This window comes from Streptomyces sp. NPDC050416, assembly GCF_044458845.1.
In the GTDB taxonomy this organism is placed as follows: domain Bacteria; phylum Actinomycetota; class Actinomycetes; order Streptomycetales; family Streptomycetaceae; genus Streptomyces.
The window spans coordinates 1-227002 of sequence record NZ_JBITII010000002.1 but is presented as its reverse complement, the minus strand read 5'-3'; the positions used below and the strand labels follow the sequence as shown (position 1 = coordinate 227002).

The following is a 227002-nucleotide window of genomic DNA, read 5'->3' as shown; positions in this document are numbered from 1 at the left end:
TGTGGAGGTCGGTCCACTCCTCGATCTTCGGTGCGAAGTAGGGGGCGGCCGCCGCCGCGAACCAGCGCACGAAGTTGTAGCCCGCGCTCGCCACCGGCCGGGGCGCGTCGGAGACGCCGAGGGCCAGCTCGGTGTAGACGGTGTTGTTCACGCCGATGAAGGCGCCGGACAGGATCGTGCAGACGACGGCCGTGGTGTGGGAGCCGTAGCCGAGCACGAGCACGTCGGCCGCGAGCAGTATCAGCGAACCGCCGAGCACCTTCAGCGAGCCGAACCGCTTCTGGAGCCGGGGCGCCACGATCACTGAGAAGACGGCGAGCAGCACACCCCAGGCGAAGAACACCGCCCCCGACCGGTACGGGCTCATGTTCAGCACGAACGGCGTGAAGGCCAGCACGGTGAAGAACGTGTAGTTGTAGAAGAACGCCGAGACCGCCGCCGAGGCGAGGCCGCCGTGACCGAGGGCCTTGACCGGGTCCAGGAGCGAGGTCTTGCGGGCCGGCTTCGGCTGCTCCTTCAGGAACACCGCGATGCACAGGAAGCCGACCGCCATCAGGAACGCCGTCCCGAAGAACGGGTAGCGCCAGCTGGCGTCGCCGAGCAGGGCGCCCAGCAGCGGACCGCACGCCATGCCGAGGCCGAGGGCCGACTCGTACAGCAGGATCGCCGCCGCGCTTCCGCCGGCCGCCGCGCCGACGATGACCGCGAGGGCGGTGGAGACGAAGAGCGCGTTGCCCAGTCCCCAGCCCGCCCGGAATCCGACCAGTTCACCGACCGAGCCGGACGTGCCCGCGAGTCCGGCGAAGACGACCACGAACGCCAGGCCGAGCAGCAGTGTCTTCCGGCCGCCGATCCGGCTGGAGACGAAGCCGGTCACCAGCATCGCGACGGCGGTGATGAGGAAGTACGAGGTGAACAGCAGGGAGACCTGGCCGGCCGTGGCATGCAGACCCTGGGCGATGGACGGCAGGATCGGGTCGACGAGTCCGATGCCCATGAAGGCGACGACCGCCGCCCCTGCGGTCGCCCACACGGACTTGGGCTGCTTCAGGAGGCCGCCCGCTCCGGCGTCGAAGGGGTCCATTGCGTGCTCCCTTTCCCGAACGGAAGTAGTTGGTATATACACACACTAAGTTAGAGAAGCTAATTAATGCAAGCTACAGCTAGTGAGGGAGTGAAGGGTTCCGTCCGGTTGGGTGATCGTCCTTGACGCGACGGGGCGCGGGTAGGACCGTGGGGCCCTATGAGGGGCGAACCCAGTTGCCCGAAGTGTGGTGGCCGGGTCAGGGCTCCCGGCCTCTTCTCCGACTCGTGGCAGTGCGATGTGCACGGCACCGTCCATCCGGTGCAGCCCGTGATACCGCCCAGCGTCGACGCCCTCAACGTCGTAGTGCACCGCGCCCGGGTGCCGGTGTGGATGCCCTGGCCGCTGCCGGTCGGCTGGCTGTTCACGGGCGTCGCCTGCGCGGGGGACGACCGCACGGGTGGCCGCGCCACGGCCGTGGCCTGCACGGGGCCCGGGCCGCTCGGCGGGATGGGTGAGCTGATCCTGGTGGCGGAGGAGCTCGGCGTCGGACTCGGTGCGCGGTACGCGGGCATGGAGGGTCCGGACCCGGGGCCGTACATCGACGTCGGGAAGCCGGCGCAGGCGAAGGTGCTCGCCGCCGGGCGTCCGACGCCGCTGTGGCATGTGTCCGGCGCGCCGGGCGATCGGGCGGTTTTCGCCGGTGAGGCGCTCGGGATATGGCTGTGGGCGGTCGTGTGGCCGGAGCAGTCGGGCTTGCTGATGTACGACGAGTTGGTGCTGGCGGATCTGCGGGAGGCCGGGGCGGAGGTGGAGCTGGTGCCGTGCGGGGCTCTGTCGCCGCGATTGCTCGAGCCGTAGCGCCCAGGGGGATGCGGCTTCGGGTGTGCGGGCGGCTGCGGGGGGTCTGTGGCTTGTCGCGCAGTTCCCCGCGCCCCTTGGGGGTCCGTTGTGTAGGGGGTGCTTGGGGGGTTCGGCTGTGACAGGGGTTGCCGAAAATGTGGTTATCCTGGAGCAGCCCCGCTCGTCCCGTCAGTGTCTGGAGTCCGCGTCGTGCGTATCGATCTGCACACCCACTCCACCGCTTCCGACGGTACGGACGCTCCCGCCGAGCTGGTCCGGAAGGCCGCCGCGACCGGACTGGACGTCGTCGCGCTGACCGATCACGACACCACCCGCGGCCACGCCGAGGCGATCGCCGCGTTGCCCGAGGGGCTCACGCTGGTCACCGGAGCCGAGCTCTCCTGCCGGCTCGACGGCATCAGCATGCACATGCTGGCGTACCTCTTCGACGCCGAGGAGCCGGCGCTGCTCGCCGAGCGTGAGCTGGTCCGGGACGACCGGGTGCCCCGGGCGCAGGGCATGATCGCCAAGCTTCAGGAGCTGGGCGTGCCCGTGACCTGGGAGCAGGTGGCGCGGATCGCCGGTGACGGGTCCGTCGGGCGTCCGCACGTGGCGACGGCGCTCGTCGAGCTGGGCGTCGTGCCGACCGTCGGCGACGCCTTCACCCAGGACTGGCTGGCCGACGGCGGCCGGGCCTACGTGGACAAGCACGAGACCGACCCCTTCGAGGCCATCCGGCTGATCAAGGGCGCGGGCGGGGTCGCGGTGTTCGCGCACCCCGGGGCGAACAAGCGGGGGCGTACGGTTCCGGAGGCCGCGATCGCCGAGATGGCCGCGGCCGGGCTGGACGGCGTCGAGGTCGACCACATGGACCACGACACGGATACGCGTGCGCGGCTGCGGGGGCTGGCGAAGGAGCTGGGGCTTCTGGTGACCGGGTCCAGTGACTATCACGGCAGTCGGAAGACGTGTGTGCTCGGGGAGTACACGACGGATCCCGAGGTGTACGGGGAGATCACGCGGCGGGCCTTCGGGGCGTTTCCCGTGCCGGGGGCCGGCGGGGTCTGAGGTCTCTGTGTAGGTCCGTTTGAAGGCACCCGGCGTTGCCGGCTGTGCCCACCCGTTCCTCCCCCAGTGCCTTAAGGGCCTGGGGGGACCCCCAGGGGAACGCCTGCCCACAGCGGTCGCGAACGCCCGCTGCCCACGTTCACTGATCCCGCAAGGCCATCGCTGTCATGTTCGACCTCGCCGTTTTCGGTTCCCTGTTCCTGACCCTCTTCGTCATCATGGATCCCCCCGGGATCACCCCGATCTTCCTCGCGCTCACCGCCGGACGGCCCGGCAAGGTGCAGAAGCGGATGGCCTTCCAGGCCGTCTGTGTCGCCGGTGGTGTGATCACCGTGTTCGGGCTGCTCGGGCATCAGATCCTCAACTACCTGCACGTGTCCGTGCCCGCGCTGATGATCGCGGGTGGGCTGCTGCTCCTGCTGATCGCCCTCGACCTGCTGACGGGCAAGACGGACGAGCCCAAGCAGACCAAGGACGTCAACGTCGCTCTCGTGCCGCTGGGCATGCCGCTGCTGGCCGGGCCGGGGGCGATCGTGTCGGTCATCCTCGCCGTGCAGAAGGCCCACAGCGTCGCCACGCAGGTCTCCGTGTGGACGGCGATCCTCGCCATCCATGTCGTGCTGTGGCTGGTCATGCGCTACTCGCTGGTGATCATTCGGATCATCAAGGACGGCGGTGTGGTCCTGGTGACGCGGCTCGCGGGCATGATGCTGTCCGCGATCGCCGTGCAGCAGATCATCAACGGGGTCACGCAGGTGATCCAGGGGAGCTGAGGGGCCGGTGGTCACGCAGCGCGGGTGAGTACCGTGCCGATCTCCCCGGCCGGTTTCTCATGGGCGAGGTACTCCTCGATCTTGTGCGCGCGGTCCCGGCCGTTCTGGACGGCCAGCTGCGTGAGCTTGCCCCACCGCTCGTCCTCCAGGGGGCAGCCGACGGCCACCGCGTCGGTGGGGCACCAGACGTTGACCCAGTCGCGGACCTTCGGCGGCCGGTGCGGGCCGCGCGCCAGGAGCCGCTCGTTGACGCCGTCCAGCCCGAGCGGGCTGCCCGCCGTGACCAGCAGTACGGGGTCGAGGCCGTCCGGGAGCCGGGTCAGCAGGTCCACGCCGACGACCGTGCCCAGGCTGTGCGTGACCAGGACCAGTTCGCCCGTGGTGGGCATCGTCTCCAGCACGCTGTCCAGCACCGCCTGGCGCACGGAGCTGTCGCCGAGGTACAGGTCGACGTCCCGCAGGAACGTGGCGATGGTCCACTCGTCCAGGTCGGACCGGGCGGCGAGCCAGCTCAGCGGCCGGTGCAGTGCGCCGACCAGCCCCGCCCCGAAGCCCTCCGTGGCCGCCGGCCCGTTCTGGGGCATGCCGGCCCGGGCGGCCGCCTCGTAGAGCAGCTGCTCGTAGGAGCCGGTGGGTGATTCGGCGGCGAAGACCTCGGCGGCAGCGGCGGCGCTCACCTCGTCGAGTCCGACGGGCGGGGCCGTGCTCTCCCGCCCGGTCACGAGGCCGGCCAGTCGCGTGCCGTAGAACGGGAACCACACGTCCTCCGGGTCGACCGTGGGCAGTGCCGCGAGGGTGAGGCCGCGGTTCAGGCCGGACGTCCACTCCCGGCGGAGGACGTCGGGATCCTTGCTCTGCTGGTCCCTGCCGTGCAGGAAGACCAGGTGCCGACGGCCGCCGAAGGCCGTGCCGCGGGCCGGGCGTCCCTTCTTGGGGACCTGCGTCCGGGGCGTCCCCGACTCGCTCTCGGGCATGGCCACCGTCCCGAGGGTGTCCGGGACCGGCGGGGTCGTGACGCCGGGCAGGCCCGGCGTGCTTCTGTCCGGCCGGGGTGCGAGCGCGGCCGTGCTCTGGTCCAGGCCGGAGTCCGGACCCATCTCGGCCAGCAGCGCGCGGCGCCCGGGGTCGAGGTCCAGCCGGGCCAGGTGCTTCAGGATCGAGCTGATGCGGACGCCCTCGTTGGCGACCCAGTCGATCGCGTCGTCGCCGTCGCCCTGGCTCCAGGGCCTGCCGTCCTTCCGCAGGACGCGGCCCCGGTCGTCCTTCTTCGGTACGCCGCTGTGGTGCAGGGCCACGACCTCCCACTGGTCGTTGAAGACGGGGGAGCCCGAGTTTCCGGGGCGGGTGTCGGTCCGGTACTGGATGAAGTCGTCGAGCCGTACCAGCACGGCGTTGTCCCGCAGGACGATCTCCTTGAGGCGTCCGTCCGGGTGACCGATGATGTTCACCCTCTCGCCGAGCACCAGCTTGCCGAGCTGCACGCTGAGCCGGTTCCAGCCGAAGATCTCGCCCGGCGGACGGCCGTCCAGGGCGGGCATCACCGCCACGAGGGCGAAGTCCAGCCGCCTGTCCGCGGCGAAGAAGCTCCCCGGTGCGAGCTCCATGCGGACGGCGGTGTCGGGGACGTTGTCGACCGTGACCTGCGCGTTGAACTCCGCGAAGCACTGGCGGGCGAAGCCCTCGTCGGGCAGCACGTGGTGGTTGGTCATGAGCAGCCGCGGCGAGACCAGGAAGCCGGTGCCGTGCGGAAGCTCGCGGCCGTCGCGGCGCAGGGTGATCCGGGCGACCGTGGCTCCGGCCCTGACCCCGCGCGGCAGGAAGCTCCAGGCCTGGAGCTCGTTCGACAGGTCGATGATGCGTTCGTTGGCCTGGGGCAGGTCCATGGCCTCGCCGTGGATGTCCGCCACCACCGCCGAGGGCGACAGACCGCCCCGGTCGAGGATCCGGTCGGCGCGCACGGCGAGCGCGTCCGGGTTGTCCGGGAACCGCACACCGGCCGCGATCCGGGCCTCGACCCGCTCACGCTCCGCGGCGGATTCCTCGTACCGCTGCGCGGCCTCGGCCGTGGCCCGCTCGTGCAGTTCCTCGTTCGACCGGCCCGTCACGGACATGCCGTCCACCGTCCTGTTCTCACCCTCGCCGTCCCCCTCGGCCAGTACGCCCGCCACCACGGAGGTCCGCAACAGCAAAGCCCCCGCACGGCCGATGCCGTGCGGGGGCTGAAGTGTGGGAGAGCGGCGCGCGTTATGAGGCCGTGGTCCCGGCCGGGCGGATCCAGAGGCGCTGCCCTGTGGCGGCGGCCTGCTGAACGATGCGGTTGACGGAGGCGGCGTCCACGACGGTCGTGTCCACGGGCGTGCCGTCGACATCGTCGAGGTGCATGATTTCGAAGCGCAAGGGCTTCTCCCTTCGTCTGGTCATCCTCCTGAGGAGAACTACTCGGTGGTCGGCCCACGAGGCAGCGGTGCCCGGTGTTCCGTATGGGTCAACAGCACGGGGCGCTTGAAACATTCCCTACGCTAAGGAAATTTTTCGACCGGCTAATTACTGAGCCGTAAGGCTGTTGTTACGGGACCGACTGGGACCGGTTGTGTTCGCAGCGTGACCGCCGGGACAATGGAGGTGATGAACGACGACCTCGCGGCCCTGAGCGCCCGCATCGACCGCACCAACGAGCTGCTCCAGCGCATGCTCGCCGAGGTGGCGAAGACACCCTCGACCCATGCGATCTTCGTCGATGCCGGGTACCTGTACGCGGCCGCGGGACGGCTCGTCGCCGGTACGGAGGACCGCCGGGCCTTCGACCTCGACGCCGAGGGCCTGATCGACGCGCTCATCGACACGGCCCGCACGATCTTCGCCGACAGCCGGCTGCTGCGGGTCTACTGGTACGACGGCGCCCGTCGCCGCATCCACACGGCGGAGCAGCAGAGCATCGCGGAACTGCCGGACGTCAAGGTGCGGCTGGGCAACCTGAACTCCAGCAACCAGCAGAAGGGCGTCGACTCGCTCATCCGCACCGACCTGGAGTCCCTCGCCCGGCACCGCGCCATCAGCGACGCGGCCCTGCTCGGCGGCGACGAGGACCTGGTGTCGGCGGTGGAGGCGGCCCAGGGGTATGGCGCGCGCGTCCACCTCTGGGGCATCGAGGCGCCGGAGGGCCGCAACCAGGCGGAGCCCCTCCTGTGGGAGGTCGACAGCCAGCGCACCTTCGACCTCGACTTCTTCAAGCCCTACGTCTCCCGCCGCGCGGCACCCGCCTACGAGGCCACCGCGGGCCGGCCCACCCGTGACGACGTGCGGTTCGTGGGCGCGCAGATCGCGGCGAAGTGGCTGGCGGCCCGCGGTCGGGACACGCTGGTCGAGCTGCTGCCCGGCCACCCCTACCTGCCGGGTTCGGTGGACCAGGACCTGCTCGTGGAGGCGGAGGGCCTGCTGCAGTACTCGCTGCGCGGCCAGGCGGAGCTACGGCGCGCACTGCGGGACGGCTTCTGGGAGCACCTCCAGACGCAGTACTAGGGGGTGTCCGGGCGGACCCTGTCCCAGAAGTCGGCGAGGGCCTGGGCGGTCGGCAGGGGCTGGTCGGCGCCCGGGGAGTGCTCGGCTCCCGCGATGACCGTGCGGTGCGCGTTCAGCCGTACGGCCATGTCGTCGAGGAGCGCCACCGGCCAGGTGTCGTCGTGCGCGCCCGACAGGACGTGGAACGGCAGCGGCACGGCGGCGAGTTCGTCGACACGGTCCGGCTCAGTGCACAACTGGCGCCCCGTGGCGAGGAGTTGGGCGGGGCTGTGGCCCAGCCAGCGGCGGCGCAACTGCTCCGGATCGCCGGGGCCGCGAGCCGGCCCGCCGACCTCCTCAGGCGGCCCCATCGCCTGGATGGCTTCCCACACCTCCTCCATCGACAGCACGGCGAGCGCGTCCCGCAGCAGCTTCACGCGCTGCTGCTGGGAGACGGAGATCTGCGCCGGGCCGGACGAGACCAGGGTGAGGGAGAGGAAGGGGGAGTGGTCCAGCAGCACGGCCGCCCGCGCGATCTGCCCGCCGAGCGAGTGCCCGACGAGGTGCACGGGCCCGCAGAGCGCCTCGGACTGCGCGAGCACGTCGCGGGCCAGTTCCCGCTGGGCGTAGGCGGTTTCGTCGTCCACGGGGCCGTGCGACTCGTGCTGCCCCCGCCCGTCCACGGCGACGACCCGGTACCCGCGCTCGGAGAGCGGCTCGTGGAGCAGCCTGAAGTCCTCCTTGCTGCCGGTGAATCCGGGCAGCATCAGGGCGACGCCCTTGGGCTCCGGCCCCGTCTCGGACCCCGCCTTCGGCGACGAGTCGACGACGGCGAACTCGCCGCGGGTGGTGCGCAGGGAGTATGCGCGGGCGCCCGGGGGTGGGGTGAAGGTGGCTTGCCTGGTCACGGGGTGAGGGTAGCGGCTGGGGAGGGGGTGGCGGGCTGGTGGCGGGCGCGCCGGTGGGTGGCGGCCGGTGGAGACGCGGGCGGGCCGCGCTCGGGAATGCCGATGGCCCGGCCCCACACGCGGTGGGGCCGGGCCATCGAGGGAGTGTCAGCCCTCCGTGGGCTCCGCGGCGGCCGTGGCCTTGCGGGTGCGGCGGGCCTTCGGCTTCGCCTCGGCCGCGTCGTCCGCGACCTCGGCGGAGGCCGTGGCGGCCGGTGCCGACTTCCGCGTGCGACGCGGCTTGGCCTCGGCGGCCTCCGGCTCCTGCCCGGCCTGTGCCGGGATGTCGACGGTTTCGACGGCCTTGCGGGTGCGGCGGCGCGGCTTGGCTTCCGTGCCTTCCGCGGTGTCGACGGCGGCTTCGGCCGCTGCGGCGGTCTTCCGCGTCCGGCGGGGCTTGGCCTCGGCGGTCTCGGCATCCGCAGCCGTGGCGGCCGCTGCCGTCTTCCGCGTACGGCGCGGCTTCGCCTCGGTCGCCTCTGCCGTGTCGACGCTCGCCTCGGCCTTGGCCGTCGCCTTGCGCGTACGCCGCGGCTTGGCCTCGGCGGCCTCCGGCTCCTGAGCCGTCCGGGCCGGGATTCCGGCGGCGACGGACTCGGCGGTTTCGACGGCCTTGCGGGTGCGGCGGCGCGGCTTGGCTTCCGTGCCTTCCGCCGTGTCGACGGCGGTCTCGGCCGCTGCGGCGGTCTTCCGCGTGCGGCGGGGCTTGGACTCGGTGGCCGGTGCCTCGCCGGCGGTGTCCTCGGTCGCTGCCGTGGCCTTGCGCGTACGCCTGGGCTTGGCCTCGGCGGTCTCGGCCGTGTCGACGGCGTCCTCCGCCGCGGCTGCGGCCTTGCGCGTGCTGCGCGGCTTGACGTCGGCGGTCTCGGCGTCTGCAGTGGTGGCAGTCGTCTTCCGCGCGCGCCTGGGCTTGGCCTCGGCGGTCTCGGCCGTGTCGACGGCGTCCTCCGCCGCGGCTGCGGCCTTGCGCGTGCGGCGCGGCTTGGTCTCCTCGGCCGGAGCGGCAGGGGCCGCGGACTCGGCGGCCGTCTTACGGGTGCGGCGCGGCTTGGTCTCCGTCGGCTCCGGTGCGGGCTCGATGGTTCCCTCGGCCGTGTCGACCGCCTGCTCGGCCGCGGAGGTGGCCGTGGTCCTGCGGGTGCGGCGGCGCGGCGTGGCCGCAGGTGCCTCGGGCTGTTCGGTCACCGGGGCGGCCACGACCGACGCGGCATCCGCGTCCGCCTGCGCCGGGGTGTCCACAGCAGCCGTAGGCGTCACAGCGGCTTCCGCCGCCGGCGTCTCGGACCTGCGCGTACGGCGCCGGCGCGGCTTCGCCGCCTCCGTGCTCGTGCCCTCCGCGGTCGCCACGGCGTGCTCCGCCGGTGCGGACGCGGCGGACTCGACCGCCTGGGCCGCCTGGACCGGCGCCGACTCGGCCGCCGGGGCGCCACCGCGGGTGCGGCGACGGCGACGCGGGGTGCGAGGAGCCGTGACGGCCTCCGCCTCGGCGGAGCCGCCCGTGGCCGTGGAGCCCGCAGCGGCGGTGCCGGCGGACTCCGGCGTGCCGTCCAGCGGCGATCCGCCGCGCATACGGCGGCGGCGTCGCGGCGTACGGGCCGAACGCTCGCGGTCGGCCGCCGGGGACTCTTCCCGGCCACCGCGGCCACCGCGTCCGCGCGGCCCCCGGCCGCCCGTCTCGCCCAGGTCCTCCAGCTCCTCCGCGTCCAGCCCGGCGCGCTTGCGCTCCGAGCGCGGCAGGACGCCCTTCGTGCCCTCGGGGATGCCGAGGTCGGCGTAGAGGTGCGGGGACGTGGAGTACGTCTCCGGCGGGTCGTTGAAGCCGAGGTCCAGCGCCTTGTTGATGAGCTGCCAGCGCGGGATGTCGTCCCAGTCGACGAGCGTGATCGCGATGCCCTTGGCGCCCGCGCGGCCCGTACGGCCGATGCGGTGCAGGTACGTCTTCTCGTCTTCCGGCGACTGGTAGTTGATGACGTGCGTGACGCCCTCGACGTCGATGCCGCGGGCGGCGACGTCGGTGCAGACGAGGACGTCCACCTTGCCGTTGCGGAAGGCTCGCAGGGCCTGCTCGCGGGCGCCCTGGCCGAGGTCGCCGTGGACCGCGCCGGACGCGAAGCCGCGCTGCTGGAGCTGGTCGGCGAGATCCGCCGCCGTGCGCTTCGTACGGCAGAAGACCATGACCAGTCCCCGGCCGTCGGCCTGCAGTATGCGCGCGACCATCTCCGGCTTGTCCATGTTGTGCGCGCGGTAGATGTACTGCTTGGTGTTCGCGACCGTCTTGCCCGCGTCGTCCGGCGACGTGGCGCTGATGTGCGTGGGCTGCGACATGTAGCGGCGGGCCAGTCCGATGACCGCGCCCGGCATGGTCGCCGAGAACAGCATGGTCTGGCGCCGCACCGGCAGCATGTTGATGATCTTCTCGACGTCGGGCAGGAAGCCCAGGTCGAGCATCTCGTCGGCCTCGTCGAGGACGAGGCACCGGACGTGCTTCAGGTTGAGCTTCTTCTGCCCGGCGAGGTCGAGCAGCCGGCCGGGGGTGCCGACGACCACGTCGACGCCCTTCTTCAGGGCCTCGACCTGGGGCTCGTACGCCCGGCCGCCGTAGATCGCGAGGACGCGCACGTTGCGTACCTTGCCCGCGGTCAGCAGGTCGTTGGTGACCTGCGTGCACAGCTCACGCGTGGGGACGACGACGAGCGCCTGCGGGGCGTCGGTGAGGTCTTCGGGCTTGGCGCGTCCGGCCTCGACGTCGGCGGGGACGGTGACGCGCTCGAGGAGCGGGAGGCCGAAGCCCAGCGTCTTGCCGGTGCCGGTCTTGGCCTGGCCGATGACGTCCGCGCCCGAAAGGGCCACGGGGAGCGTCATCTCCTGGATGGGAAAGGCGGTGGTGATGCCGACGGCCTCCAGGGCCTCGGCTGTCTCGGGGAGGATTCCGAGCTCTCGGAACGTCGTAGTCAGGGTGCTGCCTCTTCTGTGTGGGCGGCGCGAGGCGAGCGCGGGGGTCTTGTCGGACCGTGCCGGGGACGTCGGCTGCCTACGGGCGGGCCGTAGAGCACGGGACCGCGCCGACGCTCTAGCGCTCATGCCGCTGAGGGTGTCCCTCCGGCATCCGTACGCAATCTGCCGTATGGACGGGAGGTCTGTCGGGTCGGAGCCGATCGGGCCACCGACCGGGCATCCTCATACGTGCGGCCTGTCGAGGTACGTCGACGTACCAGCAGGCGCATTACCACCATACCCCGGAATCCCGCACTCGCGACGGCCGATTTGGTCACGTAGTCGTCGTCACACTGATTGACCAGGGCCTTACGCCTCCCGGCGGGCGGGCTATTGTGCGCTTCATGACGAGCTCTGACAAGCCTGAGAACGCCTCGGACACCACCGCCACCCCGGCCGGACACACCGGAGTCGCCGCCCGGGACTGGGCGACGGCCTCCGCCGACCCTCAGTACCGCGCCGCGGTCGTGGACCTGCTCGGTGCGCTCGCGTACGGGGAGCTGGCGGCGTTCGAGCGGCTCGCGGAGGACGCCAAGCTGGCGCCGACGCTGGAGGACAAGGCGGAGCTGGCGAAGATGGCGTCGGCCGAGTTCCACCATTTCGAGAGGCTGCGCGACCGGCTCGCCGAGATCGGGGAGGAGCCGACGCGGGCGATGCAGCCGTTCGTCGCGGCCTACGACGGGTTCCACAAGCAGACGGCCCCCTCGGACTGGCTGGAGGGCCTCGTCAAGGCCTACGTCGGCGACTCCATCGCCAGTGACTTCTACCGGGAGGTCGCGGCCCGGCTGGACTCCGACTCCCGCGGCCTGGTGCTGGCCGTGCTCGACGACACCGGGCACGGCGGTTTCGCCGTGGAGAAGGTGCGTGCCGCGATCGACGCGGACCCGCGCGTGGGCGGACGGCTCGCGCTGTGGGCGCGGCGGCTGATGGGCGAGGCCCTGTCGCAGTCCCAGCGGGTGGTCGCCGACCGGGACGCGCTGTCGACCATGCTGGTGGGCGGTGTCGCGGACGGCTTCGACCTCGCCGAGGTCGGCAAGATGTTCTCCCGCATCACCGAGGCGCACACCAAGCGGATGGCCGCACTGGGGCTGGCGGCGTAGCACTCCGCGCAGGGGGCCGGTCGCGTGGTGTTCCGGTCGTGTGGCGCTGCTGTCGTGTGGCGCTCCGCGCAGGTCGTGGCCGCCGTGGTCGTGGCAGCCGTGGAGCGCTGGGCGCCGGTGTGGGTTCCGGCCGTGTCGCGGCTGAGGGCCGGTGTCGGCCGGACGCGCGGGGCTCCGCGCGGCTGACGGCTCCGGCTACGCCGTCGCCGATCGTCGGCGCAGGCGCCCCGCGGGGCGCAGCAGCAGCGACAGCGACGCCACCGAGACGACCACCGCGCCGAGCAGCACCAGCAGCCAGTGCCCGGCGTCCAGCGCGCTGTGCATGACGAAGGCCCCGAAGAGGGCGCCCGCGACGCCGGTCGACAGGACCAGGGGGCGGGCCGGGAGCCGGTGCGCCAGGCGATGCGTGGCCGCCCATGACAGAGCCAGGCCGAGAATCGCGGAGCTCAGCGCTTCCAGGAGCATGTCGGGGTCCCTCCCACATGGCCGGCTGCCTAAATCGGTCGTAGCCCGTCTTACCCCTGACCTGCGGAATCCAACCTACTTCTGTGGGTGAACTGTGCTCCATCCGTGGAGGAACCCGTGTGCCGCACGGGGTGTCCGTACGGATGTTGCGCGGGTTGCCGCACGGGAGAGGGAACGCGAACGGGGCGGGCCGGCCGTCAGCCGTCCCGCCCCGTCCGCACCTGCGCCCTACAGAGCGCCGAAGCCCACCTTGCGCGGGGCCGGCTCACCGATCTCGACGTACGCGAGACGGTCGGCCGGGACCAGGACCTTGCGGCCGTGCTCGTCCACGAGGGTCAGCAGCGGCGACTTCCCGGCCAGCGCCTCGGACACCGCCCGCTCGACCTCCTCGGCACTCTGACCGCTCTCCAGAACGATCTCGCGGGGCGCGTGCTGCACGCCGATCTTGACCTCCACGGCTATGTCCCTCCGACGGTCAGTGATGTGCGCGACCTTCCGCGCCGTACGCAGCACACATTAGCCCGGTGAGGGGACCGGCATGCTCCGCCCGAGAACGCCACGAGCGAACAGCGCGCGGGAACAAAGCGGCCGTCAGTGGTGCTGCTGGTCGGTTCCGTGCAGCGGGAAGCCCGCGATGCCGCGCCACGCCAGCGAGGCGAGCAGCTGTACGGCCTGGTCGCGGGGCACGCTGCGGTCGCTGTGCAGCCAGGACCGGGCCACCACCTGGGCGAGGCCGCCCAGGCCCGAGGCGAGCAGCATCGACTCCGCGCGCGACAGGCCCGTGTCCTCGGCGATGACGTCGCAGATCGCCTCCGCGCACTCGTTGGTGACCTTGTCGACGCGCTCGCGCACGGCGGGCTCGTTCGTCAGGTCCGACTCGAAGACCAGGCGGAAGGCGCCGCCGTCGTCCTCGACGTACGCGAAGTAGGCGTCCATGGTCGCCCGGACGCGCTGCTTGTTGTCGGTCGTCGACGCCAGCGCGTTCCGTACGGCCTGGATGAGCGACTCGCAGTGCTGGTCCAGCAGCGCGAGGTACAGGTCGAGCTTGCCCGGGAAGTGCTGGTAGAGCACCGGCTTGCTGACGCCGGCGCGCTCGGCGATGTCGTCCATCGCGGCCGCGTGGTAGCCCTGGGCCACGAAGACCTCCTGGGCGGCGCCCAGAAGCTGGTTCCGTCGGGCACGGCGTGGCAGGCGTGTGCCCCGCGGGCGTACCGCCTCTGTCTGCTCGATGGCTGTCACGCCGCCTCCCAAAGTCGTCCAACTGCGGATCTGGCCGCGTCGCCATCGTACTTTTCGGTAACCGTGGTGTGCGCGGTGAGAGCGCAGAATTTCACGGACCGGACGGTTACGAAAGCGGTTGAGAACGTTTCAAACAGGGTCAGAGCGGGCAAAATGCGGCTCCTTTCCTGCTCGGTGCTGCTCCTCGTCGCCACCCGGCGGCATGCGTCACCGGTAGTCGTCCTCGTCGAGGGAGACGATCCGGGCCTGCTCCACCAGGTCGGCCTCGTTGGCGCGGTCGGGGTCGAGGCGGGTGAGCGGCTCGTCACGGTTCGGTGCGACGTCCGTGTGCTGCTCGGCCGCGTCGACCTCGGGGGCCTCGACGTCGTCCGGTGTCTCCGGCGCCTCGTCGGTCTCGAAGGTCTCCGGGTCTGTGGGGTCTACGGCCATGCTGGGCTCCCTTCCTACGAACGTCCCTGGGAATGCAGGGGCCACACGCGGGTGCCCTCTCTACGAGCCTAGGAGACACCCGATCCGGACGCTATGCGATCCGCGTCCGGGACGTGACGCAGTGCGCATCCCGTTGACTGCTTCTGCTGTGCGCTGTCCTTCCCAGGTGCCTCCCTGTCCTCGGTGTGCCTTTCCTTCCCCGCGCCTTCCCCGCGTTCACCCCATGTGCCCCTCCCGCATGGCCGATTCTTGTGACGGCGAACACATGAGTCACTACGTGATCGTCTCGTAACATTGCCGCATGTCTTCGACCGAGCTGCCGTTCGTGCCGCCCGCCAATGTGCTGCCGAAGGTGGCGGCCGTCAGGGTCGCCGAGGGCGAGCGGCTCAGCTCGGTCGAGCTGCCCGGGTTCACGCTGGCGGTGCGGTCGAGGCGCCCGGCGCGCAAGGGGCTGGCGCCGGCGCTGTACGTGCACGGACTCGGGGGTTCCTCGCAGAACTGGTCGGCGCTGATGCCGCTGCTGGACGACGTCGTCGACAACGAGGCCCTCGACCTGCCGGGCTTCGGCGACTCCCCGCCGCCGGACGACGGCGACTACTCGGTCATGGGGCACGCGCGCGCGGTCATCCGCTACCTCGACTCCACGGGGCGCGGTCCCGTGCACCTGTTCGGGAACTCGCTCGGTGGCGCCATCACCACCCGTGTCGCCGCGGTACGGCCCGATCTGGTCCGTACGCTCACGCTCGTGTCACCCGCCCTGCCCGAAATCCGAGTGCAGCGCACCGCCGTGCCCACAGCGCTGCTGGCGGTGCCCGGCGTCGCCCCGCTCTTCACCCGGCTGACCCGGGAGTGGACGGTGGAGCAGCGCGTCCGCGGCGTGATGGCGCTGTGTTACGGGGATCCCGATCGGGTGACGCCGGAAGGATTCAGCAACGCCGTTCACGAGATGGAGCGGCGGCTTCGGCTGCCGTACTTCTGGGACGCCATGGCGCGTTCCGCGCGCGGGATCGTCAACGCGTACACGCTGGGTGGCCAGCACGGACTGTGGCGCCAGGCCGAGCGCGTTCTCGCGCCGACCCTCCTCGTCTACGGTGGGCGTGACCAACTCGTGGGCTTCCGGATGGCACAGAAAGCGGCCCGGGCGTTTCGCGACTCGCGGCTGGTGACGTTGCCGGACGCGGGGCACGTGGCCATGATGGAGTACCCGGAGACGGTGGCCATGGCGTTTCGTGAACTCCTCGAAGACGCCGGGGAGTTGGGCGAAAGGCGAGCGAAGCGGGCTCGCGCGCACGCGGCCGTCGACGAAGTGGGCACCGACGAGAGCATGGGGGGCTGAGGCGCGACGTGGGACGCCACAGCCGCCGTGGGCCGGTCGCCAAGGGCGACACCGCGGACACAACCGAAGCAGGGGACGGCGGGGCCGGGCCGGGACAGGAGCCGGGCCAGGCGGTGGACACGAGCCGGGGAGGCCGGACGGCTCCGCCTCGGGTCGCGCCGCAGGGCGGCTGGCCGCCGCCGGGCGCGGGACCGCGCCGGACACCGGGGCCTCGGCCCGCGACGGTGGACGGAACGCCCGCGCACGGAACGCCTTCGTATCCGTCGTCTGCGCACGGAACGGCTGCGCCCGGGCCTTCGTACGGGACGCCCGCGCACGGGATGCCGCGGCTTCCGGACGGCTGGCTTCCGGACGGCACGCCCGTGCACGGTGCTCCGCGCCTGCCCGACGGGGCGCCGGCGCGCGGGCTGCCGCGCTTTCCTGACGGCACGCCGGCGCGGGGTGTTCCGCGGCTTCCTGACGGGACCCCCGCACGCGGAGTGCCCCGGGTTCCCGACGGCACTCCCGCGCGCGGCTTCCCCCAGGCCCGGGGAGACCACCCCGAGCAGCGCGAAGCCGGGGGTGGCTGGGGTGAGTTGAGGGGCAGTGGTGGTGCTCCCATACCGCGGCAGCGACGGGCCCCCGGGCCCGGACCGCGGCAGGAGTACCTCAACGCCTTCGACGAGGAGGACGCCGTCTTCGCACCCCGTACGCCCGCCTCCGCACACGCGGCGGACGCCTACGCCTCCGTGTCGGACTGGAAGGCCGGCGCCCCGGCCGGCATCCGCTCCGACGACGACGCCGGCGATGACGACGACATGGCGCCCACGGGCGCGCCCGCCCCGGTCAAGGGCGGCAAGGGCCGTGCCTTCACCGGCATCGCGGCCGCCGCCGTCACCACCGTGCTGGCCGTGATCGTCGCCGGTCAGGTCACCGACGACTCCGGCGGCTCCGGCGTGCAGTCGCAGTCCGCCACCGACCGGGCCCGCGACCTCCGGGACTCCCCGTCCCGCGCGGACGGGCGGGCGCCCGTACCGGCCCCCGGCGCCAAGTCGCTGACGTACGACGAGAAGATGGGCAAGACCTACCCGCTCGGCGCCAAGCTCAAGGGCTCGGGGAAGTTCGACGCCGTGCCCGGCATCGCCGCGGCGCCGGGGACGGGACAGAAGTTCACCTATCGCGTGGACGTGGAGCAGGGGCTCGGCCTCGACGCCGAACTGTTCGCCGAGGCCGTGCAGAAGACGCTCAACGACCAGCGCAGCTGGGCCCACAACGGCGCGCGTACCTTCGAGCGGATCTACTCCGGCAAGCCCGACTTCGTGATCACGCTCGCCAGCCCCGGCACGACCGCCGACTGGTGCGCCAAGTCCGGTCTGGACACCACCGTGGACAACGTCTCCTGCGACTCGGCCGCCACCGAGCGCGTGATGATCAACGCCTACCGGTGGGCGCAGGGCTCGGAGACGTACGGCGACAAGATCCACGCCTACCGGCAGATGCTGATCAACCACGAGGTCGGCCACCGCCTCGGCTACGGCCACGTCACCTGCGCCAAGGACGGCGGCCTCGCCCCGGTCATGCAGCAGCAGACCAAGTTCCTCGACCACGACGGCATCCACTGCCGCGCCAACCCCTGGCCGTACCCCGGGAGTTGACAGGGGCCACGGGGGTTGGACCACATTCCGATGCGCCAACCGTCCGTCACAGCGCGCGCGTGGACGCGGTCCACCTCGGCGATCTGGTCCCCGATCGCGTAGTACGCGTCGAGGGACTCGACCGGGTGGGCATCACGGACGCGGCGCTGATGACGATCCGTGTCCGGTTGATCTCCTAGCGCGACGGAACGCGATCCGCACGGGAAAGTTACGACCGTTCACCCCTTTTGGTGGCGCGACGGACAACCGTCCATCGCGCCACCGCCTTGTCCGCATACGTTCGTCCCGCTGCGAGCCGCCGGGCAACGGCGGCTCCTGATACGGGAGATCGGGGGTGCACTCGTGCGCATCGGACTGTTTACGGAGGGTGGCTATCCATACGTGAGCGGTGACGCCAGGCTCTGGTGCGACCGGCTCGTGCGCGGGCTCGGACAGCACGAGTTCGACGTCTACGCGCTCAGCCGCAGCCGACACCAGGAGGACGAGGGCTGGCTCCCGCTTCCGCCGAACGTCCGCAGGGTGCGCACCGCGCCGATGTGGACGGCCGAGGACGACGAGGTGGTCCTGGGCCGCGGCGCACGTCGGCGGTTCACCGAGTGCTTCGGCGAACTGGCGGCCGTGCTGAGCGGGGCGTCCGGGGGTGTGCCGGGCGTTGCCCAGGGGGCTGCAGGGAGTGCGTCGGGCGCTGCCCAAGGGACTGCCGGGGGTGCGTCGGGCGCTTCCGAGGGCGCTTCGGCCGTCGCCCAGGGGATTTCCGCGGGTGTGCCGAGCCCCGAGGCGGACCGTTTCGCCAACGCTCTGTACGGGCTCGCCGAACTCGCCCGCGAGACGGGCGGCCTGGGGGGAGCCCTCCGCTCCGAGACCGCCGTACGCACACTGGAACGCGCCTGTCGTGCGCCCGGCGCCCACCGCGCGGCGCGCGAGGCCCGCGTACCGGATCTGCTCGCCGTGGCCGCACACCTGGAACGCGCCCTGCGCCCCCTCTCCCTCGATTGGTACGAGGACGACGGACTGGGCGCGGTCGACCTCGGCCACGCCGCGTCCGGCGGTCCGGCCGCCCTGCCGGGTCTGCTCGCCCGCCACTTCACCGGCGTCCCCCTGCTGGTCACCGAATACGGCGTGCGCCTGCGCACGCACTACCTCAGCACCCCGGACGCCCCGCCCGCCGTACGGTCCCTGCTGGCGGCCTTCCACGGCAGGCTCGCGGCCGAGGCCTACGCACGGGCCGAGATCGTCACCGCCGGCAACGCGCACGCCCGCCGCTGGCAGGAGCGCTGCGGCGCCGACCGCGAGAAGCTGCGCACGGTCTACCCCGGCATGGACGCCCGGCCCTTCGCCGAGGTCGGCGAGTCCCCCGAGCGCGCCGACCCGGACACGCTCGTCTGGGTCGGGCGCGTCGAGCCCGCCAAGGACCTGGTCTCCCTGCTGCACGCCTTCGCGGAGATCCGCAAGCGTCAGCCGAAGACCCGCCTGCGCATCGTCGGAGCGCCCGCCGGTGCCGAGGGCACGGCCTACCTCGGCCACTGCCGGGCCCTGGCCGCCCAGCTCTTCCCCGACGAAGCCGACGGGCCGCACGCCGCCGGCGACAACCCGGTGTCCTTCGAGGAGTTCGGCGGGCCCGACCTCCCGACCCTCGCCGACGCCTACGCCTCGGGCGCCGTGACCGTGCTCTCCAGCGTCGTCGAGGGCTTCCCGATCAGCCTCGTCGAGGCCATGCTCTGCGGACGCGTGACCGTGTCGACGGACGTCGGCGCGGTCGTGGAGGTCATCGGCGGCACCGGGCTCGTCGTGCCGCCGCGCAACCCGCGGGCGCTCGCGGAGGCGTGCGTGGCGCTGCTGCGTGACCCCGCGCGCCGCGCACGCCTGGGTGCCGCCGCCCGCGCCCGTGCCCTCGAACTGTTCACGGTCGAGCAGAACATCGAGGCATTTCACGGCATTTACCTGGAGATCGTCTCGCGCGCGCCGATCCGCCGTGTGGTCCTCGACGAAACGGGGGCGCCGCTGCCCTTCGCGGTACCCGCCGAGGCCCACGTCCCGAGCCGCTGGGCCGCCCCGTCACCCAGCCTCGTCGTCCGCGGCCCCGGCTGGGCGACGGCCAGACCCGTACGCGCTACCACACCCGCCCCCGCCCCGGAGGGAGCCCGATGAGCGGCTTGGGCGAACTGGACCGCCCGGAGAACCCCGCCGCCCCGCGCCGCGGTGCCGCCGACCCCGTGAAGACATTGATGCACCGTCACCGGGAGCTCTGCCGGCGCGCGGTGGACGCCCTCGAGATCGCGGCGGGCCTGGAGGCGCACGGCATCACCGACCGGACCGCCGCCCGCTTCCGGCACCGGGACGTCTTCTCCCTCGCGGAGGAGATGTACGCGCGAGCCTCCCGGGACGGGGACGCACCCCCGCCCGCCACGCCCGCCGCTCCAGGGGTACGCGCCGACTGGGCCCTGCTGACGCTCCTGCCGGGCACGCTGTGCGCCGCCGCCGTGGCCGCCGTGCATCTCACGCACGGCCAGTCGCGCCTGATCGCTGCCGCAGCCGGCACCCTCGCCGTGGCCCTGGCCCTCCGCGCGGCACTGCGCCGAGGCCCCCTGAGCAGACCCGACCGCACAGCCCCCGGAAGAGCCACGACGTGGATCACCTGGCTCGTCGTCTACGCCCTTCTGGGCGACGGCCTGCTCGACAGTGCTGTCGCCGGAGGCCCCGACGCTCTGCCCACCGGCGCGGCCGACGGCCCCTGGCCCCTCACCGCCGTCCCCGTCCTGGCCCTTGCCCTGGCCTGCGCGCCCGCCGCCTGGACCGCCCACCTCTTCACCGCGCGTGCCCGCCGCAAACTCGCGGCCAGCCGCGGCCTGGAGGACTTCGCCGCCGCCGTACGGCCGCTCCTGCTCGGCACCTTCGCCCTCTTCCTGGGCGCCCTGGCGGCCCTGCTCATCCTCTGCGCCGCGGTCCTCGACGAGCCCGCTCCTTACGCCGAGACCCTCACCCTGGGCGCCCTCCTCTTCCTGGCCCGCCTCCTCACCACCCACGGATTCGCCTACGCCCCGGCCGTGGTCCTCACCGCCACGGCCACGCTCCAAGCGGCCGCCCTCGCCGCTGTCTTCACCTCCCGCCTTCCCGGTTGCGGCTTCCTGGCCACGCCCGTCGAAGCCCTGGTCACCACCTGGGGCGCCGGCACCGTCCCCACCCTGGCCTGCGGCGCGGCGGCCCTGGCCCTCCTGATCCACGCGAGCCGCAAGCTGACCAGGGCCTCGGCCCACGCATCGCCGGAACCCTCCCGGTGACCCCCGCTGCCACCGGCCCCGTCCGCAGGCAGCACCCGCACATCCCTCCCTTCCCGCCTCAAGGAGAACCCGCATGACCACCCGCCCAGCAGCCCCGGCCGCCCCGGGAGCCGCGCGATGAGAGTCCTGCTGATCGGAGCCAACGGCTATATCGGCCGCTACGTCGCCGACCGCCTGCTCGCCGACCCGGCCGTACAGCTCACCGCCCTCGGCCGGGGCGACGACGCCGACGTCCGCTTCGACCTCGCGTCCGGCAGCCCCGGCGCCCTCACCCGCTTCCTCGACGCGGTCCACCCGGGCGTCGTCGTCAACTGCGCCGGCGCCACCCGCGGCGGTGCCCGCGAGCTCACCCGCCACAACACCGTCGCCGTGGCCACCGTCTGCGAGGCCCTGCGCCGCAGCGGCTGCGGTGCCCGTCTGGTGCAGATCGGATGCAGCGCCGAGTACGGCCCCAGCCAGCCCGGCTCCTCCACGGCCGAGGACGCCGTCCCCCGGCCCGGCGGACCGTATGGCGTCAGCAAACTCGCCGCCACCGAACTCGTCCTCGGCTCCGGCCTGGACGCCGTCGTCCTGCGCGTCTTCTCACCGGCCGGACCCGGCACCCCCGCCGGCTCCCCGCTGGGCCGCCTCGCCGAGGCCATGCGCCGCGCCATGCAGTCCGGCGACGGCGAGCTGAAACTCGGAGGCCTCGGCGCACAGCGGGACTTCGTCGACGTCCGGGACGTGGCCCGGGCCGTGCACGCCGCCTCGCTCTCCGCCGCGCAGGGCGTCATCAACATCGGCTCCGGCCGCGCCGTCCGCCTGCGCGACGCCGCCGCGGTCCTCGCCCGCGTGGCCGGATACGGCGGCGCCCTCCACGAACTCGACGGCCCTCCCGGCGCTCTGCGCCCGGCCATCGGCCACCCCCGCCCCGACCCGGACCACGCGCCCCCGGTCGCGTACCCGTACCCGGACGGCTGCGGAAGCTGGCAGCAGGCCGATGTGCGCACCGCCCGCGACCGGCTCGGCTGGCGACCCCGGATCGGCCTGGAGGAGTCCCTCGCCGACATCTGGATGGAGGCGGCATGCCGCATCTGACCAGCACCCGGCCCCGCACCTCCGGCACGGAACTCCGCCCCGGCGTCGGCGTCCCCGGCTACGCGCACCCCCTCCTCGCCCCCACCGAGTGGGGCGAACTCACCCGCCCCGGCACCCCGCTGCACTGGGTGGTCCTCAACGTGGCCGACGGCCCCGGCACCCGCCCCGACCCGCACTGCCTGGAAGCGGCGGGCCGCCTGCGCAACGCGGGCATCCGCGTCCTCGGCCACCTCGACACCCGCTACGGCACCCGGAACTTCGGGGAGCTGATCTCCGACGCCCACCGGTTCGTCGACTGGTACCAGGTCGACGGCTTCCTCCTGGACCGCTGCCCGGCGGACCACGCCGGGCTGCCCGAGGTGCGCCGCACGGTCGCCACGCTCCGCGTGATCCGTGACGAGGCCCACATCGTCCTCGGACACGGCATCCACCCGCACCCGGGCTACGCCCAGCTCGCCGACCAGCTGGTCACCTTCTCCGGCCCGTGGAGCGACTACCGCTGGTCCCAGGTGGCCGAGTGGACCGCCGACCATCCGCCCGAGCGCTTCTGCCACTTCGTCCACGGAGTGCCCCGCTCGCACCTGGAGGAGGCACTGCGCATCGCCCGTCGGCAGGGCGCCGCGACGGTCTGGTTCACCGACCGCACGGACCAGGGCGGCCGCACTGACCCCTGGGAGGCCATGCCCGGCTACTGGGACGAAGTCGTCTCGCTGGTCGGAACAGGTGTCTCGGAATGAAAAAGCACATGGCACTGTTACGGGGAGAACAACCGTAGTGATTGACCGACCAACGGAGTCCCCGTGTCGCTGCCACCCCTGGTCGAGCCGGCTTCCGAGCTCACCGTAGACGAGGTCCGCAGGTACTCCCGCCACCTGATCATCCCCGACGTCGGGATGGACGGGCAGAAGCGGCTGAAGAACGCCAAGGTGCTGTGTGTGGGCGCCGGCGGCCTGGGCTCGCCGGCGCTGATGTACCTGGCCGCCGCGGGCGTCGGCACCCTCGGCATCGTGGAGTTCGACGAGGTCGACGAGTCGAACCTGCAGCGTCAGATCATCCACAGCCAGGCCGACATCGGCCGCCCCAAGGCGGAGTCCGCCCGCGACAGCGTCAAGGGCATCAACCCGTACGTGAACGTGATCCTTCACGAGGAACGGCTCGAGGCCGACAACGTGATGGACATCTTCAGCCAGTACGACCTGATCGTCGACGGCACGGACAACTTCGCGACCCGCTACCTGGTCAACGACGCCTGCGTGCTGCTGAACAAGCCCTACGTGTGGGGCTCGATCTACCGCTTCGACGGCCAGGCCTCCGTCTTCTGGTCCGAGCACGGCCCCTGCTACCGCTGCCTGTACCCGGAGCCCCCGCCCCCCGGCATGGTCCCCTCCTGCGCCGAGGGCGGCGTCCTGGGCGTGCTGTGCGCGTCCATCGGCTCCATCCAGGTCAACGAGGCCATCAAGCTGCTCGCCGGCATCGGTGAGCCGCTGGTCGGCCGGCTGATGATCTACGACGCCCTGGAGATGCAGTACCGCCAGGTCAAGGTCCGCAAGGACCCGGACTGCGCGGTCTGCGGCGAGAACCCGACCGTCACCGAGCTCATCGACTACGAGGCCTTCTGCGGCGTCGTGTCCGAGGAGGCCCAGGCGGCGGCCGCCGACTCCACGATCACTCCCAAGCAGCTCAAGGAGTGGATCGACGACGGCGAGAGCATCGACATCATCGACGTCCGCGAGCCGAACGAGTACGAGATCGTCTCCATCCCGGGCGCCCGGCTGATCCCGAAGAACGAGTTCCTCATGGGCACCGCCCTGGAGAGCCTCCCGCAGGACAAGAAGATCGTCCTGCACTGCAAGACGGGTGTCCGCAGTGCGGAAGTCCTCGCGGTCCTGAAGTCCGCGGGCTTCTCGGACGCGGTCCACGTCGGCGGCGGCGTGATCGGCTGGGTCAACCAGATCGAGCCGGACAAGCCGGTGTACTGACCGGACGCGCCGGGATACCGAGCCGTATCCGGCCTCCCTTCGCGAGCGGCGGGGGTTTCGCGCACCACGGGTGCCCGGAGCCCCCGCCGTCGTCATGAGCAGACCTTGCCGTCCTTCGGCACCGAGCCGTCCAGCAGATACGCGTCCACCGTCGAGTCGACACAGTCGCTGCCACTGCCGTACGCGCCATGCCCCTCGCCCCGCCAGGTGAGCATCACTCCGACGCCCTTGCCCAGCTCGTCGGCCATCCTCCGGGCACCCTCGTACGGGGTGGCCGGGTCGCCGGTGTTGCCGACCACCAGGACCGGCGCCGCGCCGGGGGCGCTCACCTCCGGGGTGTCGTGCTGCCCGGGCACCGGCCAGTCGTGGCACCAGCCGGCCGTGTCCCAGCCGAGGAACGTCCCGAAGACCGGGGAGATCTTCTCGAACTGAGGCAGCAGCTTCCTGGTGGTCGCCGCGGTCGGGCGCTGCCTGTCGTCCAGGCACGATATGACCCGTTGCGCGTGGGTCGTCGTGCCGTAGCGTCCCGACGGGTCGCGTTCGTTGTAGCGGTCGGCGAGGGTCAGCAGCTCCGAGCCGTCTCCCCGCTCGGCCGCGTCGAGGGCGCTGGTCAGCGTCGGCCAGCTGTCCTTGCTGTAGAGCGGCAGGATGATGCCGGTGACCGCGAGCGTCTGTGTCAGCTTCCGCTCGGGCGTGCCCGCGGGCAGGGGCCGGGCGTCGATCCGTCGCAGCAGGTCCGCGATCTTCCGCGAGCCCTCGGCCGGGTCCTGGCCCGTGGACTTCAGATAGCCGTTCAGCGCGCGCTGGAAGCCCGTGGCCTGGTTCCTGGCATGCCCCACCGCGTCGGCGCCGGGGTCCACGACCGCGTCCAGGGTCATCCGCCCCACGTTCTTCGGGAACAGGTGCGCATACGTGCCGCCCAGTTCGGTGCCGTAGGAGATGCCGAAGTAGTGCATCTTCTCGTCGCCCAGGACCTCCCGGATGCGGTCCATGTCGCGGGCCGAGTCGGCGGTCGACACGTGCGCCATGAGCTTTCCGGCGTCCTTCTGGCAGCCCTTGGCGAAGTCGGCGGCGTCCTGGAAGTACGCCTTCTCCTCCGCGGGTGTGTCCGGGGTGACGTCCACCGACTCGGCCGCCTGGATCTCCTTGTCGCCGCGGCAGCGCACGCCCTCGCTGGCGCCGACTCCGCGCGGGTCCCAGCTCACCAGGTCGTACCGCTCGCCCAGAGAGGAGACGGTCGGGGCGTACGACGGCATCATGGACACGCCCGAGGCGCCGGGACCGCCGAAGTTGAACAGGAGCGAGCCCACGCGGTCGTCACCGCGGGCCTTGGCGCGGATCAGCGCCAGCCCTATCGTCTCGCCGTCCGGCTTCGACCAGTCCAGCGGCACCTTCAGCGTCGCGCACTGCCAGTCGCTGCTCGGCGCGGGACCGTCGTCGGTGGCCTTGCACCGGCCCCAGGAGAGCCCGCTCTTGTCGTCGTCCGACGAGCCGCCGCTGCACCCCGCGGCGAGCAGCGCCGAGGCGACCGCGAGAGCGGTCCACCGTGCGAAACGCGTCATTGCCCATCCCCCCTCGTAGGCCGTCCGCACGTGCCGCGGATGGCGGTCAGGCCATGGTAGGCAGATCCCGCACCGGCCGTTGCGGCCTGTGGATAACCCTCTGACCTGCGTGTTTTGTCGAGGTGGGCCTGAGATCAGGTGCAGACGGTCCCCGCCCGCGGCACCTTTCCGTCCAGCAGATAGCCGTCCACCGCGCCCCGCACGCACTTGTTCTTGCTGTCGTACGCGCCGTGCCCCTGCCCTCGGTACGTCAGCTCGACCCCGACCCCCTTGCCCAGCGCCTCCACCATCTTGTGCGCGCCCTCGTACGGGGTCGCCGGGTCGCCGGTGTTGCCGACGACCAGGATGGGCGCCGAGCCCGGAGCGCTCACGTCCGGGTGGTCGGCGGCGCCCGGCACGGGCCAGTCGGTGCAGCTGATCATGCCCCAGGCCAGGAAGTCGCCGAACAGGTCGGAGGCCGCCCGGAACTCGGGCAGTTTCCGCTCCACGAAGGCGGTGTCGTAGCGGGGTTTGTCATCCGCGCAGTTGATGGCGACGTTGGCGGCGGTGATGTTGCTGTACTCGCCGTTGTCCTCGCGCCCGTTCATCGTGTCGGACAGCAGCATCAGGATGCTGCCGTCGCCGTCGTACGCCTGCTGCAGGCCCTCGGTGAGGTACTCCCAGAATTCCTTGGAGTACAGCGCCTGGAGGATGCCGCTGGTCGCCGCGCTCTGGGTCAGCTGGCGGGGGAAGACTCCCGGGATCGGTGTGCGGTCGAGGTCTTTCAGCAGTCTCGCGATGCGGTCCTTCACGTCCTGCGCGCTGTCGCCGAGGGGGCACTCCTCGGTCTTCGACACGCAGTCCTCGGCGAAGTTGTCCAGGGCGAGCTGGAAGCCCTCGGCCTGTCCGAGCGAGCCCTGTTCGGCGTTCTGCGTGGGGTCGACGACGGCGTCGAACACGGCGCGGCCGACCCGCTCGGGGAACAGGTGGGCGTAGACGCCGCCGAGTTCGGTGCCGTAGGAGATGCCGAAGTAGTGCAGTTTGTCGTCGCCGAGGACCTGGCGCATCAGGTCCAGGTCGCGTGCCGCGTCGGTGGTGCGCACGTGCGGCAGGATCTTCTTGGAGTTCTGCTCGCAGGCGTCGTTGAACTCCTTGGTGTTCTCCAGGAGTTCGCCGCGTTCGGCGGGGTCGTCGGGCGTGGCGTCCTGCTGGAAGTAGGCGTCGAGCTGCTGGTCGTTCTCACAGATGACGGGGGCGCTGCGGCCGACTCCACGGGGGTCGAAGCTGACCAGGTCGTAGCGGGTGCGCAGGGTGCCGTAGTCCTCGGCGAAGGCCGGCAGCGAGGTGACGCCCGAGCCTCCTGGGCCGCCGAAGTTGAAGATGAGCGAGCCGATGCGGGCACTCTCGTCGCCGCTGCTCCTGGCCCGGATGAGTTCGAGGCCGATCGTGTCGCCCTTGGGGTCGTCCCAGTCGAGCGGGGCCTTCATGGTGGCGCACTGCCACTCGCCGCCGTCCGGCAGCGGTGAGGGCGCGGCGCCTCCCCCCTGTGCGTCGGACGGGGTCGGGCAGTCCTTCCAGCTCAGCTCCTGCCGCGTCAGGTCCTCCTCCTTGGCGTCGTCGTCACCGCAGCCCGCCAGCACGGCGGACAGCAGCACGGCGGTGGCGGTCAGGGCGGCGGCACGCAGCCGGAGGAGGGTCGGCATGGTTCCATCCTGCGGCGGCGGAGTGCCGCCCGCGCGGGACGCGTGCCGTACGAGGTAAGCGGGGCTGATGGTGCTTCGGTGGTCTGAAGGGCCTGGACAGGCCGGGTCAGAGGGCCTGCTTGCGCGTGAGGTGGTTGAAGGCCAGCCAGCCCGGCAGCACGGGCAGCCACAGTGTCAGCAGGCGGAACAGCAGGACCGCCGGTGCCGCGACCTCCTTCGGCAGCCCGACGGCGATCAGGCCGACGGTCAGGGTCGCCTCGACCGCGCCCACGCCGCCCGGGGTCGGCGCCGCGGACCCCAGGGCGTTGCCCGCGAGGAAGACGACGGCGACGCTGGCGAGGCTGATCGACGTGGACTCGTCGCCGAACGCGCGGATCGACGCGTCCAGGCACATCACGAAGCAGGCGGTCAGCAGCAGCATGCCGCCGATGCCGGTGACCAGCTTCTGCGGCCGCTGGAGCACGTCCAGCATGCGCGGCACGACCCCGGCGAACAGCGACCTCACGCGCGTGACGACGAACTTCCGCAGGAACGGCACCGAGGTCACCACGAGCACGAGCACCGCCACCGTCAGCAGACCGGCGATGACCGTCCGGGACGGCGACAGGGACGGCGTCTTCTCGGTTCCGGTCAGATAGCCGAAGGACAGCAGCATCAGGATGTGACAGCCCAGCCCGAACAGCTGCGACGCTCCGACGCTCGCCACCGCGAGCCCCGGCCGCACTCCCGCGCGCTGGAGGAAGCGGGTGTTGAGGGCGACACCGCCCACCGCCGCCGGGGCGACGATCTTCACGAACGACCCGGCGACCTGCGCCGCCACGGTCCGCACGAACGGCACCCGCTCGGGCACGAACCCCAGCAGGGCCATCGCCGCCGCGACGTAACTGAACATCGAGAACAGCACGGCCGCGGCGACCCAGCCCCATTCGGCGTTCGCGATGAGCGGCCCGAACTCGATGTGCGTGAGCTGCGTCAGCAGGAAGTACGCGCCGATCGCGCCGGCCATGAAACTGATCAGCGTGCGTGGACGCACCCGCTCCAGCCGGGCCGGCTCGACGGGTGCCTGCGGCCTGATCCGCAGCACCTCGTGCCGGATCTGCGTGAGCAGGTCCTCCTCGCGCGCCTCCTCCAGGGCCTCGTCGATGGCCCGCTTCTCGGCCCGCTGTTCGGCCCGCACGGCCTTCTTGTCGGGTTTCTCCAGGACCGGCACGGCCTCGTCCGAGGCGTCCTCCAGGCGCGCCTGCTTGGCCTGCCGGGACGCCTCCAGGACCGCCTCGCGCTCGCGCTGTGCCCGCTCCCGGGCCAGCCTGCGCAGCGTCGCGCGCGTGGAGCGGCTGAGCGCGATGGGCTGGAGCATCGGCAGGCAGTCCGCCACCGCGTCGGGGCCGAGCACCTCCACCGCCGAGGCGACCGCCCGCTCCGCGCCCACCCGGAGGCCGAGGGTCACCAGCAGCTGGGACGTGTCCATCCGCAGCAGCAGGTCACCGGCCGCGATCTCGCCGACGCGCAGATCGGTGAGGATCACCGTGCCGGAACGATCCACCAGAATCGCGTCACCGACCAGCCTGCGGTGCGCGATGCGCCGGGACTGGAGCGCCTTCACCTGGTGCCAGGTGTCGCTCAGCAGGTCGTCGGTGATCTCCTCGTCCGGCAGCGAGTCCAGGGTGCGGCCGCCGCTGTGCTCGTAGACGAGCATCACCGCGTCGGGACCCAGCTCGGAGGTGGCGATCAGCTTGGGCGCGTTGGCACCGGCCGCGATCGCCGCGTACGCCAGCAGCGCCTCCTGCTCCAGGGCCTGGCGCAGCGACTGGAGGCTGCTGCGGGTGGCGAAGCCGCGCAGGGTCAGGTTGCGCCACGCTCGGTAGAAGAAGCCCTGGGCCTGCTGCTCCCGGTCGACCACCGTCACGTCCAGCGGCGGGCCGTCCTCGAGGGTCACGAAGTAGCGGCGGCCCCGGTCGCCGGCGTCGGGGTTGTCCGAGGTGTCCTCGCGGGACGCGCTGACCGGGCGGAAGCCGACGGTCCGCAGGCCCGCCATCAGGGTCTGCCCGGTGGGCCGGACGTTGGGCGAGCCGACCGCGTAGAGCGTGCCGTAGGCCACGGTCCAGCCGATCAGTACCGTCAGGATGATCGAGAACGGTGTCGTGTACCCGGTGACGAGCATCGAGAAGGCGTCGAGGAGCAGCACGACCCACAGCACCGTGCGCCATCTGGGCCGGCGTGACATGCCGACAGCCGTCATGTACGCGATGACCGGCGCCAGATAGCCGTGCACCGGGTCGGTCAGCGCGTGGATGTCACCGGGGGAGGGCTGGGTGAGCGCCTCCTGGATCGAGCCGGGGGCGGCGCGGGCGACCCAGAGGTCGGTGGCGAGGGTCACACCGTGGGCGAGGACGGCCGCGAGGACGCCGTCGGCGATTCTGAGCCCGTCGCGCTTGATCAGCCGCTCGATGGCGAAGGCGACCGGCACCAGCAGGATCGCGATGCTGGAGGCCAGTCCCGCGATCTTGATGAGCAGGTCGGGTGCCTGGCCCGTGCCCTTGTTGATGTCCTGTTCGAGGCCTGAGGTCGTGCCGTGCGCGAACGCGGCGATGCCGATCAGCAGCGCGACGGCGAGCACGCCCACCAGGAGCCGCATCAGGTCGGACGGGCGGTGCACGCGCGCGGGCAGCAGCGGTTCGTCGCCCTCCACCTCGTCGATGTGCACGGTCTCCTCGTCATCCGCGGACGCCGGGGTCCTCTTGCCGGACTTCGCGGCGGACGCGGGGGCCTTCCTGTCGGATGCCGGGGCCTTCTCGCCGGACTTCGCGGCGGTCGTCGGCGCCTTGTCGCCGGACTGCTCCGTGGCCGTCGGCGCTTTGTCGCCGGACTGCTGCGCGGCCGTCCCGGCCTGCTCACCGGCCGGTTCCGGGCCGTCGTCCGGAGTGCCCGGGCGCGACGAAGCGTCAGAGGTGCCCTCCGGGTCCTCGGGATGCGCACCCTGCTGCTTCATCGTCTCTTCTTGGTCTCGTATCACCGGTCACCGCCCGCACGATGGTGGCATGCCGCACCGACACACGGGGGCATCAGGGTGCACATGCGGGGGCGGACAGTCTGCCCGACGCGCTCCCGCCGGGTGAGGAAAACGCTCCGGAGCACGCCCGTCCCGTTGTCGGTGGGGTGGGGCAGGATGGGGCGGATGAGCGAGGAAAGCCTTCCGCAGGACGCCGGCGCGCAGGACGCCCGGACGGGGTACGGCGACACCCGTGAGGAGCCCGGGGAAGCGCTGCCCGCGTACGCCGAGCGGGTCCTGGACGTCGCCGAAATGATCCCGCCGGGCCGTGTCATGACATACGGGGACGTCGCCGAGTGGCTGGAGGAGGGCGGTCCGCGGCAGGTCGGCCGTGTGATGGCCCTCTACGGCGGAGCCGTTCCGTGGTGGCGTGTAGTCCGCGCGGACGGCGTCCTGCTGCCGGGGCACGAGCAGCGGGCGCTCGGCCACTACCGCGCGGAGGGCACGCCCCTTAAGGAGGCGAGCCGGGCCGCCGAGGGCCATATGCCGCGCCTCGACATGAGACGGGCGCGCTGGGACGGCGGCGAACGCGCGGAGGGTCACACCTGACAGCTTCCGCCATCGGACGCCCTCCTGTGTGACCGATGATCCTGACGGGGGAATCGGGGCACGTCGCCGAGATGACGTACGTTCGTGAGATGAGGGACATGAGTGCCGCAAGCGCATCGAGTGCCATGAGGGCCTCGGGTGACTGGCGGGAAGAAGGGGAAGCCCTGCTTCCGCCTCACTCGTCGGCGTAGCGTCGGCTGCACGCGTCCCCGTCACCCCGCGGTCACCGCCCGCCACGCGCGGTGGCCCGTCAACCAGCACTTCCACCAGGACCGGCGAACCACGTGAGCTCCTCTTCCTCCACCAGCGGCCTGCCGTACCCCCGGGTGCGGCAGGGGAGTCGTGGCGCTTACCGACTGGTACGTACCCCTCCTGACCGGCAGGACCCCCCTCTTTTGGACGCCGCGCAGCGTTCCGTGGTTGACCACACCACCGGCCCGCTGCTCGTCCTCGCAGGTCCGGGCACCGGCAAGACCACCACACTCGTCGAGTCAGTGGCCGAGCGCATCGCCCGGGGAGGAGATCCCGACCGCATACTGGTGCTCACCTTCAGCCGCAGGGCGGCCGTCGAACTGCGCGACCGCATGGCCCTGCGCAGCGGCGCGGCCCACGCGCCCCAGGCCACCACCTTCCACTCGTTCTGCTACGCCCTGGTCCGCGCGCACCAGGACAGCGACCTGTTCGTGGAGCCGCTTCGGCTGCTGTCCGGCCCCGAGCAGGACGTCTCGGTCCGGGAACTGCTCGCCGGTCAGGTGGACCTGGAGCGGCTCGGGCTCGCGCACGTGCGCTGGCCGGACGAACTGCGCGCCTGCCTGACCACCCGTGGTTTCGCGGACGAGGTCCGCGCGGTCCTCGCCCGCACCCGTGAACTGGGTCTCGGGCCGGACGCCCTGGAGGCCTTCGCCCGCCGCACCGGGCGCCCCGACTGGCGTGCCGCGGCCGCCTTCCTCGCCGAGTACCTCGACGTGCTCGACCTCCAGGGCGTGATCGACTACGCGGAACTCGTCCACCGCGCGGTGCTTCTCGCCCGCAGGCCCGAGGTGGCCGCGCGGCTCGCCGCCCGGTACGACGCCGTCTTCGTCGACGAGTACCAGGACACGGATCCCGCTCAGGTACGACTGCTGCACGCACTCGCCGGCGGCGGTCGCACGCTCGTCGCGTTCGGTGACCCCGACCAGTCGATCTACGCGTTCCGCGGGGCGGACGTGAACGGCATCCTCGACTTCCCGCACGCCTTCCCGCGCGCGGACGGCCGCCCGGCCCCCGTCGCGGTGCTGCGCACGTCCCGCCGCTCCGGAGCCGCCCTGCTGGCCGCCACCCGGCTGCTGACCCAGCGCATGCCGCTGACCCGCCTGCCCGCCGAGAAGGTGCGCGCCCACCGCGAACTCGCGCCTGTACGGGACGGCGGCCGCGTCGAGGCGTACACGTACCCGACGCCCGGGACGGAGCTGGACAACATCGCCGACATCCTCCGCAGGGCCCACCTGGAGGACGGCGTCCCCTGGAGTGAGATGGCCGTCCTGGTGCGCGCCGGTTCCCGCACCATCCCGACGGTCCGCCGCGCCCTCACGGCGGCCGGCGTCCCCGTGGACGTCGACGGTGACGACGTGCCCCTGCGTCATGAACCGGCCGTGGCACCACTGCTGACGGCGCTGCGGGCGGTGGCCGCGGCGGAGGCGGGGACTTCTGGGACGGCACCCGCCGAGCCTCAGGACTCCGAGGGGGACACCTCCTTTGAGGACACCTCTTCCGCGCAGCCCGACACCTTCTCCGGGGACACACCTTCCGCGCAGCCGGACACCTGCTGGCTCGACACCGACACCGCCCTCACCCTCCTCACCTCCCCGCTCGCGAGCATGGACGCCGCCGACCTGCGCCGCCTCGGCCGGGCCCTGCGCGACGAGGAGCGGGCGGCGGGCAACCCGCTGCCGCCGCCGTCCGACGTCCTGCTCGCGCAGGCACTCGCCGAGCCGGAGCGCCTCGCCGTGCACGACCCCACGTACGCGCGTGGCGCCCAGCGCCTCGGCGCGCTCCTGCGCAAGGCCCGTGAGCGGCTGGCGGGCGGCGGTACGGCCGAGGAGGCGCTGTGGGACCTCTGGGAGGGCACGCCGTGGCCCACGCGGCTGGAGCGGGCCGCACGCCGGGGCGGCGCCGCCGGGCGCAACGCGGACCGCGATCTGGACGCCGTCTGCGCGCTGTTCGCGACCGCGGCCCGTGCCGAGGAGCGCACCGGAGGCCGGGGCGCCCTCAACTTCCTGGAGGAGATCGACGCCGAGGACATCGCCGCCGACACCCTCACGCGCCGTGCTGTACGCCCCGACGCGGTGCGTCTGATGACCGCGCACCGCTCCAAGGGCCTGGAATGGCGCCTTGTGGTCGTCGCCGGCGTCCAGGAAGGCCTGTGGCCGGATCTGCGCCGCCGGGGCTCCCTGCTGGAGGCCGACCGCATCGGCCGCGACGGACTCGCCGAACCCCTCACCCCCGGGGCGCTGCTCGCCGAGGAGCGCCGCCTGTTCTACGTGGCCGCCACGCGCGCGCGTGAACGCCTCGTCGTGACCGCCGTCAAGGCCCCGGCGGACGACGGCGACCAGCCCTCCCGCTTCCTGACCGAACTCGGCGTCGAACCCAAGGACGTCACGGGACGCCCGCGCCGCCCGCTGTCCGTCGCGGCACTCGTCGCCGAACTGCGCGCCACCACGGTCGACCCGCGTGTCTCCGACGCCCTCCGGGAAGCCGCCGCCCGCCGCCTCGCCCGGCTCGCCGCCCTCGCCGACGAGGACGGCCGCCCCTTGGTGCCGTCCGCGCACCCCTACCGCTGGTGGGGCATGTTCGAGCCGACCGAGTCCAAGGTGCCCCTGCGCGACCGGGACCAGCCCGTCGTGCTCTCCGGCAGCGCCCTCGACCAGCTCGCCAACACCTGCGCCCTGCAGTGGTTCCTGGGCCGCGAGGTGAAGGCCGACGCGCCCGCGACCGCCGCCCAGGGCTTCGGCAACGTGGTGCACGTCCTCGCCGACGAGGTCGCCTCCGGGCACACCCCGGCCGACCTGTCCGTCCTCATGGAACGGCTCGACTCCGTGTGGAACGCCCTGGCCTTCGACGCGCCGTGGAAGTCGGACCAGGAGAAGGACAACGCGCGCATGGCGCTCGAACGGTTCCTGAAGTGGCACGTCATGGACCGCACCGGCCGTACCCCGGTGGCCAGCGAGCACGACTTCGACGTCACCCTGGAAGCCGGCGACTACCAGGTGCGCATCCGCGGCCAGATGGACCGTGTGGAGGCGGACGGCGAGGGACGTGCCTACGTCGTCGACTTCAAGACCGGCAAACAGGCGCCCACCGGCAAGGAGGTGGAGCGCCACCCGCAGCTCGCCGTCTACCAGCTGGCCGTCCGCGAGGGCGCCGTCGACGACGTCTTCGACGGGGTGCGCCCCGAGCCGGGCGGCGCGGAACTCGTCCATCTGCGCCAGGGCGCCGCCCAGCGCGACGGCGGGGAGACCCTGCCCAAGGTGCAGGCCCAGGAGCCGCTGGAGGGGGAGTGGGTCGGTGATCTGCTGGCCACCGCGGCCGGCAAGGTCCTCGACGAACGCTTCACGCCGACCGCGGGCCAGCACTGCACGCACTGCGCGTTCCGGGCCTCGTGCAGCGCGCGGCAGGAGGGCCGCCATGTCGTGGAGTGATCTATCGCACCACCTGTGCTGACCTGCGCATCTTCCGCCCCGAAAGCCGATCGGGCCGCCACTGTCAGTGGTCGCCGCTAGCCTCTCTGACGTGCCCGCCCGTATCACTGACCCCGAGCAGCTCAAGGAGCTCCTCGGCATCCCCTTCACCCCGGAGCAGATCGCCTGCATCACCGCGCCGCCCGCGCCGCAGGTGATCGTGGCCGGAGCCGGCTCGGGCAAGACGACGGTGATGGCGGCACGCGTGGTGTGGCTGGTCGGCACCGGCCAGGTCGCACCCGAGCAGGTGCTCGGTCTCACCTTCACCAACAAGGCCGCCGCCGAACTCGCCGAGCGCGTCCGCAAGGCGCTCGTCCGGGCCGGCGTCACCGACCCGGACGCCATCGACCCGGACAACCCGCCGGGCGAGCCGGTGATCTCCACGTACCACGCCTTCGCGGGCCGCCTGCTGGCCGACCACGGCCTGCGCATCGGCCTGGAGCCCACGTCCCGGCTGCTCGCCGACGCCACCCGCTTCCAGCTCGCCGCGCGCGTGCTGCGCGAGGCCCCGGCGACCTACCCGGCCCTGACCCGCTCCTTCCCGGACCTGGTCGGCGACCTCCTCGCTCTCGACGCAGAGCTCTCCGAGCACCTCGTCCGCCCGGAGGCGCTGCGCGCGTACGACGCCGAACTGCTGCTGACCCTGCGCGGCGCCAAGCTCACCAACGCCGATCTGCGCAAGGTGCCCGAAGCGGCCGCCGCCCGCCGCGAACTGGCCGAGCTGGTCACCCGCTACCGGGCCGCCAAGCGCGAGCGGGACCTGCTCGACTTCGGCGACCAGATCGCCCTGTCGGCCCGGCTCGCGAAGATCCCCGAGGTGGGAAGCGCCCTGCGCGACGAGTTCCGGGTGGTCCTGCTCGACGAGTACCAGGACACGTCGGTCGCCCAACGCGTCCTCTTGGCCGGCCTGTTCGGCGAGGGCACCGGCCACCCGGTCACTGCCGTCGGCGACCCCTGCCAGGCCATCTACGGCTGGCGTGGCGCCTCCGTCGCCAACCTCGACGACTTCCCCGAGCACTTCGCCCACGCCGACGGCCGCCCCGCGACCCGGCAGGCGCTCAGCGAGAACCGCCGCAGCGGCGGCCGCCTCCTCGACCTCGCGAACGGCCTCGCGGAGCCCCTGCGCGCCCTGCACGCGGGCGTGGAGGCCCTCCGCCCGGCCCCCGGCGCCGAACGCGACGGCATGGTCCGCTGCGCCCTGCTGCCCACCCACGCCGAAGAGATCGACTGGGCCGCCGACTCCGTCGCCCACCTCGTACGGACCGGGACGGCACCCGGTGAGATCGCCGTGCTGTGCCGTACGGCGACCGACTTCGCCGAGATCCAGGGCGCCCTGGTCGCCCGGGACATCCCCGTCGAGGTGGTCGGCCTGTCCGGGCTGCTGCACCTGCCCGAGATCGCCGACCTGGTCGCCGTCTGCGAGGTCCTCCAGGACCCCGGCGCCAACGCCTCCCTGGTGCGCCTGCTCACCGGCCCGCGCTGGCGCATCGGCCCGCGCGACCTCGCCCTGCTGGGGCGGCGCGCCCGGCTCCTGGTGTCCCACGCGCGCGTGGAGGGCGACGACGACCCGGACCGCCGGCTCGCCGAGGCCGTCGAGGGGGTCGACCCGGCCGAGGTGATCTCGCTCGCGGACGCCCTCGACACGTTCCTGGAGACGCCGCTGGACGGCCACGGGGACGACGACGGACTGCCCTTCTCGCCCGACGCGCGCGTGCGCTTCGCCCGCCTGGCCACGGAACTGCGCGAGCTGCGCCGCTCCCTGGCCGACCCGCTGATGGACGTCCTGCACCGCGTCCTCGCCGTCACCGGCCTGGAGATCGAGCTGTCGGCGTCCCCGCACGCCCTGGCCGCGCGCCGCCGCGAGACCCTGTCCAACTTCCTCGACGTCGCCGCCTCCTTCGCCGCCGGCGACAACGAGGCCACCCTGCTCGCCTTCCTCGGCTTCCTGCGCACCGCCGCGCAGTACGAGAAGGGCCTCGACAACGCCCTCCCCGGTGGCGAGAACACCGTCAAAGTGCTCACCGCACACAAGTCCAAGGGCCTTGAATGGGACGTCGTGGTCGTCCCCGGGCTGGTCACCGGCACCTTCCCCAGCAGCCAGGGCCGCGAGAAGTGGACCTCCCAGGGCAAGGTCCTGCCGCACCGGCTGCGCGGCGACGCCGACACCCTGCCCGACGTCGAGTCCTGGGACGCCAGGGGCCTGAGAGCCTTCCACGAGGCCATGAAGGACCACCAGCACACCGAGGAACTCCGCCTCGGCTACGTCACCTTCACCCGCCCCCGCTCGCTGCTCCTCGGCTCCGGCCACTGGTGGGGATCCACGCAGAAGAAGCGCCGCGGGCCGTCCGCGTTCCTCCAGGCCCTCCACGATCACTGCGCGGCCGGTTACGGCGAGATCGAGGCCTGGGCGGACGAACCCGCCGAGGACGAGGAGAACCCGGCCCTGCACCAGGACACCGCCGACCAGGTGTGGCCCCTGCCCCTGGACGAGACGGCCCTGGCCCGCCGCCGCGCGGCCGCGGCGACCGTCCTGGCGCACCTGGAGGACCTGGCGTCCCACGAGGACGGGCACCCCGCGGCCGCGCACGACCCGGACAGGGTCGACGACCCGGAGTGGCCGCCGCCCCCCGAGGACGACGAGCCTCCGTACGACGAACCGGACCCGTTCGACGACGATCCCTTCGACGACGACCCCATCGACGACGACCCCATCGAGGACGACGCCGTCGCGGGAGAGTCGGCGGACGGGGAGAAGCGGCCGACCGACCGGGAGAAGCCGGTCGACCCTGAGGAGTGGCCGACTGGCAGGGTGGAGCGGCCGACCGACCGGGGCGAGCGGCCGGCGAACCACCCCACCGTCCCGCACCAGGCGACCTCCCCGGAACTCCCCGCCGCGCGCCCACACCCGACGGCGCCGGAACACCCCCGCCTCACCCCCGAGGAATCCCGCACCGTCGCCTCCTGGGACCGCGACCTCGACGCCCTCACCGGAGAACTCCTGCGCGCCCGCGACAGCGTCACCGAGGTCCCCCTGCCCGCGTCGCTCACCGCGTCCCAGCTGCTGCGTCTGGCCGCCGATCCGGACGGCTTCGCGCAGGAACTGGCCCGCCCCATGCCCCGCCCGCCCCAGCCCGCCGCCCGCCGAGGCACCCGTTTCCACGCGTGGGTAGAGGCACGCTTCGAAGCACTGACGCTGCCGTTCCTGGAGCCCGGGGACCTGCCCGGCGGCGACGCCGAGATCGCCGACGAACAGGACCTGGAAGCACTCAAGGACGCCTTCGAGCGCACGGTGTACGCGCACCGCACGCCCTACCGGGTGGAGGCCCCCTTCCAGCTCGAGATCGCCGGCCGCGTCGTGAGGGGCCGCATCGACGCCGTCTACAAGGAGGGCGACGGCCAGGAGACGACGTACGAGATCGTCGACTGGAAGACGAACCGCACCCGCACCGCCGACCCGCTCCAGCTCGCCGTCTACCGCCTCGCCTGGGCCGAGCAGCAGGGCGTCCCGCCGGAGTCGGTCACGGCCGCGTTCCTGTACGTGCGCAGCGGCGAGGTCGTACGGCCGGACGACCTGCCGGACCGGGCCGCGCTGGAGCGGCTGCTGCTCGGGGAGCCGTCCGGTCTCGGGGAGTCGTCCAGTCTCGGGGAGCCGTCCGGTGAGGAACCGCACTCCGAGGACGTCAGTGCGGGCCGATAGGCTCGTGACCATGAGCCAGACCCCGGACAGTGTCGTCCGTACGTACATCGAGCAGCATCGCGCCGCCTTCCTCGACGACCTCGCCGAGTGGCTGCGCATCCCCTCGGTGTCGGCTCAGCCGGACCACGCGCCCGACGTACGACGCAGCGCCGACTGGCTCGCCGCCAAGCTGAAGGAGACCGGGTTCCCGACGGCCGAGGTCTGGCAGACCCCGGGCGCGCCCGCCGTGTTCGCCGAGTGGCCCTGTGACGACCCGAATGCGCCCACGGTGCTGGTCTACGGCCATCACGACGTGCAGCCCGCCGCCCGGGAGGACGGCTGGGACAGCGAGCCCTTCGAGCCGGTCGTCCGCGACAACCGCCTCTACGCGCGCGGGGCGGCCGACGACAAGGGCCAGGTGTTCTTCCACACCCTCGGCGTCCGCGCCCACCTCGCCGCTACCGGCCGCACCACCCCGGCGGTGCACCTGAAGCTGCTGATCGAGGGCGAGGAGGAGTCCGGCTCGCCGCACTTCCGGGCCCTCGTCGGACAGCACGCCGAGCAGCTCGCCGCCGACGCGGTGATCGTCTCCGACACCGGCATGTGGTCCGAGGACATCCCCACGGTGTGCACCGGCATGCGCGGCCTCGCCGAGTGCGAGATACGGCTGCACGGCCCCGACCAGGACATCCACTCCGGCTCCTTCGGCGGCGCGGTGCCCAACCCGGCGACCGCCGCCGCCCGCCTCGTCGCCGCCCTGCACGACGAGCACGCGCGCGTGGCGATCCCCGGCTTCTACGACGGCGTGATCGAACTCACCGACCGCGATCGGGAACTCTTCGCCGAACTGCCCTTCGACGAGAGCCAGTGGCTGCGCGCGGCCAGGTCGTACGCCACCCACGGCGAGGCCGGGTACACGACCCTGGAGCGGGTCTGGGCCCGCCCCACCGCGGAGGTCAACGGCATCGGAGCCGGCTACCAGGGCCCCGGCAGCAAGACCGTCGTGCCGTCCTCCGCCATGGTGAAGCTGTCCTTCCGGCTGGTGGCGGGCCAGGACCCCGGCCATGTGGAGAAGGCCGTCCGCGCCTGGGCCGAGCAGCAGGTGCCCGCCGGGATCCGCTGCGAGATCACCTTCAGCGGGGCCACGCGCCCGTGCCTGACGCCGCTGGACCACCCGGCCCTGAAGTCGGTCGCCCGCGCCATGGGCCGGGCCTTCGGCAAGCCGGTCCGCTTCACGCGCGAGGGCGGCTCCGGACCGGCGGCGGACCTCCAGGACGTGCTCGGCGCTCCGGTGCTCTTCCTCGGCATCTCCGTCCCGTCCGACGGCTGGCACGCCCCGAACGAGAAAGTGGAACTCGACCTGCTCCTCAAGGGCGTCGAGACCACCGCGTACCTGTGGGGCGACCTCGCCGAGCACTGGCGCCATGCGCCCTGAGCGTCCCGCGCCGTCCGGACCGGCTGGGCGCGCGGGGCACACTGGAAGGGCTGCCCCGTACCGCCCCGCCCCGCACACCCCCGCCGAACCCGGTCGCCTCCCGCCGTACGTCCCGCTGATCAGCCTGCCGAACCCGACAGTTCCCCCGGGGAGTTGGAAGCACCCGTGACCACCTGGACCGACCAGAACGCCGACCGACCCATCTCGCTCACCGCACCGAGCGGCATCGACCGGGCCGCGCACCACCGGCTCGACGAGGCCTGGCTCGCGGCGGCGTGGAGCCACCCCTCCACGCGCTGCTTCGTGGTCTCCGGCGGCCAGGTCCTCATCGACGAGACGGCGGACGGGCGCACCGAACTCGTCATGACGCCCTCCTTCGAAGCCCCCCTCACCGAGGCACACCGCTACTTCCTCGGCATCGACGAGGACGGCGTCAGCTACTTCGCCCTCCAGAAGGACTCCCTGCCCGGGCGCATGGACCAGTCCGCGCGGCCGGCGGGCCTGCGTGAGGCGGGCCTGCTCCTGTCGGCCCGGGACGTGGGCCTGATGGTGCACGCGGTCGGCCTGGAGAACTGGCAGCGCACCCACCGCTTCTGCTCCCGCTGCGGCGAGCGCACCGTCATCGCCGCGGCCGGCCACATCCGCCGCTGCCAGGCCTGCGGCGCGGAGCACTACCCGCGAACGGACCCGGCCGTGATCATGGCCGTGACCGACGAGGACGACCGCATCCTGCTGGGCCGCCAGGTGCACTGGCCGGAAGGCCGCTTCTCGACGCTCGCCGGTTTCGTCGAGCCCGGCGAGTCCATCGAGCAGTCGGTGCGCCGCGAGGTCCACGAGGAGGTCGGCATCACCGTCGGCCAGGTCGAGTACGTCGCCAGCCAGCCCTGGCCCTTCCCGTCCAGCCTCATGCTGGGCTTCCTGGCCCGCGCCACCTCGACCGAGATAGACGTCGACGGGGACGAGATCCACGAGGCCCGCTGGTTCTCCCGCGACGAACTGCGCGCCGCCTTCGAGGCCGGCGAGGTGCTCCCGCCGTACGGCATCTCGATCGCGGCCCGCCTGATAGAGCTCTGGTACGGCAAGCCGCTGCCGACGAGAAGCGTCGCCTGACGGGGCCGCCCGGGTGTCCGACCCGTACTGGAACCACAACGTCCACCACCACCCCTCCGTGCTCGAGGCCGTCCCGGACGGCTGCCGCGAGGCCCTCGACGCGGGCTGCGGCGACGGCCTGCTCGCCCGCAAGCTCGCGGCACGCGCGGCATCCGTCACGGGCGTGGACCGCTCGCCGGAGATGATCGGACTCGCCCGCGAGCACGCGCGTGTGCCCGGCAACGTCACGTACCTGGAGGCAGACTTCCTCGCCGACGGGTCCCTGCCCGAGGGCGCGTACGACTTCGTCAGCGCGGTCGCCGTGGTCCATCACGCGCCGTTCGAGGATGCGGTCACCCGTCTCGCCCGGCTCACCGCACCCGGGGGCCGTCTGGTGATCGTCGGCATGGCCGCCAACCGGACGGTCCTGGACTGGGTCGTCAGCGCCTGCGGTGTGCCGGCGAGCCAGTGGCACGCCCGGCGGAACGGCGGCAAGCGGGGCCCGGCCGGGATGCCCGTGGAAGACGTGCAGATGTCCTGGGGAGAGATCCGGCAGGCGGCCCGACGGTTGCTGCCCGGCTGCGCCTTCCGCCGCACGCTGCTGTGGCGTTACGTCCTGGTGTGGGACAAACCAGGGGACACACGACGAGAAGGCGGCCCCTGAGACATCTCAGGAGCCGCCTTCCCGGCACAACCGCACGGCGATTAGGCGCCGATCTTCTGCTTCACCTGAGCCAGCGACGGGTTGGTGAGGGTGGAGCCGTCCGGGAACAGAACGGTGGGCACCGTCTGGTTTCCGCCATTCGCCTTCTCCACGAACGCTGCGGACTCCGGGTCCTGCTCGATGTTGATCTCGGTGTACGCGATGCCCTCGCGGTCCATCTGGCTCTTCAGCCGACGGCAGTAGCCGCACCACGTGGTGCTGTACATCGTCACAGTGCCCGGCATGTCTCTCGTGCTCCTTCGGTGGCTCGGGGACGGGTGGTTCGCAGTGGTGGAACGTACGCGCAAGGGCCACCATTCCCGCGGCCCGCACCCCGTCGGACGTGACGCCTGCCGCATTCGTACGACTATCAGTGCCCGCCTGTGGACAACCGGCACAGCCGTTTCGCGGGACCTGGCAGCATGGCCATGTGACAGCAGCAACGCACTCCACCCTGTTCCCGCAGGTACCGGACACCCCCGACGCGGTTCTCGAAGGGCTCGACCCCGAGCAGCGCGAGGTGGCCACGGCCCTGCACGGTCCGGTGTGCGTCCTGGCGGGCGCCGGCACAGGCAAGACCCGGGCGATCACCCACCGCATCGCCTACGGAGTGCGCGCCGGTCTCCTCCAGCCCTCCAGCGTGCTCGCCGTCACGTTCACCAACCGCGCAGCCGGGGAGATGCGGGGTCGGCTGCGCCAGCTCGGCGCCGCCGGCGTCCAGGCGCGCACGTTCCACTCGGCGGCACTGCGCCAGCTCCAGTACTTCTGGCCGAAAGCGATCGGCGGCTCCATGCCCCGGCTCGTCGACCGCAAGGTCCAGCTCGTCGCCGACGCGGCCGCCGCCTGCCGCATCCGCCTCGACCGGGGCGAGCTGCGGGACGTCACCGCCGAGATCGAGTGGTCCAAGGTCACCCAGACCGTCCCCGCCGACTACGCGCCCGCCGCCGCCAAGGCCGGCCGCGAGACCCCCCGCGCCCCCGCCGAGATCGCCCAGCTCTACGCCGCATACGAGGACGTCAAGCGCCAGCGCTCCGTCATCGACTTCGAGGATGTGCTGCTGCTGACCGTGGCCGTCCTCCAGGACCGGCACGACATCGCCGAGCAGGTCCGCGCCCAGTACCAGCACTTCGTGGTCGACGAGTACCAGGACGTCAGCCCCCTCCAGCAGCGCCTGCTGGAACTGTGGCTGGGCGACCGGGACAGCCTGTGCGTCGTCGGCGACGCCAGCCAGACGATCTACTCCTTCACGGGAGCGACACCGGACCATCTGCTCGACTTCCGCAGCCGCCACCCCGGCGCCACGGTCGTCAAGCTGGTCCGCGACTACCGCTCCACCCCCCAGGTCGTCCACCTCGCCAACGGACTGCTCGCCCAGGCGAAGGGCCGCGCCGCCGACCACCGCCTGGAGCTCGTCTCCCAGCGCGCCCCGGGGCCCGAGCCGGTCTACACCGAGTACACGGACGAGCCCGCCGAGGCCGAGGGCGCGGCCCGGCGTATCCGCGAGCTCATCGACGCGGGCGTCCCGGCCGCCGAGATCGCCATCCTGTTCCGGACGAACGCGCAGTCCGAGACCTACGAGCAGGCCCTCGCCGACGCCGGGGTGCCCTACCAGCTGCGCGGCGCCGAGCGGTTCTTCGACCGCCCGGAGGTGCGCAAGGCCAGCGTCGCCCTGCGCGGCGCGGCCCGCTTCGGCGGCAACGACTCCCTTCTGGACGACGCCGTCGACCTGCCCTCCCAGGTGCGCGCCGTGCTGTCGGGGGAGGGCTGGACACCACGGCCACCGGCCGGCTCCGGCGCCGTGAGGGAACGCTGGGAGTCCCTGGCCGCCCTGGTGAACCTCGCCCAGGACTTCGCCGCCGCCAAACCCAGCGCCACCCTCGCGGACCTCGTCGCCGAACTGGACGAACGGGCGAGCGCCCAGCACGCCCCCACCGTGCAGGGCGTCACCCTCGCCTCCCTGCACTCGGCCAAGGGCCTGGAGTGGGACGTCGTCTTCCTGGTCGGCGTCGCGGAGGGCATGATGCCGATCACCTACGCCAAGACCGACGAACAGATCGAGGAGGAGCGCCGCCTCCTGTACGTCGGCGTCACCCGCGCGCGCGAACGCCTCCACGTCTCCTGGGCCCTGTCCCGTTCCCCCGGGGGCCGCCCCAACCGCCGCCCCAGCCGTTTCCTCGACGGGCTGCGCCCCGGCTCGACGGCCACCACCGCCCGTTCCGCCGCCGGCAGTACGGGCGGTATCGAGCGCGGAACGCCCGGAACCAGGGGTTCCGCCCCGAGGAGAGTTCAGCGAACGCCCGCCCGCTGCCGAGTCTGCGGCCGCACGCTGACCGACGCGGGCGAGATGAAGCTGATGCGCTGCGACGACTGCCCCTCCGACATGAACGAGGGCCTCTACGAGCAGCTGCGCGAGTGGCGAGCCGACCAGGCGCGACGCAGTGGTCAGCCCGCCTTCTGCGTCTTCACCGACAGGACCCTGATGGCCATTGCCGAGACCGCGCCGGACGACGAGCACGAGCTGGCGCGCATCCCGGGCGTGGGGATGCGCAAGCTGAATCGCTACGGAGCCGACGTACTGGCCATCTGCGCAGGCCAGTACGCAGGAGGGGACACAGATCAGGACTGACGCGAACTCGTCGAAAAAATAGTTTGCGCATGCCCCAGCAATCCCCATAGGTTCTTAGGCACGAGAGCAGCGGCCTTCTCGGAGGCCCTGATTCCGTGTTGTACTTGCATATCCGCAGGACTGGTTCATCCAGTCCCCCGAGACGCCGAGAGGAGGCGAGTCCAGTGATCAGCATCAACACCAGCTCCGTCAGCATCGTGAAAATGACCGATCGCTCGGCCGTCTCCGCGTGCATGCTCGGCGTTTCGAACCTGGGCACCGGTCTGTCCGGCATTCGTGCCGCGCGTCCGGCGTCCTCCTCCGTTGCTCCCGCGGGCCTTCCCGTCCGTGAGCGCAATGAGCGACCGACCAAGGCACTGGAAGCGGCAGTAGTGGCACAGGCGCAGGCCTATGCCTTTACGGCGACCGGTGCCGGATTCCGGAAGCAGACGACGCAGCACCACCAGATGTGGGCCTTCCGTGGGCCAGAACCCTGGAGTGATCCAGCCTGATCGCCGATCAGGCCGGCGCCTTCAGGGCCGCGGAACCCCATCCGGGATCCGCGGCCCTTCTGTTTGTCCCCGACCAGGGACGACGGACCGAAGGAGCCTCGGGACAAGAAAGAACCCGGTACCAGCCGCCCCCCGGCCAACAGGCCGGAACGACCAGACGAGGAAGACGAACCGTGCAACTCGAAGCGCACGCCCCGTCCGTACCGCCTTCCGAAACGATCCCCAAGCCCGGCTCCACGGAGGACTCCGCCTTGACCCCGCTCACCGCGCTCACCGCGCTCGACGACGCCATCGAGAACCTCGGCGTGCCCGTCCCGTGCCGCTCGTACGACCCGGAGGTCTTCTTCGCCGAGTCGCCCGCGGACGTCGAGTACGCCAAGTCCCTCTGCCGCACCTGCCCGTTGGTCGAGGCCTGCCTCGCCGGCGCGAAGGAGCGGCGTGAGCCCTGGGGCGTCTGGGGTGGCGAGCTGTTCGTGCAGGGTGTCGTCGTCGCCCGGAAGCGGCCGCGTGGCCGCCCGCGCAAGAACCCGGTTACGGCATGAACACCGCAGGAACGATCGACCGCCCCCTCACGAACGACCCCCAGAAGCAGGCCCCGATGAAGCCGTCCACTGACGAGCCCGCAGGCTCCGCGACCCAAGACTTCACCACCACCGGCGCGAAGGACTCGCGTCAGAACAGGACCCGAGAGATGCAACTCATCCCAGAAGCCATGGCCCGTGCGCATATGCACGAGCGACTGCGAGAGGCGGAGCGGGAACGCCCGGCCGTGCGCCTGGCGACCGCCCGCCGGATGCAGCGCAGGGCGGAGCGCGCCTCACGGCGTGCCCGCCGGGCGCTCGCCATGGCGGTCATGCAGTAACCGACCTCACCAGAAGCGGCGGCCTCCCGAGCCCGGGAGGCCGAGCTCTCCCCGCGGGGGCCGATCCGTGCCGAACGGACCGGCCCCCGCGGTGCGTTGACACCGCGCGAACCGGCCGGGCCGTGCGCGGACAGCGGACGAGCCCCGCGTCGCGCAACGCGGCCGTCGGGCACGGCGATATCGTCGCCCCGTGACGAGTCCTCCGGGAGGCGGTGACGACAGCTGCGCAGCGGAGCCCCAGCCGCTCGTGTGCGACCGCTGCGGCACGTCCGCCGGAACCCTGGCCGACGGCCCACCACTGACCTGGACCTGCTCCGTCGAGAACGGCGCCCGCCGCTACTTCTGCGAAACCTGTGCCAGGGAGAACCTCAGGTCGATCGAAGGGCGCCTGGACTCGGACTGGTGGTGAGGCGCGGACAGCCGGTCACCCGTGGTGCCCGCTGAGGCTCACGCCTCAGCCACCGACTCCTCGCTGTCCGCCGGGTCGTCCGGGATGAACCCCGGCAGCCACTCCTCCAACTCATCGCGCAGCCGCACCGTAGCCCCCAGCTGGCACAGCACGCCGATCGTGCTCAGCGTCACCCGATGGATCAGCAGATACGACGGCGGCAGATTGAGCTGCTTGCCCAGCTGGTAGGCGGGGGAGCGCGGGTCCGCGATGCGGGCCGCCTGGCTGCGCATCCAGCCGCGCGTGAACGTGAACTCCTCGATCTCGGCCGGTTCGATGATCGGCAGAAGATAGTCCAGGACCGCGTCGGGATCCAGCTCTATGGTCTCCTTCACGAACCCCTCCGCACACAGGAGCTCGTAGACCGCCTCGGCCTCCCCGTCGAGAGTCATCCGCAGGGAGTCGCCGATGGTGGCCGGCAGGCCGCCCGGGAGGCGGTCGACCGTGCCGAAGTCCAGGACGCCCAGGCGCCAGTCGTCCTCACCGTCCGGGCCGCCGGGCAGCAGCCGGAAGTTGCCCGGGTGCGGATCGGCGTGCAGCAGGCCGGTGCGGGCGGGGCCGGAGAACAGGAAGCGGGCCAGGAGCTGCCCGGCACGGTCGCGCTGCTCCTCGGTGCCGTCCGAGATGATCTCCGACAGCGGGATGCCGTCGATCCACTCCGTGATCAGGACCTGGTCGGACTGATGCACCACCTGCGGCACGACCACGTCCGGGTCGTCCTCGAACTCCTCGGCGTGGGCCTGCTGGGCCTGGGCCTCCAGGCCGTAGTCCAGCTCCTCCGATACGCGGTCCTTCAGCTCCGTGATCAGCGGCTTGATGTCCATGCCGGGGATCAGCGGGCCGAGCAGGCGGGAGAAGCGGCTCAGCTGGTTCAGATCGGACAGCAGGGCCTCGCCGGCGCCCGGGTACTGGACCTTGACCGCCACCTCGCGGCCGTCATGCCACACCCCACGGTGCACCTGGCCGATCGAGGCAGCCGCAGCGGGCTTGTCCTCGAACTCCAGGAACAACTCGTGCCAGCCCTCGCCGAGACGCTCCTCGAGCACCGCGTGCACGGTGCGCGTCGGCATCGGCGGCGCCGCCTCCTGGAGCTTGGTCAGCGCGGCCCGGTAGGGGCCGGCCACCTCCTCGGGCAGCGCGGACTCGAAGACGGACAGGGCCTGGCCGAACTTCATCGCGCCGCCCTTGAGCTCGCCGAGCACCTTGAACAGCTGGTCGGCCGTGCGCTGTTGGAGTTCGCGGCCGACGAGCTCCGCGGACTCGCCGACGATTCGCTTGCCGAATCCCCAGGTCGCCCGCCCGGCGATGCCGAGCGGGAGCGCGGCGAGCTTGGCGGTCCGGGTGACCGCCTTCCGGGGAAGATCAGACATGCGCCCTCCAAGTCCCAGCCGGCCGCCTCGCCGCTGCCTTACGGCACTGCGCCGACGGCCGTTGCACCGCCATTGTCTCGTGTGACTCCCCATCCTCCGAGGGGTGCTCCCCCTTTCCTCTCTCCGCCGCTCCGCACGGGCATGCCGGATGCGCCCAGACCGGCCGCGCATGCCAGTGGAGACCGGGCACGGAGACCTCCCAGCGCGCTCCGGCGCTCGACGGAACCCGGCCGTCCAGGAAGGCGAGCGCGTGGGCGGCGGCCAGTCCGGCCACCGTAGTGGCCAGTGTCAGGTCGCAGGGCCGCACCTGTCGCTGTCTGCCGGAGCGCCACTGGGCGACCAGACGAGGCCAGGTCGGGTCCCGGTCCGTGCGGCTCTCGTTCAGGCACCCCGCGCAGCCCGTCTCCCCGGGCAGGACCAGTGGGCCGACCACCCCGGTCCCCTCCACGACCCCGGCGTACAGATGGGGTGTCCCGGAGGACATCAGGGGTTCGGCGGCCGACGGGTCGGGCGCGTGCACGGCGACATCGTCGCGTGGGGCGACGATCACCAGCGAGAAGCCCGGGTCGCCTTCCTCAGGGGAGGTCCGGGCTGCCGCGCGGCGCGGCGGCCGGTCGGGGGCCGCCCGGCGCACGGCCCGGCGGGCCGACTCGTCCCTGCGGTCGCCGACGGCCTCCGCGGGAAGCCCGCCCGGCGCGACATCCCACGGCTCCACACGGCCACCGTCGCGCACGTCGACCTCGCCCACGCCCGCCCCCGACAGCAGCGACGCCAGCACGGCACCGACCCGGCCCGCGCCCCGCACCTGCACACGCTGTGAGCGCCGGGCGGCCAGCTGCCGCATCGCGTCACCCGGTTCCGAGGTGGTCAGGGACAGGGAAGCGAGGTCGGGACGCAGCCGGTCGAGGACTTCCTTCTTCTGCCGCAGGGCGTCGGCGGCCTGCCCGCCGCCCCGCGCGTCGTCGAGGAGCCCGGCCCGGGCGAGCCGCCGCACCAGCCCGTCGACATGGCCGTCGGGCAGATCCATCCGGCGGCCCTCCTCGCGCAGCAGTTCCATCCCCCGTGTGCCGTTCAGCAGATCAAGGAAGCTGCCCGTCGCCAGGTCCATCGGGCCGAGCGTCATCGCATGCGCCGGTGTCATCCCGAACTGCACGGTGTTGAGGTCGCGCCAGCCGCGCCTGAGCGCGGGTTTCACCATCGGATGCATGACAGGCCCCCGTATGCCATAGATCGTCCCCGTATGCCGCGCGCAGACCCGGTCACCGGCCCGGCTGGTCCCGGCCCGGGCCTGTCCGGCGCTTCGCCGACAACAGCCAGCATGCCCAAACCGGTCGCCGACTGCAGAAAGTTGTCCACAGGTGCCGGTATTCGTCGTACAAATCCGGCGGCCGGCGGGGGGCATCGGCATCCAACCCTCTCGGAGCCGGGACTTCCCCGGGTACAGCGGGTAACGTCGGGGCGTGCCCGCCGACCCACTGCACCGCGCCGGAAAGCCACAGCGCAGCACGACGAGCCAGCCGCCGAGCGGCTCGGGGGCGAGCGCGATCGAGGTCCGCAGGAGCGCCCGCCGCCGCAGAACGGTCTCCGCGTACCGCGAGGGCGATCGCACCGTGGTGCTCATCCCCGCCCGGATGTCCGAGGCGGAGGAGCAGCGCTGGGTGAACGTCATGCTCGACAAGCTGGCCGCCCAGGAGAGCAAGCGGGCCCTCGGCGACGCCGAGTTGGCCGAGCGGGCCCGGCGCCTTTCGGACCAGTACTTCGACGGGCGGGCACGGCCCGCTTCGGTGCGCTGGGTGACCAACCAGAACACCCGCTGGGGATCCTGCACCCCGTCCGAGGGCAGCATCCGCCTGTCCCACCGTCTCCAGGGCATGCCCGAGTACGTCGTCGACTACGTCCTGCTCCACGAACTCGCCCATCTGCTCGTCCCCGGACACGGGCCCCGCTTCTGGGCGCTGCTGGAGGCCTATCCGCGCACGGAGCGGGCCCGGGGCTACCTCGAAGGCGTGGTCGCGGCCGAGCGGTTGCCCCATGTGCCCGGTGCGCGGGGTGAGAGTCCGAGTCCGGAGGGCTGATCGTCCCGTGGCTCCAATTGAGTGCCCCGTGAGCCGAGCGCCGGTATGCGCACCCGCGATGAGCACCCATCGTGAGCTCCGGGTGAGTGACCGCTTTCCGCGAGAGAGCAGCCGATACGGCCGGGCACGGGTTCTGTACCGGGTCTGTACCGACTGCGTCCGGTGTCCGAGATTGCCGTTAGCCTGGCGCGACGCAATCACGTTCTGGATGGGGGACGGTCGTTACGCATGGCCAGGGAATTCCAACGCGGCCACAAGGCCAGGATCAGTGACCTCACCGCGGGCACGGATCTGTACGTGGGTGTACAGATCGCCGGCCCCGGGCTGACCTTCGACATCAGCTGCTTCGGCCTAGACGCCGACGAACGGCTCTCGGACGACCGGTACTTCGTCTTCTTCAACCAGCCGAAGTCCCCCGAGGAGTCCATTCAGCTCCTGGGTGCCCAGGCGGGCGACACGGAGTCATTCCGGGTGACGCTCGACCGGATCCCGCCGCAGATCCAGAAGCTGTCCTTCACGGCGACGATCGACGGCGACGGCCAGATGTCGCAGATCGCCTCCGGCTACATGCGTATCGTCGCGGGCGGCGAGGAGGTGGCGCGCTACTCCTTCAACGGCTCGGAGTTCTCCACCGAACGGGCCGTGATGCTTGGCGACTTCTACCTCAAGGACGTCTGGCGGTTCGCCGCCGTCGGGCAGGGCTTCGACGGTGGTCTCGACGCGCTCCTGAAGAACTTCGGCGGCGAGGTGGCCGAAGAGGAGACACCCGCCCCGCCCGCGCCCGCCGCGCAGCAGCCGCAGACCGGCGCCGCCCCGGGCTTCGCACCGCCCGCGTTCGGCGTCCCCCGCACTCCGGAACCCGCCCACGCTCCCGCCCCGGCAGCGCCCCCGGCCCCGGCTCCCGCCCCGGCGCCCGCTCCCCAGCCCGCCGCGCAGGGTTTCGCGCCCCCGCCCGGCGCCACTCCGCCTCCGCCCCCGGCGCCCGCACCCCAGGTGCACGCCGCCCCGACCATCGTCGCGCCGATGAACACCCCGCCCGGGGGCTCCCCGGTGCCGCCCCCGGCCCCGGCGCCCGCGCCGTACGGCCAGCCGGGCCAGCAGCCGCCGCCGTACGGCCAGGTCCCCGGCCAGACGGCCCCGCCGCCGCCCGGATACGGCCAGCCTCAGGCACCCCATGCCCCGGCCCCGCCCCCGGGCTACGGTCAGCCCACACCGCCCCCGGGCTACGGCCAGCAGCCGCCCGGCCAGGCCCCCTACGGAGTGCCGCAAGGAGCGCCTCAGGGAACTCCCCAGGGAGCACCGCAGGGCCCCGGTGTCGCCGCCGCGCTCCAGCAGTTCAAGGAGACCCCCACCGGGCAGCGCTGGACGCAGCAGAACAAGAAGCTCGTCCGCGTCGACCTCGGCATCGGCGGACAACCCGTACTGGCCCGCCAGGGCAGCATGGTGCTCTACCAGGGCAAGGTCGATTTCAGCTACAAGGGCGCCGGCTTCGCCGGCCGGATCGTGGGCAACGCGACCGGCCAGGAGATGCAGCTGATGCGCTGCACCGGCCAGGGACAGGTGTTCCTCGCCGAGGACTCGACGATGCTGCACCCCATCGAGCTCCAGGGCGACGGCATCTGCGTCTCCGCCGAGAACGTCCTCGCCTTCGACGAGGGCCTCCAGTACGAAGTGCGCCGCATCGAGGGGCACGGCATCCCCGGGGGCGCGCTGTTCACCATGCAGTTCACGGGCACCGGCACGATCGTCGTGAAGACCCACGGCACGCCCGTGGTCCTGCCGGTCACGCCCACCACGTTCGCCGACTGCAACGCCGTGGTCGCCTGGTCGGCCGCCGCCCAGGTCGTCGTCTCCAGCCAGGTGCGGATGCGCCGCAACGCCTATCCGGGTGACAGCGGGGAGAGCGTCAACCTCCAGTTCCGGGCAGCGCCCGGGAACTTCATCGTCGTCCAGCCGTACGAGGTCTGAGGGAGCCCGTCATGACACAGCAACTCGCGGGCTACGCCCCCGCGCCCGTCACCGCCCGCATGGAGAACCACGGCAACCACATGCTGAAGGTCGCCATGCAGACCGGACACGACCTCCTCGCGCGCGTGGGGTCGATGGTCGCCTACGAGGGCTTCGTGCAGTACGAGCCCAACCCGCCGGCCGTGCGCCAGATCGCGAAGGACTGGATGACCGGCGAGGGCGCGCCCCTGATGAAGTGCTCCGGCGACGGCCTGCTCTACCTCGCCGACTACGGGGCGAACGTCGTCGTGATCAACCTCAACGGCGACGGCATCTCCGTCAACGCCACCAACCTGCTCGCCTTCGACGCCCACCTCACGTGGGGCGTCGAGCGGGTCAAGGGCCTGGCGAAGTTCGCCGGACAGGGCCTGTGGAACACGAAGATCTCCGGGCAGGGCTGGGTCGCGCTGACCTCCCGGGGCAAGCCCATCGTCGTCGACTGCGGAGGCGGCGAGGACGAGACGTACGTCGACCCCGACGCGCTCGTCGCCTGGTCCCCGAACCTCAAGGTGAAGGGCAAGCGGAGCTTCCGGGCCCAGTCGCTGATCGGCCGCGGCAGCGGCGAGGCCTACCAGATGGCCTTCTCAGGTCAGGGCATCGTCGTCGTCCAGCCCAGCGAGGACAGCACCGACCGCCTCCGGGTCCGGGGCTGAGGGGGAGCAACACGCCATGCAGAGCCCGATTTTCGCCTACAACGAGCAGCAGACCCAGGACCGCTGGAGTCTGCAGAACAAGCAGATGCTGCGCGTCGCCCTGGAGGGCCACGACGACATCCTGGCCCGAAAGGGCACCATGGTCGCCTACCAGGGCCTCGTCGAGTTCGACGCCGAGTACCAGAGCAACGACCAGGCACGCTCGCGTGCGCACACCGGTGAGGGACTCGACCTGATGCGCTGCCACGGGCAGGGCACGGTCTACCTCGCCAACCTCAAGCAGCACGTCCACGTCATGGAGGTGGAGCAGGACGGCCTCACCGTCGACAGCAGCTACGTGCTGGCGATGGACTCCTCCCTGCACCACGAGGTCATCGCCGTCGACAGCCTCTACGGCATCTCCGGTTCCGGGAAGTACCAGCTCAACATCACCGGCCGGGGCAAGATCGCCCTGATGACCTCGGGCATGCCGCTGCTCATGCGGGTGACGCCCGACAGGTACGTCAACTGCGACGCCGACGCGATCGTCGCCTGGTCGACGAGCCTGCGGGTGCAGATGCAGGCCCAGACGCACTCCTCCGGGGTGTGGCGGCGCCGCGGCAGCACCGGCGAGGGCTGGGAGCTGAGCTTCATGGGCACCGGCTTCGCGCTCGTCCAGCCCAGCGAACTGCTGCCGCCGCAGAACGCCCAGATCGGCTCGGGCCTCGCCGCGCAGTACGGCATGGGCCAGCAGGGAGCGCGCGGGCAGAACCAGGGCAACGTCTGGAACTGATCGCTCCGCGGGTTGGGCCGATCGGGGCCGGGGGCTGTGGGGTCCGGCCCAGGCCGCGGGCCGTCTGTGGCCGGTCGCGCAGTTCCCCGCACCCCTGAGGGCGCGCAGCCCACCGTCAGGACCGAACGTAAGGGGCGGCCGCGACAGCGGTCGCCCCTTACACATGCTCAGACCGCGAGCCTCGCGCGGGTCGCCTCCAGCAGGCGGACGACCGACTCGTCGGCCACCCCCGCCACCTCGTCGTACCCGAACCAGCGCACGTCGAGCGACTCGTCGCTGATCGCGTGCGCCGCGTCCGGCGGCGCCAGGACCGCGTACTGGACGTCGAAGTGGCAGTGGCACGGTGGCGGGATCGGGTGCCGGTCCAGGCGCACCGGGCCGCCCGGCAGCAGCGAGAGCCCCGAGACGCCGGATTCCTCTGTCGCCTCACGCAGCGCCGCGGCCGCGAGGGAGCTGTCGCCCGGCTCGCAGTGGCCGCCCATCTGGAGCCACATCCGCAGCTTTCTGTGCAGGGCCAGCAGGACCCGGCCGGCCTCGGGGTCGATCACCAGGGCGCTCGCCGTGACGTGGCCCGCAGGGCAGGCCTTCCAGAGGCCGTCCTGATGTTCGGCCAGATGGTCGAGGTAGGCCTGGCGCAGCTCCGGCTGGTCCTCGTACTCCTTGAGCACGAGGACCGCGTCGTCGTACAGGCTCACTCGGCGTCGTCGCCCTTGGTCTCGCCCTCGCCCTCGTCCTTCTTCTTCGGGTCGGGCTTCTTCAGGTCGGGCTTGTCCGCCGCCTCGCCGAGCATCTTGTCCAGCTCGGAGAAGTCGATCTGCTCGCGGTGCACGAAGCCGTCCGGGTCGTCAAGGTCGGTGGCCGTCGGCAGCATGTCCGGGTGGTGCCACAGGGCGTCCCGGCCGTCGACACCGCGCGCGTCGGTGAGCGAGGCCCACAGACGGGAGGCGTCACGCAGGCGGCGCGGGCGCAGCTCCAGGCCGATCAGCGTGGCGAACGTCTGCTCGGCCGGGCCGCCCGAGGCGCGGCGGCGGCGCAGCGTCTCACGCAGGGCGTCGGCGGACGACAGACGGGGCTTCGCGGCGGCGTGGACCACCGCGTCGACCCAGCCTTCCACGAGCGCCAGAGCCGTCTCCAGACGCGCCAGGGCTGCCTTCTGCTCGGGCGTGTCCTCGGGCTGGAACATGCCCTGCTGGAGGGCCTCCTGGAGCTGCTCGGGATTCTGCGGGTCGAACTGGCCGACGACGTCCTCGAGCTTGGCCGTGTCGACCTTGATCCCGCGGGCGTACCCGTCGACCGCGCCGAACAGATGCGAGCGCAGCCACGGCACATGCGCGAAGAGACGCTGGTGGGCGGCCTCGCGCAGGGCGAGATACAGCCGCACCTCCTCCTGCGGGACGCTCAGGTCCTTGCCGAACGTCTCGATGTTCACCGGCAGCAGCGCGGCCTTTCCGGCCGGGCCCAGCGGCAGGCCGATGTCGGACGACCCGACGACCTCGCCGGCGAGCACGCCGACGGCCTGCCCGATCTGCGTACCGAACATGGCGCCACCCATCGAGCGCATCATGCCGATCAGCGGGCCGGCCATGGCCTGCATCTCCTCCGGCAGGACGTCACCCATGGCGGTGCCGACGCGCTCGGCGACCGGGTCGACGAGCTCCTTCCAGGCGGGCAGGGTCGCCTCGACCCACTCGGCGCGGCTCCAGGCCACGGCCGATCCGGCACCGGACGGCAGCGACGTGGCGTCGTCGAGCCACAGGTCGGCGAGGCGGACGGCCTCCTCGACGGCCTTGCGCTCGGCGGGGCCGACGCTGGTGTCCTTGGTGCCGTCAGGACTGCCCTGGGAGACCGTCTGGCGGGCGATCTGCTTGGCCATGTCCCAGTTCACCGGGCCGCCCTCGTAGGAGAGCATCTGGCCCAGCTGCTGGAAGGCGGCGCCCAGGTCGTTGGGGTTCAGGGAGCCGAACATGGCTGCGAACGGATTGTCCGCACCGGGGCCGCCGCCGAATCCTCCGGCTCCGGGCAGGCCGCCGAAACCGAACGGATTGGCCGGTCCCTGACCACCACCGCTCTCCTGGTCCTTCTTCTTGCCCTCGTCGCCGTCGTCCGGCTCCTCCGGCGGAAGGCCGAATCCGAATGGGGTGTCACTCACGGGATTCCTCGGCTGGTAGGGCCGCCGGTTCTTTCCGGCGGCACGGCTGCCCGACAACACCACCCAGCGTAGACACCTGGGGCGGATCGGGCCTCGGTGCTTCGCCGACTGACAGCCTGCGGCAGGATGGATGCCACCTGGTACGCACGCGTCGCTCGCGCTCGTACTGAAGACAACCGCTGGAGACGCCCGGTGAGTTCCCCAGATCCGCAGGTTCGCGCAGCGCGAAACCAGTCAACCAGTTCCGCGGGCCCCGCGGGGCGCGGACCCGTCGTCGCGGTCACCGGTGCCGCGTACGGCGTCGGCGCCCTGCTCACCGAGCGGCTCGCCGCGTCCGACGAGGTCAAGCAGGTCGTCGCCATCGACGAGCGGCGCGGCGAGTGCGACGCGGCGCAGTGGTACATCCTGGACGTTCGGGATCCGGCCATCGCGGAGAAGCTGCGGGGCGCCGACGTGGTGGTGCACCTGGCGCTGGACCTCGACCTGGAGACCGACGCCGCCGCCCGAACGGCCTACAACGTACGGGGGACGCAGACCGTTCTGACGGCGGCCGCGGCGGCCGGAGTGCACCGGGTCGTGCTGTGCACCTCGGCGATGGTCTACGGGGCGCTGCCGGACAACGAGCTGCCGCTCTCCGAGGACGCGGAGCTGCGGGCCACGGCCGAGGCGACGGGCGTCGGCGACCTGCTGGAGATCGAGCGGCTGGCGCGTCGGGCGCCGCGGGCGCACCCGGGGCTGAATGTCACCGTGGTGCGGCCGGCGATCCTGGTGGGAGGCACGGACACCGCGTTGACCAGGTACTTCGAGTCTCCCCGGCTGCTCGTCGTCGCCGGGTCGCGGCCCGCGTGGCAGTTCTGCCACGTCGAGGATCTGTGCAGCGCGCTGGAGTACGCCGTCCTGGAGAAGGTCGACGGGGAACTGACCGTCGGGTGCGACGGGTGGCTGGAGCAGGAGGAGGTCGAGGAGCTCAGTGGCATCCGGCGGATGGAGCTGCCGTCGGCGGTCGCGCTGGGTGCGGCGCAGCGCCTGCACCGCATCGGGCTCACGCCGTCTCCGGCCGGGGACCTGGCGTACACGATGTACCCCTGGGTGGTCAGCGGCAGCCGGCTGCACGACGCGGGGTGGCGGCCGCGGTACACCAACGAGGAGGTGCTGGCGGAGCTCCTGGAGGAGGTCTCCGGCCGGCACACGGTGGCCGGGCGGCGACTGGGCCGCAAGGACGCGACGGCCGCTGGTGCCGCGGGAGCGACGGTGGCGCTGCTGGGCGCGGCCGCGGTGGTGCGGCGGGCGCGCAAGGCCCGGCGACGGATCTGACAGGCGCCCCTGTAGGAGACTCCAAAGGCGCACGCGCGCGTGCCGGTCGATGGCTCTATTCCGCGCTGTCGGTCGCGTACGGCACGATGGAGGCATGGCATCCACGAGCGATCACCCGGGTGAGCAGGCCGCGCAGGATCCGATCAGGATGATCGGGATCCGGGACACGGCCCTTTCCGTGGACGAGGTGTTCCGGGCCGTCGGGGACGACGCGGCCGGCGGTACGGCGCTCTTCGTGGGCACCGTGCGGAACCACGACGGGGGTGCCGACGTGGCGGAGCTGGGGTATTCCTGCCACCCCAGTGCGGAGGCCGAGATGAGGCGGATCGCCGAGAAGGTCGTCGCGGAGTACCCGGTGCGGGCGCTGGCGGCCGTGCACCGCGTGGGGGATCTCCGGGTCGGTGACCTCGCCGTGGTCGTCGCCGTCTCGTGCCCGCACAGAGGAGAGGCCTTCGAGGCCTGCCGGAAGCTGATCGACGACCTCAAGCACGAAGTGCCCATCTGGAAGCACCAGAAGTTCTCCGACGGCACCGAGGAGTGGGTGGGCGCCTGCTGAATCCGGCACCGCCCTTCCGGTGAATCCGGGACCCGGCCTTCCGGTTGCGTAACCGGACCCCTGGCGTGAGCGTTGTCACTGCGGATGGTTAATCTGCTGATCAGTCAGTTGCGGACGCTCAAGGGGTTGGAGGTCGGCATGGCGGCGCTCGCCTGGTTGCTGATTCCGCTTGTGGCTGCGATCGGCGCGGGCCTCTGGGGCAGTTGGGCCAACCGGACCCGCAAGGTCCGTGGGGACGGCCCGGAACTCATCGGTTACGCCCGCTTCCGCGAGGCCATGGAAAGACCCCGGCCGGGCACCGAAGGCCAGGGAAAAGAGCAGGTCACAAGCGTGTGAGACCACAGGGCCGCCTCGGACGGGCGGCCCTGACGGTGCGCTGACAGGACCGTCCCGTACTGTCGAGTCATGCCACGCCGCACCGCGACGATGCTCGCCTCCACCCTGATGCTGATCGCGCTCCTGTGCGCGGGAGTGTTCATCCCCGTGCCGTATTCGGAGATGTCCCCGGGGCCGACGGTGAACACGCTGGGCGATCACGGCGGAGAGCCGGTGCTCCAGGTCTCCGGGCGGAAGACCTATCCGACCAGTGGCCATCTGAACATGACGACGGTCCGGGTCACCAGCGCCGACTACCGGATGAACCTGGTCGAGGCCGTCTACGGCTGGCTCGCGCACGACAACAAGGTGGTGCCGCACGAGACGCTCTACCCGGACGGCAAGACCGAGGAGCAGTCCACGCAGGAGAACGCCGAGGAGTTCAGCCAGTCCCAGGAGAGCGCCAAGGTCGCCGCGCTGAAGGAACTCGACGTTCCGGTGAAGTCCTGGGTCATCGTCTCGACGGTCGTCAAGGGATCCCCGGCCGAGGGCAAGCTGCACGCCGGGGACGTGATCAAGGCCGTCGACGGCACGATGGTGAAGGAGCCGACCGACGTCGCGAAGCTCGTCACGAAGCACAAGCCGGGCCAGGACGTCCGCTTCACGATCGTGCCCGCCAAGGAGCAGGCCGCCGCGGAGAAGGAGAAGCGGACGCCGACGAAGACGCAGGACATCACCATCACCACGACGACGTCGGACGACAGCGGCGAGAAGCGGGCCATCGTGGGGATCTCCGCGGGGACCGACCACACGTTCCCGTTCACCATCGACATCAAGCTGGCCGACGTCGGCGGGCCGAGCGCCGGTCTGATGTTCGCGCTCGGCATCTACGACAAGCTCACGCCGGGCAGTCTGACCGGGGGCAAGTTCGTGGCGGGTACGGGGACGATCGACGACGAGGGCAAGGTCGGTCCGATCGGCGGCATCGAGATGAAGACCGTGGGCGCGCGGGCCAAGGGCGCGCAGTACTTCCTGACGCCCGCGGACAACTGCGAGGCCGCCGCCAAGGACACCCCCGAGGGCCTCACCCTCATCAAGGTCAAGACCATCGAGGACGCCCTCGGCGCTCTCAAGGACATCCGCGGCGGCGACACCGCCGGTCTGCCGAAGTGCGGTAAGTAGTCCGCCGGGCCGGACGACCGGCCCGGGCCGCGAGGCCGCCGGCTACTCCTCGAACGTCGCCGCCAGTGCCTCCGCCAGACCCGGTACCAGGTCGGATCCGGTGAGGACCTCCGTCGGGGAGTCCTTCTCGCGCAGGCGCAGGGCCGACTCACGGGTGCCGTCCCGCAGCACCGCGACCGTCATACGGACCTCCTGGCGGTCCGGGTGGTCCGCCACCCACTTCGTCAGCGCGGCCTCGTCCAGACCCTGCGGAACCTGGGCCTCCGCGGACGGCGGCAGCATCAGGCGCTCCACGGCGAGGGCACAGCCGGCCACCGCGTCGGGCCAGGCGATGGTGGCGAGGAACTCGTCGAGCGGCTTGCCCGTTGGAACTTCGTCCTGCTCGATCGGGGTGAGGCCGGGGTTCTCCGCCGCGTCGTCCAGACCGAGCCGGTCCGCGAGCGAGGGCTGTTCGGCCCTGAGCCGGGCGGTGTCGACGAGTGCGAAAAGGCGGGCGGGCTGGTCCCAGCCGAGGCCGGAGACGTACTCGTCGATCTCGAGTACGGCCCGGGTGAGCGGGCTCGCCGCCATGGGAGTGTTGGACATGGTCACAATCCTGCCTCGTTCCCGGCCGGAATCGGGAACCGAGTAAACGGTGAGTAAGTTGCATAGGTGGGGGCCCGCGATCACGGGGGCCACGGACGGTCCGTGAAGACGCGGACCTTACGAATCAACAGCGAACTTCGAGGTGCGCACCTTGGCTTTCCAGATGCCGGACCGCGGCGGAGGCCCGACAGGGCCGCGGATCAGAGTGGGCCGCCCGTCCCGGCGTGTCCGGACCCTGCTCATGACACTGGGCGTCCTGGCCGTCCTCGGCATGGTGTTCACCATGTTCGCGGGCTTTTGGACGGACTGGCTCTGGTACCGGTCGGTGAACTACTCGTCGGTCTTCACCACCACGCTGTGGACCAAGATCGGGCTCTTCTTCGTCTTCGGCCTGCTCATGGCCGTCGCGGTCGGAGTCAACATCTGGCTGGCGCACCGCCTGCGGCCGCCGCTGAGCGCCATGTCCATGGAGCAGCAGAACCTCGACCGCTACCGGATGGGCATCGCGCCCTACAAGAAGTGGCTGCTGCTCGGGATCACGGCCCTGGTGGGCCTGATCGCCGGAGCCTCCGCGTCCGGCCAGTGGCGGACGTGGCTGATGTGGGTCAACGGCGTGTCCTTCGGCCAGAAGGACCCCCAGTTCAAGCTGGACGTCTCCTTCTACGCCTTCGACCTTCCCTGGTACCGCTTCCTGCTCGGCTTCGGCTTCGCCGCCGCGATCCTGTCCGTGATCGCCGCCGCGCTCACGCACTACCTGTACGGCGGCCTGCGCGTCACCAGCCCCGGCGCCCGCGCCACGGCGGCGGCCACCGGCCACCTGTCGGTGCTCATCGGCATCTTCGTGGCCCTGAAGGCGGTCGCCTACTGGCTCGACCGCTACGGACTCGCCGTGAAGTCCAGCGACTTCAGGGCGACCGACAACTGGACGGGCCTGAGGTACGTCGACGCCAACGCCTACCTGCCGGCCAAGACGATCCTGTTCTGCATCGCAGTCATCTGCGCGCTGCTGTTCTTCGCCACCCTGTGGCGGCGCACCTGGCAGCTGCCCGTGATCGGCTTCGGCCTGATGGTGCTCTCCGCCATCCTCATCGGCGGCCTCTACCCGGCGATCGTGCAGAAGTTCCAGGTCCAGCCGAACGAGCAGGCCAAGGAAGCGCCGTACGTCGAGAAGAACCTCGAGGCGACGCGCAAGGCCTACGGCATCGACGGCACCAAGGTCACCGACTACTCGGGCACGAGCAAGACCGAGGACAAGACCACGCTCCGCGATGACGTCGGCTCCACGGCGAGTATCCGGATCATGGACCCGAACATCGTCTCGCCGACGTTCCAGCAGCTCCAGCAGATCAGGAACTACTACGCGTTCCCGAACAACCTGGACGTCGACCGCTACGCCAAGGACGGCAAGGACCAGGACACGGTCATCGGCCTGCGTGAGCTGAACCTGGCGGGCATCCCGAAGAAGAACTGGATCAACAACCACTTCCGTTACACCCACGGCTACGGAGTGGTCGCCGCCGAGGGCACCAGCGCCGACGCCCAGGGCCGGCCGAACTTCACGGAGTCCGACCTGCCCTCCAAGGGCGACCTCGGCACGTACGAACAGCGGGTCTACTACGGCGAGAAGACCACCACGTACTCGATCGTCGGCGGTCCCCAGAAGGAGATCGACTACTCCGACGACAACGGCGAGAAGACCACCAGCTACAAGGGCGACAGCGGGGTCAACCTCTCCAACCCGGTCAACCGGGCCGCGTACGCGGTGGCGTTCGGCGAACCGCAGATCCTGTACTCCGGCGCCATCGGCGACGGTTCGCGGATCCTGTACAACCGCACTCCCAAGGAGCGCGTCGAGGCGGTCGCCCCCTGGCTGACCATCGACGGCGACGCCTACCCGGCGGTGGTGAACGGCCGTATCGAGTGGATCGTCGACGCGTACACGACGACGAACGGATACCCGTACTCCTCGCGTACCACCCTCGGTGACACCACGGCCGACTCGCTGACCGCGACCAACGACAACCGCGCGGTGGTGGCCCAGCAGAACCAGGTCAACTACATCCGCAACTCGGTGAAGGCGACCGTCGACGCGTACACCGGCGAGGTCAAGCTCTACCAGTGGGACACCAAGGACCCGGTCCTGAAGACCTGGATGAAGGCGTTCCCGGACACGGTGAAGCCCAAGGGCGAGATCTCCAAGGACCTGATGGACCACCTGCGCTACCCGCAGGACCTGTTCAAGGTCCAGCGGGAGCTGCTCACGCGCTACCACGTGAAGGACGCGACGACGTTCCTCAGCGGCAGCGAGGTGTGGCAGGTGCCGGACGACCCGACGAACCGGTCGGGCAACGCGGTGCCGCCGTACTACCTGAGCATGAAGATGCCCGACCAGAAGGCCCAGTCGTTCTCGCTGACGACGACCTTCACGCCCAACGGCCGGGACAACCTCAGCGCGTTCATGGCGGTCGACGCCGAGGCGGGCGCCAGTGACTACGGCAGAATCAGGATCCTGAAACTGCCGACGAACACGACGGTCAACGGACCCAAGCAGGTCCAGAGCCAGTTCAACTCCCAAGAGGAGATCGCCGAGTCCATCAGGCTCCTGAGAGGCGGCGACTCCGAAGTCGAGTACGGCAACCTGCTGACGGTGCCGCTCGACGGCGGACTGCTCTACGTGGAGCCGGTCTACGTGCGCGGTGGTGGACTGAAGTACCCGCTGCTGCGCAAGGTGCTGGTCACCTACGGAGGCCAGACCGCCTTCGAGAACACGCTCGACGAGGCCCTCAACAAGATCTTCGGAACGGAGGGGCAGGCCCCCGAGCCACCGGACGAGGGTGACGACACCACGACGCCACCGCCGACGTCCGACAACCCGACGGTCCAACAGGCCCTGGAGGACGCCCAGAAGGCGTTCGACGCGGGTCAGGAGGCCCTGAAGGACAACGACTGGGAGGCGTACGGCCGGGCGCAGAAGGACCTCGAGGACGCTCTGAAGCGGGCCGAGGACGCGCAGGCCGGGTCCGGCCGCGGGGGCGCCGGGGGCGGCGAGAGCAAGCCCAGCGCCAAGCCGAGCGGCAGCCCGAGCCCGAAGCCGAGCAGCTAGGCCCTGGCCTGGTCAGATGCCCTCCCCGCGCCGTGATACGGTTGTGAACACAACGGCGCGGGGTGGAGCAGCTCGGTAGCTCGCTGGGCTCATAACCCAGAGGTCGCAGGTTCAAATCCTGTCCCCGCTACTGAAATCGCGAAGTCCGAGTGACGGAGCGACCACGAAGGCCCGGATTCCACAATGGAATCCGGGCCTTCGTGATGTGTGAACGCATGTGCTGGCACAGGCTGCGGCCGCGCCGCCGGGGGGAGTTGGGGGATCTGTGTTTGACTTGTCTCTCTGTGGGCATGTCGACAAAACGCTGTAGTGACCTCACTGGCTGCGGTATACCAGGTGTACCCAGGTTGCAGGTGGTGCGACGATGGACGTTATGGGGGACAAGGCAACTCTGTTCGAGACAGGGCGTTTTGTGCAGCCTTCCAACCGGGAGGACACCGACACCCCGGACGAGACCGGGGAGATCGCCGACGAGGCGGCCGAGGAGCTGCGTCAGCGGCTCGCAGCTGAGGCCGGCGACGTCGAGGCGATGAGTGTCCTCGGGGCCATGCTGCTGCGCCGTGGCGATCTCGACGGTGCCGAACCCCATCTGCGCGCCGCCACCGCCGCGGGCGACCGGGCCGCCGCCAACAACCTCGGAGTCCTTCTCCACCAGCGCGGATACGCCGACGAGGCCGCCGGCTGGTGGCGGATCGCCGCCGTCGCCGGATCCGCCGCGGCCGCGCACGCCCTCGGGCGGCACCACCGCGAGCGCGGCGACGAACCCGCCGCCGAGTACTGGCTGCGCCAGTCCGCGGAGCAGGGCCACACCCTGGGCGCCTACGCCCTCGCCGATCTGCTGGAGCACCGCGGTGACGCCGGGGCCGAGAAGTGGCTGCGGGTCGCGGCCGAGCGCGGGCACCGGGAGGCGGCGTACCGCCTCGCCCGGGCGCTGGACCGGAAGGCGACGCGGGACACCGGCGGCGACAACGCTGTCCAGGTGCCGGACGAGGTCGAGCAGTGGTACCGGCAGGCCGCCGCGCGCGGCCACCGGCGGGCCGCCCTGCACCTCGGGACGATCCTGGAGAAGCGCGGCGAGCTCAAGGAGGCCGGACGCTGGTACCTGACGTCCGCCAAGGACGGCGAGGCACGGGCCGCCTGCGCGCTCGGGTTCCTGCTGCGCGACGCGGGCGACACCGAGAACGCCGCCGTGTGGTGGCTGCGGGCCGCCCAGGACGGTGACGGCAACGCGGCGAACGCGCTGGGCGCGCTGCACGCCGAGCGGGGCGAGACCCAGACCGCCGAGCGCTGGTACCGGGCCGCCATGGACGCGGGCGACGTGAACGGCGCCTACAACCTGGGGCTGCTCTGCGCCGAGCAGGGACGCACCGCGCAGGCCGAGCAGTGGTACCGGCGCGCGGCCTACGCGGGGCACCGGGAAGCCGCGAACGCGCTGGCCATCCTGTTGCTGCGAGCCGGGGACGAGGCGGGCGCCGAGCCGTGGTTCTCCAAGGCCGCGGAGGCCGGGAGCGTGGATGCCGCCTTCAACCTGGGCATCCTGCACGCCGGCCGGGGCGAGGAGCAGGCCGCGTTGCGCTGGTACGAGCGTGCCGCGGCCGCCGGGCACACCGAGGCGGCGCTCCAGGTCGGCATGGCCCGGCTGCGGGACGGCGACGAGCAGGAGGCCGAGCGGCATCTGCGGTGCGCGGCCGGGGGCGGGAGCGCCGAGGCCGCGTACCGGCTGGCGACCGTGCTCGACGCGCGCCGGCCGCCGGAGCCGGCGCACGAGCTCGGGGAGCCGGTGCACCGGCGTAGCGAGTGCGAGGAGTGGTACGAGAGGGCGGCCTCGCAGGGGCACCGGCGGGCGCAGGTGCGGGTGGGCATGCTCGCCGCCGCCCGGGGGGACGTCGTCGAGGCGGCTCGGTGGTACCGGGAGGCGGCCGAGGCCGGGTCCCGCAACGGGGCCTTCAACCTCGGGCTGCTGCTGGCCCGGGAGGGGAGTGAGCCCGAGGCGGCGGTGTGGTGGACGCGGGCGGCTGACGCCGGGCACGGTCGGGCGGCGTTGCGGCTGGCCCTGGTCTACGCGCGTCGGGGGGAGCTGGCGGAGGGGCAGCGGTGGGCTGACCGGGCGGTGTCGCTGGGGCCGGAGTCTGTGGCGGAGCGGGCGGCTCGGTTGCGGGATGCGCTCAGGCAGGAGCTGTCGGCGTGACCCTGCTCTGGAGTGGCAGGTGCTCGGCGTTGATGCCGCTGCCGGGTGGGTGCGCAGCCCGGCGCTGCGGGGTGCCGCTGCGTAAGCGATTTGCATCCGTCCTGCGCGTTGACGTAACGTTGCATTCACCGACGCGGGGTGGAGCAGCTCGGTAGCTCGCTGGGCTCATAACCCAGAGGTCGCAGGTTCAAATCCTGTCCCCGCTACTGAAGGCCGAGGGCCGGAATCCGAAAGGGTTCCGGCCCTCGGTGTGTTCACCGGCGAGGGCCCACCGCCTCCCCGTAGAGGGAGCGGGTCACCGTCCGCGACCAGTCCATCCGGAGCGACGGCGTCGAGCGCAGGATCGTCTCGTCCGTCTTCAGGAGCTCGCCGGGTATGTGACGAAGGTCTCGTGCTTCTGTGGTCGGCCGCGAAGTAGGTGTTCACCGTGCGGATGTACGCGCGCAGCAGGGCCACGCCCGCGTCCACGTCGCCGTTCAGCAGGCGCGGGCCGTAGAGCCTGCCGCCCCGGCTCGCCGGGCGGTTGGCCGCCCAGGAAGGCGTAGCCGGGTTCGCCGTCGACCCGGCGCCACACCGGGTCGAGCAGCCACGCCGAGTCGACGCCGCCGTGCTGTTCCAAGGCCTGCTCATGGGGAGGCGATGACGGGAGCCCTTGCTGATCATCGTGTCGAGCTTCCGGCCGGCCATCCGGACGGCGGTCGCCGTCTCGCCGGCCTTCAGCCGGACCCACAGGCCGCTCTTGGGCTTCGGGTCGGGCGAGAAGTTCCCCGCGACCCAGCTGATGATGAAGCCGCCGCGGATGCCGTTCATGACGGCTGGCTCCGGGGCCGCCCACAGCGCGTCGACCTCGCCCTTGGCCAGGAGCGGGAGTGCCTCGGGCGTCGGCAGCACCTTGAGCGTGACGTCCAGGCCTTCCTTGGCGAACTCGCCCTTGTCGAGGGCGACGCGCAGGGGCGCCACGTACTCGGCGCCGAGTGTGCCCGTCGCGATGGTCAGCTCACGGGGCTCGGAGAGCCGCTGGGCGGCGGGGAGCCCGGGCGGCGCGGCGGCGGTGATGGGTGCGTGCGGGGTGCAGTTCGCCGGGGTCCGGGCGGCGGATCAGGACCGAGGGCTTCGTCCCGGGGGCGACCGTGGTCATGCCGGCACCGCCTCCTTGCGCAGCAGGTCCCAAGCTCGCTCTTCAGCGCGGTGAACTCGGTGGTGGCGCGGACGTCGCCGGTGCGCGGGCGCGGGAAGGGCGGGCGGCGCACGGCGATGATCCGGCCCGGGCGGGCGGGCGGACATCACCAGGACGCGGTCGCCGAGGACGATCGCCTCCAGGCTGTGGGTGATGAACAGGGTCGTCGTGCGCAGCGCCTGGGTGATCTCCAGCAGCTCGTCCTGGAGGATCGTGCGGAGCTGGGCGTCCAAGGCGGCGAAGGGCTCGTCCATCAGCACCAGTTCGGGCTCGACCGCCAGGGCGCGGGCGAGGGGGACGCGTTGCCGCATTCCGCCGGAGAGGGCCGCCGGATAGGCGTGCGCGAAGTCGGCGAGGCCCGTGCGGGCCAGCCAGTCGGCGGCCCGGGCGTTCGCCTCCCGGCGTGGGACGCGCTGGACGTCGAGACCGAAGCGGACGTTGGCCTGGACGGTCTTCCAGTCGTAGATGCCGTAGTCCTGGAAGATCATTGCCGCCGGGCGCGGACTGGACGTGCGGATCTCCAGCGTGCCGGTGCTGGGCCGGAGCAGACCGGCGGTGATGCGCAGCAGGGTGGACGTGCCGCAGCCGGAGGGACCGACGAGGCAGACGAACTCGCCCGGCGCGACAGTCAGGTCGAGGGGGCCGAGGGCGTCGACCGCGCGAGGGCCCCGGCCGAAGGTGCGCGTCAGGTCGTGGGCGGTGACTTTCGGATACGGCTCTCCCGCTTCGGTCTCCTCGCGGAGTGCGGAACGGACTGGTGGATGCCGTGACGATATGACTGGCCGTCAGGTACTGGAAGTCCGCGGACAGCGCGAAGCCCCGGCGCTCATCCGTGCCGGGGCTTCGCGTGAGAAGGCGAGGAGGCTAGGCGGCCGCGCAGTTCGGGCAGACGCCGCGGTACGTCACCTCGACGTCGGAGACCGTGAAGCCGAAGCGCTCCGAGTCGGGGAGGTCCGCCAGCGGGTTGCCGACCGGGTGCACGTCGCGGATCGCGCCGCACTGGGCGCAGACCAGGTGGTGGTGCGGCTGGTGGGCGTTCGGGTCGTACCGCTTGGCGCGCTGGTCCGTGGAGACCTCGAGCACCTCGCCGAGGGACACGAGCTCACCGAGCGTGTTGTAGACGGTCGCCCGGGAGATCTCGGGCAGCTTGGCGACGGCCCGGGCGTGGACCTCGTCGGCCGTCAGGTGGACGTGTTCGCCGTCGAGGACCTCGGCCACGACGCGCCGCTGCGCGGTCATCCGCCATCCGCGTCCGCGCAGCCGTTCCAGAAGGTCACTCATGGCTACCAGCCTAACAGCAAAGGCGACCAGGTCGCGAACAGGTGTGGAGTTAGAGTCCTGCTTGCTTTAGACGGCATCTAACTCTGGCTGGAGTGCGGTGGAGGCGGCCCGGGCCCCTTCGGGGGCCCGGGCCGTTCGTGCTGTCAGGCGGGTACCTGCTGACGTGCCGGGGCCCAGCAGCGGATGATGTCGCGGACCGAGACGACGCCGGCCGGCTCGTCGCGGTCCAACACGATGAGATGACGGAAACCGCCGTGCGCCATGGCGGCGGCCGCCTCCTCCAGGGTCCAGGCGGGGGTGGCGAACACGACGTCGGTGGTGGTGTGGGCGTGGACGAGTTCCGTGTCCGGGTCCTGCCCCTGGCCCACGGAGATGAGGATGTCGCGTTCGGTGAGGATGCCGATGCCGCCGGCGTCGGGGTCGTGGACGATGGCCGCGCCGACCTTGCGGGCGGCCATCAGTGCGGCGGCCTGGCGGAGTGTGTGGGTCGGGCCGATGGTCAGGACGACGGTGCTCATGGCGTCACGGACGAGCATGGATGGGCCTCCTGGGGGTGTCCCCGCCGTTTGTTCATGCTTTCACAAGTTCACAAGCGGGCGGACTCCCAGGGTGGCAGGCAAAGGGAGGGTCAACAAGGGGGCGCTCGGTAACAGGGGGCGCGCTCAGCGGGGGTGGTCGCTCAGCGGTGGTGGTCACGCGGTGGGGTGGTCGCTCAGTAGCGCTGGTATTGATCCGCCCGTCCGGCGGGGTGCGGCTTTGGGCCGCACCCCGCCGGAGACCAGCGCGGTTGCTGTCCACGTTGGTCGTTGTTGGTGGTCGTCGGCCACCCTCAGGCGGCCCTCAGACGGCCCAGGGAAGGCAACCGCGGCAGCTTTACAACGGGCTCCGTCCACAGCTGCGGCCTGCGGTTTCTCATTCCTCTGCCACTACTGGGGGAACGTCTGGGGGAAGCAGTGCCTGCTTCGCGACCACCCCGCGAGAGGTGGCCCCGCCCGCCGGCGTCCGGCAGATATACGAGATCAGTGCGAGAGCTTCGCCTGCCACGGGCACGGAGATCAGTGGAGGGACGAGCCCGCTGACTGCCATCGGCTGCGTCCTAGCCCGGATCATCCCTCGGCTGCTGGCGAATCGGCCGCATATAACACCTTGGTGATCAGTTCTACCGTCATACATAGATGACCCTTGTGTCCAATATAACCTATATGCATACTTGAATCCATGAATGCGCGCTCGACAAGCGCAGATGCGCTGCTCCGCCTCTGGTCGTGGGCAGGTCAAACCGGCCACATGAAGAAGTCCACGTCCGGCCAGTACGCCATGGTCTGTCGGCGATTCTTGGCCCCTCTCGGTCATCCGGAGGGCATCGACATCCGTGATCTCGATATTGATGATGTTGTACGGGGCTTCCATGACAGCTCAACAGGGCTGCAGGAGTCGACACAAGAGATGTACGAGAAGACGTTCCGTCGAGCCGTCTCCTCCTTTCTGGAATATGTGGATGATCCTGCTTCCTGGAGCCCTCCCAACAGGTCACGGGCTTCCGCGGACCGTCCACCATCCCGAACACCTGCCCAACCAAGGCGGCAACCGCCACTCGATACGCAAGACAAGAGTCCGCATATCACCATCCCGATCCATCTACCCACTGGACGCAACGCCCAGTTGGTAATACCGCCCGAACTAACAGAAGTGGAAGCAGAGTTGCTGGCCAATGTCGTCTCGGTGTATGTGCAGGGCCACATACATAGGGCTGCGACCTAGTGGCCTGCAGAGAATGGGAGGGCGTTAGATGCCAAAGTATGTTCACGTGCCCACCGAGGCCGTTCTTCACCTCATCCGTCAGGCCTATGAGGCAGGCGGCCCCTACCAGTGGGCCCGCGAGGCATGGAAGAACTCAGAGGAGAGCGGCGCCACAATAATCCAGTTTGGAATCGAGGAACAGGCCGCAGAGAGCTTGGGCGTCCTCCGACGCACGATCATGGACAACGGGGAGGGAATGAGCGATGAGGATCTACCGGTGTTCCTCACCGCATTCGGAGGCGGTGGCAAGCCCATCGGGGTTGACGGCAACTTCGGCCAAGGGTTCAAGTCCTCGGTTCTGCACTGGAACCCCTTCGGCGTCGTGGTGATCAGTTACACGCCACAATGCCCGGACGGCGCCATGTTGTGGATCTATCGAGACCCGAAAGGAAACTATGCCCTGAAGGAGTGGGAGACTGAAGATCAGAACGGTGAGTTTACAGGCATGCGGGAGGTGGTCGTACCGTTCGCGGACGAAGAGCACGGATGCGATTGGAGCAAGATCCGACCTGACTGGATGAAAACGGGCACGATAATCGTCCTTCTCGGATCTGGACCACATTGCGACACGTGGATGGGGGATCAGGACCCCTCCAGGCGTGAGACCGTGGACGGCCTCGTCCGCTTTCTCAACAGCCGGCTCATCGAGATCCCGAAGCGTGACGGCAAGTCGATCGAGACCACAGTCATCGATTCATACACGAAGCTGGCCAGGGGACGACGGGAGACCAAGGACAAGACCGTGACCTTGCCGGACGGCGAAGCCAGGGTGTGGCGCCCACGGCGCGTCCATGGCCTACGGCACTTCATCCCCGATAGTGCGGTTCGCGGCACCGTGACCGTTGATGATCACGGGACCAAGGTCGACTGGTTCTACGTGCCGGAGCCTAATGCGCCGGTGGGCTACACCGCGGACTACATCGAACAACTGCCAGTTGTCGTCGTCGACTACCAAGGCGAGGCATACCACGCTGACAGGAGCAAGAGCCGGTACAGGCAGTTCGGTATATCGGACGAGATCATGCGGCGCACCTGGCTGATCATCCGCCCTCCGGTATTCAGTGATGCCCATCCCACGAGATGGGGTGTGCTCACGCAGGCTTCTCGACACACCCTCATCGTTAAGGGTGAGATGGACTTGCCTTGGGAACAGTGGGGAAATGCCTTCTGGGACCAGTTTCCCGAGGAACTACAGAAAGCGCAGGATGCGGCGCGGGCTAAGGAGTCCTCGCCCGGGGTTTCGCTGATGGCCAAGAACCTGGCCAGGATTTTCGACCGCCTGAACCCGAGGTTCAAGGCACCGCGCATAGTCAGTTCGACGGTAGGCAGGGTAATGGGAGAGCCGACCGGTTCTTTCGCAGGAACTCCAGGCACGCGAAGCAGCGGACCCAGCACCGGCAGCGGAACGCACGGAGGTCCAGGTGGCACGGCAGGGTCCCGACACATTCTCGCACCCGCGACGAGCGGTCGGGTAACTGGCGCCTCCACTCCCGTACGCGGTGGCTACCCGACCTTCAAATGGAAGCCCTTCGACGCGGATGAGGACAAGTATCTCGCGCGCTACGAGCGGAAGGAAACGGTCAAGGAAGGCGGCGTAGAGTATCGCGGTGTCGTCTACCTGAACCGCAGGCATCCGGTATTTCGCCAGGAGCTCTCCTACTGGGAGGGTGTCTGGCCGAAGGCCGACACCGCTAAGGTTCAGGCACTGGTCGAGGAGGTTTACGGTGAGGAGGCCGTCGCGCACGTGGTCCATGCTCAACGGCTGGACGGCACTCCGCTGACGAAGACCGAAGAGGGCGAGCCTCAATTCATCGGAGGCCACGACGTTGAAGAACTGATTACGCCTACGGCACTCTCTGCCGCACTTCTCGGCCTCGTCAATGTTGAACAACGAATGCACACCCGTGGTGGCCATCGGTTCGGTCCGCGCGTCCATGCATGATGTTGAATCAGGCTCTTGGCGTTAGGAATCTGCTGGGCCTCTCACCACTGTGCAAGCGGCGCCCTCGATGTGAACTACGGGCGGAGCGGTCGTTGAGGTCTGCTGGGCTGGCCAGGCGGGCAATAAGAGACGCGTACGGCGAGGACCAGTCGGTGGGGTTGCTGTACTTCTCTGCTGTGCTGCAACGACTCCGGAGGGCCCGTGCAACGCGAGTGTCTGCACAGGTCAGCTGGCTCTCTTTCCCTCGTCGTGGCGCGCCTGTCCACAAATAGGCCACGGCTGAGGAGCCAGCTGCTCAAGGGTTGGTCGTTGTGGGTCGTCCGCAGCCGCGCTCGCCGGGATCACAGGCCCGTTTGGTGTATGTACGACACGACGGTGAGGCTGTCGTCGTCGATGAGCCACGGCGACGTGCAGTGCAAAGTGCCGCCCGCGGCCAGGGGCGGATCCATGTTGCGATCGAGGTCGATTGAGTGCACGACCACGAGTGCGTTGTTTGGGGCGAACTCACGCTGTCGCTCGACTTCCGCGCGGGTCAGGATGACTTGGGAGCCGTCTGATGTCGTTCCCTTGACCTCCACGTGCAGCTTCTCTCGCCCCCGGCTCAGATGGAGATCGTAGGACTTCGTGGCTCCGACGTCCTTGACGGACCATCCCTGTGCCTTGAAGTACTCCGATGCGGCACGCACGCTATGGAGTTCGATGGCACGGCGCTCAGCGGAGGTGAGCACGAAGCCCTGGCCGGTGAGACGGGCCGAGCGCCTGCCTGCCGTTCTGGCGGCGCTTTGCGTGGCCTCGACGACCTCAGGGGCCATGTCACCGGGCACGTATGGGGCCTTGCCTTCAGCCCGGTACAGTGTGCCCAGGAGCGAAGCCATGTACAGCAGGTCCCTGGTGAGTGCATCCGCGTCCGGCAATGCGTCGCGTCGGTACTCAATGGCTACGACGTTGCCGGCTTCGTAACCACGCCCCAGCGGCGATCGTGCATTGAGCTTGATCGAGGGCACCAAATCCTCACGCTCAACCATCTGCGTGGCGATGAGGGGACGGGCCCAGTCAACACGGCTCTGGAGCTCCACTGGCCTCCGCGGCTTGAACTCGCCTCCATCCCAGACAGTCGTTCCCTGCATGAGCGACAGATAGACGCGATCACCCGGCGAGCTGAACAGGTAGGCGATGTACCAACCCGTTGTTGAGCTTGAAGACCGATCCAGTGCATACACACGGGTCCACGGCACTTCCGCCTTGAGCCCTGTTGCGTCTCGCCCTTCGATGCCCACATTGTCGAGTGCGAGGCCTGCAGCCTGGGCTATGGCCTGCTGACGTTCCCTCAGCCAGTCGGGGATCCCGTGGCGGATCACCACTCCGCGGCGCTGCATCTCCTTGGTGTTCTTGGCCTGCCATACCTTTTGGAGGTCCAGGACCTCTCCCAAGAGCTCATCCACAGCGGCAGCCTAGTCGGAAGGTATGACAATCGGAGGGCGGTCTCCTCGGTCCGCGGTTAGCTCTGGCGTGGACTGAATCACGGCTGCGATGGGCGGCATGGCGCTTAGAGGTCGCCTGGTGCTTGCGGTGCAACAGAACACCCATCTACGCGAAAACGCTGCAGCGACAGGCGGGCAGGCACCCGTTACAACAACACCTGGGCGGCCACGGCATGCCGCCCGGGTGTCGTTGTCGATTTATTTAGCGCCGCCCTGCCCCGATTGACGCTTACTGGCCGTACGCAGAATATATGCTTCGTCGAGTCCGACCCGACTGGACGCAGCGCCGAGATCGTGCAACTTTCGGTGAGCATGCTGAAACCGTAGTTCAGCCACCCACACCCACGGCTTCCCATCAGTATCGAAGAAGACGAACTGGGGGACTTTTCCTGGTCTCTTCTTGGAACGCACGACGCCACCTTCATCGCCAGCAAAGGTGTGTCGCACTGTGTCGTAGTGCTTGTCGGTGGCGAAAGCGAGGTAGAGACGTTCCCCTTCGGGGCTCAAGGCGACCAGGTCATACCGGTCTGTTGAAGAAACCGAATCAAGCGCCACGAACGGAAATGGCCGTGCATCGCCAACTCGCACTGTGTCGCACAGCGGCATGGAGCAGAGCAGATATACCTTCTCTCTCCCATTCCTTCCTCGAACGATAGTGCCTTCTGTCAGGATTGGGGTGCGGTCACCAGGGAACGGAGAGGGATCATTGCGTGCGAGGCATGTGAGACGAGCGAAATCGTAGTCCAGCAATTCGGCGGAACCATCAGATGTAAGTATTGCAGTGATGGACTCCTTGTACTCTTTGCCGAGGTTAAACTTGTGGCCAGCCTTCGCTTGATTGGTTACTTCGAAGACGCCGCGGTGACTGTCGCCTGTCACGACATTTATCAGGTCTTCCTTGGACATGACGACGTCGTTCTTCTTGATTTTGAACTCGATTTTATCGGCTATGTGCTCTGCTGCCCAATGTGCAATCGCCTTCGGCTCCATCCACCTCCGCACGTCTGCACTGTCCAACAGCGTCTTTATCTCATCTGCGACTAGCCGTACGACGAGCTCTTCACTCTCTGGACCACCTTCGTAGAAGCGGTGAGAAAGGAAAGGCCTGTCAAGTTTGGCTCCGAACCGGGTAAGGAGTCTGTGAGCGTCAGCTCGAACCGCGGCGAGCGAGGCGACAGCAACATTGCTGACGAGTCCAGATGTCAACGCGGCGAATTCCTCCACCAATCTCTGAGGAAGCTCTCCTTCGTCAAGCTGAATCCTAGAATTGTTGCCCTCTAGGCTTAGCCCACCTGCCTTCGCGAGCACGACGACCCGCATGCAGCCGCAGTTCAACCAACGTGAGGTTTCTTCGGCGTTCGATGAGGAGATGACCAGATCGCCAAGCTGATCTCTAATCGCAAGGAATACCTCGTCGAGGTTTGGATGACTGGTGTAGAAACACACCAGTCGAAGACGGCCTTGGCCTACCTGGTCCTCTGCTGTCACTTCGGAAAGCAACCGCAACGCCGCTTGCCCGTCGCCGGCATCGTTGAGCTGCCAGTCGAGGACCAGCACGTCGGCCCGGCGTGCAGCCCTCACGAGTCGCCTGTCAAGCGTGCCGTCATCCTGCTCATCCTGGTTGGGCCGAAGGACCGCGCAGGTTAGACCAATGTCGGCACTTGCATCCGTCAAGACTGAGACGTCCAGAGTGGTGCCGCCAGGCTCGAATTCAGGGGCTAGTTCCTCCAGCGGCTCATCAGAAGCGCCGCCAAATTCGGGTTCGACCAGCTGTGTGACCTTTTCCTGCTCGTTATAGGTGGCCCGGTCATCAACCACGACGATTGTGTGAAGGAACTCTTGAGCCGCACGTATGCACAGGTCCCGGTAGTTTTCCGCGGAATCTATGGGGTGCACTAAAGACGACAAAGTGGTCGCTGTCATCTATGCGGTCTCCTGTCAAGCGGGTCAGCGGCGAAATTCGTTCGTGGAGGTACCGGACTAAGCTCATACCGGTGTCATTGATCCAACTCCAAGGCCAACGTATCGGCGACTTCTTGATCAGGTGTCGCCTTCAGGGATTCTTCTTTGGGTTCTCCCAGTATGAACCTAGCCCCGCCAAGTGGAGATGTTGAAAGGGACAAGGTCCAAGACTCCTTGCGAAGAACATCGCGGCTGATGTGAAGCCCCATTCCCCGACCATTGGGTTTCCGGGAGAATCCCAGATCGAAGATTCGCGGCTGGTCTACCGTGGGGACTCCCGGCCCATTGTCTTCAACAAGCCATTCGCCGCGCCTGTGATCGAGACGGAGAAGGCGTGGGTTTCCTCGCGTGCCTAGCCAGTAGATCGCATTGTCGACAAGGTTGACGAAGACTGGATAGAGTGTAGAGGGGTAGGCTCGCACTTTTGCGGAGCGGAAAGCTTCCGTCGCTTCAATCTGGATTTGTTCCTGCGAGATCCGTTCTTGGAATAGATCAAGAAGGAAGCGTTCGACTTCGGCGCCCTTCATTACAGTGTCACGCCTATAGAGTCGCCTGTTGAGCGGTGTGAATAGGCGAAGGTATGCGTCTAGATGCTCGAAGCTAGCCCGAAGATCCGTGTAGACCGGGCGCAGAGCTTTATTGGCGTCTGCCCACGAGCGAAGTCGACGCAGATTGTTTCGCACAGCTCGGATGCTTGAGGAGAACTCGTGATTGATGACCTGCAGTGCCAACCCGAGCTGTGCTAGTTCGAGGTCCTCGTCAGCCCTATCTCTGAGAGCAACGACTTCTTGCTCCAGGCTCCCGATGACATCGACGAAGTCTCCTTGAGCAGTATCCGACATCGACCCAAGAGCTGTGTCGACACGTTCCGTCAGATGGTTAAGGGCTAGGAGCTCCTGCGAAAGAGCTCTATCGATTGTGTCCTCTAGAGCTCGCCGGATGTCTGCGATTTCTTGATCGCTGGAATTATCGGTGTTGACGCTTGCCAATTCTAGGAGGACTAGCCGCGTCGCTTCCTCGAAAGATTTGCGATTCCGATTGGCTTGGCCGAGCAAGCTGTCCCGCATCGTCTCGACACGTTCACTTGTTTGTCGATGTGCCCGAGTGAGTGCATTCTGGGCATCGGAGATGCGCGCACTAATGCCAGCTTCTAGGCGCCGGCGCCTGTCAAGGGCAGAGCCCAAGCGTTCAGCTGCCGCGGAGCTACGCCTTTCGACCTCTCGACGGGTTTCACTAAGCAACCCGCGTTCCATGGTTTCAAATTCGCGTTGGTAGATGTCCCAGTCTTGGGCGACGCTCTTAGGAATCGCGACGCCGCGCGGCTTTGACACGCGATACTTGCTTCGAATTTCGACCACCGCGCGAAGTGCGCGTGTCTCGGCCAGAACGACCTTCTCGGAGGCTCTAGCAGGATCCCCTTCCGTCGCAGCCTCAGCGAGAGCCGCCTCGAGTTCCGCCAAGATGGACGCTGCCTCGCTCTCCGGCTCACCTTCGTTGAGGCGCCTTTCGGCAAGGTATAGTTCTTTTCGGAAATCAGCTTTCCGAGTCCGCGCTTGTTTCTCGTGGCGCTGGCGAGCTTCGGCCTCGCGCTCAAGTTCCCTGCGAGTAATGCGCCAAGAATCATCCGTGCTATCTTCGCGAAAGAAGTCCCGGGCTGTCTGCACGAGAAAGTTTTGCAGAAGGTCCCTGAACTCCCGATATGCCGCATTGGCTCGGAATCCTTCTCGACCAGCTTTTTCCTGAAGGCGGAAGTTCGTAGAGCTGTCAATGCCTACCACACCGAACATACGCCGGTGGGACCAGAAGTAATCGGAGGCGCTCTTGCTGCGCTCGCGCTCAATGTCCAGCCAGTCGAAATCGCTACGCCCGTAAGGGAGCATACGAACCCTGTCTCGGTAGACGTAGAGGCCTCCTACGCGGGCGAGCTTGCGTGCCAAGCGGTTGAAGTCCTCCTCTCCCAAGCGAGACTGACTCTTCTTGCCCTGCACGTATGCGAGGTGCAGTTCGAACCCGCCGCAGAGCGTCTTATTTCCGCGGGAGCCCGACCATGGGACCACATGCGTGACGGGCTCTTCCCCGTAGACTGACACGCGGCCAGTAAATTGGCCGTACTCATCAAAGCGTCCGGAGATCTGATGGTCCGCAAGTTGGAAGTCTTCGGGTGTGAAGAACTCGCCATCACCTATGACATCGAAAGCAATCTCTCGTGATCGGTGATCGTAGAAGTGTGCGACCATGGGTGGTCGAGGGTTTCCAGGCACCATCGTGTCGCTGAACCCAATGAGCGTGCTAAAAAGCGGTGACGCTTCCTGGTCATCCCTTGTGTTACCGCTGATGTCGAAAGCCAGCATTTCATCAGTCGGCGTGATCCAAAACTGTGTTCCGGGTGTCTTCCGAAGATCTGGCCCCGACATCCTGCGGGATAAGGCTGCAGGATCTAGCGTGTCGAGCTCTGAAATCTCGCTCCGTACCGTGCGCGCAATACTCTCGGGGAGTTTCCCTTCTAGCTCTTGCAGGTTTTGAAGAACGGCACTTGCCAGTTTCCGAACGTCATGGCGCTCAGGCAATCGCCCAATGGGGATTTGATGAACCGGGATCTCAATGTCCTCAAGATCGATGCCTGGTGCGGTGAACAGTGTCCAATTGACAAGCGCGAAAGTTAGAAACGAATCTTGATCATTCCGCGTTAGGACTAGCACTTGGGGGCCGACAGCTGCGACCGCCAATCGACCGATTCCTTTTTCGCCCAAAATGGGGCGACGATCTTTCGCGCTTACAGGCGGGACAAAGTCGGCGTTGACTTTACTCTCGGTTCCCACCACGAGCCACTTGTCGAGGAAATCGCGACGCGTCATGCCGAACCCGTCGTCGCGAATAACCAGAATGTTATCCTCGCGGAAGAAGTCGCCTACGACGTTCTCTGCGTAGGCGTCGTGTGCATTCTTGAACAGCTCATTGATTGCCGTGGGGATGCCGGCGATCTGTTGACGCCCGAGCATATCAACCGCGCGAGCTCGGGCTTTAAATGTAGCCATCTGGCACAGACCTCCGGTTTTATTTTCCTTCGTGTTAGTCGGCCTTTGGAGCCGTTATCTTTAGTTGCTCGGAATTCGATGTCTTGTCTTGGAGTATGTCTTCAGGATTCAACGTCGTATTCGGCAATATAAACTTATTGGGCTTGGGTTTAGCCCCGCCGAGTATCCAACTGCATACCCAGGCAAGTTGATGACTGATCAAGGGTGGAACCGCATCGCCTACATGACGGTATGCGTTTTGACGGCTAGTTCCATCGAATCGGTAATCCTCGGGAAAACCCTGCAGTAGGGCCAATTCGCGCACTGTGCACAGTCGGTCTTGCTGAGGGTGTGTGTATCGGCCGTTTCCAACGTGACTGCACTCGCGCTTGATTACGGGTGCAGGCATGTCCCACGCCATACGCCCGTAAACATCGCTGAAATGGTTAACACGATTGGCCTGCACAGAACGTCGCATGGCTGGCGTGGCTAGTTCCGCCGTGCGGGGATCTGCGAAGAGGTCTATCCATGAGCCGCCGTCCGATGGGATGGAGCGAATGCGACGCAGCACAGAGTCTGTAACGGCGCTGCTGGCATGAGATGGATCGGCAGGATGCGTCTGGCCTGCGCTAACCTCCGGAAGGTCGTAAATTGCGTGCCGTACTGTGGTGGATTTGGAGTTCACCTTCCATCCGCACCACAGATCATGCAGCGTCCTCATCGGTAGGCCTGCGGCTACGGCGATAATGATCGCGCGCTCTCGTCGCTGTGGCAGCCCCATTTTATCGAGACGGTAGATATCGGCATGCACCGAGTAGCCAAGCCGCTGAAGTTGAGCTATTAGGTTTACGGAATGGGACTTGAATGAGCCCCGAATCAACTCCCTGGCATTCTCCACGATAATGATCTTGGGTTGCAGTGCTGCCGCGAATTCGGCAACGCGGCCGACTAGGCTATTGCGGGGGTCGTCCTCTTGATGGTTCTTCGGTAGTGTGCGAGTGAAGCCGGTGCAAGGGGGGCATGCAATGAGTACAGTGGGATTCCGCAATTTGCCCTCCCGTCTGACTGCCTGCCGCAGTTCAGAGGGATGGATCTCCTGAAGGTCATAGTTCAGGGGGCGGATTCCAATGTTGGACTGGTAGGTGCTGTTGCAATCCAGTGTGCTGCGACTGGGCTTGCTCTTCTGGGCATCTACCGCGGCTGCAACTCGAAACGCTGGATGAGCATGGAAGCCCCAACTCATGCCGCCTGCTCCGCTGAACAAGTCGACGACCGTCCAGCGCTTATCGCGCGCGCTCACTGACCCTGAACTGGGTAGGCTGCATGGACGACCAGCTCTGTGGCCCTTTGGTGACAGTGAGTCAGCGGAGCGTTCATGCGCAGATGGTAGCTCACCTCGTCAAAGCCGCGTAGATGTTAGGCACATGCGAACAGTGCTCCGACCAGGCGAACTTGCTCTCGCGCACCGCTGCCGGGGCTGATGCTTGCGGCCGGCGGTGTCTCAAGCCGGGCTGGACTAGAGGGCACGTGGATCAGGCGGTCTTGTGCTTCCAGGAAGAGGCTACAGACGTACTTGAGGGCAACGTTCCCGCGCTGCAGTAGCGCCCGCGGTCGGTGGAACGACTTTGGCCGGGAGCTGCTTTGGCGCGAGTGATCATGGCCCCGTAAGCTTCCGGCGCGTCGGGCAGTCTGTGGACCTGCCCGCTAAAGCACGACGTTGGGGCCATGATCTTCGAGGCTCGCGCCAAAGTGGCTGGCTAAAGTCGCGGAGCCGACCGCCCCAGCCACAGAGGGTTTCTCCCACGTCATGCCCGCAGCTCGCCAGCGCGCCGCCGGGCGCGGCCAGCCGGGACGAAGGCAGGAGGCAGGCCGCGCCGCAGAGGCGGCGCGCGCCCGCGCCGTGCGCGGGCCTTGATGAGGCAGGGAAAGTGTTTCCCGCCCTGAACTTACGTGCCAGGACGGGAAGCAACGTCGGCTGGCATGAGTCGACTTGTGAAGCCCTCGGCGCACAGCCGCTCAAAGGCGGCTACGACGGTGTCCGGGACCTCCTGCTCGACGGCCAGACCCAACCTCGGGAAGACGAGCACCCGTTGCAGGGCACCCACGATCATGTCGATCACCATGCGATCGTCTCCGATGGAGTCGGCGTACTCCTCCAAGCCCATCGGTGTGGCCGCGCACACCACTTCGACCTCGGGCCAGAGCTTGCGCATCATGGCGTACGAGCGCCGCTCCTCGTACGGCTTGCTTACGAGCAGGACGGACGAGACCTTGACGTCGGCCTCTGCCAGGACCGCTTTCGTGAACTCGATGTTCTCGCCGGTGTTCGTGGCACGCGGTTCCAGGAGTACTGCGGACTCGGGCACCCCTAGCTGCAACGCCCGCTCGCGGTAGTGGACAGCTTCACCGCGCGGCATGCGCGCCCGGGTCGTGGGGCTGGTGGCCCCCGTGAAGACGATGACCGGTGCCATGCCTTGGTGGTACAGCTCCGCTGTCACGTCGGCCACACCGAGGTCGTGGCTGCCCAGCCCCACCGCCACCGAACACGGCCGTGGGTCATGGTGCATGAAGTGGTAGTCCCACAGGAGTCGAGCGTCCGCCCATGCCTGTGCCGAGATCATTCCTGCCCCTTCTTGTCCTGTGCCGAGTCGGGAACCTTGAAGTCGTACTCCCACGCGAAGCGAGAAGCCGCGTGAACGCCCACCGCGAACTCAACCACCGTGCCATCTGCGGTGTACGTGGTCCGGTGCAGCTCGACCACGGGCTCGCCGGCCGGGAGCTGTAGGAGCTGCACTTCGTCCGTTGTCGGGACGCGGGCAAACAGGGCCTCCCTCATGTGGTCGATCTCGTATCCGGCGTCGTAGAGGACCCGGTACCCGCCGCCCCGGCCAGCAGGCCCCGGGGAGGGGTCGACGATGCGTGTCCCCTCGACGTGCTCCGGCCGGTAATAGCTGGTCAGGGTGTGAGTCGGCTGCACCCCTTCCTTCACAAGTCGGGCGCGTGCGTACACCTCGGAGCCGACTGGGACACCCAGCCCCTCTGCAACGAGGTCGTCCGCCTCGACACGGCTCACAGTCTGCGTCTGCTCGTTGCGCTTGTACGTGCGTCCCGACGCGACGCGGTCAGCGATGAACGCGACTTCGTCACCGTCGCGCCACTTCACCTTGTCGTACCGGGCGATACCCAGGCGCTTGAGCGCGGCGCGCGGACGCACAACGGTGCCATGTCCGCGTGTCGACGTCACAAGGCCTTCAGCCTCCAGGGCCTTGTAGGCCTTGTGGACGGTCTCCTTTGAGCCTTCCCCTGCCTCCACTAGCTCTCTGATCTGGGGCAACTGGGCGCCCGGCGGCAACTGACCGCTCTTGATCTGCTCCGCGAACCTGTCCGCCAGGTCGCGCCACTTCGGTGCCACGCAGAACTCCTCTCGACTCAACCAGTGAACCACACAGTCCTAGGACTATTGACAGTCCTAGGACAGCGTGGCACTGTCGTCTCAAGCCACTCGCAGTCCTAGGACAGCGAGCCGGAGGGGCCCTCTTTGGGCTGCTTCCAGGCCGTACCGGTTCGGGATAGCTCGCTTCTAGGGGCGGGCCCCTTGCCGGAAGTTCCTTGACAACTGCATGGGGATCAAGCCGCCTCTCCTCGGCCAAGTAGGCGGCCACGCGGGCCTCCCGCGTGACGTACAGCGCGATTCGACCTCTCCGCAGCTCAAAGGCTGCGGCCGGTTGCCTCCGCTGCTCGTCTCGCACGAGCAGCGCTGAGGGGAGCCGCGAGGGCTTCACCAGCCGAGAGGACTGTTCATGGACCGCCTGAAGGCACAGGCCGCGAAGAACCGTGAGGCGGCGAAGGTGCTGCACCGCCGAGGCAAGGACACCGCCGCGAAGGAGATGGAGGCTCGGGCCGACGAGCTGGAGTCCGGTCGGGTCACCGACCGCACCGACGCCGTCAGCAGCCTCGTCTCCTGGGCCTTTTGCCGCTGACCTCAGACCTGCTTCACCCATATACGGCGCGCGGCTCCCGGGGTGCCACCCGGGAGCCGCTGTCGGGCCGTTCACCTGTGAGAGGACACACGACCCAATGAGCCACATCGTTACTGTTCAGGACGCTGTTACCGCGTTCGCCGACTGGATCGAGCCGACGGACGCGGAGCTGGACGCGATCGAGCAGGAGATGCCCGTCATCCTGGCGGACGTTGACCTGCTGGACGCGCAGATCATCACCCTGGACTGCACCCCGACCGAGCTGGACAACCGGCGCCTTCGCCGGGCCCGCCGCCGGGCGCTGGCCGCGCGTCTCGCCCTGGCCAACCGCACTGCCAGCGCTGCCCTGCCGGGGGGTGCGGCATGAGCGCCACCACACGGAGCCTGACGGCCGCGCACGCTGAGGTGAAGGCGGAGATCACGCGGACCGACACCAAGACCGGTCTGCTGCCGGCGTTCGTCGGCGCGGTGCTGGCCGGTGCCTGGACGGTCGCCCGGGACCTGCCGATGAACCTGCCCGCCTACCTCGTGGGCGGGGCCGGTATCGCGCTGCTGGTCGCGGCCGCCGGTTTGCTGCTGCGCTCCACCCGGCCGAACCTTCGCGGCCGGCACGGCTTCCCGCTGTGGGCCACGCTCGCGGCCGAGGAGATCGCCGACGCCGTCGCGACCGACCTGGCTGCCGACATCGCCGGACTGTCCCGCTTGGCGGTCGCCAAGTTCACGGTCCTGCGCCGCGCGGTCGACCTCACCCTCGCCGGCGGGGCGCTGCTCATCCTCGCCGTGCTGCCGACGCTGGGGGGTGCCCGGTGAACCCCACCAAGCTGACCCGCACGCAGATCGGAGTGCTGACGGCCGCATTCGTGCCGATGCTCGCCACGGGCGTGTTCGGCGGGATCGGCACGTACAGCAACATCGGCCACGCCTACGGCAAGGGCACCGCGTTGGGTGCGCTCGCCGCCGGTGAGGGCGCCACGGCCGTGCTCGCCCTGGTTCTGCTGGGGCTGACCATGCTGGGGCAGTCCTCCCCGCGCATCGTGCGTGTGGGGCTGTGGGCATTGCCGGCCGCCGCCGCCGTCATGGGCGCCATGGCTGCACCCGATCCGGGCCGCACCGTCATCTACGCCCTGACCCCGATGGGCATGTCCGTGTCGGCTGAGGGCATGGCGTTCCTCGCCCGGCGGATCGTCGTCCACACCGACGGCCGCGACGCGGAGAACGAGCGCCGCACCGCCGATCTGGTGCAGGCGCTCGCCTACCACCGTGCTCGTGCCACCCAGCACCCCAGCGACCTGGTCAAGAGGTGGTCGGAGCGCAAGTCGTGGCGGCTGGCCCGCAAGGTTGGCGTCGGCGACACGGCACTCGGGTCGAGGCTGCTCGATGTGCAGCGCGATCGGGTGACCGCCGGTGCGGACGCCGCGCTCGCTTCGATGTTCGGCGGCGCCACCCCCACACCTTCCCTCGATCCCGCACGGCCCGCAAATGTGGAGGAAGCCACCGAGACCGTTATGAAACGGTCTACAGCTGAGCTGCGGGAATCGACTCCGGATCAGGTGGTGACGCTGACCCGGCTGAGTGTGCCGGATCCGGTCGCTGTCGACCTGGGCAAGTCGATTCCTCCCCTCAAGCCGGTGCCCGCGATCCCCGCCCCGATCGAGCCTGCGGCCGCGAAGCCGGTGCGAGCCTTGGCGGCGGAATCGACCCCGACGAGCCGCCGGGCGACCGGTCGACTCCCCGACGTGGCCCGACCGCCCCGACGACCCAAGCGCACCCCGGATGAGTTGCTCGCCGAAGCCCGTAAGGCGACGGCCGATTGGCCGGACGCGAAGGTGACCGCCGAGGGCATCCGCCGCGCCATCCACACCTCGCCCGCCAACGCCCGCATGCTGCGCGACACACTCCTCACCGAACGCGCTGGTGGCGGTGACGCTGAGGCGGCGGCCTGATGTCCGCCGCGTTCGGCAAGTGCTTCGACCCCGCCGGAGCCCGCTATGGCGTTCCGACCTACCCGTGGCGCTACGCCCCGGACGGTTTGGCCACGCGGCAGCAGTTGCGGGCCTGTGGCTTACGGCCCGGGGGGCAGCCGATAGCCGCGCAGGTCATGCGGGCGTCCCGCCGGTCCGGCGCCGCCCGCGTCGCCTACCTCTACCGCCTCGACCTGGCCAAGCCCGTCCGGCCGATGACGTCGCGGAAGTGGGGGGCTCTGGCGCTGGAGATGCTCGTCCGCCGCACCTGCCCCGGCTGCGGGCTCGACGCGGGCTACGTCATCCCCACCTCGCTCGGCATGTGCGTGACCTGCGCCTTCCCCGACCACTCCGAGCCCCTGAGGAGTCCTTGACCATGGGTAAGCCCGACACCCGCCGCCTGGACCGCGAGATCAAGGCGACGACTCGCAAGCTCGAAGCAGTCCAGCAACAAGAGCTGTGGCCGCTGAACGGTTCCGAACGCCGCGCCATCATCGCGGCCCTGGCCGGCGGCTCCTACCGGGTCGTACGCGGCAGGAGCACGGATCGTGCCGAGCGCCGGTTGGAGTCGGCGTGGAACGCGGCTCAGACCCGGCTCATCTCCGAACTGACCGCGTTGCAGTCCGAGCGTCAGCGCATCGTCAACGAGCACGCCGCCGCCAAGAGCGCCAAGAAGTCCTCGGGGTGGTGGTGACCATGACCGGACGGGACACGCCTCCTGGCGAGTGCCCGCAGTGCTGGCAGCACGCCAACGACCGGCGCGCACACCGCAACCTCGGCCTGCGCGAGGACTGCCCGCAGTGCGGGGACCACATGCGCAACGGCTGCCCGTACATCGTGCCCAAGAAGTCGTCGGGGTGGTGGTGAGCGTGCCTCGCACCACAGGCAGGACCGCGCCCGCCCCGAACTCGCACTTTCACTGCCCAGAGTGCGGGCCGCTGGTGTTCGGCGTGACCCGGGCCATCTGCGGCCACGTGATTCCCGCTCCGGTCGTCGGCGACGGTCCGGAACGCAAGTGCCCGGCCTGCAAGGCGGCACTGCGCGCCCACAAGACCAGCCACCGCCGCTAACCCTCCGGCGCCGCCGCCTGCCACGGACCCGGCAACCCCGGCGGCGCCCCCTTCAACTTCCCGCCCCATCCGGGGTAGTCAGGAGCCTTTCCATCATGGGTGACAACGTCGTTCACCTGCACAAGAACACCGACCCGCCCGCCCGCGAGGCGGCCGTGACCACGCTGGCTGTGGTCCCCGACCCGGCGCCGCCCGCACGTGTGCCGCTGTGGGTGCGCTCTGGCAGGGCCATCAAGACCGCCGCCACCCACGAGAACACCAAGACCGTCGTGCGCACAGTGGCCCGCCACGGCCTCTACACGTTCAACGGGGGCCGGATCGTGGCCCGCCGCACCTGGGACGGCCGCACCGGTGCCCGCTACGAACGCATGCTGCGCGCGGCCGAAGCCGCCGGCAACTACGAGGTGGCAGAAGAGTGGGAGGAGCGCTTGCAGCGCTTCCGCGAGGCACGCCACCGCCGCCGCATGGACCTGCTCCACTCACCGATGGACGTGGCCAAAGGCGCCGCTGTCGGCGCCGGCATGAGCATCGGCCTGCTGGTCGCCCTCGGGATCGTGATGGCGCTCAACACCAAGCAGGTCGGGGATGTCATCACCCCGCTCAGCGCCACCATCGAGTTCCTCGGCACCCTCATGCGGATCGTGCAGATCGTCTGGGGACCCGCCATCACCATCGGCCCGTTCCTCGCCCTGCTCGCCCTGTGGGCCGTCGGCCGCAAGCAGCAGGCCGCACCCAACTGGGCACTGCCCGCGAACGTCCGCAGCGGCGAGGGAGAGCCGATCACGCCGTCCATCGTGGTCAAGGCCCTGCGCGACTTGGGCGTGCCCGCGCTTCGTAACGCCATCAAGGAGATGGGGGATGCCGGCGCCTCGATGCTCGGGCCGATCCGGATCGCCGGATGCGGGGTCGAGGTCGACGTCACGCTCCCGTCGGGGGTGTCCACGATCGAGGTGCAGAACCGGCGCCGCAAACTCGCCGAGAACCTCACCCGGCACGAGCACGAAGTGTTCATCACCATCCCCCAGGCCGCGCGCACGGTCCGCCTGTGGATCGCCGACTCCGGGGCGCTGGACGAGCCGATCGGCCCTTCCCCGCTGGTCACCGATGAGTCGTTGAGGGCCGACTACGCCAAGGGCCGCGCCCCGTGGGGCCAGGACCTGCGCGGGGACGCTGCCGCGCTGAGCCTGCACCAGCGCCACCTGCTCATCACGGGCCTGTCCAACCAGGGCAAGACCGCCGCACTGCGGGCGCTCGCCCTGTGGGCGTGCCTGGACCGCCGGGTGGAGTTCCGCATCGCCGACCTGAAGGGCGCCGGTGACTGGGCCATGTTCGACGGCCTGGCCACGGTGCTGATCCAAGGTCCGGCCGATGAGCAGGTCATCGAGGCGACCGAGATGGTTGAGGGCCTGGTCGAGGAGATGAACCGCCGCATCGAGATCCGCCGCCGCGACCCGAACGCCGTGTTCGCCCCGCTGATCGGCATCGTGGACGAAGCGCAGGTGGCGTTCATGTGCCCGGTCAAGGACGAGGACGGACGCCCCTACGGCGGCTCCAAGGCCGTCTCCCGGTACTTCATGGGCGTGCGGAAGGTCCACAACCAGGGCCGTGTGGTCGACGTGCTGATGTGGGAGGGCACCCAGGACCCCACCGACCAGAACCTTCCCAAACTCGTGCGCGAGGGCGCCCACACCCGCGCCTCCCTCGCCCTGGGCACCGAGTCACAGTCCCGCATGGCGCTGGGGGACAAGGCCGTCGACGGCGGCGCCGCCCCGCACCTGCTGCGCCAAGGCCTGGACAAGGGCACCCTCGTCGTTGCCTCCGACGGCATCGAGATCCCCGCCGGGCAGGCCTCGATCACCGTGCGCACGCACTACATCGACGACGAGCAGGCCACCGCCATCACCGACCGGGCCAAGGCCCTGCGCGACGGCGTCACCACCCTGCACACCATCGACCGCGGCGAGGAGCGTGACCCGCTCGCCGACATCGCCGCCGTGCTGGGCAGCGACACCCGCGTGCGCACACAGGAGGTCATCACCCGGCTCGCCGCGCTGGACGCGGACGCCTACGCCGGGTGGTCGTTCATCGACCTCAAGCGCGTCCTGGATGCCGCCGGCGCGGAGCCGTACAAGTCCGACGGTCGCATGGTCGTCGGCCGCGACCGCGTCGCCCGCGCCCTCGCCGACCGCGACACCGAGGGTTCCGCTTCCGCCTCCGAGCGACAGGGAAGCGACCCGGCCCGGGCCAGGGAGGCAGGGAGAACTCCCTGACCGCCTCCCTGGCCCGCCTCTCTGCCCCTGACCTGCACAAATGATCGTTCAGGGAGTCAGGGAGGCACGCAGGTCAGACCCCCGAAAAACCCCTCCACGCGGCACCCCGAAGGGGGTGCCTCAGCCTCCCTGACCCATCACCGGAAGGGATTCCGCATGTACCCCGACGACACCTACGACGTGCCCGTACAGCGGGCCGTGGAAGTCCACCAGCCCACCCCCATCGCGCCCGCCGCCGTGACGTCGGCGCCGCTCGTTCCCGTCCAGCCGGGCCACGTCCCGGCCGTGGCGAGCGTGGTCCTGCCCGACGGCCGCGTCGTCACCGGCTACGCCATCAACCCCGTCCAGCCCGAACCGGTCGCGGACAAGCCGCCCGTCTCCCTGACGGCGGTGAACGTCGCCCTCGGGGGCGTCGGGTTCCTCGCGGTGTGCGGCGGGCTCGTCCTGCTCACCTCGTTCATCGCCGCACTCACCGCGTTCATCACCCAGCTCATCACCCTCGCTGCCGTGATCTTCGGCGGCTGGATCGCTGTGCAGGTGTTCAGCGCGAGCGGCCACCAGGGCGGGACTACGGTCAACATCCGCAAGGCCGTGATCAAGCGGAACAAGTTCTACGGCTGACAAGGAGACAGACACCCGTGATCCGACTCCGCATCAAGGTCACCCATTGCCCCCGCCGGGCCCTGGCCCTGTCCGACACCCCTCGCCCCGACTGCCCCGACTGCCGAGGAGAGGGCGGCATCGCGCACGACTACGGCGACCACACCGGCGAGTAAGCCGGTACCCACTGGGAGCCCTGCCCGTGCTGGACGCAATGGGCCGTGATCCTGTTGCCCCTCCCGCGCCTGCCGCGCTGGCTGCGCCGGCGTCGCCGTGACAGCGACCCGTGGGCGCCCCGCGGCTACAGCGACGAACCGCCCTTCTAGCTACGCCAAGGGCGGCCCCCCTCATCTCGCCAAAGATCACGGGGCCGCCCTTGCCTGCCAGAACCCATCAAGGAACTGGAGATACCCCAGCATGACGCAACCCACCGACATGAGGCGAGTGCCCGGCTCGCCGCCGACGATCGTCGCCCTGTGCGCCGGCTACGGCGGGCTCGAAGAGGCGATCCGCGCCGGCATCGGCGGCCGTGTCGCCGCCTACGCCGAGAACGACTCCTACGCCGCGGCCGTTTTCGCAGCGCGTCACCCCGGGGTGCCGAACCTCGGGGACGTCACCGCCGTCGACTGGCACAAGGTGCGGGACCTGTGGGCCCCGGACGTGGTCGGTGCGGGTTTCCCCTGCCGCAACATCTCCAACGCCGGACGAAGGGACGGGATCAATGGACAGTGGTCGCGGGTCTGGAAAAACGTCGCTCAGGCTGTGGGCGTCCTCCGACCGCGTCTCGTCTTCCTGGAAAATGTGGCGGCGATCCGCTCGCGGGGGCGGGGTCTGGACGTCGTCGCCGCAGACCTGGCCGCGCTCGGGTATGACGCGCGGTGGACATGCGTACGCGCTGGAGACGCCGACGTCGGCGCCCCGCACGAACGCGACCGCTGGTTCGCGGTTGCCTATCCCGCTGATGCCGACCCCGACCACGGCGGACGGTACCGGTGGACCCGGCACCTCCCCCAACCGCAAGGGCGGGTTGAACCTGCGCACTGCGGTCACGCGCCTGCCGGCGCCCCCGCCGGACGCCACCTGAGGCTGCTGCCGACCCCAAAGGCGTCCGACGGACCGCACGGCGGGCCCAACCAGCGCGACACTGCGGGCCGGTACTACCTGCCCGGACAGGCCATCCGTCTGGACGAATGCTGGGTGTCCACCGATGGCACCGACTACGGCCCCGCCATCCGCCGCTGGGAGCACGTCACCGGACGCCCGGCGCCCTGCCCGACCGAGCCGGGACGGCGCGGCAACCGCCGGCTGTCGCCGGCGTTCGCGGAGTGGATGATGGGCCTGCCCGCGGGATGGGTCACCGACGTGCCCGACATCCCCCGCAAGGAACAGCTCCGGATCATCGGCAACGGCGTCATCCCCCGCCAGGCCCACCACGCCTACGGCTGGCTGCTTGGTGCCACCGCCGCTCCGACGCTGGGGGTGGCGGCATGAGCGAGACGCCCTACCCCCTGCACACCGCGCTGAGCCTCGCCGCGTCCGGCGTGCCCGTGCTGCCCCTGCGCCGGGGCAAGGTCCCGTTCGGCAACTGCACGGCGTGCGAGGACAACGCATGCGGCGGCCGGCCGAACATGAAAACGCCGGGCCCTTGTCGGTGCCCCGGCGTCTGCCACGCGTGGGCTGCCGCCACCACCGATCCGGCCGTCATCGTCTCGCCCTCGTGGGCTGCTGTGTGGCGACGGGCGGTGTGCGTCGGGTACCACCCCGGCGGCGCCGGCTTGACCGTGGTCGACCTGGACGACGCGGACGCCATCGCGTGGGCCCGTACCGTCCTGCCCGCGACGCGGACTGTGCCGACGACGCGCGGTGAGCACTGGATCTACCGGGGCGCCATGACCTCCCGCAACAAGGTGCGGCCCGGTGTCGACATCAAGTCGACCATGGCCTACGCGCGCTACCTCGGTCCCGGCACCGGCCGCATGGTCGACCTGCCGGACACCGTGCGCGCCCTCGCCGCCAAGACGCGCTCCCCGGCCCGGCCGCTACCGCACGCTGGCGTGCCCGCCGTGTCCGGCAATGGGGGGTGCCCGCACCGCATGCCCGTCTTCCTGGAACGCGGCATCGCCATGGCCGAGCAACGCATCACGAAGGCCCGCAGCGGGGTCCACGCCACCGTGTACGGCACGTTTCTCGCCGTGCTGTCCACACACGGCCGGTGCGGCTGCCTCACCGACGCCCACATCGCGCGGCTGTTCAACGCCGCCCAGACCAAGGGCGAATCACCCCGGCACTGCAACGACGCGTGGACCAACGCCCGCACCAGGTTGGGACTGTGACCATGTCCGACGACGAGAAGACCCCGGCCCGCGAGGTCATCACCGACTACGCACAGGCGCACTTCCGGTACTTCCGCACCGCTGACGGGACCGTGTACGCGCAGAAGAACGGCCACCCCGTGGCCCGCCCGATCCGCTCACAGGGCACGACCGGCAGCCACCGCCAGGAACTCATGGTCGGCCTCTTCCGCGACGGGCACGGCGTGTTCAACGGCACCGCACTCAAGGAGGCATTGGATTTGATCGAAGCCCTCGCCCTGACCGAGGACGTGCAGCCGGTCCACATCCGCGTCGCTCCGGGATTCGACGGGGCGACGTGGCTGGACTTGGGCCGCACCGACGGGCAGTCGGTCCGTATCCACCCCACCGGATGGGACATCGCCATCCCCGACCCGCGCGAGGTGTGCTGGCGGCGCACACAGCTCACCGGCGAGCTGCCCATGCCCGCCAAGGACACCGACGGCAAGGGAATCGATCTCCTGCTGAGGCTGTGCAACTTCGCCAACGCCGAGACCGAGTGCCTGGCCATCGCTTGGCTCATCGGCTGCCTCGGGCCGTCCGTGCCCGTCCCCGCCCCCTTCCTCACCGGCCCCCAGGGCGCCGGCAAGTCCACCGGCGGCCGGATGCTCGTGCGGATCATCGAGGGCATGAGCGGCGACCTGCGCCGCGCCCCGAAGGACGAGGAGAACCTGATCGCGGCCGTGGCCGCCGGTTGGGTCACGGCCCTGGACAACCTCTCCCACATGACCCCGGACCTGTCCGACGCGATGTGCTGCATCGTCACCGGCGCCGAGAACGTCAAGCGCGCCCTGTACACCGACGGCGACGTGGTCCGCGCCCGCTACCGCCGCCCGATGCTGCTGACCGGCATCGACGTGGGCGTCATCCGGCCCGACCTCGCCGAACGCCTGCTGCCCCTGCGGCTGGAGCGGCCCAAGGTCCGGCGCACCGAGGCAGAGCTGTGGGCGGAGTACGCCGAGGCTCTGCCGGTCGTTCTCGGATCCTTGCTCGACCTCACGGTCAAGGTTCGCGCGGCTGAAGCAGAGACCCCGACCGACCTGCGGATGGCGGACTTCGCGCACCTGTGCGCACAGCTCGACGCAGCGACCGGTCTGGGAGCACTCGCCGCCTACCGGCGGAGCCTGGACGACCTCAACGACGACGTCATCGAGGGTGACCTGCTCGCGCAGACCGTCCTCAAGCACGCTGAAGCCATCGAGCCGGGCGGCGAGCAGCGGATGACCTCCACTGAGTGGCTGCACTGCCTCAGTCGCCTCTACAGCGGCGACGAACTACGTCCAGTGCCCAAAGGGTGGCCGACCACGGGAAAGGTCCTCTCCGACCGGCTCAAGCGCCTTCAGCCGACGCTTGCCGCTCGTGGGGTCCTCATCGACTCGGGCCGCACCAGTGAGGGCCGCTACCTCGAAATGACCCGCCGAGAAGCCCCGCCGCCACACGAGGAGAAGCGGATGTTCTGATCCGCGCCCCGCACGCTCGTCCGGGCAAGCAAGAAGAGCACCAGCGGCCAGGCGTGCTCTTCTTGCTGTTCGGCGGCGGCGGCCGCCCCGCGATGGTCGCGCCGCGCAGCGGCTCCTTCCTCACGCTTGAAGCGGCCCTGCACCACAACAGACACCACCCCCTCTTTTGTCCTAAGAGGAGAGACGCTGCGTCATCTGCGTCATGCAGGCGAGAAAACGGCCCCTGACCTGCGGCTAGAGGGATGACGCAGACGACGGTGCCTGCGTCATCCTGCGTCATCTGCGTCACCGGATGACGCAGCCCATGACGCGCCAGTGACGCACTACCAAACCACTGCGTCATGCGAATCCGCAGGTCAGAAGCCCGAATGACGCTGATGACGCAATGACGCAGAAATCCGCACCTCGGACAGACACGGCCCTGCCCTCCCTCCCGCTTGGAGTCTCTATGGCAAAAGCGATAGATCCCGACCCCCGCGTCACTCTCCGAGGCGGATTGCCTGACCGCTACCTCACCCCCGACGACATCGCCGAGATCTTCGAGGTGCCGAAGGAGACCGTCTACCAGTGGCGCAAGAAGCGGATCGGCCCTCCCGGGTTCCGTATCGGTAAGTACATCCGCTACGACCCCACCGACATCCGCACCTACGTCACTCAGCTCAAGAACACCGACCGAGACGCCGCCTAGCTGCACAGCACGCGAACAGCAGGGAGAGCCGCTGCCCAGCGGCTCTCCCTGCTGCCTGTCGAGAGAGGAATGCCGCCGCATGGCAGGCCACATTCAAGACCGCTGGTACAAGACCGAGACCGGCACCGACGGCAAGACCGTCCGTGTCAAGACCGACCGCCACGGCACGGGCATGCGCTACCGCGCCCGGTACGTCGGTCCCGACGGCACCGAGAAGTCGAAGAGCTTCCCCGACGGCCAAAAGCGCATTGCCGAGAAGTGGCTGTCTGGGATCGAGGCGGACATGTCGCGCGGGCAGTACATCGACCCGCGTGCCGGTCGCCTGACCGTGCGGCAGCATGCCGAACGTTGGTTGGCATCGCTCACGATGGACCCCGGAACGTTCGTGAGCACCGAGCAGCGCATCCGTCTTCACGTCCTGCCGCACCTCGGTAACCGCTCGCTCGATTCGCTGAGGCCGATCCACATTCGGGAGTGGTTGAGGAAGCTCGAAGACGGGGGAGTGGCCGCCGCATACCAGCGGGTCATCTTCGCGAATCTCAACGCCATGTTGGCGGCGGCCGTGGATGACCGCCTGATCCCGCACAACCCGTGCCGTTCGTCCTCGGTGCGGGCGCCCAAGCCGGAACCCCGCCGGATTGTTCCTTGGTCGAGTGAGCGCGTGCTGGCGGTGCGCTCGGCATTGCCTGAGCGGTACCGGGCCATGGTGGACTTGGCCGGCGGGTGCGGCATGCGCCAAGGCGAGGTGCTCGGCCTGGCGGCCGAAGACGTGGACTTCGTCGAGGGCGTGGTTCACGTCGTCCGGCAGGTGAAGCTCATCGCCGGGCGACAGGTGTTCGCACTGCCCAAGGGAGGCAAGACACGCACGGTCCCGTTGCCGGAGAGCGTCGCTCGGGCGCTTGAGGCGCACATCGCGCAGTACCCGCCTGCCCCTGTGACGCTGCCGTGGAGGTCGGTCGACGGCTCACCGGCCACGGCAGCCGTGTTCTTCCGCAACGCCGAGGGACGCGCGGTGATCCGCACCGTCTTCAACGAGAAGGCATGGCGGCCCGCTCTCGACACGGCGGGTGTCCCTCGTGGTCGGGAGAACGGCATGCACGCGCTGAGGCACTTCTACGCGTCCGTGCTGTTGGCCGCGGGGGAGAGCATCAAGGCCCTGTCGGAGTACCTGGGACACCATGATCCTGGCTTCACGCTGCGGACGTACACGCACCTGATGCCGAGCAGCGAGAAGCGGACGCGGGAGGCGGTGAACCGGGCCTTTGAGGGCGGCCCGGACACCGATGACGGCCCCACGACGGCCCAGGCGGCTTGATCCTGGGGTAAACCCGCAGGTCAGACCGCAAACGCCCTCAGTAGCGCTGGTTGAGGTAGCCCAGTAGCTCGTCGTGCAGCAGGCCGTTCGACGCGGCCGCGTTGCCGCTGTGCGGGCCCGGGCGGGAGTCGAGTCCGGTGAAGGTGCCGCCGGCCTCGGTGACGATGATCGCGTTGGCGGCCATGTCCCAGAGCGACAGCTCCGGCTCGGCGCACATGTCGACGGCGCCCTCGGCGACCATCATGTACGGCCAGAAGTCGCCGTACGCGCGCGTGCGCCACACCTCGCGGGTGAGGTCCAGGAAGCCGTCCAGGCGGCCCTGTTCCTCCCAGCCGCTGAGCGAGGAGTACGCGAAGGAGGCGTCGGCGAGCTTTCCGACGCGGGAGACCTGGAGGCGGGACGCCTTCGTGAGGCTGCGGCCCGAGAACGCGCCGTAGCCCTTCGCGGCCCACCAGCGGCGGCCGAGGGCGGGGGCGGAGACGACGCCGACGACGGGCTGGAAGCCGCCCTCTCCGGCTTCCATCAGGGAGATGAGGGTGGCCCAGACGGGGACGCCCCGCACGTAGTTCTTGGTGCCGTCGATGGGGTCGATCACCCAGCGGCGGGGGCCGGTGCCCTCGACGCCGTACTCCTCGCCGAGGATCGCGTCCCGGGGGCGAGCGCGGGCGAGTTGGCCGCGGATGAGTTCTTCGGCGGCCTTGTCCGCTTCGCTCACCGGGGTCATGTCCGGTTTGGTCTCGACCTTGAGGTCGAGGGCCTTGAACCGGTCCGTCGTCGCGGCGTCGGCGGCGTCGGCGAGGACGTGGGCGAGACGCAGGTCGTCGAGGTAGTCGGGCATATAACGAACCTATCTGCCGAGGTGGGGATGGGGCTACAGGGGGTTTGGGGGTGGGGGTGGGGGTGTTGTGGGGGCTCGGCGTCCCTGCGGAGGTGGGTGGGGCGGCAGGCCGGCGGCAGGACTGCCGGCAGCGACTGCCTGCGGCGTGGGTGCAGGGGGCGGAGCGTTGCGCAGCCCGGCGTGGCGGGGTGCCGCCTCGGTGTGACCGCCGCCCTTAGCGGTACGACTGCCCGCAGCGGCGGGCGGTGGCGGGGCGTTGCGCAGCCCGGCGTGGCGGGGTGCCGCCTCGGTGGGGCGGGTGCCGCCCCAGCGGCATGACTGCCCGCGGCTGAGCGGATCGCACCCGCGTACGTCGGCTCAAAGGCGCCCCCGTGTGCGCCCGCGGGCCCTTGACAGTGGTTTCGTGCGCGTCAAATCTGGGCGCAGAGCCGCTCGCCCCAAGGGGAGGCGATGATGCCTGCAGCGCGGGAATCTCTACTGGACGCCGCCTACGCGGCGCTGGCGCGTCGGCCGTGGTCCGCCGTGCGGATGGTGGACGTGGCCGCGGCGGCGGGAGTGTCCCGGCAGACGCTGTACAACGAGTTCGGCAGCAAGGACGGGCTCGCCCGGGCGCTCGTGAGGCGCGAGGCCGACGGGTATCTCGCCGGGGTCGACCGCGCGCTCACCGGGCACAGCGACCCGCGCGAGCGGCTCACCGCCACCGCCGAGTGGACGACGTCGGCGGCCCGGGAGAACGCCCTCGTCCGCGCCATGCTCACCGGCTGCTGGAGCGAACGCCTGCCGTCCCCGGCCCTGTCGGCCGTGCGCTCCACCTCCGCCGTTCCGGCCCAGCGCCGCGCCGACGGCCCGCTGCCCTCGCCCGGCGACTTCGTCGCCCTCGTCCGCGACCGTGCCGTCACCGCGCTGGCGGGACCCGGCACACCCAGGTCCGACACCGCCGACCTGGTCCGCTCCTGTGAACTCGCCGTGCGGCTCGCCCTGTCCTGCGTGGCCGCGCCCCCGGGCGAGGGCGGCGTCGCCGAACTGGTCCGCAGCGCCCTTCAGCGGCAGGCCGGATGACGGGACGTCAGTGCGCCGAGCCCGACAACTGGAGCCCGATCACGCCGATGATGACGAGGCTGATCGACACGATCTTCAGCGTCGACACCAGGTCGCCCAGGAACACCATGCCGTAGATCGCCGTGCCCGCCGCGCCGATGCCGGTCCACACGGCGTAGGCCGGGCCCACGTCGAGTTTCTTCAGCGACAGGGTCAGCAGACCGAAGCTGCCGAGGGCGAAGATGCAGAACGCGACCGTCGGCCAGAGCCGGGTGAAACCGTGCGACAGCTTCAGGCACACGGCGAAGCCGGTCTCCAGCAACCCCGCCACAATGACCAGCAGCCACGCCATGAGTCGTTCCTCCCGAATCCCACGTTCAGCGACCGCTTAGTCAGTTTGAGTATTTCGCCAGATTCTTCAGCTTCTGGTCGGTCTTGCATCCGGCTTGGTGCGATTATGCACTTACCGTCCGCACGCCATGACAAACAACGCGGAGGTCAGTCGCCTTCCTTGCGCTCCCGCGTGGCCAGCAGCCGCCGCAGCGAGTACAGCCGCGCCGGGTCCGCGTGCCCCTCGGCCACCCACGCGTCCAGCGCGCAGTCGGGCTCGTCGTGGCTGCAGGCACGCGGACACCCCTCGGTGCCCGGATCCAGGTCGGGAAAGGCATGGATGACCCGCGACGGGTCCACGTGGTTCAGGCCGAAGGACCGGATGCCCGGCGTGTCGATCACCCAGCCGTCGCTGCCCGCCAGCGGCAGTGCCAGCGCCGAGGTGGTGGTGTGCCGGCCACGGCCCGTCACCGCGTTCACATGCCCGGTCGTACGCCGCTGCTCCTGCGGCACCAGTGCGTTGACCAGGGTCGTCTTGCCGACACCGGAGTGGCCGACGAACGCGGTGATCTTGCCGTCGAGCTGCTCCCGCACGCGGGCGACGGCCGTGCCGTCCTGGAGTTCCTCGCGGCTGGTGACGACGTAGGGGATGTCGAGGTGGCCGTACAGCTCCAGCAGCTTGTCGGGCGGGGCGAGGTCCGACTTGGTCAGGACCAGCAGCGGGTCCAGGCCGCCGGCGTAGGCCGCGACCAGACAGCGGTCGATCAGCCGCGGGCGGGGCTCCGGGTCGGCCAGGGCGGTGACGACGGCCAGCTGGTCGGCGTTGGCGACGACCACGCGCTCGTAGGGGTCGTCGTCGTCCGCCGTGCGGCGGAGCACGGACGTGCGCTCCTCGATGCGGACGATCCTCGCGAGCGAGTCCTTCTTGCCCGAGAGGTCGCCGACGAGCGCCACGCGGTCGCCGACCACCGCCGCCTTGCGGCCCAGCTCGCGGGCCTTCATCGCCATGACCACGCGGTCCTCGACCAGGCAGGTCAGGCGGCCCCGGTCGACGGTGAGGACGAGGCCCTCGGCGGCGTCCTCGTGCTTGGGCCGGATGTTCGTCCGCGGCCGGGTGTTCCGGCGGCCGGGACGGGTGCGGATGTCGTCCTCGTCGGTGTGCTTGCCGTAGCGGCGCATGACCTGATCCCCGCGTCCTACGCCCCGAGCATCCCGGTCCACAGGTCGGGGAAGTCGGGCAGGGTCTTGGCCGTCGTCGCCACGTTCTCGATCTGCACGCCCTCCACCGCCAGGCCGATGATCGCGCCGGCCGTGGCCATGCGGTGGTCGTCGTAGGTGTGGAAGATCCCGCCGTGCAGCCGGCGCGGGCGGATGTGCAGGCCGTCGGCGGTCTCCGTGACGTCACCGCCGAGCTCGTTGATCTCCTTGGTCAGCGCGGCCAGGCGGTCCGTCTCGTGCAGCCGCAGGTGCGCCACGCCGCGCAGTGTCGACGGGGAGTCCGCGAGGGCGGCGACCGCCGCGATGCCCGGCGTCAGCTCGCCGACCTCGCTCAGGTCGACGTCGATGCCGTGCACCGAGCCGGAGCCGGTGAACACGAGCCCGAACTCGGTCAGTTCGCAGGAACCGCCCATCTCGGTGAAGATCTCGCGCAGCCGGTCACCGGGCTGGGTGGTGCGGGCCGGCCAGTCCGGGATGACGACCTTGCCGCCGGTCACCAGCGCCGCCGCCAGGAACGGCTGGGCGTTGGACAGGTCCGGCTCGATGACCAGGTCCCGGCCGAGCAGGGCGCCCGGCGTGACCCGCCAGACGTTCGGCTCGCCGCCCGACTCGGGCGTGTCCACCTGGGCGCCGACCGCGCGCAGCATGTCGACGGTCATGCGGATGTGCGGCATGGAGGGCAGCGTGGCGCCGGTGTGGCGGACCTCGACGCCCTGGTTGAAGCGGGGGCCGGACAGCAGCAGGGCGCTCACGAACTGCGAAGAGGAGGACGCGTCGATCTCCACCGGACCGCCGTCCAGGGCGCCGCTGCCGTGCACGGTCAACGGCAGCGCGCCACGGCCGTCGTCGTCGATCCGGGCACCGAGCAGACGCAGCGCGTCGATGACTCCGTTCAGGGGACGCTCGTAGGAGCGGGGATCGCCGTCGAAACGGACGGGACCGTCGGCGAGCGCGGCGACCGGCGGCAGGAACCGCATCACCGTGCCGGCGTTGCCGACGTCGACCGTGGCCGGGCCGCGCAGGCCCGTGGGGAGCACCCGCCAGGCCTCGCCCGTGCCGTCGGGGCCGACGCCCTCCTCGATCTCGATGCCCATGGCGCGCAGCGCGCCGGCCATCAGCAGGGTGTCGCGGGAACGCAGGGGGCGGCGCAGCCAGCCCGGTTCGGAGGCGAGGGAGGCGAGGACCAGGGCGCGGTTCGTGACCGACTTGGACCCGGGCACGTGGACCGTCGCGTCGACGGCTCCGCTCGCGTGCGGGGCGGGCCAAAGGGCGGTGTCTGCGGTGTTCGGGGCCATGGCTTCACTTTATAAGGAGGCGGTGGCTCGGGTGCGGCGCCGTGGGGGCCGGTCGCGCCATGCGGCGCGGCCTCGCGCTCCCGTGGGGGCCGGTCGCGCCATGCGGCGCGGCCTCGCGCTCCGCGACGCGCGCGTCACATCTCCAGGAGCCACCTGCCGCCGCCGATCAGCGAGCACAGCGACACCGCATGGAAGAGGAACAGCCACAACCCCGCCGGTACGTGCGTCAGCCGCGACAACTGGTCCGCGTCCGAGTCGCCCGCCCCGCCGCGCGACCGCTTGGCCTGGAGCTCGAACGCCGGACGCACCCCGCCGACCAGCAGGAACCACACCACCACGTACGCGAACGCCGCCTGGACTTGTGGGCCGGCCAGCCAGGACACCAGGACGAACAGGCCGCCGGTGACGATCATGGTGAGGGCGCCGTACGCGTTGCGGATCATCACGAGCATGGCCAGCAGCAGGGCCGTGGCCAGCCACAGCAGCAGCGTGATGCGGCCGGCGCCCAGCAGGGCCGCACCGCCGAGGCCCAGCAGGGGAGGGGCGGTGTAGCCGGAGGCCGCGGTGAGGATCATGCCGATGCCGTACGGCTTGCCGCGGCTGACGGTCAGGCCGCTGGTGTCCGAGTGCAGCCGTATGCCGGTGAGGGTGCGGCCGCTGAGCAGGGCCACGAGCCCGTGGCCGCCCTCGTGGGCGATGGTGATGGCGTTGCGGGAGATGCGCCACAGGCCGTGCGGGATCACCACGGCGAGCGCGGCCCCCAGGGTCGCGATCACGACCCACAGGTCGGGGTCGGGCTGGGTGCCGGAGACCTCGTCCCAGAGGGAGGCGAGCGAGGCGGTTGCGGTGCTGTCCATGTGCGGCGGTGGCTCCCTGTGGTCGGCTGGAATCCGGCAGTGTGGCACGTACGTGCGGACGGTATCTGAGACGCGGACGTGGCAGCGATCGTTCCTCTCGGAGAAGGCGCAGGTCACAGAGGTGGAGCGGCCGTCCGCAGGCCGGGTGGCGGGGGCGGCCGCGGCGCCGCCGGCCGGCTCGGTGTCAGGCGATGCCCCACAGTCTCGCCACGCGGCACCCGAGAGTGGGGCGTTCAATAAGGTGAGGATCCATGACACGTTCCTTACCGGGGCCGCCCTGCGCCCCCGAACCAGCCGTTCTCCGTGACCCCACGGCCACCGACGCGCTCCTCGACGGCGCGTGCTCGGCCGAGCGACGGGAGTCGGTACGCGCCGACGCCGTCCGCAACCGGGCCAAACTCCTCCGGGCCGCTTCGGAGCTGGTGGCCGAGGGCGGAGTGGGCGCCCTGACCATGGAGGCGGTCGCCACCCGGGCGCAGGTCGGCAAAGGCACCGTCTTCCGCCGTTTCGGCAACCGCGCCGGCCTGATCATGGCGCTGCTCGAAGAGAGCGAAGAGACCTTCCAGCGGTCGTTCCGCGAAGGCCCGCCGCCGCTCGGTCCCGGCGCGCCCGCCGTCCAGCGGATCGAAGCCCTGGGGCTTGCCGCCTTCGACCACTGGGACAGCCACGGGGAGCTGTACCTGGCCGCGCAGCCGGACCCTCTGCTCTGCCACGGTGCGTCCCCGCAGCAGTTCAAGCGTGAGCAACTCCTCGCGCTGCTCGACGAGGCCGTCCCCGGCGCCGACACGGAAGTACTCGCCGAAACGCTTCTCAGCTATCTCGACGTCGCGCTGTACTCGTACCTGGTGCACCACCGCGGTCTCGCGCCGGAACGGGTCGAAGCCGGCTGGCGGAATCTCGTCGCTCGCCTGGTCGCGCCTGCGGCCTGAGACCGGCAGGTCCCGGACGAGGCCGGTGAAGCGGCGGCCACCGCTGCTTCACCGGCATCCGGGGCCGATGACCAGGAGCCGCTTTTCCCAGTAGCCATGCCGCGGCGCCGACCGTCTTGCCCAGACCGAGCATGCTGACGACCCGGTTCCGTCCGGCCCGGCGGTCCGCCTCGAAGGCGGCGAGGAATCCGTCGAGTGGCGGACGCGGTGCCGAACAGTGAGGTGAGCCAGTTCGGTCTCCGGCTGCCGCACGGTGCCGAAGAGCTCACCCGAGACGATGAAGGTCGGGACCGCACCGGGTTTCGCGTCGGGCACTCCGGCGCATCCCCGCCGTCGGCGTGTGGGGGACTGGTGCCAGGCGTCGCGGAGCGGGCGGGAGTCGTCAGGCAGCCCCTAGGAGGCGCCGGGCCAGCAGGGACAGGGCCTGGGCGATGCGCTCGTGCGGGATGCCCAGGGTGTGCCGCTGGTGGTGGTACAGCTCCGGAGCCAGTGGCCCCAGCGCGATGTCGGCGAGCGCGTCCGGATCCTTGACGCCGCCGGCTTCCAGCAGGGTGCGCACATGGAGGCGCCAGAAGGCGTAGGCGCCGGTGGTGTAGCGAGCCGGGCCGGTTTCCGCGCCGAGGGCGAGCGGCAGATGCCGCTGCAGCAGGTCCAGGACGGCGGAGTAGAAGGCCGCCAGGCGTTCGGCGGGAGGTCTCCCCGGCCCCAGCGGCGGGGGGCCGTAGATCATCTGCCCCTGCAGACGGCGCTCGTGCTCGTCGAGGAGTGCCGTGGCGACGGCGGACGGGTCGGGGAAGCTCCGGTAGAGGGTCGCGCGGCCCACACCTGCGGCTTTGGCGATCTGGTCCATGGTGACGGTGCGCGGGTCGTGCTCGGTGAAGAGTCGTTCGGCGGCGGAGAGGATGCGGGCACGGTTGCGCACCGCGTCGGCGCGCTGCCTGGGCGGCGCGGTGGCCTGGAGATCACCGAGGGGGACGACGGGCGGTGCCGGGATCTCGTCGCCGTTGCTCATGGAGTTCACCTTACTTCGATCCCTTAAGTGGACAGCTTGTCCATTTGAATGCCCTGGCGCTATGTTAAGTGAGACAAGCGTCCACTTGAAGAGCGGGGGAGAGACCATGAACGCCGCGCTGCTCGCCGCAGCCCTCCTGATCGGGTGCCTACTGGCCGTCCAGGCGTCGGTGAACCTGCAACTGAACAAGGCCGTGGGGACGCCCTATGGCGCCTCCACGATCCAACTGGCCGTGGCCACCGGCCTCCTGGTGGTACTGGCGGCGGCGACGGGCATGCTCGGCGCGCTCGGGAAGCTCCCCGACGTCGAGTGGTGGCACCTGCTCGGCGGCTTGGCCAGCCCCCTGTACATCACCAGCGGCATCCTGCTCTTCCCTCGCCTGGGAGCGCTGGCAGCCGTAGGGCTGTTCGTCACCGGGCAGATGTTCGCCTCCCTGGTCCTGGACCTGGGCGGACTGTTCGGTCTGGAGAAGCGCAGCCTGAGCCCCGGAATCGCCCTGGGCGCCCTCGCCGTGCTCGTCGGCATCATCGTGATCATCACGGGGCAGAAGGCGAGCGCTCCCCCCGGTGCCCCGAAGACGTCCGGTGCCGGCCGGACCGGGTGGATCACGCTCGGCCTCGTCGCCGGCGGCGTGCTGCCCGTGCAGGGCGCCGTCAACGCCAAGCTCCGCGACGGGCTCGACGCCCCCCTCACCGTCGCGGCGTTCAGCTTCGCGGTGGCCACGCTCACCATCGCCGTCGTCCTGCTGGTGCTGCGCACCACGGGGAAGACGCCCGAGCCGCAGCTGGCACCGCTGAAGACGATGCCGTGGTGGGGCTGGCTCGGAGGAGCCTGCGCCGCCGGTTACGTCACCGGCACCTTCCTGCTCATTCCCGAGATCGGCGCCGCGGTGACGGTCGCGCTGACCGTGACCGGACAGCAGCTGACCTCCGCCCTGATCGACCACCGCGGCCTGTTCCGGCTCCCCGCCCGGCTGATGACCGCCCCCCGGGTGTCGGGACTCGGCCTGCTGCTCGCCGGCTCGCTGGCCATCCAGCTCGTGTGACCGAGACATGTCCCGCATTCCGGGCCTGCCGCAGTGGCTGCCGGGGGCGGACATCGATCTGGAAGCCGTCCTGGACGCGCACGAAGCGTCGAGCGCCTGAGGCGTCCCCGCCCCTCTCGGCAGGGCCTTGCGGCATGCACCGCCAGGGCCCCGCGATCCCTCGCCCCGCTGATCACACACTGGAGCAACTCATGGCCGACGCGTCCCTGACCCCGCCGCCCGGCGTCATCATCGTCTTCTCCGACATCTGGTGTTCCTTCGCGCACATCGCGATCCACCGTCTGCACGCGACCCGCAAGCGCCTCGGTCTCGAGCACCAGGTCACCTTCGACCTGCGCGCCTTCCCGCTGGAGCTCCTCAACGACGCCCCCAGCCCGCGCCCGGGAACCGACAGCGAAGTGGGCCGGATGGCGAGCATGGAACCCGAGGCCGGCTGGCAGCTCTGGCAGGACAAGGACTGGCTGTACCCGTCCACCGTGCTGCCCGCGCTGGAGGCGATCCAGGCGGCCAAGGAACAGTCCCTGTCGGCCTCGGAGCAGCTCGACCTCGGCCTCCGCAAGGCGTTCTGGGCGCAGTCGCGGTGTGTCAGCCACCGCAAGGTCATCCTGGACGTCGCCGCCGAAACCGGCAGCGTCGACGTGACCGCGCTGGCCGCCGCCCTGGACGACGGCCGTGCCCGCAGCGCCCTCATGGAGCAGGCCGCCGTCTCCCGTACGGACCGGGTCAACTGCAGCCCGCACCTGTTCCTGTCCGATGGCGCCGACTACCCGAACCCGGGGATCGAAGTGCGCTGGGAAGGTGATTACGGCATCGGGTTCCCGGTGATCGAGTCCGACGACCCCAAGATCTACGACGACATTCTCCTGAAGGCCGCCACCGAGTAGCGCAAAGGCATCCGGCTCGAAGGCGGCGGGGGGGAGATCACGTCAGTCTGCCCGCCTCCTCCGCCCTCGCCGCCGCGGGCAGGGACGGCGCCGGTGACGACCGCCCTTCCGGAGAGAAGAGAGAAGAGCGGGAGTCGGTTTCGTCGACGCGTCGCTGAAGGTAGCGTCGGTGCCGCAGGCAGGAGGGGCGGTTTCAGATGTGCGGACGGTACGCGTCGAGTCGTAGGCCGGAGGATCTCGCAGGGATCTTCGAGATCGAGAAGTGGGAGCCCGAGGAGACTCTGGAGCCCGACTACAACGTGGCGCCCACCAAAGAGGTCTACGCCGTCCTCGACCGCCCTCTGAAGGACGCGGACGAGCCGCGCCCGGTCCGGCAGCTGCGCACGCTGAAGTGGGGGCTCGTCCCCTCCTGGTCGAAGACCCCCGAGGGCGGCGCCCGGATGATCAACGCCCGCGCGGAGACCGTCCACGAGAAGCCGTCCTACCGCCGCGCCTTCACCTCCCGGCGCTGCATCCTGCCGGCCGACGGCTACTACGAGTGGGGCACCGGCAAACAGGAGCGCGACCTGGAGGTCGAGGGCAAGAAGAAGCGGCCCCGCAAGCAGCCCTACTTCGTGACCCCGGCGGACGGGTCGGTCTTCGCGATGGCCGGCCTGTACGAGTTCTGGCGGGACAAGACGCTGCCGGACGACCACCCGCAGGCCTGGTGGGTGACGTGCTCCGTCATCACCACCGAGGCCGAGACGAGCCCCCTGGCGGTGTCCCCGGCGGACGGTCCCCGGGCCCTGGCCGAGATCCACCCCCGGATGCCGCTGATGCTGACGCCCGACCGCTGGGACGCCTGGCTCGATCCGTCCCGCACGGACCCCGACGAGCTGCGCGAGCTGCTCGCCCCGCCGCCCGCCGGACTGATGCGCGCCTACCCCGTCACCACGGCCGTCAGCAACGTCCGCAACAACGGGCCGGAGCTGCTGAAGGAGCTGGAAGGGCCCGAAGAGGGCACACTCTTCTGACGTGACCAATGTGACCAACGTGAGCAAAGGGTCCGACGCGACCGGCGAGACAGCCGAGACAGTCGAGACCGAAGCCGGCCCCGCCCGCATCACCTGGCATCCGGCGAAGAAGGCCCGGCTCGTGCTCGCCGTCAGCCACGGCGCGGGCGGCGGCATCGAGGCCCGCGACCTGAAGGCCCTGGCCGCCGTCCTGCCCGCCCACGGCGTCACCGTGGCCCGGGTGGAGCAGCCCTGGCGAGTGGCCGGGAAGAAGCTCGCGCCCGCGCCCAAAACCCTGGACCTCGGCTGGCGGGGCATCTGGCCCGCGCTGGCCGAGCCCGGCCTGCCGGTCGTCTCCGGCGGCCGCAGCGCCGGGGCCCGGGTCGCCTGCCGCACCGCCACGGAACTCGGCGCCCACGCGGTCCTCGCCCTCGGCTTCCCCCTCCACCCGCCCGGCAAGCCCGAGAAGTCCCGTGCCGCCGAGCTGCTGGGTTCCGGGGTGCCCACCCTGGTCGTCCAGGGCGGGAACGACCCCTTCGGCAGGCCCGGGGAGTTCCCCGAGGGGCCGTACGAGCTCGTCGAGGTGCCGTACGGCGATCACGGCTTCGCCGTCCCCAAGCGGGCGGAGATCACGCAGGAGGAGGCAGTGGCGGTCATCACGGACGCGGTCGTGGAGTGGACCGGGTCACTCGGGTAAAGCTCCGGGAATGCCGGGGCGGCGAGCACTGTTGTGCGGGACGTACGTGCTGGAGACCAGCACCGACGCCGTAGGAGAGGGAGTCCGCCGCATGGGTTCGATCTACTGCCCGAGCCGCAGCAACCGTGCCGACCTGGACTGGACGGTGCTGCACGCGGCCAAGACCGCCCCTATTCGGGCGGCGGGCGGACCGGATCGTCGTCTATCCTCCGATTCGGGTGAGACCGGTCTCGGTCTCACGAGAACACTGGAGGAGGTGGGTCCGGTCACAGGGACCGACGCAGGGACCGAACACGGCCAGGCGGAGCAGCCCGAGGGCCAGGGTGGCACGGGCGCGGAGACGGCCACGGAGCGCAACGCGCGCTTCGAGCGGGACGCGCTCGAGTTCCTCGACCAGATGTACTCGGCCGCGCTGCGCATGACGCGCAACCCGGCCGACGCCGAGGACCTGGTGCAGGAGACGTACGCGAAGGCGTACGCGTCCTTCCACCAGTTCCGCGAGGGCACCAATCTCAAGGCGTGGCTGTACCGGATCCTCACGAACACCTTCATCAACTCGTACCGCAAGAAGCAGCGGGAACCGCAGCGCTCGGCGGCCGAGGAGATCGAGGACTGGCAGCTCGCCCGCGCCGAGTCGCACATGTCGACGGGTCTGCGCTCCGCGGAGTCGCAGGCGCTCGACCACCTGCCCGACTCGGACGTGAAGGAAGCACTCCAGGCGATCCCCGAGGAGTTCCGCATCGCCGTCTATCTGGCGGATGTCGAGGGCTTTGCCTACAAGGAGATCGCCGACATCATGGGGACACCCATCGGTACGGTGATGTCCCGGCTGCACCGGGGCCGCCGTCAGCTGCGCGGCATGCTGGAGGACTACGCCCGTGACCGCGGGATGGTCCCGGCCGGCGCCGGAGAGTCGAACGAAGCGAAAGGCTCGGGGTCATGAGCTGCGGAGAGCCGCACGAGACGGATTGCAGCGAAATCCTCGATCATCTCTACGAGTTCCTCGACCGAGAGATGCCGGACTCGGACTGCGTGAAGTTCGAGCACCACTTCGAGGAATGCTCGCCCTGTCTTGAGAAGTACGGGCTCGAACAGGCCGTGAAGAAGCTGGTCAAGCGCTGCTGCGGGCATGACGACGTGCCGGGCGATCTGCGCGACAAGGTCATGGGGCGGATCGAGCTGATCCGCTCCGGCCAGGCCGTCCCCGAGCAGGACGTCACGGCCTCGCCGGCCACGCCGCAGGAGTCCTGAGACTCCCACGCGTTTCAACTACCCCTTCTCCGAGGGGGTAGTCCCCTTCTCCGAGGGTGTAGTCATCCTCGAACGCATCACTCGAACGTGCTAATCCGTGGGTTATCGGCCCGCGGAGCCCCCCACCGCCGTCCTAGGCTCCGGACCTGATGGACATGGCCGGGGGAGGGCTCATGGAAGCGGTACCGGTGCGGGCACGTGCGTACGTCGCCTGTGTCGTCCTCGCCGCCCTCGTCTGTCTGCTGCCGCTGCCGGGCGTCCGTACGCCCTGGTGGGCCGTGCTGCTGCTCGCCGCGCTGTACGCGGGCTGCGAGCGCGTCGCCCGGTCCCGGTTCGTCGGGATCTCCCATCCGGCCGGGACCTTCTATCCCGTGCTGCTCGCCGGTGCCTTCCTGCTGCCCGCGCCCGCCGCCGCCCTGGTGGCCGTGCCCGGTGCGCTGCTCTCGCACGTCGAACAGCGGCCCGTGGCGCTGCGGCGCGTCTGGCGGGCCGCCCAGCTCGTCCTCGGCGTGTGGGCCGCAGCCCGGGTGCACTGGGCGCTCGGCGGGCGGGACGCGGTCGTCGCGGGCGACATGCCCTACGCGCTCGGACCGGCCGGGGCCGCCGTGCTGGCGTTCTGCCTGGTCCTCGCGCTGCTGGACGGCGGAATCCTGGCCATGGCCGAGCGGGTGCCGGTGCGGCGGGCCTGGCGGGGACTGGTGCCGCGCTCCCTCGCGCCCATCGCCGTGCACGGGCTGGCCGGGCTGATGATGGCCGTGCTGTGGCGCAGCCCCTACGGTCCGGTGGCCGCGCTGCTCGTGCTCCTGCCGATGTGCGTCTCCTGGTGGGCCTTCGCGCAGTACCACCGGGAACGGGCCGCCCACCAGGCGACCATCCGGGCGCTCGTCCAGGCCGTCGACATCAAGGACGGATACACGCGCGGGCACAGCGAGCGCGTCGGACAGGCCTCCATGATGATCGCGCGCGAGCTGGGCATGGACGACGAGCGCGTCGAGGTGCTCCGGTTCGCCGGGATCCTGCACGACGTCGGCAAGCTGGGCGTCCCCACCCGGCTCCTCAGGAAGGACGGGCCGCTGACGCCCGAAGAGCGGCGGGTGATCGAGCTGCACCCCGAGTACGGGCACGAGATGGTACGCGGCATCGGCTTCCTCGGAGAGGCCCGCGCAGCCGTGCTGCACCACCACGAACGGCTGGACGGCACCGGGTACCCCTATGGCCTGATGGGCAGTCAGATCCCGGAATCCGCCCGGGTCGTGGCCGTCGCGGACGCCTTCGACGCCATGACCTCCACCCGGAGCTACAGCAGGGCCCGGCCCGTCCCGGTCGCCCTGGCGGAGCTGAAGCGGTGCTCCGGCAGCCACTTCGACCCGGTGATGGTCGCGGCGCTCGTGGAGGCCGTCGGCCGGTCGGGATGGCGCCCCGCCGTGACCGCCGACGACGTCCGCCCACCCCGGGTCCCGCCGCCCGGCGCACCCCTGTCCAGCCGGCCGGGAGCACACCGGTGAGCGCGTACCGCCCGCCGCCGCTGTTCACCCTCGTCCACGCCTGTGCCGCCCTCCTCGCCGCCGGCTCCCTCGCCGTCACCCTCCACGACGGGCTGGAGGAACGCCGGGTCGCCCTCGCCTTCGGCGTCCTCGTCACCGTCGGGGAGCTCGCCCGGCGCAACGGGGCGCGGGTCAGGGAGCCGGCGCCGCTCGGAGCCGCCGCGGCCCTGTCGTACGCGCTGCTCGGCGAGGCCGGCGGGCGGGCCACGCACCACGGCCCCGCCCAGGTCGTCGCCGTCGTGCTAGCCGGATCGCTGCTCGGCAGCGTGCCGCACGTGGCGCGCGGGCAGGGACCCACGCTCGACCACTTGGCGCGCCGGGTGCTCACCGCCGGGTTCGTCGCCGTCTGCTTCCAGCCCCCGTACAACCGGGGCATGTTCGACGACTGGGGCGGCCCCGCCTACGCGCTGCTGCTGCTCGCGCTGCTGTCCCTGACCGCGCTGTGCGAGGCGGTGCTCGCCGCCGCGCTGGCCCACTCCCGCACCGGCTGGCCCTTCGGGCCGGTGCTGCGGGACGAACTGCGGGCCGTGTGCGGCATCGGCTCCGCCGTCATCGCGACCGGGGCGGTGATGGCCCTGGCGGTCGCCGTCGTGGGGCTGTGGGCGCTGCCCGTCTTCTCCGTGCCGCTGCTGCTCGCCCAGATGTCGTTCCGCCGCTACGCCGCCGTCCGGGCGACCTACCGGCAGACCATCGCCTCCCTCGCCCGGGCCACCGAGGTCGCCGGGTACACCCCCGCCGGGCACGCCCGCCGCGTCGCCGTGCTCAGCCAGGCGGTGGGGCGTGACCTGGGTCTCACCGAGCCCGAGCTGGCCGTGCTGGAGTACGCCGCGCTCATGCACGACATCGGCCAGCTGAGCCTCGTCGACCCGGTGCCGGCGGGGGCTACGGCCGGTCTGCCCGCCCCGGAACAGCGGCGGATCGCGCTGCTCGGCGGGGCCGTCGTACGGCAGACGGGTGTCGACGAGGCGGTCGCCGTGGTCGTGGAGCGGCAGGCCGACCCCGCGGCGGAGCAACCGCCGGCCGCGCGGATCATCCGGGCCGTGAACGCGTACGAGGAGAAGTCCCGGGAAGGCGGCCCGGGCGGACCGCTGACGGCGCTGGAGGAACTCCGGCTCGCCACCGCCGGGGAGTACGCCCCGGAGGTGGTGGAATCGCTGGCCCGGGTACTGGCAAGAAGCAGTCTGACCTTGCCGGTGACTGGGTAACCCATGGGTAATGAGCGCCCCGGAGGCCGTACGTGGTTGGATGCGAAGAAGAAGGTGTCCGGGGGCTCGAAACACAGCTACGGCCAGCCCACCGCACGGAACTGGCAGGCGGGAATCGTGAGGATCTTCGGCAAGGGACGGCACCGGCCCTCCGCCTCCTGGCGGCAGGCCACAGACCGGGCGTTCACTCTCATCGGCGACGGCCGGTACGAGGACGCCGGCGCGTTGTTGACACGTGCCGCCGATCTGGAGCCCTGGCTGTCCGAGTCCTGGTTCAACCTCGCCCTGCTGCACAAGTTCCGGCACGACTGGGAGCAGGCGCGGGCGGCGGGGCTGAGGGCCGTGGCGCTGCTCGACCGGGACACCGGCGCGCCCGACTGGTGGAACGTCGGCATCGCCGCGACCGCCCTGCAGGACTGGCCGCTGGCGCGGCGCGCCTGGCAGGCCTACGGGCTGCGGGTGCCGGGACCGCCCAACGACTCCGGTGAGCCCGTCGGCATGGACCTCGGCAGCGCGGCCGTACGGCTGTCCCCGGAGGGGGAGGCCGAGGTCGTGTGGGGGCGGCGGCTGGATCCCGCGCGGATCGAGGTGCTGTCCATTCCGCTGCCGTCGTCGGGGCGGCGCTGGGGTGAGGTCGTCCTGCACGACGGCGTGCCGCACGGGGAGCGGACCACGGCAGCCGGGCACACGTACCCGGTGTTCGACGAGATCGAGCTGTGGGCGCCGTCGCCGGTGCCGACCTGGGTGGTCCTGCTGGAGGCCGCGACCGAGGCGGACCGGGACGCGCTGGAGCAGCTCGCCGGGGACGCCGGGTTCGCCGCGGAGGACTGGTCTTCCTCGGTGCGGTTGCTGTGCCGGATGTGTTCCGAGTCACGGATGCCGTCGGACGAGGGCGACGGGGAGCATCTCGATCCGCATGATCACAGTGAGCCGGGGCATCCCGGGCCGCTGGGGCATCGGACGGACGGGCAGCTGTGGGTTCCCGAGCGGGAGTGCGGGTTGGCTGCGCCGGCTTCTCTCGTGAGGGGGTTGCTGGACGGGTGGGTGGCCGACAGTCCGGATTCTCGGGATTGGCGGGATCTCGAAGAGGTCTGCTAGGGCCTGTTCTGAGTTGGGATCACGGGAGGGCTGGCAGGCTGCGTAACCAGAGGATGGATCCGCGCAGGTGGAGCCCGGCGGCGTAGGTCTCGGGTGTCTTGTCGTAGCGGGTGGCCAGCCCCCGCCACTCCTTGAACTTGTTGATGGCTCGCTCGACGGTGTTGCGATCTTTGTAGCGCGTGGCGTCGTGGCTGACCGGGCGGCCGCCGGAGTGTCCCTTCTTCTTGCGGTTGGCGGCCTGGTCGGCCTTCTCCGGGATCACCGCCTTGATGTTGTGTCTGCGCAGGTGGGCACGGTTGGCGCGGGAGGAGTAAGCCTTGTCGTCGGGCACTGCGTCCGGCCTGGTCCTGGGACGGCCGACCCGGCCGCGGACCTTGATCTTCTTGAGGACGGGGATGAAGCGCGGGCTGTCCGCGGCCTGACCGGGGGTGAGGATGATGGACAGCGGACGGCAGCGCCGCTCAACGGCGAGGTGGACCTTGCTGGTCAGCCCGCCCCGGGAGCGGCCCGGTTCGGCGGCCCGCAGCCGGGCCCTGCGGCGTCGGCGCACGGCCCGGCGCTGGTCCCGCTCGGGATCCTCCATGTCCGCGGACCCCTCTCCTACGGGGTCGTTTTGCCCCTTTGCTGCAGCCCCTTTTCCTCCGCCACGGCCTTCTCCAGATCCTCAAGGAGTTCCGCGTGCATCACCATGCCCGCCGCATGGTGATGCACGCGGACAACCGTCGAGTCCACACTGGCCAGGCTGAGATCGACATCGTCGCGGGCCGCTGCCTCGGCGATCATCGCGTCCATGAGGGTCTGGAAGACCGCGTCACGCGCCCGCATCCGGAACCGGTCGTAGATCGTCGACCAGGAGCCGTAGCTGTCCGGCACATCCCGCCAGGGGCTGCCGGTACGGAACCGCCACATCACCGCGTTGAAATAGCTACGCAGGTCAGGGATCGGTCCGAACGCCCCCAGCGGCAGGTGCGGCTCGATCAACTCCCACTCGGCATCGGTCATGTCACACGAGTCACGCGACCGGTCTACCGCAGCCAGCACCCTCCTGGAGCGGGAATGTACGGGGAACTGCGCGAGCGGCCACGACGCGGGCGCACTCGTACGAACAAGGCGAACCCCAGGCAGCTGGGCGGGAGGCCGGGCCTACTGGAGCATGCCCCAGATAAGTTCGGTGTCGGCGTCGGTCACACCGGTCGTGGTGACGCCGGACGACGTGCCGGGGAAGCGCAACGAGCCGTTGATGGCGCCGACGTAGAGGTCGGCCTTGCCGTCGCGGTTGGTGTCGCGGAGGCGGACCGGCTCGCCGAAGCAGTCGTTCCATGCGACGTCGCCGGGGACGCCGGCGGTGTTGCGGGCGAGCCACTGGGAGTTGGTGCCGGTGATCCCGCTCGCGCTGCCGCGCAGGACCTGGACGCCGCCCTCGGTCGTCTCCTGGCTGATCTTCTCTCCGTAGACGCCGATCGCGAGGTCCTTGTAGCCGTCGCCGTTGATGTCGGCGGCCGAGACGGAGGAGCCGAACAGGTCGCCGGACTCTGGGGTGCCGGCGACGTTGGTGGTGGCCTGCGTGACACGGACGGCGGTGGCGGGGCCGGTGGAGGAGCCGTACCAGATGGACACCCGGCCCTGGTTGTTGCTGTACATCTGGCTGCCCGCCGCGAGGTCCCCGTAGCCGTCCTTGTTGAAGTCGGCGATCACCGCCTCGCTGGGGTCGCCGTAGTTCGTGACGAGGCGCAGGGTCTTGCCCGCGCTGAGCGGGGAGCCGCCCTTGATGAACCACGCGTCCGTGCCGAAGTTGTCGGGCTCGTCGGTGATTCCGATGATCACCAGATCGGTCTTGGAGTCCCCGTTCATGTTGCCCGAGACCAGGGACGTGGGCGCGAATCTCGTCGTCTTGTCGTGGCTGGTGACCGAGCCTGCCACACCGGTGCGCGTGATGCTGCGGTAGACGTAGGCCTTACTCCCGCTGATCGCGGCCAGGTCCTTCTTGCCGTCCCCGTTGAAATCCCCGGCGGCGAGGTCGCGGCCGAAGCGGGCGTTCGACACCTTGGCGCCGGCGTTGGGGATCGCGGTGCCACCCGAGAGGCCGGTCGCGCTTCCCCACAGGATGACGACGCCGCCCTCGTCCGTGCGTCCGTCGACGTCCTCGCGCGACACCGACACGGCGAGGTCCCCGTATCCGTCGGCGTTGAAGTCGGCGGGCACCCGGACGTCGCCGAACTGGTCCTCCGTCTCGTCGGCGCCGGGGACACCGGGGCTGTCCTGGGTGATCAACTGGGTCTTGGTGCCGGGTCCGGAGGCGGTACCGAAGGTGATCCGGACGCCGCCGCCCTTGCTGTACTGCTCGTAGGTGTAGCTGGCGTAGTCGCGGTAGCCGTCGCCGTTGAAGTCGTCCGCGTACCTGGCCGCCGCCGCGCCGGCGGGAGGTGCCGTGAGGACGGGGGCGAGGGACGCCACGAGGAGTGCCGCGCAGGCTGCGGGGCGAATGCGCATGAAGTGTCTCCTGATGATTCTGTGCGACCGCTCCTGTGCCAATTGATTTCTCAGGGACCACAGAGACAGGAGCGGTTGATGATCAGGAGACAGTCGGACGGGGGAAAAGGTTGCAGGCGGATAGCTACGCAGGTCAGGGGATCGGTCCGAACACCCCCAGCGGCAGGTGCGGCTCGATCACCTCCCACTCGGCATCGGTCAGGTCACCACGAGTCACGCGACCGGTCTCGCTGGTCGCGCTCACGCGGCGGAGCCGCACATCGATACAGCCCCGCGCCCCCAAACATGGCATCCGACACCCGCGTACCCTGTATGAGCATCCCAGCTTGGATTTGTTCAGGAAGGCGTACGTAACGTCATGGCTCAGCAGGACACCGATCAGCAGCGCGCGGGCGTGCTCCCCGTCGACGACGAGGGGTACGTGGTCGACACGGAGGACTGCGAGGAGCGCGAGGCGGCCTGGCGGGAGCGGGGGACCTCACGGCCGATCACGGTGGTCGGGAACCCGGTGCTGCACAAGGAGTGCAAGGACGTCACCGACTTCGGCGACGAGCTCCAGCAGCTGGTGGCGGACATGTTCGCCTCGCAGCGCACCGCCGAGGGCGTGGGCCTGGCCGCCAACCAGATCGGCGTCGACCTGAAGGTCTTCGTCTACGACTGCCCGGACGACGAGGGCGTCCGGCACACCGGCGTCGTCTGCAACCCCAGGCTGGTCGAACTGCCCGCCGAGAAGCGCCGGCTGGACGACAGCAACGAGGGCTGCCTGTCGGTGCCGACCGCGTACGCGCCGCTCGCCCGGCCGGACTACGCCGAGGTGACCGGGCAGGACGAGCGGGGCAACCCGATCCGGGTGCGCGGCACCGGATACTTCGCTCGGTGTTTGCAGCACGAGACCGACCACCTGTACGGCTACCTGTACATCGACCGCCTCTCGAAGCGCGAGCGCAAGGACGCGCTGCGCCAGATGGCCGAGAACGAGCCCCGGTACCCGGTCGTCGCGAACGACTGAGACCACACGATCACCAGGCGAACGGCGTCTGTTCGGGTTCACCACCCTGAACAGGCGCCGTTCGTCTGCGTCGTTCGCCTGTCCGTCGCACGTTCGATCGCTTCTGCTCTCCTGTGATCCTGCACCAGTCACACAACGGGAGGTTCCCGGCAGTGTGGGGTAGTGAATGAAGCAAATGCGTTCCCAGAGCGGTCAGTTGTAGTGCTGAATGGGAGGAGCGGGGTATGCAACGGCGCACGCCCGGCACGGAAGGAGGGGCGCCCGCGCCAACTGGCGGCTGAGAGGGGTTAGTTCGTGCATGCTTTGTCACACGGCACCACATCGACACCGACCACCATCGCAGTTCCACCGTCGCTCTCCCTTCCGGTGATCGAGGCGGCGTTTCCCCGGCAACTCCACCCGTATTGGCCGAAGTGCCAGGAGAAGACCCGGGCCTGGCTGCTCGAAAAGCGGCTCATGCCCGCGGACAAGGTGAAGGAATATGCCGACGGTCTGTGCTACACGGACCTCATGGCCGGGTACTACATCGGCGCCTCCGACGAGGTCATGCAGGCGATCGCGGACTACAGCGCCTGGTTCTTCGTCTGGGACGACCGCCACGACCGCGACATCGTGCACCGCCGTCCGGTCGCCTGGCGGCGGCTGCGCGACCGGCTGCACTCGGCCCTCGACTCCCCCGGGGAGCACCTGCACCACGAGGACCCACTGGTCGCCGGGTTCGCGGACAGCGTGCTGCGGCTGTACGCCTTCCTGCCGGTGACGTGGAACCTCCGGTTCGCCCGGCACTTCCACGCGGTGATCGACGCGTACGACCGGGAGTTCCACAATCGCACCCACGGAATCGTCCCCACGGTCGAGGAATATCTCCGGCTGCGCCGGCTCACCTTCGCCCACTGGATATGGACGGACCTGCTGGAGCCGACCACGGGATGCCAACTCCCCGAGTCCGTACGGAAACACCCGGCATACCGTCGGGCCGCGCTGCTGAGCCAGGAGTTCGCCGCCTGGTACAACGACCTCTGCTCGCTTCCCAAGGAGATAGCGGGCGACGAGGTGCACAATCTCGGAATCAGTCTCATCACCCATGAGGGGCTGACCCTGGAACAGGCGGTCGCGGAAGTGAGACGCCGCGTCGAGAATTGCATCACGGAATTCCTCGACGTCGAACAGGAAGCATTACGGTTCGCCGACTCCCTCGCCGACGGCACCGTGCGGGGAAAGGAACTCAGCGCCGCCGTGCGGGCCTGTCTGAGCAATATGCGGAACTGGTTCAGTTCCGTCTACTGGTTCCACCACGAGTCCGGCCGGTACATGGTCGACAGCTGGGACGACCGGTCCACGCCCCCGTACGTCTACAACGAAGCGTCAGGTGAGAAATGACCGTCGAGTCTGTGAAGCCTGAAGCCCCTCTGGATCTGGAGCTGCGCGAGCCGCCCCGGGCGGGCGGTGGTGTCCCCGTCCTGGGGCACGGCTGGAAGCTGGTGCGCGACCCGCTGGCGTTCATGTCCCGGCTGCGCGACCACGGTGACGTGGTCCGGCTGAAGCTCGGGCCGAAGACGGTGTACGCCGTCACCACCCCGGCGCTCACCGGCGCGCTCGCGCTGAGCAACGACTTCATCATCGCCGGGCCGCTGTGGGAGTCCCTGGAGGGCCTGCTCGGCAAAGAGGGCGTGGCCACGGCGAACGGCCCGCGCCACCGCCGCCAGCGGCGCACCATCCAGCCCGCCTTCCGGCTCGACGCCATCCCCGCCTACGGGCCGATCATGGAGGAGGAGGCCCACGCGCTCACCGAGCGCTGGAAGCCCGGCGAGACCATCGACTGCACCTCCGAGTCCTTCCGGGTGGCCGTGCGCATCGCGGCCCGCTGCCTGCTGCGCGGCGCCTCCATGGACGAGCGGGCGGAGCGGCTGTGCGTCGCGCTCGCCACCGTCTTCCGCGGGATGTACCGGCGGATGGTGGTGCCGCTCGGACCGCTCTACAGGCTGCCGCTCCCGGCCAACCGCGAATTCAACCGGGCCTTGGCCGATCTGCATCTCCTGGTGGACGAGATCGTCGCCGAGCGCCGCGCATCCGGTCAAAAGCCGGACGATTTGCTGACGGCATTGCTGGAGGCGACGGACGAGAATGGCGACCCCATCGGGGAACAGGAGATCCACGACCAGGTCGTCGCGATCCTCACCCCCGGCAGCGAAACCGTCGCCTCCACGATCATGTGGCTGCTGCATATGCTCGCGGAACACCCTGAACACGCGGACCGGGTGCGCGACGAAGTAGAAGCCGTCACCGGTGGGAGGCCGGTGGCATTCGCGGACGTCCGAGGACTCAGGCACACCAACAATGTCGTCGTCGAGTCCATGCGTTTGAGCCCGGCCGTGTGGATTCTGACGCGGCGGGCGGTGCGGGACACGGAACTCGGCGGATACCGGATTCCGGCCGGGGCGGACATCATCTACAGCCCGTACGCGATCCAGCGCGATCCGAAGTCGTACGCGCGGCACCTGGAGTTCGACCCCGACCGCTGGCTTCCGGACCGGGTCAAGGACATCCCGAAGCACGCCATGAGCCCGTTCAGCACGGGTAACCGCAAGTGCCCGAGCGACCACTTCTCGATGGCCCAGCTGACGCTGATCACGGCGGCGCTGGCCACCGAGTACCGCTTCGAGCAGGTGGCCGGCTCGAACGACGGCATCCGTGTCGGCATCACGCTGCGGCCGCACGACCTGCGGGTGCGGCCGGTGGCGAGGTGAGAGCCCCCGGCGTCAGGCCGCCTCAGGGCCCCTGAACGTGCGCCGGTAGGCGTTCGGCGTCGTCCCGACCGCCCGGACGAAGTGGTGGCGCAGCGCGGCCGCGTTGCCGAACCCCGTTCGACCGGCGATCGCGTCCATCGTCTCGTCCGTCGCCTCCAGCAGCCGCTGGGCCAGCAGCACGCGCTGGCGCAGGATCCAGCGGTAGGGAGTCGTCCCGGTCTCCTGCTGGAAGCGGCGGGCGAAGGTGCGCGGGGACATGTGGGCGCGGGCGGCCAGCTGCTCGACGGTGACCTCCTCGTCGAGGTGCCGCTCCATCCACGCCAGCAGCTCGCCGATCGTGTCGGCCTCGGAGTGCGGCAGCGGACGCTCGATGTACTGGGCCTGGCCGCCGTCGCGGTGCGGCGGAACCACCATCCGCCGGGCGATCTTGTTGGCGACCTCGGAGCCCTGCTCCTTGCGCACCAGGTGCAGGCAGGCGTCGATACCGGCGGCCGTGCCGGCGGAGGTGATCACCGGGTCCTCGTCGACGTAGAGCACGTCCGGCTCCACGACCGCCCGCGGGTACTGCCGGGCCAGGGCGTCCGCATGCTTCCAGTGCACGGCGCAGCGGCGGTCGTCCAGCAGCCCGGCAGCGGCCAGCACGAAGGCGCCGGAGCAGACGCTGAGCACCCGGGCGCCGCGGTCGACCCCACGCCGCAGGGCGTCCAGGAGCTCCGGCGGGAACTCACGGGACGCGTAGCTGTGCCCGGCCGGCACGGCGATCAGATCGGCCGTCTCCAACCGCTCCAGGCCGTGCTCCACCTGTAGTGAGACGCCCGAGTTCATGCGCAGCGCCGGGCCTTCGGCCGAGGCCACGGCGAAGTCGTAGACCGGCAGGCCGTCGTCGCTGCGGTCGGTGCCGAAGACCTCGCACACCACACCGAGTTCGAAGGGGTTCACGCCGTCGAGGAGGACGACCGCCACGTTCTGGAGCATGTCTTCAGTGTGCCTCGGCAGTGGCAGTAATTCGAGGGTCTATGACAGTACTGCCACTGACGGTAAGGAGTCATCGGCGCGACAGTGGTGTCTATGGACACGAACCAGGTACAGACACTCATCGCAATGATCTTCGTACTCGGGATGCTGGTCCTCCTGGTCCTCCCGTCAGTGATCGGTGTCGTCCGCGACCGGCGCGTCGACCGTCAGATCAGGGAGGCCCAGGAGACCCGCGAAGCCGAGCGGCCTCAGAAGTCCTCGTCCAGGTCGACGGTGCCCTCCACCGCCACCTGGTACGCGGAGGGCCGCCGCTCGAAGAAGTTGGTCAGCTCCTGAACTCCCTGGAGCTCCATGAAGGAGAAGGGGTTCTGGGAGCCGTAGACCGGAGCGAAGCCCAGGCGGGTGAGCCGCTGGTCGGCGACGCACTCCAGGTACTGCCGCATCGACTCGGTGTTCATGCCCGGGAGGCCGTCACCGCACAGGTCGCGCGCGAACTGCAGCTCGGCCTCGACGGCCTCGCGGAGCATGTCCGTCACCTCCTGCCGGAGCCGGTCGTCGAACAGCTCCGGCTCCTCCTTGCGGACGGTGTCGACCACGTCGAAGGCGAACGACATGTGCATCGTCTCGTCGCGGAAGACCCAGTTGGTGCCGGTGGCCAGACCGTGCAGCAGGCCCCGGCTGCGGAACCAGTAGACGTAGGCGAAGGCACCGTAGAAGAACAGGCCCTCGATGCACGCGGCGAAGCAGATCAGGTTCAGCAGGAAGCGGCGGCGGTCGGCCTGGGTCTCCAGCCGGTCGAGCTGGTCCACCGAGTCCATCCACTTGAAGCAGAACCCGGCCTTCTCGCGGATGGAGGGGATGTTCTCGACGGCCGCGAAGGCCGCCGCCCGGTCGTCGTGGTCGGGGAGGTAGGTGTCCAGGAGCGTCAGATAGAACTGGACGTGCACGGCCTCCTCGAAGAGCTGCCGGCTCAGGTACAGCCGCGCCTCAGGGGAGTTGATGTGCTTGTACAGCGTCAGCACCAGGTTGTTCGCGACGATCGAGTCGCCCGTGGCGAAGAAGGCGACCAGCCGGCCGATCAGGTGCTGCTCGGCGGGGGACAGCTTGGCGAGGTCGGCGACGTCCGAGTGGAGGTCGACCTCCTCCACGGTCCAGGTGTTCTTGATGGCGTCCCGGTAGCGCTCGTAGAAGTCCGGGTAGCGCATGGGACGCAGGGTGAGCTCGAAGCCGGGGTCGAGAAGGTTCTGAGTCATAGCAGTCGGCGCGAAGCGCCGTCCTCCAGGGGTGGCGGTCGGGTGGCGGGTGGGAATTACTGGCAGGCCTCGCAGGACTCGGGGTTTTCCAGGGAGCAGGCGACCGCTTCGGGGTCCGGGGCGGCCTGCACGGGGACGGTGGCCTGGGCGGCGCGGGCGATGCGGGTCGCCGGGCGCGAACGCAGGTAGTACGTCGTCTTCAGCCCGGACTTCCAGGCATACGCGTACATCGAGGAGAGCTTGCCGATGGTCGGCGTCTCCATGAAGAGGTTCAGGGACTGGGACTGGTCCAGGAACGGGGTCCTGGCCGCCGCCATGTCGATCAGGCCGCGCTGCGGGATCTCCCACGCCGTGCGGTAGAGGGCGCGTACGTCCTCGGGGATCCAGGCGAAGTCCTGCACCGAGCCGTTGGCCTCGCGCAGGGCCTCGCGGCTGCGGGCGTCCCACACGCCGAGCCGCTTGAGCTCCTGCACCAGGTAGGAGTTGACCTGGAGGAACTCACCGGACAGCGTCTCGCGCTTGAACAGGTTGGACACCTGCGGCTCGATGCACTCGTACACGCCCGCGATCGAGGCGATCGTGGCCGTCGGCGCGATGGCGAGGAGCAGGGAGTTGCGCATGCCGCTCGCGGCGACGCGCTCGCGCAGGGCCGCCCAGCGCTCCGGCCAGGTCAGCTCCACGTCGTAGTGGTCGGGGTGGAGCACGCCCTTCGCCGTACGGGTCTTCTCCCAGGCCGGCAACGGGCCGTTGCGCTCGGCGAGGTCGGCGGAGGCCTCGTAGGCGGCGAGCATGACGCGCTCGGCGATGCGGGTGGAGAGCGCCTTGGCCTCGGGCGAGTCGAAGGGCAGGCGCAGCTTGAAGAAGACGTCCTGGAGGCCCATGACGCCGAGGCCGACGGGACGCCACCTGGCGTTGGAGCGGCCTGCCTGCTCGGTCGGGTAGAAGTTGATGTCCACGACCCTGTCGAGGAACGTGACGGCCGTGCGGACGGTCTCGTCCAGCCGCTCCCAGTCGATGTCCCCGTCGCGCACGAAGGCACTGAGGTTGACCGAGCCCAGGTTGCAGACCGCCGTCTCCCCGTCGCTGGTGACCTCCAGGATCTCCGTGCAGAGGTTGGAGGAGTGGACGACGTGGCCCGGCTCGGCCGTCTGGTTGGCGGTGCGGTTGGCGGCGTCCTTGAAGGTCATCCAGCCGTTGCCGGTCTGCGCGAGGGTGCGCATCATGCGGCCGTACAGCTCGCGCGCGGGCAGGGTCTTCTTCGCCAGGCCCTTTGCCTCGGCCGCCCGGTACGCGGCGTCGAACTCCTCGCCCCACAGGTCGGCCAGCTCGGGCACGTCCACGGGGGAGAACAGCGACCACGGCGCGTCGGCGTTCACCCGCCGCATGAACTCGTCGGGCACCCAGTGCGCGAGGTTCAGGTTGTGCGTGCGGCGGGCTTCCTCGCCGGTGTTGTCGCGCAGCTCCAGGAACTCCTCGATGTCGGAGTGCCAGGTCTCCAGGTAGACCGCGGCGGCGCCCTTGCGGCGGCCGCCCTGGTTCACGGCGGCGACCGAGGCATCGAGCGTCTTCAGGAACGGGACGATGCCGTTGGAGTGGCCGTTGGTGCCGCGGATCAGAGAACCGCGCGCACGGATGCGGGAGTACGCGATGCCGATGCCGCCGGCGTGCTTCGACAGCCGCGCCACCTGGTGGTAGCGGTCGTAGATCGAGTCCAGCTCGTCCTTGGGGGAGTCGAGGAGGTAGCAGGACGACATCTGCGGGTGCCGCGTGCCGGAGTTGAAGAGGGTGGGGGAGGAGGGGAGGTAGTCGAGCCGGCTCATCAGCCCGTAGAGCGCGGCGACTTCGTCGACGGAGCGGCGGGTGTCGTCCTCGGCGAGACCGGCGGCGACGCGCAGCATGAAGTGCTGGGGTGTCTCGATCACCTTGCGGGTGATCGGGTGCCGGAGCAGATAGCGGCTGTGCAGCGTGCGCAGGCCGAAGTAGCCGAAGCGGTCGTCGGCCGCCGTGTCGATCAGGGCGTCGAGACGGGCGGCGTGGAGGCGCACGAACCCGGCGGTCCGGTCGGCGATGAGGCCCTCCCGGTGCCCGACCGTCACCGACTCGGTGAAGCATGTGACGCCCTGCGAGGCGGCCTCGGCGCGGATCCCGATCGTCAGCAGGCGCGCGGCCAGCCGGGAGTAGGCGGGATCCTCGGAGATGAGGCCGGCGGCCGCCTCGGTCGCCAGCTCGCGCAACTCCGACTCGTCGGCCCGCGCGGACCGGCCGCGCAGCGCGGCGGCGGCGACCCGGCCGGGATCGGCGTCGGGCAGGTCGGCGGTCAGCTCGGCCAGGGTCCGCAGCAGCGCGGCACCGGGACCGTCATGCTCTTTTTCCGCGGCTGAGACCGGATCGGCTGGCGCGATGGTCACGTGGGGCTCTCCCTCGCTCGGCACGAGGCCTCGCGCAGGGCAGGGGTCGGCAGCACGCGAACGCACGCGGCGTCGCGTCCACCGGCCCACTCCGCGAGGCCCGGACGTCAGGGCGCACCGGCCGGGCGGCCGGGCGCGCTGTCGGCAGGTCCTCGGACTGACTCCCACGCACGCATAAAAGGGCATGGGTACACCGTTGCGGGACAGTTCCGGATTCGCACCGGATTCCCCTGCGGCGACAGCGAGCATGAGCATACATCTTGTGCCGGGTGGCGAAAGCACCCCTAGATGTAGTGTCGCGACGGTTTCACAGCGTCAACTCGTAGGTGAGGAGAGTGATGTCGGCGAGCTCCGGAACGGGGCTCCAGTCGCGCTCCGGGGCGCGGACGAAGCCGAGACGTTCGTAGATGCGGTGGGCGGAGCGCATGGTGCGCTGTGTGGACAGGACGACGCGGACACAGCCGTCCGTCGCACGGGCGCGGTCGACGCAGGCGCGGACGAGGGCCTCTCCTGCGCCGCGCCCGCGGGCCTCGTGGGCGACGGCGAGCATCCGTATCTCGGCTTCCGAGGGCCGGGCGATGTCGGCCATGGGACCGCCGGAAGGGACGAAGGTGACGCCACCGAGGAGGTGTTCGCCTTGGGTGGCCACCAGGACGTCCGCGGCGGCGGCCCGCTTGGCCACGTCCCTGAGTTCGCCGAGGTATCCGTCACTCTCCCCGAAGTCGAGGAGGCCGTCCTTCAGGTAGGCCTGGGCGGTGATCTCGCCGAGGGCGTCGTATTCGGCGGGCTTCACCCGCCGGATGAGGATGTCCATGGTCCGAGTCTGCGGGACGGGTATGACAACGGGCCGCCGGTTTTCCACCGGCGGCCCGCTGTCACCTGCGAGTCAGTGCGAGGTGCCCGCTGTCGCCGGCGGAAGCTCCACCTGGACGCCGGGGTCGCCCGCGTCCGCCGTGTAGTCCTCCGGCTTGGTCTCGTCGATGCCGTCGGGGGCCTTCAGTGCCTTGAGGACGAAGGTCAGGACGACGGTGACGACGACGTTCAGGACGAACGCCGTGAGGCCGATGTAGCCGATCTCGCCGATGCCCGGGATCTCCTTCGAGGAGCCGCCGAAGTGCTTCTGGGTCGGCGAGGCGACACCGTACGCGGCGACCGTGCCGTAGACCATGCCGACCGCCCAGCCCGCGAGCAGCGCCCAGCGGTGGAACCAGCGGGTGAACAGGCCGCCCACCAGGGCCGGGAAGGTCTGCAGGATCCAGATGCCGCCCAGCAGCTGGAAGTTGATGGCGACCGTCTTGTCCATGGTGAGGACGAAGGCCAGCGCGCCCACCTTCACCAGCAGCGACACCAGCTTGGAGACCTTGGTCTCCTGCGCCGGCGTGGCGTCCGGCTTGATGAAGTCCTTGTAGATGTTGCGGGTGAAGAGGTTCGCGGCCGCGATGGACATGATGGCCGCCGGGACCAGGGCCCCGATGCCGATCGCCGCGAAGGCCACACCCGCGAACCAGTCCGGGAACATGGTCTCGAACAGCTGCGGGATCGCCAGCTGCCCGTTCTGCACCTTGATCCCGGCCGCGATCGCCATGAAGCCGAGCAGCGCGAGCAGACCCAGCATCAGCGAGTACAGCGGCAGGATCGTGGTGTTGCGGCGGATCACGTCACGGCTCTTCGAGGACAGCGTCGCCGTGATCGAGTGCGGGTACATGAACAGCGCGAGCGCCGAACCCAGCGCCAGCGTGGCGTACGTCCACTGCCCCGCCTCCGGCGGCACCAGCGCACCCCGCGGCGCGCCCGTCGCCGGGTTGGTCTGACCGTACGCCTCGCCGGCCTTGGCGAAGATCTCGTCGAAGCCGCCCAGCTTGATCGGGATGTAGATGATCGCCACCGCGATGACGATGTAGATCAGGGTGTCCTTCACGAACGCGATCAGCGCCGGCGCCCGCAGACCCGACGAGTACGTGTACGCCGCCAGCACACCGAAGGCGATCAGCAGGGGCAGGTCCTTGATGAACCAGTTGGTGTTCTCGCCGCCGCCGACGCCCATGACGTCCAGGACGGCCTGGATGCCGACCAGTTGGAGCGCGATGTACGGCATCGTGGCCAGGATGCCGGTCACGGCCACAGCCAGCGACAGGCCCTTCGAGCCGAACCGGCCGCGCACGAAGTCGGACGTCGTCACGTACCCGTGCTTGTGCGAGACCGACCACAGGCGGGGCAGGAACGTGAAGATCAGCGGGTAGACGAGGATCGTGTAGGGGACCGCGAAGAAGCCGGCCGCGCCCGCCGCGTAGATCGCCGCCGGTACGGCCACGAAGGTGTATGCCGTGTACAGGTCGCCGCCGAGCAGGAACCAGGTGATCCAGGTGCCGAACGAGCGGCCGCCCAGGCCCCATTCGTCCAGACTGTGCTCGTTCTCGGCCTTGCGCCAGCGCGCGGCCAGGAAGCCCATGACCGTGACGGCCAGGAAGAAGAAGATGAAGACGGCGAGTGCGACGCCGTTCACGCCGTCGTTCACTGCGACGCACCGCCCTTCGCGGCAGAGCGGGCGCGCTGGTCACGCTGCCACAGCTTGTAGGCGATCATCGTCAGCGCCGTGGAGATCAGCACCCACGCCATCTGGTACCAGTAGAAGAACGGGATCCCGATGAAGGCCGGGTCGGTCTTGGCGTACGAGCCGACCCACAACATGGCCACGAAGGGCGCTATGAGGCAGAGAGCGATGACGACGCGCATCGGCGTCACCGTCGCCCCTCTGCCGGCTTCTGGGGCTTGCGACATCAGGCGGCTCCGTCCCCTCAGTGATCACCTGTGCAATGCGCAGGCAATCTAGGTCAGGGTGCGGCGGGAACGGAACCCCTCGTCCGTAATGCGGTACCCAAAAGAAACCGACGATTCCGCTGCCGGTCCGCTACTCCTGGGGACGCTTCAGACGCGCCACGAACTTGTACCGGTCCCCCCGGTACACCGACCGCACCCACTCCACCGGCTGGCCCTCCCGGTCCAGTGAGTGCCGGGAGAGCATCAGCATCGGCAGGCCGACGTCCGTGCCGAGCAGGCCGGCCTCGCGCGGGGTGGCGAGCGACGTCTCGATGGTCTCCTCGGCCTCCGCGAGATGGACGTCGTAGACCTCGGCGAGCGCGGTGTAGAGGGACGTGTACTTCACCAGGGACCGGCGCAGGGCCGGGAAGCGCTTCGCGCTCAGGTGGGTCGTCTCGATGGCCATCGGCTCGCCGTTGGCCATGCGCAGCCGCTCGATGCGCAGCACCCGCCCGCCGGCCGTGATGTCGAGCAGCCCGGCGAGGCGGTCGTCGGCGGTGATGTAGCCGATGTCCAGGAGCTGCGAGGTGGGTTCGAGACCCTGTGCGCGCATGTCCTCGGTGTACGAGGTCAGTTGCAGCGCCTGCGAGACCTTCGGCTTGGCGACGAACGTGCCCTTGCCCTGGATGCGCTCCAGCCGCCCCTCGACGACCAGTTCCTGGAGCGCCTGGCGCACGGTCGTGCGCGAGGTGTCGAACTCCGCCGCCAGAGTGCGCTCGGGCGGGACCGGCGTGCCGGGCGCCTGCGTCTCGGTCATGTCGAGCAGGTGCTTCTTCAGGCGGTAGTACTTGGGCACGCGTGCGGTACGGACGGGCGCCCCGTTCTCGTTCTCCGCACTGCTGATGTCGGTGCTCATGCTCCGCCTTCCCGGCTCCTGTGCCGACACGATCTCACTTGTATACCGTCGGCGCCGCTTTTGGTCTAGTCCACAACTTCAAGTGGTCTACCTGGAGTATGCCGTGCCCGGCCCGGGTTTTCGCCGGGTTCTTACTTAAAGGTCCCTGCATATGTAGGTCGCATAACGGCTGGTCAGAGCTCATTCCGGACCCTTGACAGGCCTGCTGGTCTGGTCCAAGCTCCCCCTACTGGTCTACACCATTGGTCCAGGGTCCTGGCCCCACGTTCGGGGAGCAGGGGGGTCGGTGGCATCCCTGAGGAGGGTGGCGTGAAGCGCAAGCTGATATCCGCGATCGGTATCGCGGGCATGGTGGTCTCCATCGCGGCGTGCGGGGGCGAGGGTGGCAGCGGGGGTTCGGACAAGGGCGCGGACGCCAAGGAGCTGACCGTCTGGCTCACCGTCGACGCACAGAACAACTGGCCGGAACTGGTGAAGGCCGCCGACGCGGCGGTGCAGAAGAAACACCCCGGTCTCAAGATCAACCACGAGTACTACGGCTGGCCCGACAAGAACGCCAAGCTCGACGCCGTCCTCGCCACCGACAAGGTCCCCGACGTGGTCGAGATGGGCAACACCGAGATGCTCGGCTACATGGTCAAGGGTGCCTTCGCCCCCCTCGACCCGGCCGAGTTCGACAGCTCGGACGCCTGGCTGGACGGCCTCAAGGCCTCGGTGACCTACGACGGCAAGACCTACGGCGTCCCGTACTACGCCGGCGGCCGCGTCGCCAACTGGCGCAAGGACGTGGCCGCCTCGGTCGGGGTGAAGACGCCCCCGAAGACCTACAAGGAGCTCACCGCCGCCCTGGACAAGATCCAGAAGAAGCAGGGCGGCAAGTTCAGCGCCTGGTACCAGCCCACCCGTGACTGGTACGCGGCCATGTCCTTCGTCTACGACGCCGGCGGCGCCATCGCCACCGAGTCGGGCGGCCGGTGGAAGGCCTCGCTCTCCTCGCCCGAGTCCCTCAAGGGCCTCAAGGAGTTCAAGAACGTCATCGACTCCTACATGCACGGCGACAAGACCAAGGACGAGTCCGACCGCTACATCGTCTACGGCCAGGGCAAGTCCGCCATGATCTTCGCCGCCGCCTGGGAGGGCGCGACCGCCGAGGACCCGAAGAACGACAAGTCCGGCAAGCTCAAGGGCAACCTCGAGAACTTCGTGATGCCCGGCCCGTCCGGCAAGAACATGCCCGTCTTCCTGGGCGGCTCCGACCTCGCCGTGCCGGTGAAGTCCGACGCGCAGGCCCTGGCCGCCGAGTGGATCAACGCGTTCACCGGGTCCTCCGGCCAGAAGGGCCTGATGGCCAAGGGCAACCTGCCCAACAACAAGACCGACCTCGCGACGCTGAAGAACGACCCGAAGACGGCGGTCCCCGCCACCGCGGCCGAGTCCAACTGGTTCGTCCCGATGGCCCCCGGCTGGGGCCAGGTCGAGAAGGCGCAGATCCTCCAGACCATGCTCCAGAGCATCGGCACCGGCAAGAAGTCGGTCGAGGCCGCCGCCAAGGACGCGGACGCCGCGATCGACAAGGTCATCAACACCAAGTGACCTTCGCGCGGGGCTCCCGGTCGGGGAGCCCCGCCGTCGTCAAGACCTGAGGGACCGCCGAGGAGCGCGCGATGAGTGCCGCAGACACCACCACCCCCGTCAAGGTGCCGCCACCGCGGCAGGCACCGCCGCCACCGGGCCTGGCGGACACGCCCCGTAGGCCACGGACGTCGAGCCCGGCCGCGGTCCCCTGGCTGCTGCTCGCGCCCTGCCTGCTGATCCTGGCCCTGGTCATGGGCTATCCGCTGGCCCGTCTGGTCACCCTGTCCTTCCAGAAGTTCGGGCAGTCCCAGCTGTGGGGCTTCCAGCCGGCCGAGTCGGTCGGGTTCGACAACTTCGCGAAGGTGCTGGGAGACGGTGAGTTCTGGACCGTCGTGGTCCGCACGATCGTCTTCGCCGCCGGGGCCGTCGTCTTCACGATGGTGATCGGCATGGCGATCGCCCTGCTGCTCCAGCGGGTCTCCGGCTGGCTGAAGATGCTCATCAACATCGTGCTGGTGGCCAGCTGGGGCATGCCCGTGATCGTGGCCACCACGGTCTTCAAGTGGCTCTTCGACTCGGACTACGGCGTCTTCAACGCGCTGCTCAGCAAGCTGCCCGGCGTCGAGATGATCGGCCACAACTGGTTCGCCAGCGGCCCCGAGGGCCTGGCCGTGATCACGCTGCTGGTGGTGTGGGGAGCCGTGCCGTTCGTGGTCATCACGCTCAGCGCGGGTCTCACCCAGGTGCCGAAGGAGCTGGAGGAGGCGGCCCGCCTGGACGGCGCCGGCGCCTGGGGCGTCTTCCGCTATGTCACCCTGCCCGTCCTCAAGCCGATCATCGTGATGCTCACGACCCTGTCGGTCATCTGGGACATGGGCGTCTTCCCCCAGGTGTTCGTGATGCGGGGCGGCCATCCCGAGCCGGAGTTCCAGGTCCTCAACACCTACTCCTACGACCGGGCGTTCGTGGTCAACGACTACGCCCAGGGCTCGGCCATCGCGCTGATCACCGTCCTGCTGCTGCTCGGCGTGGTCGCCGTCTACATGCGGCAGATGCTGAAGATCGGAGAGGTCGAATGAGCAGCACGCTGACCGGCCGCCGGGCGCCGAAGCTCTGGTGGAACGTCCTCGGCCTCCTGGTCTTCGTCACCGCGGGCTTCCCGCTGTACTGGATGCTCAACACGGCGTTCAAGCCCGCCAAGGACGCCATCGACCCGGACCCGAGCCTGCTGCCGACCGGCATCACCTTCGCCAACTTCGGCCGGGCGCTGGACATCGCCGACTTCTGGGGTCCGGTGGGCCGCAGCATGGTGGTGTCGCTGGCGGTGGTCGTCATCGGCATGGTCGTCGGGCTGCTGGCCGCGCTCGCCATCTCCCGGTTCGCCTTCCGCGGCCGCAAGATCGTGATCGTGGGCATCCTCGCGGTCCAGATGGTCCCGCTGGTCGCCATGATCATCCCGGTGTTCCTGCTGCTCAACGACCTGGGCCAGTACGACCGGCTGACGGGCCTCATCATCACGTACCTGACCTTCATCCTCCCTTTCACCGTGTGGACGCTGCGGGGCTTCATCGTCAACATCCCGAAGGAACTGGAGGAGGCGGCCATGGTCGACGGCTGCTCCCGCACGGGCGCCTTCCTGAGGGTCGTCTTCCCGCTCCTGGCCCCCGGCATGGTCGCCACCTCGGTCTACGGTTTCATCCAGGCCTGGAACGAGTACCTGTACGCCCTGATGCTGCTCAGCCAGAAGAACCAGACGGCGACCGTCTGGCTCGGCAACTTCACCACGAAGCACGGCACCGAATACGCCCCGATGATGGCCGGCGCCACGATGATGGCCGTGCCGATCGTCGCCCTCTTCCTCCTCGTCCAGCGCAAGATGGCCGCGGGCCTGACCGCGGGCGCCGTGAAGGGATGACCCCACCCCATGACGACACTCGCCAGCGGTACCGACACGCTCACCCGTGACGCCCTGACGGTCCTTCAGCCCGGTTTCACCGGAACCACCGCCCCCGACTGGCTGCTGCGCCGGCTCGGCGAGGGCCTCGCCTCCGTCGGCCTGTTCGGCCGCAACATCGCCTCGCCCGGCCAACTGGCCGCGCTGACCGCCCAGCTGCGGGCCGAGCGCGACGACGTCCTGGTCGCGATCGACGAGGAAGGCGGTGACGTGACGCGCCTGGAGGTGCGGACCGGCTCCTCCTTCCCGGGCAACCACGCCCTCGGCGCGGTGGACGACGTGGAGCTGACACGAGAGGTCGCCCACGAACTGGGCCGCCGTCTCGCCGCCTGCGGCGTGAACCTCAACTGGGCCCCGTCCGCCGACGTCAACTCCGACCCGCGCAACCCGGTGATCGGTGTCCGCTCCTTCGGCGCCGACACCGACCTCGCCGCCCGGCACACCGCCGCGTATGTGACGGGCCTGCAGTCGGCCGGAGTCGCCGCCTGCACCAAGCACTTCCCCGGCCACGGCGACACGGCCGTCGACTCCCACCACGCCCTCCCGCGCATCGACGTCCCCGAAGACGTCCTGGGCGACCGCGAACTGGCCCCGTTCCGCGCGGCCATCGCCGCCGGCAGCCGGGCCGTGATGAGCGCCCACATCCTCGTCCCTGCCCTGGACCCCGACCGCCCGGCGACCCTCTCCCGCCGCATCCTGACCGGACTGCTGCGCGGCGAACTCGGCTACGACGGCCTCATCGTCACCGACGGCATGGAGATGCGGGCCATCTCGGGCACCTACGGCATCGAACGCGGCAGCGTCCTCGCCGTCGCCGCCGGTGCCGACGCGATCTGCGTGGGCGGCGGTCTGTCCGACGACGCGACCGTACGGCGCCTGCGCGACGCCCTGGTCGCGGCGGTCCGCACGGGCGAACTGCCCGAGGAACGCCTGGCCGAGGCCGCGCACCGGGTCCGGGCGCTGGCCCGCTGGGCGAGCACGGCGAACCGCGCACCCGAGGACACCCACGGCAGCGAGATCGGCCTGCACGCCGCTCGCCGCGCCCTCACGGTCACCGTCGCCCCGGGCCTCGGGACCCCGGAGACCTTCAAGCCCCTCACCGAACCGCCCTACGTCGCCGCCCTCACCCCCGTCGCCAACATCGCGGTGGGCGACGAGACCCCCTGGGGCATCGCCGCCGAACTCGTCCACCTCCTGCCGGGCACGGTGACGGGCAGCTTCTCGGCGGAGGACGGCAAGTCGGAGGACGGCAACGCGAGCGATGCCGGTGCCGGTGAGGGCGCCGGACGGGCGGCGCTCCAGGCGGCCGGTCCGCGGCGCATCGTCGCCGTCGTCCGCGACGAACACCGCCACCCCTGGATGGCCTCGGCCCTCGACACCCTGCTGGCGGCCCGCCCCGACACCATCGTCGTCGAAATGGGCGTCCCCCAGGCCGCACCCCGCGGCGCCCTGCACATCGCCACCCACGGCGCGGCCCGCGTCTGCGGCCGGGCTGCGGCCGAGGTGATCGCCGGGTTGTAGAGCTGGTTGTGCAGCTGGTTGTAAGACTGCCTCCGAATGTAGTACTTCTTATACATGAGCGAGCAGGTGCACAACAGGTTGGCCATGGTGCGCGCCGAACGGAAGGTGTCGCGCCAGAGCCTGGCCGAGGCAGTGGGAGCCCACTACCAGACCATCGGCTACATCGAGCGAGGCCAGTACAACCCGAGCCTCGACCTGGCACTGAAGATCTCGAAGTTCTTCGGTCTGCCGGTCGAGGCCCTGTTCTCCCTCGAACCGTTCCGGCCGCTCACGGACGAGGTCTACGGGAGGAACCAGCCATGACGACGACACGCCTGACCCGCTACGACCGGAGCATGCTGCGGCTGATGAACGACCGCCGCGCCCAGGCCTGGTACGCCACGGCGGCACGCCGACGTCTGGCCGTCGCCGCGCACATCACCCTCACCGTGGCCATCGGCGCACTGATGACCCACTTCTTCCTCGCCGAGGGCGAGCCGCTGTGGCCCGTCGCCGCGATGGCGGTGCTGCTGCTTCCCTGGATGGTCGCGACCGGCGTCATCAACGGCGCCACCCGGGGCCTGCTGGAGCTGCGCGAACACGTACTGGACGAGCGGCAGTCGGCCGAGCGCCGCCGCGTCCTGGCCCGGGCCCACCGCATGACCACGCTGCTCCTGGCCGCGACGGCGGCCGCCCTGCTGATCACGGGCGGTGTCGACGGCAACGCCCCGAAGGCCTACGCGGCACCCCTCCTCATCGCCGTCCTCGTCGTCCACCGGGTCATGCCGCTGTGGGTGGCCGGCCTGCGCGCCGAGGACGAGCCGGCCGACGACGAGGCCTTGTAAGCGAGGGCCCCTAGATCCCCTGCCACTCCGGCTTGTTGGCGTAGGTGTACCGGAAGTAGTCCGCCAGCTTCAGCTTCGACGCGGCGGCCTCGTCGACCACGACGGTCGCATGCGGGTGGAGCTGGAGCGCGGACGCGGGGCACACCGCGGCGACCGGCCCCTCCACCGTCGCAGCGACCGCGTCCGCCTTGCCCTCGCCGGTGGCGAGCAGCACCAGGTGCCGGGCCTCCAGGATCGTGCCGATGCCCTGTGTGATCACATGGTGCGGCACCTGGTCGATGTCGCCGTCGAAGAAGCGCGCGTTGTCGATCCGGGTCTGCTCCGTCAGCGTCTTGATCCGCGTCCGCGACGCCAGCGACGAACACGGCTCGTTGAACCCTATGTGCCCGTCGGTCCCGATCCCGAGCAGCTGAAGGTCCACACCCCCGGCGTCCGCGAGCACCTTGTCGTACGCCTCGCACGCGCCCTGCACGTCCTCGGCCGTGCCGTCGGGTCCCATGAACTGGTCCATCCCGATGCCGAGCGGCTCCAGCACCTCACGCCGCAGCACCGAGCGGTACGACTCCGGATGGTCGGCGGGCAGCCCCACGTACTCGTCGAGCTGGGCTATCCGCGCCCGCGTGACGTCCACGGCACCGGAGCACACCTTGGCCGCCAGCGCCTCGTACACGGGCAGCGGCGTCGAGCCGGTCGCCACGCCGAGCAGGGCGCCGGGCTTGCGCCGGAGCAGCTGAGCCATGGCCTCGGCGATGAGCTCGCCGCCAGCCTTGGCGTCCGGAACGATGACAACTTCCACGCTGGGCCTGCCGATCTGAGAGGGATGCTCAACTGGGACCGGACCCGGGAGGGGTCGTGTGGTTTAGACCAATCTAACAGAGCGGTGACGCCGCTCCCAGGGTGAAGTCCGCCGGTCCCGCAGGGGCAGCCACCCGGTGCCGGCCAGGTCTCCCGCAGGTGAACAGCGCCGGTCCCGCGTGGCCGTTCCGCGGTGCGGGGGAGTGGAATGGGAGCTGCATCTGCCCGCGCCCCGGAAGGACCCCGCCATGACCGCCGCCGCCACACCGGACCCCCTCAGCGAGCGCCCGGGCCGGATCATGGCCCGGGAGATGGCGGAGCAGCCCGCCGTGCTGCGCCGGATCCTGGCCGACGGCGCCGCCACCATCGGGGACGTGGCACAGCAGATCGCCGCCCGCGCCCCCCGCTTCGTCCTGCTGACCGCCCGCGGCACCTCCGACAACGCCGCCCTCTACGCCAAGTACCTTCTGGAGATCAGGCTCGGCCTGCCCTGCGGACTCACCTCGATGTCCACCACCACGGCCTACGGTGCCCGGCCCGACCTCACGGATGTCCTCGTCGTCACCGTCAGCCAGTCCGGCGGCTCCCCGGACCTGGTCGCCTCGACGCGGGCCGCCCGCGAGGCCGGCGCGATCACGCTCGCCGTCACCAACAACCCGGACTCACCGCTCGCCGGCGTCTCCGAGTACCACATCGACATCATGGCCGGACCGGAGAAGGCCCTCCCCGCGACCAAGACGTACACCGCCTCCCTCCTCGCGCTCTACCTGTTCGTCGAGGGCCTGCGCGGCGGCGACGGCGCACCCGCCCAGGTGCTGCCGGACCTCGCCGGGCAGCTGCTCGCCCGGCAGGACGAGGTGCGCGCCCTCGCCGCCCGCTACCGCTTCGCCGAGCGCATGGTGATCACCTCACGCGGCTACGGCTACCCCACGGCCAAGGAGGCCGCCCTCAAGCTGATGGAGACCAGCTACATCCCCGCGCTCTCCTACTCCGGCGCCGACCTGCTGCACGGGCCGCTCGCCATGGTCGACAACGTCTCCCCGGTCATCGCCGTCGTCACCGACGGCAAGGGCGGCGAAGCGCTCCAGCCGGTCCTCGACCGGCTGCGCGGCCGCGGTGCCGACCTGGTCGTCATCGGCCCCAGGCACCAGGTCGAGCAGGCGTCGGCCGGCTTCGTCCTGCCGACGGAGGATGTCGCCGAGGAGGTCCAGCCCGTCCTGGAGATCATTCCCCTCCAGCTCCTGGCCTACGAGGTCACCATCGCCCGCGGCCAGGACCCGGACGCGCCCCGGGCGCTGGCGAAGGTGACGGAGACTCGCTGACTATGTGAGCGAACCCCCCGTCACATCCACCCAGCTTCCCGTGACCCACCGACCCTGGTCCGAGACCAGGAACGCCACCACGTCGGCGACGTCGGCCGGCTCGCCCACCCCGCCCAGCGCCGAATACGCCGCGGCCTTCGCCCAGCCGTCGGCACTGCCGTGCAGCAGCTGGGCCGTGTTGTCCGTGTCGATGATCCCCGGCGCCACCGAGTTCACCGTGATGCCCCGGGGGCCCAGCACCTTGGACAGGTCCCGCGAGAGGACGTCCAGCGCGGCCTTCGTCATCGCGTACGCCATGTTGTCCGTCATCACCGCGGTCCGGGCCAGCCCCGAGGATATGTTGACGACCCGGCCGCCGTCCCGCAGCCGGCTCATGCCGTGCTTGAGTATGAAGAACGGCGCCTTCACGTTCACCGCGAAGACCTTGTCGTACTCCGGCTCGTCCAGCTCCTGGATCGGGGGCGTGTTACCGATCCCCGCGTTGTTCACGAGGATGTCCAGCCCGTCCGCGTGCCGGTCGAACTCCGCCCACAGTGCCTCGGCGTCCCCCGGCAGGCCCAGCTCCACGCCCACCGCGAACGCCGAGCCGCCCGCCGCCTCGATCGCCGCGACCGTCTCCTTCGCCGCCGTCTCGTTCCTGCCGTAGTGCACGCCGACCCGCGCGCCGTCGCGGCCCAGCCGCTCGGCGATCCCTCGCCCGATGCCCCTGCTCGCACCCGTGACGAGTGCAGTCCTGCCTGTGAGCACGCCCATGGCGGCGCCCCCTTCTCATTTATCTAGCGGTCGCTACAGAAATGACCGTACAGCAGCCCGCCGACATTTTTCTAGTGGCCGCTATAAAATGCACTCCATGGTGAACGACGACGGGACCGCGAGGGCCGAGAGACACGGAACCGCGACGAGCCAGGGCACCGGAACCGCGACGAGCCAGGGCACCGGAACCGCGACGGGCGGAACGGCAACGGGCAAGGTCAGAGGAAGGCCCCGCGGCCGCCCCCGCTCCTTCGACCGTGAGACGGCCCTGGAAAAGGCACTCCTGGCCTTCTGGGAGCACGGGTATGAGGCCACGTCCGTCTCCGACCTCACTCGCGTCATGGACATAGGCGCCCCCAGCCTCTACGCGGCCTTCGGCGACAAGCGGTCCCTCTTCGAGGAGGTCGTCCAGGTCTACGGCAGGAGGTACGGCTCGTTCACGGACCGGGCCCTCGCCGAGGAACCCACCGCCCGGGACGCCGTCGAGCGCATGCTGCGCGAGGCCGCCGCCGCGTACACGGAACCAGGCCATCCGCACGGCTGTCTCGTCGTCCACGCCGCCGCGAACTGCTCGACCCCCGAGGTCGAACGGTCGCTGCGGGACCGTCGCAACGCCAACATCGCCGCGATCGAGAGCCGCGTCCGCGCCGATGCCGCCGCCGGTGTGCTGCCTCCGGGGACCGACGCCGCCGCCCTGGCCCGGCACGCCGGAGCGATGATCCAGGGCATGTCACAACAGGCGCGGGACGGGGCGAGCCGGGAGGAACTGGAGTCGGTCGCGGAAATTGCCATGTCCGTCTGGCCCCGCACAGGAACCCACACCGGTTAGGCTGCGTGAGGACGCCGGCGCGCCCGAGCCGTCTGAGAATTAACAACAACGAACAGCCTCCAACGCATGGACACCCACGAGTGGTCTAGTCCACAATGCGTGATGAGAGCGCGTGTGCAGCGCGCACCAGCCTCCGCCTTCCCCGCACAGGAAGGCGGACAGAGGAACCGAGGCTCTCTGCCCTGACTGCCCCGGCTCCTCGTCCTTCGGCCGACCGGGACCGCACACCCCACGGCCGATACTGCTCCGGGCTGCGGTGCCGGGAGGGTTGAGGGTCCCTCCCAGGCGCCGCGGCCCGCGGGTGTCCAGGAGCCCGTACCGCTCCGGGCCCGCACATTTCAGAGCCGTACAAACCCCCGGGTACGCTCGCTCACGTGCCCTCCATGAACGAACTCGTACGCCAGCACACCGCCCTCGACGACACCGATCTCGAGTGGCTCCACCTGCTGGTCTCGGAGTGGCAGCTGCTCTCCGACCTCTCCTTCGCCGACCTGGTGCTGTGGGTCCCCACCAGCGACGGCACGCGGTACGTGTCCGTCGCGCAGATGCGGCCCAACACCGGTCCGACGTCCTACCAGGACGACATGGTGGGCCACCTGGTCCCGCGTGGCCGCCGCCCGATGCTGGACGCCGCCCTCGACGAGGGCCGCATCGTGCGCGAGGGGGACCCCGAGTGGCGCGAAGAGGTCCCCGTCCGGGTCGAGTCGATCCCCGTGCGGCGCGAGGGGCGCGTCCTCGGTGTCATCGCGCGCAACACCAACCTCCTCACCGTGCGCACCCCGAGCCGCCTGGAGCTCACCTACCTCCAGAGCGCCTCCGACCTCGCACAGATGATCGCGGCCGGCTCCTTCCCGTTCGCGAACCAGCTGCTCGACATGGACGCCTCGCCCCGGGTGGGCGACGGCCTGATCCGGCTCGACGCCGACGGCCTCGTCCAGTACGCCTCCCCGAACGCGCTGTCCGCCTACCACCGCCTCGGCCTCGCCTCCGACCTCGTCGGCCAGCACCTGGGCAGGACCACCGCCGAACTCGCCCCGACCAGGGGCCCGGTGGACGAGGCGCTCGCCAAGGTCGCCAGCGGCTGGGCGCCGCGCGAGTTCGAGATCGAGGCCAGCGACGGGGTCATCCAGTTCCGCGCGATCCCCCTCAAACCCAAGGGCACCCGCATCGGCTCGCTGGTCCTGCTCCGCGACGTCACCGAACTCCGCCGCCGCGAACGCGAGTTGATCACCAAGGACGCGACGATCCGGGAGATCCACCACCGCGTCAAGAACAACCTCCAGACGGTGGCGGCCCTGCTCCGCCTCCAGGCCCGGCGCATCGAATCCGACCGCGGCCGCGAGGCTCTGGAGGAGGCGGTGCGACGCGTCGGATCGATTGCGATCGTGCACGAGACGCTTTCCCAGAACCTGGACGAGCGCGTGGAGTTCGACGAGATCGCCGACCGCGTCCTGGCCATGGTCGCGGAGATCTCCCCGGGCAAGGTCGCCGGCCGGCGCACCGGCCGCTTCGGCATCCTCGACGCCGAGGTCGCCACGCCGCTGTCGATGGTGCTGACCGAGGTTCTGCAGAACGCGCTGGAGCACGGCTTCCGCGAGGGCGACACCGGCACGGTGGAGGTGTCGGCGGTCCGCGGCGGTACGTCCAAGGAGGCCCGCCTGCTGGTCACCGTCCAGGACGACGGCGTCGGCCTGCCGGACGGTTTTGATCCGAAGACCGCGGGCAATCTCGGCCTCCAGATCGTACGCACCCTGGTGGAGGGCGAGTTGGGGGGAACCTTCGACATGGTCCCGGCCCCCGAGCGCGGCACCCGTGTGATCCTGGACATCCCGGTGCCGACGCGGAAGTAGCAGCAGCGACTGCCGAGACCGGCCCGGGTCCCTCGGAAGAGGCCCGTCACAGCATTGAGCCCCGGGCCATCAAATGGCCCGGGGCTAAAGCTCGTTGCTGCTTAACTAAGCGCATCGGGGGAACTGCGCGCTGCGGCTCGGGGGCGGGAGATGCGTACTCGCTGTACGCGCCGCCAAGCTCAGGCTGTCAGCAGGGGTGGGTTGTCAGGCGGAGGCCTGACGGGCCCGGTTGCGGGCGGCGCGGCGCTTCATGGCGCGGCGCTCGTCCTCGCTGAGACCACCCCAGACGCCGGAGTCCTGGCCGGACTCGAGCGCCCACTGCAGACACTGCTCGATCACCGGGCAGCGACGGCAGACGGCCTTGGCTTCCTCGATCTGCAGCAGCGCAGGACCGGTGTTGCCGATGGGGAAGAAGAGCTCGGGGTCTTCCTCGCGGCAAACGGCGTTGTGACGCCAGTCCATGGCTGCTACCTCTCCTTGGTATTACGTGCAGGTGCTTGTGAATGTGAACGCTTTCACGAATCCCTCAACAAGTGAAGGGCCGATCGCCAGGTTCCCTGGCGTGGGTCCTGTGAGTTGAAGAGGGGTTCTGGTGATCAGTGGAGGCCGATGCTGCGGGCCGTCCCGATCGCCACGTAGAGACTCGCAAACCTCAGCGGCGGATACAACCCCTTCTGGAAAGTTTTTTTTGATTCTTCGGTGTCGACTAGGTCACAGCCGTACTTCCATGGGGTGGACCCTGGCCTAAACGTTCGAGTGAAAGGACTTTAGCCAGTTCTGCTCACACAATCACACGCAGTGCACGACGTACGCCTGTGAACGTCACGCTCGTTCGCAGCCCCAGGTGGTCACCGTCCATCTGGAGGGGGAGCGGCACCTTCGAATGCAAGGTGAACTCGGTCAAATCGTGCAGAGAGGTCGCGTGCCTGCCATGGGGTCCGCGCTCGGGGGACGAAGTGAGCAACTGGGTGCCATACCGGGCAACCGCTGTCGTGGACAGCCGGCTGAGACCGAAGAGATCCAGTCCGGTATCGAACGAGGCCTTAGGTGCCGCGTAGATCGGGCGATTCCCCAGAAACGTCCACGGGGAGGTGTTCGAGACTATGGACAGCACCAGATCGGTGACCGGATCCTCGCCGGCCCGTTCCAGCGTGATCGTCCCGTGCCGGCGGTTCGGTTCCCCGAGGAGTTGGCGCACGACCTGGCGGACGTAAAGAGCGTGTGTGGATTTCCGGCCGCGCTCGCGGTGCTGCTCCACCCGGCCGACCACGCCGGCGTCGAAGCCGAGTCCCGCGTTGAAGGTGAACCAGCGGGAGGGCACCGCCGCGTCCTCCGTGCCCGGGGTGCCGGAGGTCAGGCCCAGGCCGACGGTGCGTTCGCTGCCGTCGCGCAAGGCGTCCAGCAGGGCCCCGGTCGCTTCCACCGCGTCGTTGGGCAGGCCCAGAGCACGGGCGAAGACGTTGGTGGAGCCGCCCGGGACCACGGCGAGGCCGGGGAGGTGTCCCGGGTCGGGACCGGCGTGGAGCAGGCCGTTGACCACCTCGTTGACCGTGCCGTCGCCGCCGAGGGCCACCACCAGGTCTATGTCGTCGCTCTCCGCCGCATGCCGGCCCAGGTCGCGCGCATGGCCGCGGTACTCGGTGGTGACCGCTTCCAGCTTCATCTCGCTGGCGAGCGCGTGGATCAGTACGTCGCGTGTGCGCGCACTTGTGGTGGTTGCCGCCGGATTGACCACGAGAAGTGCACGCATGACTGGCAGCGTACCTACTGGGTGGTACCTGGCCCATACCGAGGTAGGGATCAGGTAAGAGAGCGGGGGCGAACCTGGCCATGAGGGGCGCGTACGGCCGGGGCTACTCTTCAGGGGTGAGCAGTGAGCAGACCTCCACCACCCAGGACACCCCCGGCCCCCGACCGCGGAGGCTGACGTACGCCGCGCTGCTGGCCGCGCTGGAAGGGCTCGCACTGGTCGTCGGCGGCGTCTGGATCCTCGTCCTCGGCCTCACCGGTGAGCCGGACGACCGTCAGCAGGCCGTGACCGGGGGTATCACGCTCGTCGTGCTCGCGCTGCTGCCGCTGCTCGCCGCGCGCGGGCTGCTCGGCTGCCGCAGCTGGAGCCGCGGCCCGGCCGTCATCACCCAGCTCATGGCGCTGCCGGTGGCCTACAACCTGCTCCAGGCCGACAGCATGGCCATTCCGGCCGGGATCGCCCTCGCGGTCGTGGCCGTCGCGGCGCTCGTCCTGCTCGTGAACCCCGAGACGACCCGGGCCCTCGGGATCCGCGGGCCCGGCAACGCGGAGAAGTAGCCGTCCGGGGAGCCGTCACTCCTCGACGAGGAGCTTCTCCCGGAGCTGCGCCAGGGTGCGCGCCAGCAGCCGCGAGACGTGCATCTGCGAGATGCCGACCTCCTGTGCGATCTGCGACTGGGTCATGTTGCCGAAGAACCGCAGCAGCAGGATCCGCTTCTCGCGCGGCGGGAGGTCCTCCAGCAGCGGCTTGAGGGACTCCCGGTACTCCACGCCCTCCAGCGCCTCGTCCTCCGCGCCGAGGGTGTCCGCGACCGCCGGTGATTCGTCGTCGGTGTCGGGGACGTCCAGGGACAGCGTGGAGTACGCGTTGGCGGACTCCAGGCCCTCCAGGACCTCCTCCTCGGAGATCGCGAGCTTCTCGGCGAGCTCGTGGACCGTGGGTGAGCGGCCGTGCAGTTGCGAGAGCTCCGCCGTGGCCGTGGTCAGTGACAGGCGCAGCTCCTGGAGGCGGCGCGGGACGCGCACCGCCCAGCCCTTGTCCCGGAAGTGCCGCTTGATCTCGCCGACGACCGTCGGGGTCGCGTACGTGGAGAACTCCACGCCGCGGTCCGGGTCGAAGCGGTCGACCGACTTGATCAGCCCGATCGTGGCGACCTGGGTCAGGTCGTCCAGCGGCTCGCCGCGGTTGCGGAAGCGCCGCGCGAGATGCTCCACGAGCGGCAGGTGCATGCGGACCAGCTGGTTGCGCAGCTCCGCGTACTCGGGGCTGCCGGGGCTCAGAGTGCGCAGTTTGAGGAACATCTCGCGCGCCCCGCTGCGGTCCGGGGAGCCGTGCTGCGCACCCTGTGTGTGGTGCGCGCGCGGCGCTGCGTCCTCGGACTGTCGCTCGTGCTCGCTCATCGTCCCGCCCGTCGCCCTTCCCCGAGCCCTCGCCTCCTCCTCCACTCCCGGCTTCGCGCGAGTGGGGGAACCCCCCTGGGCAGGAGATGCCGCGATCCCTCCGCCCGGAGGCGCGCTCCGCACGGCACTCTCCCGGTCCCGCCGCTCGCCTCCCGGGAGGACGGCCCCCGCGGAGTCGTCCTCGGGATGCGGGCGGGCCTGCTCGGGGATGCCGTCGATGCCGTCCGCCATGCGCCGGGCCCCGGTCGGACCGCACGGGTCCGTGGCCGTGCCCTCGGCCGGCAGCTCTCGTGTGCCGCGCTCTTCGTCCCGCACCGGCCCGTCCTCGTTCCTCACGCCGGCCCGGGTCCCGCGCCGCGCTGTTTGTAGAGGCTGATCGAAACGATTTTGTCCTTGTCCACGGCGGAGGAGACCTTGCCCGCGAGAGCGGACAGGACCGTCCAGGCGAAGGTGTCCCGCGAGGGGGCATGACCATCCGTGGTCGGCGCCGAGACGGTGACCTCGAGCGAGTCGTCGACGAGGCGGAAGACGCAGCTGAGGACCGAGCCGGGCACGGCCTGCTGAAGCAGGATCGCGCATGCCTCGTCCACCGCGATGCGAAGGTCCTCGATCTCGTCGAGGGTGAAGTCCAAACGGGCCGCGAGACCGGCCGTGGCCGTACGCAGCACCGACAGGTAGGCACCCGCGGCCGGCAGCCGGACTTCCACGAAGTCCTGAGTCGCGGGCTCGCCTGCGATCTGGGACACCCTCACCTCCATGGTGGTACAAGTGTTTCAGGGCCGAGGGTCGCCCCCCGGGGTAACGCGATACATGGTTCAGCGGTGACGCTATCGCGCTCTCAACGGTCCTGTCCCCGGGACCCCAACCCCTTGCCGTCACTCACAGTAAACCTGTGGATACGCTCCGTGTCTAGGGGGTCGGCGGGCCCAAATGGGAAGAGCGCGCGCCGGGTTGACGTACCCAGACGTCAGACGGTCGAACCGTCCGGCGCCGGGGTCCTGCCGAGTCACACCAGGACATGATCGACGAAGCACCAGCGCCAGGTCTCCCCGGGCTCATGGGTCCGCATCACGGGATGCCCGGACTCCTTGTGGTGCTCCGCCGCGTGCCGCCCCGGCGAGGAGTCGCAGCAGCCGACGTGACCGCAGCTCAGGCACAGCCGCAGTTGCACCGGATCCATGCCGTCCGCCAGGCACGCCGGACACGTCTCGCTGAGCGGGACGGGTTCCGGATGCGGCAGCGCGTCGGCATGCGTGCACTGTTTCATGATTGCCAGGTTACGACGGTCGCGCCGAAGACCGCGTGGAAAAAAGAGGGCGGGCGAGAACGATGGACGTGATGCCACTGCTGTTGCTGGTGGCGGGCAGCGCCGGGATCGCCGCGGTGGCAAGGCGCACACCGGTTCCCGCGCCGCTTCTGCTGGTGGCGGTAGGGCTCGCGGTCAGTTCCGTCCCCGGCGTGCCGGACTACACCCTCGACCCGCACGTCGTCCTGCCGCTCCTCCTGCCCCCGCTGCTGCACACGGCCGCCACCGACAGCTCGTACCTCGATCTGCGGGCGCAGCTGCGGCCGGTCGCGCTGCTGTCCGTCGGGTACGTGCTGTTCGCGACCTTCGCCGTCGGCTGGGCCCTGTACCTGCTCGTGCCGGACCTGCCGCTGACCGCGGCCCTGGTCTTCGGCGCGGTGGTGGCACCGCCGGACGCGGTCGCGGCGACGGCCGTGGCCCGCCGGGTCGGGCTCCCGACCCGGATCACCACGATCCTCCAGGGCGAGTCCCTGCTCAACGACGCCACCGCGATCACCGCCTACCGGGTGGCCCTGGCCGCCGCCGTCGGCGAGGGCGCGACCTGGGCCGGCGGCATCGGCGAGTTCCTGCTCGCGGCGGTCGGCGGAGTCGTGGTCGGGCTCGTGCTGATGGCGCCGATCCACTGGATCCGCACGCACGTGCAGGAGGTGCTGTTCCAGAACACGCTCTCCCTGCTGACCCCGTTCGTCGCGTACGCCGTCGCCGAGCAGGTGCACGCCTCCGGCGTTCTGGCGGTCGTCGTCGTGGCGCTCCACCTGGGACACCGCGCGTGGGAGGTCGACTTCGCGACGCGGCTCCAGGAGGAGGCGGTGTGGAAGATGGTCGCCTTCGTCCTGGAGTCGGCGGTGTTCGCGCTGATCGGACTCCAGCTGCCGGTGGTGCTGAGGGGACTCGGGGAGTACGAGGGGGGCCTGGCCGCCTGGTACGCGGTCGTCGTCTTCCTGGTGGTCGTCGCGGCCCGGTTCGTGTGGGTGTACCCGGCGACCTTCCTGCCGCGGCTGCTGTCGGCCCGGATCCGGGAGCGGGAGGCGAGTCCGACCTGGAAGGGGCCGTTCGTCGTCGCGTGGGCCGGTATGCGGGGCGTGGTCTCGCTGGCCATCGCCTTCTCGATCCCGCTCACCCTGCACGACGGCGAGGAGCCCTTCCCGCACCGCAACCTCATCCTCTTCCTGACCTTCACGACGGTCATCGGGACGCTGGTCGTGCAGGGTCTCACCCTGCCCCCGCTGATCCGTCTGCTGAAGTTCCCCGGCCGGGACGCACAGGCCGAGACACTGGCCGAGGCCAACGCCCAGGCGCAGGCCTCCCGGGCCGCCGAGCGGCGCCTGGACGAACTCCTCACCGACGAACGCAACGCCCTGCCCGCCCCGCTCGCCGACCGGCTCCGCATCGTTCTGGAGCGCCGCCGCAACGCCGTATGGGAACGGCTCGGCCAGGCCAACCCGGTCACCGGGGAGTCCGTCGACGACACCTACCGGCGGCTGTCGCGGGAGATGATCAGCACCGAGCGCGAGGTGTTCGTCAAGCTCCGCGACGGCCGGTACATCGACGACGAGATGCTGCGGACGCTGCTGCGCAGGCTGGACCTGGAGGAGGCGGCGGCCTTCAGGGAGACGGCGTAGGGACGGGACGACGGACGGCACGGACGCGCGCCGGGCTTCAGGGGCGGGGCGGCGGGCGCCAGGGGAGGGGCGAGGCGGGCGCCAGGGGAGGGGCGGCGGGCGTCATGGGAACGGCGAGGGCGGCCGTCACGGGAGCGGCGGCGGGCGTCATGGGAACGGCGAGGGCGGCCGTCACTGGAACGGCGGCGGGCGTCATCGGAGGGGCGGCGGGTGTCACGGGAGCGGCGGCGGGCGTCACGGGAAAGGGCGGCCGGTGATCACGGCCGCCACCGTCGTCCCGCGCGGGAAGGCGCCTTCGCCGGCCAGGGAGACGAGCCCGTACAGCAGCTTCGCGACATACAGGCGCTCGACGGGCAGTCCATGACGCTGCTCGAAGTCCGCGGCGAAGCCGTCGAGCTCGTCGGGCACGCGCGCGTAGCCGCCGAAGTGGAAGCGGTCGTCGAGGCTCCAGGTGCCGCGTGGGCCTCCGAAGGCCTGCTGCTGCAAGGCCCTGACCTCGGCGGTCAGGAAACCGCCCTTGAGGACCGGGACACCCAGTGCGCGTTGCCCGGGGGCGAGTCCGGCAGCCAGCCCCGCCAGGGTGCCTCCGGTGCCGCAGGCCACGGCGACGACATCGGCCCGGCCGTGCAGTTCGGCGCCGAGTGCCCGGCAGCCGCGTACGGCCTGCGCGTTGCTGCCGCCCTCGGGGACGACGTAAGCCCCCTCCGCGTCCGCCGCGCACAGGATCGCGGCCAGGGTCCCCGGCTCGGACTTGCGGCGGTACGTCGCCCTGTCGACGAAGTGCAGCCGCATGCTGTCGGCCGTGCAGCGGGTCAGCGAGGGGTTGAGGGGCCGGCCGGCCAGCTCCGCGCCGCGTACGACACCGACCGTGCGGATGCCCAGCAGCCGGCCGGCCGCGGCCGTGGCACGCAGGTGGTTGGAGTAGGCGCCGCCGAAGGTGACGAGGGTACGGCCGGCCGCGGCCGCGAGATTCGGCGCCAGCTTGCGCCACTTGTTGCCGATCAGCTCCGGGTGGATCAGGTCGTCCCGCTTCAGCACCAGCCGCACGCCGTGGCGTTCGAACCGGCTGTCCACGACCTCCTGCGCCGGCGAGGGGAGCCGGGGACGCAGCACGGCGGATCCGGGGATGTCGGGGCTGGTCACCGGGCCATTGTCACCCGGGTGTGGGGGAGGGGGACTCGGAGCTGACGCCTTCCCGCGAGCCCGGGCCGCTCTGCGGCCGCCCGGACCGGCGGCCGCGTACGAGGTCGATGAGCGACGGGCCGCCCCGCATGCACCAGAGGGCGATGACCGGGTCGCAGATCGCGCAGCCCAGGGAGGAGGTGTGCGCGAAGGGGATGATCGGGTTGCCCTTGAGGTGGTGGACGATGTCCCACGCCGTGTGCAGCAGCCAGCCGATGCCGATCCACGTCCACGACTCCAGGCCGCGGAAGGCGACGTAGGCGAGCAGCGCCGTGAAGGGGAACTCCCAGCCGCCCATGCCGCCGCCGCTGAGGTAGGCAGCGCCGGCGCCGCCGACCATGACCGCGTTCAGACGCCGCCGGTGCGGTTCGCGGACGAGGGACATCAACAGGGCGTAGAGGATGCCGATGCCGATCGGCGCGATGTACAGCATGGAGAGGCCGTTTCCGGAGTGGGCGGAAGGAACGGATCACCACGCTAGATCCGGTTCCGCGCGCTCCCCAGCGGCATTACCGACACGTTCCCACGGGTTGTCGCCAGCGGTCCGGCTCCGGGGTGTGCCGCCCGAGACCGGATGGGAAAAACGGGCCCTGCCCAGTCGTATGAAGATCCATTCCCGCTCTTTCGTGTAATAGCACCAAGACGCTGCGTGAGGAAGGCTTGGGCGTGCACATCGATGCCCGAGGCATGTGGGCGTCGGTCACAACCGGGAGGGCAGTTCTCTATGTCGGTAGGCGAAGAGGTCCGCACGGAGCAGACCAAGCCGCAGCAGAGTCTCGGCACGGCGGCCGCGCGGAACCTGGCCACCACGACCAAGTCCGTGCCGCAGATGCAGGAGATCAGCTCCCGCTGGCTGCTGCGCATGCTGCCCTGGGTCGACATCCAGGGCGGTACGTACCGGGTGAACCGGCGGCTGACGTTCGCCGTGGGCGACGGCCGGCTGACGTTCGTGAAGACCGGCGACCGCGTCGAGATCATTCCCGCGGAGCTGGGCGAACTGCCGGCGCTGCGGTCGTACGAGGACGAGGAGGTGCTCTTCGAGATCGCCCGGCGCTGCGAGCAGCGGGAGATCCCCGCGGGCGAGGTGATCGTCTCGTTCGGCAGCCCGTCCGACGAGGTGTACCTGCTGGCGCACGGCCGGGTGGAGAAGGTCGGCACCGGCCCGTACGGGGACGACGAGTCCCTCGGCATTCTCGCCGACGGCGCCTACTTCGGCGACGACGCGCTGCTGAACGAGGACGCGATCTGGGAGTGCACGGCCCGCGCGCTCACCCCGTGCACCGTCCTCGTCCTGCCCCGCGCGGAGTTCGCGCAGATCGCCGAGCGCTCGGACACGCTGCGCGAACACATCCAGCAGCGCCGCTCGATCCCCTCGCAGCGCTCCAACAAGTACGGCGAGAAGGAGATCGACCTCGCCGCCGGCCACTCCGGCGAGCCGGACATCCCGCACACCTTCGTCGACTACGAGGCCAGGCCCCGTGAGTACGAACTGAGCGTCGCCCAGACCGTCCTGCGCATCCACACGCGCGTGGCCGACCTCTACAACCAGCCCATGAACCAGACCGAGCAGCAGATCCGGCTGACGGTCGAGGCGCTCAAGGAGCGCCAGGAGCACGAGCTCATCAACAACCGCGACTTCGGTCTCCTGCACAACTGCGAGTACGACCAGCGGATCCAGCCGCACGACGGCGTGCCCAGCCCGGACGACCTGGACGAGCTGCTCAGCAGGCGCCGCGGCACCAAACTGCTCCTCGCACACCCGCGCGCGATCGCCGCGTTCGGCCGTGAGCTCAACAAGCGAGGGCTCGTCCCCGAGACCATCGACATGGCCGGGAACCGCATCCCCACCTGGCGCGGGGTGCCGATCTTCCCGTGCAACAAGATCCCGGTGACCCCGGAGCGGACGACGTCGATCATCGCCATGCGTACCGGCGAGAGCGACCAGGGCGTCATCGGTTTGCGGGCCTCCGGCATCCCGGACGAGATCGAGCCGAGCCTGTCGGTGCGCTTCATGGGCATCAACGAACAGGCCATCATCAAGTACCTGGTCACGGCCTACTACTCGGCCGCGGTGCTGGTACCGGACGCGCTCGGCGTCCTGGAGAACGTCGAGATCGGCCGCTGGCGGTGACGCTTCCGGTACGCCGGCCGTGTCCGCGCCCGGCAGCGCGGGTACACCCTCGGGGTACGCGCCCAGCGGCAGCGCAGGCGCCACCGTCCGCTCAGTCTCCGAGGCGGTCCCATGGGTGAGTCCCTTACGGAGTTCAGGACGCAGACGACGCTGCCCGCCCCCGGTGGACAGCGCGGTACCGAGCCCGGGCGTGCGGCCGGGGCGCCGGAAGGGCGGGGGCTCATCGGGACACAGCGGGAAGGCCGGCCGGGGCCGGACGAGGGCCACGAGGCGGTCGTGCTCCTGGAGCGGGCCCGGGCGGAGGTCGACCCGGTACTGCGGGACGCTCTCGGCTCACTGCCCGGGCCGATGCGCCGGATCGCGCTCTACCACTTCGGCTGGGAACAGGCGGACGGCTCGCCGGCCGTGGGCGGCTCCGGCAAGGCGATCCGGCCCGCGCTCGTCCTCGCCGCGGCGGCCGCCCTCGGCGGGCCCGAGGCACGGGCGGCGGCGGTCCGCGCGGCCGCGGCGGTGGAACTGGTCCACAACTTCACGTTGCTGCACGACGACGTGATGGACCGGGACACCACCCGGCGCCACCGGCCCACCGCGTGGACGGTGTTCGGCGACGCCGACGCGATCCTCGCCGGGGACGCCCTCCAGGCGCTGGCCATGCGGCTGCTCGCCGAGGACCCGCATCCGGCGGCCCCGGCCGCCACCGCCCGGCTGGCCCACTGTGTGATCGAACTGTGCGCGGGACAGCACGCGGACACGGCCATGGAGCATCGCGCTCCCGCCGAGGTCACGCTCGACGAGGTCCTCGCCATGGCGGAGGCCAAGACGGGCGCACTGCTGGGAAGCGCCTGTGCGCTCGGCGCTCTGTACGCGGGCGCCGGGGACGCGGACGTGGCGGCGCTGGACGCGTTCGGCCGGGAGGCCGGGCTCGCCTTCCAGCTCATCGACGACGTCATCGGCATATGGGGCGACCCGCGCCGCACCGGCAAGCCCGTCGGCGCGGACCTGGCCGCCCGCAAGAAGTCCCTGCCGGTCGTGGCGGCCTTCGCCTCCGGCACACCGGCGGCCGCGGAACTGGCCGAACTGTACGCACGACCCAGCGAGAAGGAGGACCTCGACCACATCGCCCAGACCGTGGAGCGGGCGGGCGGCCGTGACTGGGCCCAGAACCAGGCGGCCGACCGGATGGCCCTGGCGATGCAGCAACTGGCCCGCGCGGTGCCGGAACCGGAGGCGGCGGGCGGTCTGCTGGCCCTCGCCGAGTTCGTGACACGGCGCAGCAGCTGACGGCGGCGGTGCGGCAATCAGCCGTCGGCACCAGCTGACGGTGCGGCACAGTCGTCGGCACCAGCTGACGGTGCGGCAATCAGCCGTCGGCAACGGCTGACGGAGCGGCAATCGATCGTCGCGATGGCCGGCGGTGTGACAACCGGCCGTCGGCGGCACCTGACCGGCCTTCGGGTGACCGAAGGGCAGGACTCCGGAGACGCCGGGGCCGTGCGGCTCCTGACTCCTTACGGCCCGGGGCCTCCGGTCAGGCGGGTCCCGCACTTCCCCACGGTGTGCGGGGCCCGCTTCCCAGGCCGGCGACGACTGGTGCTTTGGGCGCCTGTCCGATGAAATCCCGCCAAGCTCCGGCCCCATGCGCCGGGGCGGCTCCCAACGGCCCTACGATCAACGCCCGTCGGGACGAGTGAAGGGGCGGGGACATGGGTGTGGCGATCCGGACGGCGGGCGAGGGCGACCGGGAGCTGGTTGTCCGGCTGCTGGACGAGGCGTTCCAGGACGATCCCGTGAGCGGCTGGGTCTTCCCTGGGGAGGAGGACCGTCGTGCCCACCATCCCGGGCTCATGGCCGTCTTCACCGACATCGTGCTCGAGTCCGGGCGCATCGACCTCACCGAGGACGGTTCGGCCTGTGCGCTGTGGCTGTCCATGCCCGCCGACGACCACGACGGCGACGCCGAGGACGACGGTCCGGCCCAGGTGCGCGAGGCCGTCGACCCGGACAACGAACGCATCGAGGCGACCGGCCGGCTGACCGCCGCCATCCATCCCTCCGGGCGGGCCCACGAGTACCTGTGGATGATCGGCGTGGCCCCCGGCCGCCAGGGCGAGGGTCTCGGCACGGCGCTCATCGAGTCGGTCCTCGACCGGTGCGACCGTGAGGGACTGCCCGCCTACCTGGAGGCGAGCAGCGCCCGCAGTCGCAAGCTGTACGAACGCCTCGGCTTCGAACTCGCCGGCCCGTTGCTCGACCTCCCGGAGGGCGGCCCGGCCATGTGGCCGATGTGGCGCGAGCCCCGCACCGCCGAGAGCGCGTCCTGACCCACCGGGCCGATGCCCGGCCCTGCTACCCCTCCGGCAGTACCGTCGCCACGATCTTCTCCACCAGCCCCTCGGGCACGCTCACCCCGGGCAGTACGCTCTCCAGGACGCCCGGCAGGGTCAGATGCTCCAGGAGCAGGCCGAGCATGGCCAGGTACAGCACGGCGACGGACTCGTCCCCGCCGGGCAGGCCGGCCGTCCGGTGGAACTCCATGGCCTCCTCCAGGTCGCCACGGACCGACTTGGTGTAGGAGGCGAGCAGTTCGGGACGCCGGGTGGCCTCCAGGCGCAGTTCCATGAGGGCCAGATAGCCCGTGCGGTCGCGGCTCGCGCGGGCCATGAGGTCGTACATGAAGGCCGTGACCAGTGAGCGGTCCTTGGGGCGGGTCATCAGCCCGGCGACCACGTCGGGGTCGGGCGCGAGCCGTACGTGCAGCCGGGTGTCGATCTGACGCAGCAGGTCGGCGCGGTCAGTGAAGTAGTTGGAGGCCGTGCCCACGGGCACACCGGCCTCCGCGTCCACCGCGCGGAACGTCAGCCCGCGCGCTCCCTCACGCGCGAGCACCTCGACACCGGCGTCGACGAGCGCGGCCCGACGCCCCGGATTGCTGACCATGCGGAGTCCCTTCTCCCACTTTCCGCCATTCGCGGATAACTCCTTGCAACCACTACACCAGAAGTACTACAACTGCAGTCGTTGCCGTGACAGCCTACGAAAAGAGACCGGCTTGCGAAAGCTCACATACTTCATCGCCTGTTCGATCGACGGCTTCATCGGAGACCCGTACGGCGACGCGACGTCGATGTTCCGCTTCATCGACGAGGAGTTCCTCGCCTTCCTGAAGGCGGAGTATCCGGAGACCGCGGCCACCCAGGGCCGCCGGGCCCTCGGCTTCGACGACCTGCCGAACAAGCGGTTCGACACCGTCGTCCAGGGCCGCGGCAGCTACGACCTCGCCCTGAAGGAGGGCATCACCAGTCCGTATGCCCACCTGCGCGAGTACGTCGCCTCCAGGACGCTGAAGGAGTCGCCCGACCCGAACGTCGAGATCATCGCGGACGACCTCGTCGGAAAGGTCCGCGAACTGAAGGCCGAGGACGGCGAGTTGGGCATCTACCTGTGCGGCGGGTCCAAGGTCGCGGGCGAACTGCTCGACGAGATCGACGAACTCGTCATCAAGACCTACCCGCTCGTGTACGGCACGGGCATGCCGATGTTCGGCTCGGGAATGGCGATCTCGGACTTCACGCTCGAGTCGGTGCGCACGTTCGACAACGGGATGCTGGTGCGCACGTACAGCAGGAAGCGCTGAGCCGCCGACCGGCCTACCCTGAAGACATGGGCAGCGAAGGACACACCTGTCCGACCTGCGGACAGCCGGTGGAAACGGTCGTCCGGCGCCACAAGACGCTGGGCGCGTGGGTCCCCGTGTGGGTGGCGGGCCCCTGCCGCAACCCCGAGTGCGGGGCCTATGAAGCGGAAGAGGCCGAGGGTGTCCGGACCGAGGAGATCCGGACCGGCGAGGAGATCCGGACCGCCGACCCGCCCCGGCCCGCCGAGGACACCGCCTCACCTGCGACGACCCCGCGCGACGACGCCCCTGGAGAAACCGTCGCGGAAAATCCCTGAGGTCGTGTCGACAATTCCGGCCCGGCTCCGACGTCCCGTGTGAGAGCCGCCCACCAGGGCGGTGAGAGCCGAAGGAGCGGACTGATGAAGTACCTGGTCATGGTGCAGGGCACGCAGACCGACTACGACGCCATGCGCGGCAGGGCGTCGGCGCACTCCCCCGCGTGGAGCGAGGAGGAGCTCCAGGCCATGTTCGCCTACATGGGAGCCATCAACGACGACCTCTCCGAGACGGGCGAATTCGTCGACGGGCAGGGCCTGGCCGAGCCGGCCCAGACCCGGCACGTCACCCTCGGTGACGACGGCAAGGCGGTGATCACCGACGGCCCGTACAGCGAGACCAAGGAGCTGCTGGCCGGCTACTGGGTCCTGGAGTGCGAGAGCCTGGAGCGGGTCACCGAGATCGCCGAGCGCGTCGCCCGGTGCCCCCAGCCTGCCGGCGCCCCCGACTACCCGGTCGTGATCCGTCCGATCATGGACGGCTCCGGGGACATCTGAGGGCCGGGGACAGGCCGACGGGCGCGTCGGTGGGACCGGTGGACCGGTGGGACCGAGTGGGGACCGGTGAGGAGCACACCCGAGATCGAGGACCTGCTGCGCCGTGACGCGCCGCAGGTCCTCGGCGCGCTCGTCAGGCGGTACGGCCATTTCGACGCCGCCGAGGACGCCGTACAGGAGGCGCTGCTCGCGGCGGCCGGGCAGTGGCCCTCCCCGGGCGTACCCGGCAATCCGCGCGGCTGGCTGATCAGAGTCGCCTCGCGGCGGCTGACCGACGCCCTCGCAGCGAGGAGGCCCGGCGGCAGCGCGAGGAGCGGGCGGCGGCGCTCACGCCCCGCGACGCCTTCCCCGCCGCGCCGCCCGGGGAGCGGGCTCCCCGCGAGGACGACACGCTCTCGCTGCTCTTCCTGTGCTGCCATCCCGACCTGACGCCGCCCGCCCGGATCGCGCTCACGCTGCGCGCCGTCGGCGGTCTGACCACGGCCGAGATCGCCCGCGCGTATCTGGTGCCGGAGGCGACGATGGCGATGGGGGTACCCCCTGTTCGAGCGAAGCCGAGAACTTGGGGGAGCATCAGCCGGGCCAGGCGGAAGGTGCGGGGCGTGCGCTTCGGTCGCCCGGACCGCTGGGAACAGCGGCTGCCGTCCGTCCTCCAGGCCCTCTACCTGATCTTCAACGAGGGCTGTACGGCCACCTCCGGAGCCGCTCTCCAGCGCCGTGACCTCGCGGGCGAGGCCGTACGCCTGACACGCGCGGTCCACCGGCTGCTCCGCGACGACGGCGAGGTGGCCGGCCTGCTCGCGCTGATGCTGCTCACAGACGCCCGCCGCGACGAGCGCAGCGGACCGCACGGCGAGTTGATCCCCCTCGACGAGCAGGACCGGGGCCGCTGGGACAAGGCCGCGATCGAGGAGGGCGTCGCGCTGGTCACCGGGGCGCTGTCCCGGGGCCGGCCCGGGCCGTACCAGCTGCGTGCCGCGATCGCCGCCGTCCACGACGAGGCACCCTCGCCCGAGGCGACGGACTGGGCCGAGATCCTGGGTCTGTACGACGTCCTCGTCCGCCTGGTCCCCGGCCCCTCGAACGCCCCAACCGCGCGGTGGCCGTCGCCATGGTCCACGGCCCGCATGCCGGCCTGGGTGAACTGGACGCCCTGGCAGGCGAGTTGCAGGGCCACCGCGTGGACGCCGTACGCGGTCACCTCCTGGAACGCGCGGGCGACCCCCAAGCTGCCCGGGCCGCCTACGAGTCGGCGGCCGCGCAGGCCCTCAGCCTGCCCGAGCAGCGTTACCTCGTGGCGCGGGCCGCGCGGCTGAGGGACTAACGTGAAGGCATGAGCATGACGGGGGAGCGGCGCCGCCGGGTATGGCGCTGGGCAGTGATCGTGTGGGTGCTCGCCGTGGCCGTCGCCGGCGGACTGACGCTGTGGCTGCAGGACTCGACGGAGCCCCAGGGCCCCTACGTCTGGGAGAACGCGAAGCCCGACAAGACGCCGGACCTGCCGCCCTGCCCGACGCCGGACGGGGCCGGACTGCCCATCGCGTGCGCCTACGTCGAAGCGCGCTAGCCGCGCGCCCCACCCGTCACCGGATCCCGGGTCGTCAGGCAGTACGTGCCGCCCGCCGGGTCGCGCATCACGGTCCAGCCGGAGAAGCCGGCCACGAAGGCGGCTCCGAGTTCCTCGTGCCGCGCCCGGGTCGCCGCGACGTCCGCGCAGGCGAGATCGAGGTGGGCGGAGGCCGGGCGTTCCTCGCCCAGGCGTTGCAGGAGCAGACGGACCGGCAGACCGGGCGGCGGCTTGACCACGTGGAACTCGGGCAGGGCGCCCGGCAGCGACTCCCAGTCCGCGAGCAGCGCGCTCCAGAAGGCGACTTCGGCCTCGAAGGCCGAGGGCGCGACGTCCACGCACACCTGGTCGAGCCGACTGCCCCGCACCACGCCCGGGCGTGAGGACTGGCCGCCCCAGGGATCCGCGCAGAACAACTGCCCACCGGGCGAACGCAGCACGACGAGCGAACCGAGGCCGGTCACCACGCTCGCGCCGAACCGCACCGCCGCGGCGGCGAACTCCGGTACGTCGTCCACACAGAAGTCGATGTGCGCCCCGCCGGAAGGCGGCCCGACCGCCTGTACCTTCACGCAGGCGTCGGCGCCGTCGGGAAGCAGCGTGACGAACTCGTCGTGCTCTCCGCGCAGTTCGGACAGCCGGGTGTCCGTGACCGCCGTCCAGAAGTCGCAGGCGGCGCCGAAGGCCTCCCGCGGGCGGTCGATGAAGGCGTACGTCCAGCTGATCCTCATGGGCGCGATCGTAGAGGGCATGCGTTCACCGCCGCCCGCGTGAACCTTGACCAGCCTTTGCCTCGCCGTTCCCCGCCTATTGGCCCGCAGTTGTTTGCATTCAGGAATGGACCACATCACGTTCCTCGTGGCGGTCGTCATCGTGACGGCACTGGCCTTCGACTTCACCAACGGATTTCACGACACGGCGAACGCGATGGCCACGTCCATCGCCACCGGCGCACTCGCTCCCCGTACGGCGGTCCTGATCAGCGGTGTCCTCAACGTGATCGGTGCCTTCCTGTCCACCGAGGTCGCCAAGACCATCTCGGACGGCATCGTGGACGACACCCTCGTCACCCCGGGGATGATCTTCGCGGGACTGGTCGGGGCGATCCTGTGGAACCTGCTGACCTGGCTGGTGGGACTGCCGTCGAGTTCCTCGCACGCCCTGTTCGGCGGGCTGATCGGAGCCGTGTGGGTCGGGGCGGGCAGCCACGGCGTCGACTTCGACGAGGTCGTCGAGAAGGTCCTGGTGCCGGCGGTGGCCTCGCCGGTCGTGGCCGGTGTCGCCGCACTGCTGGCCACCTGCCTCGCCTACCGGCTCACGGACCGCGCCCGCAAGGGCTCCGTCACCAAGGGCTTCCGGATCGGCCAGATCGCCTCGGCCTCGCTGGTCTCCCTCGCCCACGGCACGAACGACGCGCAGAAGACCATGGGCGTCATCACCCTTACCCTGATCTCGGCCGGCGCGCTCGGCCACGACGCCGGACCGCCCCTGTGGGTGATCGCCTCCGCGGGCCTCGCCATCGGCCTCGGCACGTATCTCGGCGGCTGGCGCATCATCCGCACCATGGGCAAGGGCCTCACCGAGATCCAGTCGCCGCAGGGCTTCGCCGCCGAGACCGCCTCCACCACCGTCATCCTGACGTCCGCGCACCTCGGTTTCGCCCTGTCCACCACCCAGGTCGCCTCGGGCAGCATCCTCGGCGCGGGACTCGGCCGCAGGCTCGCGGAGGTCCGCTGGGGCGTCGCGGGCCGCATGGCCGTCGCGTGGCTGATCACGCTGCCCGCCGCCGCACTGGTCGGCGGGCTGGCCGCGAGCGTGGTGCAGAGCGGCGGGGACCTCGGTACGGCGGTCGTCGCCCTGGTCGGCGCGGCCCTCGCCGCGGGCATCGTCGCCGCCTCGCGCCGCAACCCGGTGCACGCGCACAACGTCAACGACGCACACGAGGTCACCGTCCGCACCGAGCCGCCCGCCAAGGTCGGCACGGCCGCCTGAACGCAGGGGAGTCGACATGCATCTGGACTGGACCGCACTCGGCCAGGTCACCGCGGTCAGCATCGGCGTCACCGTCGCCGTGGTCGTCGTCTTCGCCCTCGGCGTCCTCGGCCTCGCCCAACTGGAGGGCGCCCGCGACCGGCAGGGCCGCACCTTCGCCCTCGGCCTCACCCAGGCGGCGCTGTGCTTCCTCGCCTGCGCGGCCGTGGTGGCGTACGGGATCTTCCTGATCGTCCCGCAGTTCCACTGACCGACACCGACGTGCACGCCGACGCCGACACTGACGCCGCCCACGACGGCCACGACGGCCCATGACGAAGGGACCCGGCCGGTTCTCCCGGCCGGGTCCCTTCGTCTGCCCGTGGCTTCAGGCCTTCTTGGTCTCCCAGAAGATCTTGTCGATCTGGGCGATGTAGTCCAGCGCCTTCTGGCCGGTCGCCGGGTCGGTCGAACCCTTGGCGGCGGAGAGGGCCTTGAGGGTGTCGTTGACCAGCTGGTGCAGCTCGGGGTACTTCTCGAAGTGCGGCGGCTTGAAGTAGTCGCTCCACAGCACGGACACGTGGTGCTTCGCGAGTTCCGCGCGCTGCTCCTTGATGGTGGTGGCACGCGCCTGGAAGTGCGGGTCGTCGTTGCCGGCCATCTTCTCCTGGATGGCCTTCACCGACTCCGCCTCGATGCGGGCCTGGGCAGGGTCGTACACACCGCAGGGAAGGTCGCAGTGTGCGCTGACCTTGACCTTGGGGGCAAACAGGCGGGAAAGCATGGAGCATTCCTTCCTCGTGATCGTCTTCTCACAGGGGACATTACTCCGTGGGGGAGCGGTTTTCGCGAGTGCCCCCATGGGCTTAGGACAAAAGTCCAGGGTGAGACTGAGACTGTGGACGAAGAACCGGGGAGGTGCCGGGTGATGCCGGAGCTGTCGCAGGAGTCCGAGCGGGGGAGGTCGGCCGCGCCCTTCGGGGTGGCCGAGGTGACCGGCCCGTCCATGGTGCCCACGCTGTACCACGGGGACCGGCTCCTGGTGCACTACGGGACCCGGGTCAAGCCCGGTGACGTCGTCGTGCTGCGGCATCCCTTCCAGCAGGACCTGCTGGTCGTCAAGCGGGTCGCCCAGCGGCGCGAGAACGGCTGGTGGGTGCTCGGGGACAACGCGTACGCCGGCGGCGACAGCACGGACTACGGCGTCGTGCCCGACGACCTGGTGCTGGGGCGGGTCCGGTTCCGCTACCGGCCGCGCAAGCCGGGGCTGCGTTCGCCCTGGGCGCTGCTGGGCTGGGCGCTGTCCGCCGCCAGGCCCGTGCTCTCGGGCAGGCCGGGCCGGGCCGTTTCGAGGCGTTTGCGGGCGCGGTAGGCCGCCACGTTGGCGCGGGTCGCGCAGCGGTCGGAGCAGTAGCGCCGGGAGCGGTTGGTGGAGGTGTCCAGGTAGGCGTTGCGGCAGGGCGCGGCCTCGCACAGCCCGAGCCGGTCCACGCCGTACTCGGTCAGGTGGAACGCCAGACCCATCGCCGCGATCGCCGCGTATCCCGCGGTCGCGTTCGACGGATGGTCCGCCAGGTGCATGTGCCACAGGGGGCGGCCGTCGTCGTCGCGGACGTCGTGCCCGGAGATCTGCGGGCTCACCGGGAACTCCAGCAGCAGCGAGTTCAGCAGGTCCACGGCGAGCGTCTCGTCGCCCGTGTCGGCCGCCTCGAAGACCGCGCGCAGCCGGGCCCGGACCGCGCGGAAGCGGGTGACGTCCGCGTCGGTGGTGCGGCGGGCCGCCGACTGGTTGTCGACGAACAGCTCGCGGACCGCCTCGACCGACGTCAGGGTGTCCTTGCCCCGGGCCGGTTCCTCCGTGTTGACGAGGCGCACGGCATAGTCCGAGTAATAGGCCAGTTCCACGTGTAGTCCTTACGGAGGAGCTTTGATGGCTTTGATGTCCCGAGCGCGCACTCGTAACAGATAAGTGTGGTTCCAGGGTATTACGAGTCGGACACCCCGCTCCTTGACCCGAAGCGGCACGCCGAAGGGGGCGGTACGGAGTTCCGTACCGCCCCCTCGGGGTGGGTGATGTCAGAGCACCTTGGACAGGAACGACTTCGTCCGCTCGTGCTGCGGGTTCGTCAGCACCTCGCGCGGGTGACCGGATTCGACCACCACACCGCCGTCCATGAAGACCAGGCTGTCGCCCACCTCGCGGGCGAAGCCCATCTCGTGGGTGACGACGATCATCGTCATGCCGGACTCGGCGAGGTCGCGCATGACGTCCAGGACGTCACCGACCAGCTCCGGGTCGAGCGCCGATGTCGGCTCGTCGAACAGCATCAGCTTCGGGTCCATGGCGAGGGCCCGGGCGATGGCGACGCGCTGCTGCTGGCCGCCGGATAGCTGAGAGGGGTAGCTGCCCGCCTTGTCGGCCAGGCCCACCCGGTCCAGCAGCTCCAGGGCCCGCTGCCGGGCCTGGTTCCTGCTCACGCCCTTGACCTGGACCGGTGCCTCCATGACGTTCTCCACGGCCGTCATGTGCGGGAACAGGTTGAAGCGCTGGAAGACCATGCCGATGTCCCGGCGCTTGCGGGCGACCTCGCTGTCCTTCAGCTCGTAGAGCTTGTCGCCCTTCTGGCGGTAGCCCACCAGCTCCCCGTCCACGTACAGGCGGCCGGCGTTGATCTTCTCCAGGTGGTTGATGCACCGGAGGAAGGTCGACTTGCCGGAGCCGGAGGGGCCGATGAGGCAGAACACCTCGCCGGACTTCACCTCCAGGTCGATGCCCTTGAGGACCTCGAGGGGGCCGAAGCTCTTGTGGACGCCTTCGGCCTTGACCATGGCGTTCATGCGGTACCTCCCGTCGGCTTCGAGCGGTTGGACAGGGACAGGAGGTTGGCCTTGACCTTCTGGAACGGCGTGGCCGGGAGCGACCGGCTCGAACCACGCGCGTAATACCGCTCCAGGTAGTACTGGCCGATGCTGAAGACCGACGTCATCAGCAGGTACCAGGCCGCCGCCAGGAACAGCATCTCGGCGGGGGCTCCGGAGGTCTGGCCGATGTCCTGAGCGGCGCGCAGCAGCTCCGGATACTGGACGACCGAGACCAGCGAGGTCGTCTTCAGCATGTTGATGACCTCGTTGCCCGTCGGCGGCACGATCACGCGCATCGCCTGCGGGATGACGATCCGGCGCAGCGTCTTGGCGTGGCTCATGCCCAGCGCGTGCGACGCCTCGGTCTGGCCCTCGTCGACGGAGAGCAGACCGGCTCGGCAGATCTCCGCCATGTACGCGGCCTCGTTGAGGCCGAGGCCCAGCAGCGCCGTCAGGAACGGGGTCATGAAGTCCGACCACTCGTCCTTGTAGAACGGCCCGAGGTTGATGTACTCGAAGACCAGGCCCAGGTTGAACCAGACGATCAGCTGTACCAGGACCGGCGTGCCGCGGAAGAACCAGATGTAGAACCACGCGATCGACGAGGTCACCGGGTTCTTCGACAGGCGCATCACGGCGAGCACGACGCCGCCGACGATGCCGATGACCATGGACAGCACGGTCAGCAGGAGCGTTTTGCCCACGCCGTCCAGGATCCGGTCGTCGAAGAAGTAGTCCGGGATCGCACCCCAGTTGATCTTGCCCTGGGAGAACGCGTAGACGACCCCGACCAGCAGGGCGATGGCGACGACGGCGGAGATGTACCGCCCGTAGTGCCGGACCGGGATGGCCTTGATGGCCTCCGGCCCGGCCGGGGGCGTGTCGCCCGTCGTCTTGTCGATGTCAACAGTCACGGGTGTTGCCTTTCAGTGCCGCTGCGTCGCGGTCACTTGCCGCCGTTGATGGTGGCTTCCTTGATGGCGCCGTCCGTGACGCCCCACTTCTTCATGATCTTCTGGTACTCACCGTTGTCGATGATCGCGTCCAGTGCGGCCTTGAGGGCGTCCCGCAGCTGCGTCTGGTTCTTGGCGACCGCGATGCCGTACGGAGCGGCCTCGACCTGCTCGCCGACCAGCTGGAAGTCCTTGCCGCCACCGGAGGTCTTCACCGCGTACGCGGCGACCGGGAAGTCGGACGAGCCGGCGTCGGCGCCACCCGCGCGCAGGCGGGTCTGGGCCTGCTGGTCGTTGTCGAAGGGCTCGATGGCGATCTTCTTGCCGACCGGGCACTTCTTCGACTCCGCCTTGGCGAGGTCCTCGGAAACCGTGCCGCGCTGCAGCACGATCTTCTTGCCGCACAGGTCGGACCAGGTCTTGATGCCCTGGTCGTCGCCCTTCTTGGTGTAGATCGAGACACCGGCGGTGAAGTAGTCGACGAAGTCGACGCCCTCACCGACCTTCTTGCCGGTGTCGGAGTCGATGCCCTCCTGGCGGTCCTTGGTGTCGGTCATCGCGGACATGGCGATGTCGTACCGCTTGGAGCGCAGACCCGTGATCAGCGTGTCGAAGGTGCCGTTCTCGAACTGGAAGTCGACGCCGAGCTGCTTGCCCATGGCGGCGGCGAGGTCGGGGTCGATGCCGACGACCTTGCCGGAGCTGTCCTTGAACTCGACCGGGGCGTACGCGATGTCAGAGCCGACCTTGATGACACCCTTGTCGCGGATCGCCTGCGGCAGCTTGTCGGCGAGCGGGGCCGCGCTCGTCTCGTTGCCCGACCCGGTGTCCTTGGTCTGGTCACCGCATCCGGTGAGCATCAGCGCGCCTGCGACCGCGATCGCACCGACCGCTGCTAGCCGGGGGTGCGCGGCGGTCGTACGACGGGTGGAGCTTGCGGTCATGGTGGGTTCCTCCGGCGGATGGGTGGAGTTGCCGATGGGGCGAGCGCTGCCGATGGGTTCGGCAGTGCCGTGGACTGCCGAAGGTTCGGCAGTGCCGTGGACTACCGGCCGTGCCGGTAGTCCCGTGGGTCGACGAGAACACACGTCTTCGAGTGTCGCGACCTCGTGTGATTACGGCATCTTGCCATTCGGACGGCGCCATTCTGGGGGCCAGCCATGTCAAAATCGGATAACGGGCGACCCCCGAACCGCACCACTCCGGTACATCACGGCCGGACCTTCTGCGGGAATCATTCCTTCCGGCAGGAAGATCTTCGGTTTGTCCCGGGAATCCGATACGGGGCCCGAGGGATTCGCCGACGAGTGAGCGGTTGCCGAGGGTTTGTCCAGGCCTTGTCCCGATATTGGACGAAGAGTCAGGGCGCCCGTGTGTGACCTTCGCGTTATGGACTCGTCGTCGGCGCCGTCCGTCCGGTAAGAAGGTTCTTTACACCCCTCATCCGGGGCTCAGGGCGCGTGTGCGGCGCGCCCATCGCGTATGCGCCCGTACGTAACACGTACAGAGCACGACCACGGCCGTACGCGGTCCCGCCCACGCCTCACCAGGAGTGGCCACCCTCAAGCCAATGAAGATTTAAGGGGTAAAACGAAGTGGCAGCGGAGATCGTCAATCCTCGCAGCGAGAGCACGACGGACCATACGGGTCACGAGGGCGGTGCGGAGCCCCTCGACTCCTTCGATCCGGCGTTCGCGCTCCACCGCGGCGGCAAGATGGCCGTGCAGGCCACGGTGCCGGTCCGTGACAAGGACGACCTGTCCCTGGCGTACACGCCCGGGGTCGCGAAGGTGTGCAGCGCGATCGCGGAGCAGCCGGAGCTGGTGCACGACTACACGTGGAAGTCGTCGGTCGTGGCCGTCGTGACGGACGGTACGGCCGTGCTGGGGCTCGGTGACATCGGGCCCGAGGCCTCCCTCCCGGTGATGGAGGGCAAGGCGATTCTGTTCAAGCAGTTCGGCGGCGTGGACGCGGTTCCGATCGCGCTGAACTGCACGGACGTCGACGAGATCGTCGAGACGGTGGTGCGGCTCGCGCCGTCGTTCGGCGGGGTCAACCTGGAGGACATCTCGGCGCCGCGGTGCTTCGAGATCGAGCGGAAGCTCCAGGAGGCGCTGGACATTCCCGTCTTCCACGACGACCAGCACGGTACGGCGGTGGTGACGCTGGCGGCCCTGCGGAACGCTGCGCGGCTGAGCAAGCGGGCGCTGGGGGATCTGCGGGCCGTCATCTCCGGCGCCGGTGCGGCGGGTGTCGCGATCGCGAAGATGCTGGTCGAGGCCGGGGTCGGGGATGTCGCGGTGGCCGACCGCAAGGGTGTCGTGTCGGCGGACCGGGACGATCTGACGCCGGTGAAGCGGGAGCTGGCCGGGTTCACGAACAAGGCGGGGATCAGCGGATCGCTGGAGGCGGCGCTGGCCGGGGCCGATGTGTTCATCGGGGTGTCCGGTGGGACGGTGCCGGAGGACGCAGTCGCGTCCATGGCCGACGGGGCGTTCGTTTTCGCCATGGCGAATCCGAATCCCGAGGTGCACCCCGAGGTCGCGCACAAGTACGCGGCCGTGGTGGCCACCGGGCGGTCGGACTTCCCGAACCAGATCAACAACGTGCTGGCGTTTCCGGGGATCTTCGCGGGTGCCTTGCAGGTGCGGGCGTCGCGGATCACGGAGGGGATGAAGCTGGCTGCGGCGGAGGCGCTGGCGGGTGTGGTCGGGGACGACCTCGCGGCCGACTACGTCATCCCGTCGCCGTTCGACGAGCGGGTTGCGCCGGCGGTGACGGCTGCGGTGGCTGCGGCTGCCAGGGCCGAGGGTGTGGCTCGGCGGTAGCGCGTTGCGCGGTGATGTGAGTGGCCCCGTCCGGGTGTGGGCGGGGTCGTTTCTTTGGGTGCGGCTGTTTGGGTGGTGCGGGGTGCCTGCGGCGGCCTGTGGCCGCTTCGGTGGGGGTGCGCATAGCGCCTACCGGGGTGCGGTGGGTCGGGGCCGCGCCGGGGGGTGTCAGTCCCTCGGAACGGCGCGATGGGCTTGCGTACCGACTAACTGTCCGTTGACGCGCCAACCGCTACGGGCGGACACCCCCCGACACGTCCGCCTTCTCGCCGTGCGCGAGTGCAGGCGCACGTAGGCACTGGGGCAATCGTGCCTCCCCCCCAGTGCCTTAAGGCCTGGGAGGTGCCCCCAGGCGGCACGGGTGGGCGCAGCGGCACCCCGCTCCGCCGGGCTGCGCACCCACCCGGCCTCAGCACTGGCGTGGAGCGTGTGGCAAGAGGGTGTGTCTCACAGAGGCCGGTGGTTCCGTGCGGTCGGTCCGGAACCTATCGTCAAGGTCATGTTCGCTGTCTACGCCGCCCGAATCGACCGCGACCAGCCACTGACCGGCCTGGAGTTGGGAGAGCGTCCGGCTCCCGAGGTCCGCCCCGGCTGGAGCACCGTCACGGTCAAGGCCGCCTCCCTCAACCATCACGACCTGTGGTCCCTGCGCGGCGTCGGCCTCGCAGAGGACAAGCTGCCGATGATCCTCGGCTGTGACGCCGCCGGCGTCGACGAGGACGGCAACGAGGTCGTCCTGCACTCCGTGATCGGACAGAGCGGGCACGGGGTCGGCCCGAAGGAACCCCGTTCCATCCTCACCGAGCGCTACCAGGGGACCTTCGCCGAGGAGGTCGCCGTGCCGACCTGGAACATCCTGCCCAAGCCCAGGGAGCTCTCCTTCGAGGAGGCCGCCTGTCTGCCCACGGCCTGGCTGACCGCGTACCGGATGCTGTTCACCAACGCGGGTGTCCGGCCCGGCGACTCCGTGCTCGTGCAGGGCGCCGGTGGTGGTGTCGCCACGGCCGCCATCGTGCTGGGCAAGGCGGCCGGGCTGCGGGTCTTCGCCACGAGCCGGGACGAGGCCAAGCGGAAGCGGGCCGTGGAGCTGGGGGCCGTGGAGGCCCTGGAGGCGGGGGCGCGGTTGCCGCAGCGGGTCGACGCCGTGATCGAGACCGTCGGGGCCGCCACCTGGTCGCACTCCGTGAAGTCGCTGAAGCCCGGCGGCACGCTGGTGATTTCCGGTGCCACCAGTGGTGACCGGCCCTCGCACGCCGAACTGACGCGGATCTTCTTCCTGGAGCTCAAGGTCGTCGGGTCCACGATGGGCACCAAGGACGAGCTGGAGGATCTGCTCGCGTTCTGTGCCGCGACGGGAGTGCGGCCCGTGATCGATGAGGTGCTGCCCATGGACCGTGCGCGGGAGGGCTTCGAACGGCTGGCGTCCGGTGAGCAGTTCGGGAAGGTCGTGCTCGTCAATCCGTAGTGCCTGCTGAGTGGGTGTGCTGGCGGCCGGTCCGGGTTCGGGCCGGCCGTTTGGTTTGTCAACTGGGGTTGACGGGAGCGGGTTGTCAACTTAGGTTGACGTCGTGACCGAAGCAACCGATCTGGCCGAGCGTGCGGGCGACCGTGATCCACGGGTCGGCCTGCGGGCCGTCGCCGCCCTGCGCAGGCTGCTGGAGCAACTGGAAGCCGTCCAGGTGCGCAACGCGCGCAAACAGGGCTGGTCGTGGCAGGAGATCGCCACCGAACTCGGTGTGAGCAGGCAGGCCGTGCACAAGAAGTACGGGAGGCATTGATGTTCGAGCGGTTCACGAAGGACGCCCGGAGTGTGGTCAAGGGCGCGTTCGCGTATGTGGAGGGCGGTGGGGGCGGGCAGGTCGTGGAGCCGGAGCATCTGTTGCTCGCCCTGCTCGATCGGGAAGGCAGTCGCGGCTCCTTCGCGCTCACCGCTCTCGGGCTCGGTGAGCGGAGGGAGTCCGTGCGGCAGGCGCTGAGGGCGGCGCGGCGGCGGGCCGGGCTGTCGCAGGCCGAGACCGACGCGCTCGCCGGGCTCGGGATCGATGTGGATGAGATCGTCGCCCGGGTGGAGGAGGTGCACGGGGCCGGCGCCATGGCCGGTGACCGGAAGGACAAGGGGTGGTGGTCGGGGCGGCCCTCCTTCGGGCGCGGAGCGAAGGACGTCCTGGAGCGCTCCTTGCGGGTCGCCCTCGCCCAGCGGGACCGGCACATCGGGGACGAGCACATCCTGCTCGCCCTGACCCTGCGCCCCGGCGTCCCGGCCGAGGTCCTCGCCGACCACGGGGTGACGTACGCCTCCCTGGTGCGGGTGCTGTACGGGGGCGGCGAGGCCAAGGCCGGGTGAAGGGCGGAGGTCGGCCGCTTACTTCTTCGGCGTGCGCAGCAGGGCTCCTATGTGGGCCGCGGCCGTCGACAGGTGGCGGCGGGCGTCGCGCAGTTGGCCGGGGGTGACGCCGTGGTCGCGGGCCGCGTCGCGGATGTCGTCCCGGAAGCGGTCGAGCAGGCGGTCCAGGTCGCGGGCCGGGTCGCCGGTGGAGTCCGTGGCGTCCTCGTGGGCCCAGGCAGGCTCGTAGGCGGCCGGGAAGTCCTCGGCTGGCTGTGACGGCGTCGGCTCTGCGGCCGGCTTGCCGGTGCCGGTCCAGTCGAAGCCGAAGTCCTTGCCGTAGCCCTTGCCGAACTCGCCGACCTCCTTGGCCAGTTCGCTCAGGCCCTCGCGCAGCCCCGTGGGCCAGTCGCCGCGGGCGAAGTGGTCCTGGACCTGCTCCTGGACCCGGCGGGCGATGCGCTGCACCTGCTCCTGGGCCTGGGCGCGGGCCTGTTCCTGGGCCTCCTTCGCCTGGCGGCGGGCGCGCTGGGCGTCCTCGCGGGCGCGGCGGCTCTCGTCCTTGGCGCGGCGGGCCTGTTCCTTCCACTCCTGCCTGGCCCGCCGCATCTCCTCCTTGGCCACGCGCCAGGCGTCCTTGTCGCCGTACTGCCCGAAGTCCCCGAAGGGGGCGTCCTCCGCGTCACGGGCCCCCTTGCTGCCGTTCTCCCGGCGGGCCTCGGTCGCGGCGGCGCGCATCTCACGGCGCAGGTCGCCGGCGGCCCCGCGCACGTCGGCGCGGATCTCCGCCGCCAGTTCCGCGACCGACTCCCGGATCTCCAGCTCCAGATCGGCCAGTTCGCCACTGCGGTCGGCCAGCTCGGCGCGGCCCGCGTCCGTGATCGAGTACACCTTGCGGCCGCCCTCGGTGGTGTGGGTGACCAGGCCCTCGGCCTCCAGCTTGGCCAGGCGCGGGTAGACCGTGCCCGCCGACGGTGCGTACAGCCCCTGGAAGCGCTCCTCGAGGAGGCGGATCACCTCGTAGCCGTGGCGGGGGGCCTCGTCCAGCAGCTTGAGCAGGTAGAGGCGGAGGCGGCCGTGGGCGAAGACGGGGGGCATGTCAGAGCACCTTCTTGTCGGTCGTGCCGTCGGCCGGGGCTCCGGCGTCGGCGGCGCCCCGGTCGGAGACGGAATTGTCTCCTGAGCCGGCCTGCGGTTCGTCCTGCGGGGCGGCCGGCGAGCTGCCGGTGCCGGGCCGGGTGTCCCACGGTTCCTCGGGCTCGTCCTCCCTGGAGGGGCGGCGCAGCAGGGCGATCGAGCCGGAGACCGTGGTGGCACGCAGCTTGCCGCTGCCCGCGCCCAGGCGGCCCGTGATCTTGTGGGCGCCCCACTGGCCGTGCACCCGCAGATTGTCGAACGCGTTGGAGATCGCGCCGCTCGCCGTGTTCGCCTCGACCTCCGCGTCCGCCGGGTCCGGCAGCCGGATCGCGATCTCGCCGGAGACGCTGGTCAGCCGCACGTCCGTGGGACCGTCCGGGTCGAGGTCGACGATCATGGAGCCGCTGACCGAGTCGGCCCGCACGGAGGAACCGGAGCCCTCGACCACCGTGAGGTCGCCCGAGACGGAGTTGAACCGGAGGTCGCCCGTCACGTCCTGGGCCTCCAGATTCCCGGAGACCGTGTCGGCGCGGACCGGGCCGGAGAGGGCCACCAGGGTCGTGTCCCCCGTGACGCCCTTCACCACCGCCCGGCCCTCGATCCCGGAGAGCACCGCTGCCGCGCCGACCACCCCCAGCTCGACCCGGGTGGAGGCCGGGACGGCCAGGGAGACGACCGCGCTGCGGCGCCAGCCCTTGCGGTCCAGCCACTTGAGGAAGCCCTTCCAGGGCAGGTCCTCGTAGGCCACCGTGAGTGTGCCGCCCTGCTGGGTGACCACCAGGGGTGGTCCCTGGATCTCGGAGACCTCGAGGCGGGCGGAACCTTCGTCCGTGCCCACCACGTTCACCGTTCCGTCGACGAGACGGACGTGGAGCTCGCTCACGGGCTCGTCGAAGGTGAGTTTGGTCGGCTCCGCGACAGACCACTCGGACATGGACAGACCTCCCGACAGGACGCGCCATATCGCGTCTCCTGTCATTCACGATATATCGTGGCTGGGGAAAGTCAAGGCACTCGTTCCGGGGGGCGAGGCGCACATCGAGGCGTACAAAAGTGCTTAAAGAGGGGTGATTCGCCCTACCGTGTGACCATGCCGACGGAAGCCCACCGCACCGGTCCCGCCCCCGGGGCGCTGCTGTTGTGCCGGGCGGTGCCCGGGGCGGTCGCCCCCGTCGCCCACCTGCTGCGGGAGCGTATGCAGCTCACCCGGGCGGGCGACGAATGGAGTGTGCTCGTGCCCGAGGGCGGGCCCTGGCGGGACGCCGGCGAGCCCGTCGACCGAGTGGTCACCGGCTGGGCCACGGCCCTCGCCGTCGGCGCACCCTGGCCCGTTCTCGCCCTGTGGTGGGACGCCGACCACGCGGGCTTCACACTCGCGTCCGGCTTCCGCCGCCCGGTCGGATTCGTCTGGCTCGCGAGCGGGGTCCCGGTGGGGGAGGAGGAGGCGATGCGCACCTTCGCCGCGCGTGTGGGCCTCGATCCCGTCCTGGACCTTCAGGCCCTCGACCAGCTTACGAAATCCGATCCCGCTGCCGACGCCCGCACCCGCCTGCGCGGCCTGCTGGCGGTCCTCCCGCGCGTGGGCGTCTCCCTGCCTCCGGAACTCGCCCCCGGCGAGCCCGCCGACCGCCTCCGGGAAGCCGCCGCGCTCCAGCCCGACAGCCTCCCGGTCGAATGGCCCGGGTGGCGCGATGCGGTCGCGGAACGCGACACCGTCGACCACAGCCGCCTGGGTCCCTGGATGCCCTGGACCGGCGGCCCCAGGGCCCGCGCTCTGGCCCTCGCCCAGGTGGCGGTGGGCGTACCGCTCACGGCCCGGGGCGTACGGCGGCGCGACGGCGGCCTGATCGCGGCGGGGGCCCTGTTCCTCGCCCACGGCTTGCTGAGCCTGGCCTACGACCTCACCCACCCCCGCGACTGACCGTCCCGGGAACGTCCTACTCCTCGTCCTCGTCGTCCAACCGCGCCAGCCACGTGGCCAGCCGCTCCACCGGCACCTCGAAGTCGGGGTTGAGATCGACGAACGTCCGCAGCTGCTCGGCGAGCCACTCGAAGGTGACCTCCTCCTCGCCGCGCCGCTTTTCCAGCTCCTCGATGCCGCGGTCGGTGAAGTACACGGGTGCTCCGCAAAGAAAAATGGGCGGTGACGAACAGTCCCAGGCTATCCCGCCCTGCAGGGCCCGAGATCCCTGACTCCGGTGTGCATAAGGTCTCGCGCGGCAGGGCGAGAACGACCGGGGCCCCGGCCCGAGCCATGAGGCTCGGGCCGGGGCCCCGGGAGCGAACGGTGTTCAGCGGCTCACGCGTCGAACACCTCACGCACCAGCTGCTCCTGCTCGGCCTGGTGCCGCTTCGCGGAACCGACCGCCGGGGACGAGCTGTGCGGGCGCGAGATGCGGCGCAGGCGCTCGCCGTGCGGGACGTCCGCGCCGACCGCCAGGTCCAGGTGGTCGATCAGGTTGAGCGCGATGAACGGCCAGGCACCCTGGTTCGCCGGCTCCTCCTGGGCCCACAGGTACTTCTCGGCGTTCGGGTACTTCTTGATCTGCGCCTGGAGCTCGGCACCCGGCAGCGGGTACAGGCGCTCGATGCGGATGATCGCCGTGTCCGTGACGCCGCGCTTCTGACGCTCGGCCTCCAGGTCGTAGTAGACCTTGCCGGCGCAGAAGACGACCTTCTTGACCGCGGCCGCGTCCACCGTCGGGTCGCCGATGACCGGCTGGAACTGGCCGGTCGTGAACTCCTCCGCCTTCGAGGCCGCCGCCTTCAGGCGCAGCATCGACTTCGGCGTGAAGACCACCAGCGGCTTGTGGTGCGGGTTGTGCACCTGCCACCGCAGGAGGTGGAAGTAGTTCGACGGCGACGTCGGCATGGCGACCGTCATGTTGTTCTGGGCGCACATCTGGAGGAAGCGCTCCGGGCGGGCCGAGGAGTGGTCCGGGCCCTGGCCCTCGTAGCCGTGCGGGAGGAGCAGGACGACGCCCGAGGTCTGGGCCCACTTCTGCTCGGCCGAGGAGATGAACTCGTCCACGACCGTCTGCGCGCCGTTGACGAAGTCGCCGAACTGCGCCTCCCACATCACGAGCGCCTCGGGGCGGGCCAGCGAGTAGCCGTACTCGAAGCCCATCGCCGCGTACTCGGAGAGGAGGGAGTTGTAGACGTTCAGACGCGCCTGGTCCTCGGAGAGGTACTGCAGCGGCGTGTACTCGTCGCCCGTGCTGCGGTCGATGATGACCGCGTGGCGCTGGCCGAAGGTACCGCGCTGCGAGTCCTGGCCGGCCAGGCGGACCGGGACGCCCTCCAGGAGGAGGGAGCCGACCGCGAGGGTCTCGCCCATGCCCCAGTCGATCGTGCCGTCCTCGACCATCGCCGCCCGGCGCTGCAGCTGCGGCAGCAGACGCGGGTGGACGGTGATGTGGTCGGGGATGTTGACCTGGGACTCGGCGATCCGCTTGACGACCTCCGTGGTCACCGCGGTGTTCACGGCGACCGGGAACTCGGCCTGCGGGTCGGAGGTCTCCACGATCGTCGGCTGCGAGGTGGCCTCGCGGACCTCCGTGAAGACCTTCTCCAGCTGGCCCTGGTAGTCCTGCAGCGCCTGCTCGGCCTCTTCCAGGGTGATGTCGCCGCGACCGATGAGGGACTCGGTGTAGAGCTTGCGCACCGAGCGCTTCTTGTCGATCAGGTCGTACATCAGCGGCTGGGTGAAGGCCGGATTGTCCGACTCGTTGTGACCGCGACGGCGGTAGCAGATGAGGTCGATCACCACGTCCTTGTTGAACGCCTGGCGGAACTCGAAGGCCAGACGGGCGACGCGGACCACGGCCTCCGGGTCGTCGCCGTTCACGTGGAAGATCGGGGCCTCGATCATCCTCGCCACGTCCGTCGCGTACATCGACGAGCGCGAGGACTCGGGGGCCGCGGTGAAGCCGACCTGGTTGTTGATGACGATGTGGACCGTGCCGCCGGTGCGGTAGCCGCGCAGCTGCGACATGTTCAGGGTCTCGGCCACCACGCCCTGGCCCGCGAAGGCCGCGTCGCCGTGGATCGCCACCGGCAGGACCGTGAAGTCCGTGCCGCCCTTGCCGATGATGTCCTGCTTGGCGCGGGAGACGCCCTCCAGGACGGGGTCGACGGCTTCGAGGTGCGACGGGTTCGCGACCAGGGAGACCTTGATCTGCTCGCCGTCGAGGCCCGTGAAGGTGCCCTCGGCGCCCAGGTGGTACTTCACGTCGCCGGAGCCGTGCATCGACTTCGGGTCGAGGTTGCCCTCGAACTCGCGGAAGATCTGCGCGTACGACTTGCCGACGATGTTGGCGAGGACGTTCAGCCGGCCGCGGTGGGCCATGCCGATGACGACCTCGTCCAGGCGGGACTCGGCGGCCGAGTCCAGGACCGCGTCCAGCAGCGGGATGACGGACTCGCCGCCCTCCAGGCTGAAGCGCTTCTGGCCGACGTACTTGGTCTGCAGGAAGGTCTCGAAGGCCTCGGCCGCGTTCAGACGGCGCAGGATGCGCAGCTGCTCCTCGCGCTCCGGCTTGGAGTGCGGGCGCTCCACCCGGTCCTGGATCCACTTGCGCTGCTTGGGGTCCTGGATGTGCATGAACTCGATGCCGGTGGTGCGGCAGTACGAGTCGCGCAGCACGCCGAGGATGTCGCGCAGCTTCATCATCGACTTGCCGGCGAAACCGCCGACGGCGAACTCGCGCTCCAGGTCCCACAGGGTGAGGCCGTGCTCGGTGATGTCCAGGTCGGGGTGCTTGCGCTGCTGGTACTCCAGCGGGTCGGTGTCGGCCATGACATGGCCGCGGACCCGGTAGGAGTGGATCAGCTCGAAGACGCGGGCGGCCTTCGTGACGTCGTCGTCGTGGCTGGCGTCGATGTCCTTGAGCCAGCGGACCGGCTCGTAGGGGATGCGCAGCGCCTCGAAGATGTCGTCGTAGAAGCCGTTCTCGCCGAGCAGCAGGTTCGCGACCTGGCGCAGGAACTCGCCGGAGGCGGCGCCCTGGATCACCCGGTGGTCGTAGGTCGACGTGAGCGTCATGACCTTCGAGATGCCGAGCTTGTTCAGGGTGTCCTGGGAGGTGCCCTGGAACTCCGCCGGGTAGTCCATGGAGCCGACGCCCATGATCACCGACTGGCCGGGCATCAGACGCGGCACGGAGTGCACGGTGCCGAGACCGCCGGGGTTGGTCAGGGAGACCGTGACCCCGGAGAAGTCGTCCATCGTCAGCTTGCCGTCGCGGGCGCGGCGGACGATGTCCTCGTAGGCCTGCCAGAACTCGAAGAAGTTCAGCGTCTCGGCCTTCTTGATCGCCGCGACGACCAGCTGGCGGTCGCCGTTCGGCTTGACCAGGTCGATGGCGAGACCGAGGTTGACGTGCTCCGGCTTGACCAGGGTCGGCTTGCCGTCCACCTTCGCGAACGAGTAGTTCATCGCCGGCATGGCCTTGATCGCCTGGACCATGGCGTAGCCGATGAGGTGCGTGAAGGAGATCTTCCCGCCGCGCGCCCGCTTGAGGTGGTTGTTGATGACGATGCGGTTGTCGAAGAGCAGCTTCACCGGGACCGCGCGCACGGACGTGGCCGTGGGCAGCTCCAGGGAGGCGTCCATGTTCTTCGCGACCGCGGCGGCGGGGCCGCGCAGCACGACCTGCTCGGGACCCGAGGGGGCCTCACCGGCGGGCTCGGCCTTCGGCTTCGCGGCGGCGGGCTTGGCGGCCGGGGCGGCCTTCGCCTGAGCCGGTGCCTGCGCGGGAGCCTGAGCCGGTGCCTGCGCGGCGGGCTTGGCCTGGGCGGGAGCCGGCGCGGCTGCCGCGGGCTTCGGGGCCGCCGGGGCGGGGGCCGCAGCCTGGGCCGGGGAGGCCTGGGCTGCTGGCTGAGCGGTGGTGGTCCCCGCGGCCCCCGCGGCCGCGGTACCCGCCGGAGCCGAGACGGCAGCGGCGCCCGGCTTGTAGTCGGCGAAGAAGTCCCACCAGGCTCGGTCTACGGAATTCGGGTCCTGGAGGTACTGCTGATAGATCTCGTCGACGAGCCACTCGTTGGCACCGAACGACGCGGCAGGGTTCTTCCCCGCTTGGTCGGTGTCGGTCGAGATGCTCGAGTTACTGGGGGACTGTGGCGACACGGCGGCAACCGCCCTCTTCCGCTTCACAAGATGATGGACAGCGGGAATCAAGGCTACGCCCCCGGGGCCGGGTAGGTCAGGTCGGGCCCGTTCAACGTCGTGCAAGTCACATCTTGAAGTGTGTTTCGGGGCTTGAAATGGCGGGAAACAAGCGTGGTTCCGCTTAAAGAGGGAAGGGCGGGGCAGGGCCTCACGCGCCGACGGCGCGGGCCTGTGCCTGATCACACGTGTCCGTCAGTGCGGACGCCCGTGGATCTTGTGGCTCCGCTTCGAACTTTACGTCAACTTGGCACAGATGGAAGTCCCGGAAGAGTGACAAGAATCCGGCAACCCCGCTCGGATTCGGCCACTCCGATCCGCCCGCCGTGCAGATCCACCGCCCAGCGCGCGATGGCCAGGCCGAGACCCGTACCGCCGTCGCTCCCCGGCCCCTGCGGCCGCTTGACGTTGCCGCGGTTGAACCGCTCGAAGACGCGGTGCCACTCGGACTTCGGAATGCCGGGGCCCTCGTCCAGAACCTCCAGCTCCAGCGACTCCGGCAGCGCGCCGCGCCGCGCCTTGACCGTCACACGGCCGTGCGGCGGGCTGTGCTTGACCGCGTTGTCGATGAGGTTGGCCACGACCTGGTGGATGCGCTCCGGGTCGGCGTGCGCGGTCAACTCCGGTGGGTGCACGTCGAGGTGCAGATGGACGTCCGTGCGGGTGTGACTGCCCGAGCCGGTGGCGATGCCCGCGCGCACGGAGGCGACCATGTTGGCCTCCTTCAGCACGCCGGACAGGTACGGCCACACCTCGAACCGCCGCTGTTTCAGCGGTACGACGCCGTTGTCCAGCCGGGACAGGTCCAGCAGCGTCTCCACCAGCCGGCCGAGCCGCTCGGTCTGCTTCAGCGCCGTGCGCATCGTCTCCGGGTCGGCCTGCGTGACGCCGTCGACGATGTTCTCCAGCACCGCGCGCAGGCCCGCGATGGGCGTGCGCAACTCGTGCGAGACGTTCGCCACCAGTTCCTTGCGCTGGCTGTCCTGTGCCTCCAGCTCGTCGGCCATGGCGTTGATCGTCACGGCCAGATCGCCCAGCTCGTCACGGCGGTTCTCCCGCGTCCGGCGGGTGTAGTCGCCCTGCGAGATGGAACGGGCCACGGCCGTCATCTCGTCCAGCGGTGCGGTGAGCGAATGGGCCACGAACTGCGTAATGAGCAGTGTGGCGATCATCGAGAAGACCGTGATGAAGCGCAGCTCCGTCTTCGTGTGCACCGCGATCACCGACAGGCCCGTGGTGATCAGCACCGAGATGACGACCAGCGCGCCCAGCTTGGTCTTGATCGAGAACGGGCTCACCCCGCCCCAGGGTTCCGGCTCCCGGGGGTTTCTCCGTGCGGCCGGCCCGCCGCTCATGGCGTCGGGGTCTCCAGGGCGTAGCCGACGCCGTGCACTGTACGGATCCGCTCGGCGCCGATCTTCCGGCGCAGCGCCTTGATGTGGCTGTCGACCGTGCGGGTGCCGGAGGCGTCCGCCCAGTCCCAGACCTCGGCGAGCAGCTGCTCGCGGGAGAGCACCGCGCGCGGGGTGTTCGCCAGGCACACCAGGAGATCGAACTCGGTGGGCGTGAGGTGAACATCCTCACTGCGCACCCGGACCCGGCGCTGCGCGTGGTCGATCTCCAGCTCGCCGAGGCGCAGGATGCCGCTGCGCGGCGTCGCGGCGGCCAGGGCGGCCCGCTCCACGCGGCGCAGCAGCACGTGCACGCGCGCCGCCAGCTCCCGCATCGAGAACGGCTTCGTCATGTAGTCGTCGGCGCCGACGCCGAGCCCGACCAGCATGTCGGTCTCGTCGTCGCGCGCGGTGAGCATCATCACCGGCACCGGCCGGGCGGCCTGCACACGGCGGCAGACCTCCAGACCGTCGAAACCGGGCAGCATGATGTCGAGGATCAGCAGGTCGGGCTGCCAGGCCTCGGCCGTGTCGACGGCGGCCGGACCGTCACCCGCTGTTTGCACGAGGAATCCCTCGGCTCGCAGGCGGGTCGCGATGGCGTCCACGATCGTGGCGTCGTCCTCGACGACGAGAACCCGGCGCTGTGCGCCCGGTGTAGCCGTCGCCGAACCGTTGTGGGAGGTGTGTGTCTGCTCCATCGCCCGCCCCTGGGGTGTGCTTTCCGGAATCAGTGGGGTGATTCCTCGGTCTGCGCATGGTTGCGATTGACGCTTGAATGATCGGCGTCAGAGGAGCAGCGTACGGGGAGTCAGCACACCTTTGCTATCCAGGGCTGATGCCGAGGTGTACGACGTCCGGAACGCCCCGGGCAACCGGGATCTCTTCGGTACGCACCTGTTGGAACCCGACATTCCGCAGGGTTTCTTCGAATTCCGGGGAGGGCTGGGCGGACCAGACCGCGAGCACCCCGCCGGGCCTCAACACCCGTACACAGCTTGCCAGTCCGGCCTCTCCGTAGAGAATTTCGTTGCCCTCCGTGACGGTCCAGCCGGGTCCGTTGTCGATGTCGAGGCACAGGGCGTCGTACGTGTCGGATGTCTCATTGACGTAGGCCACGAGATCCGCTTCGACGATTTCCGTGCGGGGGTCGGCGAGGGCCTCGGCGGAGAAGGGGGAGAGCGGGCCGTCGCGATGCCATTCGACAATCGCGCGCTCGCGTTCCACGACCGTGATCCCTCCCCAGCGCGGGTTCGCCGCCGCGTGGGCGAGGGAGAAGCCGACGCCGAGGCCGCCGATCAGCACCTCCGGGCGGTCCCGGCCGGTCAGGGCGTCCAGGGCCGCGTCGACCAGCCGCCGTTCCGAGCGGCCGTCGGAGGTGTCCATCAGGAAGCAGCCGTTCGCGATGATCTCCAGCCGGCCGCCGTGCCGTCGCAGCACGACCTCGCCGTGCGGACCCTCGCGACGGTCCAGCACGAGGGGGGTGTCGTTCGAGGTGGGCATCCCAGCATCCTGGCAGGTGAGGGGCGTCCGGCGCCAAGCATTACGGACGGGCCGGCAGGGGACGCCGTGCGCTGCTGTCAGGTTGCTGTGAATCGGGTCTCGCGTGGCGCCCGTCACAGACAGGGAGCGAAGGTGCGCGAAGTGTGGGACATGACGGAAGGAGTGCCCGCCGTGGACCGCACCACGCCGGCCGACGAGACGGCCACGCCGACGCCTTCGGACGCGCCCGTTCCCGACGTGCCGGCCCTGCTGGACGGGGTGCCGCGGCAGCGGGCCGGCGGCCGGGTGCCGTGCGGAAGCGCGGGCCCGGACGTGCGGGAGCCCACCGCGGTGGAGAAACCACCCCGGCCCCGGCTCCGGATACCGCGGCTGTGGCGGCTGCTCCCCACTCCCACGGGCACGCCGTTCACGTTCGGGTACGGGGTCGTCCTCTGCCTGACCTCGCTGTTCTCCGCGTACGCGGACCCCGCCCTGGTGCACGCCCTGCTCCAGGGCTCCAGTACGGATGTGGCGCACCTGGTGCGGACGCCGGAACTGGTGCTGGTCGGCAGCGCGCTGTGGCTCGCGGGCGGGGTGGCCTCGCCGTTCGCGATCGGGTTCGTGCTCGTGCTGACCGCGCTGGAACGGCGGATCGGCGGCCTGCGCACGGCCGCTGTCTTCCTGCTCGGGCACGTCCTCGCGACCCTGGCGACCGAGGTCCCGGTCGGGCTCGCCGTGCTGGCCGGGCAGCTCCCCGAGAGCTCGCTGCACCGCCTCGACTACGGCGTCAGCTTCGGCGTCGCCGCCGGCACCGGCGCCCTGGCCGGACTGCTGCCGCTCTGGCTGCGCGTGCCTCTGCTGGCCGGCTTCGGCGGGATGCTGCTCCAGGACCTGCTCGCCCTCACCGACCCGTTGACGAACTGGGGGCATCTGATCGCCCTGGCCATCGGCATCGCGACCTGGCCGGTGCTCCGGCGGTGGCGGGGGAGGCGTGCCCACTCCGAGAAGGCAAAGCCGTTCAGGTCCGCGGGCAGTGCTTCGCGCTGGTGAGCACGGCCGCCACCTCCCATCCCAGCGCCTCGTACAGCCCTCGCCCCGCGGGCGTACCGGCGAGCACACCGGTGTGCGCCCCCTGCCGAACGGCCGCGCTCTGCAACGTCCGCATGACGAGGCTGCCGAGTCCCTTGCGGCGATGCTCCGGCGCCGTCTCGATCTGGTCGGCGACGGCTGTGACGCCGGTCGGGGCGATCTGCCCGCGCGCCGCCAGTGAACCGTCCGGCGCGGCCACCATCACGCGCGTCACTCCGCCGCGCGACCAGCTGCGCAGCCGGTAGCCGTCGGGCACGTCCGGAACGTCCGCCGAGGTCAGCGGGACGGTCATCAGGTAGCCGGGCTCGGGGTCGATCCACCAGCTGTCGTCCAGCCAGCCGGCGACCACGGACGGGTCCCGGAAGGCCTTCAGCCAGACCCCGGCTCCGGTCACCGCGCCGGCCACCTTGCGGACAGCCGTCTCGTCGAGGTCGTCGCCGGTCGCGCCGAACACATGCCGGGTGACGTGTCCGTTCGTCCCCACGTCGATCGTGCAGCCCCACGGCTCGGTCACGGGCGGGGCGGCCCCGCGCGACACGATCCACCCGTCCACCCACGCCTGCACGGTCCTGTCCACGCCACCCCTAGGTAATAGGCGATCGCCGTATTGGTCTGTTACGTCGCCGACTCTACGGCCCCGATCGCCCCTGGCGTCACGGTCGATCGCTCACAGCGAACGGCGGGTGGGGAACATCCGGCGGCTCCCGAGCATTGAGTCGGCATAGCTCAACTTGACTGCCGAAGGGGAGATCATGGCTTCGACGTCCACACCGCTCACCCTGCCCGTGCTGCCGCTCGACGACGAGGTCGTCCTGCCCGGGATGGTGGTCCCGCTGGACCTGAGCGACTCCGAGGTCCGTGCCGCGGTGGAGGCCGCCCAGGCCGCCGCTCGGACAACACCCGGAAAGCCCCGGGTACTCCTGGTGCCGCGCATCGACGGCACCTACGCCGGCACCGGTGTCCTCGGCACCGTCGAGCAGGTGGGCCGGCTGGCCGACGGCGATCCGGGCGCGCTGATCCGCGGCCGGGGCCGGGTGAAGATCGGTGCGGGGACCACGGGTCCCGGCGCGGCCCTCTGGGTCGAGGGCACCAGCGTCGACGAATCCGTCCCGGAGCCGCTGCCCGGGCAGGTCACCGAACTGGTCAAGGAGTACAAGGCCCTCGCCACCGCCTGGCTGCGCAAGCGCGGCGCCTGGCAGGTCGTCGACCGGGTGCAGGCCATCGACGACGTCTCGGCGCTCGCCGACAACTCCGGCTACTCGCCGTTCCTGACCACCGACCAGAAGGTCGAGCTGCTGGAGACCGCCGACCCGGTGGCCCGGCTGAAGCTCGCCACCCAGCAGCTGCGCGACCACCTCGCCGAGCAGGACGTGGCCGAGTCCATCGCCAAGGACGTCCAGGAGGGCGTCGACAAGCAGCAGCGCGAGTTCCTGCTGCGGCGCCAGCTCGAAGCGGTCCGCAAGGAGCTGCGCGAGCTGAACGGCGAGCAGGAGGGCGAGGAGTCCGACGACTACCGCTCCCGGGTGGAGGCCGCCGACCTGCCCGAGAAGGTCCGGGAGGCCGCGCTCAAGGAGGTCGACAAGCTGGAGCGGTCCTCCGACCAGTCGCCCGAGGGCTCCTGGATCCGCACCTGGCTCGACACGGTCCTGGAGATGCCGTGGAACGAGCGCACCGAGGACGCCTACGACATCCAGGGCGCCCAGACCGTCCTCGACGCCGAGCACTCCGGTCTGCAGGACGTGAAGGAGCGGATCACCGAGTACCTGGCGGTGCGCAAGCGGCGTACCGAGCGGGGACTGGGCGTGGTCGGCGGGCGGCGCGGCGGTGCCGTACTCGCGCTCGTGGGGCCGCCCGGCGTCGGCAAGACCAGCCTGGGCGAGTCCGTCGCCCACGCGATGGGGCGCAAGTTCGTCCGCGTCGCCCTCGGCGGTGTGCGCGACGAGGCCGAGATCCGCGGTCACCGCCGTACGTACGTCGGTGCCCTGCCCGGCCGGATCGTCCGCGCCATCAAGGAGGCCGGGTCGATGAACCCGGTCGTGCTGCTCGACGAGATCGACAAGGTGGGCTCGGACTTCCGGGGCGACCCGGCCGCGGCCCTGCTCGAAGTGCTCGACCCGGCACAGAACCACACCTTCCGGGACCACTACCTGGAGGTCGAGCTGGACCTGTCGGACGTGGTCTTCCTCGCGACCGCCAACGTCCTGGAGGCGATCCCGGAGGCGCTGGCCGACCGGATGGAGATCGTCCGCCTGGACGGCTACACCGAGGACGAGAAGGTCGTCATCGCCCGCGACCACCTGCTCCCGCGCCAGCTGGAGCGGGCCGGGCTCGACAAGGACGAGGTGGCCATCGACGAGGGCGCGCTGCGCAAGCTCGCCGGCGAGTACACGCGCGAGGCGGGCGTGCGCAACCTGGAGCGGTCGATCGCACGGCTGCTGCGCAAGGTCGCGGCCCAGCACGAACTGGGTGAGCGGGAGCTGCCGTTCACCGTCCGGGACGAGGACCTGCGCTCGCTGATCGGGCGGCCGCACCATGTGCCCGAGTCCGCCCAGGACCCGGCCGAGCGCCGGACGTCCGTGCCGGGCGTGGCGACGGGCCTGGCGGTGACGGGCGCAGGCGGTGACGTGCTGTACGTCGAGGCGTCGCTGGCCGACCCGGAGACGGGCGCGGCCGGGCTGACCCTCACCGGTCAGCTGGGGGACGTGATGAAGGAGTCCGCGCAGATCGCGCTGAGCTTCCTGCGCTCCCGCGGTGCCGAGCTGGAACTGCCGGTGGGCGATCTGAAGGACCGGGGCGTGCACATCCACTTCCCGGCGGGCGCGGTCCCCAAGGACGGCCCCAGCGCCGGCGTCACGATGACCACGGCCCTCGCCTCGCTCCTGTCCGGCCGACTGGTCCGCACGGACGTGGCGATGACCGGCGAGGTCTCGCTGACCGGCCGGGTCCTGCCGATCGGCGGCGTGAAGCAGAAGCTGCTGGCCGCCCACCGCGCCGGGGTCACCACCGTGATCATCCCCAAGCGCAACGAACCCGACCTGGACGACGTCCCGGCGGAGGTGCTGGACAAGCTCGACGTCCACACCGTCACCGACGTCCGCCAGGTCTTGGAGCTGGCGCTCGCGCCCGCCACGGCGGATGCGGCGCCGGAGGTTCCGGTGGCCGCGTGACGGAGGTCATCGGATGAGGGAAGGCCCGGGTCCCGTGAGGGAGGCCCGGGCCTTCACCCTGGGGCGGCCCTGTGGACGCACACCCCGTGACCTGCGGAATACTTGCCGAACTGCGGCGACGGCCGCGGAGGGCGGAAAATGCAGGTAGCGGGCGACGACCGAGGCGGGGCTCACGTGCACGAGGACGGCAACGACGACGGACACCGGGACCCCTCCCTGGCCGGAACCGGTGTGGATCAGACTGCCTTTCTGGCGCTGGAGCGGGAGCTGACCGTGCTGCTGCGGCGGGCCCGGGCCAGCCAGGGCGAGATGGCCCGCGAGGTCCACCCCGACCTGGAGTCGTCCGCGTACGGCCTGCTCGTGCGGCTGGACGAGTGCGGCAAGCAGCGGGCCACCGAGCTCGCCGCCTACATCGGCGTCGGCAAGGCCACGATGTCCCGCCAGCTGCGCGCCCTGGAGGACCTGGGCCTGATCGCCCGCGAGCCGGACCCCGCCGACGGACGCGCCTGGCTGGTCGCCCTCACGCAGGAGGGCCAGGACCGGGTCCGCCGGGTGCGCGAGGCCCGCCGCGCCCGTTACGCCGGCCGCCTGGCCGACTGGGACACCCACGAGGTCACGGAACTGGCCCGGCTGCTGCACCAGCTCAACCGGGGCATGGAGAAGTAGGGGAGAAGTAGCACGCACCCGCTCCAGGGTGTCTAGAACTCGGCGTACACGACCGTCGCGTCGTCGTGCGCCTTGCCCCGGCCCAGGAGCGACCTGGCCGAATCCGCCCGCTCCAGCATCCGCACCCGGTCCACCAGCGCCTGCGGTCCCTCCTTGCGCAGGAGGCGGAAGCACTCCGTCCAGTCGCCCTCCTCGAACCGCTCCACCCAGCGGGCGGCGCCGTCCGTCAGCGCGGCCAGGGCACGCACCTCGCGCCGGGGCAGGGTGCCGGTCACCGCGCGCCGGGCCACCGAGGGATCGGCCGCCGCGGTGAAGAAGCCGCCCTCCCGGTTGCGGAAGGTGGAGTCCACCAGCGCGTCCGTGGCCAGGGCCGAGCGGGGGAGCAGGGCCAGCCGGTCGTCCAGCAAGGGCGTCACCACACCGTCCGGGGACTCCACCAGGAGCGCCGAGTCCGACAGGACCAGGTACTCCACCGCCTCCGGAGACCAGCGGGCCACGGCCACCGTGGCCTGAGGGGTGCGGGGGTGAGAAAGGTCACAGGTTGAGGCGTGTGCCTCGGCGGTACGCGCGATGGCGCGGGACAAGACGTCGACCAGAGGAACATCCGGGAGTGAAACGGTCAGTTCGGTCAGGGCTCCGCCGAGGCGCGCGGTGAACCAGGGGACGGAATGCAGACAACCCGTCCCGCCCTTCGGTGGTGTGACACCGTCCAGGACGACGACCGAACCGCCCTGTCCGGAGGCCGGTAGTCCGACACTGGCGAAGTCCTCGTTGGGGCGGTCCGCGTCTCCCGGTTCCGAGGCGAGTTCAGTACGCATCCAGCCAGTCTGCACGAGCCCTTCACAAGGTCCGCAAAACGCTGGCAATGATTGCCGTACCGGTGCGGTCATGCAGGTCAGGCGCCCCGTTTGGGCTGGAATGATTTGTTCCGGGAAGGCGTGGTGGCGAATACTGCCACCGCCCGCGCACGGCGTCCAACCGGCCTGCCGCGCAGGGCCGCTGCAAGGGCCAGCGGAACTTGCCCCCCAACTCCCCTCCGGGGTTCACTCCTTCGGGTGGCGGGTCAGGTGATGCACGTGCGCTGCCCACCGGCGCTGGGAGGGTCGGGAAGTGTACCTGGAGTACGCACCAGTTGACGGAGCGTCATCCGGGCCCATGAGTTCACGAGTCAGGAATGCGAGCACCGGTGCAGATGTCGCGGCCTCGTCGCACAGGCAAGCAGACGGCCCCCGTTCAGGGCGCTGACCCGACGCCCCCCACCGGCAAGGGCCGCCCCACCCACGTACGCAACCGGCTCATCGTCGCCGTGGCCGTGGTCGCCGCGGCCATCGCCGGTGCGGGCACCCCGTCCGTCCTCGCCGCCTCCGGGCAACTCCACGACTCGCAGGAGCTCGTGACGCTCGCCGAGCAGACGCAGGACGCCCTCGCCCTCGCGCACTCCCTCGCCGACGAGCGCGACGACGTCACCTCCTACATCGCGGCCGGCCGCCCCAAGTCCAAGGCGCCCTCCGAGCAGCGCAGCGCCCGCGTGGACCGGCAGGTCGAGGAGCTGAGCGCCGACACCGACACACCCGCCTCGCTCCGCTCCGACCTCGACGACATCGCGGCCGTACGCCGGGCGGCGCTCACCGGCAAGAGCAGCGCCCTCGAAGCACACCAGGCGTACTCCGCCGCCATCACCGAACTCCACCGGCTCGCCGAGCAGCTGGCGCAGCAGACGCCGCCGCGTGCGGGCTCCGGCGGACAGGCCCTGGCCGAGCTGGACTCCGCCGTGCAGCAGGCCGCCGCGGCCCGGGGGCTGCTGCTCGCCGCCCTCAGCGTGCCGCGCGGCACCGAGACGGTCATCGACCCGGTCACCGGCCTGCCGACCGAGACCTCCTCGGACGCCGACACCCGGCAGCGCGACGCCCTGAGCGCCGCCGCCCAGCAGGCCCGGCTGCGCTCCGACGCGGCCCTGGCCGACTTCCGCGACACCGCGCCCAAGGCGGCCCGCACCTCCTTCGACAACACGGTCACCGGCACCGAGGTCAACTCCGCCGAGAAGTACCTCGCCACGCTCACCGACCAGCCGACCCTCTCCAGCGGCGAACGCTCCACCAACGCCCGGAAGCTGGACACGGCCCTCTCCGCCCGGGTCGACCTGATGCGCGGCGTGGAGTCCGCCCTCTACGACCGCCGCACCAAGGACCTGGAGGCGCTGCGCGACGACGACGTCACCGCGCTGGAGATCCGCATCGCCGTCCTCGGCGCCCTGATGCTGCTCGCCGTCGGCGTCGCCACGGGCATGGCCCGCAGCCTCACCCGCCCCCTCGCGGTCCTGCGCCTGGGCTCGAAGCGGCTGGCCGAGGCGGAGGTCCCGGCGGCCGAGGAACCCGTCAAGTTCACCGGCCGCAACGACGAGTTCGCCCAGGTCGTCCGCTCCGTCAACGCCCTGCACGCGCACACCGTCGCCCTCACCGAGCGGATCTCCACTCTGGAGTCCGACCGCAAGCACCTCGTCGGCCAGCGCCAGAAGATGGCCGACGCGCGCGAGGAACTGCGCGGCGAACTCGCCGAGTCCGCCGCCCAGCTGGAGCGGCTGCGCACGGCCATCGGCGGCACGTTCGTCAACCTCGCGCTGCGCACGCTCGGCCTGGTCGAGCGGCAACTGGCCGTCATCGAGAACCTGGAGGAGCGAGAGCAGGACCCGGACCGCCTCGCCACGCTGTTCAAGCTCGACCACTTCGCCACGGTCATGCGCCGGCACAGCGAGAACCTCCTCGTCCTCGCCGGCACCGAGCACGTCCAGCACGCCGCCGGGCCCGTGCCGCTCGTGGACGTCGTCCGCGCGGCGGTCAGCGAGATCGAGCGGTACGAGCGGGTCCGGATCGCCGCGCTGCCGCCGCACGCGCACATCGCCGGGTTCGCCGCGGACGATCTGTCCCACCTGCTGGCCGAACTCCTGGAGAACGCCACCTCGTTCTCGCCGCCCGACCTGCCCGTCGAGATCTCCGGCTGGCTGCTGGAGAACGGCGAGGTCATGATCTCCGTCCAGGACGAGGGCATCGGCATGGCCGAGGACCGGCTGGAGCGCCTCAACGCCCGCCTCGCCGACTTCGACCCGGAGGCGCCGTACGACCAGGAGGGTGAGGACGGTCTCGGTCTCGGCCTGTACGTCGTGGCCCGTCTCGCCCACCGGCACGGTGTGCGCGTGCAGTTGCGCGAGCAGAAGCAGGGCGGTGTCGCGGCGGTCGTCGTCCTGCCCCGCACCCTGCTGGCGGCGGCACCGGCGGCGGCCGTCCCGGCCTCCGGCCCGCTCTCCGGCACCGGCCACACGGTCGCGTTCCCCGGCGCCGACGCCGAGGCCAACTCCAACGTCCTGCACGGCCGCGCGGGCAACGGGGACCCGCTGGTGGCGCTGGCGGAGAAGGCGGTACGGCGCGAGGAGGCGGCGGAGGAGTCCGCGGAGCACGCGGAGGCTGCCGGGCATCCGGAACCGGCGGAAGCTGCGCAGCCGGCCGCACCCGCGGCAGAGGTGACGGCACCGGCGGAAACCCTTGCCGAGACCACGATGGAGCTGCTGGCCCCGATCCCGCAGGTCGAGCCGGCCCCGGCGGAGCACGAGCCCGCGGCCGCCGACGGTGGGTCCGCCCCACAGGGGCCACCCGCAGGCGACGACGAAACAACCCGCACGGGGGGTGCGGGTGGGAACGACGACGCCGAAGGCGAAGCCGAGGCGGAGGCCGACGTCGAGCACGAACGCGTCACCGACAAGGGCCTCCCCAAGCGCACACCCAAGATCACCACTCCGACCACCGCCCCACGCCAGCGCAGCGGCTCCGTGGACGCCGAAGCCCTCCGCCGCCGCCTCGGCGGCTTCCGGCAGGGCGCCCAGGCCGGCTACCGCGAGGTGGAGGCGGAGATCGCCGAGAAGACGGCCTCGCACAAGCGGCCGGACACCGGCGCAGCAGAACCAGCTGAATCCGAAGAAGCCACGGGGGGCACAGTCGAGGAGGCAAGCAGTTGACCGCTCCCAGTACCTTCGGACTGATCGGACTGAGCAGTGAGGCCCGCAACCTGCACTGGCTGCTGACCAACCTGGTCGAGGAGGTACCCGGCATCCTCTCGGTCGCGGTCGTCTCGTCCGACGGACTGCTCCTGCTGTCCTCCGACGACCACCGGAACCAGCAGGCCCGCCAGGCTCTCCAGGGCCGCGGGGCCAAGAAGACCGGCCCGCGCGGCTCCGCCGCCGACCTGGCCACCATCGTCTCCGGCATCGGCAGCCTCACCGTCGGCGCCGCGAAGCTGATGGACTCCGGCGGGGTCAGGCACACGATGGTCGCGATGGACGAGGGCAGCCTGTTCGTGATGTCCATCAGCGACGGCTCGCTGCTCGGCGTCCACGGCTCCGCGGACTGCGACATGAGCGTGGTCGCGTACCACATGGCCCTGTTCGTGGGCCGCGCCGGTCACGTCCTGACGCCCGAACTCCGCAGCGAACTGCGGAAATCCCTGGAGGATTCCCAGACGACGGGGAGTGCACGATGAGCATTACGCCCAGGCAGCAGCTCCCGGTCCGCGGCGGTGACCGCAAACCCGCCCGGGTCCGCCCCTACTCGCTCACCGGCGGCCGCACCCGCTTCGGCCACGTCCTCCTCGTGGAGACCTTCGTGGCGAGCACCGCCGCGCTGGACGCCCCGGAGGAGCGCAGGGAACTGACGAACGGCAACCTCTCCACCCGCGTCATGCCGGAGCTGCGGGCCATCGTCGAACTGTGCCGCCGGATGCGTACGGTGGCCGAGATCGCCGCGCTGCTGAAGATGCCGCTCGGCGTGGTCCGCGTGCTCCTCAGCGACCTCGCGGACCAGGGAAAGATCCGTGTGTACGGGACGGGCACCGGCCATGGCACGGGCCGCCCGGACCGAGCTCTGCTGGAAAGGGTGCTGAGTGGACTCCGTCGTCTCTGACGCCGCTCACGGCGTCGCTGGTACATCCCCGTTCGCCCAGCCCGGCGAGAGCATGCACGCCTGGGAGACGGACCGCACCCGCGCCCCCATCGCCACGAAGATCGTGGTGGCGGGCGGCTTCGGCGTGGGCAAGACCACGCTGGTCACCGCCGTCTCGGAGATCACGCCCCTGCAGACCGAGGCGCTGATGACCGAGGCGAGCGAGGCCACCGACGACCTCACCGCCACGCCGGGCAAGACCACCACCACCGTCGCCATGGACTTCGGGCGCATCACGCTCGACGACGACCTGGTGCTCTACCTGTTCGGCACGCCGGGCCAGCAGCGGTTCTGGTTCATGTGGGACGACATCGTGCGCGGCGCGATCGGCGCCGTCGTCATGGCCGACACCCGCCGTCTGAAGGACTGCTTCCCGGTCCTGGACTACTTCGAGAGCTCCGGACTGCCGTACGTGGTCGCGGTCAACCACTTCGACGGCAGCGAGCTGTTCGAGCCGGAGGACGTGCGGGAGGCCTTGACCATCCCGCAACACATACCTGTCATGATCATGGACGCGCGTCGCCGGATCTCCGTGATCGAGACCCTCCTGGCCCTGGTGGGCCACGCGCTCGACGAAACCCCCGAGTAGAGGACAACCCCGCATGCGGAAGATACTCGTCGTCGGAGCCGGCCAGTCCGGGCTCCAGATCGCTCTCGGCCTCCAGTCGCAGGGGTACGAGGTCACCCTGATGTCCAACCGGACGGCGGACGAGATCCGCACCGGCCGGGTCATGTCGACGCAGTGCATGTTCCACACGGCCCTGCAGCACGAGCGCGATCTCCAGCTGAATTTCTGGGAGTCCCAGGCCCCGAAGATCGAAGGACTCGGCGTCTCGGTCGCCGCCCCCGGCTCCTGGGCCGAGGGCCCCGCGGCCCGTGCGATCGACTGGCTGGGCCGGCTCGACGGGTACGCCCAGTCGGTCGACCAGCGCGTGAAGATGGCCGGCTGGATGGAGACGTTCGCCCAGCGCGGCGGGCAGCTCGTCATCCACGGCGCGGCCGTCGGCGACCTCGACTACTTCGCCCGCACGTACGACCTGGTGCTCGTCGCGGCCGGCAAGGGCGAACTGGTGCAGATGTTCGCCCGGGACCCGGAGCGTTCCCCCTACAGCGAGCCGCAGCGCGCGCTGGCCGTGTCGTACGTCCACGGCCTGGGCCCGCGCCCCGAGCACCCCGACACCGAAGGGGTCCGCTGCAACCTCGTGCCGGGCGTCGGCGAACTGTTCGTCATGCCCTGCCTGACCACCTCCGGCCGCGCCGACATCCTGTTCTGGGAAGGGATACCCGGCGGCCCGCTCGACGTTTTCAACGGCGTCAAGGACCCGGCGGAGCACCTCTCCCTGACCCTGGAACTCATGGAGCGGTACGTCCCCTGGGAGTACGCGCGGGCCACCAAGGTCGAACTGACCGACGCCGGCGGCACGCTGGCCGGCCGCTACGCCCCCACCGTCCGCAACCCCGTCGGCCGCCTCCCCGGCGGCGGGCTCGTACTGGGTGTCGCGGACGTCGTCGTGGCCAACGACCCGATCACCGGTCAGGGCTCCAACTCCGCGTCCAAGTGCGCGGCCGCCTACCTCTCCTCGATCGTCGAGCGCGGCGACAAGCCGTTCGACGAGGAGTGGATGCGGGCCACCTTCGACCGCTACTGGGCCACCGCGCAGCACGTCACCAAGTGGACCAACGCGATGCTCGCGCCGCCGCCGGAGCACATCCTGAACCTGATCGGCGCCGCCGGTGAGCTCCAGCCGGTCGCCGACCGGTTCGCCAACGGCTTCAACGACCCGGCCGACTTCGAGAACTTCTTCTACGACCCGGAGAAGACGCAGGCCTACCTCGTCGAGGTGTCCGGCGCGGGCGCCGCGTAGGTCCCCTCCCTGTCGTAGCCCTCGTATCCCTCGTCCGACCCGTCCGTGGCGCCCTCGGGGAGCTCCGGTGGCTCGTAGCGCCGCAGGGGCTTCCCGTGCGGGTCCGGGCGTACGGCGCCCAGGACCGGGTTGGCCGCGATCGGTGACACCTTCACCTTCGCGCCCGGCCGGGGTGCCTGCACGACCATGCCGTCGCCGAGGTACAGCGCCACGTGCGTGGCCTCCGGGAAGTACACGACCAGGTCCCCCGGCCGCAGCTGAGGGAGCGGGATCCGCTTCAGCCGCTTCCACTGCTCCTGGCTGGTCCGGGGGATGGGCGCCCCGGCCTGAGCCCAGGCCTGCGAGGTCAGGCCCGAGCAGTCGTACGACTCCGGGCCCTCCGCGCCCCACTCGTAGGGCTTGCCGAGCTGCCGCACGGCGTAGCGCACGGCGCGGTCGCCCTCGGCGGACGGTTTGCGGACGCTGTTGTTGCTGCTCTTGCTCTTGTTTTTGTTCTTGCCGTCGTCGCCGTTGGTGACGCTGCTGAGCGCGCCGGACGCGATGAACTTCTGCTGCGCCTTGGCGACGCCCTCCTTCTCGAAATCGGCGAGGGCGGTGAGCTGGTCGCGGCTGAGGGAGGCGAGCAGTTCCTCGACGTCGTGGAGGCGCTCGCGGACCTCGTCCCGTTCCTTCTTCCGCCGCTCGGTGAGGGCGAGCTGATCGTCGAGGGCCTTGCGGGCCTTGCGGGCCAGGTCCCGGGCCTTGCGTTCGTCGCCGGTCAGCCGGCCGACGATGCCGGCCCGTTCTCGCGCCAGCCTGCCGATCACATGGCCCTGGTCGATCGCGTGCTGCGGGTCGCGGGCCAGGAGCAGGCGCACGTACGGGGAGATGTCGGTGCTGCTCTGGTACTGCTGCCGGGCCAGACGGCCGGCCGCGCCCCGGCTGTCGTGCAGGGAGAGCCGGGTGCGGGCGAGGGCGCGGTCCAGGCGGTCGGTCTCGGCGCGCTGCTTCTTCAGTTTCTCCTCGGTGGCGTTGTAGGCCTCGGTGGCCTGTTCCGCCTTGCGGTACAGCTGCTGAAGGTCCGTCAGGAGGTCGGAGACGGAGGCGGGGTCCTGCCCGAGGTCGGATTCCGGTTCCGGGGCCGCCGAGGCAGGGGCGGGAGCGAGGACGGTCGCTGCTGCCACCGCCGCCGTGCAGACCAGGCGCAGAAGGCTTCCTGACATGCCATCACCTCCGTTGCGGGGCGGCCTGTTCGCCGCCGGACACCGTGAGGATCAGGCGTGTGCGCGAGGTGCGCGCGGTGGGTGTGCGCGGTTCGGCGCAACGGGGTCACCCGTCGGCGTCGTCCCTCTTGCCGGGCGGCGTGGCGTCTGGCTTCGACCAGGGCCAGTTGAGCCGGCGGGCCGGTGCGCCCTCCGGGGCGTACTCGTACTTCCAGCGGTTGGTCAGTCCCACCCTGCCCTGGCCCCGGGGCACGCGGCGGTAGACCAGGACGGTGGGCGGGCCGCCGGCGGGGTCCGGGACGGGGATGCGGTACGTCTTGGGCGGGTGGCCGGTGATGCCGAGCAGGACGGGCAGGACCCTGCCGTCCATGGGGCCGCCCTCGAAGGGGGTGTCTTCGCTCTTCACGGGACCAGTGTCAGACATCCTCGGCGAGGGCCACGACCAGGGCGGCGGTCTGCGGGTCGCGGCGGGCGGTCACCGTCAGCATGGCCACGAACTGCTCGACGAGCCAGTCGCGCAGCTCCTCGGCGGGGGGCTGCTTTTCCTCGTCGAGCCAGATGAGGGACGACGCCTCGACGGCGGTGATCCACATCCGGACGGTCATCCGCAGGCGGGGGCCGGGCTCGGTGACCTCCAGGTGCCGGAAGATGTGCTCGGCGGCGGCGCGGCGTACGCCGTCGACGATGGCCGTCGTCCGTGAGGTCTCGACGACGCTGCCGCCCTGGAGGAGGGCGCTGAAGCCGGCGTCGTGCTCGTCGACGAAGGCCATGTAGCGGTCGAGGGCGCGGGACAGGCGGGGGAGCAGGGGGCCCTCGAGGGGTTCGTCGAAGCAGTGCCGGAGCTCGTCGGCGGCGGAGCGGAGGGCGGCCTCGTACAGCTGCTGCTTGCCGCCCGGGAAGTACCGGTAGACCAGGGGCCGCGACACCCCGGCCGCCTCCGCCACGTCGTCCAGGGAGACGTCCTCCGGGGCGCGGTGCGCGAAGAGCGACAGCGCGGCGGTGAGCAGCTGACTACGACGTTCCTCGACGCTGAGGCGCCGGTAGGCGGGGGTGGGGGCGGCTGGTGTCATGACCCGCAGCGTAACCGGGGGTGGGCGTGCGGGGTGCCTGCGGCGGCCTGTGGCTGGTTCGGTGGGGGTGCGCGTTGCACCCGCGGCCGGCTTGTGGTCGGGGCCGCGCCGGGGGGGTCCGTCCTCGGAACGGCGCGATGGGGTCGGACGCCGACTGACTGTCCGCTGACGCGCCAACCGCTGCGGGCGGACACCCCCGACACGTCCCCTGCTCGCCGTCGGCGGGTGCGGCCGAGTGGGGCAGGCTGCTAACGGGCGTCCACGTGCTGGAAGTCCACGGCCGTGATCCGGGCGGTCTTCGCCGTCAGTTCGGCCAGGCCCTGGCCCTCGAACGTGTCGGTGATGAGGGCGCCCCTCGTGGCGCCGAGAGCGGACTGTTCGTCGTTGGGGACGAGGTCCGCGATGGAGCGGTAGTTCTCCTTCAGCAGGGACTCCTGCTTGTGGGCGGCCGGGAACAGGGCGAGGACGCCGCCGTCGGCGGTCCGCAGGGCGTACACGCTCGGGTCGGCCGGGGGCTTGGTGAAGAACTTCTCGGTGGCCTTGCCGTCGGCCGCGCCCTCGGTGCTGCTGCGCTGGTAGGTCTGCTTGGCGTTCTCGACCGGCTTGGTGGTGGTCAGGGCCTTGCCCTTCTTCTTGCCGCCGGTCTCGAGCAAGTCCGCGTAGGCGGCGCCGACGTCGGAGGGTGCCAGCTTGCCGACCTTGGTGCCGGGGTCGACGGCCTCGGCGAGACCATGACGGTCGACGGCGAGCTTGGGGGGCTCTTCGCCGTCGGCCCACAGGGACAGCACCATCTTGTAGGTGCCGCCGACCTTGTCGAAGACCATCAGCACGCTGTTCTTGCTGTTCTCGCTGGACTTGGCCCGGACGGCGAACCAGGTGGCCGTGCCCTTCTCCGGGATGACGTACTCGCGGTCCTGGTAGGAGAAGGGCTTGGTGTAGGCCTGCTGTTCCTTCTTCGGCCAGGTCTCGAAGAGGGTGTAGGTGGCCTTGTCCATGGCGTAGACCTGACCCGCCTCGACCGTGCCGAGGAGTTTCTCGTCCCGTGCGGCGTTGGCCTTGTTGTTGACCTCCTGGTAGTGGTCGGCGATCTTCTTGGCGGCGGCCCGGGTGACCACGCCCTGCGGCGCGTCGTCGGCTCCGGAGTCCGAGGCGGTCTGGCCGCCGCACGCGGTCAGGGAGAGAGCGGTCGCGGCTCCGAGGGCGGCGAGCCGTATGAGGCGGGCGTGGGGGGACATGGGGTGGTGATCTCCTTGAGGCCACGGAGGGTGACGAGTTCAAGGAGGACAGTAGTCACCCCGCATGGACATGACGTGGCCGGGGTTCGCCCTAGGCCAGCAGCCCTGAGGACTTCCACAGCCGTCGTCCGACACCTCGCAGCACCCCGATGTCGTCGAGGAAGTCCGTCAGCCGCTTGGAGCCGGTCTGCATGACCTCGCGGCGGTGTCCGCTCGCTCGTACCTGGGCGAGGGCCTCCCGCTGGTCCAGGCCGACGTTCGTGTAGACCTCGGGGTTCACGAACGCCACCGAGAACACCCGGGCGAACTCACCGGAGGTGATGCGGGTGAACTCCTGGGACCACTTGGGGGCCGTCACCATCTGGCGGCGGAGTTCCTCGCGGGCGTAGCGGACGTGGCGGGCCTCCTCCACCACGTGGATGCGGGTGACGCCGCGGATGAGGGGCTGGACCCGCTCGTCGGGGAAGGTCAGGCGCTGCATCCAGTCGAGGACCTCCTCGCCGAGGAGCGTCGCCGTGAAGGAACCCGGGGTGGTCGAGATGGTCTTGAACAGGCGGCCCAGGTGCTGGTGGGCGCGGCTGACCGGGTACCAGGGTGTGCCGCCGTGGGATATCAGGCGGGCGAACATCTTGGAGTGGCGGCACTCGTCCTCGATCTCGGTGAGGGCGTAGCGCACGTGTGCGCTGGTCGCGGCCTTGTCGTAGATGTGGCGGACCAGGAGCTGCATGAGGATGATCTCGAACCAGATGCCGAGGGAGGCCAGGGCCGCCGCCTCGTGCTGGGAGAGCAGGATGCGTTGCTCCTCGCTCATCCGCTTCCAGAGCGGGGTGTCGTAGAGCGACACCAGCTCCGGCGGCCAGAACCACTTGCCCTCCTCGAAGGGCGCGTCCCAGTCCAGCTCCTTGTCCGGGTCGAAGGAGTGCTTGGCGGAGGAGTCGAGCAGCCGCTGGGCCACCTGCTCCCGGTCCTTGAGCAGGCCCAGGGCATCGCGCAGGCCGTCGAGCGCGTCGGCTTCCGTCAGGGTCGTCATGGCTGCCCACCTCGTTGTGCACACGTCACTGTCCCCCTTATAAGACTGCTTGTCAGCAAGGCAGTCAATCCCCTGGGCGCCATTTGTCGACTAGCGGGCCTCGAGCACCGCCTTCATCACGGCCCCGGCGATCGGCGCCGCGTCGCCGCCGCCGCTGATGTCCCCGCGATCCGCCTCCGCGTCCTCCACGACCACCGCGACCGCCACCCGCGGCGCCAGGTCGCGGTCGCCCTGCGCCCAGGAGACGAACCAGGCGTACGGCGTACCGGAGTTGCCCAGGCCGTGCTGGGCGGTGCCGGTCTTGCCGCCCACCTTGGCGCCGCGGATCGCGGCCCGGTGGCCGGTGCCGTCCTCGACCACCTCCCGCATCAGCGCGCGCAGCCGGACCGCGGTCGAGGGGTACATCGCCTGGCGGACCGTCCGCGAGCCCGCTGTCGCGAGGGTGCTGCCGCCCGGTCGTGTCGTGCGCTCCACCAGGTACGGCTCCCGTAGCTGGCCGCCGTTGGCGACGGCCGCCGCGACCATCGCCATCTGGAGCGGTGTGGCACGGGTGTTGTACTGGCCGATCGACGACAGGGCGAGCTGGGCCTTGTCGAGCGAGGTGTCGAAGGTGGACCGGGCCACCGGGAAGGGAACCCGCAGCGCCGGGTCGTTGAAGCCGAAGGCGTGGGCCGTCGCCGTCATGTCCGTCACGCCCACCTCCACGCCGAGCTTGGCGAACACCGTGTTGCAGGAGAGGGTGAAGGCCTCCCGCACGGAGGCGTCCCGGCAGCCCCGGGACGCGTTCGTCAGGCGAGTCCGGGTCCCGGGCAGGGTGTACGGGTCGGGAGAGTCCGTCGGCGCGTCGAGGTCCCTGACCACGCCGGAGTCCAGCGCGGCGGCCGTGGTGACGACCTTGAACGTCGAGCCCGGCGGATACGTCTGCCGTACCGCCCGGTTGAGCATCGGGCGGTCCCGGTCGGCGTTCAGCCGCTTCCACGCCCTGGCCGCCGCCGCTCCGTTGCCGGACAGCGGCTGGGGGTCGTAGGATGGGGCGGACACCAGGGCCAGGATCCGGCCGGTCGACGGATCCAGCGCCGCCACCGCGCCCTTGCGCCCGGCGAGTCCCTGGTACGCCGCCCGCTGTGCGGCCGGGTCGAGGGTCGTCACGACGTGGCCGCCGCGGCTGTGCGCGCGGGTGAAGTCGTTCCACAGGGGGAACGGCGCGAGCATCGGGTCCGTGCCGGACAGGATGCCGTCCTCGGCCTTCTCCAGGAGCGTCGTCCCGTACAGCTGGGAGGCGAAGCCCGTGACCGGCGCGTACAACGGGCCGTCGGTGTAGGTCCGTTCGTAGCGCAGGTGCTCGCGGGTGTCCTTCGAGCCGGTGACGGGCCGGCCGCCGACCAGGATGTCGCCGCGCGGCTGCCCGTAACGGAAGATCTCCGCACGGCGGTTGGCGGGGTTCGTGTCGTACGCCGGGGCCTGGACGACCTGGACGCGGGCGGCGTTCAGCAGCAGCGCCACCAGCAGCAGGGCGCAGAAGACGCCGGCGTGCCGGATGTGCCGCGTCACCGGGGGCCCGGCCCGTCGTACTGGCGGCGTGCCGAGTCGCTGACGCGCACCAGCAGCGCCACGATCGCCCAGTTGGTCACGACCGATGAGCCGCCCTGCGCCAGGAACGGCATCGCCATGCCGGTCAGCGGGATCAGGCCGGTCACCCCGCCCGCGATCACGAACACCTGGAGCGCCACCAGCGAGGCGAGGCCGACGGCGAGCAGCCGCCCGAAGGGCTCGCGCAGGGCGAGGCCGGCCCGGTAACCGCGCTCCACCAGCAGTCCGTAGAGGAGGAAGATCGCGGACAGGCCCGCCAGGCCGAGTTCCTCGCCCGCCGTGGCCAGGATGAAGTCCGACTTCACGGCGAAGCCGATGAGGATCGAGTGACCGAGCCCGAGGCCGGTGCCGAGCATGCCGCCCTCCGCGAAGGCGAACAGGGACTGGGCGAGCTGGCCCGGGCCCTCACCCGCCTCGATCGAGGCGAACGGGTGCAGCCACGTCTCGATCCTGCTGTGCACGTACGGCTCCAGCCGGCCGACGGCGACCGCCCCCAGCGCGGCCAGCAGCAGACCGAGGGCGATCCAGCCGGTGCGGCCGGTGGCGACGTAGAGCAGGACGACGAACAGGCCGAAGAAGAGCAGCGAGGTCCCGAGGTCCCGCTCCAGGACCAGGACGCCGACGCTCACCAGCCAGACGGCGACGATCGGGCCGAGGACCCGGCCGGTGGGCAGCTGGAGCCTCCAGAGCCGGCGGCCGGTGTAGGCCAGGGCGCTGCGGTTCGCGGCCAGGTACGCGGCGAAGAACACCGCCAGCAGCACCTTCGCGAACTCGCCCGGCTGGATGGAGAACCCGGCGATCCGGATCCAGATGCGGGCGCCGTTCACCGCCGGGAACAGGATCGGCAGCGTGAGCAGCACGAGCGCGGCGACGACACAGACGTACGTGTACCGCTGGAGCACCCGGTGGTCGCGCAGCAGCAGGACGACCAGGATGAACAGCGTCACGCCGAGCGTCGACCAGATCAGCTGGGCCGGTGCCGCCCGGTCGCCCGGGGTCTCCAGGTCGAGCCGGTAGATGAGCACCAGGCCGAGACCGTTGAGCAGCACGCCGATGGGCAGCAGGAGCGGGTCGGCGTGCGGGGCCCGAAGGCGCACGGCCAGATGGGCCAGCACTGCGAGCACGCCGAGCCCGGCGCCGTAGCCGGCGGCACCGGGCGGGAGGGCGTCGTGCCGGGCGAGGCCCACGGCGCAGTAGCCGTACACGGACAGCAGTACGGCCAGGACGATGAGGGCGAGTTCGATGCCACGGCGCCGGGGGAGGCGGCGGACGGCGGGCGTGGGCGCGTCCGCCGTCGCCACGGTGATTCCGGCCTTGCTCATGTCCGGAACCTATCCAAACAGTGCGTCTTATGTGCCTTTGGGTGACTGAGTGTCAGCACCAGCGTGGCGCGGGGCCGATGTTGTCGATGTAGCGGGCCGCGCCCCAGGCCCACGTGCCGTCCGTGAGGAGGTACCAGAGGGGGTTGCCCTGCACGGTCTCGCCGCCGGTCTTGCAGAAGATCTTGACGATGTCGCCCCGGTGGGCGAACCGGATGATCTGCGAGCCGCGGTTCGGGGCGCTGCGCAGTGCCAGCGTGTCCGCCGTGACGACGCCCTCGAAGAGGCGCGGGTCCTGGTGGCCGTGCCCGTCCCCGTTGCCGCCGCTCGGGTCGTGGTGGCCGCCGTTGCCGCCGCTCGGGTCCCAGTCGTCGTGCGCGGCGGCGGCAGCGGGCGTGACGGCGGCCGCGGCGGCGAGGAGCCCGGCGGCGGTGGCTATGGAGAGGCGGGAGCGCAGGGACATGGGGGTTACCTCCATGTGGGGGCGGGTGCCGAAGCTGACTAATCGCCACATTAGGAGCGCCCTGCGGCCCCCGCCCTTCACGCTGGGCCATAGGGGGACGCCGCGAAGGGGCGCGCGGAACTGCGCGACCAGCCACATGCGGCCCGCAGGACGACGATCACCCGAGGTCCCGGGCTCTCACTCCGCGGTCAGTCTCAGGGTCGCCACCGCCCCGCCGTCCGGGGCGTTGCCGAACTCCAGCCGCGCCCCGAGCACCTCGGCCTGCCCCAGCGCGATGGTCAGCCCCAGACCGTGCCCCTTGGCACCGCCCTCCGTCCGGAACCGCTGCGGCCCGTGCGCCACCAAGTACTCCGGAAAGCCGTCCCCGTGGTCCCGGACGGTGACCACCGGACCGTCCACGGTCAGCACGACCGGCCCCCGCCCGTGCTTGTGCGCGTTCGCCACGAGATTCCCCAGCACCCGCTCCAGCCGCCGCCGGTCCGTCTCCACGACCACATCCCGTACGACCCTGACCTCCGTGTCGCCCCCCGCGCCCCGCACCACCCGCTCGGCCAGCGGCCCCAACAGCTCCGTATCCAGCTCCAGCCGTTCCCGGCCGGTGTCCAGCCGGGAGATCTCCAGCAGGTCCTCGGTGAGGGTGCGCAGCGCCGCCACCCGGTCCCGCACCAGCTCGGTCGGACGGCCGGGCGGCAGCAGTTCGGCCGCCGCGTGCAGCCCGGTCAGCGGGGTGCGCAGCTCGTGCGCCACGTCCGCGGTGAACCGCTGCTCGGCGAGCAGCTTGCCCTGCAAGGACGACGCCATGGAGTCCAGCGCGGCGGCGACCGCCGCCACCTCGTCCTGCGGGCGCGCCGGGGCCTTCGTCCGCGGGTCCGTACGGGGGTCGTTCACGCGCGCGTCCAGGTCGCCCGCGCTGATCCGCCGGGCCACCAGCGCCGTGGTGTGCAGCCGCCGCGTCACCCGCGTCACCGCGAACGCGCCGACCAGCAGCGTCGCCCCGATGGCCAGCCCCGACGACCAGAGGATCGCCCGGTCCAGGCCCTCGATGGTGCGGGCCTGCTGCGAGTAGTCGACCGCGACGGCCAGGGCCCGGTGGCCGTCGGCGGGCCCGGCCGCCCACATCGTGGGGCGCCCCGCGAAGTCGGCGACCATCGTGCCGCGGTCCCCGGTGACCGCGAGGTCGCGCAGCGCCGGGGGCAGGCCCGGGGGATCCACGCCGGCGCCATGCTTGAGCGAGTCCCCGGCCTCGTACCGCTCCGTCGCCTGCGTCAGCCGCTGCAACGCCTGGTCGCGGGCCTGGCCGACGGTCTGGTTCGTCACCTGTACATGCACCAGGACACCGAGCAGGGCGGCCAGCGCGCAGCACATGACGGTGATGAAGGCGGCGGCCTTCGCGGCGAGCGTCCCGGACCACTGGGGGAGCATGCGTCTCATCCGGTGCTCGCCGAGGGGGAGACGCCGGGGGAGGAGACGGACGGGGAACCGGAGGGCGCGCCGGAGGGGTGCAGGGAGTGCTTCCGCGGGCCGGTGCGCAGCATCTCGTCCTGGGTGAGGAGCATGGCCCGCTGGTCCCGGTCCCAGGTCCACTGGAGGCGGTACTCGTAACCTGCGACCTCGGACGGCGAGCGGATGACGAGGGAACGCCCGGCCAGTTCCACGCCGCTCAGCGCGTCCTCCCAGGCCATCACCTGCACGAGCCGGTGCTTCTCGACGGTGTAGACGCGCACCGCGGTGGTCTTGCCGGGCAGCAGCCGGAAGCCCAGCGTCAGGTCGTCGCGCCCGTCGCCGGTCAGGTCGCGGTAGTACGGCTTGAGGACCGGGCACCGTCCGTGCTCCGGGCCCTTGCCGCAGTCGGCCATCCGGCGGTTCGTGTCGCGGTAGGGAGCCTTGTCGCCGGCGTAGTCGCCCGGGCTCGCGGCGATCTCGGCCCGGACGACCCCGACGGGGTCCACCCGGCGGATGTCGTCGCCGGGCACCTTGACACCCTTGACCACCTCGGTGTTCACCTCGCCGATCTCGAAGGCCGGACTGGACGCCGGCGTCAGCTCGGGCCAGAGCCGAGCCGGCCCGACGGCCGTCGGTGTCGCCCCGGCGCCCTCCAGCCCTCCGGCGTCCCCGCAGCCCACGGCCCCCAGGAGCAGGAGACCGACACCGGCGACACACCGGGCGACCTTTCCGCGCTTCCGGCGGCAGCCGCCGGCGCGGCTCGCAGGGCCGTCCGAGCGGCCGGAAGGCTCGTCCGGGCCGCGGGAAGGCTCGTCCGCGCAGCCGGAAGGGCCGGCCGGGGGCCCGGGAAGGTCATCGGGGCGGCCGGGAAGGCTGCGGACGCGGCTGACGGGCACTGCACTCCTGCGGTTCGAGGGTGATCACACGGCTCGGACCGACCGTCGGCCCCGTACACCTTATTCGTAGGGAAGTCCTATTTGCGCGCGAGGGAGTCCGTGTGCCGTCCTACTCGGTGAGCTCCTCCAGCAGCCGGGCCGTCGCCAGCCCGGCCCGCAGGTACTCGACGAACAGTTCGTTGTGCAGCGCCCAGGGCGAACGGCGGTCCCGGATCAGCCGGATCGCGGCGTCGGCGGAGCTCCCCCGCCGCATCAGCGCGTGCGCGACGACGAGGCCGGAGCGGTTGTACCCGTGGTAACAGCGGACGAGGACCTTTCGGCCCCCGTCCAGCGCCTCGCACGCGGCCTCGGCCAGCCGGATCACACCGGCGAGCTGCGTCCCGTCGAGCGGCCCGTCGGGGATGGGCCAGACGTGGTGCGGGACGTCCGGATCGGGCCCGTGCCCCGGCAGCCGCAGCAGCGTCTGCACCAGGTCGAACTCGTCCCGTACGACGGCGAACTCCGGATGGCCCAGTCCACCGGTGTACTCGTGGCCGCCCATCCACAGCCCGGGGACGACCTCGTTCCAGGGGCTCTCGGGAGCCGGTACATGGGGTTTCCTGCGGGTACGCAACGGCGCCTCCCCAGCGTCACCGCCCGAGGGCCTGCCCGGCGGGTCCAACTCCTCTCAAAGGTAGCCGGGTTCTTGCCCCCGCAGCACCCCGCCTGTTCCCATGGTCTGGGGTGATGGTGCATGAACGGACTGCGCGTCATACCGATCTGGCGGCACGGTCAGGAACGGCTGTACGTCTGCCTCCCGGACGGCAGGAACATCGCCTGGTACGACCGTGAGGCGGGCCGGGTCAACCTGCTGGGCGAGGACCGTGAGGAGGACGTACTCCGCGCCCTCGGGCCCTTCCTCACCGGCCCGGTGACGGTGGGGCCGCCCCCCGTGCCGACCCCCGCCGAGCTCGCCCGGCTGACCCTCCACCCCGACGACGACCTGGCCCCCAACCGCCCCGGCGAGGCCCTCCTCGTCGCCCTCGACCGCGACCCCGGCCCGGCCCGCCGGCTGCGCCCCGATCCGCGCCGCAGGGCCCTGGAGGCGGAGCAGACGGTCGGGGATGCCCTGGACCGCCTGGACGGCGCCGGCTGGCACGCCGTGCACTCCGTCCCGCTCCCCGGCGGCAGCCGCATCCACCACCTGCTGATCGGCCCGGGCGGGCTGTACGCCCTGCACGCCCTTTACGCGCGCAAGCAGCGGGTGACGGTCTCCGACCCCATGGTCACCCTGGGCCGCCGTGAACCGACCGCCCTGCTCCGCGGCGTCCGCGCCGACGCCGACCGCGCCTCCTACGCCCTGACGGCGGAGGTCCGCCCCGTCCTCGCCCTGGTCGGCCCGACGGCCGTGTCCGTCCCGGCCCCACCGCGCGAGGTCCGCGTCCTCACGGACCTGGAAGTGCAGACCCTGGCCCGGCAGGGCGGCGTCCTGAAGCCCGCGGACGTGGAGGCCCTGCACGCGATGGCACGGGACCGGAACACCTGGACGCGGGTGTGAGGGCGTGCCGTCATGCCGTAGCCCAGGGCCTGACGTCAGGCCGTAGCTAGGGCAGCCGGCCCGCGCCGCCCGGGTCGAGAAGCGGGGCGAGCAGGTCGCCGTAGTCCTGCACCCGGGCCGCGATGTCGGTGGCGTGGAAGTTCAGCCGGCCGGGCGAGCCGCACTCCTCGACCTCCTCCCAGGTCACGGGCGCCGAGACGGTCGGCTCGGGGCGGGCCCGGAGGGTGTAGGGGGTCGCCGTGGTCTTGCGCGCGGCGTTCTGGCTCCAGTCGACGAAGACCTTCCCGGGACGCAGGTTCCTGGTCATCCGGTGCAGGGCGAGCCGGGGCATGGCCTTCTCCGCCTCGACGGCCAGCGACTTGGCGTACTCGGACACCCGCTCGGAGGACGCCCCGCGCACGGCGGCGAGCAGATGCAGCCCCTTCGACCCGGAGGTCTTGGCGTACGGTTCGATGCCGTCCGCCGCGAGCCGTTCCCGCAGCCACAGCGCGACCTCACAGCACTGCACGATGCTCGCGGGGGCTCCCGGATCCAGGTCGAAGACGATGCGGTCGGCCTCGTCCGGCGAGTCAACGAGCCACTGGTGGGTGTGGAACTCCGTGACGAGGTTGGCCGCCCACATCAGGCTCGGCAGGTCCTGCACCAGCACCATCCGCGAGGGTCCCTCCACCCGTGGCACCTCGGCGGTGGTGACCCAGTCGGGCGTACCCGGCGGGACGTTCTTGGTGAAGAACACCTGCCCGTCCGGCCCGTCCGGATACCGCAGGAAGGACACCGCCCGGTCGCGCAGATGGGGCAGCAGGACCTCGGCGACGGTCGCGTAGTAGTGCAGGACCTCGCCCTTGGTGAAGCCGGTGGCGGGATACAGCACCTTCTCCAGATTGCTGAGCGGGAGCCGTCGCCCCTCCACCACGGTGATAGGCGCCATACGATAAGAATCCCACGCGAATCGTGACAAACGCTCCCGAGAGTGACCGGAAGGGTGCTGCACGTGAGATCCATTTGGAACGGCGCCATCTCCTTCGGCCTGGTCAGCATTCCGATCAAGCTGGTGAACGCCACCGAGAGCCACTCGATCTCCTTCCGCCAGATCCACACCGAGGACGGCGGCCGCATCCGCTATCGCAAGTTCTGTGAGCTGGAGGACCGCGAGGTCACCCAGGGGGAGATCGGCAAGGGGTACGAGGACGCGGACGGCTCGATCATCCCGATCACCGACGAGGACCTGTCCAGCCTGCCGATCCCGACGGCCAAGACGATCGAGATCGTCGCCTTCGTCCCGGCCGACCGGATCGATCCGCTCCAGATGGACGCCGCGTACTACCTCCAGGCGAGCGGCGCCCCGGCGGCCAAGCCGTACACCTTGCTCCGGGAGGCGCTCAAGCGCAGCAACAAGGTGGCGATCGCGAAGTTCGCCCTGCGGGGCCGGGAACGCCTGGGCATGCTGAGGGTGGTCGGCGACGCCATCGCCATGCACGGGCTGCTGTGGCCGGACGAGGTCCGCGCCCCCGAGGGCGTGGCCCCCGACACGAACGTCACGGTCCGGGACCAGGAACTGGACCTGGCCGACGCCCTGATGGACACCCTGGGCGAGGTCGACCTGGAGGACCTGCACGACGAGTACCGCGAGGCCGTGGAGGAGGTCATCGCCGCGAAGGCCGCCGGCGAGGCCCTGCCGCAGGCCCCCGAGCCGGCCACGGGCGGCAAGGTCCTCGACCTCATGGCGGCCCTGGAGAACAGCGTCCGCGCGGCACGTGAGTCCCGGGGCGAGGAGGCCGGCGAGCACGCCGAGGTCAAGTCGCTCCCGCAGCGCAAGACGGCCCGCGCGGCGCCCAAGCAGACCGGCGGCAAGAAGTCGGCGTCCACCGCGAAGAAGACGGCGGCCAAGAAGACCACGGCGTCCGCGAAGAAGTCGACCGCCAAGTCCGGCCAGGGCGCGAAGAAGACGGCGTCGAAGAGCACCGCGAAGAAGACGCCTGCGAAGAAGTCGACCCCCCGCAAACGCCCGGCCTGACCCGCAGGGCCCTCTCCAACCCGGCCCTGCGGGGTCAGACGGTCGTGAGCCGGCCGCCGTCGACGACCAGGTCCGCTCCGTTCAGGGCGCGGGCGCGGCCGCTCACGAGCATGCGGACGACCCCGGCGACCTCCTCCGGCTCGGTGAGCCGGCCCGTGGTCAGGTTCGCCGCGGCCGGGAAACCCTCCAGGAACTCCTCAGTGATGCTCGGAGACGAGCACCGCACGAGTCCCGGGCTCCAGCGCCTGGAAGACATGCGGGACGTCGGCCGGATAGCAGATGTAGTCGCCCGGATGGAGTTCCACCGGCTCGTCGGCCATGCCCACCAGGGCCCGGCCCGAACTGATCACGACGTGCTCGACGACTCCGGGAGGGTGCGGCGCCGAGGAGCGCTGCGGCCCCGGCTCGGCGGCGACGCTGTAGACGTCCCGCCGGGCCCCGGGCGGAGAGGCGGCAAGGAGCGTGGCCCGGTAGTCGCTCTGCTCGGACCCGACGGCCGGCCCTTCTCCCGCCCGGATCACCTGCACCTGCGGCCGCGACACGGCCACCAGCCGCGAGAAGGGGATCTCCAGCGCCACGCACAGTGCCCACAGCGTCTCCAGGCTGGGATTCCCGGTGCCCGACTCCAGCTGGGAGAGCGTGGACTTGGCGAGCCCGGCCCGGCGGGCGACCTCGGTGAGGGACAGCCCCACCCGGAGGCGTTCCGCCCGCAGTGACGCGGCGATCACTTCGATCGGCGGCTTGGGGGCGGGGTCGGCGTCGGACATGGCGTGTTCGCTCCAGAGGTCATTCGTTCGTCTTGACGAACATCGTAAGCCTTGTTCACTATAAAAATCATGCGTTCGTTCTGGAGAACACGGGGTGGTCGAACACCGAAAGGCCGGACACCGAAAGACCGGCCACTGAAAGTCCGGACCCCGTGGGGCCGAACACTGGATGGCCCGCTGCTCCGCGACATCGCGCTGGTCTGCCTGGCGGTAGGGGTGATCGGCCTGTCCTACGGCGCCGTCGCGGTCACGTCCGGGTTCGCCTGGTGGTTCCCGGTCCTGATGGGGGTGCTCGTCCTCGCCGCCTCGTCCGAGTTCCTGTTCGTCGGGATCATCGCCGCCGGCGGCAGCCCGATCGCCGCGCTGCTGGCCGGGCTGCTCGTCAACGCACGCCATCTGCCGTTCGGTCTGGCGGTACACGACGTCCTCGGGCGGGGCTGGCGCGGAGTGCTCGGCACGCATCTCATGAACGACGAGACGGTCGTCTTCGCCCTCGCCCAGGACGAGCCGGAGCGCAAACGGGCCGCGTACTGGCTCTGCGGCCTGGGCATCCTGATCTGCTGGCCCGTCGGCGCCGCGCTGGGCGCACTGCTCGGCAGCGCCGTGCGGGACACCGGCGTACTCGGCCTGGACGCCATGTTCCCCGCGGTGATCCTGGCGCTGATCCTGCCGGCGCTGAAGGACGGGCCCCTGCGGCGCACGGCACTGGCCGGCGCGGCCCTGGCCCTTGCCGTCACCCCGTTCCTCCCGGCAGGCCTGCCGGTCCTGCTGGCGCTGGCCGCCCTGCCCCTGTTCAGCGTCCGGACGGGGAAGGAGGCCACGCGGTGAGCGACACCGCCCTCTCCCTCACGCCGACGCTGGCGGCGATGCTCGCCCTGGCGGCCGGCACCTTCCTGCTCCGCCTCTCCGGACCGGCCCTGCGCGCGAGATTCAGGCTCCCGGAGCGCGCCGAGAAACTGCTGGAGGTCTCGGCGGTCCTCCTGCTCGCCGCCCTGGCCGCCACCTCCGCCCTTACCGACGACCACGCCTTCACCGGCCCCGCCCGACCGCTCGGGGTCCTGACCGGCGGGGTGCTCGCCTGGCGCAGGGCCCCGTTCCTCGCGGTCGTACTGGCGGCGGCGGGCACGACCGTCTTGCTACGACTGGCGGGAGTCCCGTGACCCTCCCCCCGCGAACCCGGATCCTCAGGCCACGCGCCGCCCCTCCTGCCTGGACTCGCCCTCACCCTCGTTCTCCTCCTCATCCGGCAGATGGACGTCGTCGACGGCGATGTTGACCTCGACGACCTCCAGCCCGGTCATCCGCTCCACCGCGTTGATGACGTTGGTCCGGACGTCCGCGGCGGTGTCGGCGATGGCGGCGCCGTACTCGACGACCACGTCGAGATCGACGGCGGCCTGGCGCTCACCGACCTCCACCTTCACCCCCTGGGTGATCCCAGTGCCCCCGCCCGGCACGCGCTGGCGCACGGCCCCGAAGGCCCTGGTCATCCCTCCGCCGAGGTTGTGCACCTCGGGGATCTCCCGGGCCGCCATGCCCGCGATCTTCGCCACGACCGTGTCAGCGATCGCGGTGCTTCCCCGGGCCTCGGGGGGAGCGGTGCCGTCCTGCTTTCCCGTGCCGGTAGCGGTGTCTCTGCGCTGTGTGGTCTCCGTCATGGCCGTCCCCTCGATGATCCGTGCGGGATGAGCAGCGTCGTTCTTGTCCACCTGTATCCACCGTAGAACACTGGTGCATATGGGGCGAAAGTGCTGAAAGCTACCGGGCGCCTGCTCGCCCCGACAGCGAGTCGACGTGGCGCTGGAGGACGGCCGACGCCGCCTCCGGGGACTGATGCCCCGCGACGACGTGGACGGTGAGACCGTCGGTCACGGCGAGGAGCGTATGCGCCTCCTGGACGGCGTCGAGATGCGGCGGGATCTCCTCGGTGTCCTGGCCGTAGCGGATGAGCCACGCGACGAGGTCATGGAGCTTGCCGTACGTCTCATGCAGGACGGCGGCGAGCCTCTCACTGGTGGGAGCGTGGCCGACGAAGGCCAGCCACACATGCGCCTGAGCCCTCGACTCCTCGTCCAGCAGGGCGAGTTCGGCCAGGGTGTGCGAGAGCAGGGTGGCCGCGGCCTGTGGAGTGGAGGTCGCGGCGATGCGCTGCTCGGCGCGTTCGCTGACGCGTTGTGAGATGTGCTCCAGCGCGAAGAGCAGCATGTCCTCCTTGGTGCGGAAGCACCGCTGCACGGCCCCCATGGACACGTCCGCCTCGGCGGCGACGTCCCGGAGGCTGACGGCCTCCATCCCGGAACGCGCGATCAGAGCGCACACCGCTTCCGCGATCCGCAGCCGCCGCTCCTCGTAGTCCACCTGCTTGGGCACGCGCCGCTCCTCCCTTTTCCGATGCACTTGCATCATAACCGCCGACCCTGCACGATGTGATGCGACCGCATTGAAAAACGCCCGAAGGGACCCGCCATGCCCAAGCGGCAGCAGCTCGACACGTCGGAGACCACGTCAGGCCAGGGCCTGCTCTGGCTGTTCGGCGCCATCCTGTCCATCCAGGGCTTCGGCTCCGCCATCACAGAGGCAGGCTGGAACACGTGCTTCGGCGTCGCCGGCCTCCTACGCGCAGCGCACGTCCCTGAAGGGGGAACTCTCCTGGTCGGCTGTGCGGGTGCGGCCCTCCTGGTGACGGCGGCACGCCGCCACTCCACGAAGAGCCGGGCCAGTCGGCGCCCTTGAGCGGCTCGGCAGGAATGCCGTGCTGGGACGAGCCGGCCCGGCGGCGGTGCGAGACATCGCTCCGCATACCGTCTCCTTCCTGCCACGTCACGCCTCTGTGCTCCCGGCAGGAGTGCGCGCGCTGTCGCCCGCGGCGGGCGGGACGTAGTACCAGCGGGCCGTGGCGAGGATGGGGACGGCCATGACAACGGCCACGACCACACCGGTCGTGTGCTTCGACCAGCCGGCCAGCGAGGCACCCACCGCCGTCCCCACGAACGTGCAGGCGTCGACGACGGGGATGAGGGCGGCGTAGTAGTAGCCCATCGTCTTCGCGGGCACGCGGACTTGGGTCTCGGCGTAGTACAGGACGTACCCGGCTGATTCCATGACGCCCGTGACGGCCATGAGTGCCAGAGCCAGGGCCAGGCTGTCCAGCCAGGGCGGCGTGAGCCATACGAACGCTTCCACGACCATGACGGCGATGTACAGGGTGCCGGTGTGGGCGCGTCCGAGGTGTCCGGCGAGCAGGCTTCCGCACAGGCCGCCGATGCCCATGGCGGCGAGCATCCAGCCGTAGAAGCCCGACACATCGTGGAAGTTCTCCGTGCCCATGACCACGAGCATCATCCGCCCCAGGGCCACCGCCAGGACGTAGGTGAACGAGGTGAGAGTGGCCCCCCGCATGAAGAGGTCCTTCGTGGTGACCTGGAACAGGGCGCGGGTGTTGCTCGCGTATTCGCGGGTGACCTTGCGGAAGCCCTTGCCGGCCTCCGCGTCGTCGCCGACGGCGTTCGCGGAGGGCAGGGGCGGGACGCTCACGATGAGCACCGTGGCGACGGCGGCGGTCGCCGCTTCGATCAGGAACACGGCCGACAGGTTGCCTACGATGAGGATCAGGCCGACCGTGGGCGGGCCGAGCAGTGTGGGGACGCGTTGCGCGGCGACGAGATACCCGTTGCCGCGCCTCTCATCCCCTTCGGCGATCACCGTCGGACGCAGGACGAGTCGGGCGGGCTTGGCGAACATGGCGGCGATACCGATGCCCAGCGACAGGAACTGCACCTGCCACAGGGACTGAGCCGCTGGTATCGACGCGGCGAACAGGCCGGAACACAGGGTGCTCACCACGGCGACGCGTCGGGGGTCCCGGGTGGCGAGCACTCCGCCGACCACAGGACCCGCGACGATGCTCGGCAGCAGCCGGATGGCGAAGGTGAGTCCGGCCGCCAGCGACGCGCCGTACCGCTCGATGAGCAGCAACGGCAGTGCCACGGAGGTCATGACGATGCCGAGGTCGACGATGAAGATGCTCACCATCAGCGGAAGCATCCCCGGCCGTGACAGGACGCGACTGCGGCTGCCCGCGCCGGAGCTCTGCCGTTCAGCCACGGGCGATCTCCCCCGCCTCCGCGCGTACGTGGCGCACCTGCCCGGGCAGATCCCGGGGATCGTACTGACTGGCCGGTGACATGCCCTGGCTGTCCGAGGCGGGCTTCACTCCGACTCTGTGCGCCGTGCCGTGGATCCCGGCCTCACGGCGCAGCCGCTTCCGCTGCCGCTGCCCGGCGATGCGATCACGGCACGGCGGGTGGACGGCCGGTGCGGTTGCAGGTGACAGGGGGAAAGTCCTCTCCCATTGCCCCGGTGCAGCTCCCATACCCGGACTCCTGCCGGTAACCAGACTGGATCGCCGCACGGATTCCCCCAGGTGTCATCGCGGACAGTGACGGCCGGGCCGCACGGTATTAGGGCCCACCTCGACACGGCAAGCGCTTTCTATCCGTGCGCCCGCGAGGCGTTGACCACTGCGGACCCTGGAAGGCGACGTCGGCGGGGAGGGGCCTCAGAAGGTGCGTGTGCTGGGCAGCTCAGAGATCAACTCGCAGGGTTCGACGGCGGGTTGTCCCTCGAACCCGTACGGTGTGCGCCCCATGCGCGTCTGGCATACACAAGAAAGACCCTGAACCGCATTCCCGCAGTTCAGGGTCTTGCACCGAAGTGCCCCGGCAGGATTCGAACCTGCGCACACGGCTCCGGAGGCCTGCGACGTGATGCTCATGGCTGCTCGGTGGGGCGAGCTGTCCAACTCGGCGAGATCGTTCTACCGTGGCCTTTCCTGATCCGCAGGGCAGGAATGATGCGAAGGGGGCTTGGTGGAAGCCGAGTTGGCGGCGCTCGCGGCGTCGGGGGCGACGACTCTGGTCGGGTTGATGATCTCCGACTCCTGGTCGAGCGCCAAGGAGAGGCTGACGAGGTTTCTCGCCCAGCGCCGCTCGGCGGGCGAGGCGGAGGAAGAACTCCAGGCAGCCAGCGAGGAGCTGGCCCGTGCTCGGGCGGCAGGGGATAGGGACGCGGAGGAGGAGATCGAGGCGGACTGGCGGCAGCGGCTGCTCGACGTTCTTCGGGAAGAGCCCGCCGCCGCAGCCGAGTTGCGCGGCCTGCTGGCCGAATGGGCGGGCAACGTCTCGCACACCGTCATCAGCGGTGGTGTGAACCACGGCCCCGCCTTCCAGGGTGCGCAGATCCATGGCGGTATCACCTTCAACGTTCCGGCGGCGATGCCAACGGCCGGTGAGACCGCCCGGCCGGACCAGGTTCCGGTGCTGACCGTACCGTTCAGCAACCGCAGGCGCGAACTCTCCCTGCTGGACGCGATGTGCGGTGCGGCTGCCCGGCGGCAGAGCGGCGTCGACGTCACGGTCGTCGGCGGGCTGCCGGGGGTCGGTAAGAGCGCCATGGCGCGGAAATGGGCGAGCATGTCCCGGCAGCTCTTCCCGGACGGGCAGTTGTATGTGGACTTCGCGGCTCTTCGTGACCAGGAGGCCACCGGTGGGACCGTCGGCGCCGACGTGTCCGAAGCCCTGGCCATGGTCCTCAGATCCCTGAAGGTGAGCGACGCCGGCATGCCTGCGTCGCTCGCGGAGCGGACCAACCTGTTCCGTTCGCGCTCCGCCGGTCAGCGCCTGCTGCTCGTCCTGGACGATGTGAGCCAGCCCGCACAGGTACGGCCGTTGATCCCCAAGGGCCCGGGGAGCGCCGTTCTCGTGACCAGCCACGGGAAGCTGGGTGAACTGGTCCTCGACGGAGCACAGTTGATCTCACTGGAACCCCTGGATCCGGAGGGTGGCCTGGCCCTCCTGGCCGACCGCTGCGGCGAGGACGTCGTGGCAGCCGAGCGGGCTGCTGCCGAGCGCCTGGTCGAGCTGTGCGGGGGCCTGCCGGTGGCGCTGCAGATAGCGGCGGCCCGCCTGATCACGGACGACTGTTTGACCATGACGTCGCTGTCGGAGGAACTGGAGGACGAAGCCGGCCGGCTTGCCGCGCTGGCCCTGCCAGGATTCCAGGGGACTCTCCCCGGGGAGGAGTACTCCGTGTCCGCCCTGCTCGGCTCCTCGTACCGGCTGCTGCCGCCGGACGCCGCTCGGCTTTACCGCCTCCTTGGATGGCTGCCGACTGGGGCCTTCGACGCCGGAGTCGCGGCGGTCGCGGCGGACCTCGACACCCCGAGTGCCAAGCGCCTGCTGCGCACGCTCGTGACCGCGAGCTTCGTGGAGGCCGGCCGCGACGGCCGTTTCCGCATGCACGACCTCGTGCGCCTGCATGCCCGGGAACGCGCCGCGGAGGAGGAGCCGCAGGCTGAGGAGAAGGCGATGACGAGGAGGGTGGCCACCCACTACCTCGTTCTCACCGCGTTCGCCGACCGGGCGCTGAGGCAGGAGCGGCTGCGGATCGCCGACCTGTCACCGCTGCTGCGCACCGCGGAAGATCCCTTCGCGGTCGGCACGGGACCCTCCCCCCTTGAGTGGCTGGATGCCGAGCGCCACGCCGTCCTGGCCGTCCTGCGGGCCGCGAGCCGGCACGGGCTGCACAGCCTTGTCTGGCCACTGGCCGAGGCGTTCACGGCCTTGTTCCTGCGCCACCGTCACCTGGAGGCGTGGAAGGAGTCGCTCGAACTCGGCGTCGCGTCGGCCGCCGCCCTCGCCGAGACGGCTGAAACCGCGAACGATATCGCCGAGGCCGCACAAGCCGAGGCGCGGCTGCGCAGCCTGCTGTCCCGCCCGCTGATGGACCTCGGCGAGACCGACCGTGCCGGGAGGGAGCTGCGGACTGCGGTCGCACGGGCCGAGGTGACCGACCACCTCACTCTGCGTGCCTCCGTGCAGGAGTTCCTCGGACGGTACCTGGACCAGGTCGACCCTGCCCAGGCCGTTCCCGCCTACCGGCGGTCGTACGAACTGAACAAGGAGGCGGGACAGAGCCGTGGGGCAGCCATCGCCGCCTACTTCCTCGGCTGCGCGCTGGACGCCCGCGGCGAGTACGCCGAAGCGCTGGAAACCCTGCGCATGGCGCACCACGACCTGCTCGCACGCGAGGAACCCGACCTGCGTATGGCTGCGCGGGCCATGGCCGCTATCGGTGTCGTCCATGACCACCTGGGCGCCACTGAGGAGGCGGTGCGCGCGTTGCGCGAGGCGGTACGTGTCCTGGAAGAGGAGAAAGCGACGCACTACGAGGCCGAGGCCCTCGTCACCCTCGTCGACATCGCCGAGCGGGCCGGAAGCCACCAGGACAGCGTGCGCGGCTGGCTCACCCGGGCTGTCACGCTCCACGAGGCCAACAGCAATCCTGTGGCCGAGGACCTGCGCCGGCGGCTGGAGAACCTCGGCCGGTGACAGCCGGTCACCGCGAGCCGCTCGGTGCTGGAGGTGGGCGCAACTGCAGGACGACGTCCTCGGTCCGCAGGTCTCCGATCCGCAGGGTGACGAAGGCGTCGTCCAGCGGGCGACCCGCGCGCAGGCACGCGTAGACAACGGCCGCCGGAAGACCCGCGTCCAGCTCGGGGCCGGTGACGGCCGCCTCCACGATCCGGCCGTCCCTGAGCCCGATCAGGAAGCCCCCATGGCGGACGGCCGATGCGGCGAGGAGGCTTCCGGGCAGCCGCTCGAGGGTGCCCTGGATCCACCGCGACGCAGCTGCCGTGGTAGGGGCTGGACGGTGGGCCAGGATCACTGAGGCACTCTCGACCAGCCGCCGGTCGCGTTCACCGTCGGAGCACGCGAGATGGGTGAAGAACAGGGGCGCGCTGGCGCCCGTGCCACCGCCTGAGTGCGCGGCGGCCGGGAAACGGCGTACGACGACAGCCGAGGGCACGTGGTCCTGTTCGATCCCCTCGACCTCTGTGATCACCTGCCAGGAGGTGACCGGTGAGGCCGGCGGGTCGGGCCGGGGCAGCACCAGCGCAGACGGTGGCGGGGAGGACGGCTCCGTTAGCCGCAGCAGCCGGTAGAGGGCGGCACGGAGCCGGGGGAGAGCCTGTCCGGGTTCGGCGAAGGCGGACTGCGCGACGGCCGCGTACCGCTCGGTCGTGTGCTCGTGAATCACGTGCTCGACCTGGCGGCGAATGTCTCCGTCGGGGTCGAGCCGGGGCGCGACGGCTGCCAGAGCGTGGATCGCGGTCCCGGGCACTGCGTCGGCGCCGAACGCCCCCAGCAGGACGGGCGTACCCGCCGAGGCACCGTACAGCGTCACCGAGCCGTGGTCGCCGACCACGGCGTCCGCAGCGACGAGCGCGGCCCGCCACGCGTGAACAGCGGGCACGAGACGCAGTCCCGCGTCCAGGGCAGCCGCTTGGAGGACCCGGATCTGCCACGCGCCGTGCGCGGCCCACACGTTGGGATGGACTATCGCAGCAACCAGATACTCATCACCGGGAAGTTCGCCGAGGAGACTCGCGGGCAGGTGCGGGTGACGTCCCAGGAGCGACGTGGGCCCCCAGGTCGAACTGACCACGATCAGGCGCCGGCCCGCCGTGACCCCCAGGGCATCGCGGTACGCATCCCTGCTCTCCCGGCTGGCCAGGAGTTCGTCGAAGCAGGGATCGCCCACCAGCAGGGTACGGCCGGCTGCTTTCGGGTGCGTGGCGAGCAGCTGCTCCTCCTGGGCCGGATGCGATACGGCCAACCAGGCACGGCCCGACTCCAGCAGGGAATCCGGCACGACACCGGAGAGCCGCTCGTGCGGACCGCGCGAGTCCGGCACCAGCTTCTGGAAGCCCACCCCGTGCGGCAACACCAGGACCGGGCAGTGTCCCTCCGGTACGTCGATGTTCTCGCTGGCGGAGAGGATGAGGTCGGGGGCGATGCGCACCAGTTGTTCCCAGGGCATGACCCGGCAGCCGGCGCCGTGCAGAAGGTCGAGAACGCCGGAGCCGAACGCAGAGGTCGGGTCGTGAGCGAAGACGACGGTCACGCGATCGTCGCCGCGAAGCAGCGCGGGCAGCGTTTCCAGGATGCGTACGGCCGACGTGACCGTACGCGTGGCGACGACCAGCGTCCGTTCTCCGCGGAAGGTGCCCCACCGGTGGGCGTCGTGCCCCACGGGCACGCGAAGAGGCTGATCACCGAACAAGGCGGCCGCCTCTAACAAACCCGCGCCTCCAGTCGGTCAGCGGCTCGCGGCTCGCGGCTCGCGGCTCGCGGCTCGCGGCTCGCGGCTCGCGGCTCGCGGCTCGCGGCTCGCGGCTCGCGGCTCGCGGCTCGCGGCCATGATCCAATATCACAGGTCAAGGTGCCGAGCAACCCTTCGTGTGTGTCTCACTGGCCCAGGACTGCTACACCGTAACGAACGGGACGGGCGCCGCCAGAGATGGCCGACGCATCCAGAACCGTGATGCCTTTGACGAGTCCTCGTGCGGCATCGGGCAGATCGGCACGGAGTTCACCTCCGCCTACGCCGCCTCCAAGTTCGCCGTCGAGGGCTGGATGGAAGCCCTGCACCACGACATCAAGCCGTACGGCATCCGTACCACGATCGTGGAGCCCGGCTACTTCCGCACCGAGCTGCTCGTGGACGCCTCCACCACCTGGCCCGAGCCCACCATCGACGACTACGCCGAGCGCACCACCGCCACGGTCGAAGCCTGGAAGAGCATCAACGGTCAGCAGCCCGGCGACCCCGCCAAGCTCGCCCACGCCCTGCTGACCTTCGCCGCCCAGGACCAGCCGCCGCTGCGCTTCGTCGCCGGCGCCGCCGCCATCGAGGGCGTCTCGGCCAAGGCCCGGGAACTCCTCGCCCAGGTCGAAGCCTCTCGTGAGCTGGGCGGCAACCTCGGCCACGACGACACCAACCCCTGAGCTTGGCGTCCACGCCGGCCACAGCTCAAACCTGGACGAGTAGTGTCGGAGCGGAGAACGGTGGGGCGATCTCAGAGCGCCGGATCAGACCTTGAGTACGGTGGCCCGTCCGCCGCACAGCGCGGTCAGGTCCTTGCATGGCGTCAATGGCGTACTTGTGGCCGTGCAGACCGGCGTCGGCGAGGAGCGCGGCGATGTGGCGGGCGATCGGCTCGGTGACCGGTTCGATGACCAGGTGGGACAGGGTCCACTCCAGGGCCGGGCGGTTGATCCGAGGGTGGACGACCTCCAATGTGGCCGCCGAGGTGATCAGGCGGAGGTCGTCGGCGCGGGCAAGGGCGAGCCAGCCGGTGACGGTGCGGTCGCGCAGGGCGGCCTTGGCCAGGCCCTCGCTGTCCTGGATCGCGCAGCAGCCGCAGGCCGTTGAGGCGACGATGACGGTGGAACCCGCGTGTCTGAGGACGCCGTGATGGCCGCCACGGGGCCATGGAGCAGCTCCCGCCGAGCACCCGCGTCCCGCACGCGCGCCTGGACGCGGACCGTGCCGCGCCGGTGGCCACCACCATTCAGGCCCTGGCCACCCCTTCCCGGTTGCTGATCTTCTGCCGCGTCCGGAAGGTTCCTGCGCCGCAACCGAACTCGCCACCGAGGTCGGAGTGGAACAGTTCGCCTGCTTCCACCAGCTGCGCCTGCTCCGCAACCTCGGTTTGGTGGTTGGCCGGCGCCAGGGCCGTTCGGTGATGTACGCGCTCTACGAAAACCACGTCGCCGAACTCCTGAGGGCTGGGAGCGGCGCAAGCCCAAGGGCGCCCAGTGAGTGCCTGCCGTCCCGGTACCAGGGGGACCAGTGAGCACCGCCGTCGTCATCGAGGCTCCGGGCGAGCACCGGCTGGCGCGCACGAGCCCAGGCAGCCGGAGGCCTGCAAGGCCCTGGTCCGGTGCACGCCTTCGGTATCTGCGGCAGCGTCCGCGAGCAGCACACCTACGGTGCGGGAACGCGGCCGATGCCGCCACCTGTCGCGCTTCGGCCTGATCCATATCGGTGGGAATTGATGTCGCCGCAGGCTGATCGTCAACGCGAGCGTGTCCCCCATGGGGGGAATCTGAGTCGGGCGCCCAGGGCGGGGCAGGGGCCGGTAGGCTCCTGTCGAGATTCCGCCGCGTTGTCTCCTGACGAGACGGTTGGGAGAGTGTTGTGGCTGACCCCTCGGTCGAGACGATCGCCTCCGGCCGCTGCCTGGTAGCGAGGGTCAGCGGCGAGATGGATTACGTGACCGACCCGGTGTTGCGCCCGCAGTTCAAGGAACTGCTTTCGCGGGGCGACCGCTTCATCGTGCTGGACCTGTCCGATGTCTCGTTCTGTGACTCAGCCGGGCTGAACGTGCTGCTCGGAGTCTGGCGGCAGGCGGATGCGAGCGGGGCGGTGCTGGTGCTGGCGTGTGTGCCCGAGCCGTTGCGGCGGATCCTTGACATGACCGGGGTGGATCAGCTCCTGCGGGTCTATGACACCGTCACCGATGCAGAAGCCGTCTTCGGCGGCTGAGCCGCACTGTCTGCAGCGAGTGCAACGAGGTCGCGGACGCAGAGGCCGGCTTCCGCCGGGTGCCGCAACGGCTGGTCGAGGTTGAGGGTGTACTGGTTGCGCCGTCCGGCCCGTTGCCGGTGCAGATAGCCGGCCTGTTCGAGGTCGGTGATGATGGCCTGGACCGCTCGTTCGGTGATGAGGCAGGCGGCGGCAATGGTTCGCAGCCGTGCACCCGAGTCCCGTGCGATGGCCAGCAGCACCCTCGCGTGGTTGGTCAGGAACGTCCACCGGCGGTCCTGGTGATCCATGGCGTCAGCAGCCATCCCCGCCCCGTCTCCCGCCTTATGCGCGATGAAAAATGCCGGAAACCCTCATCACCTATTTTGCACGCGCGAGCATGAGGGGAGCCGGCCCTGCGGAGGAGTCCGGTCGGATCTCGCGGGAGCTGATCAGCCGGATGACTGCGGTGCGGATGGCGTCGTACACCCGGGTCGTCGACGGGTCATGACGTCGGCCCTCCCCGTCCATCACTCGCCGTGTCGCTCCACGGCACCGAAGACAGCGCGCTGCTGCTTGGCCTGCCTGTACGCGGCTTGAAGGCGTCCATGCCCGTGGCGTCGGGGATGAGGTCGGAAGGGCAGGGGGCTGGCAGCGGCTGCATGAGGAGCATCGTGCCAGGACAGGCGGAGCGGCACGGGCACGGGTGAAAGCGGCGCTGCCGGTGGTGCGGCGGGCCGGACGGGTGTGGTGGCGGGGACCCCCTTGGTTCGTCGTTGTATGCCGACGGGAGCACGGAACGTGGGGGAGCGCAGTAGTGGGAGGATTGCGAGGGTGATGGCAAGAACCAGTGACATCGAGAAGGCGGCCGGTGTACTGCGCGCCGGGGGCCTGGTGGCTCTACCGACCGAAACCGTTTACGGCCTGGGCGCCAACGCCGAGGATCCCGCCGCAGTCGCGCGCATCTTCAAGGTCAAGGGGCGTCCGCCCTCCCACCCGCTGATCGTCCACATCGGCGGCGCGGAGCAGCTGGGTGACTGGGTCGAGGACGTGCCTGCGACTGCGCGCCTGTTGGCCGAACGCTTCTGGCCGGGGCCGCTGACGCTGGTCCTGCGGCGCGGTCGCCGGGTGCCCCTGGAGGCGACGGGTGGGCTGGAGACGGTGGCCGTGCGTATGCCCGACCACCCGGTGGCACTCACGCTGCTGTCGGCCTTCGGCGGTGGCGTGGCGGCCCCGTCCGCCAACCGTTTCGGCTCGGTCAGCCCCACCACGGCGGACCACGTCCGTGCGGAGCTTGGTGATGCCGTCGACTTCGTGCTGGACGGCGGCCCCTGCGAGGTCGGCGTCGAGTCGACCATCGTCGACGCCACGGGCGATGCCTTGAGCGTCCTTCGACCCGGAGGGGTGACCCGCGAGGACCTCGAAGCGGTGCTGGGGCGCCCGCTTGCCGTCCCTTCGACGAGCCCCGTCCGGGTGCCGGGCCAGCATCCGTCCCACTACGCGCCGCGGGCGCGGGTCGTCCTCGTCGAGCCCGAGAAGGTCGTCGCCGAAGCGGAGCTCGCTCAGGAGCTGGGACACCAGGTCGGCGTTTTTCTTCCCCCCTCCCTCGCCGATGCCCCGGTGAAGGCGCACACCGTGGTGGCGGTCCCCGGTTCGATGGCCGCCTACGCGCACGGGCTGTATGGGTTCTTGCGCGAACTCGACCAGCAAGGGTGCGACCTCATCGTCGCGTCGTTGCCGGTGGAGGAGGGGCTGGGACTGGCGATCGCAAACCGGCTCCGCCGCGCCGCAGGGCCCCGGCCCTCTTGAAATGACCAGCACCGGCGCCGTCCGATGATCCTGCCACGGCTCCCACGATGCGCGCCGAAGCCGCTTGCGCACGGCCGTGCCGGACCTTCGGAATGCTGAACGCCCCGCGTCACGACACCAAGTCTGCAGGTACCTCAAGGCCGCGGGCGGTGACCAGGCGGGCCGTTCCGTCGGCCAGCCGGTACGACAGCCCCACCACGGCGGCCTGTCCGGCCTCGACCGCCTGCGCCAGGACGCGGGAGCGGTCCAGCAGCAGGCCGACGGTGTGCCGGATGTGCTCGGCGATGAAATCGGCGTCCTCGGTGCGCCCGGCGGCGCGGGCGGCGAGCACGCTGGGGGTCACCCGCTCGATCACGTCCCGCACGTAACCGCCCGCCGGCGTGCCGTCCTCGACGGCGGAGCGGGTGGCCGCGACCGCGCCGCACGCGTCGTGGCCGAGCACCACGACCAGCGGGGCGCCGAGCACGCTCACCCCGTACTCGATGCTGCCCAGCACCTCCGGTCCGGCGACGTGTCCGGCGGTGCGGACCACGAACAGGTCGCCCAGCCCGCGGTCGAAGATGATCTCGGCGGCCAGGCGGGAGTCGGAACAGCCGAAGAGCACGCCGAAGGGGCTCTGGGCCGGGACGACCTCGGCACGGCGGGCGGCGTCCTGGTTCGGGTGTTGCGGCGCACCGGCGACGAACCGCTGGTTGCCGTCCCGCAGCAATTCGAAGGCTTCACGGGGCGTAAGAGTCTGATTGTCGGCCATGGGAAGCAGACTACGACCAGGCCCCGGGCACGGCTCTGCCAGGTCTGGCCGTAACTGAGGCGTCGGACGAGGTCAGGAACAGGGGCGGCGGCACCCCCAGCCGCTGGGCGATGGCGTCTTCTGCCCGGGACCTCAGCGCGCGGCGAAGCTGGTCGGCCCGGTACGGCCGGCCCACTTCGTGGGCCGGTTCGGCCCCACCGCGCTCGTCGCCGCGCTCCTCACCACCCGCCGTCACACCACGCACAACGAACAGGGACGTGGACCCGCCGTAGACCAGATGAGGGAACGGGCATGCTTCGACCGCGGCGGTGGGGCCGCCCGGTCCGCTGCCCGCAGGCCGGGGATCATCACGACTTTCGTACTTCCGGCCTCACTCGCGCCGTCAGCGTCTTCGGCGAGGACGCGGTACAGCAGGGGTGGTCGTCTGTTCGGCGGTGGCGGTCGTCGCCGCTCTGGCGCACGGGAAGGTGTTCAGTGTGGCGCGGGCGCCGGGTTGAGGTGAGTATGAGCGATCCGCAGAGACGGTCCTGGACTCCGGTGGCGGGATCCGGTGGCTGCCGGGTGCTGCGTGACCAGCTGGCCGAGGCGATTGTTGCCATCTGCTGGGAGGCGCGGCTGGTGCGGCTGGCACAGGCCCTCGATCCGGCGGGTGACGGGCCGGATGGAGCGTGACAAGCGCACTCCTTTTCGCTTACTGGGCGTAGAGCGCGGTAAGCGCAGGCGTGGTCGACACCTCGTTGGCGTTAACGTTCCCGACGTTCTTTGGGGGTTGCGGCGAGCGTACGCATCGCCTCTCCGGTCCTCGATCGGAGCTGACGAGAAAGCCGGACACCGTCGCAACCTACATCCGGAAGGCAGCCTCACTGACAAAGTGACCGGGTGGTTCCCCGCAGGTCGCCGCGGTGCGGCGGCGCTGCCAGATGCGAGGATCCGGACCGGATGCCAGCCTGGTCACAAGGAACAAGGGCTATCCGGGAGGTGCGGTCATGGGCGCGGAAGGGATGAGGCAGCGAGCCAAGGACATGGCTGACAAGCTGCGGCAGAAGGGCCAGGGTGGTCAGAAGAGCAAGTCGCGACACAAGACCCAGGGGCGCAGCAAGCTCATCGAGGAGCAGATGAAGAAGCTCCAGGAGCGTCGGCACCGGCATCGGTGACCGGTAGCCCGGCTGGCCCGGCTGTGGGTGGCGGCCCGAACGTGTTGGGCACGCGCTCGCCCGGGTTCCCGGGTGCTCCCCTACGCAAGCTTGCGTCGTCGCCCTGCGCCGTCGGCGGTGCGCTCTGGCTCGTGGACGAAGAAGATGTCGTCGAGGGTCAAACCGCGCTTGGTCTCGGCGGCTTCGACGTGCACGTGCACGTCGTGACCTGCCCCGCTGCGACTGCTGGCCTGCTGCCTGGCGTCCGCCACCTGTGCCTCGGCGCCCGGAGAGAAGCAGGCGCGGCGGATCAGGCAGGACGAAGTCCCCTGGACAAGGGCCGAGACGCAGGGTCTGCCCGGGCCGGACCCGGTGGGCCAGGTACGGCGGCACCCGCCCGTCCGGGATCGCCCGGACGGTGATCGAGAAACGCCCAGAGTCGTCCGGCGAGGTCGGATTCGAGTACGTCCGCCAGTGCATTACGCCGCCTACGGCCACCTCCACTGGCACGTACTGCCCGGCCGCGCCCCGCCGGCACCACGAGCGTCGTCGCGTCCGCCGTCTCCGCCGGACCTTCCCGGCTCGCCAGCCGCCGGGCCGACCACAGGGGATCGACGACCGCCAGGAAGTCGGCAGCAACGGTGTGGTCAGCCGCCCGGCTCCCCGCCAGACGGGCCGTGCCAGGCGCTGGAGCACACCGACCATCCGGCCTCTCCGGTCCTCGTCACTCTCCTAGCCCACCAGGGCCGGTCCCGGGGCGGTCGCATCATTCAAAACGTCGGCGGTCCTCCTCGTCCCACTTGCGGGTGTCGCGCGGCTCGAGGTACGGCTCCTCGCCGGCCGGATGACCCCCTGCGACGGCGCGCTGGCGGGCCATCTCCGCGTCGAACTCCAGGCCGAGCAGGATCGCCAGGTTCGTGATCCACAGCCACACCAGGAAGATGATGACGCCGGCGAGGGCGCCGTAGGTCTTGTTGTAGGAGGCGAAGTTCGCCACGTACAGCGCGAATGCGGCCGAGGCGATCATCCAGATCACCAGCGCCAGGAAACTGCCCGGCGTGACCCATTTGAGGCCGCGGCCCTTCACGTTGGGTGTCGCCCAGTACAGGATCGCGATCATGATCGTGACCAGGATGACGAGCACGGGCCACTTGGCGATCGACCACACGGTCAGGAACGTGTCCCCGATGCCCAGCGCGGTGCCGACCTGCCGGGCCAGGCCGCCGGTGAGGACGACGATCAACGCACTGATCACTGCCATGATCATCAGCACGACGGTCACACCGACCCGGACCGGCAGCACCTTCCACACCGGGCGGCCCTCGGGGACGTCGTAGACCGCGTTCGCGCTGCGGATGAACGCGGCGACATAGCCGGACGCCGACCAGACGGCGAGGGCCAGACCGACGATCGCCATGATCGAGCCGAGCCCGCTGTTGCCCTGCATCTGCTTTACCGCGTTGCTGAGGACATCGCGCGCCGCGCCCGGGGCGAGTTTCTGGATGTTGTCCAGCACCTGCTGCGTCGCCGACTGCCCGACGATCCCGATCAGCGAGATCAGCGCCAGCAGGGCCGGGAACAGCGCCAGGATCCCGTAGTAGGTCAGCGCCGCGGCCCGGTCGGCCAGCTCATCCTTCTTGAACTCCTTCAGGGTGCCTTTCAGCACCGTTCCCCAGGAGCGTTTGGGCAGGTCCGTCGGAGTGTCCGGCGCCTGCTGTTCCACCTCCGTATCCGGACCAAATCTCTCCGGCTTGTCGTCGCGGCCGTACGCCGTGGCCTGCCGCTGCTCGCGGGTTTCGTGACCCCGGTCGTGGCGAGTGTCGTCACGCCTGTGTCGCAGTTTCATGACACAGCTCCTTACGGACGGAAGACGCGGGCCTGGCGCTCGCGCCCTGCCAGGACTTCTTGGGCAGATTGGTGGGCGCTGTTGGCCGGACAACTGCCTTACCCCCCGGGTTCCCAGGCGGTGCCCTCCCAGCCGGGCCACAACCTGGTCCGGGCGCCCGGGCGGGCCGTCACTCCCGGTCCGGGCGCCCGGGGTGCGAGGAGATCAAGGGCGGCGGCGCTTGCCGCGCTCTCCGGTCTCGTCGGCCTCGATGCGCTCCTTGCGCACTTCGCCTGTGACGGTTGCGCTCCCGGCAAGGGCCAGCAGCAGGGCGGGAAGGAGGGAGGAGGACCCAGCCTGCGCGGCAGTCCCCGTGGTGCCGCACAGAGCCGGGCAGAAGGCGCCGACCGACTGTGCGCGACAGTCTTTGCCGGGCCGGCGAGGTGCACGGGTCAGACAGGGCCGGAGCTCTGCCCGCGGGCTTCGTCGGCCACCTGCTGCCCGGAGTCGCGGGCCTGCCCGGAGACTTGGCCTGCCTGGTCGCGGGCCTCCTCCTTGGTGGTCTTCGCGGCCTCCGCGGCGGTGTCCTTCACTTCCTGGGCTGCCTGCTGGGCGGCCTCGGTGGCGTCCTGCTTCAGCTGCTGCGCGGACTCGACGGCTGCCTCCTTGACCGGCTCGAGCGTTTCGCCGGCCTGCTCGGTGATCCGGGAGGCTGCCTGTTCCTCGGCCTGGGACGTCGGCAGGAGAGAGGCGGCCAGCAGTCCGGCGCCGAAGGCGATCAGCCCGGCCGCCAGCGGGTTGCCCTGCGTCTGTCGCACCGCCTTCTCCGGCGCCCGGCTCACCGCCTCACGGGCCTGTCCGGCCACCTCACCGACCTGACCGGCGGCCTGCCCGGCCGTCTGGCGCACCGTGTCCGCGGCCCCGCCGGTGCCTTCCTTCACCGACTCCGTGGCCTGCACCGTACGGTCCCGCGCCGTCCCCGCCGATTCGGCGACGGTGCCCATGACGCGGTCCCGAAGCCCGGACACCGCGCCTCGCACCCGCCGGGTGCGGCGGCGCACCATCTGCCTGGGTCGGGCTCGGTCGGCCAGCCGGTTGACGTTCTCCGACAGGCGTTCCCGGGTGGTGTCGATCTCGGACCTTATTTGGTCGGGTGCCGTGCCCATTGTGCGTCCTCCTTTAGGGTTTGCGCCGTCTGTTCCGGCTTGGGGGACACCTCCCGCATCCGGGAGCGGCCCATGACGTACAGCACAGCCGCGATCACCGCCCATACGGCGGCGACGATCAGTGCCGCCCAGCCGGCGTCCATCACGTTGGCCAGACCGAAAACGGCCGCGAGCGACAAGAAGAGCGCCACCATGTATCCGCCGAACCCGGCACCCCCGTACATCCCGGCGGCCTTGCCCGCCTTGGTGGCCTCCTCTCGGATCTCCGTCTTCGCCAGCTCCACCTCCTGACGGAACAGCGTCTGCAGATCCGACGTCACCGCCGACAGCAACTCGCCCGCCGAGCGGTCCGGACCCGCCTCTGGCTGTCCACCGGCTCCCGGCGACTGCGGATAGATCGACGACATCTCACACCCCCGGATGCGCCGGATAACCGGACAGCTCCGGCGGCGGCACCGGCGTGCCCGCAGGCAGCGTGCTGCTCTCCTCGCGCTCCAGCCCCTGCCGCCGAACGTCCTGAGACGAAGCCGACGGGGCCTGCGCGGCCTTGGTGCCGGCCTTGGCCAGGCGGCCCACCACCAGACCGGCCAGCACCGCCCCGCCCAAGAACGCCCCCGGCCGGCGGCGCGCGAAGTTCTGCAGGTCGCCTACCAGGCCCTCCACGCCGTGCTTGTCCAGGTAGTCCGCCGCGCGGTGGCCCTGATCGGCTGCCTGGACCGCCAGACTCCTGGCGGGCGAATCACCCGAGGCGTTCTCCGCCATGCCCGCGAGATCATCCGCCCACTGCCGCACCGTCCCGGCCAGCCGTTCCACCTGTCCCTGGCTCTCCCCCGCAACCCGCTCCCTGAGGTCGCGTATCGCACCGCCTGCCTGCGCGCGTGCTTCGCCCGCGACGGCCTTTGCCTGCTCGGCAGCCGTCCCGGCGACCTCGCCGGCCGCCTGCCCGGTCTGCGCGGCCACGGCCGACGTCTGTTCCTTCGCCTTCTGCCCCGTCTGCTGAACGCGACCGGCATCTTCACTCATGAGCCACTCCTCCCTCGGTGCTCCGAGGCGGCCGACGGAGTCGGCGCCTCCGGATCCGCGTCCATGAGCGGGTACCCCACATATCCACACAGAACAGTCAAATGGGGTGCAATCCGCTATGCCTTCGAGAGGCCGGTGCGTGGTCGATCGCGAAGTGGCCGGCGCTAGTCATCCTGGTCACGATCACGATCGCGATCCTGTACTGGGCGACACCCAACGTGAAGGGCCGCGGCCTCAAATGGGTCACGCCCGGCAGTTTCCTGGCGCTGGTCATCTGGATGATCGCCTCGGTCGCATTCGCGCTGTACGTGGCGAACTTCGCCTCGGGCCACGAACCTGGCAATTGTGCTGGGCCTGGGGTTCGACGCGGAGATGAACCGTCAGCGTGCTGTCGCGAGCGGTCACCCGGCCGAGGAGGAGCCGTACCTGGAGCCGCGCGACACCCGGAAGTGGGACGAGGACGATCGCCGCCGCCCTGAAGCGTGAGCGATGTGGCCAGCCCCGTCCCGCGGTCTGCTGGTGGGCTGCTCTTAAGAAGGCGGTGCCGCCGTGCCGCCCGAACTCCTCACCGCCCGTTGCCCACCCTGAGGCGGCAGGTCGGGGGCACCAGATGCGTAGGGCATGGTCCAGTGGACATGAACGCGGACACGCTCGGGCTCTGTCGCGGTTTTCCGGCCGTTCACCGACGGTGTTGGATGGCGCGCTGTCGCCCGGGCAGGCGTGGGACATGACTTCTGCTGATCGGCACCTACGGACCGGGTCCCTTCCAGCGGGTCACACCTCCGCAGCGGACGCCGCGGAGGAACTGCTGGCCCTGAGGGAGGAAAACCGTCAACTCAAAGAGGGCATGCTTGCCCACGCCCGCATCGACCAGGCCATGGGCGTGCTGGTCGCCTTGGGAGGCATGACTCCCGATGAGGCGTGGGACCTGCTGTGTGAGGTGTCGATGAACACCAACACGAAACTGCGGATGGTGGCCGAGGGGCTCGTCGGCTGGCCCGCAGGCGGGACACTGCCCGAGGACGTGCGCAAGGCTCTCGATGCTGCCGTCGCGGCCCAGCACCCGTCACCGTAAGGCAGCGTCTGGCTGGGAGTCGCAGGGTGGGAGACCGCCGACTGCTGGGCCCGGCTCCTGCGCCTTGTGGAATGGCGTTACGACTGACGCTTGTCCTCGGGCGCGTCGGCCTCGATCTGCTCCTTGCGGACCTCGCCGTGACGGTCTCTTCCTCGGTCCGCTCGTCGGTGGTGAGGCGGACCCTCTCGACCGGCTCGGCCCTGGTCTCCACGACAGGCCGCTCCTCGTACAGCGTCACTTCGTGCTCCGCTTCACTGATGTCCGGGCCTGCCATGGCCGCACCGCGGTTGGCTTCGGTGACCGGTTCGCACTCGACACCAACCTCTTCGTGGCGTACGGGGACGGTCTGCTGGACCTCTTCGGTGACGACGTACTTGCGCAGCCGGGCCCGGCTGACCTCCTGGTGTTCGGTGCCGACGTGCGTCTGCTCTTCGGAGCGGGTCATCGCGTCATCGCCGGTGGCTTCCGTGCCGGTGGCGGTTTCGGCGTCGGTGTGGGCCCAGCCGCCGGTCCCGGGCTGGTTGGCCTGCTGCCAGGCGACGTCCCAGTCGATGCGGTAGTGCTCGTACAGTCGGTGCTCTTCGTCCTGGGACAGGTGGCCGCCGGCGTCGACATCGACGTTCGGGGCGTCCTTGGCCTTCCTTGGCGTAGTGGACCTCCAAGTGGTCCGTGACGATGCGAGCGTCGTGGATGGGTACGAACGACTCGTTGGTTCCGAACGGGCCGGTCTTGACGCTGCCCCATTCCGGCTGGCCGGTGGCGCCATCGAGGAAGACGTGCTTGGCCTCGCCGGTCTTGTTGCCGTCGGCGTCGTAGACCGGATGGTCCAGCACGGTCGGAATCTGCTCGCGGGCGATCGCCGCGATACTCCTTCTGCTGGCGTCCGGCTAACTCTCGCAAACATCATGACACTTGCTAAATGGATCAATTCGGACGGATGTAGAGCGTGGAACATGCCGGGTGGGCGCGCGGATACCCGCCTGTCATGGCACGGATGATCACAATGCGGAGGCCGAGCCCGGACGACGGGAACGGCCGGGACACCGAAGCCCGGCGCGAGAGGGGGGTCGGACCGGATGAACAGGTGGAGCGGCGAGCCCCGGATGAGCCCACTCAGCTGCCTGGGCGCTCCTGGCGGGCGGTGCTGAAGGGCACCGTCAAAGAGTTCAAGGACGATGAACTGGCCGACCGGGCTGCGGCGCTGACCTACTACGGGGTGCTCTCCCTCTTCCCCGCGCTGCTGGTGCTCGTCTCCCTGCTAGGGATCGCCGGACAGTCGGCGACGCAGCAGGTGCTGGACAACCTCCAGAAACTCACCCCTGGATCGGCCCGTGACGTCATCCGCGATGCCGTCACGCAGCTGCAGGGCAACGGGGGTATCGGCTCGGTCATGGCGATCGTGGGCCTGGCGCTGGCGGTGTGGTCGGCATCCGGCTACGTCGCGGCCTTCATCCGTACCGCCAACGCCGTGTACGACACGCCGGAGGGACGCCCGGTGTGGAAGGTACTGCCGGTTCGACTGGGCGTGACGGTGGCGCTGCTCATCCTGGCGGTCGTCAGCGCGCTGATCGTGGCGTTCACCGGCGGCCTGGCCCAGCAGGCAGGTACTGCTCTAGGCGTCGGGGACACGGCGCTGACAGTGTGGTCGGTCGCGAAGTGGCCGGTACTGGTCGTGCTGGTGACGATCATGATCGCGATTCTCTTCTGGGCGACACCGAACGTGAAGGGCCGTGGCTTCAGGTGGGTCACGCCCGGCAGTTTCCTGGCCCTCGTGCTCTGGGTGATCGCGTCGTTGATCCACATCCATAGCGGGTAGACGGGTCGGCGTGGCTGACGTCGTACAGGCTGGATTCTGGGGGCTGGTGGCGGGCTCGGCGCTGCTGCTCGGTGCCGCGCTCGCACCTGCTTGAACAGGCCACCGGCGACCCCCGGCCGCTGAGCGCGCCGAGCGCCATGCCGACCGGCTTGTAGACGACTATCGATGCCTTCAGGGCTACCTCCCACCCCGGCGGCGCAGCAGCAGCCAAGCGGCCACCGCCACGCCGCCGGCCACGATCAGCGCAGTGCGGTTGTCGCGGGCGGCCTGGGCACTCTGCTGGGCTTTGACGCGGACCGGTTCGGGTGCCTTGTCCTGCCACACCTGACCCGCCTGTCCGGCCTTGGCCTTCACCTGCTCGGCAGCTGCGGTGGCCTTGTCCTTGACCGGCTCGGGCAGCTTGTCCTGCACCAGGTGCGCGGCCTCGGCCGCCTTCACCTTGACCTGCCCGGTCAGTTCTGCGGCCTTGGCGCCCGCCTGCTCCGTCAGCACGCCCACCTGTTCCTGGACAGCGGTCGCCTTCTCCTGTGCGCGGGACTTGACGTCCGTCTTGGCGGCCAGGTCCTCGACCGTCTCCCCGAGCTCCTGGCGGGTCTGCTCAACCTGCTCCCGCAGCTCTTCGCTGCTGGAGGCGGTGGACTCGTCGTGGGGCGGCTGGGTCATCGCTGTGCACTCTCCTTGATCTCGGCCACATCGGCCTTGACGCTGTCGATGGTCTGCTCGGGTGCCGGCGGTGCGGCCTGGCTGACCTCCTTCCTGCCCTTCACGGCCAGCACCGCGGTGATCACGCCGAGAACGGCGGTGACGATCAGGGCCGCGGCCCACACCGGGAGGGGAACAGCCAAGGCTGCGGTGACGGTGGCGACCAGGGCCTGCGCTGTCAGGAAGCCGACCAGACCGGCCCCGCCGAACAGGCCCCCGCCCTTGCCGTACCGCTTGCCCTTCTCCCTCATCTCCGCCTGAGCCAGCCGCATCTCCCCGCGAACCAACTCCGTCAGCTGCTGGGAGGCCCGCTGGACCAGATCACCCACCGGCTCCTGCGAACCGCTCGGGTCACGTTGGGAATGCTGCGTACTCATGACGGATCGCCGCCTTTCTCAGATGCCGGCAATAGTTGTCGCCGGGATGCAGGCGCCAACTTGTGCCGTTGAACGGCCCACGCCCGCCTCACCGGGTCCCGGGTGCCCGGATGCGGGTGCACCATCCGGCGGACCTGCGGTTTCGGTGGCTTGTGGCTGTCATCGCAGCAAGCGCACGGCCAGGCGGGGAGCACGACTTACCAAGGCGGCTGCGGCCAGGCCGATCGTGGCACCGACGGCGACGTCGGAGGGGTAGTGGGCGCCCGTATGTACGCGCTCGGCGGCCACCATGACGGCCGGCACCGCACACACCGCGCCCGCCCATGGCCACACCAGTGCCACCGCGGCGCTGAACGCCATCCCTGCGGCGGTGTGCCCGGAGGGGAAGGACGAGGAATCGGGGCGGTCATGGACCTCCTCGTGCGAGATCCATTCCTTCGGCGGCCGACACCGATGCCACACGCGCTTGAGGACACAGTTCGAGGCCAGTTCCGCCACGGCCATGCTCGCCAGGCCGACGGCCGCGGCCCTGCGTCCCCGCCACCCGGCGGCGGACAGGGCCACGGCCGCGCCCCACCACAGCTTGGTGTGCTCGGCACTCTCCTCCACCGCCGGCAGGACCCGCCGTACGCAGGCCGACCGCCACGACGCCACCCACCGCGTCATCCGGTGATCACCCTCACGAAGATCCGCCAGCACTCTCATGACCTGCGACTTCCCTGCCAGAGCAGCACCTAACTCCATGACCTCGGCGATTACTTCATTCGAGACGGCGCCGGTCTTCCTCGCTCCACGCCCGGGTGTCGCGGGGCGGGACATAGGGCTCTTCTTCCTCGGGCAGACCGCCGGCGACGGCGCGCTGGCGGGCCATCTCCGCGTCGAACTCCAGGCCGAGCAGGATCGCCAGGTTCGTGATCCACAGCCACACCAGGAAGATGATCACGCCGGCGAGGGTGCCGTAGGTCTTGTTGTAGGAGGCGAAGTTCGCCACGTAGAACGTCGAGCCAGCGCGGCAGTGTGCACCGGAGTGAGCCATGCCGCCACGCAGAAGGGGCAAACGAAACAGGATGGGGGCACCTGACGCTGGTCCGGCCCCATGTGCCAGGCACTGCTCGGCACTGATCCTGACCCATCCGCGGGCAACGAGACTCACCAGTGCACGATCTGGCCCACCATCTGGAAGACGCGATGGACCGGCGCCACATGAGCGCGGAAACCGTCGCCGATGCCAGTCAGGTCAGAAAGGGTTCTCGTGAGGCGGTGAGGTTGTAGTCCGCCGCCTGCGGCACGACGCCTGTTTTGGTGGCGAGCAGGGCCAACGGGTGCTGGGCGAACCTGCCTTGACCTGCAGAAAGATGTTCAAGGGAGGGGCAGGATCCGGCGCAGGGAGCGCTGCGTTGCTCGAAAAGAGCAACGGTCAAAAGACCGTGTGCGTTTTGCGTGAACGCAAAAAACTCCCGACCTGTATTTCTGCAGGTCAGGAGCCTTTTCCGGAGTGCCCCCGGCAGGATTCGAACCTGCGCACACGGCTCCGGAGGCCGTTAGCGAGGACCACGATGGTGCAGGTCACGACGGAGCCGACGGACCAGAACCTCGGCCTCGTCCACGCATAGTCCACGCAGAGCGAGAGTGCTGACGCCAGGGCTGGGGACCTGCGTCTGCTCCAACTGGCCCACTGCATGCTGGTGCACCCGATAGCCTTCCATGCGCTGGTGAAGCCAGGGAAGCACATAGTGGACGGCGGAAGGACAGGACCGAGTGTCGACGTTGAGCAACCTCCTGCGGCAGGTCGGACAGAAGGATCCGCAGCTGGCTGCCGACCTGGCTAGGGAGGTGGAAGCGCTAAGCCGGCGTCGCCGCTTCGGACTCAACTTTGAACGCCACGTGCCTGAGACGGTCGATCTGCCAGGGCGGCCGGTTCGCAAGGGTGACAAGGTGCGCTTCCTCGCCGAGCGCGGGGCCCGTCCCAAGTCAGTCGATCAGCGCATCTGGAGAGTCGTTGGTCTCACGCGTACTGAGAGTGGCCGCGTTGCCACCCTCACTCGTCAAGACACTTCCGATGCGGAGGTTGAGACCGCAACCCGCTCCGTAGATGATCTCGTCGTCGTAGCGGAGTTCCGTGACGCCATTTTCCCGGGCCTCATTTCTACTGGCAAAGTCGAGCGAGGGGGCGAAAAGCCGTTCCATTCTGTTATCAATGCGGAGAACTACCACGCACTGCAGACCTTGCTCTTCACCCATGAGGGGAAAGTCGACGCCATCTTCATCGACCCCCCATACAACACTCGCGACAATGATTGGAAGTACAACAACGATTACGTCGACCCTGAAGACGATTACGCCCACTCTAAGTGGCTGGCCTTCATGGAACGGCGTCTGAAGCTTGCGAAGCGCCTTCTTAACCCCGAGTCCTCTGCCCTTATCGTCACAATCGATGAGAAAGAGGTCCTTCGTCTCGGCCTGCTGCTTGAGCAAACCTTCCCTGAGGCCGCTATTCAGATGGTCACGTCCGTCATTAGCGCAAAGGGGGCAGTGCGGCGCGGGAAATTCTCACGAGTCGAGGAGCATATCTTTTTCTTGACCTTCGGGGGGGCGAAAATTCACCCGTGGGAAAGTAACATGCTCCCGTCATACAAGGAAACACAGGAAGACGAAGCCGCCGAAGAGGTAGAAGCTGCTCCCAAGCCAATCGAATGGCTTGGCTTGCGACGTAGAGAGCCGTCCAGCGTCCGCGGTTCGCGACCGAATCAGTTCTATCCCATCTTCGTGTCCCGTGAGGATGGGACGTTGCACTCTATTGGTGATCCGATCGATGACGACGTCGATCGATCTGCCGTTCCGGCCCCTGCGGGTACAGTCGCGCTTTGGCCACTAAAGCCTGACGGGACAGAAATGCTGTGGGGACTAACCCCTGAGGTTCTGAGGAAAAATTGGGCTAACGGCTACGCACGGGTTAAAAACTGGAAGCCAGCCACCGCAAAGGGTACGGTTTATTACCTGCCCAGTGGCACTATTGAGCGCATCCGCAAGGGAGAAATCACCGTCACTGGGCGAGCTGCGGATGGCGCCGTAGAAGGACACGTCACGCCTGACAGCTCAATTGTCACTCCGCCGAAGCGGGTGTGGAATATGGCGTCACACAATGCTGAGATCGGTGGTACAAGTATTCTCTCAGCGCTTATTCCAAAGCGCCACTTCCCGTACCCTAAGTCTCTGTTCGCGGTCGAGGACATCCTGCGCTTCGTTGTTGGCCCCAAAAAGGATGCTCTTGTCGTCGATTTCTTCGGCGGCTCTGGCACTACTGCTCATGCCGTTATGCGTCTGAATCGCCAAGACGACGGAGCCCGCTCCAGCATCGTCGTCACAAATAACGAGGTGTCGGCGAACGAGCAGGCTCGGCTGCGGACACAAGGATTGCGGCCTGGTGATGCCGAATGGGAGCGACTCGGCATCTGCGACTTCATTACTAAGCCGCGACTGCAAGCGGCAGTCACAGGTTTGACACCCGAGGGCGAGCCCGTTAAAGGAAAGTACAGGTTCGCCGACCCATTTCCTATGTCGGATGGCTTCGATGAGAACATCGAATTTTTTACGATGACTTATGAAGCTCCGCGAGCAATTGCACATCACCGTTCTTTCGAGGCTGTGGCTCCCCTGCTCTGGCTTAAGGCCGGAGCACGAGGACGTCGTATAGAGAAGGCGCGCGATGACTTTGATATCGCTGACTCATACGGCGTGCTTTTTGACATGGATTACTCGCACGACTTTCTGACCGCCCTTGCAGAGGTCGATAGCGTACGAATGGCGTTCATCGTGACTGACGACGACCGTAGCTTCCAAATGGTCTGCTCAGAGCTTCCAGGCCACGTAGAACCAGTGCGCTTGTACGAGTCTTATCTGACGAATTTCACAATCAACACGGGCAGGGAGTGACTGCACGATGCGATTCACGCTGAAGGAGTACCAGAACGACGCCGTGGGTCAAATGCTGACCTACTTCAGTGACGCCCGTGAGGACTTCCATCGGAAGGGTCGTAACGTCTCCTTCTCTCTCGCAGCCACTACCGGTGCCGGTAAAACGGTTATGGCCGCCGCAGTGATCGAATCGCTTTTCCTCGGCAACGATGATTGGGATTTTGAAGCCGACCAAGGCGCGGTAGTTTTGTGGTTCACAGACGATCCGTCTCTCAACGAGCAGACACGTTTGCGGCTAGTTGAGGCGGCAGGTGACCGCATCGCTCACTCCCAATTGCACGTGATCGAGAACACCTTCAATCGAGAGAAGTTCGAATCAGGAAAGGTATACTTCCTCAATTCGCAGAAGCTCTCGAAGAAGTCGCTGCTTGTCCGGGGAGCGGCAGAGGACGAACAGACACCTCTAGTAGAGCGCTCAGTGTCGCCGGACCTACGCGCCTTTACTATCTGGGAGACAATCAAGAACACCATCGAGGATGACCGCCTGACCCTTTATCTGATTCTTGACGAGGCACATAAAGGGATGCGGAAGCTCACTAAAAGCGACCGTGAGGATAGGACCACTATCGTCAAGCGCCTGGTCAACGGAGGTAGTGGGGTGCCTCCGGTCCCCGTGGTGTGGGGCATTTCTGCGACAATTGAACGGTTCTCGGAAGCGATGTCGCAGGCGCAAGGCCGCTTCACCTACCCGGACTATGAGGTTGACCCCGCCCTGATCCAGGAGTCTGGCCTCCTGAAGGACGACATTCGTCTCGACTTCCCCTCCGAATCAGGCGTGTTCGACACTGTCCTTCTAAAGCGAGGCACGCGAAAAGTACGCGAGTCAGCCGCGCAGTGGAAGCAATACGCCGAAGAGCAAGGCACGACATCGGACCCAGTGGTACCGCTCCTGGTGGTACAGGTCCCCAACACTCCGTCAGACAGCTTGCTCGTATCGGCCATCGATACAATCCGCGAAGAGTGGCCAGAACTGCCGGCCGGCAGCATCGCGCATGTATTCGGAGAACACGCAAACATCCAGTTGGGCGACTACGTGATTCCATACGTGGCGCCGGAAAAGGTCCAAGATAGGTCGCATATCAGAGTCATTCTTGCAAAAGATGCTATCTCCACGGGCTGGGATTGCCCTCGGGCTGAGGTACTCGTATCTTTTCGCCCGGCTACTGACAAGACGCATATCACACAGCTCCTTGGCCGCATGGTTCGGACTCCACTAGCGCGCCGCATTACCGGAAATGATCGCCTCAATTCCGTCGAGTGTGTCCTCCCGTTCTTCAATCGCGCGACCGCCACTGGGGTCGCCGAGATCCTCCTCGGAAAGAGCTCTGGCGACGACAGTGAAGACGGATCTGGAGGTTCCGGCGGAGGCGAGGGACGCCGCGTCCTCTATAAGCCGGTCGACATGGTCGTTAATCAGGCGGTCCCCGCGGAAGTTTGGGATGCATTTGATGCTATGCCGTCCCAGACCCTTCCACGTAAAGCAGCAAAGCCTACCAAGCGACTAACGGCACTTGCCCAGGCTCTCTCACGCGACCACCTCTTGCCTGACGCGCGGAAGGTTGCTTACGCGGAACTATTCGCAGTTCTCGATGGCTTGATGGCTCGATACAAAGAGCAGGTGCAAGTCGCAACGACTGGCATATTGGATGTCAAGGGAGAGACGCTCATTGCCTCCGTTCACAACAAAAATGTTGTTGTAGCGGAAGAATTCACTGAGATCGCGGATGAGCGCTCGGTGGATTCAGACTTCAAAGTTGCGCAACGTCTCCTTTCCCCGGATCTGGCACGCAAGTATGCCGACCATATCGCAGTGGAGGATGATGACGATGATGGTCTTTTTGATGCTCACGTAAAAGTCGCTGCCTTGGCGCAAGTCAACGGTGTTCAGGCGGCTGTCGATCGGGAGGCCGACGCCCTGGCGACCAAATGGCTTTCTCAGTTCCGGGTAGCCATCAAGGGACTGACGGACGAACGCAAGGCCGTCTATGACGACATCATCGCGATGTCTGTAGAGCCGCAGCGCACCGGAGTTGCACGACCCAAAGTTCGGTCCGAGGAAACAGAGTATTCGGACGGTAGCAAGGTCGTGACTAAGCCTGGACACCTCATGGCTGACGAGAACGGTGACTTCCCCATTTCATCGCTCAACCAGTGGGAAACGAAGGTTCTAGAGTCGGAGATGGGGCAGCCAGGCTTCCTGGCTTGGTATAGGAACCCGGGACGCGCCTCTGAGGATTCGCTCGCAATCGCTTATAAGGACGGCAAGGGTGATTGGCGGCGCATGTGTCCTGACTTCATCTTCTTCCATGGTGATCTCTCTGATGTGAAGGTCTCCATTGTCGATCCGCACGGCTTCCATCTCCGGGACGCTCTCCCTAAGTTGGTGGGTCTGGTGGACTTCACTGAGGAGTACGGCACTGAATTCCACCGCATCGAGGCTGTGGCAGAGACGAAGGACAAGAGGCTTCGAGTGCTCGACCTAAAGAGTTCTTCGGTGCGAGAAGCTATTAAGGGAGCGAGCGACGTGGAACAGCTTTATCTGTCCGCGGCTGCGACAGATTACTGAGCTTGTCAGGTCGACGGGGCGCCGAAAGCGCGGTCGGCGGAGCGGCTTTGGGGTGGCGCTGCTTTGGCGCGAGTGATCATGGCCCCGTAAGCTTTCGGCGCGTCGGGCAGTCTGTGGACCTGCCCGGTAAAGCACGACGTTGGGGCCATGAT

The 227002-nt window shown here is 70.0% G+C and carries 203 protein-coding genes, 3 tRNA genes, 12 pseudogenes and 1 riboswitch (1 of these 219 cut by a window edge); of the genes and pseudogenes, 118 read left to right on the top strand and 100 right to left on the bottom strand.

Features of this window, described 5'->3' with window-relative positions:
* On the bottom strand, positions 1-1084 hold the 5' portion of the coding sequence (locus ACIBL4_RS06000; RefSeq protein ID WP_399406938.1) for an MFS transporter. It extends 140 nt beyond the left edge of the window; 1084 of the gene's 1224 nt are visible here — the first part of the coding sequence; its start codon is at positions 1082-1084; the stop codon falls past the left edge of the window.
* A 159-nt stretch (positions 1085-1243) separates the two neighbouring features.
* Between ACIBL4_RS06000 and ACIBL4_RS05995 the strand changes: the two genes are divergently transcribed.
* From ACIBL4_RS05995 to ACIBL4_RS05985, 3 genes are all read left to right on the top strand, one after another.
* Positions 1244-1885 carry a DUF6758 family protein gene (locus tag ACIBL4_RS05995; protein ID WP_399406936.1) on the top strand — a complete coding sequence of 214 codons (642 nt, stop codon included), beginning with the start codon at positions 1244-1246 and terminating at the stop codon, positions 1883-1885.
* Between the two features lie 192 nt (positions 1886-2077).
* Positions 2078-2935 (top strand): PHP domain-containing protein, encoded by an 858-nt coding sequence (locus ACIBL4_RS05990; protein WP_399406934.1) that lies wholly within the window; start codon positions 2078-2080, stop codon positions 2933-2935.
* 167 nt (positions 2936-3102) lie between these two features.
* Positions 3103-3708, top strand: coding sequence for a MarC family protein (locus ACIBL4_RS05985; protein WP_086562955.1), 606 nt, complete (start codon positions 3103-3105; stop codon positions 3706-3708).
* An 11-nt stretch (positions 3709-3719) separates the two neighbouring features.
* Here ACIBL4_RS05985 and ACIBL4_RS05980 read toward each other — a convergent pair whose 3' ends face one another.
* Both ACIBL4_RS05980 and ACIBL4_RS05975 read right to left on the bottom strand, forming a co-directional pair.
* Positions 3720-5891, bottom strand: coding sequence for a trypsin-like serine peptidase (locus ACIBL4_RS05980; RefSeq protein WP_399406931.1), 2172 nt, complete (start codon positions 5889-5891; stop codon positions 3720-3722).
* A 61-nt stretch (positions 5892-5952) separates the two neighbouring features.
* A complete protein-coding gene (locus ACIBL4_RS05975) occupies positions 5953-6105 on the bottom strand; it encodes a hypothetical protein (protein WP_010047718.1) in 153 nt (50 codons plus the stop codon).
* Positions 6106-6333: 228 nt separating this feature from the next.
* Between ACIBL4_RS05975 and ACIBL4_RS05970 the strand changes: the two genes are divergently transcribed.
* On the top strand, positions 6334-7227 hold the full coding sequence (locus ACIBL4_RS05970) for an NYN domain-containing protein (protein WP_399406929.1): 894 nt from the start codon (positions 6334-6336) through the stop codon (positions 7225-7227).
* Here the strand turns inward: ACIBL4_RS05970 and ACIBL4_RS05965 are convergent.
* Both ACIBL4_RS05965 and ACIBL4_RS05960 read right to left on the bottom strand, forming a co-directional pair.
* The gene (locus ACIBL4_RS05965) at positions 7224-8114 is read right to left on the bottom strand and encodes an alpha/beta fold hydrolase (RefSeq protein ID WP_399406927.1); all 891 of its coding nucleotides are present in this window, start codon (positions 8112-8114) and stop codon (positions 7224-7226) included. The genes ACIBL4_RS05970 and ACIBL4_RS05965 overlap by 4 nt on opposite strands.
* 147 nt (positions 8115-8261) lie before the next feature.
* On the bottom strand, positions 8262-11015 hold the full coding sequence (locus ACIBL4_RS05960) for a DEAD/DEAH box helicase (RefSeq protein ID WP_399408090.1): 2754 nt from the start codon (positions 11013-11015) through the stop codon (positions 8262-8264).
* A 476-nt stretch (positions 11016-11491) separates the two neighbouring features.
* Here ACIBL4_RS05960 and ACIBL4_RS05955 point away from each other — a divergent pair, with 476 nt between their 5' ends.
* Positions 11492-12247 (top strand): ferritin-like fold-containing protein, encoded by a 756-nt coding sequence (locus ACIBL4_RS05955; protein WP_399406925.1) that lies wholly within the window; start codon positions 11492-11494, stop codon positions 12245-12247.
* A gap of 195 nt (positions 12248-12442) precedes the next feature.
* On the opposite strand, the gene ACIBL4_RS05950 is transcribed toward ACIBL4_RS05955, so the two are convergent.
* The 4 genes from ACIBL4_RS05950 to ACIBL4_RS05935 form a co-directional block, all read right to left on the bottom strand.
* Positions 12443-12712, bottom strand: a complete 270-nt coding sequence (locus ACIBL4_RS05950; RefSeq protein ID WP_399406923.1) for a hypothetical protein — start codon at positions 12710-12712, stop codon at positions 12443-12445.
* A gap of 228 nt (positions 12713-12940) precedes the next feature.
* The gene (locus ACIBL4_RS05945; protein WP_031114311.1) at positions 12941-13168 is read right to left on the bottom strand and encodes a DUF3107 domain-containing protein; all 228 of its coding nucleotides are present in this window, start codon (positions 13166-13168) and stop codon (positions 12941-12943) included.
* Between the two features lie 135 nt (positions 13169-13303).
* Positions 13304-13951 carry a TetR/AcrR family transcriptional regulator gene (locus ACIBL4_RS05940; RefSeq protein WP_020269805.1) on the bottom strand — a complete coding sequence of 216 codons (648 nt, stop codon included), beginning with the start codon at positions 13949-13951 and terminating at the stop codon, positions 13304-13306.
* Between the two features lie 207 nt (positions 13952-14158).
* Positions 14159-14380, bottom strand: a complete 222-nt coding sequence (locus ACIBL4_RS05935; RefSeq protein ID WP_399406921.1) for a hypothetical protein — start codon at positions 14378-14380, stop codon at positions 14159-14161.
* Positions 14381-14681: 301 nt separating this feature from the next.
* On the opposite strand from ACIBL4_RS05935, the gene ACIBL4_RS05930 reads away from it, so the two are divergent.
* The 7 genes from ACIBL4_RS05930 (at position 14682) to moeZ (ending at position 23684) form a co-directional block, all read left to right on the top strand.
* The gene (locus tag ACIBL4_RS05930; protein ID WP_399406919.1) at positions 14682-15716 is read left to right on the top strand and encodes an alpha/beta fold hydrolase; all 1035 of its coding nucleotides are present in this window, start codon (positions 14682-14684) and stop codon (positions 15714-15716) included.
* A gap of 8 nt (positions 15717-15724) precedes the next feature.
* Positions 15725-17350 (top strand): DUF3152 domain-containing protein, encoded by a 1626-nt coding sequence (locus ACIBL4_RS05925; protein ID WP_399406917.1) that lies wholly within the window; start codon positions 15725-15727, stop codon positions 17348-17350.
* A gap of 342 nt (positions 17351-17692) precedes the next feature.
* A complete protein-coding gene (locus ACIBL4_RS05920) occupies positions 17693-19498 on the top strand; it encodes a DUF3492 domain-containing protein (protein ID WP_399406915.1) in 1806 nt (601 codons plus the stop codon).
* The gene (locus ACIBL4_RS05915; RefSeq protein ID WP_399406913.1) at positions 19495-20628 is read left to right on the top strand and encodes a hypothetical protein; all 1134 of its coding nucleotides are present in this window, start codon (positions 19495-19497) and stop codon (positions 20626-20628) included. Before ACIBL4_RS05920 ends, ACIBL4_RS05915 begins: the two co-directional genes overlap by 4 nt.
* A gap of 117 nt (positions 20629-20745) precedes the next feature.
* Entirely contained in the window at positions 20746-21705 is a 960-nt protein-coding gene (locus tag ACIBL4_RS05910; protein ID WP_399406911.1) for an NAD-dependent epimerase/dehydratase family protein, read from the top strand.
* Positions 21693-22442, top strand: coding sequence for a spherulation-specific family 4 protein (locus ACIBL4_RS05905; protein WP_399406909.1), 750 nt, complete (start codon positions 21693-21695; stop codon positions 22440-22442). The genes ACIBL4_RS05910 and ACIBL4_RS05905 overlap by 13 nt, the downstream gene beginning before the upstream one ends.
* Before the next feature lie 63 nt (positions 22443-22505).
* Positions 22506-23684 (top strand): adenylyltransferase/sulfurtransferase MoeZ, encoded by a 1179-nt coding sequence (gene moeZ, locus ACIBL4_RS05900; RefSeq protein ID WP_355846273.1) that lies wholly within the window; start codon positions 22506-22508, stop codon positions 23682-23684.
* 92 nt (positions 23685-23776) lie between these two features.
* Here the strand turns inward: moeZ and ACIBL4_RS05895 are convergent, their stop codons facing one another.
* From ACIBL4_RS05895 to ACIBL4_RS05885, 3 genes are all read right to left on the bottom strand, one after another.
* Positions 23777-25246, bottom strand: coding sequence for an alpha/beta fold hydrolase (locus ACIBL4_RS05895; protein ID WP_399406906.1), 1470 nt, complete (start codon positions 25244-25246; stop codon positions 23777-23779).
* A gap of 134 nt (positions 25247-25380) precedes the next feature.
* Complete coding sequence (locus tag ACIBL4_RS05890) at positions 25381-26928, bottom strand: alpha/beta hydrolase (RefSeq protein ID WP_399406904.1); 1548 nt, start codon at positions 26926-26928, stop codon at positions 25381-25383.
* 106 nt (positions 26929-27034) lie between these two features.
* Positions 27035-29917, bottom strand: coding sequence for a lysylphosphatidylglycerol synthase domain-containing protein (locus tag ACIBL4_RS05885; RefSeq protein ID WP_399406902.1), 2883 nt, complete (start codon positions 29915-29917; stop codon positions 27035-27037).
* Between the two features lie 186 nt (positions 29918-30103).
* Here ACIBL4_RS05885 and ACIBL4_RS05880 point away from each other — a divergent pair, with 186 nt between their 5' ends.
* The 6 genes from ACIBL4_RS05880 (at position 30104) to ACIBL4_RS05855 (ending at position 41106) form a co-directional block, all read left to right on the top strand.
* Positions 30104-30526 carry an MGMT family protein gene (locus ACIBL4_RS05880; RefSeq protein WP_399406900.1) on the top strand — a complete coding sequence of 141 codons (423 nt, stop codon included), beginning with the start codon at positions 30104-30106 and terminating at the stop codon, positions 30524-30526.
* Between the two features lie 284 nt (positions 30527-30810).
* Positions 30811-34203, top strand: a complete 3393-nt coding sequence (locus ACIBL4_RS05875) for an ATP-dependent helicase (RefSeq protein WP_399406898.1) — start codon at positions 30811-30813, stop codon at positions 34201-34203.
* Between the two features lie 91 nt (positions 34204-34294).
* Complete coding sequence (locus ACIBL4_RS05870) at positions 34295-37939, top strand: UvrD-helicase domain-containing protein (protein WP_399406895.1); 3645 nt, start codon at positions 34295-34297, stop codon at positions 37937-37939.
* A gap of 10 nt (positions 37940-37949) precedes the next feature.
* Entirely contained in the window at positions 37950-39353 is a 1404-nt protein-coding gene (locus tag ACIBL4_RS05865; protein WP_399406893.1) for a dipeptidase, read from the top strand.
* Between the two features lie 165 nt (positions 39354-39518).
* Complete coding sequence (gene nudC, locus ACIBL4_RS05860; protein WP_399406891.1) at positions 39519-40463, top strand: NAD(+) diphosphatase; 945 nt, start codon at positions 39519-39521, stop codon at positions 40461-40463.
* Between the two features lie 13 nt (positions 40464-40476).
* Positions 40477-41106, top strand: a complete 630-nt coding sequence (locus ACIBL4_RS05855; RefSeq protein ID WP_399406889.1) for a class I SAM-dependent methyltransferase — start codon at positions 40477-40479, stop codon at positions 41104-41106.
* A 41-nt stretch (positions 41107-41147) separates the two neighbouring features.
* Here ACIBL4_RS05855 and ACIBL4_RS05850 read toward each other — a convergent pair whose 3' ends face one another.
* Positions 41148-41390 carry a mycoredoxin gene (locus ACIBL4_RS05850; protein ID WP_004983675.1) on the bottom strand — a complete coding sequence of 81 codons (243 nt, stop codon included), beginning with the start codon at positions 41388-41390 and terminating at the stop codon, positions 41148-41150.
* A gap of 185 nt (positions 41391-41575) precedes the next feature.
* Here ACIBL4_RS05850 and ACIBL4_RS05845 point away from each other — a divergent pair, with 185 nt between their 5' ends.
* The 5 genes from ACIBL4_RS05845 to ACIBL4_RS05825 all read left to right on the top strand — a co-directional run bounded on the left by ACIBL4_RS05845 (position 41576) and on the right by ACIBL4_RS05825 (position 45533).
* Complete coding sequence (locus ACIBL4_RS05845; protein WP_399406887.1) at positions 41576-43771, top strand: ATP-dependent DNA helicase UvrD2; 2196 nt, start codon at positions 41576-41578, stop codon at positions 43769-43771.
* Positions 43772-43935: 164 nt separating this feature from the next.
* Positions 43936-44262, top strand: a complete 327-nt coding sequence (locus ACIBL4_RS05840; protein WP_020270254.1) for a hypothetical protein — start codon at positions 43936-43938, stop codon at positions 44260-44262.
* Between the two features lie 173 nt (positions 44263-44435).
* A complete protein-coding gene (locus ACIBL4_RS05835) occupies positions 44436-44804 on the top strand; it encodes a WhiB family transcriptional regulator (protein WP_010047663.1) in 369 nt (122 codons plus the stop codon).
* Positions 44801-45124 carry a hypothetical protein gene (locus tag ACIBL4_RS05830; protein WP_399406884.1) on the top strand — a complete coding sequence of 108 codons (324 nt, stop codon included), beginning with the start codon at positions 44801-44803 and terminating at the stop codon, positions 45122-45124. Before ACIBL4_RS05835 ends, ACIBL4_RS05830 begins: the two co-directional genes overlap by 4 nt.
* A 190-nt stretch (positions 45125-45314) precedes the next feature.
* Complete coding sequence (locus ACIBL4_RS05825; protein ID WP_399406882.1) at positions 45315-45533, top strand: hypothetical protein; 219 nt, start codon at positions 45315-45317, stop codon at positions 45531-45533.
* A gap of 38 nt (positions 45534-45571) precedes the next feature.
* On the opposite strand, the gene ACIBL4_RS05820 is transcribed toward ACIBL4_RS05825, so the two are convergent.
* Together ACIBL4_RS05820 and ACIBL4_RS05815 are read right to left on the bottom strand one after the other, a co-directional pair.
* Positions 45572-46942, bottom strand: coding sequence for an ABC1 kinase family protein (locus tag ACIBL4_RS05820; protein WP_399406880.1), 1371 nt, complete (start codon positions 46940-46942; stop codon positions 45572-45574).
* Positions 46935-48149 carry a TOMM precursor leader peptide-binding protein gene (locus ACIBL4_RS05815; protein WP_399406878.1) on the bottom strand — a complete coding sequence of 405 codons (1215 nt, stop codon included), beginning with the start codon at positions 48147-48149 and terminating at the stop codon, positions 46935-46937. The genes ACIBL4_RS05820 and ACIBL4_RS05815 overlap by 8 nt, the downstream gene beginning before the upstream one ends.
* Positions 48150-48402: 253 nt before the next feature.
* Here ACIBL4_RS05815 and ACIBL4_RS05810 point away from each other — a divergent pair, with 253 nt between their 5' ends.
* The 4 genes from ACIBL4_RS05810 (at position 48403) to ACIBL4_RS05795 (ending at position 52449) form a co-directional block, all read left to right on the top strand.
* Positions 48403-49017, top strand: coding sequence for a M48 family metallopeptidase (locus ACIBL4_RS05810; RefSeq protein ID WP_399406876.1), 615 nt, complete (start codon positions 48403-48405; stop codon positions 49015-49017).
* Positions 49018-49245: 228 nt separating this feature from the next.
* A complete protein-coding gene (locus ACIBL4_RS05805; RefSeq protein WP_399406875.1) occupies positions 49246-50985 on the top strand; it encodes a TerD family protein in 1740 nt (579 codons plus the stop codon).
* An 11-nt stretch (positions 50986-50996) separates the two neighbouring features.
* Positions 50997-51677 carry an AIM24 family protein gene (locus tag ACIBL4_RS05800; protein WP_399406873.1) on the top strand — a complete coding sequence of 227 codons (681 nt, stop codon included), beginning with the start codon at positions 50997-50999 and terminating at the stop codon, positions 51675-51677.
* A 16-nt stretch (positions 51678-51693) separates the two neighbouring features.
* Complete coding sequence (locus ACIBL4_RS05795; protein WP_399406871.1) at positions 51694-52449, top strand: AIM24 family protein; 756 nt, start codon at positions 51694-51696, stop codon at positions 52447-52449.
* 167 nt (positions 52450-52616) lie between these two features.
* On the opposite strand, the gene ACIBL4_RS05790 is transcribed toward ACIBL4_RS05795, so the two are convergent.
* Complete coding sequence (locus tag ACIBL4_RS05790; protein ID WP_399406869.1) at positions 52617-53144, bottom strand: NUDIX hydrolase; 528 nt, start codon at positions 53142-53144, stop codon at positions 52617-52619.
* Positions 53141-54598, bottom strand: a complete 1458-nt coding sequence (locus tag ACIBL4_RS05785; RefSeq protein WP_399406867.1) for a zinc-dependent metalloprotease — start codon at positions 54596-54598, stop codon at positions 53141-53143. Before ACIBL4_RS05785 ends, ACIBL4_RS05790 begins: the two co-directional genes overlap by 4 nt.
* 192 nt (positions 54599-54790) lie before the next feature.
* Between ACIBL4_RS05785 and ACIBL4_RS05780 the strand changes: the two genes are divergently transcribed.
* From ACIBL4_RS05780 to ACIBL4_RS05765, 4 genes are all read left to right on the top strand, one after another.
* Positions 54791-55912 (top strand): SDR family oxidoreductase, encoded by a 1122-nt coding sequence (locus ACIBL4_RS05780; protein WP_399406865.1) that lies wholly within the window; start codon positions 54791-54793, stop codon positions 55910-55912.
* Positions 55913-56006: 94 nt separating this feature from the next.
* On the top strand, positions 56007-56468 hold the full coding sequence (locus ACIBL4_RS05775; protein ID WP_399406863.1) for a molybdenum cofactor biosynthesis protein MoaE: 462 nt from the start codon (positions 56007-56009) through the stop codon (positions 56466-56468).
* A 138-nt stretch (positions 56469-56606) separates the two neighbouring features.
* The gene (locus tag ACIBL4_RS05770) at positions 56607-56804 is read left to right on the top strand and encodes a hypothetical protein (protein ID WP_356929767.1); all 198 of its coding nucleotides are present in this window, start codon (positions 56607-56609) and stop codon (positions 56802-56804) included.
* A 69-nt stretch (positions 56805-56873) separates the two neighbouring features.
* Positions 56874-57965, top strand: coding sequence for a PDZ domain-containing protein (locus ACIBL4_RS05765; protein ID WP_399406861.1), 1092 nt, complete (start codon positions 56874-56876; stop codon positions 57963-57965).
* Positions 57966-58007: 42 nt separating this feature from the next.
* On the opposite strand, the gene ACIBL4_RS05760 is transcribed toward ACIBL4_RS05765, so the two are convergent.
* The gene (locus ACIBL4_RS05760; protein ID WP_399406859.1) at positions 58008-58550 is read right to left on the bottom strand and encodes a PPA1309 family protein; all 543 of its coding nucleotides are present in this window, start codon (positions 58548-58550) and stop codon (positions 58008-58010) included.
* A gap of 163 nt (positions 58551-58713) precedes the next feature.
* Between ACIBL4_RS05760 and ACIBL4_RS05755 the strand changes: the two genes are divergently transcribed.
* The 4 genes from ACIBL4_RS05755 to ACIBL4_RS05740 all read left to right on the top strand — a co-directional run bounded on the left by ACIBL4_RS05755 (position 58714) and on the right by ACIBL4_RS05740 (position 64047).
* The gene (locus tag ACIBL4_RS05755) at positions 58714-61653 is read left to right on the top strand and encodes a UPF0182 family protein (protein ID WP_399408087.1); all 2940 of its coding nucleotides are present in this window, start codon (positions 58714-58716) and stop codon (positions 61651-61653) included.
* Positions 61654-61709: 56 nt separating this feature from the next.
* Positions 61710-61783: transfer RNA gene (locus tag ACIBL4_RS05750), tRNA-Met, on the top strand.
* 234 nt (positions 61784-62017) lie between these two features.
* Positions 62018-63841, top strand: coding sequence for a tetratricopeptide repeat protein (locus ACIBL4_RS05745; RefSeq protein WP_399406857.1), 1824 nt, complete (start codon positions 62018-62020; stop codon positions 63839-63841).
* A 132-nt stretch (positions 63842-63973) separates the two neighbouring features.
* A tRNA-Met gene (locus ACIBL4_RS05740) sits at positions 63974-64047 on the top strand.
* Between the two features lie 791 nt (positions 64048-64838).
* On the opposite strand, the gene ACIBL4_RS05735 is transcribed toward ACIBL4_RS05740, so the two are convergent.
* From ACIBL4_RS05735 to ACIBL4_RS05720, 4 genes and pseudogenes are all read right to left on the bottom strand, one after another.
* The gene (locus ACIBL4_RS05735) at positions 64839-64979 is read right to left on the bottom strand and encodes a hypothetical protein (protein WP_399406855.1); all 141 of its coding nucleotides are present in this window, start codon (positions 64977-64979) and stop codon (positions 64839-64841) included.
* Positions 64976-65707, bottom strand: a pseudogene (locus tag ACIBL4_RS05730) (ABC transporter ATP-binding protein). The gene ACIBL4_RS05735 and the pseudogene ACIBL4_RS05730 overlap by 4 nt, the downstream one beginning before the upstream one ends.
* 175 nt (positions 65708-65882) lie before the next feature.
* Complete coding sequence (locus ACIBL4_RS05725) at positions 65883-66299, bottom strand: Fur family transcriptional regulator (protein ID WP_010047623.1); 417 nt, start codon at positions 66297-66299, stop codon at positions 65883-65885.
* Between the two features lie 143 nt (positions 66300-66442).
* Positions 66443-66835: a cyclic nucleotide-binding/CBS domain-containing protein gene (locus tag ACIBL4_RS05720; RefSeq protein ID WP_399406853.1), complete on the bottom strand. Its 393-nt coding sequence runs from the start codon at positions 66833-66835 to the stop codon at positions 66443-66445.
* Positions 66836-67586: 751 nt separating this feature from the next.
* Between ACIBL4_RS05720 and ACIBL4_RS05715 the strand changes: the two genes are divergently transcribed.
* Positions 67587-68060 (top strand): hypothetical protein, encoded by a 474-nt coding sequence (locus ACIBL4_RS05715; protein WP_399406851.1) that lies wholly within the window; start codon positions 67587-67589, stop codon positions 68058-68060.
* Positions 68061-68106: 46 nt separating this feature from the next.
* On the top strand, positions 68107-70041 hold the full coding sequence (locus tag ACIBL4_RS05710) for a hypothetical protein (RefSeq protein ID WP_399406849.1): 1935 nt from the start codon (positions 68107-68109) through the stop codon (positions 70039-70041).
* 341 nt (positions 70042-70382) lie between these two features.
* Here ACIBL4_RS05710 and ACIBL4_RS05705 read toward each other — a convergent pair whose 3' ends face one another.
* The 6 genes from ACIBL4_RS05705 to ACIBL4_RS05680 all read right to left on the bottom strand — a co-directional run bounded on the left by ACIBL4_RS05705 (position 70383) and on the right by ACIBL4_RS05680 (position 79910).
* Positions 70383-71483, bottom strand: a complete 1101-nt coding sequence (locus ACIBL4_RS05705) for an MrcB family domain-containing protein (protein ID WP_399406847.1) — start codon at positions 71481-71483, stop codon at positions 70383-70385.
* 237 nt (positions 71484-71720) lie between these two features.
* Complete coding sequence (locus tag ACIBL4_RS05700) at positions 71721-73445, bottom strand: response regulator receiver domain (protein ID WP_399406845.1); 1725 nt, start codon at positions 73443-73445, stop codon at positions 71721-71723.
* A 74-nt stretch (positions 73446-73519) separates the two neighbouring features.
* A complete protein-coding gene (locus ACIBL4_RS05695; RefSeq protein ID WP_399406843.1) occupies positions 73520-76519 on the bottom strand; it encodes an ATP-binding protein in 3000 nt (999 codons plus the stop codon).
* 34 nt (positions 76520-76553) lie between these two features.
* Entirely contained in the window at positions 76554-77798 is a 1245-nt protein-coding gene (locus ACIBL4_RS05690) for a DNA cytosine methyltransferase (protein WP_399406841.1), read from the bottom strand.
* A 646-nt stretch (positions 77799-78444) separates the two neighbouring features.
* Positions 78445-79119: a YdcF family protein gene (locus tag ACIBL4_RS05685; RefSeq protein ID WP_399406839.1), complete on the bottom strand. Its 675-nt coding sequence runs from the start codon at positions 79117-79119 to the stop codon at positions 78445-78447.
* On the bottom strand, positions 79116-79910 hold the full coding sequence (locus tag ACIBL4_RS05680; protein ID WP_399406837.1) for a GntR family transcriptional regulator: 795 nt from the start codon (positions 79908-79910) through the stop codon (positions 79116-79118). The genes ACIBL4_RS05685 and ACIBL4_RS05680 overlap by 4 nt, the downstream gene beginning before the upstream one ends.
* A gap of 388 nt (positions 79911-80298) precedes the next feature.
* Here ACIBL4_RS05680 and ACIBL4_RS05675 point away from each other — a divergent pair, with 388 nt between their 5' ends.
* From ACIBL4_RS05675 to ACIBL4_RS05605, 15 genes and pseudogenes are all read left to right on the top strand, one after another.
* Entirely contained in the window at positions 80299-80478 is a 180-nt protein-coding gene (locus ACIBL4_RS05675; protein ID WP_399406835.1) for a hypothetical protein, read from the top strand.
* Positions 80479-80575: 97 nt separating this feature from the next.
* Positions 80576-80845 (top strand): DUF6284 family protein, encoded by a 270-nt coding sequence (locus ACIBL4_RS05670; RefSeq protein ID WP_399406833.1) that lies wholly within the window; start codon positions 80576-80578, stop codon positions 80843-80845.
* Positions 80842-81288 carry a Pycsar system effector family protein gene (locus ACIBL4_RS05665; RefSeq protein ID WP_399406831.1) on the top strand — a complete coding sequence of 149 codons (447 nt, stop codon included), beginning with the start codon at positions 80842-80844 and terminating at the stop codon, positions 81286-81288. The genes ACIBL4_RS05670 and ACIBL4_RS05665 overlap by 4 nt, the downstream gene beginning before the upstream one ends.
* A gap of 56 nt (positions 81289-81344) precedes the next feature.
* Entirely contained in the window at positions 81345-82421 is a 1077-nt protein-coding gene (locus ACIBL4_RS05660; protein WP_399408085.1) for a conjugal transfer protein, read from the top strand.
* The gene (locus ACIBL4_RS05655; protein WP_399406829.1) at positions 82421-82813 is read left to right on the top strand and encodes an RRQRL motif-containing zinc-binding protein; all 393 of its coding nucleotides are present in this window, start codon (positions 82421-82423) and stop codon (positions 82811-82813) included. The genes ACIBL4_RS05660 and ACIBL4_RS05655 overlap by 1 nt, the downstream gene beginning before the upstream one ends.
* 2 nt (positions 82814-82815) lie before the next feature.
* The gene (locus ACIBL4_RS05650) at positions 82816-83133 is read left to right on the top strand and encodes a hypothetical protein (RefSeq protein ID WP_399406827.1); all 318 of its coding nucleotides are present in this window, start codon (positions 82816-82818) and stop codon (positions 83131-83133) included.
* Between the two features lie 2 nt (positions 83134-83135).
* Positions 83136-83306: a pRL2-8 gene (locus tag ACIBL4_RS05645; protein WP_399406825.1), complete on the top strand. Its 171-nt coding sequence runs from the start codon at positions 83136-83138 to the stop codon at positions 83304-83306.
* A gap of 298 nt (positions 83307-83604) precedes the next feature.
* Positions 83605-85779, top strand: coding sequence for an FtsK/SpoIIIE domain-containing protein (locus ACIBL4_RS05640; protein WP_399406823.1), 2175 nt, complete (start codon positions 83605-83607; stop codon positions 85777-85779).
* Positions 85780-85935: 156 nt separating this feature from the next.
* Complete coding sequence (locus ACIBL4_RS05635; protein ID WP_399406821.1) at positions 85936-86400, top strand: hypothetical protein; 465 nt, start codon at positions 85936-85938, stop codon at positions 86398-86400.
* 17 nt (positions 86401-86417) lie between these two features.
* Positions 86418-86705 (top strand): annotated as a pseudogene (locus ACIBL4_RS05630) (hypothetical protein).
* A 91-nt stretch (positions 86706-86796) separates the two neighbouring features.
* Positions 86797-87870 (top strand): DNA cytosine methyltransferase, encoded by a 1074-nt coding sequence (locus ACIBL4_RS05625; RefSeq protein WP_399406819.1) that lies wholly within the window; start codon positions 86797-86799, stop codon positions 87868-87870.
* On the top strand, positions 87867-88712 hold the full coding sequence (locus tag ACIBL4_RS05620) for a bifunctional DNA primase/polymerase (protein WP_399406817.1): 846 nt from the start codon (positions 87867-87869) through the stop codon (positions 88710-88712). The genes ACIBL4_RS05625 and ACIBL4_RS05620 overlap by 4 nt, the downstream gene beginning before the upstream one ends.
* A 2-nt stretch (positions 88713-88714) precedes the next feature.
* On the top strand, positions 88715-90190 hold the full coding sequence (locus ACIBL4_RS05615; protein WP_399408083.1) for an ATP-binding protein: 1476 nt from the start codon (positions 88715-88717) through the stop codon (positions 90188-90190).
* Between the two features lie 448 nt (positions 90191-90638).
* Positions 90639-90878 (top strand): helix-turn-helix domain-containing protein, encoded by a 240-nt coding sequence (locus ACIBL4_RS05610; protein ID WP_399406815.1) that lies wholly within the window; start codon positions 90639-90641, stop codon positions 90876-90878.
* Positions 90879-90957: 79 nt separating this feature from the next.
* Positions 90958-92193 carry a tyrosine-type recombinase/integrase gene (locus ACIBL4_RS05605; protein ID WP_399406813.1) on the top strand — a complete coding sequence of 412 codons (1236 nt, stop codon included), beginning with the start codon at positions 90958-90960 and terminating at the stop codon, positions 92191-92193.
* Positions 92194-92230: 37 nt separating this feature from the next.
* Here the strand turns inward: ACIBL4_RS05605 and hisN are convergent, their stop codons facing one another.
* Positions 92231-93031: a histidinol-phosphatase gene (gene hisN, locus ACIBL4_RS05600; protein ID WP_399406809.1), complete on the bottom strand. Its 801-nt coding sequence runs from the start codon at positions 93029-93031 to the stop codon at positions 92231-92233.
* 450 nt (positions 93032-93481) lie between these two features.
* Here hisN and ACIBL4_RS05595 point away from each other — a divergent pair, with 450 nt between their 5' ends.
* Entirely contained in the window at positions 93482-94090 is a 609-nt protein-coding gene (locus tag ACIBL4_RS05595) for a TetR/AcrR family transcriptional regulator (RefSeq protein WP_399406807.1), read from the top strand.
* A 7-nt stretch (positions 94091-94097) separates the two neighbouring features.
* On the opposite strand, the gene ACIBL4_RS05590 is transcribed toward ACIBL4_RS05595, so the two are convergent.
* The 4 genes from ACIBL4_RS05590 to ACIBL4_RS05575 all read right to left on the bottom strand — a co-directional run bounded on the left by ACIBL4_RS05590 (position 94098) and on the right by ACIBL4_RS05575 (position 97769).
* Positions 94098-94421 carry a multidrug efflux SMR transporter gene (locus tag ACIBL4_RS05590; protein ID WP_020275082.1) on the bottom strand — a complete coding sequence of 108 codons (324 nt, stop codon included), beginning with the start codon at positions 94419-94421 and terminating at the stop codon, positions 94098-94100.
* 146 nt (positions 94422-94567) lie between these two features.
* Complete coding sequence (gene rsgA / locus ACIBL4_RS05585; protein WP_399406805.1) at positions 94568-95578, bottom strand: ribosome small subunit-dependent GTPase A; 1011 nt, start codon at positions 95576-95578, stop codon at positions 94568-94570.
* Between the two features lie 17 nt (positions 95579-95595).
* Entirely contained in the window at positions 95596-96912 is a 1317-nt protein-coding gene (gene aroA, locus ACIBL4_RS05580) for a 3-phosphoshikimate 1-carboxyvinyltransferase (RefSeq protein ID WP_399406803.1), read from the bottom strand.
* A 134-nt stretch (positions 96913-97046) separates the two neighbouring features.
* Positions 97047-97769, bottom strand: coding sequence for a M50 family metallopeptidase (locus ACIBL4_RS05575; protein ID WP_399406801.1), 723 nt, complete (start codon positions 97767-97769; stop codon positions 97047-97049).
* A gap of 251 nt (positions 97770-98020) precedes the next feature.
* Between ACIBL4_RS05575 and ACIBL4_RS05570 the strand changes: the two genes are divergently transcribed.
* A complete protein-coding gene (locus tag ACIBL4_RS05570) occupies positions 98021-98698 on the top strand; it encodes a TetR/AcrR family transcriptional regulator (protein ID WP_399406799.1) in 678 nt (225 codons plus the stop codon).
* Positions 98699-99080: 382 nt separating this feature from the next.
* Here the strand turns inward: ACIBL4_RS05570 and ACIBL4_RS05565 are convergent, their stop codons facing one another.
* Positions 99081-99710 carry a TetR/AcrR family transcriptional regulator gene (locus ACIBL4_RS05565; RefSeq protein WP_399406797.1) on the bottom strand — a complete coding sequence of 210 codons (630 nt, stop codon included), beginning with the start codon at positions 99708-99710 and terminating at the stop codon, positions 99081-99083.
* A gap of 106 nt (positions 99711-99816) precedes the next feature.
* Here ACIBL4_RS05565 and ACIBL4_RS05560 point away from each other — a divergent pair, with 106 nt between their 5' ends.
* From ACIBL4_RS05560 to ACIBL4_RS05520, 9 genes are all read left to right on the top strand, one after another.
* Positions 99817-100755 (top strand): DMT family transporter, encoded by a 939-nt coding sequence (locus ACIBL4_RS05560; RefSeq protein ID WP_399406795.1) that lies wholly within the window; start codon positions 99817-99819, stop codon positions 100753-100755.
* A gap of 191 nt (positions 100756-100946) precedes the next feature.
* Positions 100947-101639 carry a DsbA family protein gene (locus tag ACIBL4_RS05555; protein WP_399406793.1) on the top strand — a complete coding sequence of 231 codons (693 nt, stop codon included), beginning with the start codon at positions 100947-100949 and terminating at the stop codon, positions 101637-101639.
* Between the two features lie 197 nt (positions 101640-101836).
* Positions 101837-102652, top strand: coding sequence for an SOS response-associated peptidase (locus tag ACIBL4_RS05550; RefSeq protein ID WP_399406791.1), 816 nt, complete (start codon positions 101837-101839; stop codon positions 102650-102652).
* 10 nt (positions 102653-102662) lie between these two features.
* Positions 102663-103328 carry an alpha/beta family hydrolase gene (locus tag ACIBL4_RS05545; protein ID WP_399408081.1) on the top strand — a complete coding sequence of 222 codons (666 nt, stop codon included), beginning with the start codon at positions 102663-102665 and terminating at the stop codon, positions 103326-103328.
* A gap of 256 nt (positions 103329-103584) precedes the next feature.
* Entirely contained in the window at positions 103585-104271 is a 687-nt protein-coding gene (gene sigR, locus ACIBL4_RS05540; protein ID WP_356926659.1) for an RNA polymerase sigma factor SigR, read from the top strand.
* Positions 104268-104579 carry a mycothiol system anti-sigma-R factor gene (gene rsrA, locus ACIBL4_RS05535; protein WP_033314427.1) on the top strand — a complete coding sequence of 104 codons (312 nt, stop codon included), beginning with the start codon at positions 104268-104270 and terminating at the stop codon, positions 104577-104579. The genes sigR and rsrA overlap by 4 nt, the downstream gene beginning before the upstream one ends.
* A gap of 173 nt (positions 104580-104752) precedes the next feature.
* Entirely contained in the window at positions 104753-106084 is a 1332-nt protein-coding gene (locus ACIBL4_RS05530; RefSeq protein ID WP_399406789.1) for an HD-GYP domain-containing protein, read from the top strand.
* Positions 106081-107328 carry an HD-GYP domain-containing protein gene (locus tag ACIBL4_RS05525; RefSeq protein ID WP_399406787.1) on the top strand — a complete coding sequence of 416 codons (1248 nt, stop codon included), beginning with the start codon at positions 106081-106083 and terminating at the stop codon, positions 107326-107328. Before ACIBL4_RS05530 ends, ACIBL4_RS05525 begins: the two co-directional genes overlap by 4 nt.
* A 117-nt stretch (positions 107329-107445) precedes the next feature.
* Positions 107446-108426 (top strand): hypothetical protein, encoded by a 981-nt coding sequence (locus ACIBL4_RS05520; RefSeq protein ID WP_086600186.1) that lies wholly within the window; start codon positions 107446-107448, stop codon positions 108424-108426.
* Between the two features lie 19 nt (positions 108427-108445).
* Here ACIBL4_RS05520 and ACIBL4_RS05515 read toward each other — a convergent pair.
* Together ACIBL4_RS05515 and ACIBL4_RS05510 are read right to left on the bottom strand one after the other, a co-directional pair.
* Positions 108446-109428, bottom strand: a pseudogene (locus ACIBL4_RS05515) (IS5 family transposase).
* Between the two features lie 141 nt (positions 109429-109569).
* Positions 109570-110916 carry a VCBS repeat-containing protein gene (locus ACIBL4_RS05510; RefSeq protein WP_399406785.1) on the bottom strand — a complete coding sequence of 449 codons (1347 nt, stop codon included), beginning with the start codon at positions 110914-110916 and terminating at the stop codon, positions 109570-109572.
* A gap of 358 nt (positions 110917-111274) precedes the next feature.
* Here ACIBL4_RS05510 and def point away from each other — a divergent pair, with 358 nt between their 5' ends.
* The 3 genes from def (at position 111275) to ACIBL4_RS05495 (ending at position 114672) form a co-directional block, all read left to right on the top strand.
* Positions 111275-111925, top strand: coding sequence for a peptide deformylase (gene def / locus ACIBL4_RS05505; RefSeq protein WP_356926662.1), 651 nt, complete (start codon positions 111275-111277; stop codon positions 111923-111925).
* A 294-nt stretch (positions 111926-112219) separates the two neighbouring features.
* Positions 112220-113305, top strand: coding sequence for an epi-isozizaene synthase (cyc1, locus tag ACIBL4_RS05500; protein ID WP_399406782.1), 1086 nt, complete (start codon positions 112220-112222; stop codon positions 113303-113305).
* Complete coding sequence (locus ACIBL4_RS05495; RefSeq protein WP_399406780.1) at positions 113302-114672, top strand: cytochrome P450; 1371 nt, start codon at positions 113302-113304, stop codon at positions 114670-114672. The genes cyc1 and ACIBL4_RS05495 overlap by 4 nt, the downstream gene beginning before the upstream one ends.
* A gap of 12 nt (positions 114673-114684) precedes the next feature.
* On the opposite strand, the gene ACIBL4_RS05490 is transcribed toward ACIBL4_RS05495, so the two are convergent.
* From ACIBL4_RS05490 to ACIBL4_RS05460, 7 genes are all read right to left on the bottom strand, one after another.
* Entirely contained in the window at positions 114685-115647 is a 963-nt protein-coding gene (locus ACIBL4_RS05490) for a GlxA family transcriptional regulator (RefSeq protein ID WP_399406778.1), read from the bottom strand.
* A 248-nt stretch (positions 115648-115895) separates the two neighbouring features.
* Complete coding sequence (locus ACIBL4_RS05485; RefSeq protein WP_399406775.1) at positions 115896-116900, bottom strand: ribonucleotide-diphosphate reductase subunit beta; 1005 nt, start codon at positions 116898-116900, stop codon at positions 115896-115898.
* A 56-nt stretch (positions 116901-116956) separates the two neighbouring features.
* A complete protein-coding gene (locus tag ACIBL4_RS05480) occupies positions 116957-119308 on the bottom strand; it encodes a ribonucleoside-diphosphate reductase subunit alpha (RefSeq protein WP_399406773.1) in 2352 nt (783 codons plus the stop codon).
* A 147-nt stretch (positions 119309-119455) separates the two neighbouring features.
* Positions 119456-119538: riboswitch (cobalamin riboswitch) on the bottom strand.
* A gap of 77 nt (positions 119539-119615) precedes the next feature.
* Positions 119616-120122 (bottom strand): GNAT family N-acetyltransferase, encoded by a 507-nt coding sequence (locus ACIBL4_RS05475; RefSeq protein WP_399406771.1) that lies wholly within the window; start codon positions 120120-120122, stop codon positions 119616-119618.
* Between the two features lie 72 nt (positions 120123-120194).
* Positions 120195-121823 carry a monocarboxylate uptake permease MctP gene (mctP, locus tag ACIBL4_RS05470; protein ID WP_399406769.1) on the bottom strand — a complete coding sequence of 543 codons (1629 nt, stop codon included), beginning with the start codon at positions 121821-121823 and terminating at the stop codon, positions 120195-120197.
* The gene (locus tag ACIBL4_RS05465) at positions 121820-122086 is read right to left on the bottom strand and encodes a DUF3311 domain-containing protein (RefSeq protein WP_399406767.1); all 267 of its coding nucleotides are present in this window, start codon (positions 122084-122086) and stop codon (positions 121820-121822) included. Before ACIBL4_RS05465 ends, mctP begins: the two co-directional genes overlap by 4 nt.
* A 130-nt stretch (positions 122087-122216) precedes the next feature.
* Positions 122217-122981, bottom strand: coding sequence for a GntR family transcriptional regulator (locus tag ACIBL4_RS05460; protein WP_399406765.1), 765 nt, complete (start codon positions 122979-122981; stop codon positions 122217-122219).
* A 309-nt stretch (positions 122982-123290) separates the two neighbouring features.
* On the opposite strand from ACIBL4_RS05460, the gene ACIBL4_RS05455 reads away from it, so the two are divergent.
* The 6 genes from ACIBL4_RS05455 (at position 123291) to ACIBL4_RS05430 (ending at position 128855) form a co-directional block, all read left to right on the top strand.
* The gene (locus ACIBL4_RS05455) at positions 123291-124574 is read left to right on the top strand and encodes an extracellular solute-binding protein (RefSeq protein ID WP_399406764.1); all 1284 of its coding nucleotides are present in this window, start codon (positions 123291-123293) and stop codon (positions 124572-124574) included.
* 71 nt (positions 124575-124645) lie between these two features.
* A complete protein-coding gene (locus ACIBL4_RS05450) occupies positions 124646-125635 on the top strand; it encodes a carbohydrate ABC transporter permease (RefSeq protein ID WP_399406762.1) in 990 nt (329 codons plus the stop codon).
* Positions 125632-126471, top strand: coding sequence for a carbohydrate ABC transporter permease (locus ACIBL4_RS05445; RefSeq protein WP_086563476.1), 840 nt, complete (start codon positions 125632-125634; stop codon positions 126469-126471). Before ACIBL4_RS05450 ends, ACIBL4_RS05445 begins: the two co-directional genes overlap by 4 nt.
* Positions 126472-126480: 9 nt before the next feature.
* A complete protein-coding gene (locus ACIBL4_RS05440) occupies positions 126481-128031 on the top strand; it encodes a glycoside hydrolase family 3 protein (protein WP_399406759.1) in 1551 nt (516 codons plus the stop codon).
* A gap of 54 nt (positions 128032-128085) precedes the next feature.
* Positions 128086-128334 (top strand): helix-turn-helix transcriptional regulator, encoded by a 249-nt coding sequence (locus ACIBL4_RS05435; protein WP_003992865.1) that lies wholly within the window; start codon positions 128086-128088, stop codon positions 128332-128334.
* Positions 128331-128855 carry a hypothetical protein gene (locus ACIBL4_RS05430; RefSeq protein ID WP_399406757.1) on the top strand — a complete coding sequence of 175 codons (525 nt, stop codon included), beginning with the start codon at positions 128331-128333 and terminating at the stop codon, positions 128853-128855. The genes ACIBL4_RS05435 and ACIBL4_RS05430 overlap by 4 nt, the downstream gene beginning before the upstream one ends.
* Before the next feature lie 10 nt (positions 128856-128865).
* Here the strand turns inward: ACIBL4_RS05430 and nagB are convergent, their stop codons facing one another.
* On the bottom strand, positions 128866-129651 hold the full coding sequence (gene nagB, locus ACIBL4_RS05425) for a glucosamine-6-phosphate deaminase (RefSeq protein ID WP_399406755.1): 786 nt from the start codon (positions 129649-129651) through the stop codon (positions 128866-128868).
* A 247-nt stretch (positions 129652-129898) separates the two neighbouring features.
* On the opposite strand from nagB, the gene ACIBL4_RS05420 reads away from it, so the two are divergent.
* Entirely contained in the window at positions 129899-130972 is a 1074-nt protein-coding gene (locus tag ACIBL4_RS05420; RefSeq protein WP_399406753.1) for an SIS domain-containing protein, read from the top strand.
* On the opposite strand, the gene ACIBL4_RS05415 is transcribed toward ACIBL4_RS05420, so the two are convergent.
* Positions 130973-131725, bottom strand: a complete 753-nt coding sequence (locus ACIBL4_RS05415; RefSeq protein ID WP_399406751.1) for an SDR family oxidoreductase — start codon at positions 131723-131725, stop codon at positions 130973-130975.
* 97 nt (positions 131726-131822) lie between these two features.
* Between ACIBL4_RS05415 and ACIBL4_RS05410 the strand changes: the two genes are divergently transcribed.
* Both ACIBL4_RS05410 and ACIBL4_RS05405 read left to right on the top strand, forming a co-directional pair.
* On the top strand, positions 131823-132554 hold the full coding sequence (locus ACIBL4_RS05410; protein WP_399406749.1) for a TetR/AcrR family transcriptional regulator: 732 nt from the start codon (positions 131823-131825) through the stop codon (positions 132552-132554).
* Positions 132555-132937: 383 nt separating this feature from the next.
* Complete coding sequence (locus ACIBL4_RS05405) at positions 132938-134404, top strand: PAS domain-containing sensor histidine kinase (protein ID WP_356924649.1); 1467 nt, start codon at positions 132938-132940, stop codon at positions 134402-134404.
* Positions 134405-134608: 204 nt separating this feature from the next.
* Here ACIBL4_RS05405 and ACIBL4_RS05400 read toward each other — a convergent pair whose 3' ends face one another.
* Positions 134609-134866: a WhiB family transcriptional regulator gene (locus ACIBL4_RS05400; RefSeq protein WP_003992873.1), complete on the bottom strand. Its 258-nt coding sequence runs from the start codon at positions 134864-134866 to the stop codon at positions 134609-134611.
* 319 nt (positions 134867-135185) lie between these two features.
* The gene (locus ACIBL4_RS05395) at positions 135186-136154 is read right to left on the bottom strand and encodes a diacylglycerol/lipid kinase family protein (RefSeq protein WP_399406747.1); all 969 of its coding nucleotides are present in this window, start codon (positions 136152-136154) and stop codon (positions 135186-135188) included.
* 116 nt (positions 136155-136270) lie between these two features.
* Here ACIBL4_RS05395 and ACIBL4_RS05390 point away from each other — a divergent pair, with 116 nt between their 5' ends.
* Positions 136271-136711 (top strand): hypothetical protein, encoded by a 441-nt coding sequence (locus tag ACIBL4_RS05390; RefSeq protein WP_399406745.1) that lies wholly within the window; start codon positions 136271-136273, stop codon positions 136709-136711.
* Positions 136712-136726: 15 nt separating this feature from the next.
* Here the strand turns inward: ACIBL4_RS05390 and ACIBL4_RS05385 are convergent, their stop codons facing one another.
* The 3 genes from ACIBL4_RS05385 to ACIBL4_RS05375 form a co-directional block, all read right to left on the bottom strand.
* Entirely contained in the window at positions 136727-137869 is a 1143-nt protein-coding gene (locus ACIBL4_RS05385) for an RNA polymerase sigma factor SigF (RefSeq protein WP_399406743.1), read from the bottom strand.
* A gap of 17 nt (positions 137870-137886) precedes the next feature.
* A complete protein-coding gene (locus ACIBL4_RS05380) occupies positions 137887-138300 on the bottom strand; it encodes an anti-sigma regulatory factor (protein ID WP_399406742.1) in 414 nt (137 codons plus the stop codon).
* Between the two features lie 260 nt (positions 138301-138560).
* Positions 138561-138821 carry a UBP-type zinc finger domain-containing protein gene (locus ACIBL4_RS05375; RefSeq protein WP_356924631.1) on the bottom strand — a complete coding sequence of 87 codons (261 nt, stop codon included), beginning with the start codon at positions 138819-138821 and terminating at the stop codon, positions 138561-138563.
* Positions 138822-138883: 62 nt separating this feature from the next.
* On the opposite strand from ACIBL4_RS05375, the gene ACIBL4_RS05370 reads away from it, so the two are divergent.
* Positions 138884-140482: a Na+/H+ antiporter gene (locus ACIBL4_RS05370; RefSeq protein ID WP_399406740.1), complete on the top strand. Its 1599-nt coding sequence runs from the start codon at positions 138884-138886 to the stop codon at positions 140480-140482.
* Positions 140483-140716: 234 nt separating this feature from the next.
* On the opposite strand, the gene ACIBL4_RS05365 is transcribed toward ACIBL4_RS05370, so the two are convergent.
* Both ACIBL4_RS05365 and ACIBL4_RS05360 read right to left on the bottom strand, forming a co-directional pair.
* A complete protein-coding gene (locus tag ACIBL4_RS05365) occupies positions 140717-141625 on the bottom strand; it encodes a 1-aminocyclopropane-1-carboxylate deaminase/D-cysteine desulfhydrase (RefSeq protein ID WP_399406738.1) in 909 nt (302 codons plus the stop codon).
* A 10-nt stretch (positions 141626-141635) separates the two neighbouring features.
* The gene (locus ACIBL4_RS05360) at positions 141636-142097 is read right to left on the bottom strand and encodes a DUF6010 family protein (protein ID WP_399406736.1); all 462 of its coding nucleotides are present in this window, start codon (positions 142095-142097) and stop codon (positions 141636-141638) included.
* A gap of 291 nt (positions 142098-142388) precedes the next feature.
* On the opposite strand from ACIBL4_RS05360, the gene ACIBL4_RS05355 reads away from it, so the two are divergent.
* The 3 genes from ACIBL4_RS05355 (at position 142389) to ACIBL4_RS05345 (ending at position 146116) form a co-directional block, all read left to right on the top strand.
* Positions 142389-143795, top strand: a complete 1407-nt coding sequence (locus ACIBL4_RS05355; RefSeq protein WP_399406733.1) for a family 2B encapsulin nanocompartment shell protein — start codon at positions 142389-142391, stop codon at positions 143793-143795.
* 111 nt (positions 143796-143906) lie between these two features.
* Positions 143907-145076 carry a family 2 encapsulin nanocompartment cargo protein polyprenyl transferase gene (locus ACIBL4_RS05350; RefSeq protein ID WP_399406731.1) on the top strand — a complete coding sequence of 390 codons (1170 nt, stop codon included), beginning with the start codon at positions 143907-143909 and terminating at the stop codon, positions 145074-145076.
* 422 nt (positions 145077-145498) lie between these two features.
* Entirely contained in the window at positions 145499-146116 is a 618-nt protein-coding gene (locus ACIBL4_RS05345) for a GNAT family N-acetyltransferase (RefSeq protein WP_399406729.1), read from the top strand.
* A 25-nt stretch (positions 146117-146141) separates the two neighbouring features.
* Here ACIBL4_RS05345 and ACIBL4_RS05340 read toward each other — a convergent pair whose 3' ends face one another.
* On the bottom strand, positions 146142-146732 hold the full coding sequence (locus tag ACIBL4_RS05340) for a TetR/AcrR family transcriptional regulator (RefSeq protein ID WP_399406727.1): 591 nt from the start codon (positions 146730-146732) through the stop codon (positions 146142-146144).
* Positions 146733-146844: 112 nt separating this feature from the next.
* On the opposite strand from ACIBL4_RS05340, the gene ACIBL4_RS05335 reads away from it, so the two are divergent.
* From ACIBL4_RS05335 to ACIBL4_RS05315, 5 genes and pseudogenes are all read left to right on the top strand, one after another.
* Positions 146845-147429, top strand: coding sequence for a dihydrofolate reductase family protein (locus tag ACIBL4_RS05335; RefSeq protein ID WP_399406725.1), 585 nt, complete (start codon positions 146845-146847; stop codon positions 147427-147429).
* Positions 147430-147455: 26 nt separating this feature from the next.
* Positions 147456-147746: a hypothetical protein gene (locus tag ACIBL4_RS05330; RefSeq protein ID WP_399406723.1), complete on the top strand. Its 291-nt coding sequence runs from the start codon at positions 147456-147458 to the stop codon at positions 147744-147746.
* Positions 147747-147830: 84 nt separating this feature from the next.
* Positions 147831-148244: a YciI family protein gene (locus ACIBL4_RS05325; protein ID WP_399406721.1), complete on the top strand. Its 414-nt coding sequence runs from the start codon at positions 147831-147833 to the stop codon at positions 148242-148244.
* Positions 148245-148310: 66 nt separating this feature from the next.
* Positions 148311-149568 (top strand): annotated as a pseudogene (locus ACIBL4_RS05320) (RNA polymerase sigma factor).
* Between the two features lie 9 nt (positions 149569-149577).
* Complete coding sequence (locus ACIBL4_RS05315) at positions 149578-149811, top strand: hypothetical protein (RefSeq protein WP_399406719.1); 234 nt, start codon at positions 149578-149580, stop codon at positions 149809-149811.
* Here ACIBL4_RS05315 and ACIBL4_RS05310 read toward each other — a convergent pair.
* Positions 149808-150542 (bottom strand): VOC family protein, encoded by a 735-nt coding sequence (locus ACIBL4_RS05310; protein WP_399406717.1) that lies wholly within the window; start codon positions 150540-150542, stop codon positions 149808-149810. The genes ACIBL4_RS05315 and ACIBL4_RS05310 overlap by 4 nt on opposite strands.
* A gap of 106 nt (positions 150543-150648) precedes the next feature.
* On the opposite strand from ACIBL4_RS05310, the gene ACIBL4_RS05305 reads away from it, so the two are divergent.
* Positions 150649-151803: an anion permease gene (locus ACIBL4_RS05305; RefSeq protein ID WP_399406715.1), complete on the top strand. Its 1155-nt coding sequence runs from the start codon at positions 150649-150651 to the stop codon at positions 151801-151803.
* A 16-nt stretch (positions 151804-151819) separates the two neighbouring features.
* Positions 151820-152053, top strand: coding sequence for a hypothetical protein (locus ACIBL4_RS05300; protein ID WP_399406713.1), 234 nt, complete (start codon positions 151820-151822; stop codon positions 152051-152053).
* 117 nt (positions 152054-152170) lie between these two features.
* Here ACIBL4_RS05300 and sodN read toward each other — a convergent pair whose 3' ends face one another.
* Complete coding sequence (gene sodN / locus ACIBL4_RS05295) at positions 152171-152566, bottom strand: superoxide dismutase, Ni (protein ID WP_010040396.1); 396 nt, start codon at positions 152564-152566, stop codon at positions 152171-152173.
* 144 nt (positions 152567-152710) lie between these two features.
* Between sodN and sodX the strand changes: the two are divergent.
* A pseudogene (gene sodX / locus ACIBL4_RS05290) lies at positions 152711-152962 on the top strand (nickel-type superoxide dismutase maturation protease); the annotation flags it as partial.
* A 65-nt stretch (positions 152963-153027) separates the two neighbouring features.
* On the opposite strand, the gene ACIBL4_RS05285 reads toward sodX, so the two are convergent.
* The 4 genes from ACIBL4_RS05285 to ACIBL4_RS05270 form a co-directional block, all read right to left on the bottom strand.
* Positions 153028-153687: a CGNR zinc finger domain-containing protein gene (locus ACIBL4_RS05285; RefSeq protein WP_399406711.1), complete on the bottom strand. Its 660-nt coding sequence runs from the start codon at positions 153685-153687 to the stop codon at positions 153028-153030.
* A 171-nt stretch (positions 153688-153858) separates the two neighbouring features.
* On the bottom strand, positions 153859-154620 hold the full coding sequence (locus ACIBL4_RS05280; RefSeq protein WP_399406709.1) for an amino acid ABC transporter ATP-binding protein: 762 nt from the start codon (positions 154618-154620) through the stop codon (positions 153859-153861).
* Positions 154617-155558: an amino acid ABC transporter permease gene (locus ACIBL4_RS05275; RefSeq protein WP_399406707.1), complete on the bottom strand. Its 942-nt coding sequence runs from the start codon at positions 155556-155558 to the stop codon at positions 154617-154619. Before ACIBL4_RS05275 ends, ACIBL4_RS05280 begins: the two co-directional genes overlap by 4 nt.
* 32 nt (positions 155559-155590) lie before the next feature.
* On the bottom strand, positions 155591-156541 hold the full coding sequence (locus ACIBL4_RS05270; protein ID WP_399406705.1) for an ABC transporter substrate-binding protein: 951 nt from the start codon (positions 156539-156541) through the stop codon (positions 155591-155593).
* Between the two features lie 651 nt (positions 156542-157192).
* Here ACIBL4_RS05270 and ACIBL4_RS05265 point away from each other — a divergent pair.
* From ACIBL4_RS05265 to ACIBL4_RS05250, 4 genes are all read left to right on the top strand, one after another.
* Positions 157193-158425 (top strand): NADP-dependent malic enzyme, encoded by a 1233-nt coding sequence (locus tag ACIBL4_RS05265; RefSeq protein WP_399406703.1) that lies wholly within the window; start codon positions 157193-157195, stop codon positions 158423-158425.
* Positions 158426-158924: 499 nt separating this feature from the next.
* Positions 158925-159890 (top strand): zinc-binding dehydrogenase, encoded by a 966-nt coding sequence (locus ACIBL4_RS05260; protein WP_399406701.1) that lies wholly within the window; start codon positions 158925-158927, stop codon positions 159888-159890.
* A 103-nt stretch (positions 159891-159993) separates the two neighbouring features.
* A complete protein-coding gene (locus tag ACIBL4_RS05255; protein ID WP_399406699.1) occupies positions 159994-160203 on the top strand; it encodes an HTH domain-containing protein in 210 nt (69 codons plus the stop codon).
* Positions 160203-160769, top strand: coding sequence for a Clp protease N-terminal domain-containing protein (locus tag ACIBL4_RS05250; RefSeq protein WP_399406697.1), 567 nt, complete (start codon positions 160203-160205; stop codon positions 160767-160769). The genes ACIBL4_RS05255 and ACIBL4_RS05250 overlap by 1 nt, the downstream gene beginning before the upstream one ends.
* Before the next feature lie 18 nt (positions 160770-160787).
* On the opposite strand, the gene ACIBL4_RS05245 is transcribed toward ACIBL4_RS05250, so the two are convergent.
* Both ACIBL4_RS05245 and ACIBL4_RS05240 read right to left on the bottom strand, forming a co-directional pair.
* Entirely contained in the window at positions 160788-161846 is a 1059-nt protein-coding gene (locus ACIBL4_RS05245; RefSeq protein WP_399406695.1) for a helix-turn-helix transcriptional regulator, read from the bottom strand.
* 1 nt (position 161847) lies between these two features.
* Complete coding sequence (locus tag ACIBL4_RS05240; RefSeq protein ID WP_399406693.1) at positions 161848-162819, bottom strand: DUF4097 family beta strand repeat-containing protein; 972 nt, start codon at positions 162817-162819, stop codon at positions 161848-161850.
* 156 nt (positions 162820-162975) lie between these two features.
* Here ACIBL4_RS05240 and ACIBL4_RS05235 point away from each other — a divergent pair, with 156 nt between their 5' ends.
* Positions 162976-163806: a hypothetical protein gene (locus tag ACIBL4_RS05235; protein ID WP_399406692.1), complete on the top strand. Its 831-nt coding sequence runs from the start codon at positions 162976-162978 to the stop codon at positions 163804-163806.
* A gap of 16 nt (positions 163807-163822) precedes the next feature.
* Here the strand turns inward: ACIBL4_RS05235 and ACIBL4_RS05230 are convergent, their stop codons facing one another.
* From ACIBL4_RS05230 to ACIBL4_RS05210, 5 genes are all read right to left on the bottom strand, one after another.
* On the bottom strand, positions 163823-164002 hold the full coding sequence (locus ACIBL4_RS05230) for a DUF6104 family protein (RefSeq protein ID WP_023586593.1): 180 nt from the start codon (positions 164000-164002) through the stop codon (positions 163823-163825).
* Between the two features lie 182 nt (positions 164003-164184).
* The gene (locus ACIBL4_RS05225; protein WP_399406690.1) at positions 164185-168012 is read right to left on the bottom strand and encodes a multifunctional oxoglutarate decarboxylase/oxoglutarate dehydrogenase thiamine pyrophosphate-binding subunit/dihydrolipoyllysine-residue succinyltransferase subunit; all 3828 of its coding nucleotides are present in this window, start codon (positions 168010-168012) and stop codon (positions 164185-164187) included.
* A gap of 281 nt (positions 168013-168293) precedes the next feature.
* The gene (locus tag ACIBL4_RS05220; RefSeq protein WP_306963699.1) at positions 168294-169406 is read right to left on the bottom strand and encodes a HAMP domain-containing sensor histidine kinase; all 1113 of its coding nucleotides are present in this window, start codon (positions 169404-169406) and stop codon (positions 168294-168296) included.
* Positions 169403-170143, bottom strand: a complete 741-nt coding sequence (locus ACIBL4_RS05215) for a response regulator transcription factor (RefSeq protein WP_003992913.1) — start codon at positions 170141-170143, stop codon at positions 169403-169405. The genes ACIBL4_RS05220 and ACIBL4_RS05215 overlap by 4 nt, the downstream gene beginning before the upstream one ends.
* Positions 170144-170267: 124 nt before the next feature.
* Entirely contained in the window at positions 170268-170945 is a 678-nt protein-coding gene (locus ACIBL4_RS05210) for a spermidine synthase (protein WP_399406687.1), read from the bottom strand.
* Between the two features lie 171 nt (positions 170946-171116).
* Between ACIBL4_RS05210 and ACIBL4_RS05205 the strand changes: the two genes are divergently transcribed.
* The gene (locus ACIBL4_RS05205) at positions 171117-171974 is read left to right on the top strand and encodes a rhomboid-like protein (protein WP_399406685.1); all 858 of its coding nucleotides are present in this window, start codon (positions 171117-171119) and stop codon (positions 171972-171974) included.
* Here the strand turns inward: ACIBL4_RS05205 and ACIBL4_RS05200 are convergent.
* Entirely contained in the window at positions 171943-172590 is a 648-nt protein-coding gene (locus ACIBL4_RS05200; protein ID WP_399406683.1) for a GNAT family N-acetyltransferase, read from the bottom strand. The two genes, ACIBL4_RS05205 and ACIBL4_RS05200, sit on opposite strands and share 32 nt — an antisense overlap.
* A 175-nt stretch (positions 172591-172765) precedes the next feature.
* On the opposite strand from ACIBL4_RS05200, the gene lon reads away from it, so the two are divergent.
* On the top strand, positions 172766-175180 hold the full coding sequence (lon, locus tag ACIBL4_RS05195) for an endopeptidase La (protein ID WP_399406681.1): 2415 nt from the start codon (positions 172766-172768) through the stop codon (positions 175178-175180).
* Positions 175181-175354: 174 nt separating this feature from the next.
* Entirely contained in the window at positions 175355-175846 is a 492-nt protein-coding gene (locus tag ACIBL4_RS05190) for a MarR family winged helix-turn-helix transcriptional regulator (protein WP_399408078.1), read from the top strand.
* Positions 175847-175878: 32 nt separating this feature from the next.
* On the opposite strand, the gene ACIBL4_RS05185 is transcribed toward ACIBL4_RS05190, so the two are convergent.
* Positions 175879-176664 carry a protein phosphatase 2C domain-containing protein gene (locus ACIBL4_RS05185; protein ID WP_399406679.1) on the bottom strand — a complete coding sequence of 262 codons (786 nt, stop codon included), beginning with the start codon at positions 176662-176664 and terminating at the stop codon, positions 175879-175881.
* Between the two features lie 374 nt (positions 176665-177038).
* On the opposite strand from ACIBL4_RS05185, the gene ACIBL4_RS05180 reads away from it, so the two are divergent.
* Genes ACIBL4_RS05180 through ACIBL4_RS05160 form a run of 5 tightly spaced genes read left to right on the top strand, consistent with a single transcriptional unit; the run spans position 177039 to position 182696 of the window.
* Positions 177039-179852, top strand: coding sequence for a nitrate- and nitrite sensing domain-containing protein (locus ACIBL4_RS05180; protein ID WP_399406677.1), 2814 nt, complete (start codon positions 177039-177041; stop codon positions 179850-179852).
* The gene (locus ACIBL4_RS05175) at positions 179849-180373 is read left to right on the top strand and encodes a roadblock/LC7 domain-containing protein (RefSeq protein ID WP_356924592.1); all 525 of its coding nucleotides are present in this window, start codon (positions 179849-179851) and stop codon (positions 180371-180373) included. Before ACIBL4_RS05180 ends, ACIBL4_RS05175 begins: the two co-directional genes overlap by 4 nt.
* A complete protein-coding gene (locus ACIBL4_RS05170) occupies positions 180370-180792 on the top strand; it encodes a DUF742 domain-containing protein (protein WP_399406674.1) in 423 nt (140 codons plus the stop codon). The genes ACIBL4_RS05175 and ACIBL4_RS05170 overlap by 4 nt, the downstream gene beginning before the upstream one ends.
* Positions 180773-181420, top strand: a complete 648-nt coding sequence (locus tag ACIBL4_RS05165) for an ATP/GTP-binding protein (RefSeq protein ID WP_356924590.1) — start codon at positions 180773-180775, stop codon at positions 181418-181420. The genes ACIBL4_RS05170 and ACIBL4_RS05165 overlap by 20 nt, the downstream gene beginning before the upstream one ends.
* 13 nt (positions 181421-181433) lie before the next feature.
* Positions 181434-182696 carry a styrene monooxygenase/indole monooxygenase family protein gene (locus tag ACIBL4_RS05160; protein ID WP_399406671.1) on the top strand — a complete coding sequence of 421 codons (1263 nt, stop codon included), beginning with the start codon at positions 181434-181436 and terminating at the stop codon, positions 182694-182696.
* On the opposite strand, the gene ACIBL4_RS05155 is transcribed toward ACIBL4_RS05160, so the two are convergent.
* From ACIBL4_RS05155 to ACIBL4_RS05105, 11 genes are all read right to left on the bottom strand, one after another.
* A complete protein-coding gene (locus ACIBL4_RS05155; protein ID WP_399406669.1) occupies positions 182660-183898 on the bottom strand; it encodes an NlpC/P60 family protein in 1239 nt (412 codons plus the stop codon). The genes ACIBL4_RS05160 and ACIBL4_RS05155 overlap by 37 nt on opposite strands.
* Before the next feature lie 106 nt (positions 183899-184004).
* Entirely contained in the window at positions 184005-184304 is a 300-nt protein-coding gene (locus ACIBL4_RS05150) for a hypothetical protein (protein ID WP_399406667.1), read from the bottom strand.
* A gap of 10 nt (positions 184305-184314) precedes the next feature.
* Positions 184315-184968, bottom strand: a complete 654-nt coding sequence (locus ACIBL4_RS05145; protein ID WP_399406665.1) for a TetR/AcrR family transcriptional regulator — start codon at positions 184966-184968, stop codon at positions 184315-184317.
* Between the two features lie 248 nt (positions 184969-185216).
* Positions 185217-186203: a hypothetical protein gene (locus ACIBL4_RS05140; RefSeq protein ID WP_399406663.1), complete on the bottom strand. Its 987-nt coding sequence runs from the start codon at positions 186201-186203 to the stop codon at positions 185217-185219.
* A 91-nt stretch (positions 186204-186294) separates the two neighbouring features.
* Positions 186295-187233, bottom strand: coding sequence for a diiron oxygenase (locus ACIBL4_RS05135; RefSeq protein ID WP_399406661.1), 939 nt, complete (start codon positions 187231-187233; stop codon positions 186295-186297).
* A gap of 90 nt (positions 187234-187323) precedes the next feature.
* Positions 187324-188784, bottom strand: coding sequence for a penicillin-binding transpeptidase domain-containing protein (locus tag ACIBL4_RS05130; protein WP_399406659.1), 1461 nt, complete (start codon positions 188782-188784; stop codon positions 187324-187326).
* On the bottom strand, positions 188781-190145 hold the full coding sequence (locus tag ACIBL4_RS05125; protein ID WP_399406657.1) for an FtsW/RodA/SpoVE family cell cycle protein: 1365 nt from the start codon (positions 190143-190145) through the stop codon (positions 188781-188783). The genes ACIBL4_RS05130 and ACIBL4_RS05125 overlap by 4 nt, the downstream gene beginning before the upstream one ends.
* 52 nt (positions 190146-190197) lie before the next feature.
* Complete coding sequence (locus ACIBL4_RS05120; RefSeq protein WP_399406655.1) at positions 190198-190605, bottom strand: SH3 domain-containing protein; 408 nt, start codon at positions 190603-190605, stop codon at positions 190198-190200.
* A 177-nt stretch (positions 190606-190782) separates the two neighbouring features.
* Positions 190783-192036, bottom strand: coding sequence for an ATP-binding protein (locus tag ACIBL4_RS05115; protein WP_399406653.1), 1254 nt, complete (start codon positions 192034-192036; stop codon positions 190783-190785).
* Complete coding sequence (locus ACIBL4_RS05110) at positions 192033-192743, bottom strand: hypothetical protein (protein WP_399408076.1); 711 nt, start codon at positions 192741-192743, stop codon at positions 192033-192035. The genes ACIBL4_RS05115 and ACIBL4_RS05110 overlap by 4 nt, the downstream gene beginning before the upstream one ends.
* A 310-nt stretch (positions 192744-193053) precedes the next feature.
* Positions 193054-193557 carry a dual specificity protein phosphatase family protein gene (locus tag ACIBL4_RS05105; protein WP_399406651.1) on the bottom strand — a complete coding sequence of 168 codons (504 nt, stop codon included), beginning with the start codon at positions 193555-193557 and terminating at the stop codon, positions 193054-193056.
* A gap of 120 nt (positions 193558-193677) precedes the next feature.
* Here ACIBL4_RS05105 and ACIBL4_RS05100 point away from each other — a divergent pair, with 120 nt between their 5' ends.
* Entirely contained in the window at positions 193678-194481 is an 804-nt protein-coding gene (locus tag ACIBL4_RS05100; RefSeq protein ID WP_399406649.1) for a nuclease-related domain-containing protein, read from the top strand.
* Between the two features lie 46 nt (positions 194482-194527).
* Here the strand turns inward: ACIBL4_RS05100 and ligD are convergent, their stop codons facing one another.
* Positions 194528-195409 (bottom strand): non-homologous end-joining DNA ligase, encoded by an 882-nt coding sequence (ligD, locus tag ACIBL4_RS05095; protein WP_399406647.1) that lies wholly within the window; start codon positions 195407-195409, stop codon positions 194528-194530.
* Between the two features lie 54 nt (positions 195410-195463).
* On the opposite strand from ligD, the gene ACIBL4_RS05090 reads away from it, so the two are divergent.
* Positions 195464-196495 (top strand): Ku protein, encoded by a 1032-nt coding sequence (locus tag ACIBL4_RS05090; RefSeq protein ID WP_399408074.1) that lies wholly within the window; start codon positions 195464-195466, stop codon positions 196493-196495.
* Positions 196496-196529: 34 nt separating this feature from the next.
* Here the strand turns inward: ACIBL4_RS05090 and ACIBL4_RS05085 are convergent, their stop codons facing one another.
* On the bottom strand, positions 196530-196721 hold the full coding sequence (locus tag ACIBL4_RS05085; RefSeq protein WP_399406645.1) for an SDR family oxidoreductase: 192 nt from the start codon (positions 196719-196721) through the stop codon (positions 196530-196532).
* A complete protein-coding gene (locus tag ACIBL4_RS05080; RefSeq protein ID WP_399406643.1) occupies positions 196693-197262 on the bottom strand; it encodes a helix-turn-helix domain-containing protein in 570 nt (189 codons plus the stop codon). The genes ACIBL4_RS05085 and ACIBL4_RS05080 overlap by 29 nt, the downstream gene beginning before the upstream one ends.
* 135 nt (positions 197263-197397) lie before the next feature.
* Between ACIBL4_RS05080 and ACIBL4_RS05075 the strand changes: the two genes are divergently transcribed.
* Together ACIBL4_RS05075 and ACIBL4_RS05070 are read left to right on the top strand one after the other, a co-directional pair.
* Positions 197398-198090 (top strand): AzlC family ABC transporter permease, encoded by a 693-nt coding sequence (locus ACIBL4_RS05075; protein WP_399408072.1) that lies wholly within the window; start codon positions 197398-197400, stop codon positions 198088-198090.
* Between the two features lie 38 nt (positions 198091-198128).
* On the top strand, positions 198129-198422 hold the full coding sequence (locus ACIBL4_RS05070) for an AzlD domain-containing protein (RefSeq protein WP_399408070.1): 294 nt from the start codon (positions 198129-198131) through the stop codon (positions 198420-198422).
* 24 nt (positions 198423-198446) lie between these two features.
* On the opposite strand, the gene ACIBL4_RS05065 is transcribed toward ACIBL4_RS05070, so the two are convergent.
* On the bottom strand, positions 198447-198920 hold the full coding sequence (locus ACIBL4_RS05065) for an Asp23/Gls24 family envelope stress response protein (RefSeq protein ID WP_399408068.1): 474 nt from the start codon (positions 198918-198920) through the stop codon (positions 198447-198449).
* A 100-nt stretch (positions 198921-199020) separates the two neighbouring features.
* Positions 199021-199632 carry a TetR/AcrR family transcriptional regulator gene (locus ACIBL4_RS05060; protein ID WP_399406641.1) on the bottom strand — a complete coding sequence of 204 codons (612 nt, stop codon included), beginning with the start codon at positions 199630-199632 and terminating at the stop codon, positions 199021-199023.
* 96 nt (positions 199633-199728) lie between these two features.
* On the opposite strand from ACIBL4_RS05060, the gene ACIBL4_RS05055 reads away from it, so the two are divergent.
* Complete coding sequence (locus tag ACIBL4_RS05055; RefSeq protein ID WP_399406639.1) at positions 199729-199995, top strand: hypothetical protein; 267 nt, start codon at positions 199729-199731, stop codon at positions 199993-199995.
* An 87-nt stretch (positions 199996-200082) separates the two neighbouring features.
* Here ACIBL4_RS05055 and ACIBL4_RS05050 read toward each other — a convergent pair whose 3' ends face one another.
* Positions 200083-201294: an MFS transporter gene (locus ACIBL4_RS05050; RefSeq protein ID WP_399406637.1), complete on the bottom strand. Its 1212-nt coding sequence runs from the start codon at positions 201292-201294 to the stop codon at positions 200083-200085.
* Between the two features lie 836 nt (positions 201295-202130).
* Between ACIBL4_RS05050 and ACIBL4_RS05045 the strand changes: the two genes are divergently transcribed.
* Positions 202131-204650 (top strand): NB-ARC domain-containing protein, encoded by a 2520-nt coding sequence (locus ACIBL4_RS05045; RefSeq protein WP_399406635.1) that lies wholly within the window; start codon positions 202131-202133, stop codon positions 204648-204650.
* 7 nt (positions 204651-204657) lie between these two features.
* Here the strand turns inward: ACIBL4_RS05045 and ACIBL4_RS05040 are convergent, their stop codons facing one another.
* Positions 204658-206361 (bottom strand): hypothetical protein, encoded by a 1704-nt coding sequence (locus ACIBL4_RS05040; protein WP_399406634.1) that lies wholly within the window; start codon positions 206359-206361, stop codon positions 204658-204660.
* A gap of 200 nt (positions 206362-206561) precedes the next feature.
* Between ACIBL4_RS05040 and ACIBL4_RS05035 the strand changes: the two genes are divergently transcribed.
* The gene (locus tag ACIBL4_RS05035) at positions 206562-207110 is read left to right on the top strand and encodes an SDR family NAD(P)-dependent oxidoreductase (protein WP_399406632.1); all 549 of its coding nucleotides are present in this window, start codon (positions 206562-206564) and stop codon (positions 207108-207110) included.
* 84 nt (positions 207111-207194) lie between these two features.
* On the opposite strand, the pseudogene ACIBL4_RS05030 reads toward ACIBL4_RS05035, so the two are convergent.
* Positions 207195-207546: pseudogene (locus tag ACIBL4_RS05030) on the bottom strand (DNA-binding protein).
* A gap of 86 nt (positions 207547-207632) precedes the next feature.
* Between ACIBL4_RS05030 and ACIBL4_RS05025 the strand changes: the two are divergent.
* Positions 207633-207961, top strand: a pseudogene (locus tag ACIBL4_RS05025) (ArsR/SmtB family transcription factor); the annotation flags it as partial.
* Positions 207962-208305: 344 nt separating this feature from the next.
* The gene (locus ACIBL4_RS05020; protein WP_399406630.1) at positions 208306-208653 is read left to right on the top strand and encodes an STAS domain-containing protein; all 348 of its coding nucleotides are present in this window, start codon (positions 208306-208308) and stop codon (positions 208651-208653) included.
* Here ACIBL4_RS05020 and ACIBL4_RS05015 read toward each other — a convergent pair.
* Positions 208611-208958 (bottom strand): helix-turn-helix transcriptional regulator, encoded by a 348-nt coding sequence (locus ACIBL4_RS05015; RefSeq protein WP_399406628.1) that lies wholly within the window; start codon positions 208956-208958, stop codon positions 208611-208613. The genes ACIBL4_RS05020 and ACIBL4_RS05015 overlap by 43 nt on opposite strands.
* A 511-nt stretch (positions 208959-209469) precedes the next feature.
* Between ACIBL4_RS05015 and ACIBL4_RS05010 the strand changes: the two genes are divergently transcribed.
* On the top strand, positions 209470-210441 hold the full coding sequence (locus tag ACIBL4_RS05010; RefSeq protein WP_399406626.1) for an L-threonylcarbamoyladenylate synthase: 972 nt from the start codon (positions 209470-209472) through the stop codon (positions 210439-210441).
* Positions 210442-210550: 109 nt separating this feature from the next.
* On the opposite strand, the gene ACIBL4_RS05005 is transcribed toward ACIBL4_RS05010, so the two are convergent.
* The gene (locus ACIBL4_RS05005; protein ID WP_399406624.1) at positions 210551-211192 is read right to left on the bottom strand and encodes a carbonic anhydrase; all 642 of its coding nucleotides are present in this window, start codon (positions 211190-211192) and stop codon (positions 210551-210553) included.
* Positions 211193-211696: 504 nt separating this feature from the next.
* Between ACIBL4_RS05005 and ACIBL4_RS05000 the strand changes: the two genes are divergently transcribed.
* Positions 211697-211864 (top strand): hypothetical protein, encoded by a 168-nt coding sequence (locus tag ACIBL4_RS05000; protein ID WP_399406622.1) that lies wholly within the window; start codon positions 211697-211699, stop codon positions 211862-211864.
* Positions 211865-212214: 350 nt separating this feature from the next.
* Positions 212215-212346, top strand: coding sequence for a hypothetical protein (locus ACIBL4_RS04995; RefSeq protein ID WP_256363224.1), 132 nt, complete (start codon positions 212215-212217; stop codon positions 212344-212346).
* Between the two features lie 330 nt (positions 212347-212676).
* On the opposite strand, the pseudogene ACIBL4_RS04990 reads toward ACIBL4_RS04995, so the two are convergent.
* The 5 genes and pseudogenes from ACIBL4_RS04990 to ACIBL4_RS04970 all read right to left on the bottom strand — a co-directional run.
* A pseudogene (locus tag ACIBL4_RS04990) lies at positions 212677-213030 on the bottom strand (FAD-binding oxidoreductase); the annotation flags it as partial.
* A gap of 61 nt (positions 213031-213091) precedes the next feature.
* Positions 213092-214171: a YihY/virulence factor BrkB family protein gene (locus ACIBL4_RS04985; RefSeq protein ID WP_399406620.1), complete on the bottom strand. Its 1080-nt coding sequence runs from the start codon at positions 214169-214171 to the stop codon at positions 213092-213094.
* Between the two features lie 431 nt (positions 214172-214602).
* A complete protein-coding gene (locus ACIBL4_RS04980; protein WP_399406618.1) occupies positions 214603-215316 on the bottom strand; it encodes a DUF3618 domain-containing protein in 714 nt (237 codons plus the stop codon).
* Complete coding sequence (locus ACIBL4_RS04975) at positions 215292-215723, bottom strand: phage holin family protein (RefSeq protein ID WP_399406616.1); 432 nt, start codon at positions 215721-215723, stop codon at positions 215292-215294. Before ACIBL4_RS04975 ends, ACIBL4_RS04980 begins: the two co-directional genes overlap by 25 nt.
* A gap of 1 nt (position 215724) precedes the next feature.
* The gene (locus ACIBL4_RS04970) at positions 215725-216339 is read right to left on the bottom strand and encodes a hypothetical protein (RefSeq protein ID WP_399406614.1); all 615 of its coding nucleotides are present in this window, start codon (positions 216337-216339) and stop codon (positions 215725-215727) included.
* Positions 216340-216479: 140 nt separating this feature from the next.
* Between ACIBL4_RS04970 and ACIBL4_RS04965 the strand changes: the two are divergent.
* Together ACIBL4_RS04965 and ACIBL4_RS04960 are read left to right on the top strand one after the other, a co-directional pair.
* Positions 216480-216825: pseudogene (locus ACIBL4_RS04965) on the top strand (YhjD/YihY/BrkB family envelope integrity protein); the annotation flags it as partial.
* A gap of 124 nt (positions 216826-216949) precedes the next feature.
* Complete coding sequence (locus ACIBL4_RS04960) at positions 216950-217414, top strand: ANTAR domain-containing protein (protein WP_399406612.1); 465 nt, start codon at positions 216950-216952, stop codon at positions 217412-217414.
* 77 nt (positions 217415-217491) lie between these two features.
* On the opposite strand, the pseudogene ACIBL4_RS04955 reads toward ACIBL4_RS04960, so the two are convergent.
* Positions 217492-218280 (bottom strand): annotated as a pseudogene (locus ACIBL4_RS04955) (DUF2382 domain-containing protein).
* Between the two features lie 137 nt (positions 218281-218417).
* Between ACIBL4_RS04955 and ACIBL4_RS04950 the strand changes: the two are divergent.
* Positions 218418-219206 (top strand): annotated as a pseudogene (locus ACIBL4_RS04950) (YihY/virulence factor BrkB family protein); the annotation flags it as partial.
* Between the two features lie 201 nt (positions 219207-219407).
* On the opposite strand, the gene ACIBL4_RS04945 reads toward ACIBL4_RS04950, so the two are convergent.
* The 5 genes and pseudogenes from ACIBL4_RS04945 to ACIBL4_RS04925 form a co-directional block, all read right to left on the bottom strand.
* Positions 219408-219893: a DUF3618 domain-containing protein gene (locus tag ACIBL4_RS04945; RefSeq protein WP_399406610.1), complete on the bottom strand. Its 486-nt coding sequence runs from the start codon at positions 219891-219893 to the stop codon at positions 219408-219410.
* The gene (locus ACIBL4_RS04940; RefSeq protein WP_399406608.1) at positions 219890-220309 is read right to left on the bottom strand and encodes a phage holin family protein; all 420 of its coding nucleotides are present in this window, start codon (positions 220307-220309) and stop codon (positions 219890-219892) included. The genes ACIBL4_RS04945 and ACIBL4_RS04940 overlap by 4 nt, the downstream gene beginning before the upstream one ends.
* Positions 220310-220468: 159 nt before the next feature.
* Positions 220469-220975, bottom strand: coding sequence for a phosphatase PAP2 family protein (locus ACIBL4_RS04935; RefSeq protein WP_399406606.1), 507 nt, complete (start codon positions 220973-220975; stop codon positions 220469-220471).
* Positions 220976-221069: 94 nt separating this feature from the next.
* Positions 221070-221318 (bottom strand): annotated as a pseudogene (locus tag ACIBL4_RS04930) (YhjD/YihY/BrkB family envelope integrity protein); the annotation flags it as partial.
* 487 nt (positions 221319-221805) lie between these two features.
* A tRNA-Ser gene (locus tag ACIBL4_RS04925) sits at positions 221806-221888 on the bottom strand.
* 179 nt (positions 221889-222067) lie between these two features.
* Here ACIBL4_RS04925 and ACIBL4_RS04920 point away from each other — a divergent pair.
* Positions 222068-224242 (top strand): site-specific DNA-methyltransferase, encoded by a 2175-nt coding sequence (locus tag ACIBL4_RS04920; protein WP_388844861.1) that lies wholly within the window; start codon positions 222068-222070, stop codon positions 224240-224242.
* A gap of 7 nt (positions 224243-224249) precedes the next feature.
* A complete protein-coding gene (locus ACIBL4_RS04915) occupies positions 224250-226850 on the top strand; it encodes a DEAD/DEAH box helicase (protein WP_399406604.1) in 2601 nt (866 codons plus the stop codon).
* Positions 226851-227002: the final 152 nt, after the last annotated feature.

Coding starts and splice junctions, on each gene's coding strand:
- ACIBL4_RS05950 (WP_399406923.1), bottom strand. CDS start 12,712: ATGCTCCTGGAAGCGCTGAGCTCCGCGATTCTCGGCCTGGCTCTGTCA.
- ACIBL4_RS05660 (WP_399408085.1), top strand. CDS start 81,345: ATGCTCGCCACGGGCGTGTTCGGCGGGATCGGCACGTACAGCAACATC.
- ACIBL4_RS05890 (WP_399406904.1), bottom strand. CDS start 26,928: ATGCCGACCCTCCTCCGGCTGCGTGCCGCCGCCCTGACCGCCACCGCC.
- ACIBL4_RS05005 (WP_399406624.1), bottom strand. CDS start 211,192: ATGGCCGACAATCAGACTCTTACGCCCCGTGAAGCCTTCGAATTGCTG.
- ACIBL4_RS05560 (WP_399406795.1), top strand. CDS start 99,817: ATGAACGCCGCGCTGCTCGCCGCAGCCCTCCTGATCGGGTGCCTACTG.
- hisN (WP_399406809.1), bottom strand. CDS start 93,031: ATGCCCGACTACCTCGACGACCTGCGTCTCGCCCACGTCCTCGCCGAC.
- ACIBL4_RS05235 (WP_399406692.1), top strand. CDS start 162,976: ATGCCGACGGAAGCCCACCGCACCGGTCCCGCCCCCGGGGCGCTGCTG.
- ACIBL4_RS05735 (WP_399406855.1), bottom strand. CDS start 64,979: ATGACCACGGTCGCCCCCGGGACGAAGCCCTCGGTCCTGATCCGCCGC.
- ACIBL4_RS04980 (WP_399406618.1), bottom strand. CDS start 215,316: ATGGGCACGGCACCCGACCAAATAAGGTCCGAGATCGACACCACCCGG.
- ACIBL4_RS05865 (WP_399406893.1), top strand. CDS start 37,950: ATGAGCCAGACCCCGGACAGTGTCGTCCGTACGTACATCGAGCAGCAT.
- ACIBL4_RS05340 (WP_399406727.1), bottom strand. CDS start 146,732: ATGGTCAGCAATCCGGGGCGTCGGGCCGCGCTCGTCGACGCCGGTGTC.
- ACIBL4_RS05770 (WP_356929767.1), top strand. CDS start 56,607: ATGGCGGCGCTCGCCTGGTTGCTGATTCCGCTTGTGGCTGCGATCGGC.
- ACIBL4_RS05880 (WP_399406900.1), top strand. CDS start 30,104: ATGAGCGAGGAAAGCCTTCCGCAGGACGCCGGCGCGCAGGACGCCCGG.
- ACIBL4_RS05055 (WP_399406639.1), top strand. CDS start 199,729: ATGCCCAAGCGGCAGCAGCTCGACACGTCGGAGACCACGTCAGGCCAG.
- ACIBL4_RS05355 (WP_399406733.1), top strand. CDS start 142,389: ATGTCGGTAGGCGAAGAGGTCCGCACGGAGCAGACCAAGCCGCAGCAG.
- ACIBL4_RS05360 (WP_399406736.1), bottom strand. CDS start 142,097: ATGCTGTACATCGCGCCGATCGGCATCGGCATCCTCTACGCCCTGTTG.
- rsgA (WP_399406805.1), bottom strand. CDS start 95,578: ATGCGCCGCTACGGCAAGCACACCGACGAGGACGACATCCGCACCCGT.
- ACIBL4_RS05240 (WP_399406693.1), bottom strand. CDS start 162,819: ATGTCCGAGTGGTCTGTCGCGGAGCCGACCAAACTCACCTTCGACGAG.
- ACIBL4_RS05775 (WP_399406863.1), top strand. CDS start 56,007: ATGGCATCCACGAGCGATCACCCGGGTGAGCAGGCCGCGCAGGATCCG.
- ACIBL4_RS04985 (WP_399406620.1), bottom strand. CDS start 214,171: ATGAAACTGCGACACAGGCGTGACGACACTCGCCACGACCGGGGTCAC.
- ACIBL4_RS05370 (WP_399406740.1), top strand. CDS start 138,884: ATGGACGTGATGCCACTGCTGTTGCTGGTGGCGGGCAGCGCCGGGATC.
- ACIBL4_RS05640 (WP_399406823.1), top strand. CDS start 83,605: ATGGGTGACAACGTCGTTCACCTGCACAAGAACACCGACCCGCCCGCC.
- ACIBL4_RS05850 (WP_004983675.1), bottom strand. CDS start 41,390: ATGCCGGGCACTGTGACGATGTACAGCACCACGTGGTGCGGCTACTGC.
- ACIBL4_RS05685 (WP_399406839.1), bottom strand. CDS start 79,119: ATGATCTCGGCACAGGCATGGGCGGACGCTCGACTCCTGTGGGACTAC.
- ACIBL4_RS05915 (WP_399406913.1), top strand. CDS start 19,495: ATGAGCGGCTTGGGCGAACTGGACCGCCCGGAGAACCCCGCCGCCCCG.
- ACIBL4_RS05135 (WP_399406661.1), bottom strand. CDS start 187,233: ATGACGACCCTGACGGAAGCCGACGCGCTCGACGGCCTGCGCGATGCC.
- ACIBL4_RS05185 (WP_399406679.1), bottom strand. CDS start 176,664: ATGCGTACTGAACTCGCCTCGGAACCGGGAGACGCGGACCGCCCCAAC.
- ACIBL4_RS05415 (WP_399406751.1), bottom strand. CDS start 131,725: ATGGGCGTGCTCACAGGCAGGACTGCACTCGTCACGGGTGCGAGCAGG.
- ACIBL4_RS05080 (WP_399406643.1), bottom strand. CDS start 197,262: ATGTCCGACGCCGACCCCGCCCCCAAGCCGCCGATCGAAGTGATCGCC.
- ACIBL4_RS05605 (WP_399406813.1), top strand. CDS start 90,958: ATGGCAGGCCACATTCAAGACCGCTGGTACAAGACCGAGACCGGCACC.
- ACIBL4_RS05000 (WP_399406622.1), top strand. CDS start 211,697: ATGAGCGATCCGCAGAGACGGTCCTGGACTCCGGTGGCGGGATCCGGT.
- ACIBL4_RS05375 (WP_356924631.1), bottom strand. CDS start 138,821: ATGAAACAGTGCACGCATGCCGACGCGCTGCCGCATCCGGAACCCGTC.
- ACIBL4_RS05820 (WP_399406880.1), bottom strand. CDS start 46,942: ATGTCTGATCTTCCCCGGAAGGCGGTCACCCGGACCGCCAAGCTCGCC.
- ACIBL4_RS05655 (WP_399406829.1), top strand. CDS start 82,421: ATGTCCGCCGCGTTCGGCAAGTGCTTCGACCCCGCCGGAGCCCGCTAT.
- ACIBL4_RS05300 (WP_399406713.1), top strand. CDS start 151,820: ATGCATCTGGACTGGACCGCACTCGGCCAGGTCACCGCGGTCAGCATC.
- ACIBL4_RS05615 (WP_399408083.1), top strand. CDS start 88,715: ATGTCCGACGACGAGAAGACCCCGGCCCGCGAGGTCATCACCGACTAC.
- ACIBL4_RS05550 (WP_399406791.1), top strand. CDS start 101,837: ATGTGCGGACGGTACGCGTCGAGTCGTAGGCCGGAGGATCTCGCAGGG.
- rsrA (WP_033314427.1), top strand. CDS start 104,268: ATGAGCTGCGGAGAGCCGCACGAGACGGATTGCAGCGAAATCCTCGAT.
- ACIBL4_RS05400 (WP_003992873.1), bottom strand. CDS start 134,866: ATGGACTGGCGTCACAACGCCGTTTGCCGCGAGGAAGACCCCGAGCTC.
- ACIBL4_RS05465 (WP_399406767.1), bottom strand. CDS start 122,086: ATGTCGCAAGCCCCAGAAGCCGGCAGAGGGGCGACGGTGACGCCGATG.
- ACIBL4_RS05420 (WP_399406753.1), top strand. CDS start 129,899: ATGACCGCCGCCGCCACACCGGACCCCCTCAGCGAGCGCCCGGGCCGG.
- ACIBL4_RS04935 (WP_399406606.1), bottom strand. CDS start 220,975: ATGACGCGGTGGGTGGCGTCGTGGCGGTCGGCCTGCGTACGGCGGGTC.
- ACIBL4_RS04975 (WP_399406616.1), bottom strand. CDS start 215,723: ATGTCGTCGATCTATCCGCAGTCGCCGGGAGCCGGTGGACAGCCAGAG.
- ACIBL4_RS05985 (WP_086562955.1), top strand. CDS start 3,103: ATGTTCGACCTCGCCGTTTTCGGTTCCCTGTTCCTGACCCTCTTCGTC.
- ACIBL4_RS04915 (WP_399406604.1), top strand. CDS start 224,250: ATGCGATTCACGCTGAAGGAGTACCAGAACGACGCCGTGGGTCAAATG.
- ACIBL4_RS05610 (WP_399406815.1), top strand. CDS start 90,639: ATGGCAAAAGCGATAGATCCCGACCCCCGCGTCACTCTCCGAGGCGGA.
- ACIBL4_RS04960 (WP_399406612.1), top strand. CDS start 216,950: ATGCGTAGGGCATGGTCCAGTGGACATGAACGCGGACACGCTCGGGCT.
- ACIBL4_RS05145 (WP_399406665.1), bottom strand. CDS start 184,968: ATGACACCAGCCGCCCCCACCCCCGCCTACCGGCGCCTCAGCGTCGAG.
- ACIBL4_RS05555 (WP_399406793.1), top strand. CDS start 100,947: ATGGCCGACGCGTCCCTGACCCCGCCGCCCGGCGTCATCATCGTCTTC.
- ACIBL4_RS05575 (WP_399406801.1), bottom strand. CDS start 97,769: ATGGACAGCACCGCAACCGCCTCGCTCGCCTCCCTCTGGGACGAGGTC.
- ACIBL4_RS05665 (WP_399406831.1), top strand. CDS start 80,842: ATGAGCGCCACCACACGGAGCCTGACGGCCGCGCACGCTGAGGTGAAG.
- ACIBL4_RS05590 (WP_020275082.1), bottom strand. CDS start 94,421: ATGGCGTGGCTGCTGGTCATTGTGGCGGGGTTGCTGGAGACCGGCTTC.
- ACIBL4_RS05250 (WP_399406697.1), top strand. CDS start 160,203: ATGTTCGAGCGGTTCACGAAGGACGCCCGGAGTGTGGTCAAGGGCGCG.
- ACIBL4_RS05760 (WP_399406859.1), bottom strand. CDS start 58,550: ATGTCCAACACTCCCATGGCGGCGAGCCCGCTCACCCGGGCCGTACTC.
- ACIBL4_RS05745 (WP_399406857.1), top strand. CDS start 62,018: ATGGACGTTATGGGGGACAAGGCAACTCTGTTCGAGACAGGGCGTTTT.
- ACIBL4_RS05955 (WP_399406925.1), top strand. CDS start 11,492: ATGACGAGCTCTGACAAGCCTGAGAACGCCTCGGACACCACCGCCACC.
- ACIBL4_RS05115 (WP_399406653.1), bottom strand. CDS start 192,036: ATGAGACGCATGCTCCCCCAGTGGTCCGGGACGCTCGCCGCGAAGGCC.
- lon (WP_399406681.1), top strand. CDS start 172,766: ATGGCTTCGACGTCCACACCGCTCACCCTGCCCGTGCTGCCGCTCGAC.
- ACIBL4_RS05895 (WP_399406906.1), bottom strand. CDS start 25,246: ATGACGCGTTTCGCACGGTGGACCGCTCTCGCGGTCGCCTCGGCGCTG.
- ACIBL4_RS05155 (WP_399406669.1), bottom strand. CDS start 183,898: ATGTCAGGAAGCCTTCTGCGCCTGGTCTGCACGGCGGCGGTGGCAGCA.
- ACIBL4_RS05445 (WP_086563476.1), top strand. CDS start 125,632: ATGAGCAGCACGCTGACCGGCCGCCGGGCGCCGAAGCTCTGGTGGAAC.
- ACIBL4_RS05830 (WP_399406884.1), top strand. CDS start 44,801: ATGAACACCGCAGGAACGATCGACCGCCCCCTCACGAACGACCCCCAG.
- ACIBL4_RS05700 (WP_399406845.1), bottom strand. CDS start 73,445: ATGACAGCGACCACTTTGTCGTCTTTAGTGCACCCCATAGATTCCGCG.
- ACIBL4_RS05435 (WP_003992865.1), top strand. CDS start 128,086: ATGAGCGAGCAGGTGCACAACAGGTTGGCCATGGTGCGCGCCGAACGG.
- ACIBL4_RS05795 (WP_399406871.1), top strand. CDS start 51,694: ATGCAGAGCCCGATTTTCGCCTACAACGAGCAGCAGACCCAGGACCGC.
- ACIBL4_RS05695 (WP_399406843.1), bottom strand. CDS start 76,519: ATGGCTACATTTAAAGCCCGAGCTCGCGCGGTTGATATGCTCGGGCGT.
- ACIBL4_RS05910 (WP_399406911.1), top strand. CDS start 20,746: ATGAGAGTCCTGCTGATCGGAGCCAACGGCTATATCGGCCGCTACGTC.
- ACIBL4_RS05410 (WP_399406749.1), top strand. CDS start 131,823: ATGGTGAACGACGACGGGACCGCGAGGGCCGAGAGACACGGAACCGCG.
- ACIBL4_RS05970 (WP_399406929.1), top strand. CDS start 6,334: ATGAACGACGACCTCGCGGCCCTGAGCGCCCGCATCGACCGCACCAAC.
- ACIBL4_RS05430 (WP_399406757.1), top strand. CDS start 128,331: ATGACGACGACACGCCTGACCCGCTACGACCGGAGCATGCTGCGGCTG.
- ACIBL4_RS05325 (WP_399406721.1), top strand. CDS start 147,831: ATGAAGTACCTGGTCATGGTGCAGGGCACGCAGACCGACTACGACGCC.
- ACIBL4_RS05210 (WP_399406687.1), bottom strand. CDS start 170,945: ATGCCCACCTCGAACGACACCCCCCTCGTGCTGGACCGTCGCGAGGGT.
- ACIBL4_RS05475 (WP_399406771.1), bottom strand. CDS start 120,122: ATGGACATCCTCATCCGGCGGGTGAAGCCCGCCGAATACGACGCCCTC.
- ACIBL4_RS05595 (WP_399406807.1), top strand. CDS start 93,482: ATGATGCCTGCAGCGCGGGAATCTCTACTGGACGCCGCCTACGCGGCG.
- ACIBL4_RS05215 (WP_003992913.1), bottom strand. CDS start 170,143: ATGGAGCAGACACACACCTCCCACAACGGTTCGGCGACGGCTACACCG.
- ACIBL4_RS05120 (WP_399406655.1), bottom strand. CDS start 190,605: ATGTCCCTGCGCTCCCGCCTCTCCATAGCCACCGCCGCCGGGCTCCTC.
- ACIBL4_RS05010 (WP_399406626.1), top strand. CDS start 209,470: ATGGCAAGAACCAGTGACATCGAGAAGGCGGCCGGTGTACTGCGCGCC.
- ACIBL4_RS04970 (WP_399406614.1), bottom strand. CDS start 216,339: ATGAGTGAAGATGCCGGTCGCGTTCAGCAGACGGGGCAGAAGGCGAAG.
- ACIBL4_RS04995 (WP_256363224.1), top strand. CDS start 212,215: ATGGCTGACAAGCTGCGGCAGAAGGGCCAGGGTGGTCAGAAGAGCAAG.
- ACIBL4_RS05305 (WP_399406715.1), top strand. CDS start 150,649: ATGGACCACATCACGTTCCTCGTGGCGGTCGTCATCGTGACGGCACTG.
- ACIBL4_RS05270 (WP_399406705.1), bottom strand. CDS start 156,541: ATGACCGCAAGCTCCACCCGTCGTACGACCGCCGCGCACCCCCGGCTA.
- ACIBL4_RS05675 (WP_399406835.1), top strand. CDS start 80,299: ATGGACCGCCTGAAGGCACAGGCCGCGAAGAACCGTGAGGCGGCGAAG.
- ACIBL4_RS05625 (WP_399406819.1), top strand. CDS start 86,797: ATGACGCAACCCACCGACATGAGGCGAGTGCCCGGCTCGCCGCCGACG.
- ACIBL4_RS05050 (WP_399406637.1), bottom strand. CDS start 201,294: ATGGTGAGCATCTTCATCGTCGACCTCGGCATCGTCATGACCTCCGTG.
- ACIBL4_RS05755 (WP_399408087.1), top strand. CDS start 58,714: ATGCCGGACCGCGGCGGAGGCCCGACAGGGCCGCGGATCAGAGTGGGC.
- ACIBL4_RS05395 (WP_399406747.1), bottom strand. CDS start 136,154: ATGCGTGCACTTCTCGTGGTCAATCCGGCGGCAACCACCACAAGTGCG.
- ACIBL4_RS05220 (WP_306963699.1), bottom strand. CDS start 169,406: ATGAGCGGCGGGCCGGCCGCACGGAGAAACCCCCGGGAGCCGGAACCC.
- ACIBL4_RS05170 (WP_399406674.1), top strand. CDS start 180,370: ATGAGCATTACGCCCAGGCAGCAGCTCCCGGTCCGCGGCGGTGACCGC.
- ACIBL4_RS05440 (WP_399406759.1), top strand. CDS start 126,481: ATGACGACACTCGCCAGCGGTACCGACACGCTCACCCGTGACGCCCTG.
- ACIBL4_RS05670 (WP_399406833.1), top strand. CDS start 80,576: ATGAGCCACATCGTTACTGTTCAGGACGCTGTTACCGCGTTCGCCGAC.
- ACIBL4_RS05315 (WP_399406719.1), top strand. CDS start 149,578: ATGAGCATGACGGGGGAGCGGCGCCGCCGGGTATGGCGCTGGGCAGTG.
- aroA (WP_399406803.1), bottom strand. CDS start 96,912: ATGGCCCCGAACACCGCAGACACCGCCCTTTGGCCCGCCCCGCACGCG.
- ACIBL4_RS05310 (WP_399406717.1), bottom strand. CDS start 150,542: ATGAGGATCAGCTGGACGTACGCCTTCATCGACCGCCCGCGGGAGGCC.
- ACIBL4_RS05100 (WP_399406649.1), top strand. CDS start 193,678: ATGAACGGACTGCGCGTCATACCGATCTGGCGGCACGGTCAGGAACGG.
- ACIBL4_RS05405 (WP_356924649.1), top strand. CDS start 132,938: ATGAACGAACTCGTACGCCAGCACACCGCCCTCGACGACACCGATCTC.
- ACIBL4_RS05805 (WP_399406875.1), top strand. CDS start 49,246: ATGGCCAGGGAATTCCAACGCGGCCACAAGGCCAGGATCAGTGACCTC.
- ACIBL4_RS05495 (WP_399406780.1), top strand. CDS start 113,302: ATGACCGTCGAGTCTGTGAAGCCTGAAGCCCCTCTGGATCTGGAGCTG.
- ligD (WP_399406647.1), bottom strand. CDS start 195,409: ATGGCGCCTATCACCGTGGTGGAGGGGCGACGGCTCCCGCTCAGCAAT.
- ACIBL4_RS05260 (WP_399406701.1), top strand. CDS start 158,925: ATGTTCGCTGTCTACGCCGCCCGAATCGACCGCGACCAGCCACTGACC.
- ACIBL4_RS05070 (WP_399408070.1), top strand. CDS start 198,129: ATGCTCGCCCTGGCGGCCGGCACCTTCCTGCTCCGCCTCTCCGGACCG.
- ACIBL4_RS05935 (WP_399406921.1), bottom strand. CDS start 14,380: ATGGCCGTAGACCCCACAGACCCGGAGACCTTCGAGACCGACGAGGCG.
- ACIBL4_RS05330 (WP_399406723.1), top strand. CDS start 147,456: ATGGGCAGCGAAGGACACACCTGTCCGACCTGCGGACAGCCGGTGGAA.
- ACIBL4_RS05725 (WP_010047623.1), bottom strand. CDS start 66,299: ATGAGTGACCTTCTGGAACGGCTGCGCGGACGCGGATGGCGGATGACC.
- ACIBL4_RS05995 (WP_399406936.1), top strand. CDS start 1,244: ATGAGGGGCGAACCCAGTTGCCCGAAGTGTGGTGGCCGGGTCAGGGCT.
- ACIBL4_RS05450 (WP_399406762.1), top strand. CDS start 124,646: ATGAGTGCCGCAGACACCACCACCCCCGTCAAGGTGCCGCCACCGCGG.
- sodN (WP_010040396.1), bottom strand. CDS start 152,566: ATGCTTTCCCGCCTGTTTGCCCCCAAGGTCAAGGTCAGCGCACACTGC.
- ACIBL4_RS05180 (WP_399406677.1), top strand. CDS start 177,039: ATGTCGCGGCCTCGTCGCACAGGCAAGCAGACGGCCCCCGTTCAGGGC.
- ACIBL4_RS05960 (WP_399408090.1), bottom strand. CDS start 11,015: ATGACGCTCCCCGTGGCCCTTTCGGGCGCGGACGTCATCGGCCAGGCC.
- ACIBL4_RS05530 (WP_399406789.1), top strand. CDS start 104,753: ATGGAAGCGGTACCGGTGCGGGCACGTGCGTACGTCGCCTGTGTCGTC.
- ACIBL4_RS05720 (WP_399406853.1), bottom strand. CDS start 66,835: ATGCTCGTCCGTGACGCCATGAGCACCGTCGTCCTGACCATCGGCCCG.
- ACIBL4_RS05905 (WP_399406909.1), top strand. CDS start 21,693: ATGCCGCATCTGACCAGCACCCGGCCCCGCACCTCCGGCACGGAACTC.
- ACIBL4_RS05065 (WP_399408068.1), bottom strand. CDS start 198,920: ATGACGGAGACCACACAGCGCAGAGACACCGCTACCGGCACGGGAAAG.
- ACIBL4_RS05565 (WP_399406797.1), bottom strand. CDS start 99,710: ATGAGCAACGGCGACGAGATCCCGGCACCGCCCGTCGTCCCCCTCGGT.
- ACIBL4_RS05620 (WP_399406817.1), top strand. CDS start 87,867: ATGAGCGAGACGCCCTACCCCCTGCACACCGCGCTGAGCCTCGCCGCG.
- ACIBL4_RS05245 (WP_399406695.1), bottom strand. CDS start 161,846: ATGCCCCCCGTCTTCGCCCACGGCCGCCTCCGCCTCTACCTGCTCAAG.
- ACIBL4_RS05930 (WP_399406919.1), top strand. CDS start 14,682: ATGTCTTCGACCGAGCTGCCGTTCGTGCCGCCCGCCAATGTGCTGCCG.
- def (WP_356926662.1), top strand. CDS start 111,275: ATGGCTCAGCAGGACACCGATCAGCAGCGCGCGGGCGTGCTCCCCGTC.
- ACIBL4_RS04940 (WP_399406608.1), bottom strand. CDS start 220,309: ATGAGTACGCAGCATTCCCAACGTGACCCGAGCGGTTCGCAGGAGCCG.
- ACIBL4_RS04945 (WP_399406610.1), bottom strand. CDS start 219,893: ATGACCCAGCCGCCCCACGACGAGTCCACCGCCTCCAGCAGCGAAGAG.
- ACIBL4_RS05570 (WP_399406799.1), top strand. CDS start 98,021: ATGACACGTTCCTTACCGGGGCCGCCCTGCGCCCCCGAACCAGCCGTT.
- ACIBL4_RS05765 (WP_399406861.1), top strand. CDS start 56,874: ATGCCACGCCGCACCGCGACGATGCTCGCCTCCACCCTGATGCTGATC.
- ACIBL4_RS05160 (WP_399406671.1), top strand. CDS start 181,434: ATGCGGAAGATACTCGTCGTCGGAGCCGGCCAGTCCGGGCTCCAGATC.
- ACIBL4_RS05280 (WP_399406709.1), bottom strand. CDS start 154,620: ATGAACGCCATGGTCAAGGCCGAAGGCGTCCACAAGAGCTTCGGCCCC.
- ACIBL4_RS05510 (WP_399406785.1), bottom strand. CDS start 110,916: ATGCGCATTCGCCCCGCAGCCTGCGCGGCACTCCTCGTGGCGTCCCTC.
- ACIBL4_RS05715 (WP_399406851.1), top strand. CDS start 67,587: ATGAAGAAGTCCACGTCCGGCCAGTACGCCATGGTCTGTCGGCGATTC.
- ACIBL4_RS05490 (WP_399406778.1), bottom strand. CDS start 115,647: ATGCTCCAGAACGTGGCGGTCGTCCTCCTCGACGGCGTGAACCCCTTC.
- ACIBL4_RS05485 (WP_399406775.1), bottom strand. CDS start 116,900: ATGACTCAGAACCTTCTCGACCCCGGCTTCGAGCTCACCCTGCGTCCC.
- ACIBL4_RS05815 (WP_399406878.1), bottom strand. CDS start 48,149: ATGCATCCGATGGTGAAACCCGCGCTCAGGCGCGGCTGGCGCGACCTC.
- ACIBL4_RS05650 (WP_399406827.1), top strand. CDS start 82,816: ATGGGTAAGCCCGACACCCGCCGCCTGGACCGCGAGATCAAGGCGACG.
- ACIBL4_RS05885 (WP_399406902.1), bottom strand. CDS start 29,917: ATGAAGCAGCAGGGTGCGCATCCCGAGGACCCGGAGGGCACCTCTGAC.
- ACIBL4_RS05345 (WP_399406729.1), top strand. CDS start 145,499: ATGGGTGTGGCGATCCGGACGGCGGGCGAGGGCGACCGGGAGCTGGTT.
- ACIBL4_RS05140 (WP_399406663.1), bottom strand. CDS start 186,203: ATGTCCCCCCACGCCCGCCTCATACGGCTCGCCGCCCTCGGAGCCGCG.
- ACIBL4_RS05645 (WP_399406825.1), top strand. CDS start 83,136: ATGACCGGACGGGACACGCCTCCTGGCGAGTGCCCGCAGTGCTGGCAG.
- ACIBL4_RS05015 (WP_399406628.1), bottom strand. CDS start 208,958: ATGGCTGCTGACGCCATGGATCACCAGGACCGCCGGTGGACGTTCCTG.
- ACIBL4_RS05350 (WP_399406731.1), top strand. CDS start 143,907: ATGGGTGAGTCCCTTACGGAGTTCAGGACGCAGACGACGCTGCCCGCC.
- ACIBL4_RS05460 (WP_399406765.1), bottom strand. CDS start 122,981: ATGAGCACCGACATCAGCAGTGCGGAGAACGAGAACGGGGCGCCCGTC.
- ACIBL4_RS05125 (WP_399406657.1), bottom strand. CDS start 190,145: ATGAGCAAGGCCGGAATCACCGTGGCGACGGCGGACGCGCCCACGCCC.
- ACIBL4_RS05635 (WP_399406821.1), top strand. CDS start 85,936: ATGTACCCCGACGACACCTACGACGTGCCCGTACAGCGGGCCGTGGAA.
- ACIBL4_RS05800 (WP_399406873.1), top strand. CDS start 50,997: ATGACACAGCAACTCGCGGGCTACGCCCCCGCGCCCGTCACCGCCCGC.